This window comes from Kitasatospora sp. NPDC058184 (genome assembly GCF_042883725.1).
Taxonomy (GTDB): domain Bacteria; phylum Actinomycetota; class Actinomycetes; order Streptomycetales; family Streptomycetaceae; genus Kitasatospora.
Window position 1 is genome coordinate 1 of the sequence record NZ_JBHVVE010000007.1, and the last position, 230,686, is coordinate 230,686.

General features: G+C 73.3%; 169 protein-coding genes, 2 pseudogenes, 4 CRISPR repeat arrays and 1 riboswitch (1 of these 176 cut by a window edge). Of the genes and pseudogenes, 92 read left to right on the plus strand and 79 right to left on the minus strand.

The features are described from left to right. Positions 1-3,201, minus strand: a 3,201-nt coding sequence (locus tag ACFVXH_RS15170) for a hypothetical protein (protein WP_387823585.1), incomplete at its 3' end; no start/stop codon positions are given. 595 nt (positions 3,202-3,796) lie between these two features. Between ACFVXH_RS15170 and ACFVXH_RS15175 the strand changes: the two genes are divergently transcribed. The 16 genes from ACFVXH_RS15175 (at position 3,797) to ACFVXH_RS15250 (ending at position 43,083) form a co-directional block, all read left to right on the plus strand. After that, on the plus strand, positions 3,797-5,062 hold the full coding sequence (locus ACFVXH_RS15175) for a helix-turn-helix domain-containing protein (protein ID WP_387823588.1): 1,266 nt from the start codon (positions 3,797-3,799) through the stop codon (positions 5,060-5,062). 155 nt (positions 5,063-5,217) lie between these two features. Next, a complete protein-coding gene (locus ACFVXH_RS15180; protein ID WP_049658201.1) occupies positions 5,218-5,670 on the plus strand; it encodes a cobalamin B12-binding domain-containing protein in 453 nt (150 codons plus the stop codon). A gap of 26 nt (positions 5,671-5,696) precedes the next feature. Then, on the plus strand, positions 5,697-7,058 hold the full coding sequence (locus ACFVXH_RS15185; protein WP_387823591.1) for a methylaspartate mutase: 1,362 nt from the start codon (positions 5,697-5,699) through the stop codon (positions 7,056-7,058). 121 nt (positions 7,059-7,179) lie between these two features. Then, positions 7,180-8,172 (plus strand): asparagine synthetase A, encoded by a 993-nt coding sequence (locus tag ACFVXH_RS15190; protein WP_074006450.1) that lies wholly within the window; start codon positions 7,180-7,182, stop codon positions 8,170-8,172. Then, positions 8,169-9,431: a glutamate synthase-related protein gene (locus ACFVXH_RS15195; protein ID WP_387823595.1), complete on the plus strand. Its 1,263-nt coding sequence runs from the start codon at positions 8,169-8,171 to the stop codon at positions 9,429-9,431. Before ACFVXH_RS15190 ends, ACFVXH_RS15195 begins: the two co-directional genes overlap by 4 nt. A gap of 123 nt (positions 9,432-9,554) precedes the next feature. Next, positions 9,555-14,282, plus strand: coding sequence for an amino acid adenylation domain-containing protein (locus ACFVXH_RS15200; RefSeq protein ID WP_387823598.1), 4,728 nt, complete (start codon positions 9,555-9,557; stop codon positions 14,280-14,282). Positions 14,283-14,314: 32 nt separating this feature from the next. Continuing rightward, positions 14,315-18,775 (plus strand): amino acid adenylation domain-containing protein, encoded by a 4,461-nt coding sequence (locus ACFVXH_RS15205; protein ID WP_387823601.1) that lies wholly within the window; start codon positions 14,315-14,317, stop codon positions 18,773-18,775. A 9-nt stretch (positions 18,776-18,784) separates the two neighbouring features. Then, positions 18,785-20,539 carry a non-ribosomal peptide synthetase gene (locus tag ACFVXH_RS15210; RefSeq protein ID WP_387823604.1) on the plus strand — a complete coding sequence of 585 codons (1,755 nt, stop codon included), beginning with the start codon at positions 18,785-18,787 and terminating at the stop codon, positions 20,537-20,539. Further along, positions 20,536-21,315 (plus strand): thioesterase II family protein, encoded by a 780-nt coding sequence (locus tag ACFVXH_RS15215; RefSeq protein WP_387823607.1) that lies wholly within the window; start codon positions 20,536-20,538, stop codon positions 21,313-21,315. Before ACFVXH_RS15210 ends, ACFVXH_RS15215 begins: the two co-directional genes overlap by 4 nt. Continuing rightward, positions 21,315-22,499, plus strand: a complete 1,185-nt coding sequence (locus tag ACFVXH_RS15220) for a cytochrome P450 (RefSeq protein ID WP_387823610.1) — start codon at positions 21,315-21,317, stop codon at positions 22,497-22,499. The genes ACFVXH_RS15215 and ACFVXH_RS15220 overlap by 1 nt, the downstream gene beginning before the upstream one ends. A gap of 207 nt (positions 22,500-22,706) precedes the next feature. Further along, a complete protein-coding gene (locus tag ACFVXH_RS15225; RefSeq protein WP_049650867.1) occupies positions 22,707-22,928 on the plus strand; it encodes an MbtH family protein in 222 nt (73 codons plus the stop codon). Between the two features lie 8 nt (positions 22,929-22,936). Continuing rightward, positions 22,937-23,923 carry a TauD/TfdA family dioxygenase gene (locus tag ACFVXH_RS15230; protein WP_074006474.1) on the plus strand — a complete coding sequence of 329 codons (987 nt, stop codon included), beginning with the start codon at positions 22,937-22,939 and terminating at the stop codon, positions 23,921-23,923. A gap of 59 nt (positions 23,924-23,982) precedes the next feature. Further along, a complete protein-coding gene (locus tag ACFVXH_RS15235; protein WP_387823614.1) occupies positions 23,983-40,494 on the plus strand; it encodes a non-ribosomal peptide synthase/polyketide synthase in 16,512 nt (5,503 codons plus the stop codon). 6 nt (positions 40,495-40,500) lie between these two features. Continuing rightward, positions 40,501-41,796, plus strand: coding sequence for an MFS transporter (locus ACFVXH_RS15240; RefSeq protein WP_049650866.1), 1,296 nt, complete (start codon positions 40,501-40,503; stop codon positions 41,794-41,796). A gap of 92 nt (positions 41,797-41,888) precedes the next feature. Continuing rightward, a complete protein-coding gene (ddaH, locus tag ACFVXH_RS15245) occupies positions 41,889-42,701 on the plus strand; it encodes a dimethylargininase (RefSeq protein ID WP_049650865.1) in 813 nt (270 codons plus the stop codon). 157 nt (positions 42,702-42,858) lie between these two features. After that, entirely contained in the window at positions 42,859-43,083 is a 225-nt protein-coding gene (locus ACFVXH_RS15250) for a hypothetical protein (RefSeq protein ID WP_117486792.1), read from the plus strand. A gap of 61 nt (positions 43,084-43,144) precedes the next feature. On the opposite strand, the gene ACFVXH_RS15255 is transcribed toward ACFVXH_RS15250, so the two are convergent. Further along, positions 43,145-46,369 (minus strand): BTAD domain-containing putative transcriptional regulator, encoded by a 3,225-nt coding sequence (locus ACFVXH_RS15255; protein ID WP_387823619.1) that lies wholly within the window; start codon positions 46,367-46,369, stop codon positions 43,145-43,147. A gap of 330 nt (positions 46,370-46,699) precedes the next feature. Between ACFVXH_RS15255 and ACFVXH_RS15260 the strand changes: the two genes are divergently transcribed. Both ACFVXH_RS15260 and ACFVXH_RS15265 read left to right on the plus strand, forming a co-directional pair. Continuing rightward, a complete protein-coding gene (locus ACFVXH_RS15260) occupies positions 46,700-47,833 on the plus strand; it encodes a hypothetical protein (protein WP_159028589.1) in 1,134 nt (377 codons plus the stop codon). A gap of 85 nt (positions 47,834-47,918) precedes the next feature. Further along, a riboswitch (SAM riboswitch) is annotated at positions 47,919-48,060 on the plus strand. Between the two features lie 202 nt (positions 48,061-48,262). Further along, on the plus strand, positions 48,263-48,976 hold the full coding sequence (locus ACFVXH_RS15265) for an IclR family transcriptional regulator (protein ID WP_049657219.1): 714 nt from the start codon (positions 48,263-48,265) through the stop codon (positions 48,974-48,976). Between the two features lie 183 nt (positions 48,977-49,159). Here ACFVXH_RS15265 and ACFVXH_RS15270 read toward each other — a convergent pair whose 3' ends face one another. Beyond that, positions 49,160-50,413, minus strand: a complete 1,254-nt coding sequence (locus tag ACFVXH_RS15270; protein WP_387823624.1) for a threonine/serine exporter family protein — start codon at positions 50,411-50,413, stop codon at positions 49,160-49,162. Positions 50,414-50,515: 102 nt separating this feature from the next. Beyond that, complete coding sequence (locus tag ACFVXH_RS15275; RefSeq protein WP_387823627.1) at positions 50,516-51,481, minus strand: NADP-dependent oxidoreductase; 966 nt, start codon at positions 51,479-51,481, stop codon at positions 50,516-50,518. Between the two features lie 79 nt (positions 51,482-51,560). Between ACFVXH_RS15275 and ACFVXH_RS15280 the strand changes: the two genes are divergently transcribed. Beyond that, positions 51,561-52,568, plus strand: a complete 1,008-nt coding sequence (locus ACFVXH_RS15280; protein WP_387824242.1) for a GlxA family transcriptional regulator — start codon at positions 51,561-51,563, stop codon at positions 52,566-52,568. Positions 52,569-52,618: 50 nt separating this feature from the next. Here the strand turns inward: ACFVXH_RS15280 and ACFVXH_RS15285 are convergent. Next, positions 52,619-52,909: pseudogene (locus ACFVXH_RS15285) on the minus strand (SMI1/KNR4 family protein); the annotation flags it as partial. 259 nt (positions 52,910-53,168) lie between these two features. Here ACFVXH_RS15285 and ACFVXH_RS15290 point away from each other — a divergent pair. Next, on the plus strand, positions 53,169-53,567 hold the full coding sequence (locus ACFVXH_RS15290; RefSeq protein WP_143204771.1) for a hypothetical protein: 399 nt from the start codon (positions 53,169-53,171) through the stop codon (positions 53,565-53,567). A gap of 41 nt (positions 53,568-53,608) precedes the next feature. Next, the gene (locus ACFVXH_RS15295; protein ID WP_074006460.1) at positions 53,609-53,824 is read left to right on the plus strand and encodes a hypothetical protein; all 216 of its coding nucleotides are present in this window, start codon (positions 53,609-53,611) and stop codon (positions 53,822-53,824) included. A 60-nt stretch (positions 53,825-53,884) separates the two neighbouring features. Here ACFVXH_RS15295 and ACFVXH_RS15300 read toward each other — a convergent pair whose 3' ends face one another. From ACFVXH_RS15300 to ACFVXH_RS15320, 5 genes are all read right to left on the minus strand, one after another. Further along, a complete protein-coding gene (locus tag ACFVXH_RS15300) occupies positions 53,885-54,430 on the minus strand; it encodes a hypothetical protein (protein ID WP_074006461.1) in 546 nt (181 codons plus the stop codon). Between the two features lie 32 nt (positions 54,431-54,462). Next, positions 54,463-54,603, minus strand: a complete 141-nt coding sequence (locus tag ACFVXH_RS15305) for a hypothetical protein (RefSeq protein WP_158077807.1) — start codon at positions 54,601-54,603, stop codon at positions 54,463-54,465. Positions 54,604-54,639: 36 nt separating this feature from the next. After that, positions 54,640-55,209, minus strand: coding sequence for a DUF6434 domain-containing protein (locus ACFVXH_RS15310; RefSeq protein WP_387823631.1), 570 nt, complete (start codon positions 55,207-55,209; stop codon positions 54,640-54,642). A gap of 569 nt (positions 55,210-55,778) precedes the next feature. After that, a complete protein-coding gene (locus ACFVXH_RS15315; RefSeq protein ID WP_387823634.1) occupies positions 55,779-56,522 on the minus strand; it encodes a GNAT family N-acetyltransferase in 744 nt (247 codons plus the stop codon). A gap of 105 nt (positions 56,523-56,627) precedes the next feature. Next, positions 56,628-57,494, minus strand: coding sequence for an NAD(P)H-binding protein (locus ACFVXH_RS15320; protein ID WP_387823637.1), 867 nt, complete (start codon positions 57,492-57,494; stop codon positions 56,628-56,630). Positions 57,495-57,631: 137 nt separating this feature from the next. On the opposite strand from ACFVXH_RS15320, the gene ACFVXH_RS15325 reads away from it, so the two are divergent. From ACFVXH_RS15325 to ACFVXH_RS15335, 3 genes are all read left to right on the plus strand, one after another. After that, positions 57,632-58,234, plus strand: coding sequence for a TetR/AcrR family transcriptional regulator (locus ACFVXH_RS15325; protein WP_387823639.1), 603 nt, complete (start codon positions 57,632-57,634; stop codon positions 58,232-58,234). Between the two features lie 83 nt (positions 58,235-58,317). Then, positions 58,318-58,860 carry a GNAT family N-acetyltransferase gene (locus ACFVXH_RS15330; RefSeq protein WP_387823641.1) on the plus strand — a complete coding sequence of 181 codons (543 nt, stop codon included), beginning with the start codon at positions 58,318-58,320 and terminating at the stop codon, positions 58,858-58,860. A 157-nt stretch (positions 58,861-59,017) separates the two neighbouring features. After that, positions 59,018-59,452: an ester cyclase gene (locus ACFVXH_RS15335; RefSeq protein WP_117486781.1), complete on the plus strand. Its 435-nt coding sequence runs from the start codon at positions 59,018-59,020 to the stop codon at positions 59,450-59,452. 201 nt (positions 59,453-59,653) lie between these two features. Here ACFVXH_RS15335 and ACFVXH_RS15340 read toward each other — a convergent pair whose 3' ends face one another. Together ACFVXH_RS15340 and ACFVXH_RS15345 are read right to left on the minus strand one after the other, a co-directional pair. After that, on the minus strand, positions 59,654-60,505 hold the full coding sequence (locus tag ACFVXH_RS15340) for an NAD(P)H-binding protein (RefSeq protein ID WP_387823643.1): 852 nt from the start codon (positions 60,503-60,505) through the stop codon (positions 59,654-59,656). A 118-nt stretch (positions 60,506-60,623) separates the two neighbouring features. Next, entirely contained in the window at positions 60,624-61,505 is an 882-nt protein-coding gene (locus ACFVXH_RS15345; protein ID WP_387823646.1) for an SDR family oxidoreductase, read from the minus strand. 86 nt (positions 61,506-61,591) lie between these two features. Between ACFVXH_RS15345 and ACFVXH_RS15350 the strand changes: the two genes are divergently transcribed. Further along, positions 61,592-62,170: a TetR/AcrR family transcriptional regulator gene (locus ACFVXH_RS15350; protein WP_387823648.1), complete on the plus strand. Its 579-nt coding sequence runs from the start codon at positions 61,592-61,594 to the stop codon at positions 62,168-62,170. A 59-nt stretch (positions 62,171-62,229) separates the two neighbouring features. Here ACFVXH_RS15350 and ACFVXH_RS15355 read toward each other — a convergent pair whose 3' ends face one another. Further along, positions 62,230-62,535: a hypothetical protein gene (locus ACFVXH_RS15355; protein ID WP_387823651.1), complete on the minus strand. Its 306-nt coding sequence runs from the start codon at positions 62,533-62,535 to the stop codon at positions 62,230-62,232. Positions 62,536-62,720: 185 nt separating this feature from the next. Between ACFVXH_RS15355 and ACFVXH_RS15360 the strand changes: the two genes are divergently transcribed. The 4 genes and pseudogenes from ACFVXH_RS15360 to ACFVXH_RS15375 all read left to right on the plus strand — a co-directional run bounded on the left by ACFVXH_RS15360 (position 62,721) and on the right by ACFVXH_RS15375 (position 64,394). Next, a complete protein-coding gene (locus ACFVXH_RS15360; RefSeq protein ID WP_387823654.1) occupies positions 62,721-63,041 on the plus strand; it encodes a hypothetical protein in 321 nt (106 codons plus the stop codon). A 98-nt stretch (positions 63,042-63,139) separates the two neighbouring features. Further along, entirely contained in the window at positions 63,140-63,646 is a 507-nt protein-coding gene (locus tag ACFVXH_RS15365; RefSeq protein ID WP_387823656.1) for a nucleotidyltransferase domain-containing protein, read from the plus strand. 31 nt (positions 63,647-63,677) lie between these two features. Then, positions 63,678-63,872, plus strand: a pseudogene (locus ACFVXH_RS15370) (IS256 family transposase); the annotation flags it as partial. 219 nt (positions 63,873-64,091) lie between these two features. Further along, a complete protein-coding gene (locus ACFVXH_RS15375; RefSeq protein ID WP_387823659.1) occupies positions 64,092-64,394 on the plus strand; it encodes a hypothetical protein in 303 nt (100 codons plus the stop codon). A gap of 350 nt (positions 64,395-64,744) precedes the next feature. Here the strand turns inward: ACFVXH_RS15375 and ACFVXH_RS15380 are convergent, their stop codons facing one another. After that, positions 64,745-65,359, minus strand: coding sequence for a hypothetical protein (locus ACFVXH_RS15380; protein ID WP_143204732.1), 615 nt, complete (start codon positions 65,357-65,359; stop codon positions 64,745-64,747). Positions 65,360-65,693: 334 nt separating this feature from the next. Here ACFVXH_RS15380 and ACFVXH_RS15385 point away from each other — a divergent pair, with 334 nt between their 5' ends. Beyond that, positions 65,694-68,069, plus strand: a complete 2,376-nt coding sequence (locus tag ACFVXH_RS15385; RefSeq protein ID WP_387823662.1) for a protein kinase — start codon at positions 65,694-65,696, stop codon at positions 68,067-68,069. A gap of 196 nt (positions 68,070-68,265) precedes the next feature. Here the strand turns inward: ACFVXH_RS15385 and ACFVXH_RS15390 are convergent, their stop codons facing one another. Beyond that, entirely contained in the window at positions 68,266-68,913 is a 648-nt protein-coding gene (locus ACFVXH_RS15390; RefSeq protein ID WP_387824245.1) for an NADPH-dependent F420 reductase, read from the minus strand. A gap of 77 nt (positions 68,914-68,990) precedes the next feature. On the opposite strand from ACFVXH_RS15390, the gene ACFVXH_RS15395 reads away from it, so the two are divergent. The 3 genes from ACFVXH_RS15395 (at position 68,991) to ACFVXH_RS15405 (ending at position 70,334) form a co-directional block, all read left to right on the plus strand. Beyond that, positions 68,991-69,362, plus strand: a complete 372-nt coding sequence (locus ACFVXH_RS15395) for a winged helix-turn-helix transcriptional regulator (RefSeq protein WP_387823665.1) — start codon at positions 68,991-68,993, stop codon at positions 69,360-69,362. 153 nt (positions 69,363-69,515) lie between these two features. Then, complete coding sequence (locus tag ACFVXH_RS15400; protein WP_387823668.1) at positions 69,516-69,926, plus strand: VOC family protein; 411 nt, start codon at positions 69,516-69,518, stop codon at positions 69,924-69,926. Positions 69,927-70,076: 150 nt separating this feature from the next. Beyond that, a complete protein-coding gene (locus ACFVXH_RS15405) occupies positions 70,077-70,334 on the plus strand; it encodes a hypothetical protein (protein ID WP_387823671.1) in 258 nt (85 codons plus the stop codon). Positions 70,335-70,651: 317 nt separating this feature from the next. Here the strand turns inward: ACFVXH_RS15405 and ACFVXH_RS15410 are convergent, their stop codons facing one another. Together ACFVXH_RS15410 and ACFVXH_RS15415 are read right to left on the minus strand one after the other, a co-directional pair. Then, the gene (locus ACFVXH_RS15410) at positions 70,652-71,203 is read right to left on the minus strand and encodes a hypothetical protein (protein ID WP_387823674.1); all 552 of its coding nucleotides are present in this window, start codon (positions 71,201-71,203) and stop codon (positions 70,652-70,654) included. A 14-nt stretch (positions 71,204-71,217) separates the two neighbouring features. Continuing rightward, positions 71,218-71,652: an ATP-binding protein gene (locus ACFVXH_RS15415; RefSeq protein WP_387823677.1), complete on the minus strand. Its 435-nt coding sequence runs from the start codon at positions 71,650-71,652 to the stop codon at positions 71,218-71,220. A 110-nt stretch (positions 71,653-71,762) separates the two neighbouring features. Between ACFVXH_RS15415 and ACFVXH_RS15420 the strand changes: the two genes are divergently transcribed. Genes ACFVXH_RS15420 through ACFVXH_RS15435 form a run of 4 tightly spaced genes read left to right on the plus strand, consistent with a single transcriptional unit; the run spans position 71,763 to position 73,261 of the window. Further along, positions 71,763-72,767: a helix-turn-helix domain-containing protein gene (locus tag ACFVXH_RS15420; protein ID WP_387823680.1), complete on the plus strand. Its 1,005-nt coding sequence runs from the start codon at positions 71,763-71,765 to the stop codon at positions 72,765-72,767. After that, positions 72,727-72,861 (plus strand): DUF397 domain-containing protein, encoded by a 135-nt coding sequence (locus tag ACFVXH_RS15425; protein WP_387823683.1) that lies wholly within the window; start codon positions 72,727-72,729, stop codon positions 72,859-72,861. Before ACFVXH_RS15420 ends, ACFVXH_RS15425 begins: the two co-directional genes overlap by 41 nt. Before the next feature lie 14 nt (positions 72,862-72,875). Beyond that, complete coding sequence (locus ACFVXH_RS15430) at positions 72,876-73,073, plus strand: DUF397 domain-containing protein (protein ID WP_387824247.1); 198 nt, start codon at positions 72,876-72,878, stop codon at positions 73,071-73,073. After that, the gene (locus ACFVXH_RS15435) at positions 73,070-73,261 is read left to right on the plus strand and encodes a DUF397 domain-containing protein (protein WP_387823686.1); all 192 of its coding nucleotides are present in this window, start codon (positions 73,070-73,072) and stop codon (positions 73,259-73,261) included. The genes ACFVXH_RS15430 and ACFVXH_RS15435 overlap by 4 nt, the downstream gene beginning before the upstream one ends. Before the next feature lie 138 nt (positions 73,262-73,399). Here ACFVXH_RS15435 and ACFVXH_RS15440 read toward each other — a convergent pair whose 3' ends face one another. From ACFVXH_RS15440 to ACFVXH_RS15450, 3 genes are all read right to left on the minus strand, one after another. Then, positions 73,400-74,152: a phosphotransferase family protein gene (locus tag ACFVXH_RS15440; protein WP_387823689.1), complete on the minus strand. Its 753-nt coding sequence runs from the start codon at positions 74,150-74,152 to the stop codon at positions 73,400-73,402. 266 nt (positions 74,153-74,418) lie between these two features. Further along, positions 74,419-74,823 carry a hypothetical protein gene (locus ACFVXH_RS15445; protein WP_380742891.1) on the minus strand — a complete coding sequence of 135 codons (405 nt, stop codon included), beginning with the start codon at positions 74,821-74,823 and terminating at the stop codon, positions 74,419-74,421. A gap of 206 nt (positions 74,824-75,029) precedes the next feature. Continuing rightward, the gene (locus ACFVXH_RS15450) at positions 75,030-75,623 is read right to left on the minus strand and encodes a DinB family protein (protein WP_380742913.1); all 594 of its coding nucleotides are present in this window, start codon (positions 75,621-75,623) and stop codon (positions 75,030-75,032) included. Positions 75,624-75,749: 126 nt separating this feature from the next. On the opposite strand from ACFVXH_RS15450, the gene ACFVXH_RS15455 reads away from it, so the two are divergent. From ACFVXH_RS15455 to ACFVXH_RS15470, 4 genes are all read left to right on the plus strand, one after another. Further along, on the plus strand, positions 75,750-75,929 hold the full coding sequence (locus ACFVXH_RS15455; protein WP_387823693.1) for a hypothetical protein: 180 nt from the start codon (positions 75,750-75,752) through the stop codon (positions 75,927-75,929). A 220-nt stretch (positions 75,930-76,149) separates the two neighbouring features. Continuing rightward, positions 76,150-76,791: a dihydrofolate reductase family protein gene (locus ACFVXH_RS15460; RefSeq protein WP_387823695.1), complete on the plus strand. Its 642-nt coding sequence runs from the start codon at positions 76,150-76,152 to the stop codon at positions 76,789-76,791. A 6-nt stretch (positions 76,792-76,797) separates the two neighbouring features. Continuing rightward, complete coding sequence (locus tag ACFVXH_RS15465) at positions 76,798-77,640, plus strand: alpha/beta fold hydrolase (RefSeq protein WP_387823698.1); 843 nt, start codon at positions 76,798-76,800, stop codon at positions 77,638-77,640. Positions 77,641-77,899: 259 nt separating this feature from the next. Next, the gene (locus ACFVXH_RS15470; RefSeq protein WP_074006051.1) at positions 77,900-78,379 is read left to right on the plus strand and encodes a hypothetical protein; all 480 of its coding nucleotides are present in this window, start codon (positions 77,900-77,902) and stop codon (positions 78,377-78,379) included. Positions 78,380-78,475: 96 nt separating this feature from the next. Here the strand turns inward: ACFVXH_RS15470 and ACFVXH_RS15475 are convergent, their stop codons facing one another. Next, positions 78,476-79,405, minus strand: coding sequence for a LysR family transcriptional regulator (locus ACFVXH_RS15475; RefSeq protein ID WP_387823701.1), 930 nt, complete (start codon positions 79,403-79,405; stop codon positions 78,476-78,478). Positions 79,406-79,519: 114 nt separating this feature from the next. On the opposite strand from ACFVXH_RS15475, the gene ACFVXH_RS15480 reads away from it, so the two are divergent. Next, positions 79,520-80,047 carry a DapH/DapD/GlmU-related protein gene (locus ACFVXH_RS15480; protein ID WP_387823704.1) on the plus strand — a complete coding sequence of 176 codons (528 nt, stop codon included), beginning with the start codon at positions 79,520-79,522 and terminating at the stop codon, positions 80,045-80,047. 124 nt (positions 80,048-80,171) lie between these two features. Here ACFVXH_RS15480 and ACFVXH_RS15485 read toward each other — a convergent pair whose 3' ends face one another. Further along, entirely contained in the window at positions 80,172-82,379 is a 2,208-nt protein-coding gene (locus ACFVXH_RS15485) for a M4 family metallopeptidase (protein ID WP_387824250.1), read from the minus strand. 337 nt (positions 82,380-82,716) lie between these two features. Between ACFVXH_RS15485 and ACFVXH_RS15490 the strand changes: the two genes are divergently transcribed. After that, entirely contained in the window at positions 82,717-83,232 is a 516-nt protein-coding gene (locus ACFVXH_RS15490) for a DinB family protein (RefSeq protein WP_074006049.1), read from the plus strand. A 52-nt stretch (positions 83,233-83,284) separates the two neighbouring features. On the opposite strand, the gene ACFVXH_RS15495 is transcribed toward ACFVXH_RS15490, so the two are convergent. Further along, the gene (locus tag ACFVXH_RS15495; RefSeq protein WP_387823707.1) at positions 83,285-83,878 is read right to left on the minus strand and encodes a DUF4291 domain-containing protein; all 594 of its coding nucleotides are present in this window, start codon (positions 83,876-83,878) and stop codon (positions 83,285-83,287) included. Between the two features lie 210 nt (positions 83,879-84,088). Here ACFVXH_RS15495 and ACFVXH_RS15500 point away from each other — a divergent pair, with 210 nt between their 5' ends. Next, positions 84,089-84,724 (plus strand): hypothetical protein, encoded by a 636-nt coding sequence (locus tag ACFVXH_RS15500; protein WP_387823710.1) that lies wholly within the window; start codon positions 84,089-84,091, stop codon positions 84,722-84,724. Further along, the gene (locus ACFVXH_RS15505) at positions 84,721-85,083 is read left to right on the plus strand and encodes a transcriptional regulator (RefSeq protein ID WP_074006046.1); all 363 of its coding nucleotides are present in this window, start codon (positions 84,721-84,723) and stop codon (positions 85,081-85,083) included. The genes ACFVXH_RS15500 and ACFVXH_RS15505 overlap by 4 nt, the downstream gene beginning before the upstream one ends. Before the next feature lie 85 nt (positions 85,084-85,168). Here ACFVXH_RS15505 and ACFVXH_RS15510 read toward each other — a convergent pair whose 3' ends face one another. From ACFVXH_RS15510 to ACFVXH_RS15545, 8 genes are all read right to left on the minus strand, one after another. After that, the gene (locus ACFVXH_RS15510; RefSeq protein WP_387823713.1) at positions 85,169-85,942 is read right to left on the minus strand and encodes a hypothetical protein; all 774 of its coding nucleotides are present in this window, start codon (positions 85,940-85,942) and stop codon (positions 85,169-85,171) included. 3 nt (positions 85,943-85,945) lie between these two features. After that, complete coding sequence (locus ACFVXH_RS15515) at positions 85,946-92,473, minus strand: RHS repeat domain-containing protein (RefSeq protein ID WP_387823716.1); 6,528 nt, start codon at positions 92,471-92,473, stop codon at positions 85,946-85,948. Between the two features lie 88 nt (positions 92,474-92,561). Beyond that, on the minus strand, positions 92,562-96,941 hold the full coding sequence (locus ACFVXH_RS15520) for a LamG-like jellyroll fold domain-containing protein (RefSeq protein WP_387823719.1): 4,380 nt from the start codon (positions 96,939-96,941) through the stop codon (positions 92,562-92,564). Between the two features lie 644 nt (positions 96,942-97,585). Beyond that, entirely contained in the window at positions 97,586-98,278 is a 693-nt protein-coding gene (locus ACFVXH_RS15525) for a formyltransferase family protein (RefSeq protein WP_375873538.1), read from the minus strand. After that, a complete protein-coding gene (locus ACFVXH_RS15530) occupies positions 98,275-99,507 on the minus strand; it encodes a cytochrome P450 (RefSeq protein ID WP_387823722.1) in 1,233 nt (410 codons plus the stop codon). The genes ACFVXH_RS15525 and ACFVXH_RS15530 overlap by 4 nt, the downstream gene beginning before the upstream one ends. Positions 99,508-99,509: 2 nt before the next feature. Continuing rightward, the gene (locus ACFVXH_RS15535) at positions 99,510-101,291 is read right to left on the minus strand and encodes a beta-ketoacyl synthase N-terminal-like domain-containing protein (protein ID WP_387823725.1); all 1,782 of its coding nucleotides are present in this window, start codon (positions 101,289-101,291) and stop codon (positions 99,510-99,512) included. A 51-nt stretch (positions 101,292-101,342) separates the two neighbouring features. Next, positions 101,343-103,163 (minus strand): amino acid adenylation domain-containing protein, encoded by a 1,821-nt coding sequence (locus ACFVXH_RS15540; protein ID WP_387823728.1) that lies wholly within the window; start codon positions 103,161-103,163, stop codon positions 101,343-101,345. Beyond that, on the minus strand, positions 103,160-109,189 hold the full coding sequence (locus tag ACFVXH_RS15545; RefSeq protein ID WP_387823731.1) for an acyltransferase domain-containing protein: 6,030 nt from the start codon (positions 109,187-109,189) through the stop codon (positions 103,160-103,162). Before ACFVXH_RS15545 ends, ACFVXH_RS15540 begins: the two co-directional genes overlap by 4 nt. 954 nt (positions 109,190-110,143) lie before the next feature. Between ACFVXH_RS15545 and ACFVXH_RS15550 the strand changes: the two genes are divergently transcribed. Next, positions 110,144-111,490, plus strand: coding sequence for an MFS transporter (locus ACFVXH_RS15550; protein WP_387823734.1), 1,347 nt, complete (start codon positions 110,144-110,146; stop codon positions 111,488-111,490). Positions 111,491-111,576: 86 nt separating this feature from the next. Here the strand turns inward: ACFVXH_RS15550 and ACFVXH_RS15555 are convergent, their stop codons facing one another. Continuing rightward, complete coding sequence (locus ACFVXH_RS15555; RefSeq protein ID WP_387823737.1) at positions 111,577-112,569, minus strand: LacI family DNA-binding transcriptional regulator; 993 nt, start codon at positions 112,567-112,569, stop codon at positions 111,577-111,579. 125 nt (positions 112,570-112,694) lie between these two features. On the opposite strand from ACFVXH_RS15555, the gene ACFVXH_RS15560 reads away from it, so the two are divergent. From ACFVXH_RS15560 to ACFVXH_RS15580, 5 genes are all read left to right on the plus strand, one after another. Next, positions 112,695-113,675 carry a ribokinase gene (locus ACFVXH_RS15560; protein WP_387823740.1) on the plus strand — a complete coding sequence of 327 codons (981 nt, stop codon included), beginning with the start codon at positions 112,695-112,697 and terminating at the stop codon, positions 113,673-113,675. A 75-nt stretch (positions 113,676-113,750) separates the two neighbouring features. Continuing rightward, a complete protein-coding gene (locus ACFVXH_RS15565; RefSeq protein WP_380742858.1) occupies positions 113,751-115,097 on the plus strand; it encodes an NtaA/DmoA family FMN-dependent monooxygenase in 1,347 nt (448 codons plus the stop codon). A 35-nt stretch (positions 115,098-115,132) separates the two neighbouring features. After that, a complete protein-coding gene (locus ACFVXH_RS15570; protein ID WP_387823744.1) occupies positions 115,133-115,678 on the plus strand; it encodes a flavin reductase family protein in 546 nt (181 codons plus the stop codon). Continuing rightward, complete coding sequence (locus ACFVXH_RS15575; RefSeq protein ID WP_074006036.1) at positions 115,671-116,096, plus strand: riboflavin kinase; 426 nt, start codon at positions 115,671-115,673, stop codon at positions 116,094-116,096. Before ACFVXH_RS15570 ends, ACFVXH_RS15575 begins: the two co-directional genes overlap by 8 nt. Before the next feature lie 259 nt (positions 116,097-116,355). After that, entirely contained in the window at positions 116,356-117,084 is a 729-nt protein-coding gene (locus ACFVXH_RS15580; RefSeq protein ID WP_387823748.1) for a nicotinamide riboside transporter PnuC, read from the plus strand. A gap of 80 nt (positions 117,085-117,164) precedes the next feature. On the opposite strand, the gene ACFVXH_RS15585 is transcribed toward ACFVXH_RS15580, so the two are convergent. From ACFVXH_RS15585 to ACFVXH_RS15710, 26 genes are all read right to left on the minus strand, one after another. After that, positions 117,165-118,862 (minus strand): ABC transporter ATP-binding protein, encoded by a 1,698-nt coding sequence (locus tag ACFVXH_RS15585; RefSeq protein WP_387824253.1) that lies wholly within the window; start codon positions 118,860-118,862, stop codon positions 117,165-117,167. Positions 118,863-118,933: 71 nt separating this feature from the next. After that, the gene (locus ACFVXH_RS15590; RefSeq protein ID WP_049651523.1) at positions 118,934-119,923 is read right to left on the minus strand and encodes an ABC transporter permease; all 990 of its coding nucleotides are present in this window, start codon (positions 119,921-119,923) and stop codon (positions 118,934-118,936) included. Continuing rightward, positions 119,920-120,984: an ABC transporter permease gene (locus tag ACFVXH_RS15595; RefSeq protein WP_387823752.1), complete on the minus strand. Its 1,065-nt coding sequence runs from the start codon at positions 120,982-120,984 to the stop codon at positions 119,920-119,922. The genes ACFVXH_RS15590 and ACFVXH_RS15595 overlap by 4 nt, the downstream gene beginning before the upstream one ends. Positions 120,985-121,016: 32 nt before the next feature. Then, complete coding sequence (locus ACFVXH_RS15600; protein ID WP_117486741.1) at positions 121,017-122,738, minus strand: ABC transporter substrate-binding protein; 1,722 nt, start codon at positions 122,736-122,738, stop codon at positions 121,017-121,019. Positions 122,739-122,883: 145 nt separating this feature from the next. Beyond that, on the minus strand, positions 122,884-122,976 hold the full coding sequence (locus ACFVXH_RS15605; protein ID WP_310593099.1) for an Ms4533A family Cys-rich leader peptide: 93 nt from the start codon (positions 122,974-122,976) through the stop codon (positions 122,884-122,886). A 272-nt stretch (positions 122,977-123,248) separates the two neighbouring features. Then, a complete protein-coding gene (locus ACFVXH_RS15610; protein ID WP_387823756.1) occupies positions 123,249-124,664 on the minus strand; it encodes a DUF6519 domain-containing protein in 1,416 nt (471 codons plus the stop codon). 55 nt (positions 124,665-124,719) lie between these two features. Further along, complete coding sequence (locus ACFVXH_RS15615) at positions 124,720-126,939, minus strand: hypothetical protein (RefSeq protein ID WP_387823758.1); 2,220 nt, start codon at positions 126,937-126,939, stop codon at positions 124,720-124,722. Positions 126,940-126,964: 25 nt separating this feature from the next. Then, complete coding sequence (locus ACFVXH_RS15620; protein WP_387823761.1) at positions 126,965-130,729, minus strand: putative baseplate assembly protein; 3,765 nt, start codon at positions 130,727-130,729, stop codon at positions 126,965-126,967. After that, the gene (locus ACFVXH_RS15625) at positions 130,726-134,013 is read right to left on the minus strand and encodes a putative baseplate assembly protein (protein ID WP_387823764.1); all 3,288 of its coding nucleotides are present in this window, start codon (positions 134,011-134,013) and stop codon (positions 130,726-130,728) included. Before ACFVXH_RS15625 ends, ACFVXH_RS15620 begins: the two co-directional genes overlap by 4 nt. Further along, positions 134,010-134,399, minus strand: a complete 390-nt coding sequence (locus ACFVXH_RS15630) for a GPW/gp25 family protein (RefSeq protein ID WP_049657840.1) — start codon at positions 134,397-134,399, stop codon at positions 134,010-134,012. The genes ACFVXH_RS15625 and ACFVXH_RS15630 overlap by 4 nt, the downstream gene beginning before the upstream one ends. Positions 134,400-134,443: 44 nt before the next feature. Then, the gene (locus tag ACFVXH_RS15635) at positions 134,444-134,776 is read right to left on the minus strand and encodes a hypothetical protein (RefSeq protein ID WP_074006030.1); all 333 of its coding nucleotides are present in this window, start codon (positions 134,774-134,776) and stop codon (positions 134,444-134,446) included. A gap of 15 nt (positions 134,777-134,791) precedes the next feature. Beyond that, positions 134,792-135,301, minus strand: coding sequence for a phage baseplate assembly protein V (locus tag ACFVXH_RS15640; protein WP_049657827.1), 510 nt, complete (start codon positions 135,299-135,301; stop codon positions 134,792-134,794). Positions 135,302-135,420: 119 nt separating this feature from the next. Further along, the gene (locus ACFVXH_RS15645) at positions 135,421-136,515 is read right to left on the minus strand and encodes a hypothetical protein (protein WP_049657830.1); all 1,095 of its coding nucleotides are present in this window, start codon (positions 136,513-136,515) and stop codon (positions 135,421-135,423) included. 55 nt (positions 136,516-136,570) lie between these two features. Next, positions 136,571-136,852, minus strand: coding sequence for a LysM domain-containing protein (locus ACFVXH_RS15650; RefSeq protein WP_380776615.1), 282 nt, complete (start codon positions 136,850-136,852; stop codon positions 136,571-136,573). 77 nt (positions 136,853-136,929) lie between these two features. Continuing rightward, the gene (locus tag ACFVXH_RS15655) at positions 136,930-137,577 is read right to left on the minus strand and encodes a hypothetical protein (protein WP_380776613.1); all 648 of its coding nucleotides are present in this window, start codon (positions 137,575-137,577) and stop codon (positions 136,930-136,932) included. Between the two features lie 53 nt (positions 137,578-137,630). Further along, entirely contained in the window at positions 137,631-138,068 is a 438-nt protein-coding gene (locus ACFVXH_RS15660) for a hypothetical protein (RefSeq protein WP_387823769.1), read from the minus strand. An 8-nt stretch (positions 138,069-138,076) separates the two neighbouring features. Then, positions 138,077-144,007, minus strand: a complete 5,931-nt coding sequence (locus ACFVXH_RS15665; RefSeq protein WP_387823772.1) for a DUF4157 domain-containing protein — start codon at positions 144,005-144,007, stop codon at positions 138,077-138,079. After that, positions 144,004-144,357, minus strand: a complete 354-nt coding sequence (locus ACFVXH_RS15670; protein ID WP_387823775.1) for a hypothetical protein — start codon at positions 144,355-144,357, stop codon at positions 144,004-144,006. Before ACFVXH_RS15670 ends, ACFVXH_RS15665 begins: the two co-directional genes overlap by 4 nt. Next, a complete protein-coding gene (locus tag ACFVXH_RS15675; RefSeq protein WP_387823777.1) occupies positions 144,348-146,357 on the minus strand; it encodes an ATP-binding protein in 2,010 nt (669 codons plus the stop codon). Before ACFVXH_RS15675 ends, ACFVXH_RS15670 begins: the two co-directional genes overlap by 10 nt. 41 nt (positions 146,358-146,398) lie before the next feature. Then, a complete protein-coding gene (locus tag ACFVXH_RS15680) occupies positions 146,399-147,667 on the minus strand; it encodes a DUF4255 domain-containing protein (protein ID WP_387823780.1) in 1,269 nt (422 codons plus the stop codon). 76 nt (positions 147,668-147,743) lie between these two features. Further along, entirely contained in the window at positions 147,744-148,430 is a 687-nt protein-coding gene (locus ACFVXH_RS15685; protein WP_387823783.1) for a hypothetical protein, read from the minus strand. Beyond that, positions 148,423-149,154: a hypothetical protein gene (locus ACFVXH_RS15690; protein WP_387823785.1), complete on the minus strand. Its 732-nt coding sequence runs from the start codon at positions 149,152-149,154 to the stop codon at positions 148,423-148,425. The genes ACFVXH_RS15685 and ACFVXH_RS15690 overlap by 8 nt, the downstream gene beginning before the upstream one ends. Positions 149,155-149,168: 14 nt before the next feature. Next, positions 149,169-149,693, minus strand: coding sequence for a phage tail protein (locus ACFVXH_RS15695; protein ID WP_049649365.1), 525 nt, complete (start codon positions 149,691-149,693; stop codon positions 149,169-149,171). 7 nt (positions 149,694-149,700) lie between these two features. Next, positions 149,701-151,548 (minus strand): phage tail sheath family protein, encoded by a 1,848-nt coding sequence (locus ACFVXH_RS15700; RefSeq protein ID WP_387823789.1) that lies wholly within the window; start codon positions 151,546-151,548, stop codon positions 149,701-149,703. 192 nt (positions 151,549-151,740) lie between these two features. After that, positions 151,741-152,124, minus strand: a complete 384-nt coding sequence (locus ACFVXH_RS15705) for a hypothetical protein (protein ID WP_387823791.1) — start codon at positions 152,122-152,124, stop codon at positions 151,741-151,743. 109 nt (positions 152,125-152,233) lie between these two features. Then, positions 152,234-153,973: a peptidoglycan-binding protein gene (locus ACFVXH_RS15710; RefSeq protein WP_387823794.1), complete on the minus strand. Its 1,740-nt coding sequence runs from the start codon at positions 153,971-153,973 to the stop codon at positions 152,234-152,236. 614 nt (positions 153,974-154,587) lie between these two features. Between ACFVXH_RS15710 and ACFVXH_RS15715 the strand changes: the two genes are divergently transcribed. The 5 genes from ACFVXH_RS15715 (at position 154,588) to ACFVXH_RS15735 (ending at position 162,764) form a co-directional block, all read left to right on the plus strand. Further along, entirely contained in the window at positions 154,588-156,651 is a 2,064-nt protein-coding gene (locus ACFVXH_RS15715) for a PEP/pyruvate-binding domain-containing protein (protein WP_387823797.1), read from the plus strand. A gap of 131 nt (positions 156,652-156,782) precedes the next feature. Continuing rightward, positions 156,783-158,138: an acetyl-CoA carboxylase biotin carboxylase subunit family protein gene (locus ACFVXH_RS15720; RefSeq protein WP_387823800.1), complete on the plus strand. Its 1,356-nt coding sequence runs from the start codon at positions 156,783-156,785 to the stop codon at positions 158,136-158,138. Positions 158,139-158,198: 60 nt separating this feature from the next. After that, the gene (locus tag ACFVXH_RS15725; protein ID WP_387823803.1) at positions 158,199-159,338 is read left to right on the plus strand and encodes a nucleotide disphospho-sugar-binding domain-containing protein; all 1,140 of its coding nucleotides are present in this window, start codon (positions 158,199-158,201) and stop codon (positions 159,336-159,338) included. Positions 159,339-159,503: 165 nt separating this feature from the next. Further along, positions 159,504-160,135: a CRISPR direct-repeat array (repeat unit 21 nt; unit sequence CCCCGCGAGCGCGGGGCCGAC). A gap of 192 nt (positions 160,136-160,327) precedes the next feature. Further along, complete coding sequence (locus ACFVXH_RS15730; protein ID WP_380741972.1) at positions 160,328-160,615, plus strand: nucleotide disphospho-sugar-binding domain-containing protein; 288 nt, start codon at positions 160,328-160,330, stop codon at positions 160,613-160,615. A gap of 173 nt (positions 160,616-160,788) precedes the next feature. Beyond that, a CRISPR array of direct repeats spans positions 160,789-162,284; the repeat unit is 28 nt; unit sequence GAGCAACCCCCGCGAGCGCGGGGCCGAC. Between the two features lie 192 nt (positions 162,285-162,476). Next, positions 162,477-162,764: a glycosyltransferase gene (locus ACFVXH_RS15735; protein ID WP_380741974.1), complete on the plus strand. Its 288-nt coding sequence runs from the start codon at positions 162,477-162,479 to the stop codon at positions 162,762-162,764. Between the two features lie 108 nt (positions 162,765-162,872). Here the strand turns inward: ACFVXH_RS15735 and ACFVXH_RS15740 are convergent, their stop codons facing one another. The 3 genes from ACFVXH_RS15740 to ACFVXH_RS15750 form a co-directional block, all read right to left on the minus strand. After that, entirely contained in the window at positions 162,873-163,757 is an 885-nt protein-coding gene (locus ACFVXH_RS15740; protein WP_387824256.1) for a cytochrome P450, read from the minus strand. Further along, positions 163,758-164,066: a hypothetical protein gene (locus tag ACFVXH_RS15745; RefSeq protein ID WP_387823807.1), complete on the minus strand. Its 309-nt coding sequence runs from the start codon at positions 164,064-164,066 to the stop codon at positions 163,758-163,760. Positions 164,067-164,309: 243 nt separating this feature from the next. Continuing rightward, a complete protein-coding gene (locus tag ACFVXH_RS15750) occupies positions 164,310-165,620 on the minus strand; it encodes a cytochrome P450 (protein WP_387823809.1) in 1,311 nt (436 codons plus the stop codon). 436 nt (positions 165,621-166,056) lie between these two features. Then, positions 166,057-167,499: a CRISPR direct-repeat array (repeat unit 29 nt; unit sequence GGAGCAACCCCCGCGAGCGCGGGGCCGAC). 173 nt (positions 167,500-167,672) lie between these two features. Between ACFVXH_RS15750 and cas3 the strand changes: the two genes are divergently transcribed. From cas3 to ACFVXH_RS15820, 14 genes are all read left to right on the plus strand, one after another. Beyond that, positions 167,673-170,573 carry a CRISPR-associated helicase Cas3' gene (gene cas3 / locus ACFVXH_RS15755; RefSeq protein WP_387823812.1) on the plus strand — a complete coding sequence of 967 codons (2,901 nt, stop codon included), beginning with the start codon at positions 167,673-167,675 and terminating at the stop codon, positions 170,571-170,573. Between the two features lie 234 nt (positions 170,574-170,807). Then, complete coding sequence (gene casA, locus ACFVXH_RS15760) at positions 170,808-172,565, plus strand: type I-E CRISPR-associated protein Cse1/CasA (protein WP_387823815.1); 1,758 nt, start codon at positions 170,808-170,810, stop codon at positions 172,563-172,565. Next, positions 172,555-173,157, plus strand: a complete 603-nt coding sequence (gene casB, locus ACFVXH_RS15765) for a type I-E CRISPR-associated protein Cse2/CasB (RefSeq protein WP_387823818.1) — start codon at positions 172,555-172,557, stop codon at positions 173,155-173,157. The genes casA and casB overlap by 11 nt, the downstream gene beginning before the upstream one ends. A 62-nt stretch (positions 173,158-173,219) precedes the next feature. Further along, entirely contained in the window at positions 173,220-174,362 is a 1,143-nt protein-coding gene (cas7e, locus tag ACFVXH_RS15770; RefSeq protein WP_387823821.1) for a type I-E CRISPR-associated protein Cas7/Cse4/CasC, read from the plus strand. Next, a complete protein-coding gene (cas5e, locus tag ACFVXH_RS15775; protein WP_387823824.1) occupies positions 174,362-175,216 on the plus strand; it encodes a type I-E CRISPR-associated protein Cas5/CasD in 855 nt (284 codons plus the stop codon). The genes cas7e and cas5e overlap by 1 nt, the downstream gene beginning before the upstream one ends. Positions 175,217-175,220: 4 nt before the next feature. Then, positions 175,221-175,994 carry a type I-E CRISPR-associated protein Cas6/Cse3/CasE gene (cas6e, locus tag ACFVXH_RS15780; RefSeq protein WP_049649350.1) on the plus strand — a complete coding sequence of 258 codons (774 nt, stop codon included), beginning with the start codon at positions 175,221-175,223 and terminating at the stop codon, positions 175,992-175,994. Between the two features lie 3 nt (positions 175,995-175,997). Beyond that, complete coding sequence (gene cas1e / locus ACFVXH_RS15785; RefSeq protein WP_387823828.1) at positions 175,998-177,020, plus strand: type I-E CRISPR-associated endonuclease Cas1e; 1,023 nt, start codon at positions 175,998-176,000, stop codon at positions 177,018-177,020. Then, positions 177,017-177,295: a type I-E CRISPR-associated endoribonuclease Cas2e gene (gene cas2e, locus ACFVXH_RS15790; RefSeq protein ID WP_117486717.1), complete on the plus strand. Its 279-nt coding sequence runs from the start codon at positions 177,017-177,019 to the stop codon at positions 177,293-177,295. Before cas1e ends, cas2e begins: the two co-directional genes overlap by 4 nt. Positions 177,296-177,313: 18 nt before the next feature. Beyond that, positions 177,314-177,768: a CRISPR direct-repeat array (repeat unit 28 nt; unit sequence GTCGGCCCCGCACGTGCGGGGATGGCTC). A 62-nt stretch (positions 177,769-177,830) separates the two neighbouring features. Next, positions 177,831-177,980, plus strand: a complete 150-nt coding sequence (locus ACFVXH_RS15795; RefSeq protein WP_387823831.1) for a hypothetical protein — start codon at positions 177,831-177,833, stop codon at positions 177,978-177,980. Between the two features lie 9 nt (positions 177,981-177,989). Beyond that, on the plus strand, positions 177,990-178,616 hold the full coding sequence (locus ACFVXH_RS15800; protein ID WP_387823834.1) for an HAD family hydrolase: 627 nt from the start codon (positions 177,990-177,992) through the stop codon (positions 178,614-178,616). A 98-nt stretch (positions 178,617-178,714) separates the two neighbouring features. Continuing rightward, positions 178,715-179,893 (plus strand): helix-turn-helix domain-containing protein, encoded by a 1,179-nt coding sequence (locus tag ACFVXH_RS15805; protein WP_387823837.1) that lies wholly within the window; start codon positions 178,715-178,717, stop codon positions 179,891-179,893. A 458-nt stretch (positions 179,894-180,351) separates the two neighbouring features. After that, positions 180,352-180,543: a hypothetical protein gene (locus ACFVXH_RS15810; RefSeq protein WP_387823840.1), complete on the plus strand. Its 192-nt coding sequence runs from the start codon at positions 180,352-180,354 to the stop codon at positions 180,541-180,543. Between the two features lie 588 nt (positions 180,544-181,131). Continuing rightward, entirely contained in the window at positions 181,132-181,290 is a 159-nt protein-coding gene (locus ACFVXH_RS15815) for a hypothetical protein (RefSeq protein WP_387823843.1), read from the plus strand. Further along, the gene (locus tag ACFVXH_RS15820; RefSeq protein WP_387823846.1) at positions 181,254-181,517 is read left to right on the plus strand and encodes a hypothetical protein; all 264 of its coding nucleotides are present in this window, start codon (positions 181,254-181,256) and stop codon (positions 181,515-181,517) included. Before ACFVXH_RS15815 ends, ACFVXH_RS15820 begins: the two co-directional genes overlap by 37 nt. A 697-nt stretch (positions 181,518-182,214) precedes the next feature. Here the strand turns inward: ACFVXH_RS15820 and ACFVXH_RS15825 are convergent. After that, positions 182,215-183,018, minus strand: a complete 804-nt coding sequence (locus ACFVXH_RS15825; protein ID WP_387823849.1) for an exodeoxyribonuclease III — start codon at positions 183,016-183,018, stop codon at positions 182,215-182,217. A gap of 324 nt (positions 183,019-183,342) precedes the next feature. Between ACFVXH_RS15825 and ACFVXH_RS15830 the strand changes: the two genes are divergently transcribed. Both ACFVXH_RS15830 and ACFVXH_RS15835 read left to right on the plus strand, forming a co-directional pair. Beyond that, positions 183,343-184,116, plus strand: coding sequence for a GntR family transcriptional regulator (locus ACFVXH_RS15830; protein WP_387823852.1), 774 nt, complete (start codon positions 183,343-183,345; stop codon positions 184,114-184,116). A gap of 184 nt (positions 184,117-184,300) precedes the next feature. Next, a complete protein-coding gene (locus ACFVXH_RS15835; RefSeq protein ID WP_387823855.1) occupies positions 184,301-184,726 on the plus strand; it encodes a hypothetical protein in 426 nt (141 codons plus the stop codon). Between the two features lie 27 nt (positions 184,727-184,753). Here the strand turns inward: ACFVXH_RS15835 and ACFVXH_RS15840 are convergent, their stop codons facing one another. The 3 genes from ACFVXH_RS15840 to ACFVXH_RS15850 all read right to left on the minus strand — a co-directional run bounded on the left by ACFVXH_RS15840 (position 184,754) and on the right by ACFVXH_RS15850 (position 188,157). Then, positions 184,754-185,917: an ROK family protein gene (locus ACFVXH_RS15840; RefSeq protein WP_049649337.1), complete on the minus strand. Its 1,164-nt coding sequence runs from the start codon at positions 185,915-185,917 to the stop codon at positions 184,754-184,756. Between the two features lie 246 nt (positions 185,918-186,163). Then, on the minus strand, positions 186,164-186,541 hold the full coding sequence (locus ACFVXH_RS15845) for a hypothetical protein (protein ID WP_387823858.1): 378 nt from the start codon (positions 186,539-186,541) through the stop codon (positions 186,164-186,166). A 38-nt stretch (positions 186,542-186,579) separates the two neighbouring features. Next, positions 186,580-188,157, minus strand: coding sequence for a hypothetical protein (locus ACFVXH_RS15850; protein ID WP_387823861.1), 1,578 nt, complete (start codon positions 188,155-188,157; stop codon positions 186,580-186,582). Positions 188,158-188,492: 335 nt separating this feature from the next. Between ACFVXH_RS15850 and paaK the strand changes: the two genes are divergently transcribed. The 3 genes from paaK (at position 188,493) to ACFVXH_RS15865 (ending at position 192,294) form a co-directional block, all read left to right on the plus strand. Continuing rightward, positions 188,493-189,827 (plus strand): phenylacetate--CoA ligase PaaK, encoded by a 1,335-nt coding sequence (paaK, locus tag ACFVXH_RS15855; RefSeq protein WP_387823864.1) that lies wholly within the window; start codon positions 188,493-188,495, stop codon positions 189,825-189,827. 97 nt (positions 189,828-189,924) lie between these two features. After that, on the plus strand, positions 189,925-190,644 hold the full coding sequence (locus ACFVXH_RS15860) for a class I SAM-dependent methyltransferase (protein WP_387823867.1): 720 nt from the start codon (positions 189,925-189,927) through the stop codon (positions 190,642-190,644). A gap of 243 nt (positions 190,645-190,887) precedes the next feature. Then, positions 190,888-192,294 carry a pyridoxal phosphate-dependent aminotransferase gene (locus ACFVXH_RS15865; RefSeq protein WP_380744381.1) on the plus strand — a complete coding sequence of 469 codons (1,407 nt, stop codon included), beginning with the start codon at positions 190,888-190,890 and terminating at the stop codon, positions 192,292-192,294. A gap of 69 nt (positions 192,295-192,363) precedes the next feature. Here the strand turns inward: ACFVXH_RS15865 and ACFVXH_RS15870 are convergent, their stop codons facing one another. Beyond that, positions 192,364-193,818 (minus strand): aminopeptidase P family protein, encoded by a 1,455-nt coding sequence (locus ACFVXH_RS15870; RefSeq protein ID WP_380780205.1) that lies wholly within the window; start codon positions 193,816-193,818, stop codon positions 192,364-192,366. Between the two features lie 112 nt (positions 193,819-193,930). On the opposite strand from ACFVXH_RS15870, the gene ACFVXH_RS15875 reads away from it, so the two are divergent. The 3 genes from ACFVXH_RS15875 (at position 193,931) to ACFVXH_RS15885 (ending at position 196,304) form a co-directional block, all read left to right on the plus strand. Then, the gene (locus ACFVXH_RS15875) at positions 193,931-194,554 is read left to right on the plus strand and encodes a helix-turn-helix domain-containing protein (protein WP_380744385.1); all 624 of its coding nucleotides are present in this window, start codon (positions 193,931-193,933) and stop codon (positions 194,552-194,554) included. Between the two features lie 132 nt (positions 194,555-194,686). After that, a complete protein-coding gene (locus ACFVXH_RS15880; RefSeq protein WP_143204604.1) occupies positions 194,687-195,325 on the plus strand; it encodes a DUF6461 domain-containing protein in 639 nt (212 codons plus the stop codon). A 580-nt stretch (positions 195,326-195,905) separates the two neighbouring features. Next, positions 195,906-196,304: a hypothetical protein gene (locus ACFVXH_RS15885; protein WP_143204603.1), complete on the plus strand. Its 399-nt coding sequence runs from the start codon at positions 195,906-195,908 to the stop codon at positions 196,302-196,304. A 45-nt stretch (positions 196,305-196,349) separates the two neighbouring features. Here the strand turns inward: ACFVXH_RS15885 and ACFVXH_RS15890 are convergent, their stop codons facing one another. Next, positions 196,350-197,390, minus strand: a complete 1,041-nt coding sequence (locus ACFVXH_RS15890) for a Scr1 family TA system antitoxin-like transcriptional regulator (protein WP_387823873.1) — start codon at positions 197,388-197,390, stop codon at positions 196,350-196,352. Positions 197,391-197,599: 209 nt separating this feature from the next. Between ACFVXH_RS15890 and ACFVXH_RS15895 the strand changes: the two genes are divergently transcribed. Both ACFVXH_RS15895 and ACFVXH_RS15900 read left to right on the plus strand, forming a co-directional pair. Continuing rightward, the gene (locus ACFVXH_RS15895) at positions 197,600-197,824 is read left to right on the plus strand and encodes a hypothetical protein (RefSeq protein WP_387823876.1); all 225 of its coding nucleotides are present in this window, start codon (positions 197,600-197,602) and stop codon (positions 197,822-197,824) included. An 8-nt stretch (positions 197,825-197,832) separates the two neighbouring features. Next, entirely contained in the window at positions 197,833-198,060 is a 228-nt protein-coding gene (locus ACFVXH_RS15900; protein WP_387823879.1) for a hypothetical protein, read from the plus strand. Between the two features lie 222 nt (positions 198,061-198,282). Here the strand turns inward: ACFVXH_RS15900 and ACFVXH_RS15905 are convergent, their stop codons facing one another. The 4 genes from ACFVXH_RS15905 to bioB are packed head-to-tail and all read right to left on the minus strand — an operon-like array spanning position 198,283 to position 202,101. Beyond that, on the minus strand, positions 198,283-198,729 hold the full coding sequence (locus ACFVXH_RS15905) for a hypothetical protein (RefSeq protein ID WP_074003766.1): 447 nt from the start codon (positions 198,727-198,729) through the stop codon (positions 198,283-198,285). Positions 198,730-198,780: 51 nt separating this feature from the next. Next, positions 198,781-199,539, minus strand: a complete 759-nt coding sequence (gene bioD / locus ACFVXH_RS15910; RefSeq protein ID WP_387823882.1) for a dethiobiotin synthase — start codon at positions 199,537-199,539, stop codon at positions 198,781-198,783. Next, positions 199,536-200,846 (minus strand): adenosylmethionine--8-amino-7-oxononanoate transaminase, encoded by a 1,311-nt coding sequence (locus ACFVXH_RS15915; RefSeq protein WP_387823885.1) that lies wholly within the window; start codon positions 200,844-200,846, stop codon positions 199,536-199,538. Before ACFVXH_RS15915 ends, bioD begins: the two co-directional genes overlap by 4 nt. Before the next feature lie 28 nt (positions 200,847-200,874). Then, positions 200,875-202,101 carry a biotin synthase BioB gene (bioB, locus tag ACFVXH_RS15920; RefSeq protein ID WP_375873610.1) on the minus strand — a complete coding sequence of 409 codons (1,227 nt, stop codon included), beginning with the start codon at positions 202,099-202,101 and terminating at the stop codon, positions 200,875-200,877. A gap of 315 nt (positions 202,102-202,416) precedes the next feature. On the opposite strand from bioB, the gene ACFVXH_RS15925 reads away from it, so the two are divergent. Then, the gene (locus tag ACFVXH_RS15925; RefSeq protein ID WP_143204601.1) at positions 202,417-203,268 is read left to right on the plus strand and encodes a hypothetical protein; all 852 of its coding nucleotides are present in this window, start codon (positions 202,417-202,419) and stop codon (positions 203,266-203,268) included. 106 nt (positions 203,269-203,374) lie between these two features. Here the strand turns inward: ACFVXH_RS15925 and ACFVXH_RS15930 are convergent, their stop codons facing one another. Beyond that, entirely contained in the window at positions 203,375-205,867 is a 2,493-nt protein-coding gene (locus ACFVXH_RS15930) for a DEAD/DEAH box helicase (RefSeq protein WP_369808340.1), read from the minus strand. Between the two features lie 483 nt (positions 205,868-206,350). On the opposite strand from ACFVXH_RS15930, the gene ACFVXH_RS15935 reads away from it, so the two are divergent. Both ACFVXH_RS15935 and ACFVXH_RS15940 read left to right on the plus strand, forming a co-directional pair. Then, the gene (locus ACFVXH_RS15935; RefSeq protein ID WP_387823889.1) at positions 206,351-208,312 is read left to right on the plus strand and encodes a PIG-L family deacetylase; all 1,962 of its coding nucleotides are present in this window, start codon (positions 206,351-206,353) and stop codon (positions 208,310-208,312) included. A gap of 155 nt (positions 208,313-208,467) precedes the next feature. Continuing rightward, a complete protein-coding gene (locus tag ACFVXH_RS15940) occupies positions 208,468-209,673 on the plus strand; it encodes an 8-amino-7-oxononanoate synthase (protein WP_387823892.1) in 1,206 nt (401 codons plus the stop codon). A 23-nt stretch (positions 209,674-209,696) separates the two neighbouring features. On the opposite strand, the gene ligD is transcribed toward ACFVXH_RS15940, so the two are convergent. Continuing rightward, positions 209,697-210,704, minus strand: a complete 1,008-nt coding sequence (gene ligD, locus ACFVXH_RS15945; protein WP_181970480.1) for a non-homologous end-joining DNA ligase — start codon at positions 210,702-210,704, stop codon at positions 209,697-209,699. 66 nt (positions 210,705-210,770) lie between these two features. Between ligD and ACFVXH_RS15950 the strand changes: the two genes are divergently transcribed. Further along, on the plus strand, positions 210,771-211,832 hold the full coding sequence (locus tag ACFVXH_RS15950; RefSeq protein ID WP_387823895.1) for an ATP-dependent DNA ligase: 1,062 nt from the start codon (positions 210,771-210,773) through the stop codon (positions 211,830-211,832). Between the two features lie 79 nt (positions 211,833-211,911). Here the strand turns inward: ACFVXH_RS15950 and ACFVXH_RS15955 are convergent, their stop codons facing one another. Continuing rightward, a complete protein-coding gene (locus ACFVXH_RS15955) occupies positions 211,912-213,399 on the minus strand; it encodes a serine hydrolase domain-containing protein (RefSeq protein ID WP_387823898.1) in 1,488 nt (495 codons plus the stop codon). 533 nt (positions 213,400-213,932) lie between these two features. Here ACFVXH_RS15955 and tdh point away from each other — a divergent pair. Together tdh and ACFVXH_RS15965 are read left to right on the plus strand one after the other, a co-directional pair. Next, complete coding sequence (gene tdh, locus ACFVXH_RS15960; RefSeq protein ID WP_049651233.1) at positions 213,933-214,961, plus strand: L-threonine 3-dehydrogenase; 1,029 nt, start codon at positions 213,933-213,935, stop codon at positions 214,959-214,961. A 107-nt stretch (positions 214,962-215,068) separates the two neighbouring features. Next, complete coding sequence (locus ACFVXH_RS15965; RefSeq protein ID WP_387823901.1) at positions 215,069-216,262, plus strand: glycine C-acetyltransferase; 1,194 nt, start codon at positions 215,069-215,071, stop codon at positions 216,260-216,262. A gap of 201 nt (positions 216,263-216,463) precedes the next feature. Here ACFVXH_RS15965 and ACFVXH_RS15970 read toward each other — a convergent pair whose 3' ends face one another. From ACFVXH_RS15970 to ACFVXH_RS15985, 4 genes are all read right to left on the minus strand, one after another. Further along, complete coding sequence (locus ACFVXH_RS15970) at positions 216,464-218,077, minus strand: TolB family protein (protein ID WP_387823904.1); 1,614 nt, start codon at positions 218,075-218,077, stop codon at positions 216,464-216,466. Positions 218,078-218,229: 152 nt separating this feature from the next. Beyond that, the gene (locus tag ACFVXH_RS15975; protein ID WP_387823907.1) at positions 218,230-219,612 is read right to left on the minus strand and encodes a hypothetical protein; all 1,383 of its coding nucleotides are present in this window, start codon (positions 219,610-219,612) and stop codon (positions 218,230-218,232) included. Positions 219,613-219,775: 163 nt separating this feature from the next. Then, positions 219,776-221,182 (minus strand): hypothetical protein, encoded by a 1,407-nt coding sequence (locus ACFVXH_RS15980; protein ID WP_387823910.1) that lies wholly within the window; start codon positions 221,180-221,182, stop codon positions 219,776-219,778. A 192-nt stretch (positions 221,183-221,374) separates the two neighbouring features. Continuing rightward, a complete protein-coding gene (locus ACFVXH_RS15985; RefSeq protein WP_387823913.1) occupies positions 221,375-222,820 on the minus strand; it encodes a hypothetical protein in 1,446 nt (481 codons plus the stop codon). Positions 222,821-223,113: 293 nt separating this feature from the next. Between ACFVXH_RS15985 and ACFVXH_RS15990 the strand changes: the two genes are divergently transcribed. Beyond that, on the plus strand, positions 223,114-224,025 hold the full coding sequence (locus ACFVXH_RS15990) for a LysR family transcriptional regulator (RefSeq protein WP_049651227.1): 912 nt from the start codon (positions 223,114-223,116) through the stop codon (positions 224,023-224,025). A 27-nt stretch (positions 224,026-224,052) separates the two neighbouring features. Here ACFVXH_RS15990 and ACFVXH_RS15995 read toward each other — a convergent pair whose 3' ends face one another. Next, complete coding sequence (locus tag ACFVXH_RS15995; RefSeq protein WP_387823917.1) at positions 224,053-225,066, minus strand: hypothetical protein; 1,014 nt, start codon at positions 225,064-225,066, stop codon at positions 224,053-224,055. A gap of 272 nt (positions 225,067-225,338) precedes the next feature. Between ACFVXH_RS15995 and ACFVXH_RS16000 the strand changes: the two genes are divergently transcribed. The 5 genes from ACFVXH_RS16000 to ACFVXH_RS16020 form a co-directional block, all read left to right on the plus strand. Continuing rightward, the gene (locus ACFVXH_RS16000; RefSeq protein WP_387823920.1) at positions 225,339-226,898 is read left to right on the plus strand and encodes a DUF3604 domain-containing protein; all 1,560 of its coding nucleotides are present in this window, start codon (positions 225,339-225,341) and stop codon (positions 226,896-226,898) included. Positions 226,899-226,969: 71 nt separating this feature from the next. Further along, positions 226,970-227,758, plus strand: a complete 789-nt coding sequence (locus ACFVXH_RS16005) for a polysaccharide lyase (RefSeq protein ID WP_387823923.1) — start codon at positions 226,970-226,972, stop codon at positions 227,756-227,758. A 49-nt stretch (positions 227,759-227,807) separates the two neighbouring features. Continuing rightward, the gene (locus ACFVXH_RS16010) at positions 227,808-229,370 is read left to right on the plus strand and encodes an ABC transporter substrate-binding protein (protein WP_387823926.1); all 1,563 of its coding nucleotides are present in this window, start codon (positions 227,808-227,810) and stop codon (positions 229,368-229,370) included. Between the two features lie 126 nt (positions 229,371-229,496). Continuing rightward, positions 229,497-230,456 (plus strand): ABC transporter permease, encoded by a 960-nt coding sequence (locus ACFVXH_RS16015; protein ID WP_387823929.1) that lies wholly within the window; start codon positions 229,497-229,499, stop codon positions 230,454-230,456. Then, positions 230,453-230,686: the 5' portion of an ABC transporter permease gene (locus ACFVXH_RS16020; RefSeq protein ID WP_387823932.1), read on the plus strand. It continues 612 nt past the right edge of the window; 234 of the gene's 846 nt are visible here — the first part of the coding sequence; it begins with the start codon at positions 230,453-230,455; its stop codon lies off the right edge, out of view. The genes ACFVXH_RS16015 and ACFVXH_RS16020 overlap by 4 nt, the downstream gene beginning before the upstream one ends.

Consider the following 230,686-nt stretch of genomic DNA (forward strand, 5'->3'; position numbering starts at 1 on the left):
CAGGTTGCAGAACACCTGATGGGAGGCGCCCGCCGCGAGGTCGAAGGCGCCGGCGGCTGTGACACACGACGGTGTGATGGCATCGGTGAGGGTGATGCCGGTGACGTTGACCGTGCCGGTGTTGGTGACGGTGATCCGCCAGTAGGCGGTGCCGTTCGGGGCGACGGTGGTGGTCTTCGCCCAGGGGCCTGCGCCGCCGTCACCGCAGTCGGCCGGGTTGGTGCTGGTGCAGACCTCCTTGTTGATGGCCAGCGATGGAACGTCGACGCTCGCCTCGGAGGGCGGTGTGGTGATCGGGGTGCCACCGGGCCCCGGGAACGAGGCCGTCACCGTGTTGGTGGTGGACTGGGTGACGCCCGGCAGGTTGCAGAACACCTGCTTGGACGCGCCCGCCGCCAGGTCGAACGTCCCCGCGGCCGTCACGCACGAGGGCGTCACGGTGTCGTTCAGCGTGATGCCGGTGACGTTGACCGTGCCGGTGTTGGTGACGGTGATGCGCCAGTACGCGGTGCCGTTCGGGGCGACGGTGGTGGTCTTGGCCCACGGGCCCGGACCCCCGGCGCCGCAGTCGGCGGCGTTGGTCGAGGTGCAGACCTCCTTGTTGATGGCCAGCGACGGGACGACGGCGCTCGCCTCGGACGGGCCCGTCCTGACCGGTGTGCCGCCGGGGCCGGGGAAGGAGGCGGTCACCGTGTTCGTCGTCGACTGGGTGACGCCCGGCAGGTTGCAGAAGATCTGATGGGAGGCGCCCGCTGCCAGGTCGAACGTCCCGGCGGCTGTCACGCAGGACGGTGTGACGGTGTCGTCCAGGGTGATGCCGGTGATGTTGACCAGGCCGGTGTTGGTCGCGGTGATCCGCCAGTAGGCCGTCCCGCCGGGGGCGAGGGTGGTGGTTTTGGCCCAGGGGCCGGGGCCGCCGGGGCCGCAGTCGGAGGCGTTGGTGGAGGTGCAGACCTCCTTGAGGATCTCCAGCTTCGGCGCGCACTCGGCGCCGGGGGTGACCTGGAGGGTGACGGTGTTGGAGGTGACGGGCGGCTGGCCGTTGGTGACGGCGGAGGCCTGGTTGGAGACGGCGGTGACGGAGCAGTCGGTGGAGACGGTGGTCTCGAAGCAGATCTGCGGTGCGTCGCCGACGAAGGTCACCTGCATCTGCGGGTGGTTGCCGGGGGTGAAGGAGGACCCGTTGACGAGGGTGAGGTTGGCGATCACCTGGATCGGTGAGTCGCTGGTCGGGACGGACGAGATGTCCGCCGTCTCGGTGGTGGGGTTGAACGGGAAGGTGCCGATGGTGGTGCCGTCGGAGGCCAGGACGGTCACCGAGGACTGGGTGAAGTCGACGGTGGTGGGGTCGAGGCCGAGGAGGCTGACCGTGCCGTACGACCTCACGTGCCCGGTGGCCCCGTCGCAGTAGTACGCGGAGGGGTTGAGGCTGCCCTGGGCCTTGGTCTTCAGGCAGGGGGAGGCGCCGGTGATCGGGTCGATGGAGAACAGGTAGCCGGTGTCGCCGAGGCTGTACTTGCACTGGCCGTCGTAGGCGAAGCCGTACGGCCTGGTGTCGCCGCCGTTGACGTTGGGCGGGCCGTTGACGACGCCGTTGGTGCCGTACTGGGCGCAGGGGGCCTGGGTGTTCCAGTCGTAGCAGAACTCGGAGCTGTTGGAGGTGGGGGAGATGCTGAGGTAGATCCAGAACGGGAACTCGGTTTCGAGGTGTCCGTTGGGGGCGGTGATGGTGAGCGGCACCTGGAAGTTGGATTCGCCGGGGGCGACGTTGGTGCTGAGGAGGGTCTGCAGGCCGGGGGGCGCGGCGACGGGGTTGCCGGCGAAGTCGAAGCAGACGACGGTGCCGACCGGCGGGGTGACGGCCAGTTCGACGCCGCCGACCGCCGTGCAGACGCCGGTGACGGTGCCGGCCGTGTCGTACATCTCGAAGACGTTGTCGGCGCGGGCGGCTTCGGTGCCGGTCGGGGTGACGACGGTCTTGGGGGTGGCCCAGCCGGTGCACGCGGCGTTCGTCGACGGGTCGAAGCAGGACATCACCGTGGGCAGCGGGGCCAGCTGGTTGTCGGTGACGTAGATCTTGCCGTTGATGACCCGCATGATGCCGGCGTAGTCGCCGCTGAAGGCGACCTGGCCCTCGTTGGGCGGCAGGCCGATGTCGAAGGTGCCGCAGGAGGAGTTGCCGACGGGGTCGTAGCAGAGGATCTCGCCGGTGCCGGAGACCGCGTAGATCAGCTGGTTGGGCGCCTGGACGACGCCTCCGATGACCAGGCCGGTGCCGGTCTGGAGCGGGGTGAGGCCGCAGCTGGTCTGGGCCTGGAGGTCGATGCAGCCGACGCCGATGAGTGCTTGCGTGACGCGGCTGATCGCGGCGTAGTACAGCCGGGAGCCGATCTGCACGTAGGTCGGGGTGCGGGTGCTGCCGATGTCGCCGGTGGTCGTGTCGGCGGCGGAGGAGTTCAGCGCCTGGGGCCAGGTGGCGGGGGCTCCGCTCGGGGTCGGGCAGGGGCCGTTGGTGAGCAGGTCGGTGCAGACCACGCTGGCCGTGTTGGAGAAGCCGTGGTGGTAGATGTTCCAGATCTCGGGGGTGGGGACGCCGTTGATGGTGGCGGTGTAGCGGATGGGGGTGAAGCCGTCGCCGCCGGTGGCGGTGTTGATCGGGGTGAACGGCGGCGGGATCTGGACCACTTGGCCGGTCGCCGGGGAGGAGAGCGTCGGGTTGGTGGCCTGGACGACGTTGGTGGCGGCGCCCTGGTCGGTGCCGGAGAAGGTCGTGCCGCCGTCGGTGGACCACTGCTTGGTGAAGCCGGGGGGCACCTGCAGTGAGCCGGGGACGTAGGACTGGGTCTGCGGTGTGCTGCCGGGGCCGCCCTGGATGGCGTCGGTGACGGTGGTGCTGACGGGGGCGCCGTCGGGGTTGGTCGCGGAGACGACCCAGCGGACGGTGTCGCCCTGGGCGGTCTGGGTGGTGCTGCCGGTGGTGGTGTCGGTGCCGGTCTTCGCCAGGGTCACGGGCTGCTGGCGGACGTCGTGGCGGCCGTTCCGCTGGTCGGCGGGGGCGGCCGTCGTGCCGGTGGCGGGGGTGCGGGGGTCACGGCTGGGCGCGTGTGCCACGGCGGGGGCGGCGAAGGAGCCGGAGGCCGTGGCGAACGCGAGGAGGAGGGTGAGCACGGCCCCGACGAGGCGGTCGCGGAGCGTGTCCATCCCGGGTCGGCTTCCGTGTCGGCGGCCGCGTCGACTTCGCTCGTGTCCGCTGGTGGCTGGACAGCGCCTCATGACGATTCCCTTCGGTCGAGCGGTCCGGTGTCACGCGGTGGGCTGCACAGCGGTGGGTTGGACGGCGGTGAGCTGGACGGCGCGGGGTGGATGGCGGTGGTGACGGGCACGGGGGTCGTGGAGCGGATGCGGGGAGTTGTTGACCTGATGCGGACAGTGACCGTACGGGCGTAGTATGCGTGCCGAAAATCCGATAAACGGCATTAACGTGCCCGAGTGGCACGACGGTTCACCCGGATGCGCCGGGGAGGCCGCCCAGGTGGCGGGCGGGCTGTGAGGCCCGGGTGAAGGTCATGGGTAGGGTCGGTGATCGGCCGTTGATCGGGCGTAGACGACGAGCCTGGAGCATCGGGACCCGGAGGGAACCGGTCCGGAGGCCACAGCCTGATCGCCGGGTCCCGTACGGCCGGACCACGGGCCGTACGGGCGCCCGTGGCTGACGCCGCCACCGGTCCCGACGCCAGGAGGAGTCCGGACCACGAAGGGCAGACGAGGCATGGACGGCGGGCTGTCGGTGCAAGCGGTGAGAACGGCGGCGGGTTTCGGCGAGCTGCTGCGGCTACGGCGCGAGCGGATCGGGCTGACCCAGCAGTGCCTGGCGGATCACGCGACCCTGAGCGTGCGGGCGATCCGGGACATGGAGAGCGGCCGGGTGCGACGGCCCCGCAACGAGACCGTCCGGCTGCTGGCGGACGCGCTGCGGCTGGAGGGCCGCAGCCGGACGGACTTCGAGGAGGCCGCCCGCCGGCAGCAGGCCGCGGACGAGCCGGGGGACGAGCCGGCCGCCCCGCCGGTGGCGCGCGGGGCGATCGTCGGCCGGGAGGCGGAGGCCGAGGTGCTGGCCGACGCCTTCGCCGTGCACGGGGACCGGCTGGTCTCGCTGGTCGGCCTCGGCGGGGTGGGCAAGACCCGGCTCGCCCTGGAGGTGGCCCGCCGGCTGCACCTGGCCGTCCGCTGGTCGGTGCGCTGGGTGGACTGCGGCGGCGGCCCGCACCCGTGGCGCGGGCGGCTGGACGACCTCGTCCGGGACATCGGCGAGCGGCCCGCCCTGCTGGTGCTGGACGGCGCCGACGGCGGGGTGGACGCCGGGCAGTTGGACGGGCTGTTCCGCCACTGCCCCGGGCTGCGGGTGCTGATCACCGCCCGGGAGGCCCGGCCGCTGCCCGGCGGCCAGGTCATCCCGCTCGCGCCGCTGCCCGTACCGGACCCCGAACTCGACGCCGAGCCCGAGGCGTTGGCGCAGGTCGGGGCCGTCCGGCTGCTGCTCTCGCACCTGTGCCGGCTGCGGCCCGGCTACACCCTGGAGCGCTCCGAGGCGCCCGCCGTCGCGGAGCTGTGCCGCCGACTGGACGGCCTGCCGGGCGCGTTGGAGCGGGCGGCGGGCTGGGCGCTGGTGCGGTCCACCGCCCAGCTGGTGGCCGGGCTGGCGGCCGTCCCGTTCACGCTGGCGGCGCCGCCGGTGGTGTTCGGCGCGCGCGGTGACCTGCGGGACGACGTGGAGCCGGCGATCCTCCGCCTGACGGATCGTCAGCGCGCCCTGCTGGAAGTGCTGGTGGACGAGCCCGGGGACTGGTCGGGGGAGGACGCGGTGGTCCGCAGCGGCTGGACGCTGCAGACCTGCCTGGCCACGGTGCACGAACTGCTGTCGCGGGGGCTGATCCGCAGCGTGCCCGCCCGGGACGGCGTGCGCTTCACCGTCCTCAACCTGTGCCGCCGGCTGGTCCGGGAGGAGCCCGGGCCGCGGCTCTCGCCGGCCGGGGACGTCCCGCTGCTGGCGGCCGCCGGCTGACCGGTTCTGCCGCCGGCCGACCCATTCTGCCGCTTAATGCCGCCGGAGCTGCCGCTTGCCGGGCCCGATCGTTCCTAGCGTTCTCCGTGGGGCCGGGCCGCCGCGCAGAACGCGACGGAACGCCATCGAGGATCACTACCGGTGAGGGCGGAGTCGTGGAGCACGGGAATGCCGAACAGAACGGTCCGGGCGGTCTGGACGTCGTCGTGACGACGACGGCCTCGGACTCGCACACCTGGAACCTGGTGTACCTCCAGTTCCTGCTGGAGGAGATGGGCCACCGGGTGACGAACCTGGGCGCGTGCGTCCCGGACGCGCTGCTGCTCTCCGAGTGCCGCCGGGCCGAACCGGACCTGATCGTGATCAGCAGCGTCAACGGGCACGGCCACCAGGAGGGCCTGCGGGTGATCGAGGCCCTCCGCGCCTGCCCGGAGCTGCGGAGCACCCCGACCGTCATCGGCGGCAAGCTCGGCATCGCCGGGGCTGACGACCCGGACCGCGAACGCGCGCTGCTGGCGGCCGGGTTCGACGCGGTCTTCGAGGACGGCGCCGCGGTGGCCGGGTTCCGCGCCTTCGTCGGCGGACTGCGCTCCGGGGTGCTGCTGTGACGGCTCCCGCCGGGGCCGGTCCCGCGGTGACCGGTCCCGCGGCGGCCGGTTCTGAACGGGCGGGCCCCGCCGGGACGGGCTTCGGCGCGTTCGTGGCGCAGGCCGCCGAGGCGGGCGCGCTGGTGGTCCAGCCCCGGATGGGCATGGCGGAGGCAGCCCCGATGCGGGCGGGCCTGCTCGCCACCCGGGGCGCGGCCGCCGTCACCGTCGGCACCATCACCCTGGACAGCTACACCCGTACCGGCGACCTCGCGGCCGCCCGGCGCGCCCTGGCCGCCGGGGCGGGCCTCAACGGCTACCCGATCGCCACCCACCCCGTCGAGGTTACCCGGGCGGTGCTGCGCGGGGTCGCGGACGCGGGCTTCCCGGTGCAGGTCCGGCACGGCTCGGCCGCGCCGGAGCGGATCGTCGAGGCGCTGCTGGCGGCCGGCCTGGACGCCACCGAGGGCGGACCGGTCTCCTACTGCCTGCCGTACGGCCGCACCCCGCTCCACGAGGCGGTGGCCCGTTGGCGTCGCGGCTGCGAACTGCTGGCCTCCGTACGGGAGTTCGGCGCCGAGCCGCACCTGGAGACGTTCGGCGGCTGCCTGATGGGCCAGCTCTGCCCGCCCTCGCTGCTGATCGCCGTCAGCGTGCTGGAGGCGCTGTTCTTCCGCCGGCACGGGCTGCGCAGCATCTCGCTCAGCTACGCCCAGCAGGCCGACGCCCGCCAGGACGAGGAGGCGCTGGCCGCGCTCGGCCGGATCGCGGGGGAACTGCTCACCGACGTCGACTGGCACCTGGTGGTGTACGCGTACATGGGCGTGTACCCGCGCTCGCCCGGCGGTGCGCGGCTGCTGCTGGAGGACGCGGCGCGGCTCGCGGTGCGCGGTGGCGCGGCCCGGCTGATCGTCAAGACCACGGCCGAGGCGCACCGCATCCCGACCGTCGCCGAGAACGTCCGGGCGCTGGAGGCCGCCGCCGCGGCCGCCACGGCGGAGCGGGCCCGGCCCCCGGCGTCCGACCGCCGCCCCGCCGTGCCGCCGGACACCGGGATCGAGGCCGAGGCCAGGGCGCTGATCGGCGCGGTGCTCGACCTGGACGCCGACGTCGGGCGGGCCCTGGTACGGGCGTTCGCGGCCGGCTACCTGGACGTGCCGTACTGCCTGCACCCCGACAACGCCGGGCGCACGCGCAGCGCGCTGGGCCCGGACGGGCGGCTGTACTGGTCCTCGGTCGGCTCGATGCCGATCGCCGGGCTGGGCGAGCGCGGCCGCGCGCCGGTCCCCGGCTCGGCCGGGCTGCTCGCCGCCCTCTCCCACGTCCAGCGGAGCTACGACGGCCGGGCCCGGTACGCCGCCGCCTCCGCGTCCGCGTCCGCCGCCCGGGGCCTGCCCGTCGCGCGCTGAGCCGCCGCCCCGCCGAGCCGCCCGCGCTCCAGCCGTCCCGCCCGGCCGGCGCTCCACCACCGACGACCGCCCGCGCCCCCGACGGCGGACCACGGCCCCCCGAGAGAAGAGGACTCCGACCATGCCCGACGCCACCCCCCTGCCCCCGACCGATCCGGGCCGGCACCTGACCGACCCGACCACCCGCAGCGCGCTGCGGATCCAGCAGCACCTGCTGTCCGCCGCCCGCGAGTTCCTGCGCGGCCGGGGCTTCACCGAGCTGCTGCCGCCGATCATCGGCCCGGTCACCGACCCCGGCGCGCGCGGCTCCAAGCAGGTGGACATCGACTTCTACGGCCACCGCTACAAGCTGATGACCAGCGCGATCCTGTACAAGCAGGCCTCGCTGCTCGCCTTCGACAAGATCTTCTGCATCGCCCCGAACGTCCGTCTGGAGCCGCTGGAGACCGCCGGGACGAGCCGGCACCTGGCCGAGTTCCACCAGCTGGACGTGGAGGCGGCCGGCGCGAGCCGGGACGACGCCGTCCGGCTGGCCGAGGAGCTGGTGGTGCACATCGTCGGCAGCACGGTGCGCGAGCTGCCCAAGGAGTTCGCCGAACTCGGCCGGGACCCGCAGGCGTTCGCCGACCTGCTGAAGGGCTCCTTCGGCCGGGTCCGGCACGCCGAGGCGGTCGCCGAACTGCGCGGGATCGGGCACCCGCAGAGTCTGGACGCCGAACTCGACTGGGAGGGCGAGGCGTTGCTGTCGGCCCGGCGCGACCGGCCGTTCTTCGTCACCGACTACCCGAAGGGCTCGCGCGGCTTCTACGACCGCGAGCACCCGCAGGACCCGGGCCTGCTGCGGAACTTCGACCTGCTCGCGCCCGAGGGCTACGGCGAGCTGTGCAGCGGCAGCCAGCGCACCAACGACTACGCGGAGATCGTCACCCGGATGCGGGAGACCGGCGAGAACCCGCAGAAGTACCGCTGGTACCTGGACCTGGTGCGCGAGGGCGTGCCGGCCAGCGCGGGCTTCGGCATCGGCGTCGAGCGGCTCACCCGGTACGTCGCCGGGCTGGACGCCGTCTGGCAGGCCAGCGCGTTCCCCAAGGTCGCCGGGGTGGTGTCGCCATGAGCGACCTGACCGCACCGGGGTTCCCGGAGGAGGAGGTCCGGCGGCGGGCCCGGGCCGGGGCGGCCGCCGTGTTCCCGCCCGCCGAGGAGTACGGGCGGGTGCTGTTCGGCGCCGGCGCGGCCGAGGAGGCGGCGCCGTCCGACGCCCTTGACGCCCTGCGGATCGTCCCGCCGCTGTTCCTGCCGCAGCGGCTCGCCAAGCTGATCGACCTGGGCCGCGAGCCCGACTACCGGGACGTCGAACTCGCCACCGCCATCGGCGGGTTCGCCTCCGCGCTGCCGGTGTACGTCTCCGCGACCGGCTCCACCCGGGCGGCCGGCGGCGACCTCGGACTGGCCCTCAGTCGGCAGGCCGGGGCGCTCGGGATCCCGATGGTGATCGGCGAGAACGTGGTGCCGGTCAACGGCTACGGCCGGCTCGGCGAGGCCGCCGACCGCACCCTGCTCGGCCGGCTGCGCGCCTACGGCGAGGAACTCCCGGACGGGCTCGGCGGGGTGGCCGTCCAGCAGAGCACCGAGGACGCCGACGCCGAGGTGTGGAACCTCGTCCACAGCGACCCGGCCGCCCTGCCGCTGCTCGAATCCGGGCGGCTGGCCTTCGAGTTGAAGGTCGGCCAGGGCGCCAAGCCGGGTCTGGGCGGGATGACCGTGCTGGACGCGGAGGCCGCCGCCGCGCTCGGCGACCGCTTCGGGCTCGACCCGCTGTTCGGCGACGGGCGGGTGCTGCGCGCGGCCACCCCGGGCACCTTCACCGCGGAGATCCTGCGCCAGCAGATCCGGCTGATGCGCAACAACTACCCGCGGGTGCGGATCTGGGTGAAGCTCTACCCCGGCCGGGACGTGGCCGAGGCCGCCCGGGTGGCGCACGAGGCCGGGGCGGACGCCGTCGTGGTGGACGGCGCGGAGGGCGGCACCGGCTGGGCGCCGGGGGTGTTCCTGCCGCACGTCGGCCTGCCGCTCGCGGAGTGCCTGCGCCGGCTGGCGGTCGTGCCGCCGCCCTGCCTGCTGGTCTCCGGGCGGATCTGGGAGGGCGCCCGGGCGGTCAAGAGCCTGGCGCTGGGGGCCCGCGCGGTGGGCCTCGGGCGGGCGGCGCTGCTCGCCGTCGCGGAGGACCGGGAATCCGGGCTCCGCCGTTTCACGGAATGCCTGGCGCTGGAACTCCGGCTGCTGATCAGCGCGCTCGGGAAGTACTCCCCGGAGGCCCTGGAAGAGGCGGACGTCTGGTCCCCCGGGAATTCCGGAATCCCCCTCGGCCGGTAGCCCTGGCCTGCTCGGGAAGCGGCAGAAGGAAACTGCCGACTTCCTTCCGCCCGTTCTGCCGATAGGGCCTTCGTAATCCCCCTATCGCCTTCTTCGCCGATTCCTCTCACGATCTGGGGCTGGATGATGTCCTCTCGCGGTTTTCCCGTCGAATTCACGGCGCCCGCATTCGCGCCGTTCGCCTCCGCCGTCGCGCGCTTCCCGGAGCGGCCGGCCGTCCGGGCCGGGGCCCGGACCGTCGGCTACCGGGAGCTGGACGGACTGAGCGCCGCCCTCGCCGCCCGGCTCGCCCCCGGCCGGACGGTCGCCGTGACCGGCCGTGACCGGCTGGACCACGTGGTCGCGCTGCTGGCGGCGCTGCGGGCGGGTGCCACCTACCTGCCGCTGGACCGGGAGGCGCCCGAGGAGCGCAACCGCTGGATCGTCGAGGACGCCGGGGCCGGGCTCGCCCTCGACGGCGAGGAGCTCACCGAGCTCGGCGACGGGACGGGTGTGGGCGCGGGCGCCGGCTACGTCATCTACACCTCCGGCACCACCGGCCGCCCCAAGGGCGTGCACGTCCCGCTCGCGGCCCTGACCGGCCACCTGGCCGGCGTGGTCGAGGCCCTCGGCCTGACCGAGCGGGACGTGGTGCTGCAGTTCGCCCGTCCGACCGTGGACGTGGCCGTGGAGCAGGTGCTCGGCGCGCTCTGCGCCGGGGCCTGCCTGCTCCTGCCGGAGCAGCGGCTGCTCGCCCCGGCCGCGCTGCTGGAACTGCTGGACGCCGAGGGCGTCACCGTCGCCAACCTGGCCGCGGGCTACTTCCAGGACGTGGTGGCGGCGCTGGGCGGCCGGGTGCCGCGCACCCTGCGGCTGATGGTCTCCGGCAGCGACAAGCTGGAGCCGGCCACCGCCGCCGCCTGGTGGGCGGCGACCGGGGTGCCGCTGCTGAACGCGTACGGTCCGACCGAGACGGTGGTCACCGCCACCGTCCACCGGCTCGACGGCGGGCAGGAGCAGCCGGGCGCCCGGGTGCCGATCGGCACCGCCGTCGGCGGGCGCCTGCTGCACGTGCTCGACGAGCGGCTGCGGCCGGTGCCGCCCGGCGAGGCCGGCGAACTGTACGTCGGCGGGCCGCTGTTGGCCTCCGGCTACCTCGGCCGCCCGGGCCTGACCGCCGGCCGCTTCGTCGCCGACCCGTTCGCGGACCCGGACGGCCCCGGGGGAGCCCGGATGTACCGCACCGGCGACCTGGTGCGCCGAGCCACCGGGGAGGGCCCGCTGGAGTTCCTCGGCCGCACCGACCACCAGGTGAAGATCCGCGGCTTCCGGGTCGAGCCCGGGGAGGTCGAGCAGGTGCTGGCCGGCCACCCCGGCGTCACCGGCTGCGTGGTGGTGGCGCACGAGGGCCGGCTGGCCGCGTACGTCACCGGCGCCGCGCCGGGGTACGCCGAGGCCCGGGCCTGGCTGGCCGAGCGGCTGCCCGAGCACATGGTCCCGGCGACGCTCACCGCGCTGGAGGCCTTCCCGCTGACGGCCGGCGGCAAGGTGGACCGCGCGGCGCTGCCCGAGCCGCGGACCGCGCCGGAGGGCAGGGCGGCCGGCCGCCCGCCGCGCACCCCCGCCGAGCAGCTGATCGCGGCGGTCTGGGCGGACGTGCTCGGGGTGCCGGAGGTCGGCGCCGACGACAACTTCTTCCACCTGGGCGGCGATTCGCTGACCGCCGTCCGGGTGGTGGGCCGGGTCTTCGACGTCTTCGGCATGGTGTCGCCGTACACCATCTTCGACGCGCCGACCCTGGCCGGGTTCGCCGCCGCGGTGACCTCCGCGACCGGCGGCGCGCGCCCGGCCCCGGTGCGCTCGGGCGCCGCCGAGGCCCCGCTGTCGAAGTTCCAGCGCGGCCTGTGGTTCCTCGACCAGTGGAACCCGGACGCGCCGACCTACGTGGTGCCCTGGGTGTTCCGCTTCTCCGGCCCGGTCGACCCCGGGCTGCTGCGGCGGGCGCTGGCGGGGGTGGTGGAGCGGCACGAGAGCCTGCGGACCACCTTCGAGCTCGCCGAGGACGGCCCGCGCCAGGTCGTCCACCCCTCCGTGGAGCTGCCGTTCACGCTCACCGAGACCACCGCCGACCGGGTGGACGAGCTGGTCGCCGAGGCCGCGCTGGAGCCCTTCGACCTGGCGCGGGGACCGCTGGTGCGGGCCCGGGTCTTCCGGGCCGGCGGGGCGACCACGCTGCTGCTGCTCCTCCACCACATCGTCTGGGACGAGGGCTCGCTGCCCGTACTGGAGGCCGAACTCCAGGAGCTGTACGCCGCGCTGGCCGAGGGCCGCCCGGCCGAGCTGCCGGAACTCGCCGTCCAGTACGGCGACTACGCCGCCTGGCAGTACCAGGACGACACCGCCGAGAAGCAACTCGACTACTGGCGCGAGCAGTTGCGCGACGCGCCGACCACCGACGCGCTGGCGCCCGACCGCCCCCGCCCCGAGGAGCAGGCCTTCCGCGGCGCCTTCCACCGCTTCGCCATGCCCGATCCGGTGGCCGAGGCCGTCCGGGCGCTCGCCCGCAGCGAGGACGCCACCCCCTTCATGGTGCTGCTGGCCGGGCTGGCGCTCACCCTGCACCGCCGCTCCGGGCAGCGCGACCTGGTCCTCGGCTCGCCGGTGAACGCCCGCGGCCGGGCCGAACTCGACGGCCTGATCGGCTACTTCGTCAACCTGCTGCCGCTGCGGCTGAAGCTGGAGGAGGGCGCCTCCTTCCGCGAGCTGGTCCGGCACGTGCGCGAGGTGTCGATCGGCGGCTACCGGCACCAGGAGGTGCCCTTCGACGACATCGCGAACGCCGTGCTCGACGAGCGCCCCGAGGACCGCAACCCGCTCTGCCAGGTGCTGTTGGAGCTGCACCCGCTGGACCCCCGGCCGTTCACGGTCGGCGGGCACGCCGTCACCCGCTCCCTGCACTCCAACCCGGTCTCCCGCTTCGACCTGTCCGTCTCGGTGGACGACCTCGGCACCGGCTTCACCGGCCGCTTCGAGTACGACAGCGACCTCTTCGACCCGGCCACCATGGCCGGCCTGTGCGAGGAGTGGCTGGGCACCCTGGCCGCCGCCGTCGAGGTGCCGGTGCACGCCCTGTTCGAGGCGCGGGCCGCCCGGGAGCCGGGCGCCGTCGCCCTGGTGTCCGGCGAACGCGCCGTCGGGTACGGCGAGTTGAACGCCGCCGCGAACCGGCTCGCCCGCCACCTGGCGGGCCTGGGCATCGGCCGCGGCGACACCGTCGCCGTGCTGACCGAGCGCGGTCCGGAGCTGGTCACCGCCCTGCTGGCGGCCCTCAAGACCGGCGCCGCGTACACCCTGCTCGACCCGGACTTCCCGGCCGAGCGGCTGGCCGGCGCCGTCGCCGACACCGGCGCCGCCACGGTGGTCACCCACCGGCACGCCACCGTGCCGTTCGCCGTCCCCGGCCAGGTGGACCTGGACGCCTCGGCCGCCGACCTCGCCCGGTGCCCGGCCCACGACCTCGGCCTGCCGGTCGACGGCGCCGACCTCGCCACCGTGATGTTCACCTCCGGCTCCACCGGCCGCCCCAAGGGCGTCGCCGTCCCGCACCGCGCGCTCACCACCACCTACCTCGGCCAGGACTACGCCCGCTTCGGCCCCGACGAGGTCTGGCTGCAGTGCTCGCCGGTCTCCTGGGACGCCTTCGCGCTGGAGCTGTACGGCGCGCTCTGCTTCGGCGGCACCTGCGTCCTCCAGCCCGGCCAGCGCCCCGACCCGCAGACCGTCGCCGAGCTGACCCGCCGCCACGGCGTCACCCAACTCCAGCTCTCCGCCAGCCTGTTCAACTTCCTGCTGGAGGAGTTCCCGGAGACCTACGACGGCCTGAAGCTCGCCTTCACGGCCGGCGAGCGGGCCTCCACCACCCATGTCGCCAAGGCCCTGGAGGCCTACCCGGGCCTGGTCGTCGCCAACGGCTACGGCCCGGTGGAGAGCCTCGGCCTGACCACCTGCCACCGGGTCGGCCCCGCCGACGCCGCCGGCGGCTCCATCCCGATCGGCGTCGCGCTGCACGGCAAGGGCGTCCTCGTCCTGGACGAGCGGCTGCGCCCCGTCGCGCCCGGGGTGACCGGCGAGCTGTACGCCACCGGCGGCGGCCTCGCCCACGGCTACCTCGGCCGGCCCGGCCTGACCGCCGAACGCTTCGTCGCCTCCCCGTACGGCGCCCCCGGCGAGCGCCTCTACCGCACCGGCGACCTCGGCCACCGCACCGCCGAGGGCCTGCTGGAGGTCACCGGCCGGATCGACGACCAGGTCAAGATCCGCGGCTTCCGGGTCGAACCCGGCGAGATCGAGGACGCGCTCACCCGCCACCCGGCCGTCCGGGAGGCCGCCGTCGCCGTCCACGAGCCCGCCCCCGGCGACCGCCGGCTCGCCGCCTACGTCACCGTCGCCGCCGGCGCCCCCGACCCGGACGCCCTGCTCGACCACCTGGCCGGCCTGCTGCCCGAGCACATGCTGCCCGCGACCCTGGACGTCCTGGACGCGCTGCCGCTCAACCACAACGGCAAGGTGGACCGCAGGGCGCTGCCCGCCCCCGCTGGCCGCCCGGCCGCCTCCGACGAGGACGCGACGGCCGACGAGGCCGCCGACCCGCTGACCGAGGCCGAACGCCTGGTCGCCGAGGCGGTCCGCGAGGTGCTCGACCTCGCCGAGGTCGGCCGCGAGGACAACTTCTTCCGGATCGGCGGCAACTCGCTGGCCGCCGTCCGGGTCGCGATGCGGCTGTCCCGGGAGACCGGCAGCCGCGTCCCCCCGCAACTGGTGTTCCGGGCCCGGACCGTGAGCGCCATCGCCGAACGGCTGGCCGCCCGGTGACCGGCCGCACCGCACACGAAGGGAACGAGGCCGTGAGCCCGTCCGACCACCCGGCGCGCACCGCGCCCGTCTCCGGGCTGCAACGCGGCCTCTGGTTCCTCGACCGCCTCGACCCGAAGGCCGTCACCTACTGCACCCCCTGGACCCTCGACGTCGCCGGCCCGCTCGACCTCGCGCTGCTCCGACGCGCGCTGGACGCCGTCACCGCCCGGCACGAGACCCTGCGCACCACCTTCGCGCTGCACCCCGACGGCCCCCGCCAGCACGTGCACCACCGGCTCGCCGTGCCGCTCGCGGAGACCGATCTGCGGGACCTCCCCGACCGGGCCGCGCGCCTGGAGGAGCTGCTCGCCGCCCGCTGCGCCGAGCCCTTCGACCTGGCGGCCGGCCCGCTGCTGCGCGCCGAGGCCTTCCGGCTCGCGGACGAGCGCACCACCGTGCTGTTCACCGTCCACCACATCGTCTGGGACGGCTGGTCCGCCGAGGTCTTCGAGCGCGAACTCGCCGAGCTGTACGACGCGGCGCTGCGCGGCCGGGAGCCCGAACTGCCGGAGCTGACCGTGCAGTACGCCGACCGCGCCGAGGAGGAGCTCGGCACCTCCTACGAGGAGCACCTGACCTACTGGAAGGAGCAGCTGGACGGCGCCCCCGCGCTGCTGGAGCTGCCCACCGACCGGCCCCGGCCCACCGACCGGCCCCGGCCCGCCGAGCGCGGCGCGGCCGGCCGCACCGAGGGGTTCGACCTCGCCCCGGGGACGGCGGCGCGGGTCCGCGCCCTGGCCGAGACCGAGGGCGTCACCCCGTTCACCGTCCAACTGGCCGCCTTCGCCCTGCTGCTGAACCGCTGGACCGGCGCCGACGACCTGGTGGTCGGCACCCCGGTCACCACCCGCGACCGGCCCGAACTGGAGCACCTGCTCGGCTACTTCGTCAACCTGCTGCCGCTGCGCCTGCGGCTCGCGCCCGCGCTGAGCTTCCGGGACCTGCTGGAGCACGTCCAGGACGTCGCCTTCGAGGCGTACGGCTACCTCGACCTGCCCTTCGACCAGATCGTCGACCGGCTCGGCGCCGCCCGCAGCGCCCAGCACCCGCCGCTGGTCCAGGTGGTGTTCGGCGCCCACGGCGAGGACCGCACCCCGCTGGCGCTCGGCCCGGCGGCCACCGCCCGCAGCCGGGTGCGCTCCAACGGCACCAGCAAGTTCGACCTCACCTGGTCCGTCTTCGACGGGGGAGACGGCGGCGAGCTGCGCGGCGAGGCCGAGTACCGCGGCGAACTGTTCGACCCGCAGACCGTCCGCCGGCTGGCCGCCGAGTTCGACAACCTGCTCACCGCGGCCCTGGACGACCCCGACGCCACCGTGCTGCGGCTGACCACCCGCCCCGCCGAGGGGGCCGCGGCCACCGACACCCCCGGCCACTGCCTGCACCACCTGTTCGAACGGGCCGCCGACGCCCACCCCGACCGGCCCGCCGTCAGCGACCCCGACCGCACCCTGGGCTACGCCGAACTCGACCGCCGGGCCAACCGCCTCGCGCACGCCCTGCGCGCCCGCGGCGCCGGCCCCGGCGACCGCGTCGGCATGCTGCTGGACCGCACCGCCGACGTCCTGGTCACCGTCCTCGGCGTGCTCAAGACCGGCGCCGCCTACGTGCCCGTCGACCTGGCCGCCCCCGCCGACCGCGCCGCGCTGGTCTTCGGCGACACCGGCGTCGCCCTGGTCGTCACCGACCGCCCGGACCTGGTGCCCGAAGGCCCCTGGCAGGCCTACGACCTGACCGCCGAGGCCGCCGACCTGGCCGCCCGCCCCGACACCCGCCCGCCGACCGCCGGCCGCCCCGGCGACGTCGCCTACGTCATCTTCACCTCCGGCTCCACCGGCCGCCCCAAGGGCGTCGCCGTCGCCCACGAGCACGTCAGCCGGCTGATGGCGGACGGCGAACGGCACTTCGGCTTCGGCCCCCAGGAGACCTGGACGCTCTTCCACAGCTACGCCTTCGACTGGACGGTCTGGGAGATGTGGGGCGCCCTGCTGCACGGCGCCCGCCTGGTCGTCGTCCCGTACGTGACCAGCCGCTCGCCGGAGGAGTTCGCCCAGCTGCTGGCGGAGGAGGAGGTCTCGTACCTCTGCCTGACCCCCTCGGCGCTGCGCCAGTTGGAGCCGGTGCTGCGGCGCAGCCCGCGCGCCCTGCCCGCACTGAAGTGGATCATGCTGGGCGGGGAGGCGCTGGACCCGGCCGTCGTCCAGCGCTGGTTCGAACTCGACCCGCCGCCCCCGGCCCGGCTGTGCAACCTGTACGGCATCACCGAGACCACCGTCCACGTCACCACCCACGACCTGGCCGGCAGCGCCGGCTTCGAGCGCAGCCTGATCGGCACGCCGATGCCGCACCTGAGCGCCCAGGTCCTGGACGACTGGCTGCGGCCGGTGCCGCCCGGCGCGGCCGGCGAGCTGTACATCGGCGGCGGCAGCCTCGCCCACGGCTACTGGGGCCGCCCCGGCCTCACCGCCGGGCGCTTCGTCGCCGACCCGTACGGCCCGCCCGGGGCCCGGCTCTACCGCACCGGCGACGTCGCCCGGCGGCTGCCCGGCGGCGGGCTGGAGTACATCGGGCGCGCCGACTTCCAGGTCAAGCTGCGCGGCTTCCGGATCGAGCTCGGCGAGATCGAGAACGCGCTCGCCGCCCACCCGGACGTGGACGCCTGCGTCGTCACCGTGCACGAGGACCGCCTCGCCGCGTACGTCACCGGACGCGAGCCCGCCGACGTCCGCGCCTTCCTCGGCCGCTCGCTGCCCCCGTACATGGTCCCGGCGAGCTTCACCGTGCTGGAGTCGCTGCCGCTGACCGTCAACGGCAAGGTGGACCGCGCCGCGCTGCCCGCCCCCGGCCAGCGGGCCACCGCCACCGGAGGCCGGCACGTCGAGCCGCGCACCCCGGAGGAGGAGGCCTTCGCCGCCGTCTGGACGGAGGTCCTCGGGGTGGACGGCATCGGCGTCCACGACGACTTCTTCCACCTCGGCGGCGACTCCATCCGGGCCGTCCAGCTGGCCGGCGCGCTGCACGAGCGCGGCTGGGGGCTGAGCCTGCGGGACGTCTTCAACGCCCCCACCGTCGCCGCCCTGCTGCCGCTCGCCGAGCCCGTCACCCAGGGCCCGGACGCCCACGAGCCCTTCGCCCTGGTCACCCCCGAGGACCGCGCCGACCTGCCGCCCGGCCTGGTCGACGCCTACCCGATGGTGTCCATGCAGCTCTCCATGGTCTTCCACATGGAGATCGCCGGCGGCACCGACAGCTACCACAACGTCAACTCCTACAAGATCTCCGGCGACCTCGACGAGCAGGCCTTCCGCCGCTCCGTCGCCGAGGCCATGGACCGCCACGCCGTGCTGCGCACCGGCCTGGACCTGTCCGGCTACGGCGAACCGCTGCAGCTCGTCCACGGCCGGCTGCCCGCCCCCGTCGAGTTCGCCGACCTGCGCGGCGCCGCCGAAGCGGACCAGGACGCCGCGATCCGCGAGGTGTTCGACACCCACCGGTGGACGCCCTTCGACCTCACCGCGCCGCCGCTGTTCCGGATCACCGTGCAGCGCCTCGCCGAGGACGCCTTCCAGCTCACCGTCTCCGAGCACCACGCGATCCTCGACGGCTGGAGCTTCACCTCGCTGCTCACCGAGATCCTGGAACGCCACACCGCGCTCGCCGAGGACCCGCTCGGCGCGCCCGCCCCGCCGCCGCGCACCGCCTTCCGCGACTTCGTGGCCGTCGAACGGCAGGCCGCCGGGGACGAGCGCTCGCTCGCCTACTGGCGCGAGCGGCTGGACGGCGTCAGCGGCCAGTCCTTCCCCGGCAGCGAGTCCGTGCACGAGGCGCCGCGCACCGTCGAACGGGTGCTGCCGGAGGCGCCCGGGCAGTTGCGCGACGTCGCCGACGCGCTCGGCGTGCCGGTCAAGTCGGTGGCGCTCGCCGCCCACCTGCACGCCCTCGCCGCCGTCACCGGGCGTCGGCGCGTCACCACCGGCCTGGCCGTCAACGGCCGGCTGGAACGGCTCGGCGGCACCGAGGTGTACGGGCTGTTCCTCAACACCGTCCCGCTGAGCTGCGAACCCACCGACGACCTGCTCGCCCTGGTCCGCGAGGTCCACCGGGAGGAGCTGGACATGATGCCGCACCGCCGGGTGCCCTTCGCCCGCCTCGCCCGGCTGATGACCGACACCGCGCTGGACAGCCAGTTCGGCTACCTGCGCTTCCACGCCCTCGGCCGGCTCAGCTCGGCCCGCATCGTGGACGGCCGGATCGGCACCGAGCCGACCCTGCGCCACGAACCCAACAGCTTCGCCTTCGGCGCCTCGGTCATCCAGGACCCGGTCACGCAGCGGGTGCTGCTCGCCGTGGACCACCAGCGCTCGCTGGTCGCCGACCACACCGCCGAGCAGTTCATCGACACCTACGCCGCCGCCCTGCACACCATGGCCGCCGCCGCCCGAGAGTCCTGAGGAGCCGTCATGACCGATCTGCTGGACCGCCTGCGCGAAACCGTCGCCGCCCACCCCGGGCGCACCGCCGTCCTGGCCGGCGCCGACCGCCTGGACTTCGCCGAACTCGACCGCCGCACCGCCGCCCTGGCCCGCGCCCTGCGCGAGCGCGGCGTCGGCCGCGGCGACCGGGTCGGCGTCCACCTCGCCCGCACCGCCGACCTGCCGGTCGCCCTGCTCGCCGTCTGGCGGGCCGGCGCCGCCTACGTCCCGCTCGACCCGGCCTACCCCGCCGAGCGGCTCGCCCACATGGCCGCCGACGCCCGCCTCGCGGCCCTGATCAGCGCCGACGGCCTCCCGGCGGCCGACGGGGTGCCGGTGCTGCGCCCGGACGCCGCCGCCGACGGGCCCGAACTGCCCGAGCACGCCCACCCGCTGGACCCGGCGTACGTCATCTACACCTCCGGCTCCACCGGCCGCCCCAAGGGCGTCGAGGTGCCGCGCGGCGCCGTCGCCGCCCTGGTCACGGCCCTGGAGGCGAGCGGCGCCTACCGCGCCGAGCCCGGCGTGGTCGGCTGGAACGCCAGCGTCTCCTTCGACGCCTCCGTCCAGCAGTGGGCCCGGATCTGCCGCGGCGACACCGTCCTGGTGATCGGCGAGGAGCACCGCGCCGACCCGGCCCGGGTGGCCGCCCTGCTGGCCGAGCACGCCGTCACCGACCTCGACCTGACCCCCTCGCACTGGGAGCTGCTGCGCGAGCCGCTGGCCGGCGCCCGGGTGCCGCGGCTGTTCATGGGCGGCGAGGCCGTCCCCGAGCGCACCTGGCGCGAGCTGGCCGACGGCGGCGTCGACGCGCTCAACCTGTACGGGCCCACCGAGTGCACCGTCGACGCCGTCACCGCGCCGATCAGCGGCCCCGGACCGCACCTGGGCGCGCCGCTGCCCGGGGTGCGCCTGCACCTGCTGGACGAGAAGCTCGCCCCCGTCCCCGACGGCGTCGTCGGCGAGCTGTACCTGGCCGGGCCCGGCCTCGCCCACGGCTACCTCGGCCGGCCCGCCCTGACCGCCGAACGTTTCGTCGCCGACCCGGTCGCCACCGGGGAACGCATGTACCGCACCGGGGACCAGGCCCGGCGCGGCGAGGGCGGCCGGCTGGAGTACGTCGGCCGGGTGGACCGCCAGGTCAAGCTGCGCGGCTACCGGGTCGAGCTCGGCGAGGTCGAGCACGCCCTGGCCCGGCTGGCGGGCGTCCGGGCCGCCGCCGTCACCGTCCACGAGCCCGCGCCCGGCGACCGCCGGCTGGCCGGCTACGTCACCGGCGCCGTCACCGCCGCCGAGCTGACCGAGCGGCTGCGGGCCACCGTGCCCGCCCACCTGGTGCCCTCGGTGATCACCGTGCTGGACGCCCTGCCGCTCACCCCGAACGGCAAGGTCGACCTGGCGGCGCTGCCCGCCCCCGCCGCCTCCGCCTCCGCCTCCGCCTCCGCCGCGGATTCGGGCGCCGGCGGACTGGCCGGGCAGGTCGCCGAGGTCTGGGGCACCGTGCTCGGCGTCACCGGCCTCCGGCCCACCGACGACTTCTTCTCGCTCGGCGGCCACTCCATCGCCGCACTGCGGGTCGTCCACCTGCTGCGCCGCCGCCTCGGCATCGAACTCCAGCTGCGCCACCTGCTCGACTCGGCCGACCTGGCCGCCTTCACCGCCACCGTCGAACGGGCCGTCGCGGCCGGCACCGCCGCCCCCCGGCCCGCCCTGACCGCCCGTGCCCGGGCGGCCGGCGCATGACCACCGCCCTGCGGGTGCGGCCCCGCGTCGAAGGGGACTGGCTGTTCGTCCCCGTGCCCCAACCGCGGAGCCCGTACCGGCTGTTCTGCTTCCCGCACGCCGGGGGCGACGCCACCGCCTACACCCCGCTGGCCCGCGCCCTCGCCCCGGTGGCCGAGGTCTGGGCGGTGCGCCCGCCGGCCCGCGGCGGCCGGCTCGGCCACCCGATGCCCGCGAGCTTCGACCTGCTGGTCGACGCCGTCCTGGAGGCCCTCGGCCCGCACCTGACCGGGCGGTTCGGCTTCTACGGGCAGAGCTTCGGCGCCCTGCTCGGCTACGAGGCCGCCCGGGCGCTGCCGGCCGGGCGGCGGCCCGAACTGGTCGTCGCCGCCTCCGCCTCGCCGCCCGCCGCCTGGGCCGGGGCGGACCGCCCCCAGTACACCGCCGACGAGCTGCTGCGCCTCGCCGGAATGGGGCAACTCGTCGAAGGCGAAGAAGAGTTGAAGGAGCACGCGCTGCGCGGCATCCGCACCGACCTGGACGTGGTCGACACCTACCGGCCCCGTCCGCACCCGCCGATCGGCTCCGCCCTGCACACCGTCGTCGGCGCCGAGGACCCGCTCCTGGCCGTCGGCGGCCTCGAAGGCTGGGCCGCCCACACCAGTGGCGGCTCCGGCCACCACGTCGTCCCCGGCGGCCACCTGCTCGCCACCGTCGACGGGCCCGGCCCGGTCGACCTGCTGACCTCCCTCATCGCGCGGCCCGGCGCCGCGCACCTGTCCCGGACGGAGCACTGATGCCCACCACCACCGCGGTCGACCTCACCGACCCCGACCTCTGGGCCCGGCCCGACACCCCCGCGCTGGTCGCGGAGCTGCGCCGGGAGTCCGCCGTCCACCGCACCGACACCGTCGACGACGGGCCGGTCTGGTCGGTGCTCTCCTACCGGCACTCCGCCGAGGTGCTGCGCAACGCCGCCGTCTACAGCTCCGAGCAGGGCTCGCTGCTCGGCGCCGGCGAGGGCAACGTCCCGGTCGGCTCGGGCCGGATGATGGCCCTCACCGACCCGCCCCGGCACCGTGAACTGCGCGCCCCCGCCAACCCGTTCTTCTCGCCCGGCGCCGTGCGCGGGGCCGCCCGGGGCATCGCCGGACTCGCCGCCTCGATCGTCGACCGGGCCGTCGAACTGGGCGAGGTGGACCTCGTCGACGCGGTCTCCGCGCTGCCGCTGTCCGTCATGTGCGACCTGCTGGACGTCCCCGAGGGCGACCGCGAGATGGTCGAGCGGGTCTGCGACGTCGCGTTCCTCGGCCGCACCCCCGAGGAGCGCCGGGCCGGCCACCAGCAGCTCATCCCGTACCTGCTGCACCAGGTGATGCTGCGGCGCAGCGACCCGCGCGACGACCTGATCAGCATGATGGCCACCTACCGGGTCGGCGGGAGGCTGCTGCCGATCGAGGACGTCGTCCTCAACCTGGACAACATCGTGGTCGGCGGCGTCCAGACCGTCCGCCACACCGCCGCGATGGGCCTGTACACCCTGGTCCGGCACCCCGAGCTGTGGCGGAGGCTCCAGTGCGGCGAGGTCGGCATGGACTCGGCGCTGGACGAACTCCTGCGCTGGACCTCGGTCGGGCTGCACACCCTGCGCACCGCGAGCCGGGACACCGAGCTCGACGGGCGCACCATCCGGCGCGGCGACCGGGTCGCGGTCTGGGTCTGGTCCGCCAACCGGGACCCGGAGGCCTTCGACCGGCCCGAGGAGATCCTGCTCGACCGCGCCCCCAACAAGCACCTCGCGCTCGGCCTCGGCGCCCACTACTGCGTCGGCGCGCCGCTGGCCAAGGCCGAACTCGGCGGCCTGTTCACGGCGCTGCTGGAGCGCGTCGCCGTGATCGAGCAGACCGGGCCGGTCGTCCACAACCGCTCGATCATCAACTTCGGCCTGGACCGCTTCCCGGTCCGCCTCACCCCGCGCTGAACCGCCGGGCGACGGGGCGGCCGACGGGACGGCGGGCGGGGCGGCCGACGGGGTGGCAGGCGGGGCGGCGGGCGGGGCGGCAGGCGGCAGGGCCCAACTGCCGCGTTCCTGCCGCGACTCCTGCCCTTCCGCCCCGCGGCCCGCCCCTACCTTCGAAGCAACCCGAGCGAAGCAAGCCGAGCTTCGAAGAAACCCGAAGAGGACACCATGAGCAACCCGTTCGAGGACGACAGCGCCGGCTACCTGGTCCTGGCCAACGACGAGAACCAGCACTCGCTGTGGCCGGTCTGGATCGACGTGCCGGCCGGCTGGACCACCGTCCACGGCGAGGACACCCGCCAGGGCTGCCTCGACTACATCGAGGCCAACTGGACCGACATCAGGCCCGCCAGCCTGGTCGCCGCCCTCTCCGCCCCCGCCGACCGGTGACCGCCGCCATGCCGACCTGGGAACTGAATCCCGGCCGCCCGGCCCTCGCCCACGCGCCGCGCACCGCGGACATGGGCGAGGCCTGCGAGTGGCTGCGCGAGAACGAGAGCGCGCTCACCGACGCCCTGCACCGGTACGGCACCATCTTCCTGCGCGGCCTGCCGGTCACCGGCACCGAGGACGTCGCCGCCGTGCGCGACGTCCTCATCCCCGAGCGCACCCCCTACCGGGAGAAGGCCACCCCGCGCAGCGACTACGGCAACGGCGTCTACTCGTCCACCGACCTGCCGCCGGTCCAGCCGATCCGGATGCACAACGAGAACAGCTACACCCTGACATTCCCCGGCCGGCTGCTCTTCGCCTGCCTGACCGCCCCCGACGAGGGCGGGGCTACCCCCACCGCGGACTGCCGCCAGGTGCTCGCGCAGCTGCCCGCCCACCTGGTGGAGCGGATGCGGACCAACGGCTGGACACTCACCCGCAACTACTCGGACTACATCTCGCTCGGCTGGCGCACGGCCTTCGCCACCGAGGACCGCGCCGAGGTCGAGGCCTACTGCAAGGAGAACGGCATCTCCTGCGAGTGGCTGGCGGACGGCAACCTGCGCACCACCCAGGTGCGCCCCGGCACCATCCGCCACCCGCGGACCGGCGAGCAGGTCTGGTTCAACCACCTCGCGTTCTGGAACGCGTGGTCGCTCGACCCGGACATCCGGGAGGCGATGACCGAGGAGTTCGGGCCGGACGGACTGCCGTTCAACACCGGCTTCGGCGACGGCGAGCCGCTGGAGCGCGCCGACGTCGACGCCCTCAACGAGGCCTACCACGCCGCCACCGTGCGGGAGCGCTGGCAGGTCGGCGACGTGATGCTGGTCGACAACGTGCTCTGCGCCCACGGCCGGGACCCGTACCGGGGCGGGCGCAAGATCGCCGTCTCGATGGGGCAGCCCCTGGAGATCCAGGACTGCCGGCCCACCGCGGGGCTCACCGTCTGACCGCCGTCCGACCCCTCGACCAGCCCGTGCCGTCAGTAGACCCGAGTAGAGGAAGCACCGTGATCCCGGTTTCGTACGCCCAACAGCGGCTCTGGCTGATCGACCAGATCGAGGGGCCGACCGCGCTGTACAACCTGCCGTTCGCCCTGCGCCTGCGCGGCGCGCTCGACACCGCCGCGCTGCGTGCCGCGACGGCGGACGTGGTCGCCCGGCACGAGGCCCTGCGCACGGTGTTCCCGGTGGCCGGGGGAGTCCCGGTGCAGCGGATCCTGCCGGCCGAGGAGGCGCGACCGCGCTTCCTGGCCGAGGACTGCGCACCGGCCGACTACCCGGCCCGCCGGGACGCCGCGGCCGCCGAGACCTTCGACCTGAGCCGCGAACTGCCCATCCGGGTCACGGTGTTCACCCTCTCCCCGACCGAGCACGTGCTGCTCGTGGTGCTCCACCACATCGCCGGCGACGGCTGGTCGCTCGGCCCGTTGCTGCGCGACCTCGCCGAGGCCTACCGGGCCCGGCTGGCCGGCGGCGCCCCCGACTGGGAGCCGCTGCCGATCCAGTACGCCGACTACGCGCTCTGGCAGCGCGACCTGCTCGGCGACGAGCACGACCCCGAGAGCCTGCTCGCCCGCCAACTCGCCCACTGGCGCGAAGCGTTGGCCGGGCTGCCGGAGGAACTGGAACTGCCGACGGACCGCCCCCGGCCGCCCGCCCCCACCGGCGCCGCCGACTCCGTCGACCTCGCCTGGGACGCCGGCCTGCACACCGCCCTGCTCGACCTCGCCCACACCCACCGCACCACCCTGTTCACCGTCCTCCAGGCCGGTCTGGCCGCCCTGTTCACCCGGCTCGGCGCCGGCACCGACATCCCGCTCGGCACCGGCCTCGCCGGACGCGCCGACGAGGCCCTGGACGACCTGGTCGGCTTCTTCGTCAACTCCCTGGTCCTGAGAGCGGACACCTCCGGCGACCCGGGCTTCGCCGAGCTGCTCGGCCGGGTCCGGGAGGCCCAGCTCGACGCCTTCGCCAACCAGGACCTCCCCTTCGAGCGCCTCGTCGAGGAGCTCAACCCGCCCCGCGCGCTCGGCCGCCACCCGCTGTTCCAGACCCTGCTGGTGCTCCAGAACCACGGCCAGGACGCCGAACTCGCCCTGCCCGGGCTGGAGTCCGCCCCCGAACCGATCGGCCTGCGGGTCGCCAAGTTCGACCTCAACATCGGCATCGCCGAACAGCACGGCCCCGACGGCGCCCCCGCCGGGCTCACCGGCTCGATCGAGTACGCCGCCGACCTCTACGACCGCGCCACCGTCGCCGCCCTCGCCGAGCGGCTCGGCCGGCTGCTGGCCGGTGCCGCCGCCGACCCCCACGCCCCCATCGGCACCCTGGAGCTGCTCGCCCCCGAGGAGCGCACCCGCGTCCTCACCGAGTGGAACGCCACCGACGCCCCCCGGTGGCGCGGCACCCTCGCCGAGTCCTTCGAGCGCCAGGCCGACCGCACCCCGCACGCCACCGCCCTCGTCCACGACGGCGGCACCCTCGACTACGCCGCACTCGACGCCCGCGCCAACCGGCTCGCCCACCACCTGACCGCCCTCGGCGTCGGCCCCGAGACCCCCGTCGCGATGCTGATGGAGCGCTCCGCCGACGTCGTCGTCGCCACCCTCGCCGTCCTCAAGGCCGGCGGCTGCTACGTCCCCATGCACCCCGGCCTGCCGCCCGAGCGGATGGCCGACGTGCTCGCCGACACCGGCGCCCCCGTGCTGCTCACCGACCGCGCCGACCCCGGCTTCCCGCACGGCGCCGCCGTGGTCCGCCCCGGCGACGAGGCCGGCGCCCCCGACCACCGCCCCGGCCTGCCCGTCCACCCGGACCGGCTCGCCTACGTGATGTACACCTCCGGCTCCACCGGCCGCCCCAAGGGCGTGGCCGTGCGCCACCGCGACGTCGTCGACCTCGCCGCCGACCGGCGCTGGCAGGACGGCCGCCACCAGCGCGTCCTGCTGCACTCCCCGCACGCCTTCGACGCCGCCACCTACGAGATCTGGACGCCCCTGCTGGCCGGCGGCACCGTCGTGGTCGCCCCGCCCGGCGCCCTCGACGCCACCGCCCTGCACGCCGTCACCGTCCGCCACGGCGTCACCGCCGTCTTCCTCACCAAGGCCCTGTTCGACCTCGTCGCCGAGCAGGCCCCGGAGACCTTCGCCGCCCTGCGCGTCGTCTGCACCGGCGGTGAGGCCGCCTCCGGCACCCTGCTGCGGCGCGTCCTGGACGCCTGCCCCGACCTGCTGCTCGCCCACGTCTACGGGCCCACCGAGACCACCACCTTCGCCACCCACCACCCGCTCGCCGCCGCGGACCTCGACGGCCCCCGGGTGCCGATCGGCGGCCCGCTGGACAACATGCGCGGCTACGTCCTGGACGCCCGGCTGCGCCCCGTGCCGCCCGGCGTCCCCGGCGAGCTGTACCTCGCCGGCGCCGGCCTGGCCCGCGGCTACCTCAACCGGCCCGGCCTGACCGCCGAACGCTTCGTCGCCTGCCCGTACCTGCCGGGCGAGCGGATGTACCGCACCGGGGACCTGGTCCGCCGGCGCGCCGACGGCGCCGTGGAGTTCCTCGGCCGGATCGACGGCCAGGTCAAGCTGCGCGGCTTCCGGATCGAGCTCGGCGAGATCGAGGCGGCGCTGTCCCGCCACCCCGCCGTCCGCCAGGTCATCGTGATCGCCCGCGAGGACCGCCCCGGCGACCTGCGGCTGGTCGCCTACTGCACCGCCGAGCCCGGGCTCACCCCGGACGGGCTGCGCTCCTTCGCCGGCACCGTGCTGCCCGGCTACATGGTCCCCGCCGCGGCCGTCCTGCTGGACGCCCTGCCGCTCAACGCCAACGGCAAGGTCGACCGCCGCGCCCTGCCCGCCCCCGACCTCGCCGCCGACGACACCGGGCGCGCCCCCCGCGACGAGCGCGAACGGGTGCTCTGCGAGCTCTACGGCGAACTCCTCGGCATCGACGACATCACCATCGACGACGACTTCTTCGCCCTCGGCGGCCACTCCCTGCTCGCCACCCGCCTGGTCGGCCGGGCGCGCACCGAACTCGGCGTCGAACTCGCCATCGGCGACCTCTTCCAGGCGCCCACCGTCGCCGGGCTCGCCGAGCGGATCGCCGAGCGCGCCGCCGGCGCCCCCGCCCAGGCCCGCCCGGCGCTGCGGCCCGCCGTCCGGCCCGAGCGGGTGCCGCTCTCCTTCGCCCAGCGCCGCCTCTGGTTCCTCGCCCAGGCCGAGGGCCCCACCGCCACCTACAACATCACCCTCGCGCTGCGGCTGCGCGGCCCGCTCGACCCCGCCGCCCTGGCGGACGCCCTCGGCGACACCGTCCGGCGGCACGAGGCGCTGCGCACCGTCTTCGCCGAGCACGACGGCACCCCGTACCAGCGCATCCTGGACGGGCCCGTGGCCCCGCTGCTCACCACCACCGACCGCCCGGTGGACGAACTCGCCCGGCACGGCTTCGACCTGGCCGCCGACCTGCCCGTGCACGCCTACCTGCGGCCCGAGGGCCCGGACGAGCACGTCCTGGTCCTGGTCCTGCACCACATCGCCGGGGACGGCGCCTCGCTCGGCCCGCTCTACCGCGACCTCACCGACGCCTACCGGGCCCGCCAGGCCGGCCACGCCCCCGACTGGGAGCCGCTGCCCGTCCAGTACGCCGACCACGCGCTGTGGCAGCACGGACTGCTCGGCGACGAGGACGACCCGCAGAGCCTGGCCGCCCGCCAACTCGCCCACTGGCGCGAGGCGTTGGCCGGGCTGCCGGAGGAGCTGGCACTGCCCGCGGACCGCCCCCGGCCGCCGGTCGCCAGCCACCGCGGCGCCGTCGTCCCGCTGGAGCTCGACGCGGAGCTGCACGCCCGGCTCGCCGACCTCGCCGCCGAGCACGGCGCGACGCTCTTCATGGTCCTCCAGGCCGCCTACGCCACCCTGCTGCACCGCTTCGGCGCCGGCACCGACCTGCCGATCGGCACCCCGGTGGCCGGGCGCCTCGACGAGGCCGCCACCGACCTGGTCGGCTACTTCGCCAACACCCTGGTGCTGCGCACCGACCTCTCCGGCCGGCCGAGCTTCGCCGAACTGCTGCGCCGCGTCCGGGAGACCGACCTCGCCGCCTACGAGCACCAGGACACGCCGTTCGAACGCCTGGTCGAGGAGTTCAACCCGGTCCGCTCGCTGGCCCGGCACCCGCTGTTCCAGGTGATGCTGACCTTCGCCGCCGCCGCCGAGGGCGGCCCCGCCTTCCCCGGCGTGACGGCCACCGAGGAGCCGGTGGAGTACGGCACCGCCAAGTTCGACCTCAAGCTGGCGCTGACCGAGCGCCACCGCGCCGACGGCACCCCGGACGGGCTCGCGGGCGGGCTGGAGTACGCCACCGACCTGTTCGACCCGGAGACCGCGCAGCGGCTGGCCGACGTACTGGCCCTGATCCTGCGGCAGGCCGCCGCCGACCCGGAGCTCAGCGTCGCGGCGGCCGGCCTGACGCCCGCGGGCGGGGTGGCCGAACTCCGCCACTCCGCAGGGCCGTTGGCTTCGGAGGTGCCGCTGCTTCCGGCGGTGTTCGAGGAGCAGGCGGCGGCCACGCCGGAGGCGGTGGCGCTGGTGTGCGGCGACGAGGTGCTGACGTACCGGGAGTTGGACGCGCGGGCCTCCCGGCTCGCGGGCCGGCTGGTCGGTGCCGGGGTGACGCCGGGCGCGATGGTGGCGCTGGCGCTGCCGCGCTCGGTGGAGTCCGTGGTCGGGCTGCTCGCGGTGCTCAAGGCGGGCGGGGTGTACCTGCCGCTGGACGCCGAGTACCCGGCGGACCGCACGGCCTACACCCTGACGAACGCCGGGCCCGCGCTGGTGCTGACCGACGGCCGCTGGCCGCTGCCCGAACTGCTCGCCGAATTCCAGGTGTTGGACGTCACCGATGCGCCGGGTCCGGCGGAGTTCGCCAGGCCCGTCCTGGGCGGGGCGGATGCGGCGTACGTGATCCACACGTCCGGCTCGACCGGTCGTCCGAAGGGTGTGGTGGTCTCGCACGGGAGCCTCGCCGCCCTGCTGGCGGGCCATCGGGCGACGCTGGTCGCGGACGCGGAGGCGGCGCACGGTCGGCTGCGGGTCGCGTTGACGGCTTCGCTCTGCTTCGACGCCTCGTTGGAGGTGGTGCTGTGGATGGTCGCCGGGCACGAGCTGCACCTGATCGGTGACGAGGTGCGTCGGGACGCCCGGCAGCTGGTCCGCCACGTCCGCGAGGTCGGGCTGGACGCGTTGCACGTCACTCCGTCGTACGCCGAGCAGCTGGTCGAGGAGGGGCTGCTGGAGGAGCCGGCGCCGAAGCTGCTGCTGCTCGGCGGTGAGGCGATCGGGCAGGGCCTGTGGACGAGGCTGTGCGCGGCTCCGCTGACCGCCGGCCACACCATGTACGGGCCGACCGAGTCGACCGTGCACGCCCTCACCCGGCCGCTCGACGGCGCGGACCGGCCGGTGCTCGGCCAGACCGTCGCCGGGACCACCGGGTACGTGCTGGACGAGAACCTGAACCAGGCGCCGGTCGGCGTCCCCGGGGAGCTGTACCTGGCCGGCGCCGGACTGGCCCGGGGGTACCTGGGCCAGTCCGCTCTCACGGCCGAGCGGTTCGTCGCCAGCCCGTTCGTCGCGGGCGAGCGGATGTACCGCACCGGGGACCTGGTGCGCCGCGCCCGGGACGGCGAGCTGGAGTACCTCGGCCGCACCGACAACCAGGTGAAGATCCGCGGCTTCCGGATCGAACCCGGCGAGATCGAGGCCGTGCTGGCCGGCCACCCGGGCGTGCGCCAGGCCGCCGTGCTGCCCGACGACAGCGGCCGGCGCCTGGTCGCCTACGTGGTCGCCGACGGCCCCCTCGACGCGGCCGCCCTGCGCTCCTTCGCCGCCGAGTCGCTGCCCGGCTACATGGTCCCGGCCGCCTTCGTGGAGCTCGACGCCCTGCCGCTGACCGCCAACGGCAAGCTGGACCGCGCCGCGCTCCCGGCCCCCGACTTCGCCGCGCTGGCCGGCGGCCGGGCCGCCCGCACCCCGCAGGAGGAGATCCTCTGCGGCCTGTTCCGCGAGGTGCTCGGCCTCGACGTGGTCGGCGCCGACGACGACTTCTTCGAGCTCGGCGGCCACTCGCTGCTCGCCATCCGGCTGCTCAGCCGGGTCCGCGCGACGCTGGGCGCGGAACTCGGCATCCGGGACGTCTTCGAGGCGCCGACACCGGCCGGGCTCGCCGCCTGCCTGGGATCGGGGGCGGAGCGTCTCGCGCTGACCGCCTACGTCGAGCGGCCGGAGCGGGTGCCGCTCTCCTTCGCCCAGCAGCGGCTCTGGCTGATCGACCGGATCGAGGGGCCGAGCGCCCTCTACAACTCGCCGCTGGCGCTGCGCCTGACCGGCGAGCTGGACCAGGCGGCGCTGGAACGCGCCCTCGGCGACCTGGTCGCCCGGCACGAGGTCCTGCGCACCCTGATGGTGGAGACCGACGGCGAACCGCACCAGCTGATCCTGCCGGCCGGGGCGGCCTCGGTGCCCTTCGAGGTCCGGGACTGCCCGGCCGAGGAGGTCGGCGAGTCCGTCGACGCGGCCTCCCGCCGGCCCTTCGACCTGGCGGCCGAACTCCCGGTGCGCGCCCTGCTGTTGCGGGTCGACGCCGAGGAACACGTGCTGGTCCTGGTGCTGCACCACATCGCGAGCGACGGCTGGTCGACCCGCAAGCTGGTGCGCGACCTCGCCGCCGCCTACGCGGCGCGGACGGCCGGAACCGCGCCGCGACAGGCGCCGCTGCCCGTCCAGTACGCCGACTACGCGCTCTGGCAGCGCGACCTGCTCGGCGACGAGGCCGACGAGGAGAGCCTCTTCTCCCGCCAACTCGCCTACTGGAACGAGACCCTGGCCGGAATGCCGGAAGAGCTGGCGCTCCCGGCGGACCGCCCCAGGGGCGCCGCCGCCAGCCACCAGGGCGACCGGGTGGCACAGCTGCTCGACGTCGAACTCCACCGTGCGCTGCGGACCCTGGCGCGCGAGCAGCGGGTGACGATGTTCATGGCCATCCAGGCCGCCTTCGCCGCCCTGCTCACCCGGCTCGGCGCGGGCACCGACGTACCGATCGGCTCCGTGGTCGCCGGGCGCTCCGACGAGGCGCTGGACGAACTGGTCGGCTTCTTCGTCAACACCCTGGTGCTGCGCACCGACACCTCGGGCAACCCGAGCTTCACCGAGCTGCTGGCCCGGGTCCGGGAGACCGACCTCGGCGCCTACGCCCACCAGGACGTGCCGTTCGAGCGCCTGGTCGAGGAGCTCAACCCGACCCGCTCGCTGGCCCGGCACCCGCTCTTCCAGGTCGCGATGGTGCTCCAGAACAACGAGCAGGCCGACGCCTCCTCGTCCGGCCTGTGGAACGGGGTGCTGCCGGCCGCCACCGGGGTCGCCAAGTTCGACCTCAACGTGACCGCCCAGGAGCTCTTCGGCCCGGACGGTGAGCCCGCCGGGATCGACTTCGCGCTCGACTACGCGACGGACCTGTTCGACCAGGAGACGGCCGAGGCGATCGTCCGCCACTTCGCCGGCCTGCTGGCGGCGGCCGTCGAGCGGCCGGACACCCGGATCGGGGCGCTGCCGCTGGTGAGTCCGGAGGAGCTGGCCGAACTGCTCGGCGGTGCCGCGCCGTTGGCTTCGGAGGTGCCGCTGCTTCCGGCGGTGTTCGAGGAGCAGGCGGTGGCCACGCCGGAGGCGGTGGCGCTGGTGTGCGGCGATGAGGTGCTGACGTACCGGGAGTTGGATGCGCGGGCCGGACGGCTTGCGGGTCGGCTGGTCGGTGCCGGGGTGACGCCGGGCGCGATGGTGGCGATCGCCTTGCCGCGCTCGGTGGAGTCGGTGGTCGGGCTGCTCGCGGTGCTCAAGGCGGGCGGGGTGTACCTGCCGCTGGACGCCGAGTACCCGGCGGAGCGTACCGGGCACATCCTGGCGGACGCCGAGCCGGCGCTGGTGCTGACGGACAGCCGCTGGCCGCTGCCCGACGTGCTGGCCGAGCTGCCGGTGTTGGACGTCACGGACGTTCCCGGTCCGGTGGAGTTCGCCAGGCCTGTCCTGGGCGGGGCGGACGCGGCGTACGTGATCCACACGTCCGGCTCGACCGGTCGTCCGAAGGGTGTGGTGGTCTCGCACGGGAGCCTCGCCGCCCTGCTGGCGGGCCATCGGGCGACGCTGGTCGCGGACGCGGAGGCGGCGCACGGTCGGCTGCGGGTCGCGTTGACGGCTTCGCTCTGCTTCGACGCCTCGTTGGAGGTGGTGCTGTGGATGGTCGCCGGGCACGAGCTGCACCTGATCGGTGACGAGGTGCGTCGGGACGCCCGGCAGTTGGTCCGCCACGTCCGCGAGGTCGGGCTGGACGCGTTGCACGTCACTCCGTCGTACGCCGAGCAGCTGGTCGAGGAGGGGCTGCTGGAGGAGCCGGCGCCGAAGCTGCTGCTGCTCGGCGGTGAGGCGATCGGGCAGGGTCTGTGGACGCGGCTGTGCGCGGCTCCGCTGACCGCCGGCCACACGATGTACGGGCCGACCGAGTCGACCGTGCACGCCCTCACCCGGCCGCTCGACGGCGTGGACCGGCCGGTGCTCGGCCGGGCCGTCGCGGGGACCGCCGGGTATGTGCTGGACGAGCACCTGAACCCGGTCCCGCGTGGGGTGGCGGGCGAGTTGTACCTGGCGGGTGCCGGACTGGCCCGCGGGTACCTGGGACGCGCCGCGCTGACGGCGGAGCGGTTCGTCGCCAGCCCGTTCGTCGCGGGTGAGCGGATGTACCGGACTGGGGACCTGGTGCGTCGTGCCCGTGATGGTGAGTTGGAGTACCTGGGCCGTACCGACGACCAGGTGAAGATCCGGGGTTTCCGGATCGAACTCGGTGAGATCGAGGCGGTGTTGGCGGCCCATCCGGCTGTCCGTCAGGCCGTGGTGACCGTTCGGGAGAGTGAGGACGGGGACCGTCGGCTGATCGCCTACTGCGCGGTGGCCGAGGACGCCGGCCCCGAGCTCGGTGGCGCGCTGCGCCGGTTCACGGCCGAGTCGCTGCCCGGCTACATGGTCCCGGCCGCCGTGGTGACGCTCGACGCCCTGCCGCTGACCGCCAACGGCAAGCTGGACCGGGCCGCGCTCCCGGCCCCCGACTTCGCCGCGCTGGCCGGCGGCCGGGCGGCCCGCACGCCGCAGGAGGAGATCCTCTGCGGTCTGTTCGCCGAGGTGCTCGGCCTGGACGTGGTCGGGGTGGAGGACGACTTCTTCGCGCTGGGCGGGCATTCGCTGCTCGCCACCCGGTTGCTCAGCCGGGTGCGCTCGACGCTGGCCGCGGAGTTGGCGGTCCGGGACGTCTTCGAGGCGCCGACGCCGGCCGGGCTGGCCGCCCGCCTGGGTTCGGGGGCGGAGCGTCTCGCGCTGACCGCCTACGTCGAGCGGCCGGAGCGGGTGCCGCTCTCCTTCGCGCAGCAGCGGCTCTGGCTGATCGACCGGATGGAGGGGCCCAGTGCGGTGTACAACCTGCCGCTGGTGCTCCGCGTGGCGGGCGAGCTGGACACCGACGCCCTCGGCTCGGCCCTGGGCGACCTGGTCGCCCGGCACGAGGCCCTGCGCACGCTGGTGGTGGAGACCGACGGCGAACCGCACCAGCTGATCCTGCCGGTCGGGGCGGCATCGGTGCCCTTCGAGGTCCGGGACTGCCCGGCCGACGAGGTCGGCGAGTCCGTCGACGCGGCCTCCCGCCGGCCCTTCGACCTGGCGGCCGAACTCCCGGTGCGCGCCCTGCTGTTGCGGGTCTCCTCGGAAGATCACGTGCTGGTCCTGGTGCTGCACCACATCGCCGGTGACGGGTGGTCGATGGGTCCGCTGCTGCGTGACCTCGCCGCCGCCTATGCGGCGCGGACGGCGGGCACCGCGCCCGGCTGGTCGCCGCTGCCCGTCCAGTACGCCGACTACGCGCTCTGGCAGCGTGAGCTGCTCGGCGACGAGGCCGACGAGGAGAGCCTCATCTCCCGCCAACTCGGCTACTGGAACGAGGCCCTGGCCGGAATGCCGGAGGAGCTGGCGCTGCCGGCGGACCGTCCGCGGGGTGCCGTGGCCAGTCACCAGGGCGGCCGGGTGGTGCTTCCGTTGGGTGCCGAACTGCACCGTGCGCTGGTGACGTTGGCGCGTGAGCAGCGGGTGACGATGTTCATGACCGCGCAGGCGGCGCTCGCCGCTCTGCTGACCCGGCTCGGTGCCGGGACGGACATCCCGATCGGATCGGTGACGGCGGGGCGTTCGGACGAGGCGGTGGACCAGCTGGTCGGCTTCTTCGTCAACACGCTGGTGCTGCGGACCGACACCTCGGGCAACCCGAGCTTCACGGAGCTGTTGGCCCGGGTCCGGGAGACCCAGCTCGATGCGCATGCCCATCAGGACGTGCCGTTCGAGCGCCTGGTCGAGGAGCTCAACCCGACTCGTTCGCTGGCCCGGCACCCGTTGTTCCAGGTGATGCTGGTCCTTCAGGGCGGTGGTGACACGGCGCCGCTGGACGCGGCCGGGCTGGACGTCTCGGTCGAGCCGTCCGGTCGTGCGGTCGCCAAGTTCGACCTGAGTGTCGGCATCGGCGAGTCCTTCGGTCCGGACGGCGCGCCGGCCGGTCTGGAATGCGTGGTCGACTTCGCGACGGACCTCTTCGACCACGAGACGGTCGAGGCGATCGCCGTCCGGTTCGGCCGGCTGCTGGCAGCCGTCGCGGCCGGTCCGGACCTGCCGATCGGCAGGGCGGAGCTGCTGTCCCCGGCGGAGCGGGCCGAACTGCTGGTCGGTGCCACGCCGTTGGCTTCTGAGGTGCCGCTGCTTCCGGCGGTGTTCGAGGAGCAGGTGGCGGCCACGCCGGAGGCGGTGGCGCTGGTGTGCGGCGATGAGGTGCTGACGTACCGGGAGTTGGACGCGCGGGCCGGACGGCTTGCGGGTCGGCTGGTCGATGCCGGGGTGACGCCCGGTGCGGTGGTGGCGATCGCCTTGCCGCGCTCGGTGGAGTCGGTGGTCGGGCTGCTCGCGGTGCTCAAGGCGGGCGGGGTGTACCTGCCGCTGGACGCCGGGTACCCGGCGGAGCGCACGGCCTACACCCTGGCGGACGCCGAGCCCGCTCTCGTGCTGACCGACGACCGGTGGCCGCTGCCCGAACTGCTCACCGAACTCCCGGTGTTGGACGTCACGGACGTGCCCGGATCGGCACAGGGTCCCCTGATCGCCCTGGGCGCAGCGGACGCGGCGTACGTGATCTACACCTCCGGCTCGACCGGCCGCCCGAAGGGTGTGGTGGTCTCGCACGGCAGTCTCGCCGCCCTGCTGGCCGGCCATCGGGCGGGCATGATGGCGGGGGAGGAGAACCGGAAGTTCGCGCTGACGGCCTCGCTCTGCTTCGACGCCTCCTGGGAGGGCCTGCTGTGGATGGTGGTCGGGCATGAGCTGCACCTGATCGACGACGAGGTCCGCCGGGACGCCGGGCAACTGGTCCGCCATGTGCGCGAGTCGGCGATCGACGTGGTGAACGCCACGCCGTCCTTCCTGGTCCAACTGGTCGAGGAGGGCCTGCTGGAGGCGCCGGCACCGGGCGTCGTACTGGTGGGCGGTGAGGCCGTCGGCCAGGCGCTGTGGACGCGGCTGCGGGAGACCCCGGGGCTGCTGGCGTACAACCTGTATGGCCCGACCGAGTCCACCGTGGAGGCCCTGGAGCAGCCGCTCGACGGTTCGGACCGGCCGGTGCTCGGCCGGGCCGTCGCCGGGACCGTCGGGTACGTGCTGGACGAGCACCTGAACCCGGTGCCCGTCGGCATCCCCGGGGAGCTGTACCTGGCCGGTGCCGGACTGGCCCGGGGCTACCTCAACCGGCCCGCCCTGACCGCCGAGCGCTTCGTCGCCAGCCCGTTCGTCGCGGGTGAGCGGATGTACCGCACCGGTGACCTGGTGCGCCGCGCCCGTGACGGCGAGCTGGAGTACCTGGGCCGCACCGACGACCAGGTGAAGATCCGCGGCTTCCGGATCGAACTCGGCGAGATCGAGGCCGTGTTGGCCGGCCACCCGGCCGTCCGTCAGGCCGTGGTGACCGTTCGGGAGAGCGAGGACGGGGACCGTCGGCTGATCGCCTACTGCGCGGTGGCCGAGGACGCCGGCCCCGAGCTCGGCAACGCGCTGCGCCGGTTCGCCGCCGAGTCACTGCCCGGCTACATGGTCCCGGCCGCCGTGGTGACGCTCGATGCCCTGCCGCTGACCGGCAGCGGGAAGGTCGACCACCGTGCCCTGCCCGAACCCGACCTGACAGCACTCGCGCCGGTCGGCGGCCGGGCGGCCCGTACGCCGCAGGAGGAGATCCTGTGCGGCCTGTTCGCCGAGGTGCTCGGGCTGGACGCGGTCGGGGTGGAGGACGACTTCTTCGCGCTGGGCGGGCACTCGTTGCTCGCGACCCGGTTGCTCAGTCGGGTGCGCTCGACGCTGGCGGCGGAGTTGGCGGTCCGGGACGTCTTCGAGGCGCCGACGCCGGCCGGGCTGGCGGCCCGCCTGGGTTCGGGGGCGGAGCGTCTCGCGCTGACCGCCTACGTCGAGCGGCCGGAGCGGGTGCCGTTGTCCTTCGCGCAGCAGCGGCTCTGGCTGATCGACCGGATGGAGGGGCCGAGTGCGGTGTACAACCTGCCGCTGGTGCTCCGCGTGGCGGGTGAGCTGGACACCGACGCCCTCGGCTCGGCCCTGGGCGACCTGGTCGCCCGGCACGAGGTCCTGCGCACGCTGATCGAGGAGGAGGACGGCACCCCGTACCAGCGCGTCCTGCCGGCCTGGGCGGCCCGGGTGCCCGTCGAGCTGCTGCCCGAGGGCACCGCGCCGGAGGCCTGCACCGGGCGCCCGTTCGACCTGGCCGCCGACCTGCCGATCCGGGCCCACCTGATCCCGGCCGGGCAGGCCGAGTACCTGCTGGTCCTGGTGCTGCACCACATCGCCGGTGACGGGTGGTCGATGGGTCCGCTGCTGCGGGACCTCGCCGCCGCCTACGCGGCGCGGGCGGCGGGCACCGTGCCCGGGTGGGCGCCGCTGCCCGTCCAGTACGCCGACTACGCGCTCTGGCAGCGCGAGCTGCTCGACGAAGCGGACCAGGACGGACCGATGGCACGCCAACTCGGCTACTGGCGCGAGGCGTTGGCCGATCTTCCGGAGGAGCTGGCGCTGCCGGCGGACCGTCCGCGGGGTGCCGTGGCCAGCCACCGGGGTGACCGTGTGGTGCTTCCGTTGGGTGCCGAACTGCACCGTGCGCTGGTGACGTTGGCGCGTGAGCAGCGGGTGACGATGTTCATGGCCGCGCAGGCGGCGCTCGCCGCCCTGCTCACCCGGCTCGGTGCCGGAACGGACATCCCGATCGGATCGGTGACGGCGGGGCGCTCGGACGAGGCGGTGGACCAGCTGGTCGGGTTCTTCGTCAACACCCTGGTGTTGCGGACGGACACCTCGGGCAATCCGAGTTTCACGGAGCTGTTGGCCCGGGTCCGGGAGACCCAGCTCGATGCGCATGCCCATCAGGACGTGCCGTTCGAGCGCCTGGTCGAGGAGCTCAACCCGGCTCGTTCGCTGGCCCGGCACCCGCTCTTCCAGGTGATGCTGGTCCTTCAGGGCGGTGGCGACACGGCGCCGCTGGACGCGGCCGGGCTGGACGTCTCCGTGGAATCGTCCGGTCGTGCGGTCGCCAAGTTCGACCTGAGTGTCGGCATCGGTGAGTCCTTCGGTCCGGACGGCGCGCCGGCCGGTCTGGAGTGCGTGCTCGACTTCGCGACGGACCTCTTCGACCGGGAGACGGCCGAGGCGATGGTCCGCCACTTCGCCGGCCTGCTGACGGCGGCTGTCGAGCGGCCGGACACCCGGATCGGGGCACTGCCGTTGGTGAGTCCGGCGAAGCGGGCCGAACTGCTCGGTGCTGCGCGGCCGTTGGCTTCGGCGGTGCCGTTGCTTCCGGCGGTGTTCGAGGAGCAGGTGGCGGCCACGCCGGAGGCGGTGGCGCTGGTGTGCGGCGATGAGGTGCTGACGTACCGGGAGTTGGACGCACGGGCCGGACGGCTCGCGGGTCGGCTGATCGGTGCGGGGGCGACGCCCGGGGCGGTGGTGGCGTTGGCGCTGCCGCGCTCGGTGGAGTCGGTGGTCGGGCTGCTCGCGGTGCTGAAGGCGGGCGGGGTTTACCTGCCGCTGGACGCCGGGTACCCGGCGGAGCGCACGGCCTACACCCTGGCGGACGCCGAGCCCGCGCTGGTGCTGACCGACGACCGGTGGCCGCTGCCCGAACTGCTGGCAGAACTCCCGGTGTTGGACGTCACGGACGTGCCCGGACCGGCGGAGTTCACCAGGCCCGTCCTGGACGGAGCGGACGCTGCCTACGTGATCTACACCTCCGGCTCGACCGGCCGCCCGAAGGGTGTGGTGGTCTCGCACGGGAGCCTAGCCGCCCTGCTGGCCGGCCACCGGGCGGGCATGATGGCGGGGGAGGAGAACCGGAAGTTCGCGCTGACGGCCTCGCTCTGCTTCGACGCCTCCTGGGAGGGCCTGCTGTGGATGGTGGTCGGGCATGAACTGCACCTGATCGGCGAGGACCTGCGCCTCGACGCGGCCGCGCTGGTCCGCCACGTCGGCTCGCACGGCATCGACGTGGTGAACGCCACCCCGTCCTTCCTGGCCCAACTCGTCGAGGAGGGCCTGCTGGAGGCGCCGGCGCCGGGCGTCGTGCTGGTGGGCGGCGAGGCCGTCGGCCAGGCACTGTGGACGCGACTGCGGGAGACCCCGGGGCTGCGGGCGTACAACCTGTACGGCCCGACGGAGTCCACCGTGGAGGCCCTGGAGCAGCCGCTCGACGGCTCGGACCGCCCGGTGCTCGGCCGGGCTGTCGCCGGGACCGTCGGGTACGTGCTGGACGAGCACCTGAACCCGGCGCCGGTCGGCATCCCGGGGGAGCTGTACCTGGCGGGCGCCGGACTGGCCCGGGGGTACCTGGGACGCGCCGCGCTCACGGCGGAGCGGTTCGTCGCCAGCCCGTTCGTCTCGGGTGAGCGGATGTACCGCACCGGGGACCTGGTGCGCCGGGCCCGGGACGGTGAGCTGGAGTACCTGGGCCGTACCGACGACCAGGTGAAGATCCGCGGCTTCCGGATCGAACTCGGGGAGATCGAGCAGGTGTTGACGACTCACCCCGAGGTCGCCGCGGCCGTCGTCCGGCCGGACGACAGCGGCACCCGACTGGTCGCCTACCTGGTCACCGACCGCCCGCTCGACCCGGCCGGCCTGCGGGCCTTCACCGCCGAGCGGCTGCCCGCCCACATGGTGCCCGCCGCCTTCGTCGCGCTGCCCGCCCTGCCGCTGACCGGCAGCGGGAAGGTCGACCACCGCGCTCTGCCCGCACCGGAGTTCGCCGCCCACCCGGCCGGCCGCCCGGCCCGCACCCCGCGCGAGCAGCTGCTCTGCACCCTGTTCGCCGAAACCCTCGGCCTGGAGCGCGTCGGCATCGACGACGACTTCTTCGATCTGGGCGGGCACTCCCTGCTCGCCATGAAACTGCTCTCGCGCGTCCGCACCGCCCTCGGTGTCGATCTCGGCATGCGGGCGCTGTTCGAGGCGCCCACGGTGGCCGGGCTGGACGGCCGGCTCGACCAGGGCCCGGCTGCCGACGCCCTGGACGTGCTGCTGCCCCTGCGCACCGGCGGCGACCGGCCCCCGCTGTTCTGCGTCCACCCGGCGGCCGGCATCAGCTGGGTCTACTCCGGGCTGCTGCGCCACCTCGACCCGGGGCAGCCGGTGTACGGCCTCCAGGCCCGCGGCCTGCGCGGCGGGGCGCCGGCCAGCGTCGCCGAGATCGCCGAGGACTACGTACGGCAGATCCGCGCCGTCCACCCGTCCGGCCCGTACCACCTGCTGGGCTGGTCCTTCGGTGCGGTGGTCGCCCAGGAGATGGCCGTCCGGCTCCAGGCCGAGGGCGCGCCGGTCGGGCTGCTGGCCCTGCTGGACGGCGGCCCGGCGGTCCGCACCGATGCCGCCCCGCCGTCCGAACCCGCCGACACGGTGGACGAGTTGCTGCGCTCGCTGGGCTACGACCCGGCGGACGGCAGCGGCCAGGCCGATCTGGCGGCGGTGCTCGGTGAGGCCGCGCACGTCCTGCCCGAGGTGTTCGACCGGCACCGCAAACTGATGGCCGAGCACCGGCCCCAGCACTACCGGGGCGATGCCGTCTTCTTCGGCGCCACCCTCGGCAAGCCGGCCGACTGGCCGTACGAGGAGGCCTGGCGGCCTCACCTGGACGGGCTGATCGAGGGCCACCGGCTGCCGGTCGGCCACGGCGACCTGGCCCGGCCGGAGCCGCTCGCCCGGATCGCCGCCGTGCTCGCCGACAAGTTGCGGGCCGAGAGCGCCGGCACCACCGACAACGCAGGCACCACCGACAGCGCACGCACCACCGACAGCGCCGGCACCACCGACAACGCCGAGAAGTCCCAGAACACCGAGAAGTCCGGAGCGTGAGCCGCGATGACCACCACCGTCCCGATCGAGTCACCGGCACCGCCGGACCGGCCGCGCAGCAGGTGGGGCCTGTGGGCCCACGGGGACTTCCGCCGGCTCTGGATCGGTGAGACCACCAGCAACTTCGGTACGGCTGTCGGGAGCGTGGCGCTGTCCCTGGTGGCCGTGGTCACCCTGGGCGCCAGCCCCCTCGCGGTGGGCGTGATCAACGCGGCCGCCTGGCTGCCCTGGCTGTTCCTCGGCCTGCTGGCCGGCGCCTGGGTGGACCGCTGGCCCCGGCTGCGGGTGATGCTGGTCTGCGACCTGCTGCTGCTCCTCCTCTTCGGCAGCGTGCCGGTGGCCAGTTGGCTGGGGGTGCTCTCGCTGGCCCACCTGGTGGTGGTGGCCCTGCTGACCGGGGCGGTGAAGGTGTTCTTCTCCACCGCCTACGGCGCGGTGCTGCCCACCCTGGTCGGCAAGGCCGACCTGCTGGAGGCCAACGTCAAGCTGCGCTCCGGCGCCTCGGCGGCCGAGATCGCCGGCCCGGGCGCGGCCGGTCTGCTCTCCCAGGCGTTCGGCGCCGCCAGCGGGATGTTCGCGGACTCGCTCACCTACCTGGTGTCGGCGGTGTTCCTGCGGCGGATCAGGACGGAGGAGCGCCCCCCGCCGGTGTCCGAGCGGCGCGGCATCCCGCGCGAGATCGGCGAGGGTGTCCGGTTCCTGCTGCGCGACCCGTACCTGCGGACGTTCGCCTGCTTCGCGGCGGTCGGCAACCTGGGGCTGAACGGCATCCAGGCGGTGCAGACGGTCTTCCTGGTGCGCAGTGTGGGGCTCGAACCGGGCGCGGTGGGCGGGGTGTTCGCGCTGGTGAGCGTCGGCGGACTGGCCGGCGCGATGCTGGCCGGACGGGTCGCCCGCAAGCTGGGCAGCGCCCGTGGGCTGCTGGTCTGCGAACTGGTGGTCGCGCCCTTCATCCTGCTGCTGCCGCTGGCGGGCGACCGGCTGCCGCTGGTGGTCAGCGCGCTCGCCTGGGCGGTCGCGGTCTGCGGGGTGGTGGCGGGCAACGTGCTCGCCGGCAGCTTCTCCCAGGGCTACTGCCCGCCCGCGATGATCGGCCGGATCCGGGCCAGCTCCGCGACCCTCAACTACAGCGCGATCCCGGTGGGCGCCCTGCTCGGCGGCTACCTCGGCGAGGCGATCGGCGCCCGCAGCACGATCTGGCTGATGGCGGGCGTGCTGCTGTCGGCGGGCGCGGTGCTGCTGGCCAGCCCGCTGCGCGGCCTGCGCGACTTCCCGACCCGGCCGCCGGCCCCCACCGCCTGACCGGCCCCCGCCAGCACCGCTCGCACCGCCCGTACTGCCCGTACCGCCCGTACCGCCCCTGCCGCCCGTACCCGACTTCCGAGGAGCTTCCGATGGCCCGCACCGCCCGCCCGCGCCACTACCTGATGTGCCGTCCGACCCACTTCGACGTCACCTACGCGATCAACCCCTGGATGGACCCGGCGAAGCCGGTGGACACCGACCTGGCCGTCGCCCAGTGGGAGCGGCTGCACGCCCTGTACGGCGAGCTCGGCCACCGGGTCGACCTGATCGACCCGCTGCCCGGCCTGCCCGACATGGTCTACGCGGCCAACGGCGCCACCGTGGTGGACGGCAGGGTGCTCGGGGCGCGCTTCCGCAACACCGAGCGGGCCGCCGAGGGCCCGGCCTACCTGGAGTGGTTCCGCGCCCGGGGCTTCGAGACCCGCGACCCGGAGTACGTCAACGAGGGCGAGGGGGACCTGCTGACGACCGCGAGCTACGTGCTGGCCGGGCGGGGCTTCCGCAGCGTGGCCGACGGGCACGCGGAGGCGCAGGAGTTCTTCGGCCGCCCGGTGGTCGGCCTGGAGCTGGTCGACCCGCGCTTCTACCACCTGGACACCGCGCTCGCCGTGCTGGACGGCGACGAGATCATGTACAACCCGGAGGCCTTCTCGGCCGGCAGCCGTGCGGTGCTGCGCCGGCTGTTCCCGGACGCGCTGCTGGCGGACCGGGCCGACGCGGAGGTGTTCGGCCTCAACGCGATCAGCGACGGCCTGCACGTGGTGCTGCCGGAGGCGGCCGTGGGACTGGCCTCGCGACTGCGCGAGCGCGGCTTCCGGCCGATCGGGATGGACCTCAGCGAGCTGCTCAAGGGCGGCGGAAGCGTGAAGTGCTGCACCCTGGAGATCCGCGCGACGGCCTGAGCGGGCGGCCTGAGCGGGTGGCCCATCGAGCACCGGTGATCATTGGTGATCACCGGTGCTCGACTGTAGATCGACCGTTGAACGCTCCCGGCCAGACTGGTGCCACACCACGACGGAACCCCTTCCCAGCAGGGAAGCGAGCCGAGGAGTACCAGAGATGACGCAGCGTCCGGCCACCACCATCCGCACCCGCCTCCGGCTGTTCACGGTCGGCCTCGGGGTGACCGTCGCCCTGGGCGCCGGCCTCTCGGTGACGGTCGCCGGGGCGGCGGCCGACGCCGGGGTGGCGACGGTGGTGAGCGGCGGCGGCGCGACGCCGACGCCCACCCCGACCCCCACCCCGACCGGCGGCAACGGCGACTGGAACAGCACCGGCTCCTGAACACACCGGTTCCTGCGCACCAGTTCCTGAACACACCGGAACCGCCAGCAGGATCGATTCCTCAGCAGCCCGAGGAGAGCCGGTCGGCGGCCCGCCGGACCGCCCGGCCCGACGGGGTCGACGGATCCGGACCCTCGGCCCGGGGCAGCAGCCCCGCCACCTCCGCCGCCTCCGGCAGCCCCAGCCGGACGAAGATCCGGTGCGCCTCCCGCAGCCGTCCGTACGCCTCGGCCTCCCGCCCGAGGTCGGCCAGCGTCCGGCCCAGCACCAGCAGCGCGTGGCCCTGGTCCCGCTCGGCACCCAGCTCCTCGCACAGCTCCAGCGCCTGCCCGGCGTGCTCCAGCGCCTCCTCCGTCCGGCCGAGCGAGCGCAGACTGTCCGCCATCCGGTAGCGGGCGTGCCCGGCCCGGGCCCGCAGACCGGACGCCGAGGCCACCGCCAGGCACTCGCCGAACCAGGTGACCGCCTCCTCGTGCCGCCCCAGCCCGTGCAGCGCCAGCCCCAGCACGTACAGCGTGTACGCCCGGCCCGGATCGTCGTTCCGGGTCCGCAGCTCGGCCAGCGCCTCGTGGCAGATCGGCACCGCCTCGGCGGCCCGCCCGCTGCGCACCCGGGCCAGCGCCGCGTTCACCGTCGTCACCAGCGCCCCGGAGCGGTGGCCGAGTTCGCGGGCCAGCAGCAGCGCCTCGTCGTAGTGTCCGACGGCCTCGTCGTAGCGGCTGAGGAACTGGCAGACCAGGCCGAGGTCGTTCAGCGCCTGGCGCAGGATCACCGTGTCGCCCGCCGCGCGGGAGGCGGCCACCGCCAGCCGGGAGGCCGCCTCCGCCTCCTCCAGCCGGGTGGCGGCCAGGGCGACGTTGCCGCGCAGGAAGTGCGCCCGACCAGCTGCCCGGTGGTCGGCGCGGTGGACCGCGGCGGCGGCCAGGGCCTCCGCGGTGGTGGCCAGCTGGCGGCTGGGCGGGGCGAGGACGAACGGCGTGAGCGCGATCAGCAGGTCGATCGCGGCGCGCAGCGGGTCCGTGGTCGGTCCGTCGGCGGTGTCCGGTGCCGGGCCGTCGGAAGGCTCGCCGCTCTGGCCGTCGGTGTCGTCCGCGACGCTCCAGCCCGCCACCTGCGCGGCCAGCGCGATCGCCCCGGAACCCTCCGCCTCGGCCCAGGCCCGCGCCCCGTCCGGGCCGTCCAGCGGGACGCCCGCGCTGCGGGCCGGCCCGAGTGCGCCGGCCGCCGGATCCCCGGGGACGGCGTGCTGGAAGGCCGAGCAGGCGGTGGCCAGCAGGTGGTCCAGCATCCGGTCGCGGGCCGCGACGGCCGCGCCGGGATCGTCCGGACGGCGCCGGGCGAACGCGCGCAGCAGGTCGTGGAAGCGGTAGCGGCCGGGGAAGGGCGACTCCATCATCGCCACGTCCACCAGGGCCTCCAGCAGGTCCTCGGCGTCGTACTCGTCCAGGTCCAGCAGGGCGGCCGCGGCCTGCAGCCCGAGGTCCGGCCCGTCCACCGAGGCGGCCAGCCGGAACGCCCGGGCCTGGGCGGGCGTCAACTGGCGGTAGCTCAGTTCGAAGGCCGCCGCCACCTCCAGGTCGCCGATCCGCAGCTCGTCGATCCGCCGCCGCTCGACCGCCAGCCGGCGGCCCAGCGTCTGCACCGTCCAGCTCGGCCGGGCCGCCAGCCGGGCCGCCACGATCCGGACCGCGAGCGGGAGGTGGCCGCAGACGAGCAGCAGCTCCCGGGCGGCCTGCGCCTCGGCGGCCAGCCGCTCGGCGCCGATGGTGCGGCCCAGCAGTTCGAGCGCCTCCTCGGGCTCGAAGACGCCGAGGTCGGCCTGGACGGTCGCGGGCAGGCCGGACAGTCGGGTCCGGCTGGTGGTGAGCACGGCGCAGCCGACCGCGCCCGGCAGCAGCGGTCTGATCTGCGCGGTGTCGTGGACGTTGTCGAGCACCAGCAGCAGCCGCCGGCCGTCCACCGCCGAGCGGAACAGCGCCGAGCGGGCGTCCAGACCCTCCGGCACCGCGTCGGCGGGCACGCCGAGCGCCACCAGGAAGCCGCTGAGCACCGCCTCCGGATCGGCCGGGGTGGCGTCGGCGCCGCGCAGGTCGACGTAGAGCTGACCGTCCGGGTAGGCCTCGCGCACCCGGTGGGCGACGTGCAGGGCCAGCGCGGTCTTGCCGACCCCGCCCATGCCGACCACGGTCGCGATCACCAGCGCCTGCTGGCCCGGTGCGCCGGGGTTTCTGTCGGGCGCCCCTCCGTGCGCCCCGCCGAGAGCCTTGCCCAGCCGTTCGACCAGGACCGATCGGCCGGTGAAGTCGGCCGCGTCGGGCGGAAGTTGGGCCGGTCTGGGGGTCGGTGTGCTGCTCCCGGCCGGGGCGGTGTTCCCGGCCGGTGCGGCGGCGGGAGCGTTCGGCGCCGACGGGCCGACGGGCGGGTCCGGTGCCTCGGCCCCGGGCGCGGCCGGCTCCGCCGGACCGGCGGCGACCGGGCCCGGGACGAGCGCGACGGGGACGAGCGCGACGGAGGGTGCCGGGGCGGCGAGCGACGGGTCCCCCTCCAGGATCCGCTGGTGCAGCAGGTCCAGCTCCGCCCCGGGCGCCACCCCCAGTTCGGCCAGGAACAGCTGACGCGCGCCCCGGAACACGGCCAGCGCGTCCGCCTGCCGCCCGGCCTGGTACAGCGCCCGCATCAGCAGCCCGTACGCCCGCTCGTGCAGCGGGTGCTCGGTGGTCAGCGAGGTCAGCTCCGGGATGCACCGGGAGTAGCGCCCCAGCGCCAGGTCCAGGGCGATCCGCTCCTCCAGCAGGGTCAGCCGCAGCTCCTGGAGCCGCTGGCGCTGCCGCTGCGCGAACGGCCCGGGGATGCCGGCCAGCGGCTCGCCCTGCCACAGCTCCAGCGCCTGGTTCAGCAGGTCGCGCGCCTGCTGCGGCTCCCCGGCGGCCGCCGTGCGCTCGGCCTGCGCCGCCAGCTCCTCCGCCTGCGCCGCGTCCACCGCGTGCTTGGGCAGCACCAGCCGGTAGCCGTCCCCGACCGAGGTCAGCACGGTCGGCGCGTCCGGCGCCTCGCCGTGCAGGACCTTGCGCCACCGCCAGGCGTAGGTGCGCACCGTCGTCATCGCGGTGCCCGGCGGCTCCTCGCCCCACAGGGCGTCGATCAGGTCGGTGGCGCTCGCGCCGTGGCCGGGCCGGAGCAGCAGCACCGCCAGCATCGCCTGCTGCTGGGGGCTGCCCACCTTCAGTACGGTCGCGCCGCGCTGCGCCCGCATCAAGCCCAGCACCGAGAACCGGAAATCATCCATTCCTGCACCTGCCCGCTTCATGTGCTCGCCCCCGCCCGCACGTGCCACCCCCGAATTGGTGAGTCCCTATCAACCCACGGGACCTGGCGGGATGTCGAGAGATCGTCGACCCGGTGGTGATCCGGTGTTGATCGGCCGTCGCCACAATCGGTGATGTGGCGCCCGCAGTCGGCCCGGCCCATCACCGCCGGACCCGCCACGTCCCCGGTCGCCCGGCCGCCGACCGGCGACCCCCACGGCTCTCGGAGGCGGACGCCCATGAACACGGACCGGAACAGCGACCTGAGCACCGGCCGGAAAGCGGATCCGAACGCGGAACCGAGTACGGCGTTGAGCACGGACCTGAGCACCGACCGGGCCACGGACCGGCAGGGCGGACTGGACACCGACCTGCTCCACCGCCTGCTCGACGTCGACCCGGCCTGCGGACCCGTCGAACTGCTCCACCGCGCCCGGGGCGAGCGCCACCTCCCGTACCTGGTGCTCGCCGCGCTCGCCCGGGAGGACGTCCGGATGGGCGCGCACGCCCGGGACGAGCTGCGGCGCGCCCGCGACCGGGTCGAGTGTTACGCCCGGGTCGCCCGCGACCTCGCCGACGCCACCGGGGTCCGCCCCATCCGAGACCTGCCGCTGGCCGGCTACTACCCGCCCGACCTGCCCCGGCCGCTGGCCGAGCTCAGCCTCGTCAGCCCCACCGAGGCCTCGCTCTGGCAGGCCGTCAACCGGCTGGTCACCGACCACCCGGTGGAGTCCGTGGAGGTCACCCTGCTCGGCGAGCGCCCCCGGCACACCGCCGTCACCCTGCGCTGGCCGGCCGGGGACCCGCTGCTCGACCCGTGGTACCAGGTGCGGGTCGCGACCGCCGCGCTCCCCGGCGACCTCGCCACCGTCCCGGTCCGCCCCTACCTGGCCGCCGACGACCACGTCGAATGCCTGATCGCCCTCGCCGAGGAAGGGCTCGGGCGCACCTTCCTCGCGGGCGACGTGATCGACGTGGCCCGGCTCGCCGGGCAGCCCTTCGAGCCCGTCGAGACCGCCGCGGTGGTCGCCGCCTACCGGCTCGCCCCGGAGGCCGCCGCCCTCCTCGACCTCGCCGCCGAGCACGTGCCGCTCGGCGCCCTGCGGGACGTGCGCACCGTCCTGGAGGCCGAGGTCGCCCCCGAACTCCGCCGCCGGACCTCTGCCGGCACCCCGCCGTGCCACGGCACCTCGCCGCGCCACGGCACGCTGCTGCGCCGCACCGTCATCCGGCACCAGTGGGACGAGGCGCTGCTGCTCCCGGCCGGCGACGCCACCCTGCTGCTCACCCCGGTCGCCGACTACCTGCTCGGCCCCGAGGGCACCCGGCCCACGGACCGCGAGCGCACCGCCGCCCTCGCCGCCCTGCACGCCTGGGACGCGACCCTCCCCGGCAGCCCGGACGGGGCCCCGTGCACCGGCCTGTCGGGGCCGCGCCACCGCTGAGCCGGCCCCGCGGGGCGTGGTCGAGGGCGGGTCGAGGGCGGGGGGACTTGCCGACCCGCCCCGGATGTCTTGTATCGTTCCTGGCGAATCATCCAGAGGGGTGGAGGGACCGGCCCTACGAAGCCCCGGCAACTCCCCGTTCGACCCGGCGTCCGAAGTACGCGCCGTGTTGGCGGGGGCAGTGCCAACTCCGGCCTGTCGCCACTGTGGCGCGGGAAAGATGAGGAGACACGGTGCTCTCTGTGCTGTCCTTCGCCCGGGCGCTTCCCGCCCCGGTCCTTTCGCGTACCCGTCTCGTGCCCGGCGCAGGCAATCGGCCGACTTCTCCGGCCTGTCCTCGCTGACCACACCCCCCGGCTCCCCGCCAGGAGCCGCCGTGAGCAGCGCGGACCCGCTGCTCCCGGGCCTTGAGACTGGAGTACCCATCCCATGGAGAACACGAGCGGCGTCGGCGTGCTCGACAAGGTCACCTCGATCCTCGGCACCCTGGAGGCCGGGCCCGCCACCCTGGGCGGCCTCGTCGCGGCCACCGGCATGGCGCGGCCCACCGCCCACCGGCTGGCCGTCGCACTCGAACACCACCGCCTGGTCAGCCGGGACGTCCAGGGCCGGTTCATGCTCGGCCCCCGCCTCGGCGAGCTCTCGGCGGCCGCCGGCGAGGACCGGCTGCTGGCCGCGGCCGGCTCGGTCCTCGCCCAGTTGCGGGACGCCACCGGCGAGAGCGCCCAGCTCTACCGGCGGCAGGGCGAGGTCCGGATCTGCGTAGCCGCCGCCGAGCGGCTCACCGGCCTGCGCGACACCGTTCCGGTGGGGGTCACCCTCCCCATGAAGGTCGGCTCCGCCGCCCAGATCCTGCTCGCCTGGGAGGAGCCCGAGCGCCTCCACCGCGGCCTGCAGGGGGCCCGCTTCACCGCCACCGCGCTGAGCGGCGTGCGGCGCCGCGGCTGGGCCCAGTCCGTCGGCGAGCGCGAGGTCGGGGTCGCCTCCGTCGCCGCGCCCGTCCGCGGCCAGTCCAACCGGGTGGTGGCCGCCGTCACGGTCTCCGGGCCGATCGAACGGCTCAGCCGCCACCCCGGCGCCCAGCTCTCCCAGGCCGTCGTCGAGGCGGCCCACCGGCTCACCGAGGCCCTGCGCCAGCCCTGACGGGGGCTCCGAGGCTCTCGGATTCCGAGGTTCCGGGGTTCCCTGGTCATGGGTTCCGAACCTCGGGTTCCGAGACTCCGGGCTCCGGGGCGCACCTCCGCGCGCCCCGGGGCCCGGTTCCGGCCCGTACCGGTCCCGGGTCCGGCTTGGCTCGGGCCCGGCTCGGGCCTGGTTCCGACCGGCTCAGGCCCGGTGCGGCAGGCCGGTGAGGCTGGGGCGGGGGATCCGGCTGATCACCGCGCCGATCAGTGTGCCGATCGACACCCCGAAGACCGCCGAGACGGCCGCCAGCAGCGACTGTGCCCCGTTGCCGACCTCGATCTGCGCGGTGTTCAGCAGACCGAAGGAGCCCGGCACGACGATCCAGAACGCCGGGAGGTAGAGCACCTGCCAGAGCGGACCGCCCGGCAGCCAGTGCACCAGGGTGGCCGCGACCGCGGCGGCGACGGCACCGGCCAGGCCGCCGATCGCCGCGCCGTGCACCGACCCCACCGCCACCTGGGCGGTGACGCTCACCGCGATTACCGCGACGATCCACGGGATGGCCGAGGGCGGGGTGTGGACGTTGACCACCACCCCGGCCACCGCGATCGCCAGCCCCAGCGCGATCACCCACCAGCTCGGCTTGGCCACCTGCACGTTGGCCAGCGCGGTGGACGGCATGCCGATCGCGGTGGCGGCCGCGGCCACCCCGGCGAGGAACAGCGTCAGCTGCACGGCGCCGGAGACCAGCCGGGCGGTGCCCGCGTTGGCCGCGCCGGCGGCGATCTCGGACAGCCCGGTGACCAGCAGTCCGCCCGGCAGCAGGATCGCCAGGGTGGCCACGATCGTCCGCAGCGGCCCGTCCAGCAGCGAGGCCCGCGCGAGTGCCAGGACCAGCAGCGCGACCAGGAAGCCGGCCGTGACGGGCAGCAGCGGCCGCAGGTGCGGCCGCCGCCGGGCGAGCACGGTCAGGCCCACCACGATCAGCGAGCCGAGCCCGGCGGCCAGCACGTTCGCCGCCACCGGCTGCAGGAAGATGCAGACCCCGACCCCGACCGGCAGCGCCCCGAAGTCCGCCACCCACGCGGGCCAGCGGGCGGGCGCCCGCCGGATCCGGTCCAGCTCGGCGCGCGCCCGCGGCCCGTCGAGTTCGCCCGCCCGCAGCCGGTGCACCAGGTCGAGGACGTCGGCCGTCTGCTCGAACCGCAGGGTGCCGCCGAGCGGCTGGAACCTGGTGGCGCCGTCCGGGTCCAGGGCCACGAACAGCCCGTTGGTCAGCGCGGCGACCTGGACCTCAGGGGCGCCCAACGCCCGCCCCAGTCCACGGAGTTCGTCCTCGACCTCATGGACGGGCAGGCCGCCGCCCAGCAGGGCTTCGCCCAGGTCGAGCAGGAGACGGCAGAGCGGGTCGGGCGGGGCGTCGGTGTCCCGGACCGATGGAGACTTGCTAGGCATGGCAGGTATCGTCCCACCCTGCCCGATTCGGTCTGAATCTGCCCCGGTCTGTTCGCTTCCCGAGCGCCTGCTGCTCCCGGGGTCCAGGTAGCCGCTACGCCGCTACGGGCGGACGGTGAGGACCAGCTTGCCCGTGACCCGGCCGGTCTCGCCCTCGGCGTGGGCCTTCGCGGCCTCCGCGAGCGGGTAGGTGGCGGAGACGTGCGGGCGCAGCCGCCCGGCTTCGACGAGAGCGGCGATCGCGGCCATGCCCGCCCGGTCGTGCTCGACCAGCAGGGCCTTCGCCGTCACGCCCAGCTCGGCGGCGCGCTCGGCCACCTCGTCGATCCCCTGGGGCAGGATCGACACCAGGACGCCGCCGGGCCGGAGGGTCTCCAGGGAGCGCAGCCGGTCGTCGCCGCCGAGCGGGTCGAGGACCACGTCGATGTCGCGGGCCTCCGCCACGAAGTCGGCCGTGCGGTAGTCGATGACCTCGTCCGCGCCCAGGCCCCGGACGAAGTCGTGCTTGGCGGCGGACGCCGTACCGATGACGTACGCGCCGCGCGCCTTGGCGATCTGCACGGCGACGTGCCCGACGCCGCCGGCCGCCGCGTGCACCAGGACCCGCTGCCCCGGCCGCAGCCCCGCCGTGTCGACGAGCGCCTGCCAGGCGGTGAGCGCCACCAGCGGGAGCGCCCCGGCCTCGACATGGCTCAGTACGGCGGGCTTGGGCACGAAGGCCCGGGCGGGGCCGGCGACGTACTCGGCGTGCGCGCCGGCGCCGTACGGGTAGGGCAGCATGCCGAACACCTCGTCGCCCGGGGCGAAGAGCGAGACGCCGACGCCGACCGCCTCGACGGTGCCGGAGACGTCCCAGCCGAGCGTGAACGGCGGCTGCCCGAGGAAGTAGCCGCGGTCGCGGTGCTTCCAGTCGGTGGGGTTGACCCCGGCGGCGTGGACGGCGACGAGGACCTGGCCGACGCCGGGCACGGGCCGCTCGACCTCGGCCTCGTGGAGGACGTCCGGGGTGCCGAGGGCGGTCTGGGTGATGGCCCGCATCGTGTTCGTGCTCATGGAGTTCGTGGTCATGGATCCAGCCTGCGGCCGCGCCCCTGACCAGCGAAATGGCAAGATTGCCAAAGACCGATAGAATCGTGCCATGCCTGCGATGGAACCCTGTGGTCCCCTCGGTTCTGGCGGCCCCGGCGCCCGGCCGCCGCACCGCGTCGTCGTCCTCGCCCTCGACGGCGTCTACCCCTTCGAGCTCGGCATCCCCAACCGGGTCTTCCCCGGGGTGCCGGGTGCGTACGAGGTGGTGACGTGCGCGGCGACGGAGGACCGGACGGTCGCGACCAGCGCCGACTTCACCATCACCGTCGGGCACGGGCCCGAGGCCCTGGAGAGCGCCGACACCGTCGTCATCCCGCCGTACGCCCTGCGCCGCGCCACCGCCGACCTGCCGGAGCCCGAGCGCGCGGCCCTCGCCCGGATCCGCCCCGGCACCCGCATCGTCTCCATCTGTACCGGCGCCTTCGCGCTGGCCGCCGCCGGCCTGCTCGACGGCCGCCCCGCCACCACCCACTGGGCCCTGGCGCCGGCCTTCCGCCGGATGTACCCCCGGGTCGCCCTGGACGCCGACGTGCTCTTCGTCGACGACGGCGACATCCTCACCTCGGCGGGCGCCGCCTCCGGCCTCGACGTCTGCCTCCACCTGGTGCGCTCCGACCACGGCAGCGCCGTCGCCAACCAGGTCGCCCGCCAGTGCGTGGTCCCGCCCTGGCGCGAGGGCGGCCAGGCCCAGTACATCGAACAACCGGTGCCCCCGGAAGGCGCCAACGGCACCGCCGCCACCCAGGCCTGGGCCCTCCAACACCTCGACCGCCCGCTCGCCCTCCGCGAGCTGGCCGCCCACGCCCGGATGAGCCCGCGCACCTTCGCCCGCCGCTTCCAGGACGAGACCGGCACCAGCCCGGGCCGCTGGCTGATCCAGCAACGCCTCCACCGCGCCCGCCACCTGCTGGAGACCAGCGACCTCCCCGTCGACCGCATCGCCACCGAGATCGGCTTCGCCACCGGCGCCTCCCTCCGCCAGCACCTCCACGCCGCGATCGGCGTCTCCCCCCAGACCTACCGCACCACCTTCCGCGGCCACCCCGGCCCCCCAACCCCGGCCTGACCACCGCCCGACGCGGGAAGTCGGCAGGCCCGACTTCCCACGTCGAGTCGTCAGCCGCCGCCGAATCGACGAGCGAGGAGCCGGGGCGAGGTGAGCTCCAGAGCCCGGCTGTCCTGTCCGGCAGCCATGTGATCGAGCCACCGCTCATACCAGGCGAGAAAGTCCGGGGCCGAGGAGACGTTCGGACCCCAGAAGCCGTCTGCGTTGCCGACGACCACGCGCCCGGCGAGAGGGCCGGTCATGCCGACGAGGGCGAGATCGCTGCAGCCGCGTTCGATGACGTGTAGGAACAGGTCACCACGGCGGGTGGGACGGTAGGCCCGGCTGAATCCCCTGCCGCCCATGGTGGTGGGGATGCCGGGACGGCGCACCCCAGGTCGTCGACAAAGAGAACGGATGGGTCGGTTTCCACTACTACGTGGCGCTGAATCGGCTCTTGTACTGGCTCTGCCGGTCAACAGGGTCCCTCATCGGTCTCGCCCGACGAAGTCGTTGAGCGACAACGTGAGTACCTGTTTCTGATGGCACGCGAACGAGCCGAGGTGCGTGGTGGGCGACGGGGGCTGTCACTGCTGGTGTGGCAACGAGTACGTTGATGGGGTGGATGAACCGACGGTCCCGACAGCGGGTATGACGATCAGCGTTCGGACGCGCCAGGACGTGGTGATCGTTGATCCCGAGCGCTTCCTCGCCTCGGCCCGCCAGGCGTATCGCGAACTGTCTCCCGATGTCACCGAGGAGACCGCGTCCGAGATCGTCAACGATGTCCATGAAGCTGTGTTCGTCCTGCTGGAGCGGTTCGGCCACCTTGCAGCCGATGCGCCGAACACGTTCGCCGGCCTTCCCGGCCAACGGACTTTTGATCGTTCGGATGGTCTTTCGCCTGCGGGCGAACGCAGGCAGGTCGTGCTCGACGATCCGATGCCGTTGCAGGACTACGGCTGTTTCGGACCGGAGGACCCGTTCGTCCTTCCAGGGGATGCTATTGAGCGTCCGTAGGCACATGGAGATGTCGCCGTGCCCTCTGCGATGCTCGGCTCATGCGCGTGAGTTTCGACGGTGTCACCCCGGTGCCGCGGATGCTGCTGGTCAGCGAGTTCCTGCTCCGCCCCGACTTCCGGGTCGAACTGGACGGGTCGGTATTCGTCGCGGTCGGCGACCGAGTCTCGTACGAGGACGGCACCATTGCTGTGACGTGCCCGACCGGTCAGCGACGCAGGCATCCGGCCCGAAACAGCTACTGGATCTGCCGCTGATCGCAGCGATCGTCAACTGGCCCTCGCACCGTTGGCCGGTCTCCCCAAGGCCGTCATTGCCTATCGGAGCTCAGGCAGTGGTCCGGAGTTCTTTGGGTAGCAGCCCTCTTGAAGCCGGAAGAGGTACTTCCGGAGGTCCGCGCGGAGCCCTTCAGTGATGTAGGCGGCAAAGTCCCTCAGCCCCTCCGCGGCTTCCCTCTCGTCAGACCTGTCGCTGGATGACCATGTGGGCAGGAGGGACTCCAGGTACTCGGTGACCCGCCCACGGTCGAGCCACCAGTCCCGAACAGCCTCGGGTGTCCATCGGCTGTTGCCGTCGCAGGCATAGCCGCGGTACGGATCTTCCTGGGCTGCTGTCACCAGGTTCAGGACCTCGGCCGTGGTCGCCGGCTGGCGATACACATATTCACCGAAGTACTCGCCGCCGTAGAGTACATGACGTGGTGCGTGTAGCCGGCCCGTCCAACAGTTATCGGCGATCCCGGTATAGAAGGGGCCAGGAACGTTCAACCAGAGCCGGTCCTCCCAACGCCCACCGAAGGACGTCTCGGGCTCGCCTTCTGGAAGCGCCGCTATCGGTTCCCAGCACAACTCTTCATAGGTCATCCGCGAAGCTTAGGATCCGATGGGAAGGATCTCTAGACGTTTGCGCTGCTTCGTCCGGTGTCGCGTCGGATGTCGGGCATGCCGAGGTGGACCGCGGACGGTTGTGCTGCCCGGTCGCGCATGGCCTCCAGCTTCTGCGCGGCGGCAGCCATGATGCTCTCGATGGCGGTCACCTCGTCGAGCCCTGCTCCCCGGCCTCTTGGGGCCGGTCACCCCGTGGCCGGGCTGCGGGGGTGGGCGCGGTGGGTGCGCCAGGCGGTGAGGGCTTCGGTGTGGGGGGCGGCCGGGTGGGAGGTGTGCCAGGCGCGGAGGAAGCGGTTGAGTTCGAACTGTGGGCCGATGTCCTGGGGTTGGGCGGCGGCCTGGCGGGTGGTGTGCCAGTGGGTGGTGGCGTCGGCCAGGGTGCGCCCGGCGGATTCGGCGATGAAGGTGCGCATGGGGGCGTCGAAGTGGAAGGCCGGGCCGATCTCGCGGCGGAAGTACTCGCGCAGGACCTGGCTGCACCGCTGGCCCTCGGGGATGACGGTGGATCCGTCCACCGGTGCGGCGAGTTGGCGGCCGGCTTTGCGTGCGCGGGGTGGGGCGGCGGGTGGGGCGGCGCCGTCGAGTGCGGCCCGTAGCCGCTCCGTCAGTGCTGCCTTTCCGCCGCCGCGTGGCACGCCGAGTTCCCGGGCGAGCGTGGTCAGTTCGGTCAGTGTCCAGTACCAGCGGGCCAGTTCGTTCCCGCTCAGTGCCGCGCTCGGCTCCGGTCGGATCTCAGTGCCCGTATGCGAACTCATGCCTCCATGATAGGAGGGTGGTGTACGTCCGGTGGTTCATGGAGGAACCTGTGGCGCGGTGTGGAAAACCCCGAATCCGCCCTCGCCGCTTCGGATCTGCAGATGGTGATGTGCTGTGCGTGAGTTCGCACGAGTATAGGAGTGCGTGCCGGGGTATCCGCACCTGGTTTTTGACCGTTTGAAAGCCGTCGGGAATTCCTTCAATCCTGATGTCCGGCGAGTCCGGGTTCTACCGGGTCGATCTCGGGGCATGGGATGATGTCATCCATGACGTGCATTCGAAGGGGCCATGCCGCGTAGAACACCGGCTTCACTTCGGCCGCGCGTACGCGGCTGGGGGAGACCCTGGGTGCGGTATCGCGATGTCCCGGGTCTTTCGGGGGCGGCCAACGCCGCCGTCCGTGTGCTTGAGCGGGAGCGGTTGGCTCCGGGCATGGTGTCTGTGGCGCTGAGCGTCTGGTCCGTGCGTGTCCACGGCACCGATCGCCGGTGGAGGCGGTGGGAGGCCGAGTTCACCTGTCCGTGCTGTGGGTCGGGCTGGGCCCGGGACACGTTGCAGGAGGCTCTGTTCATGCTTCCGCCAAGGGCTGCCGGCGAACTCCGGGTTCAGCTGGATCGCCTGGACGCGGTGCTTCTCGGGCGGACGCATCATGAGCCGACGGCGGACGCCGGGTTGGCGTGGTGGCATCGCAGGTGCTGATGGGCCCGGGGCCTGGACCGTGGCGTTCGGGCAGGCTCTCACGGGACGTTCCTGCGAGGTCGGGCGGGGGCGGTTGCGGCCGGTCCGCCCGCAGGAGCCGGCCCTTGCCGCCGGCGAACCCGATGCCCTGGAAGGAGGCGCCGAACTCCGCCTGCTCGAAGCCGAGTTCCCGGTGCAGGTCGAGCGAGGCGCGGTTCCTGGCGGAGACGAAGCACCAGACCGTCGACTCCCTTTCCCAGGCCCATTCCATCCGGCGCCGGGTCAGCAGCCTCGCCAGGCCCCGGCGCCGCCAGGCGGCATCCACTGTGACGCCGGTCAGGTAGTGGCCGGCCGGGGCGCCGTCCGCCGGGTGCGCGGGCAGGTAGGCCGCACTCGCGTACCCGACGGCTTCGCTGGACACCTTCGCGGTGACGACCAGGCTGCGCTCACCGCGAAGTGCCCGGTGGATGCGGTCCGCCCATTCGTCCGCCGAGCCGCCGCGCGCCCGGGCCTGCAACTCGGCCAGCGCGGGTACGTCGTCCTCGGTGGCCTCCGCCACCACCGCGATCACGGGTGCGTGCCGTTCGGCCGGGTCGGGGGCGTAGGCGGCGAACCGCGGATCCGTCCCTGCCATGTCGTCCCTCCCGCCGGACCGGTGCTGTCCTGACCCGCCACGCTATGGCGGCCGACGCGGCCCCCGCTACCCGACCGACGGCTCGGGCGATGACTCGGGCGAAGGTCAGGTCGACGGGGTCGGGCCCGGCCTGAACGCTTCGGCGTGGTCGGCGACCCACCGGGCGAACGGTCTCGGCGGTACTCCGAGGATGTCGGACACCGCGGAGGTGAGGTACGCGGGCCTTCCGATCGTCGCGCCCCAGGCGTTGAGCAGCATGTCGACGGCCGGGCGCGGTGCCTTTCCGTCCATCGCGCCGCGGAACTCGTCCGGCGACAGCTCCTCGAACCTGGTCGGGCGTCCGAGGACGTTCCCGATGATCTCCACCTGCGCCGCCTGGCTCAGGGACTCGGGGCCGGTGAGGACGTAGTCGCCGCCGGCGTGTCCGTCCTCGTAGAGGGTCCGGGCCGCGACGGCCGCGATGTCACGGTCGTCGACGGGGGCGGTCTCGGCGGCGCCGTACGGCCAGCGGACCACGGAGCCGGCGCGGATGGCCGGTGCCCACCAGGCCAGGGAGTTCGACGCGAACATCCCCGGTCGGATGATCGTCGATTCGAGGCCGGTGGCCGCGATGAGCCGCTCGATCTCGGCGTGGAGCACCGCCATGGGGTTCGGCTGCCGGAAGAAGGGGTGGGGTGTCTGGTGCGGTGAGGAGAGGAGGACGACGCGCTGCGCGTGGGCGGCCAGGCGCTCGACGACTGCCGCGGCGGTCGGCGGCGGTGCGGTCCAGAGGAGGAAGACGGCGCCGACGCCCCGCAGCGCCCCGTCGAGGGAGGCGGGCACGGTGAGATCGCCGGTGACGACGTCGACGCCGGGCGGCAGCGTGGCCGCCGCTTCGGGACGACGGGTGAGGGCGCGGACCGGCACGCCCGCGGTGAGGAGTTCGTCGACGACTCCGCGCCCGATCCGGCCGGTGGCCCCGGTGACGAGCACCGGCGGCATGGGGGTTCGCGCGGTGTCTCGTGCGGTGTTTCGTGCGGCGTTTTGTGTGCTGTTCGGCTTGGTCACTCCTCCAGGAAATCGTTACTCGGTTAAAAATGCAACCTGGTCACTAATGTTATGCTGTTCAGGTGATCGAGCCGACGGGGCTGCGCGCCCGCAAGAAGGCGCGGACCCGTGACGCCATCGCCGAAGCGGCGGTCTCACTGTTCCTGGCGCACGGATTCGACCAGGTCTCGGTCAGCGACATCGCCGCCGCGGCCGAGGTCTCCAAGCCGACCCTCTTCCGGTACTTCCCCACCAAGGAGGACCTGGTCCTTCAGCGGTTCGCGGACCATCAGGGCGAGGCCGCGCGCGTCGTGCGCGACCGCCCGTCCGACGTCTCGCCGATGGCGGCACTGCACGCGCACTTCCTGGACGGCCTCGATCGGTTCGAACCCGTCACCGGCCTCAACGACCATCCCGCGGTGGTGGATTTCCACCGTCTGGTGTTCACCACGCCGAGCCTGGCGGGACGGCTCCTGCAGTACATGCTCGCGGACGAGCAGGCGCTGGCCGAGGCCCTGGACCCGGGCCCGGACGTCCAGGCGCGGCTGAGGGCGGCCCAGGTGATCGCGGTCCAACGGGTGCTCGCCCGCGCCAACTGGCAGAAGATCGCCGACGGGCGGAGCGCCCGCGACGTGCGGCCCGAGGCCGTCGCCGAGGCCGACCAGGCCTTCGCCTGCCTGCGGTAGCGGCCCGGATGCGGCCTTCGTACAAGTTCCCTCGGTGCCCGGCGACGCTGGCGGAGAGCCTCTCGGCGATCCAGAATGATCGGATGATCAGGCTTGAGACTTCCCGTTTGATCCTGCGTCGCTGGCGCGAGGAGGACGTCGCGCCCATGGCCGCCGTCAACGCCGACCCCGAGGTCATGCGGTGGATCCGTGACGGCAGCGTCCGTGACGAGCAGCAGACCCGCGACGGGATCCGGGCGTGGGAGGGGGAGTGGGAGGCGCGGGGCTTCGGCCTGTTCGCCGTGGAGATCCGCTCCACCGGCGAACTGGCCGGGTTCACCGGCCTTTCGGTGCCTTCCTACCTGCCGGAGGTGCTGCCGGCGGTCGAGGTCGGCTGGCGGCTGGGACGTGCCCACTGGGGGCGGGGCCTGGCCACCGAAGCGGCCGCGGCCGCCGTACGGTTCGGCTTCGAGGAGCGGGGGCTGGAGCGGATCGTCAGCATCGCCCAGGTGGGCAACGACGCCTCCGAGCGGATCATGACCAAGCTGGGGATGCGGCTGGAGCGCGAGACCGTCAATCCCACCGGCGGCCGGCGGGTACGGGTCTTCGCGTTGTCGGCGGACCAGTACGTCCCAACTGCCCGTTGACGGCGGGCCCGCACGGCTGCTTTCCGCACGGCTGCTTTCCGGGTGAACGTCCACGGCGGCCGCGCGTGCCGAGGGCGTGGCGCGGGGAGCGGGCGGGCGACGATGCGGGCGTCGTGCGCCGCTCCGGCGGCGCGACCGTACGCAGGGAGAGGTGCCCATGTCCATCGAAGAGAACAAGAGGCTGGTCCGCCGGTTCTACCAGGAGGTGGACGCCGGCAACCTGGATGCCATGGACGACCTCGTCGCCGAGGACTACCAGGACCACTCGCCGCCGCCGTTCCCGGGGCTCGCCGCCGGCCGGGAGGGCTTGAAGCAGGCGTTCCGGCTGTTCTGGGAGGCCACACCCGGAGTCCACGAGATCGAGGACCAGATCGCGGAGGGCGACAAGGTCGTGACCCGGCTGACGGGCCGTGGGATGTGCGTGGGGGACCTCCCGGGCATCCCGGCGACCGGCCGGCCGATCACGATGACGGCGACGGTGATCCACCGCATCGAGAACGGGAAGCTCGCCGAGAAGTGGTCGGACAAGGACGTCCTCGGCTTCCTCCAGCAACTGGACGTGATCCCGCCGCTCGGCGGGCCCCCGGAATAACTCGGGGGGCTCTCGGAGCAGTTCAGGCGGTGCTCCTGGCGACGAAGTCGGCGGCGGCGTCCACCATCTGTCGGCGGCTCGCGCAGACGCGCACACACGAGGGTGGCCTTCGCGGACGGGACGCCGCCCGCGAAGACCACCCTCGGCAGTTCGCGCCGTGCTGGTGATGACCCGACACTTCGCCCGGTCGGTACGACGGGCTCAGCGGAAGTCGTCGGCGTGGTCGACGGCCCACTGGGCGTAGGCATGCGCCGGGGCGCCGGTGATCTTCTCGGCGATGACGGAGGTCACGGCCGCGACGCCGTCGGCGGCGGCCCATTGGCCGACGATCGCCTCGGCCACGACCGGGTGCATGGTCCTGGCGACGTCCGCGCGGGCCTGCTCGTGGGAGACGTGTTCGACCCGGATGGGACGGCCGATGGCCTCGCCGATGTGCTCGACCTGGCGTCGCAGGGTCAGGGACTCGGCCCCGTGGACGGTGTAGGCCTGGTGCGAGTGGCCCGGTTCGGTAAGGGCGGTCACCGCCAGCGCCGCGATGTCCTTCTCGTGCACCGGCGCCGACTGCGCGAGCGGGTAGGGGAGGCGGACGACGTTGCCGGTGCGGATCGATTCGGCCCACCAGGTGTGGGTGTTGGTCGCGAACGTCCCCGGCCGGAGGAACGTCCAGGCCAGGCCGGACCGTTGGACGGCCTGCTCGATCGTGCGGTTCAGGCGGGCGACCGGGTGGTCGGCGGCGGGGTCGAGGACGACCGCCACCGACGAGAGCAGGACCACCTGCCGGATCCCGGCCGCCGCGGCCGCCGCGGTGACCTTCTCGATGTCGTAGGGCTTCTGGGGGTCGAGCATTCCGTACAGGAACAGCTTGTCGGCACCGTCGAGCGCCGCCGGCAGCGTCTCGGGACGGTCCAGGTCGGCGACGACCGCTTCGTAGCCGGGCGCCGCGTGCGCGACCGGGGTCCTGCTGACTGCTCGGACCTGCTCGCCAGCGGCCAGCAGGCCGTCGGCCACGTGACGACCGACGTTGCCGCGGGCGCCGAAGACGACTGCCACCATGATGGAACCTCCTGCTTGGTGTGGACCTTGTTGTGGACGTGAAGTGCCGTATGGGAGGGGTGAGTTGCGAGCTGCTCCGTTGCGGGGACGCCCCCGGTCGCCCGTAGCCGGTCGCCGGTCAGGGCCGGATGTTCTCCAGGTCCTCCAGCAGACCGGGGTGCCGCGGCTCCCAGCCGAGCGCCTGGCGGGTGCGGGTGCTGGACGCGGGCTGGTCGGCCCGGAAGATCGGGCCCAGCGGGCCGTAGGTCTCCTCCGGCACCGACTGGACCGGCAGGCCCAGCCGTCGGCCGATGACGGCCGCGATGTCCCGCACCTCGTCCCCCTCGTCGGCCACGGCGTGCCAGGCGGTACCGGGCTCCGCCCGCTCCAGGGCGATCCGGAAGAGGACGGCCGCGTCGAGCGCGTGGACGGCGGGCCAGCGTTGGGTGCCGTCACCGGGGTAGCCGGAGACGCCGCTGCGGCGTGCGATGTCGGTCAGCAGCCCGGCGAACCCGCCCGTGCCCTGGTTGTGGACGGTGCGCGGCAGACGGACGGAGGTGCTCCGGACTCCGCGCGAGGCCAGGCCCAGGATCGCCGTGACCGTGCGACCGCGGCCGCCGACCGGCCCGTCGGTCGGTACCGGGTCGGCCTCGGTGGAGGCGCGGCCCGGCACGTGGGGCGTACCCGAGACGGTGACCAGGGGGCGGTCGCTGCCGAGGAGTTCCTCGCCGAGGGTGGTGAGGGCGGCGGTCTCCTCGGCGACGTTCCGGGCGAGGGCCTCGGGGCTGCTGAAGTCGTTGCCGAAGGCCAGGTGGATCACCCCGTCGGCCCGGGCGGCGCCGGAGCGCAGCACGTCCAGGTCGGCGAGGCCTCCCCGCAGCGGCTCGGCGCCGGCCACCTCGGCGGCCCGGGCGGAGGCGTCGGAGCGGGCGAGCGCGAGGACGGTGTGGCCGTTGCCGAGGAGTTCGGCGACGACGGCGGAGCCGATCAGACCGGTGCCGCCGGTGACGAAGACGCGCATGGGAATCCTCCCGGAAGTGATGGGACTCTTGTCCCATCACCGTAGCAGGATGATGGGACAAGAGTCCCATCACATATGCTGAACCCATGAGTCGATGGGAACCAGGTGCGCGTGAACGCCTCGTCGTGGCCGCGGTCGACCTGTTCACGGAGCAGGGATACGACGCCACGACGGTCGCGCAGATCGCCGAGCGCGCCGGGGTCACCAAGAGCACCTTCTTCCGGCACTTCCCCGACAAGCGCGAGCTGCTGGTCGCCGGGCAGGAGACACTGAGCCGACTGCTGACCGAGGGCATCGCCGAAGCGCCCGGAGACGCCAGCCCGCTGGAGGCCGTCGCCGCCGGTCTCGAGCGCGCCTCGACCGCGATGGGCCCCGCCACCCGCGAACTCGCCCCCCGCCTGAAGGCGGCCATCGCGGCCAGCGCCGAGCTTCAGGAGCGTGACACCCTCAAGACCGTCAGCCTCGCGGCCGCGATGACCGCCGCGCTGGTCGCCCGCGGCGTACCCGATCCGATCGCGGCCCTCGCGGGCGAGCTGGGCGTCCTCGCCTTCAAGCGGGGGTACGCCGAATGGGCCGAGGGCGACGGTGGCGCCGGGCAGGAGCTAGCCGGGTACGTCCTGACGGCCCTGGACGAACTGCGTGCGGCGAGCGCATCGCTGGGCTGACCGGAAGGGCGTCGTCCAGCGCCTCACACCACGGGGTTGATCAATGATCCGATGCCGCCTCAGGCCGCGATGTCCTGGCCGATCGCCCGCAGGACGTCGGCGAGCCACACCAGGTGGTACCCCACCGCGCGATCCGGCTCGGCGAGGAGGTCGGTCAGGTGCTGCCAGGACTCGGAGAGCTGACCGATCGTGAGCTCGTCCGGGGCTTGGTAGACGTCGTAGAGGCCGTCCGGGGGGACGGACCAGAAGTAGTCCTTGTCCAGGGCGACGGTGTCGCCGGGTGTGGCGGCCTCGATGTGGCGCAGTACCAGGTCGAACGATCGGCGCAGGTCGGCAAGGGGGATGGACAGGGGTTCATCGGCCATGGAGATCAGTATCGGGCCTGTGCGACGGCGCTCGCTCCGGCTTTTCCGGCCGCCCGGCTCGGATCACCATGCGGCTGCGCGAGAAGTCGGTGGAGCCGACTTCCTGTGCGCGGGGGTGGTTGGGAGCTTGGGCTGAGCACGTCGGCCGCCCGCACGGTGTGCTCGGCGCCGTGAAAGGCTGGGGCATGTCCTATCACCTGCGGTTCTTCTTCGAGTACGGCGTCGACACCCCGTTGTGGCCGGGCCCTCAGAGCGCTCCCGACCTCGACAGCCCCTACGAATACCCCTGCGTCCTGGAGAAGCTGCCCATCACCCCGGCCACCCGGGACGAACTCACCAGACTCGCCGACCTGTACCAGTCCTCCCTCGACTGGGACCACCCGGCCGGCCCCTCGCCCTGGACCCGGGACCAGCAGGAATCGTTCCGAAGCGAGGCCGACGTGGCGCTGGAGGCGCTGCGCCGCGAGCTGGGCGACGACTGGACGGTCGAGGACCGCAGGCACTGAACCCGCGCTCGCGGGCCGGGCCGTAGTCGGTGGCGAACTGCGCCGGACCGGCGGGTATCTCGGTGGCTACAGCTCGTCCGCGCTGCCAGAGTGCCCTGGTGCTGAAGGAATCCGATGTACTCGAAGTGCTGGACCTGCTCAAGAGCGCAGGGGCCGCTGGCTGGGTGGACGGCGGCTGGGGTGTGGACGCCCTGATCGGGGAGACGACCCGAACCCATGCGGACCTCGACCTGGTCGTCCTGTTGGACCAGCTCGACGTGGTGCGAGACGCGCTGGCCGAGGCCGGGTTCACGGAGGTCCTGCGGGACTGGCTGCCCGCCGCGCTTGCCGTCGCGGACGGTGCCGGCCGGGAGATCGACCTGCACCCCGTCCTCGGCTCCTCCCGCGAGGGCGGGGTGCAGCTTCTCCCAGGCGGTGAACGGTTCCACTACCCGCCGCCGGTGACCGGGACCATCGGCGGGCGCCGGGTCCCGTGTGTCGACGCGGCGACGCAGGTGCGGTGTCACCTCGGCTATGAAGCCACGGACAAGGACCGACAGGACATGGCACGGCTGCACGCCGGCACAGGAGTCGAGCTTCCCCTGGACTACATGCCTGCGCCCTGAAAGGGTCGGAACAACGACCCCGAGGTGCTGCCCCTGTTTCTACCTGCACGGCCTGTCGTCCGGGGACTTCGTGCCCGCCCTGGAGCAGCTCCTCGGCGGCACCGCCGGCCTGTCGCCGGCCACCATGACCTGGCTGACCAAGCAGTGGAGCGACGACCACGCCGACCTCCGGACCTGGGACCTGGCCGACCGGGACTACGTCTCCGTGTGGGCCGACGGCGTACACCCGGTGCCGCTGGTCCGTGCCGGCGCGCACTTCGAGAACGGCGTCCTGGTCGAGCGGCCCGAGGTGGCAGCATGAACGACATGTTCGAGGCACTTGAAGCGCTGACCGATCGCGATCCGGGCCGTCGGGCCGTCGCCGCCGACGTCCTCGGGGACCTCCTGTCGTGGCGCCGCACTCGACGCGGACTCCGCCCGCCTGGTCGTCGAACATCTGGTCAGCGTGGCCGTCAACGAACTGGTGACCAAGGTGCGCGAGTCCGCCCTGAACTCGATCAGCGAGGCGTTCGACCACTACCGCGTGCCTCCGGCTCTCGTCGAACCGCTGGCGGCAGCCATGCCGACGATGGAACGCCAACTCCTCGTCCACACGCTCTACATCCTCGGCGCCACCCACGCCCTGCAGGCCCGGCCGCTGATCGAACCCTATCTCCCTCACCCCGACCCAGAGGTGCGCGAGGAGGCTCGGCTCGCAGCAGCCGAGATCACCGCTGTCGAGTCGGAGGGCCTCACCCGCAACTCCTGACTGTTGCTCCCGTGGAGGGGAGCCGGGCCTAGTCAGCTCGCAGGGCTTCTACGCCAACAGGCTGTTCAGGAGTCCCTATTGGCGCAGCCGGTCGCCGGTGTGGTCGCCGCCTGGCGCGCGACTTCGGGTGCCGCACCAGCAGTGCCGAGGAGGATGGTCCACCGGGCGATGACGGTGCTCATGACCCGGTGGGTGGCTCCGGCGGACCTGGGCCGGTGGTTGAAGGGCGAGGGCTGGAGTTGAGCGGCTGAGTCGGGGCTGCGCAGGAAGTCGGCGGGTCCGACTTCCTGCGCGGGGTGGGTGGTTGGGGGTCTGGCCGTAGCGGCAGGGGGCCGGCCGTGTCCGCGGACTCAATGCGGTAGGTGCTTCGACCAGTCTCCTCCGGGGCGGTAGGCGCGGCCGTCGCCGAGCTGCCTCGTCCCGCCGGGGACGACGTCGTCGTGGTACGGGTACTTTTCCGTCACCGCCGCGAGCAGGAACTCCAGGAAGCCGCCCTCGAACAGGTCCCACTCCCGCATCGAGTGGAACTTGGCGGCGACCGGCCAGCGGTCCGGGTCCGGGCCCCGCGTCAGCCAGAAGAAGTGGTCCGAGTTGGAGTTGTTGGCCCACTTCAGCAGCCCTCCCTCGGCCGGGAACAGCGGGTACGGGCACTCGTCGTGGTCCCCGTCCCGGTAGGCCTCGGCCAGCCAGGCGCAGTATCCGTAGGGATCGGTCGTGTCGTACAGGAATCCCTCGAAACCGAGCGGCTGACTGACCTGGGAACTGGGCGCCGCCGATGGTGTGTAGATGTGCAGTTCGTCGCTGATGCTGACCATCCCGTAGCGGTCGACGAACGCCCGGTAGTCCGCGGGCAGCTGGAAGCCGAGCACCTCGGGCCCGAGCTCCCAAGGGACCGGGACCACTCCGCCCGCGGGCGGCGGCCCGATGACCGCGCCGAGCCGGTCCAGTGTCTCCTCGATGTCCACGCCCACTCCCGTCAGCCGTTCGTTCCCGCCGGAGGCTATCCGCTTCCGGTGACACCGGAGGCGGGCGGCCCCACTTCCCTGCCCGGCCGACCAGCGGGCCGTCAAGGCGGGCCGCCGGTCCGTGGGGTTCGTCTCGGGGGCGAGGTCCTGGAGTGGCCGACCGGGCGGTCCGGCGCGGACCGGCGCGAACCGGCGCGGTCCGGCGCGAACCAGCGCGGGCGTCGGGGCCGGGCGCCGGACGGTTACGGTTCGGGGCCCGAACCGGCGCACGTCCTCGCTATGCTCTGTACTCGACCTGACGTTCCGTCACCATCCAACTGCGTAAGGGTTTCGCATGGACTCGAGTTCCGCACCGAACAAGCTCGTCGGCGGACGGTTCAGGCTGGTGAGAGCTCTGGCGGCCGGGGGCATGGGCCAGGTCTGGGAGGCCAGGGACGAACTGCTGGACATCGAGGTCGCGGTGAAGGAGGTCCGTTGGGAGGAGGAGGACCTCTCCGAGGACGAGCACGAGCAGGCCATCGCCCGGGCCATGGCGGAAGCCCGCCACGCGGCCGCGCTCCGCGACCACCCCAACATCGTCACGGTGCACGACGTGGTGGTGGAGGACGGCGGCCCGTGGATGGTGATGCGGCTGGTCCGCGGCCGTTCGCTGGCGCAGGTGCTCCGGGCCGACGGGCCGTTGGGGCCGGAGCGGGCCGCCGAGGTGGCCGTCGGGGTGCTACGGGCGCTGGCCGCTGCGCACCGGGTGGGCATCCTCCACCGCGACGTGAAGCCGTCGAACATCATGCTGGCCGACGACGGTGGGGTGCTGCTGGCCGACTTCGGCATCGCCAAGAACCACGCGGGCACCGTGCTGACCACCACCGGGTCCCTGGTCGGGACGCTGGACTACATCGCCCCGGAGCGGCTGGCCCACGAGCCGGACACCCCGGCCGTCGACCTGTTCAGCCTCGGCGCGACGCTGTACGAGGCCGTCGAGGGGGTGTCGCCGTTCCGGCGGGAGACGACCGCGATGACGATCGCCGCCGTCGCGCTCGCCCTCGTCCCGCCACCCCAACGGGCGGGCAGGCTGGCGCCGTTGATCACCGCGCTGCTCTCCCGGGACCCGGCCGGTCGGCCCGACGCGGCGGCGGGGCTGGCCATGCTCGACGGCCCCGGACCGGCGGTCGGGGGCGCCGGTCCGCAGCACGACCCCGTAGCGGCGGAACCGACCGGCGGACCGGCGGTCGCTGCCACGCCCACCGAGCCCGACCTCCCGGTCTCCCCTCCGGTCACCCCTCCCGCGTCGGCGACGCCGACGCCGACACCGACGGCAGCACCGACGCCGACGGCGACAGCCACACCGACCGTGCCCCGCCCCGGACGGCTGCGGGAGCCCCGGACCCGGATCGCGCTGGCCACCGCGGTCGCCGTCGTCTGCGCGTCGGTCCTGTCCTGGGCCCTGCTCCGGAGCGATGACGACGCCGGCCGCGGCGCCGGCGCCGCGGCTTCCTCGCCCGCCCGGGACACCGGGGCCCCCTCGGCCTCTTCCGCCCCCTTGCCCTCCGCGACACCCTCGGCCTCCTCACTCGCCCAGGACGCCGCCATGACGGCCACGGCGACGCCCGGGAACGCGGCCGGTCCGGCGGTGGCCGACGACCAGCACCTCCGTGTCTTCACGGCGTACAAGGACCAGCAGCTCCTGGAGAGCTACGTGGACCTCGGCAACGAGGCGGCGAAGCTCCGGCAGAGCCCGAACCCGGGCCAGGTCAGGGTGGTGGACTACGCACTCAGGTCCGAAGACTCCAACATCCCCCAGGTGCTGGCCGGCACCCGCCCGGTGGCGGTGCTCGACAAGGGCATCGTCCGGGTGTTTGTCGTGAACTCCGTGAACAAGCACCTGGTGGAGGCCCGGTTGGAACCCAACAAGGACTGGCAGGCCACCGACCTCGGTGATCAGGAGGTCCGGAGCACTCCGACCGCGGCGGTACTGGACGGGAAGGTCAACGTGTTCACCGTCGGCGTGGACAACCACCTGCGGCGGTCCTACCTGGACGACTCGGGCTGGGGCAGGCAGGACCTGCACGACGACCTCGGGCTCCTGGGCGCGGGGCAGCTGCCCGCCGCGCCGGTCGCCGCCGGCACCGCGCCGGTGGCGGTGGTGGAGGGGGATTTGGTCAGGGTGTACACGATCACGAAGGACCAGCAGCTCCAGGAGTCGTCGCTGAGGATCGGCGAGAAGTGGAACATCTTCACCATGACCGGCGTGCCGTCGTCCGCCATGACGCCGAGCGCGGTGGTGCACGACGGGGTGACGAGCGTCTTCACCGTCAACAGCGGCGACGGCCATCTCTCGGAGGCCCGGCTGACGCCTCCGGGGACGTCGGCGGGCGGCACGCAGGATGCAGGGTGGCGACTCCACGACCTGACCAAGGACTTCCGGGTGCCGGTGCCACGCTCCGCCCCGGCGGCCCTGGTGCACGGCGGGACCACCAGCCTCTTTCTGGTCGACAGGAACGGCCTGCTGACCGAGACGAAGGCGGCGGGCGGCGGGTGGGCGCCACAGGACTCCCTGGCGAACGCCGGTGTTCAGCAGGTGGCCGACGGCTTCGAGCCGGCGGTGGTGGACCACGGCGGCGTCACCCGCGTCTACACGGCCCGGCGGAGCGACGGGAAGCTCCAGGAGACCGCGTTGCGGAACGGCACATGGAGCACCGAGGTCGTGGAGTGAGCGGGGCGGCCCGGACGGAGCCGGCCGTCCGGGCCGCCGGTCTTCCGCCACGTCCATGGACGCGGCGATCGCCCCCGCGACCAGCACGTGCTGTACGGGAGGGGTCGGCAGAGCGGGTCCCCGCACCAGGCGGCCGCGTGAGAAGTCGGCGGGTCCGACTTCCTGTGCGGGGCGGGTGGTTGGGAGCCCTCGCAGATCAGGAGGGATCGACGCCCGCGTACTCCAGCGGCGGCGCGATCGCCTGGGCGTCCGCGCCTTCGCCCACCCACAGGCTGATCAGGAACGCCGCCGTCGCCTCCAGGAGGCCTGCCCGGTCGAGCCCTCCTCCGTTGAGCGGTACGCAGCCGAGGTCGCGAACGAGGTGTCCGACGGTGTCGAGGGCCGGCGCGTCGTCGCCGCAGAGCGGCACCGCGAGGGGGCGTCCGTCGAAGACGGTCGGGGCCCTGCGCCACACGCTCTCGTGGCAGAGGTTGAACGCCTTGACCACGGACGCGCCGGGCGCCGCGGCCGCGATGCGCTCGGCGGCCGACGGCCCGCCATGGGTCTCCAGGACGAAACCCGGGGCGATCGGGTTGGTGCAGTCGACCAGCGTCCTTCCCCGCGCGGCGTCGGCCAGGCCGGAGACCACGCCGATCGCCGCCGCGTACGGCACGGCCAGCAGCACCGCGTCCAGGCCGTGTTCGACCGCGTCCCGCGGAGTCCCCGCCCGTCCGCCGATCTGGTCGGCGAGTTCGGCGGCGCGGCCGGCGTCCCGCCCGCCCACCAGCACGTCGTGCCCGACCCCCGCCCACCGGGTACCCAGCACCCGCGCCATTGCGCCGGTACCGATGATCCCGATCCTCATCATGACCAACCTCCTTGTGACGACCTGCCAGTCGGAACAGGGAGACAGTAGGAAAGTCCTGGGGCACCATCTGGTAAGTGATCCCTGACCACGGCTTCCTCGCCGACTGCCGAGCCCGGCTCGCCTTCGACCTGCTCGCCAACACCTGGAACGCCGTCCTGGTGTGGGCGCTGCGCGACGGACCCTCGCGGCCCGGCGAACTGCGCGAGCGGATCGGCGGGATCAGCCCCAAAGTCCTCACGGAGACGCTGCGCCGGCTCCAGTCCGACGGGTTGGTGGAACGCCGCGCGTACGCCGGGTCGCCGCCGCGCGTGGAGTACACCCTCACCGGGTTGGGGCGGACACTCCTGGAGCCGATCGAGGCGTTCGGCGCCTGGGCCTTCGAACACGGCGAGGACGTGATGGCGGCCCGGGACCGGGCGGAGGCAACCGGGCACGGTCGCGACTGACGCCGGTCACGACGTCACAACCGGAGCGCTGAGCGGCTCCGCCGAAGCCCGCTGCCGATCCGAACCTGCGGTACGAACCCGGCCGCCCCTGGTGAACGGGGTCTGGGGGCGCCTGTCTCGAAGTCGGGTGTGAGCTTGTGGCAAGATCGCGGGATGCTGCGACTCACCGATTTCATCATCGACTGCCCGGACACGATGAAGCTGGCGGCTTTCTACTCCGAGGTGACGGGCCGTCCGATCAAGGAAGGCAGCTCGGAGGAATGGGCCGGCATCCAGTTCGGCGAGATCGAGCTGGCATTCATCCGGGTGGACGACTACCGCGCTCCGCAGTGGCCCGACAGCGAGCACCCCAAGCAGTTCCACCTCGACTTCGAAGTGGACGAGATCGAGCCCGAGCAGCGCCGCGTCCTCGACCTCGGCGCGACGCTGAGGCAGGACTTCATCGGCCCCAACGGCTACGGCTGGCAGGTCTACACCGACCCGATCGGCCACCCCTTCTGCCTGTGCCGCAACAAGGGCGTCATCTGGACCGACCAGGGCCCGGTCTGGCCCGAGCGCGGCTGACACGGCTCTGGTGAAGTCGGCTGCTGATCCTTTGACATGACGACGATCCTGCGGCACCCCCGACCTGGGTTCATGTGGGATTGGTGGGCAGTGGACGCCCACGGTTTCCTCGTGCAGTTCAGTTGCGGGCCCGCACCTGAGCATCTACTGGTGCATGTAGACCGTGTCGACGCTGCGGCTGCATGGGCCGAGGAGAACCGTCCCGCATGGTTCAGCCGTGCGCCCTCATCGCTTCACGCCTTCAGCTGCGACGGCGAGCTTCCGGTCTACACCCGCAACAGCGTCCCGGACTCCCCGCTGCGACTGTCCGACGCCCCGGCAGCCGTCGCGGAGGTTGCGGCCCTGGTCGAACTGCACAGAGCAGTGGGAGACGCCTGGACGGTCTACCTCGACGAGGGATGGGTCTAGGCAGCCCGGCTGGAGTCACCTGGCCGACCGGATGACGATGGAGCAGGGCGGTGAAGACCCGCTCCCATCTGCCGTCGGCGGCCCACTTCCGCAGCGGTTGTGGGCGCCCTTCCACGAGCCGAAGCGCTCAGGCAGATCCATCCACGGCACCCCGGTGCGCTACTTGAAGGCGATCGCGCCGATCACCTGCGGGTGATCACGCCACTGCCCTCCCCGCCGAGGTGTCGGATCCGGCGGCAACGGCTCGATCCTTGCCCACTGGGTGTCAGTCAATGACGCACACATCAACCAGCGATCGGATGATCCGAAGGAACGGCCTAGGTTCGGGCGGCTCGGGCGCGGCAGTGGGCGAGGGCGTACTTGATGCGGGTCTCGGAGTGGTGGGTGGTGGTGAGGAGTTCGCCGGCCGTGACGAGGGTGGCCCAGTACAGGGCGGGGTCGCCGGTACGGGGCATGGGGCGGGCGGCGGTGAGGGAGAGGTAGGCGGTGGTGAGGTTGCCGGTGGTGAACCAGCGCTGGAGACCGTGCTGGTGGCCGGGGCGGATGCCGCCCATGGCGTCGACGGCGGTGATGAAGAGGTCGACGATGGCGAGTTCGGTGTCGGTGAGGGACTTGGGGATGTCGAAGACGCCGAGGGCTTCGAGGAGTTCGCCGGTGTCGGTTTCGGTGTCGGGGCGGGGGTCGGCGAGGAGGGCGTCGTAGCAGTCGTTGAGGCGGCGGGTGGTTTCGGCGTGGGGGATCGACAGGGCGAGGCAGACGGCGCGGGCGGAGGGCAACGGCTTGCGGGTGCGGCGGGCGAGGAGGGCGTAGGTGTCGGCGGGGGTCCGGCCGCGGGAGAGGGCGTGGCGGGCCAGGGTCGTGAGGTGCATGGGGGTTCGGGCTTTCAGGCGGTGGCGAGGGCGGAGACGGGGGCCGGGGCGATGAGCACCCAGACGAACTTGCCGATGTCGTCGGGCCGGGAGGTGCAGCCCCAGCGTTCGGCGAGTTCGTCGACGAGGAACAGGCCGCGCCCGTGCTCGTCGGAGGGGGTGGGGGTGTGGAGGGACGGTCGGCCGCTGCCGGCGTCGTGGACTTCCAGCCGGAGGCGGGAGTTGACGAGGGTGAAGCGGATCTCGATGTGGCGGTCGTCGGGGGCGTCGGAGTGCTGGACGGCGTTGGCGAAGAGCTCACCGAGGAGGAGCTCGGCGGTGTCGGCGTAGCGGTCGCCGGAGGGCAGGCCCGCGAGATAGGCCCGGAGCAAGTACCTCGCCAGGGGCGTGGATTCGATGCAGGAGTCGAGACGCGCGACGAAGGCACGGGGCCGGCGGGACATGAGCATGGGGGAGCACCTCATGGGGGCGGAGGGGGCGTGCGACGGGAGCGCACAGTTCACGCTGCGAATGCAGATGACTGCGTTCCGGTATCCATCATCGGCAGGTCAGGGATACGGTGACGACCAAAACGCTGTGTGAAGATCCGTGGCACTTGAAGGGGAAGTACATGGCACATCGGCGCCTGGGGGTCGGGCCGACCTCGAGCCCGGCGGAGATGTTCGGCGAAGCGCTCCGGTTTGCGCGTGAGCGAGCCGGCTACACGCAGGGGGAGCTGGGCAAGTTGCTGCACATCGACCGCACGGTGGTTACCCGGTTCGAGAGCGGCAGAAGGTCGATGGATCGGGAGGTCGTGGAGCGGCTCGACGATCTCCTGGCCATGGGAGGCATGCTCGTCCGTCTGTGGGAGCGGGTGGACTGGCAGGCGGACATCGAAAGCCCGGACTGGTACGAGATGTACACGGAGCTGGAAGCGGAAGCTCTGGCGATTCGGGTGCTTCAGTTCAACCGGATCAACGGCCTCTTGCAGTGCGAAGAGTACGTTCGCGCGATGATGGGAACCGGAAACGCGCGCAATAACCCGAAGCTGGCCGCTGAGCGGGTAGATTCGCGACTGAAGCGGCAGGGCCGCTTCTTGGTTGCTGACGGGCCGATGCTCATGGTGGTGCTCGATGAGAGCGCCATTCGTACGGTCATCGGTGGTCCGGGCGTGATGCGGCGCCAGATGGAACATCTGCTCGCGGTGACCGAGCGCTCGAACATCCTCATCGAGGTGGCTCCGTTCGGCCGACCTTTGGTGACGACGCCGTCTACATCCGTGGTGCTGTTGTCGATGCCGGACGGGAAGGAATGGGTGTACTCGGAGAGCCTGTACCGTGGGCGCTTCAGTGATGCCCCGTCAGTTGTGGGGGAGTCCAGGCAGGACTTTGACCTGGCGCGTACTGGTGTACTCCCGCCAGAAGACTCCCGCGCCCTGATCGCAGAAGCGATGGAGGAGTACCGTTTTGCAGAACGTCGATCTCAAGATGGCCACCTGGTGCAAGAGCAGCTACAGCGGGGGCGACGGGCGCGAGTGCATCGAGGTGGCCCCTGGCTTCCTGTCCGGCGTCGTCCCGGTGCGTGACTCCAAGGACTCTCATGGCCCGGCCCTCGTTTTCCAGGCTGCCGCTTGGGAAGCCTTCGTGGTGGCTGTCCGTTCGGGCGAGTTTCCGGCGTAGACCTCTTCAGGGAGCTGGCTGTGTTGATCTGGCGCAAGAGCAGCTACAGCGGGGACGACGGGGCCGAGTGCATCGAGGTGGCCCTTGGCTTCCTGTCCGGCGCCGTCCCGGTGCGTGACTCCAAGGACCCGCACGGCCCGGCGCTCGTCTTCGCGTCCGCTGCCTGGGGCTCCTTCATCGCCGCGATTCAGGAGGGTGAGTTCCCTGCATGAGTCTGGTCTGGCGCAAGAGCAGCTACAGCGGGGGCAACGGCGGCAACTGCATCGAGGTAGCCCCCGGATTCCCCGGCCTCGTCCCCGTGCGTGACTCCAAGGACCCCCTTGGCCCGGCGCTCGTCTTCCCGTCCGCCGCCTGGAAGTCGTTCATCGCCGTGATCCGGTCCGGGGACTTCCCTGCGTGAGCCCGCTGCGGCGCCTCCGGGGGCTGTCGGGGTCGGGGCCCTGCCCGTTGTCACACCGCTGGTGTCAACCACCAGATGACAAATGGGAGTTAGTGAAAGCTTCCAATGAGGTCGCGGAGGTTGCCATCCCGCGCCGCCTCACATCCGGGCTTTCAGTGCGTCGACCTCGCAGCCCGGCGCGAAGGGGTCGAAGCCGTGCTCGATCAGCCAGCGGACCGCCAGCAGGCTCCGCAGCGACCACCACGCGTGGATCACGTCTAGGTCGACGTCGACATCGGTGCCGTAGCCGGCGATGACGTCGGCGAGGTGCTCCTCGTGGCCGAGCGTGAAGGTGGCGAGGTCGTACAGGGCGTCGCCCTGCCCGGCCTCGGACCAGTCGATGATGCCCGTGACCTCGTCGCCGTCGACGAAGACGTGCGCGATCTGCAGGTCGCCGTGGGTGAACGCCGGGGTCCACGGCCGGAACGCGGCCTCGGCGACCCGGCGGTTGCGGGTGACCAGGTCGACGGGCAGGATGCCGTTCGTCACCAACACCCCGCACTCCTCGTCGAGTTCAGCCTCCAGCGCGGCGACGCTCCGGCCCGCCCGGCCGGGCCGGGGCGGCAGTGGCGCGTCGTGCAGCTTCCGGATGGCGGCGCCCGCCGCCGCCCACGCGGCCGGTGACCCGGTCGACGGCCCGCCGAGGCGCCCGAGCGTCGCCCCGGGGACCGCGGCGAGCGCGAGTACGGGCGGCTTGCGCCACAGCACCTCGGGCGTCGGGACCGGCGCGAGGGACATCGCCTCGACCTCGACGTCGATGCGCGTCTGATCGGCGTCCACCTTCAGGAACACGTCGCCGACGCGCAGGGTCGCGCGCTCGGAATGGGCGACGACGACTTCGACCTCATCCATGGGCGACCAGTATTCCGGGGATCACCGCCGCCGTCGCCGGATTTACCGCGTCGGCTCGGCCAACGTCCGCCCCGGTGCCCGAGTGTGACGAGCCGTCCGGGGGGTGCTCCGGACAGCGCATGCGGGCCGGACCTCGATCCCTGTCGGCCTCCCGCGAGCGCCGAGACGAGCGCGAACACGATCAACGCCGGGAACGGCCCCCGGCGAACCGGGACGGCCGGTCGATCTTCGGATCGACCGGCCGGTTCGTTCTCCGTGGATGCCGGTCAGGTGGCGACGACGGTCGCCGCGGCCCCGCCGCGGTCGAGCTCGGCGTCGTAGATGTGCACGACCACGTTCACCGAGGACCTGATCCAGGTGTCACCGGGCGAGGTGACGCCCACCGGGATGGTCACGGTCTCCCCGCCGGTACAGGGGAGCTGGACCGAGCCGACGCCCGATACGGCGGATTGCGTGGCCTGGACGGTGATCTTGACCCAGTCGAATATCGGGAGGCACCGGTAGGTGACGGAGACGTTCAGTGTCCGCCCGGCATCCGCGACGGTGGCGCCGTTGACGCCTATGGAGAGTCCTCCGGCGCTCGCGGGCGCGGCTGCGAGGACCGTGCTCGCCATGGCAAGGGCGGGGACGGCCAGGAAACGGGCGAACGTGGTACGGGTAGGTGCGCTCATGACAACCTTCTCTCCGGCAGTGGCAACGGACGGGATGGGGTGATCCAGGGGAGCTTCCGAGCCCCCCATGCTGCGGTTCGCCACTGACCCGGGAGCCAGAAGAGTTGTGTCTGTCCGGAATGGCACCGCGATGTGGCGTGGAGTCGCCCGCAAGCTCAGGATGACTCGATGAACGTCCGTTGCTCGTCGGCGAGTTGATCACGGCGTCAGACGGCCTGAGCCTCGATCGGTGCGGCCGACCTGGCGGCCTGCTCGATCTTCGCGAAGTAGGCCGCACGGGCTTGCCCGTCGATCTGCTTCGCGTGTTCGGGGCGCATGCCGGTCCGGCCGTCGAGGCTCTCGCGGAGGATGTCGGCGTGCCCGGCATGGCGGTTGGACTCGCCGAGGACATGGACCATGACGGCGAACAGGTTCGTGCCGGCATGAGGCTCCGGCCACCACGGCACGTGGCCCGGGGCGTCGAGGGGGAGTCCGTTGATCGTCGCGTCCGAGTGTTCCCATGTGCGCTGGTAGAACCCGGTGATCTGATCGCGGGTCTCGTCCTCGGTCGCCCACAGATCGCCGCCGTCGGAGTCCTGCCACCGGGGCAGCGGTTCCGGGGAAGGGCGGTCGAAGACCTCGCCGAAGTACCTGGCCTCGACGGTGGCCACGTGTTTGACCAGGCCGAGGAGGTTGGTCCCGGACGCTGTCAGAGGTCGGCGGGCGTCGTATTCGGACAGGCCGTCGAGTTTCCAGAGCAGTGCCTCGCGGTCCCGCCGCAGTCGCCCGTGCAGGTTGTCCTTCGCGAATTCATCGATCATGCGCCATGAGGCTGCCATGGACTGCTCGTGGTCTCAAGATCCCGTACGCCCGGAAGCGCCGAGGCCTGGCCCTGGCCGCGGCCCTGACCTGCTGCAAGAAGCCCGCGAGACGTGCCACCTGAGACAATGTCCGTACACCCGGGACGGTCGCCGAACAGGCGGTGCGGAACGGCCGAGCTCGTCACCGTCATCGGCAAGCTCTCGGTCGACGACTCGGTCATCAACTACAGCGACACCTTCGTACTGGCGTACGTCGGAAAGGGTCTCGCCATCACCCAGCACATCTTCCGTACCGTCACGGCCTGAGACGACGGACGACGAGCCGGCGGGGCCCGGCCCGCCCCGGCTACCCCCCCGCTGACGTACACCGTCGGCGGGAGCGACCTGCTGCCGCCCGTCTGACCCTGAGGGGAGCATCGGTGGGCGGGGGCGGAAACCGGGCACCGGCGTGGCGATGAGTTTTCCGGCCCCGGAAGGTCTACATCTCGACCGGGACGACCACCTCACCCCCGCCGGGAGCACAGACATGGGCCTCATCCAGATCGAACTGTTCGCGACCCTCGACCTCGTCGGGCAGGCGCCCGGCGGGCCCGACGAGGACCCGGAGGGGTTCCCGTACGGCGGCTGGCAGGCACCCCTGCTGAACGAGGTCACCGGCGCGCAGATCCTCGCCGCGTACGAGGGCACGGACGCCCTCCTGCTCGGCCGGCGGACGTACGACCTCTTCGCCTCGTACTGGCCGCAGCAGAAGGAGGGCGAGATCGCCGAACTCTTCAACCGCGTCCCCAAGTACGTGGCCTCCCGGGGCACCCCCGAGCTCCCGTGGGCCGGATCCACGCTGCTCGGCCCGGACCTGGCCGGCGCGGTGCGCGAGGTCCGCGACCGGCACCGGAACGTGAAGGTCGTCGGGAGCCTGAACCTGGTGCAGGCCCTCCTGCGCGAGAAGCTCTTCGACCGGCTCGACCTGTGGGTGCACCCCATCGTGCTCGGCGTCGGGAAGAAGGTCTTCGACGGCGGCGCGGTGCCCACCAACCTCACGCTCCTCGAACCGCCGGTGGCGGGTGCGCAGGGCACCGTCTACCTGCGCTACGGGCTCGCGGACGGCACGCCGAGGACCGGCGACATGAGCCTGCCCGACCGGGGCCTCGGGCACGACGACGCCCGGTGACCCGGGATGGCCACCGTCTCCGTCAACGGGACCGCCCTGGGCGTCGAGTCGTTCGGTGACGTCGACGCGCCGCTCGTCCTGCTCGCGGGCGGGCCGACGATGCTCTCCTGGCCCGACGCGCTCTGCGAACGCCTCGCCGCCGGCGGGCGCCGCGCCGTGCGCTACGACCTGCGCGACAGCGGGGAGTCGACGATGACCGACCCGCGGGCACCCGGCTACACCCTGCGCGACCTCGCCGCCGACGCGGCGGCCCTCGCCCACGCCCTCGGCGGGGCGCCCGCGCACCTCGCCGCGACCGGCGTCGGCGGGATGGTCGCCCAGGTCGCCGCGCTCGACCACCCGGGCGCGTTCTCCGCGCTCACCCTGGTCAACACCCGCGCCGTCGCCCCCGGCCCGCCCGACGACGACCTCCCCGACCACGACCGGGCGACGATGAGCCGCCTGTTCGCCCGCCCCGCGCCCGACTGGAGCGACCGTACGGCGGTCGCGGAGTTCGCCGCCACCGGCGCGGAGATCCTTGGCGACGACCCCGCCGCCGCACGCGCCGTCGCCGCGCGTATCTGGGACCGCGCGCCCGGCACCGCGCTCCCGGTCCAGACGGCCAACCACCTGGGCACCGTGTTCGCCGGGCTGGACTGCACACCCCGCTGGCGCGAGCGCCTGCCGGGGATCGGGGTACCCACCCTCGTCGTCCACGGCCGCCGCAACCGGTTCTTCCCCGTCGGCAACGGCGAGGCGACCGCGCGCGCCATCCCCGGGGCGCGGCTGCTCGTCCTCGACGGGGGTGCCACCGCGATCCCCGACGCGGCGGTCGGCACGGTCGCCGAGGCGATGCTCGCGCTCGGATAGCGGCAAGCGCCGGCGGTTGGTGGGCGGTGCACCCGCGGAGCGGCTGCGCCAGGCGCGGGAGGGGACCGGCGGGCCGATCGGCCGAGGCGGGCCGGAGGATCCGTACGGGCGCGCGTGGACGGCGGGCGCCGGAGCGATCATCCCGGGCGGAAGGGTGGGATGACGGCCCGTCGGGGGTGTTAGAACCGTCGACGGCTGTGAACGCCCACCGGCGAACGCCGCCCCCCGTACCGTGCAACTCCTCGACGAGGGAGAAGACATGTCCGTCGCACGAACCGTACGTACCGCACGCACCGCGCTGCTCGCCGCCTTCGCCGCGCTCACCCTGCTGCTCAGCGGGGCCGTCACCGCGGCACCGGCCACCGCCGCCACCACGGGGCTCGACGACACCTGGGCCTGCTCCGTCCCCTCCGGCTACGTCTACGAGGGGGTCGTCTTCAGCCGGACGTGTAGCGGCGGCGGCAGCTGGAACTCGCCGCAGTACCACCTGCGCACGCCCGTCGACGGCCTCACCGCCTGCTCGACCGCCCCGGGCTTCACCTACGACGCCGCCGGCTCGTCCACCACGTGCAGCCTGACCCAGGGCGTCCCGTCCACCACCTTCCACCTGCGCGTCCCGGTCAGCGGCATGTGGGCGTGCAGCGTCCCGAGCGGCTTCACCTACAGCGCCACCACGTCGAACCTGGACTGCGCCACCGTCCGCAACGTGCCGACCACCAAGTTCCTCCTGGCCCGCTGACCCCAGGCCCGCCGACCGGCTGACCGGCACCACCCGGGTACGGACGGCCCACCGGACACCGCTCCGGTGGGCCGTTCCGGGGCGTGCGGTGCCCGGTCAGCGAGCTACCCGGCCCGGAAGCCACGCGTCGTCGGGGGTTCGTGGCCCGGAGACGCGCAGGTGGTCGCGCAGCTCGGTCAGTACGGGGTGCTGGTCCCCGCTGCGGGAGAGCAGCACGTGTGGGTAGACCGGGGTCGGCTCGTGCAGCGGGATGCGCCGCAGGTCGTGGGTCCGGGGCCACCGGTACCGGTCCCCGCTGCCGACGAGGGTGGCCAGCGCGGCCGAGTCGGCCAGCGCGTCCATCAGGGCCTCGTCACCGAAGTGGGGGCCGAGCGCGTCGATGCTCAGACCGAAGGCCGCGGACAGTGCCTGATAGAAGGCCGCCCACTCCGTACCCGGCCTGATCCCGGGGATCCAGATGCGGTGGCCGGCCAGGTCCGCGAGCCTGATCCGGGGTGCGTCCGCCAACGGGTGGGCGGGCCCGACCAGGAGCTCCAGGGGGGCCTCCAGGAACCGTTCGGCGCGGAGCCCGGCCGGGACCTGCCCCGCCGGCAGGGCGCGGAAGGACGCGTCGATGCTCCTGTCGAGTACCGCCTGGGCGGCCTGGGCGGCGTTCCGGGTGCTCAGTGTGACCGTGGCCAGCTTCATCGCGGAGTGGGAGCGGTAGAGCCGGTAGACGGCCTGGGCAGGAGCGATGCGCCGGTTGAGGACGTCGACGCGCAACGGCCGGTTGTCAGGGCGCACGGCCTCCTCGGCCTGCGTCAGCGCCGTGAGTACGTTCCTGGCGTGCGGCAGGAAGACCTGCCCGTCCGGGCTCAGCCGGGAGCCGCGGGCGGTGCGCACCAGGAGGGCGATCCCGAGGTGTCGCTCCAGGGCCGCGATCCGCTTGGACGCCGCCTGCTGGCTGATCCCCAGTTCGTCCGCCGCTGCCTGGAACCGGCCGGTCTCGGCGACGGCCACGAACGTCCGCAGCGCTTCGACATCCATGCCCCCAGGCTACTTTCACAACGACTGGTTGTGTCCGGCGGGCGGTCGGGTTGTTTGATCGCCTGTTCCGCGAGGTGGTGGGATCGGCGCATGTCTACTCGTACAGACCAGGTCATGTATGTCCGGACAGCCGAGTTCGCGCGCCACGTGGAGCGGGTCGTCGAGGTGACCGACGCGACGTCCCGGCTGAACGTGCTGCCGTTCAGCGATCAGGAAGGCCGTGCCGCACTCCTGTCCGCTGTGTTCGGCGGCCCGCTCCCGGAGTCGGTGACGATCTACCCGCCGTTCTTCACCGAGCACGGGCTGAACACGACGTTCGGGGAGAACGTCTTCGTCAACCAGGGCTGCACCTTCATGGACCGGGGCGGGATCCGGATCGGCAACGGCGTCATGATCGCCCCGAAGGTCAGCCTCATCACCGGGGGGCACCCGCTGCCCCTCGCCGAGCGCCGTGAGTACCTCTCCTTCGCCCCGATCGTCATCGAGGACGACGTCTGGATCGGGACGGCCGCCGTGATCACGCAGGGAGTGACCATCGGGGCCGGCGCGGTGGTCGCCGCGGGTGCGGTGGTCACCCGTGACGTTCCTGCCGCCACCCTGGTCGCGGGAGTCCCCGCCCGGGTCGTCAGGACGATCGACTGAGGCCGGCCGGGCCGTCGGCCCGCGCGTCCGGGAGGCGATCCGGTCGGCGATGGCGTGGATGCCGTCGCCGACCGGATCGCTTCAGTGGTCCGTGCTCAGGGGGCCGTGCTCAGTGCGGGGGCGGTCAGAAGATGAGCTTCCAGCCGTCGAGGTGGCCGGAGTCGCCGCGGTACGTGTCCTGCATCCGGAGGCGCCAGGTGCCCTTGGCGGGCTGGGCGGAGGCGTCCACCGTGTACGTCTCGATGACGTTCTCGCCCGAGTCGCTGAAGCTGCCCTTCTTCAGCGAGTACACCGTGCCGTCCGGGCCGACCAGGTCGATGACCAGGTCGCCGCGCCAGGTGTGCTTGATGTCCACGCTCACCTTGAGGTCGCTCGGCGCCTGGCCCTGGAGCCGGTCGACGACGATGTCGGAGAAGACCGCCGGGCCGCCGTCCGGGATCGGCAGGGAGGTGCTGTTCGCGAAGATGCCCGGGGAGACCCGCCAGGTGAACGTCGTCGACGTCCTGCCGCGGTGGGAGCTCTGGGCGGTCACGGTGACCGTGTAGGTGCCCGGGAGGGCCGGGACGCCGGTGACGCGGCCGGTGACCGGGTGGAGCGTCAGGCCCAGGGGGAGGCCGGTCGCGTGGTAGGTGACGATGCCGGGGTTGAGGTTCGAGGCCTCGATCCCGAGGTCGGCGGAGGTGCCGATCGCGGTGATCTGGTTGGTGACGGGTTCCAGCAGGAGGCCGTCGACGACGCGCGGGCCGACGTTGATGGCCGCCCAGGCGTTGGCGGTGTTCTGGTACGTCGTGGTGTTCTTCCCGTACAGGTCGGCGGCGGCCTGGAGGGTGGCGGTGCGGGCGGCCGCGTAGTTGGTCGACGAGGTCATGTAGGTGGTGAGCGCCCGGTACCAGATCTTGGCCGCCGCGTCCCGGCCGATGCCGGTCACCGGCAGGCCGTCGGAGGTCGGGGAGTCGTAGGCCACGCCGTTGACGGTCTTGGCGCCGCTGCCCTCGGAGGCCAGGTAGAACCAGTGGTTGGCCGGGCCGGAGGAGTAGTGGACGTCGACGGAGCCGACGTCGGCCGACCAGTAGTCCCTGGAGCGGCCGTCCTTGGAGGGCTTGTCCATGTAGCGCAGCGGGCTGCCGTCGCCCCGGATGTCGATCTTCTCGCCGACCAGGTAGTCGCCCTTGTCCTCGGGGTTGTCGGCCCAGAACTCGATCGCGGCGGCCATGATGTCGGAGGTGGCCTCGTTCAGGCCGCCGGACTCGCCGCTGTAGACCAGCTTCGCGGTGGCGGAGGTGACGCCGTGGGTCATCTCGTGGGCGCCGACGTCGATCGAGGTCAGCGGCTTGACGTTGCCCGCGCCGTCGCCGTAGGTCATGCAGAAGCAGGCGTCGGACCAGAACGCGTTGACGTAGTTCTTGCCGTAGTGGACCCGGGTGTAGGCGCCTACGCCGTCGTCCTTGATGCCGTTGCGGCCGTGGACGTTCTTGTAGTAGTCCCAGGTGAGTTGGGCGCCGTAGGCGGCGTCGACGGCCGCGGTCTGCCGGTTGGCGACGGTGCCGTCGCCCCAGGTGTCGGTCGGGTTGGTGAACAGCGTCCTGGTGCCGCTGGTGCCGTTCAGGTCGTAGGTGCTGTGGCCGCCGCGGGTGTTGTCGGTCATCGCGAAGCCGCCGGCGACCGCCGAGGTGCCGATGGTGACCTGGCCCGAGTACTTGCTGGTGCCGACGCCGGTCTCGATGCCCTGGTACTCGAAGATCTTCTTGCCCGTGTCGGCGTCGGTGATGACGTGCAGTTCGGACGGCGTGCCGTCCTCCTGCGTGCCGGTGACCACCGTCTCCCAGGCGAGCCGCGGGGTGCCGGACGCGGCCCAGACCACCTTGCGGGCGTCGTCGGCCGCCGCCTCCGTGACCTTCGCGCTCCCGGCGCTGTCGAGCGCGAGGCCCTTCGCCGCGTCGGCGCTCTCCTTGGGAGTGGTGTCGACGGCGATGTCCGCCTCGGTGGCCTTGGTGACGCCCCTGGTGGTGCCGTCGGGGGCGGTGTGGACGACCAGGTCGCCGCCGAGCACCGGGAGTCCGTCGAAGGTCCGCTCGTAGCGGGTGTGCAGGCTGCCGTCCGCGTCCTTGGTGACGCCCTTGACGACCAGCGCCTCCTTCGCGTCCAGGTTCAGCGACCTCGCGGTCTTCGCCAGGGACGCGTCCGCGGAGGCCAGCAGCTCGCCGCGCTGCTCGGGCGACAGCTGCACCGGCATCGCGCCGGCGAAGGCTTGGACCCCGGCGGGGGCCTCGGCGGGAGTCCCGGCAGGAGTGTCGGCGGCGGCGACGCCGGGCGTCAGAGCGGCCACGACCATCGCGGCGCCGACTAGCAACGCGCCCGCGGCGGTGGACTTTCGGGGGGATCGAGTCACACGGAACTCCTTCTGCGACGGCCCGGGTACGGGGGGCCGGAGTCAGCCGGGCGGCCTGGGGTGACGCCGCCCGGTAGAGCTGGTGGTTCGAATGAGATGGGAAGGAACAGTGTCATTTTTGGTCTGAACGCGTCACCCTTTGTGCAACAAGTTGGCCGAATACCTTCGCCAATGACGTAATGGGGAGGTAATTCTTCGCCAGAAGGCGAGCAATGCGGGGGGAAAACCGGTGCACCGCGCTGTCGTGGGTACCGGCGCGACGCCGTGGCAGACTCGGCCCATGACGATCTCCCTGCCCGAGCCCGACCAGCAACTCTCCGACCCCAGCGAGCTGTTGCTCGACTACCTCGACTACTACCGCTCCGTGATCGGCGCCAAGACCGAGGGGATGTCCGACGCGGAGCTGCGCGCCAGCCGGCTCCCCTCCGGATGGACCATGCTCGAACTGCTGAAGCACCTCGTCCACATGGAGCAGCGCTGGCTGCGCTGGGGCTTCCGCGCCGAGCAGGTCCCGGCGCCCTGGGGCGACCGGGGCCCGGAGGACCGCTGGTACGTCGGACCGGAGGAAACGGCCGCCGAACTCCTCGCCGCGCTGCACGCGGGCGGCGAGCACACCCGGGCCGTCGTGTCGGGCACGCCCCTGTCCACCGTCGCCGCACCCGGCGGCCGCTTCCCCGACGACGGCACCCCGCGGCCCACCCTGGGCTGGATCCTGTTCCACGTCCTCCAGGAGTACGCCCGCCACGCGGGGCACCTGGACATCGTCCGCGAGCTCACCGACGGGGCCACCGGCTGACGCCCGCCACCGGCTGACAGTCGCAGCCGGCGGGCGGGGTGCGCCCGCCGGCTCAGCCGGCCAGGTGGGCGAGCAGCGCGTCGCCCGCCGGGTAGGGGCGTTCGGCGGGGAGGAGCTGCCGGGCGGCCTCCAACTCCCCGTCTCGCACCTGGTCGTGGACCGCGTGCGCGAGCGCGGTGACGTCCTCGACCGCGACGATCCACTCCTCCGCGTACCGCTCCGCCGCCTCCCCGGTCAGGCCGAGCTGGAGCGACCGGTGGGGCAGCGGCCGAAGGTGCAGATCGCGCTCCGGATCCCACTGCACCCGCGCCGGGGACCTCTTCAACCGGCGCTGCCAGGAGGCCCGGTCGGGGTGCAGCCCGCGCTCGTAGTGGGACAGGCAGCTGTTCCGCAGCGCCCATTCGAAGCCCTCGCGGGTGATCTCGACCGCCAGGACGGTCTCCTGGCCCTCCTTCCTCGCCCACCCGCAGCGGTACATCATCCAGAGGAACGACGGCTTGATCCACGTCATCCGGTCCCGCTTCCACGCCGCGGGGAAGTGGCCGTCCCGAGCGGCGGGCAGCCCGATCTCCGGCGCGTACGCCTGGTAGACGGTCACCGTCGAGTCGGTGTGGAGGGCACGGATCCGGTGCTTCGGTTCTGACACGGTGACCAGGGTCGGCCTTCAACGCACCTCGCGCCAGCGATTTTCCCAGCTCGGCGGGGGTGTGTGCCCGTCAACCGCCCGCCGCGTACGGCCAGTTCGCAAACTGATCTCTAGACGCAATCGGTTTGTCATGCAAACCTGGTCCTCATGGCGACTCAACCCGTTCAGCCCTCAAGCGACCCCCGGCACCTCCTGGCAGCGACCGGGGCCGTGATCCAGCGCGTCCGCCGCGAGCAACGCGGCGCGTGGTTCCCGCTCCTGGCCTTCGCCGCCGTGAGGTTCGGCGCGATACCGGTCGTGCGGTACGGTCAGGGCCCCTGCGACGCGCCCCGCTACGGCCTGGGCGGAGTCTGCGTCAACTCCCTTCCCCCTGCCATGTGGTACTGGCCGGTGGCGCTGCTGCTCTCCTACGCCGCGATCAGCTGGTTCTACCTCCGCCGCTCCGCCCGGCTCGGCCTGGGCACCCGGATCCGGCCGTACCTCGTGCTGGGCGTCGTCCTCGCCCTGCTCATGACCGCCGACCAGGTGTGGACGGTGTCCCACCCGGGCTTCCTCGCCGACCTGTACGGGCAGCCGGGACCGCTCTCCGCGGTCGCCGACACGCTGATGAGCCCGGCCGGCACGATCGGTCTGGCGCTGCTGCTGCTCGCCTGGATCGAGCGCAGCTGGCCGCTCCTCGCCGTGACCTGCGGATACCTGATCGCCATGCTCTCCTCCGACGACCTTCCCAGCTTGTCCCCGTGGTCCTTCCTCCCCGGCGTGCTGCTGGAAGGCGGCGTGCTGCTGCTCGGCGGGATCGCCCTCGCCCTGCTGCACCACCGGGCCCAGGGACGGTCGGCCGCATGACCGAGCACCCCACCAGCGGCCTCGACGACGTCGTCCACCAGCGCGTCCGCCTGGGCATCCTCGCGGTCGCCAAGGAGGCCCGGCGGGTGGAGTTCACCTTCCTGCGCACCACCCTCGGCCTCACCGCCGGCAACCTCTCCCAGCACCTCGGCGTTCTGGAGAAGGCCGGCCTGGTCACGATCGACAAGGGCTACGAGGGCAAACGCGCCCGCACCTGGATCCAGCTCACCAAGGCCGGGAAGAAGGCCCTGCACGACGAGATCGCGGCACTCCGGAGCCTGATCCACCGCCTCGAAGGAGCCGAGGAACCCGACGGGGGAGCCGCCTCCGGCCCCGTGGCCGCCCCGGCGCCCCACTGAGATCACCCCGGGAGGACCCCCGGACATGCCACAGGGCGGCAGCACCGGCCGAACCGGTGCTGCCGCCCTGTGTGTTCCCGTCCGGTCAGCCGAGCGGGGTCAGCTCCACCTCGTAGCGGTAGAGCCGGTCGTTCACCCAGCACGCCAGGTCGGCGCCGGCGGTGTGCCGGGCGAGTTCGGCGAGCAGGCGCTCGGTGAACCCGTCCAGCTGCCGGGCGTCGACCGCGGCGGCGCCGGAGCGGGCCCCGGCGGCGAAGGGGAGTCCCTCCGCACGGGACGACACGGTGTAGGTCACCGAGTCACCCGCGTCCTCCGACGGGGCGAGGTGCCGGCCGGGCTCGTCCTCGGTGAAGACCAGCCCGGTGCCCGAGGCGGCCCGGTTGGCCGCCTCGACCAGGGAGAAGCCCGGTGCGGTCAGTGGAGCCTCGCTCCCGAGCCGCAGGTCGACGACACCTTCCGACAGCTCCGGGAGGATCCGGTAGCTGTAGGCGTCATCGACCTCGAACGCCGATTCCGCCTCCGGCCACGCGCCGTGCAGTTCGGCGACGAGGGACCGGCAGAACGCCCGCAGGGAACCGAGGCTGTCGTCGGTGTCCTCGGTCGTCCAGTAGATGGAGACGTGGATGAAGCAGTCGTAGTCACGCTGCCCGTCGCCGGGAGGCCCGGCGACGGCGGGCCCGGCGAGGTCACCGGGATCGGCGCTCAGCCGGATCCGGAACTTCGATCCGTCCGTGCCCACGCGGTGGTGCCACGGTGCCGTGAGCGGGTCGCTGACCGGCACCAGGACGTCGGCGATCTCCTGGGCGGTGAGAGCGGGACCGGACGGTCGTCTCACCAGGATGGCGGCATCAGTCGACACGGCTCAGCACCCGTGGCCCTTGCACTTGTAGTCGCCGCCGATCCTGCCGTCGATGTGCCAGCCCCCCGGGTCTCCGGCCGCCCAGATGTGGTACTCCTGGAAGTCCGAACTCCGTCTCCGCAGGTAGTCGTCCAGGCTTGCCATGGCCGTCTTGGCGGAGTAGTCGTCCGGCATCTTGATGTAGGTGCGTACGGCGCCCTTCCCGTTGGACTTCCTCATGTTGTCGTGGACCGCGGTTGGTCCGGGCTTGGTCTCCTTGAACTCGGACGGCACCCCGTCGACCCAGGCGTCGAAGCCCTTGCCGGACTTTCCGCCGTCGTCCAGCGTCGCCTTGACATGGGAGCCGCCTCGGGCCAGTTCGAAGGCTATCGCGTACTCGCTGTTGCTGAGCGACCAGGTGGTGAGGTTGCTCCCCTTCTTGGTCAGCGTCTTGAACCGCTGCTCGTCGAAGGGGGTTTCGGACTCGTCGATCCGGCCGGCGATGTCCTCGACGTAGTTCTTGTCGACGATGTCCTGGGCCAGGTTGGCCCACTGGCAGCCGTCCCGGGCCGAGCGGTGGCAGTACTTCTTGTTGATCTCCCGGATCTTCTCCAGGTACTCGCCGATGATCGGGTTGTCCGGCTGCATCAGCCAGGCCACCCGGGCCTCGTGCCACTTCTTGCGGTTCTCCGGGCTGCCCGAAGTGGTCTTGCTCGGGGACGTCGATCCGCCGCCGCCGCCACCGCCGCCACCGCCGCCACGGGTACTGGGGGCCTCGTCGTCGTCACCGCCGTCGGTGCAGTTGGTGACGCACTGGTCGCCCATGGTCGGCTCGTGGAACGTGCCGTTCATGCCGACCCAGCCGTGCAGCGCCATGTCGTTGCCGGAGCAGTCGTCGGCGCACATCTTGCGGCCGTCGGGGTCGCTGGTGCTGGTCGGGTTGCCGCCCGAGTAGGCGTACCCGTTCAGCTCCTTGGGGCTGGCCGGGTCGAACACCGGGTCGATGCTGAGGAACCGGCCCAGGGACGGGTCGTAGTCACGCGCTCCGAGGTGGACCAGCCCGGTGGGCTCGGTGACACCGCCCAGGAAGCCGTGGCTGCCCGACCAGGTGGCCGGTGCCGCGCCGCGCTGCTCGCCGTACGGCGTGGTCCGCTTCTGGGCGACCGCGCCGGTCGACGCGTCGACGTTCAGCTCGGCGGTGGAGTGGTGGTCGGCGACCTGGAAGGCGACCTTGTTGTCGTCGGTCCGGACGGCCGAGGCCTGCCCCAGCGAGTAGTACCTGGTGGCGACGGGCTTGGCCGCGCCCTTGGTCAGGGTCAGCTCGGTGGTGCCGAGGTAGAGCGTCCAGTTCTCGGCGCCCGGGTTGGCGCTGTCCAGGACGTGCGAGGTCAGCCGGCTGCCGCTGGGGTCGTAGAGGTACTCCGTCGTCCTCGTGCTGGTGACGGGCCCGTTCTTGACGGTGTCGACGACCTTGCCGAGCTTGCCCTCCGCGTCCCAGGTCAGCGCCTGGTCGCTGGTGGCTCCGGCGGCGAGGTCCCGGTGGCGGGCGATGGTGTTGCCCGCCGGGTCGTAGCCGGCGGTCTCGGCGAGGACGCCGGCGCCGCTGGTGCCCTTCAGGGTGTGCGGCTGGGCGGCCGTCGCGCCGGGGTAGTTGTACTTGGTGGTGACGTCCTTGGCGGGGTCTCCGGTGGTGTCGTGCCGGGTCTGGGTGTCCCGGGTGCTGTCGGGGTTGAACTGCCAGCTGGTCCAGTACGGGGCCGGGCCGCCGAGCGCCTTGGCGTCGGGCGTGGCCGGGCAGCCGGTGCCGCTCGGGGTGAACGCCTCGGTGAGCCGGGCCAGGTAGTCGTACTGGAAGCACTGCCGGTCGGTGCCGGCGCGCGAGGTGTCGCTGATCGACGTGACGTTGCCGACCTGGTCGTAGGTGTAGGCGGCAGCGCGCAGCGGGCTCGCCACGCCGTACTGGTCGGTGCGGCTGGACGCCAGCCGCTGGGTGCCCCACTCGTAGGCGTTGGTGAGGTAGAGCTGCTTGTTCGCCGTCCCGTCGGACAGCGTGCTCTGCAGCGGCTTGCTGGTCAGGCTGTAGGTCTGGCCGGTGAGGTAGCTGCTCAGACCCTGGGCCGTGGTCATCCGGGTGAGGGCGTCGTAGCCGTAGGCCACCGACTCGGCGGCGAGGTTGCCGGCCGCCGGGTAGCTGACGCTCTGCTGCTTGCCGTCGAGCCGGTAGATCGTGCCGCTGACGTAGCTCCCGGCGAGGGCCTCCTGGCCGGGGACGGACGGAACGCTGAGCGTGGTCCGGGTCGGGCGGCCCAGCGCGTCGTACAGCGACCAGGTGGTCGTGTACGGGTAGGTGGTGCCGCCGACGGTGGAGTACCGGGTCGCCGAGGAGATCAGGCCCTTGTTGCCGGATGGGTCCCAGGTCTGCGAGGTGAGCAGCGGACCCGACACGGAGCCGGAGTGCAGCTCGGTCTGCCGGTCGAGGTTGTCGTAGGCGTACGCCAGGGTCTGGTTGTTGCCGTCCCGGCTGGTGGCCAGCCGGCCGCGGTCGTCGTAGGTCTTGACCGAGGTGCCGGAGTCGGGGTCAACGGTCTTGACCTGACGGCCCTGCTGGTCGTACGTCCAGTTCCACTGCGTCCCGTACTGGTCCGTCAGCTGGGTGGTGTGTCCGGCCGGGTCGTAGCCGTACCGGATGGTGTCGTAGGCGCCGCTGGGGGAGCCCCCGCGGTACTGGCGGATCTCGCTGGTCCGGCCGCGGGCGTCGGTGACGGTCGTCGCCGGCGTGCCGCCGGTGGGCGGGGTGACGGTGACCCGGTCGCCGCCGTACTCGGTGAGCGTGGTGGCGATCGGGGTGCCGACGCCGTTGCCCGCCAGGGTGGTGGACTTGACGACGCGGCCGAGGCCGTCGAAGGCGACGGCGGTCTGGGTCTCGACGCCGGTGGCGTCCTCGACCTTGAACAGGGTGCCGGAGGCCGCGCCGGTCGCGTAGTAGCCGGCGTAGGCGAGCGCGGCCTGCCCCTGCTCGTCGTAGAAGGTGTCGGTCAGGACCCGGCCGCCGTTGTCCCCGGGGGACTGGGTCTGACGGGCCCGGCCGAGACCGTCGTACAGGGTGTACGCGGTGGCCTGGGAGCCGTCGGCGTTGAGAGCCTTGGTGGAGACGACGCGGATCTGGCCGTCGTTGTCGGTGTAGCCGAACTCGTGGTTCGGGGTCTGGCCGGTCGACTTGGAGCGGTTCGGCAGCCAGACCTTGAGGGTGCGGCCGAGCGCGTCGTACAGGCTGTCGGTGCGGCGGTTGTTGGCGTCGACGGTGTCGACGGCCTGGCCGCGCAGCAGGTCGAGGTCGGTGACGGAGACCATGGCGGTGGCGGGGTTGCCCGCGACCACCGGAGGCCCGGTCGTGGTGACCTTGGTCGGCCGGCCGTTCGCCGGGGCGAAGCCGGTGGTGGTGGTCTGCGCCAGCGGGCTGGCGGTGGTCACCGGTCCCGTGGCGCCCGTGGTGTCGAACACCGTGGTGGACGCCAGCTTGGTGGTGCTGTCGGCACGGCCGTAGGCGTCGTAGTGGGTCGTCCCGTCCAGGTAGGTGGCGCGGTTGCCGGAGCGGGACTTCAGGGTGTGCACGGTGGTGGCGTCGCCCTTGACGGGAGCCGCGCCGTAGGCCTGGCCGTCGTAGCGGGTGCGGATGTCCGACAGCACCGCGGAGGTGCCGTCCGCCTGGGTGTCGCGGTTCACGGCCGCCGAGCAGTTGGCGGCGACCATCTCGATCTGGATGCTGCCGGTGAGGATCCAGGCCGCGGTGTTGTCCGCGTACGTCGTGCGGGTGCAGGTGTCGTCGGTGCCGACCGCGACGTCGCCCAGGTCCTCGGTCTGCGTCGTACGGCCGTAGCCGTCGAACGAGGTCGCGGTGCGGGTCTCGCGCCAGGAGGCTCCGGCGCCCTTGTCGAGCGAGGTGAAGGACCGGGTCGCCTGGGTGCCGGTGAGGTTGGCGGTGGTGGTACCCCAGTCGTTGGAGCGCTTGGCGGTCTCCTTCTTCCACGGGGTGCTGACGGACTTGGAGAGGATCACGCCGCCGGGCTTGTCGTACTGCTCGCTGCGGTACTCGTAGCCGGCCCAGGCCTGGTCGTCGGTCAGGACGGTGCCCTGGCCGTCGTCCACGGTGACGCCGCGCTTGCTGTTCTTGTCACCGGGGTTGTCGCGGTCCTGGTCCATGCCGCGCAGGAAGTAGTGGTCGGCCTGGGTGGTCATGCCGGTGACGCCGCCGGTCTCGACCCGGGCGTGGGCGTAGCCGCGCCACTGGGACCAGGTCTTGAGCTTGGCCGGGGTCAGGCCGTCCTCGTCGTCGAAGTGCCAGGCGGCGTCGCCGAGGTAGCTGTAGTGGGTGACCATGTCGGGCGCGCCGCCGGTGCGGTCGGTGGCGATGACCGCTTCGACGACGTACTTGTTGAACCACTCCGTGGTCACCGGCACGTCGTTGGACGGCTGGTACATCTGCGGGAAGCAGCGGGTGGTGTTGGACTGCGGCGTGGGCAGGGCGTTCCAGTCGCAGGCCGCGGCGGAGTAGTTGACGTCGAGCTGGCCGCCCTGCTCGTCGGTGATGGTGCCCAGGCGCTGCTTGATGAACGGCATGCGGCCGTCACCGACCCTGTCGAGCCGGTTCGCCAGCTGCTTGTAGGCGAAGCCGGTCTTCGGCAGGGTGAGCGCCGGGGTGGCGGACGACCCGGTGTGCTGGATGGAGTCCAGCAGCAGCTGGTAGTCGAAGTCGGCGGTGCCCCACTTGTGGTTCAGGGTCCACGTGTCGACCGCGGCGTAGTTCCCGTCGGCCTGGAGCGTCCTGGCGGTGACGGAGGTCAGCCGGGTCCGGGTGAAGTAGGTCGGCGAGGACTGGCCGGTGCAGTCGGTGCCGTCCTTGCAGTTCTGGTCCCACGGGGTGTCGTACCAGTACTGCCGGTTGGCGTCGATCTTCGCCGGGTCGCAGAGCGCGGCGTTGGTCTCCAGGCAGCGTTCGGCGGTGCCGAAGTCGACCCGGCCCATCGGCTTGACGGTGGCCGAGTGGATGTCCTGCTGCTGCTGGCCGTACTCGATGTGGTCCAGACGGCCGCCCCGGATGTACGGCGTGCGGTCGGAGGCCTTCAGGTTGCGGCCGTAGTTGTTGGTCTCGGGGGTGTACCAGTAGGTGATGTCGTTGCCGTGGGCGTCGACCACCAGGTCCAGGTTCCACCGCCAGCCCTGCTGGCACCAGGAGGACGCGAAGTCGGCGCCGTTGCACGGCTCGCCCGCGTTGTTGCCGTACACCGGCACGGTGTAGACGGACTTGGTCTCCGGCTTGCCCGCCGACCAGTTCGGCAGGCGGTTGTAGCCGAAGTAGTAGTTCGTGCCGTCGGCGGTGGTGGCGCGGAAGTACTCGCCGTCGTTGTCGCCGTTGCCCCGGCCGGTGTCGCGCAGGCGGGTGACCTTGGTGTTGTCGTCGCCCTTGATCCGCCACTCGTCGCCGGAGACCGGGATCAGCTCGCCGGAGTGGCCGCCGAAGCTGATGGTGCCGTTGTCGGTGCCCCAGCACAGGTCGCCCGGGCTGTTGGTGCCGGTCTTGGGCGCGCCGTCGTCCGCGCAGGCCTTGTAGCTGCGCTCGACGAAGCCGGGGGAGAGCTCGAAGCCGTCACCGGCCCAGGAGGCCTGGTTGTTGCTGTTGGCCGTCCGGCCGTCGATCGCGCCGGAGTTGTAGGACAGGCCGATCTTCGGGGTCAGCCCGCCGGGCATCGTGGTCAGCGGCATGTCGTACGACCAGCTGAACGACCCGCTGTTCAGCGAGGTCGACCAGGAGGACGCCGGGGTCAGCGGCGTGGCCTTGTAGTCGCCGCTCGGACCGGCGCTGCCGGCCGTGGCGGCCAGCACCATCGCGCCCGGCGCGGACGCCAGCCGCATCGACCCGGCCGGGGCCGTGGTCAGGGCGTCCGCGGCGACGGTCTGCTTCGCCACGTCGTTGCCGCCCGGCAGCGGGGTCTGCACCCGGCAATCGGGCAGGTCGGGCGTGGTCAGCGCGCACTCGGGAAGGCGGACCAGCTTGAGGCGGGAGCCGAAGCCGGAGCCGGCGGCCTGGGCGAAGGACGAGTAGTCGACGGCCAGGCCGCTGTTCTCGTCGGCGCCGGAGACGGTCAGCAGCAGGCCGTTGATCCCGGCCTTGGCGGCGGCGTCCTGGCCGAGCAGCTCGACCTTCGCCTTGCCCGCCGCGCCGGCGGAGGAGAGGGCGACGGGCAGTTTGTCGGCCTTGACGGCCTTGCCCTTCTCGCCGGGGACGTCGACGGTGGCGCTGCCCGCGCCGGGCAGGGCGCCGTGCTTGCCGTCGACCGTGCTGACGGTGGTGTCGGCCTTGCGGCCCTTGGTCTTCGCGTCCGAGCCCTTGACGGGCTTCTCGGGCGAGACCGCCGAGGGCTTGGTGTACGGTTCCGCGGCCGCCGCGACGGCGGCCAGCGGCAGTGCCGGCAGCAGCGACCCGACCAGCGTGCCCGCGATGATCGCGGACACTCTGGTGCGGGTCGGCCTCGGCACCGACCTCTTCCTGCTCATGTGGGGAACAACTCCTCAGGGGAAAACGGGTGTGACGGACCGTGGGCCGGGCGGCAGGAAGCCGCCCGGCCCACGGAAGGTTGGGGAATCAGACGCCGGTGGAGGTGCCCAGCTCGACGTTGTAGTCGGCCAGCTTGGCGATCTGCGCGGGGCTCAGCACGCCCTGGTACAGCCAGACGTCGTCCAGCTCACCGGAGAAGTACTCGCCCCAGGCGCCGGACGCCCTGGTACGGCCGAACTGCACGCCGCCGCCCGCCTCGTAGGGCTGCGGAGCGCCCGTCCAGGAGATGTGCGGGGTGCAGGTCCTGTCACCGTCCGCGCAGCCCTGGTTCTCGACCTGGCCGTTGACGTACAGGGCGAGCCGGTCCGCGAAGGCGTCGTAGCTGACCGCCAGGTGCGTCCAGTTCTCCATGACGGAGGTGGCCGGAGTGTGGGTCGTCAGGGTGCGCGCCGCGCCGTTGGCGTCGGAGTCGCGGACCTCGGCCTGCCACTGACCGGTCGGCTGGCCGTTGGCGTCGTTGCCCAGGGGGTGCCAGCGCAGGGTGACCGCGCTGTTGTTGGCGCCGGCCACGGACAGCACCGTCATGTCCCGGGTCGGGACGCCCGCCGTGTTCGCCCAGCCGGCCAGGGTGAAGCTCTGGCCGGTGTGCAGCGGGACGGAGCCGGTGGCCGCGTAGCCGGTGGAGCCGTTCAGCAGCAGGGTGCCGGGGGTCTGGAACAGGCCGCCGTCGGCCTTGATCGAGGCGCCGCCGCCGAGCTGGGCGCCGGCCTTGGCCGGGCCCTCGTCGGGGGTGACGGCCGGGGCATCGGCCGGGGTGCTGGTGGCGGTGTTGAGCTTCCAGCGGCCGGCCAGCTGCGGGCGCTGCTGGACCATGGCGCCGGCCTCGGGGCCGGTGACGACGCGGTCGTAGATCCGCACGTCGTCGATCTCGCCGCCGAAGAACTCGCCGTTGACGCCCTCGCGGTTGACGGCGCCGATCTGGATCGGGCCGGGGTTGGCCCACGGCGCGTTCTGGGTGTAGTCGGACTGGCCGACGAGGAAGCCGTTGATGTAGAAGCGCAGCTTCTTCGCGGCGGTGTCGGAGACGCCCAGCAGGTGGGTCCACTCACCGGTGGTGCCGGTGAAGCACGGCACGCCGTTGATCTGGCTGCCCGCGGTGCAGGCGTCCTGCCAGGTGCGCACCAGGGTGTCGGCGGAGCTGTCCTCCTTGTAGCGCCCGAAGATCCAGCGGCCCCAGTAGGGCGAGTAGTACAGCGAGAACTCGTTGTTGTGCTGGCCGATCTGGGTGACCGCCATCTTCGGGGTGGTGTCGCCCGGCGTCGGCGCGGGCAGCTTCACCCACGCGGAGACCGAGAAGTCCCGGCTGCCGTCGACCTGCGGGCGGGTGCCGCGCAGGTAGTCGTCCGCGCCGTCCAGGTGGATCGCCTTGTCGGCGATGCCGGGGCGGCCGAGCGCGACGCCGTTGTAGGCGGTCAGGTTGTCGGTCTCGGTGGTGCCGACGGGCTTGGCGGAGCTGCCGTCCAGGTGCCAGACCGCCTTCGCGGGGCGGCCGGTGGCGAGCTGCTTGTCGGCGGCCACGTCGGCGGCCTCGGCCTTGCTCAGGGAGCGGTCCCAGAGCCGGACCTCGTCGACCGAGCCCGTCCACGGGTCGGTCCAGTTGCCGTGCCACTTGGAGCGGCCGAACTCCAGCGGGCCGCGCGCGTCCCAGGCGGCGGTGACGGCCACCGGGGTGCCGGGCACGCCGTTGACGTACAGGGTGCTGGTCCTGGCGGTCGGGTCGTAGACGCCGACCAGGTGGGTCCATTGGCCGAGCACGACCGGGGTGTCCGAGCTCGCGGGCTCCAGGGTGTAGACGGCGTTGGTGTCCTGGGTGGAGGTCCACATCGTCCACTTGCCGTTCATCAGCCCGAGGGCGAAGCGGGCGGCCCAGTTGCCGTTCTCACTGACCGCGACCCGGTTGCGGCTGGTGTCGCCGGTGAGGTTGACCCAGGCGGAGACGGCGAAGCCGCGGGTGGTGTCCAGCACGTTGCCCTGGGTCTCGGCGTAGCCGTTGGCGGTGCCGTCGAGGGCGAGGCCCTCGGCGAGGTGGCCGGGGGCCCCCGCGGTGGCGCCGGAGCCGAGGGTCGCCTCGAAGCCGCCGCCGGTGCCGGTGACGCTGGTGCCGCTCGGGTCGTCCATCGACCAGCCGGTGCGCTGGGCCTGCCCGGTGAGCACGTTGAAGTAGTACGTCTCGGGCTGGGAGGCGTTGCCCGCGCCGTCGACGGCCCGGGCGGAGATGAAGTGGACGCCGGCGGTCTGCGGCTGGATGCGGACGGTCTGGCCGGCGCCGCCGCTGGTGGCGACCTCGTTCGCCGCGGACGGCGAGGTGTCCAGGCCCCACTGGTACTTGACCACGTCGGTGGCGGCGGACTTCAGGGTGAACTGGCCGCTCTTGCCGACGCCGTCGGTCCACGGGAGCGCCGCGGTGGCGTCCTTGGAGCCGGGGTAGGCGTCCGAGGTGATCGCCGGGCCGTCCGGTGCGGAGGTGTCGACGATGAAGTAGCAGCCGGTCGGGTCACCGTCGGAGGACCACGGCCCCCACTGCGCGCCGTCCCAGGCGCGGGCCTCCCAGTCGAGCTGGAGGTTCTTCGGCAGGTCGGTCGGCAGCGGCCAGGAGAAGATCGAGCCGGAGGCCTTGAAGGTGTTGCCCCCCGGCGCGGCGTCCTCGGAGCCGGTGGACCACCAGCGCCGGCGCAGGCCGGTGCCGTCGTCCCAGCCGACCGCGAACTGCACGCCGATGGCCTCGCCGTCCGGGTCGGTGGCCCGGGTGGTGACCTGCGGCATCTTGTTGATCTTGATGCCCGGGTACTGGCAGACCGAGCCCGGCGACATCGTCATGTCGGACATCGGGATCTGGTTCGGCCGCAGGTTGTAGTACACCTGCAGGTAGGCGTCGTCGGTGAAGCGCTTCCAGGCGAGGGTGTCGCCCTCGTTCTGGGCCTTCAGGCCGAAGGTGATGGTCGGCCAGCCCCAGTTGGCGGCGTCCTGGACGAGGTTCTTCACCGCGCCGGTCTCGCCGTACTCCAGCCAGCCGCCGGGGCAGTTGCCGCTCCAGCCCTTGGCGGTGTTGATGGTCTGCAGGTAGCGGCTCCAGAACCCGGAGGCGTTCTGGGCGTTCCAGTTCAGGCCGGGGGAGATGTAGCCGGTGCTCCACAGCTCGACGGGCCGGGCGTCGCAGGAGTACGACCAGCTCTCGTAGGTGCCGAAGGTGGCGCCGAGGATCTGCTTGCCGACGAACGGGTTGGACACCTGGAAGAAGGCGCGCTTCACGTCGGTCGGCGCGCAGCGGGAGGTGTCGCCGCAGTAGCCGACGCCCCAGTCGTGGACGTAGCTGCTGTTGTACGTGAAGTGCCAGTACGCCTGGTTCGGGTAGGTGCGCGAGACGCCCGCCCAGTCGCCGGCGTGCGGGGTGTTCCACGCCGGGTCGATCATCACCGGGTAGACCGTGTCCGGCGCGTCCAGCATCGCCTGGTCGGGCGAGAGCAGCAGGGCGTCCTTGGGCAGCTCGACCTTGAGGCGGGTCATCTTGGCGCCCTCGCCGGGCAGGTCGCCGTAGCCGGCGACGGCCGGGTCGGTCGGCGCGGGGGCAGCGGGAGCGGCGGGAGCCGCGGCCTCGGCTTGCGGTGCCGCCTGCGGGGCGGCCTTGAACGCCTTCGGCGCGGCGGGTGCGGCGGGCGCGGCAGGCGCGGCGGCCGGGGCGCTCGGAGCGGGCGCGGCGCCGGCCGGCTTGGAGGAGTCCCACATCACCGGGACGGGCGCCTCGAAGACGGTGCCGCCGCCGGAGGGGTCCTTGGCCTTGAGGGTGCCGTCCGCCTCCTGGCCGACCGTCAGGCCGTTGCCCTGGAGGCCGAGCCGGAGCTGGTCCAGTTCGGGGTTCTTGGCGGCCTCGGCGGTGTGCACCACGATGACCTGGGTGAACCCGGTCTTGGTGGCGGACAGCCTCAGGTCGACGTCCGGCAGGATCGACGCGTACTCGGCGGTGGCGCCGTTGACGGTCGGCTTGGGCAGCGGCTTGGGCCAGCTGAGCTTCAGCTCCTTGCCGGCCCGGGCCATGGTGACCAGCGGTGCGGTGCCGCCGCCGGAGAACGTCAGGTCGGCGGTGGAGCCCTTGGGGGCGATCGCGCCGCCGGGCAGCGTCCGGAGGGTGGGGTCGAGGTCGACCCAGGCGCCGTTCTTGCGCACCCGCTTGGGCTGGACGTAGGTGGTGGTCTTCAGCTTGCCGTCGGGCTGGGCGACGGTGTCGCTGGTCTCCCCGCGCTTGGCGAGCACCTCGACCGGCTTGCCGGTGCGGGCGGCCTCCTGGACGGCCAGGGTCTCGGCGGTGTCCTGGGGCTCCGTCACGCCGGGGGGAGGTGTCCCTCCGGCGGCGGCGGCGGGCACCACCGCGGTCGCGGCGAGCGCGACCGCGGCGAGTGCCGCGGCGAGCATGCTGCCCGACCGTCTTGCTGCTGTTCTCACTGTGCGTAAGCTCCGACTTCCGGAATGTGGGCGAAGTTTGAGCGGATCTTTATGGACACCTAAAAGAGCTGTCAACGCTTCATCAGAAATGCATGAGAAAAGAGCCCTTGCTGCTGCCCTGTCAGACGGGGGGCAGCTCGGGTGAAAACGGATGAACCGACCACTAGGGTGTGAGGTAAATCACGCCCCGAAGGGCGGTCGCCAGCCTGCCTCCGAGGCACGTCCGGCGGTCGCGAACGGTGACGCACGGCACCGGGGCGCCGCTCCGGCCGCCGGATCGACGACGCTCCGCCGGGCAATCTCCGCTGGTCACCACGGGTATCGCGGCAGGATCCGGGCGGCGGGCGCGAGGCGGGACGCTCGGCGGGGCCGTACGGTTCCCGGGATCCGAAAGGTCGTTCTTGCGAGGTTCGGCGCGGGAAATCCGATTCCTGCTGGCTGGCCGTCAGGTCGGATAACCAGGCTTCACCGCAGTCGAGTTGTCGGAGAAATGGGCAGAAGAATTGCCAACTCCGGCTTTCCGAAAGCGCAGAGGTGCCCCCGGAGTCTCGAACACCCGGGGGCACCTGAGGAGTTGATCGCGGCAATTCGGCCGTCGCGGCGCTACACGGCTCTCACTCGTGCAGCGCCCGCGCGCTGCCGTCGACCCGGACGCTGCCCGGCAGGGCGATGAGCTCGGGCTTGAACAGCGGCTGGGTGTCCATCGCGGGCTCCCAGGTCGCCAGCTTCTCGTCCTGGGGCACCTCGATCCGCCGGTCGGCGGCGAGGTCGTCGACCACCTTCAGCAGCAGTCGCACGCCGAGCGGCGCCAGGTGGTCGCGCCACAGGCTCTGCGCGGTCGAGCCCGGGGGCACGAGCAGGTGCTCCTGGGCGGCGAGCGGGCCGCCGTCGGTGCGCTCGGTGAGGTGGTAGACGCTCCCGCCCGTCACCTTGTCGCCGTCGCGGATGGTCCACCGGATCGCGTCCCGGCCGCGGTGCAGCGGCAGCAGGCTGGGGTGGTACCCGATGGTGGCGAGGCCGGCCCGGGCGCGCGTCCGCCGGCCGAGGAAGGCGTGCGAGTGCGCGGCGAGGATGACGTCCACCCCGTCCGGGATGTGCATCGCCCGCAGTTCGAGCGAGTCCGTCCAGGGGATGTCCCGGGGGAACGCCCAGGCGCGCAGGCGGTCCCAGGACATCGCGTCGCTCTCGTCGGACTTCCCCTTGCGCAGCCGGGGCGCGGCCGCGCCGACGATCTTGTGCCCCTTGTCCAGGAGGGCTTCCGCGACCTGGACCGCGAACGCCCCCTGTCCTGACATGTAGATGTTCATCCGCACTCTCTCAGTCCGGAGTGGTCGGGCGTGAAGCGCACCGGCATGGTGGAGAACCCGGTCAGGAAGTTGGACCGGATCGGCAGCGCCTCCTCGGTCTGCTCGAACCCGAGGGTGAAGTCCCGCAGGGCCTTGAGCAGTTCGGCGATCTCCACCTTGGCCAGGTACGAGCCGACGCAGAAGTGCGGGCCGTAGCCGAAGGCCAGGTGCTTGTTGGGGGTGCGGCCGAGGTCGAACTCCCCGGGCCGGGCGAAGACCCTTTCGTCCCGGTTGCCGGAGGCGTGCCAGAGCGTGACGATGTCGCCCGGCCGCAGCCGTACGCCGTGCAGTTCGGTCTCCCGCTCGACGCTGCGCCCGAAGTGCATGGTGGGCGACGCCCAGCGCAGCACCTCGTCCACGGCCGTCTCGATCGCGACCTCGCCCCGCTTGAGCCGGCGCCACTGCTCGGGGTGGGCCGCGAGGGTGCGGACGCAGTCGATCATCGTCAGCCGGCTGGTCTCGTCGCCCCCGATGATCAGGCTGTAGCAGTTGAGCACGACGTCCTCGTCGGACAGCGGCACACCGTCGACGGCGCTGCCGATCAGCATGCTGATCACGTCGTCGCCGGGTGCCTCGCGCCGCTCCTCGACGATGTCCATGAAGTACATCAGGATCTCGTTGCGGGCCATCTCGGAGTCGACCTCGTCGACGTCCTCGTCGTCCGCGGACAGCGCGGTCTTGGTGAGGCTGAGCAGGTAGTCCCGGTCCCGCTCGGGGACGCCGAGCAGGTTGGAGATGGTGGTCATCGGGATCCGCGAGGCGATCCGCTCCGCGAAGTCGCAGCCGCCGGAGCCGACGGCCTCGCGGATCCACTGCCGGGTGTTGACCCGGACGGTCCGCGCGACCTCGTCGAGCACCCGCGGCGAGAGCACGCGCTGGAGGATCTTGCGCAGCTCCAGGTGCCGGGGCCCGTCGGTGACGGCCAGCATCCGGCCGGCCCCGGCGTCGCCGCCCTCCAGGAGGGTGACGAGCACGTTGCCGCGCTGGGACGTGAAGTTCACGTTGTCCCGGTAGGTGGCCATGATGTCCTCGTAGCGGGAGAGCACCCAGAACCCCCGGCGGCCGTCGACCGGCGGGTTCCAGTGCATCGGCGCGGTGTCCCGCAGGGTGCGCCAGAACCCGTCGAGGTCGTGGTCGGCGAAGGTGGCCGGGTCGCCCAGGTCCACGGTGTCCAGTGCCGGTGTGCTCATGCCTACCAGTCCGTCCGCCAGAACCGGCGGGGCTGGAAGGGGTAGGCGGGCAGCGGCACGCGGCGGCCGGCCCCGTCCCGGTGCAGGGCGTCGAAGTCCACCTGCAGGCCGGTCACCCAGGCGGCGGCCAGGTCGGTCAGGGCCGGCGCGTCCTGGCCGGACGGCACGATCCCGTCGTCGGTGCGGGAGAAGGAGCCCGGGTCCGTGCGCGGGGCGGCCGCGGTCGAGGCGACCGGGCCACGGGCGTCGTCGGACAGCGCCGCGATCAGCTCCTCGCGGCTGCGGACCACGGCCGCCCAGCGGCGGCCCATCACCTTGCGGCCGAGGTTGAGGGTGAAGCAGACGTCGTCCAGGCGCAGTTCCGGGCGGGCCTCCAGCCACTCCCGGAGCCGGGTGCGCTGACGGGCCAGCGCGTCGTCGTCCATCGCGGACAGGGTGGCCAGCCGCGGGCGGCCCGCCTCCTCGGGGGCGCGTCCGGCCGGTGCCGGCGGCTCCTCCAGCACCAGGTGGGCGTTGTAGCCGCCGCCGCCGAGGGAGGTGATGCCCGCGCGGCGGATGCCGGCCTCCGGCTCCCAGGCCGCGCCCTCGATCTGCGGCACGAAGGGGGTGTTGGGGAAGTCGAGGTCCTGGTTGACCTCGGTCAGGTTGATGGTGGCCGGGAGCGTCCGGTGGTACAGCGCCAGCGCGGCCTTGACCGTGCCGAAGCCGCCGGACACCACGCCGCCGTGGCCGACGTTGCCCTTGACCCCGCCGATCGAGGCGGTCGCGGTCCGCTTCCCGAACGCCATGGTCGCCGCGTGCACTTCGAGCTCGTCGGTCACCGGCAGGCCGAGGCCGTTGGCCTCGTACATGGACACGGTGTCCGGGCTGACGCCGCCCACCTCCATGGCGGCGGCGATGCACGCGCTCAGCCGCTCGGGCTGGGCCAGGCCGTACGCCATCGCGCTGACGCCGTTGTTGTTGACGGCCGAGCCCCGGACGACGGCGTAGACGTGGTCGCGGTCGGCGACGGCCCGGCCGAGCGGCTTCAGCAGCAGGGTGACGACACCGCTGGACAGCGCGCTGCCGGTGCCGTTGGCGTCGAACGGACGGCAGTGGCCGTCCTTCGACAGGATGCGGTTCTCCTCCCACAGGTGCCCGCGCGGGTGCGGCAGGCGGACCATCGCGCCGCCGGCGATCGCCATGTCGCTCTGGCCGAGCAGCAGCGACTGGCAGGCCAGGTGCACCGCGTAGTGGAAGCCCGCGCAGACGGCGGCGACCGTGACGGCCTCGCCGGTGAGCCCCATGTAGTACAGGGCGTTGGAGGTCATGCTGTCCGGCGACCACGCCAGGCTGGCCTCGATCGCCTCGGGGCCGACCGACGCCCGGTCCGGCGGGGAGCTGTAGAGCGCGGCGGTCTGCGGGTTGTTGGCGCCGTACATGCCGATCTCGGCGGTGAGCCGGTCCGGGTCGTAGCCGCCGTCCTCCAGGGACTCCCAGGCGCTCTCCAGGTAGAGCCGGTTCTCCGGGGTCATCGCGGCGGCCATCCGGTCGCTGATGCCGAACACCGACGGGTCGAACCTGTCGTACGTGTCGAGGACGCCGCAGGCCCGGACGTAGGACGGGTTGTGGATCAGGGTCTCGTCGACGTGGATGTCCTCCTTGGCCAGGAACGACACGGTCTCCCGGCCGTGGACGAGGACGTCCCAGAACTGCTCCTTGGTGCGGGCGCCGGGCGCCCGCAGGGACATGCCGATGACGGCCACGTCACCCGGGTCGTACTCCTGCTCGGGGCTGTCGGTCATGGAAGGCTCCTGCTTCGTGTGCTTCGTGTCGGGTGGAGGTGACGCGGGTGGCTATCGGCCGGCGCCGCGGCCGCGCAGGGCGGCGCGGCGGGCGCCGGCGCGCTGGCGGGCCGACTCGACCACCTCGGGGGTGGCGCCGCTGTCGTCGTCGAGCCAGCGGGCGAGGGAGGCGATGTCGCGGAAGCTGAACAGGTCGGGCACCCGGACGCGGCGGTCGAAGCGACGGGTCATCAGCCGGGCGAGGCGGATCAGCAGCAGCGAGTCGCCGCCGAGGTCGTAGAAGGCGGACTGCACGTCGATGCCCGACGGATCGAGGTCGAGCAGCTCGCCCCAGATCTCCGCCAGCGCCACCTCGGTCGGCGTGCCGGCGGCCGACCGCGGCCCGTCGGTGCCGGCGGCCGGCGGCTCGGGCAGCGCGTCGCGGTCGAGCTTGCCGCCCGGGCCCAGCGGGAGGGCGGGCAGGAAGACGAGCGTCGCGGGCACCAGGTAGTCGGGCACCTCGGCGGCGAGTCGGCCGGTGATCGCGCCCTGGAGGGCCGGGTCCAGCCGGGGGCCGTCCTGCGGTGCGCCCTCGCCGGCGGGGACGACGTAGCCGACCAGCCGGTTGCCCCGGACGGCGGCGGCGGCCTCCCGGACCTCGGGGCAGCCGGTCAGCCGGGCCTCGACCTCCTCCAGCTCGATCCGGTAGCCGCGCAGCTTGACCTGGTGGTCGGAGCGGCCGAGGAACCGGAGTTCGCCGTCCTCGGTGAACCTGACGACGTCCCCGGTGCGGTACATCCGCTCGCCGTCGCGGAACGGGTCCGGAACGAACCGCTCGGCGGTGGTGCCGGGCCGGTTGACGTAGCCGTGCGCGAGGCCGACGCCGCCGAGGTAGAGCTCGCCGGACTCGCCGGCCGGGAGCGGCCGCAGCTCGTCGTCGAGCACGTAGACCAGGTCGGTGGTGGTCGGCGGGCCGATGGTCGGCTCGTCCGTCCCGTTCTCGGGCACCAGCCCGAACGAGCAGAAGACGGTGCCCTCGGTGGGGCCGTAGGCGTTGAACACCCGGGTGGCGCCGGTCTCCCGGTAGGCCCGGTCGGCCAGCTTGCGGCGCAGCGCCTCGCCGCCGAAGACGATCGAGCGCACGTTCGGGGGCAGGGCGCCGGCGTCGAGCAGGCCGTTCATGACCGACGGGACGACGGACAGGTGGGTGATCCGGTCCGCGTACCGGCTCTCCGTCAGGTGGACGGCGCTCTCGACGAGCACGACGGCGCCGCCGCGGCACAGCGCGTTGAAGACCTCCATCACGGACAGGTCGAAGCAGACCGAGCTGGCCGCCGAGACGCCGCTCAGGTCGCAGCCCTCCAGGACCCGGTCCATCTCGGCGAGCATCGCCACGGCGCCGGCGTGCCGGACGGCCACGCCCTTGGGCCTGCCGGTGGAGCCCGAGGTGTAGATGACGTACGCGGTGTCCTCGGGCACGACCGCCACGGGCTCGGCGCCGGGCTCGGTGGTCGTGGTCCCGCCGAGCACGACCACGGTCGGGCCGGGCGGGCAACTGGCCCGGGAGGCGGGCGTGGTGAGCAGCAGCCGGGCCCCGCTGTCCTCGACCATGAAGGCCAGCCGGTCGGCGGGGTAGTTCGGGTCCAGCGGCAGGTAGCAGGAGCCGGTGCGCAGGGCCGCCAGGACGGCGACGAGCAGGTCGGGGGTGCGCTCGACGCAGATGCCGACCGGGACGCCCGGGCCCGCGCCGTCGGCGAGGAGCCGCTCGGCCAGCTCGCGGGACCGCTCGTTCAGCTCGCCGTAGGTCAGCACGCCGGCGTCGGAGTAGACCGCGGTCGCGTCGGGGTTCTTGACCGCCTGGGCGATGAACTCGGAGTGCAGGGTTTCGGTCACTGCTCTGTCTCCTTGGGGAGGCCGGCCGGCGCGATGTCGCCGAGGGCCTGGTCGGGTCGGGCGATCGAGTCGAAGAGCACGGTGCGGTACAGCGCGAGCAGGGCCGTCACGGTCTGCCTCTCCAGGTAGCCCGGTTTGAACTGGACGTGGCCGGCCACCCGGCCGTCGATGTCGGCCATCGAGATCTCCAGGTCGAACTTGGCGAGGTGCCTGCGCACCTGGAGCGGTTCGAGCGGCAGCGCGGCGTCCGGGGAGAGCGTCTCGCCGACGCCGTGGAAGAGCTTGACGGAGCGGGGGAAGGCGTCCGAGGACAGCCAGTTCACCACCACGTCGAACCACGGGGAGCGGCCCTCGGCGCGCGGCGGCTTCAGCTGGGCGGCCAGCAGGTCCAGGGGGTAGTTCATGTGCTCCAGGAGGCCGAGCGAGAAGGCGTGGACCTCGCGCAGCAGCTCGCGGAAGCTGCGGTCCCCGGCGGGGTTCGCCCGGACCAGCACGGTGTTGAGGTAGTAGCCGATCGCGGACTCCCAGCCGGGCTCGGCCCGTTGGGCGATCGCGGTGGCCAGCACCGAGTCCTCCGTCCCGGCCGCGCGGTTGAGCGTGGCGAAGAAGCCGGCCAGCACGACGGTGCTGACCGACACGCCCTCGCGCACCGCGAACTCCCGCAGCAGGCGGGTCTCCTCGGCGCTCCAGCGGAACGCGAGGTCGCGGCCCTCGTAGGTGACGCCCGGCGGCCGCTCCTTGCTGGACAGGTCCAGGTGGGCGGGCGGGTCGGCGAGCTTCTCCGACCACCAGTCCAGCGCCGCCTCCGCGGCCGGCCCGGCCAGCCACTGCCGCTCCCACTCGACGAACTCGGTGTACGGGGCGACCGGCGTGCGGTCGGCCGGGTCGGCGCCCTCGTAGAACTCCTGGAGCTCGCGGATCATGATGTCGGCCGAGGCCGCGTCCGAGGCGATGTGGTGGACCAGCACCATCAGGAACTGGTCGGACGGGCCGCGCCGCATCAGGACGACCCGCACCAGCGGACCGTTGTCCATGTCCAGCGGCTCGTGCCCGTACCGGGCCAGTTCCTCGCGGGCCTCCTCGTCGTCCAGGTCGGCGGTGTCCACCACGAGGAACTCGTACACCGGCTCGTCCAGGACGACCTGGTACGGGCGGCCGCCCGCCTCCACGTAGAGGGTGCGCAGCGCGGGGTGCCGGTCGAGCACGGCCAGGACGGCGCGCTCCAGGGCGTCCTCGTCGACCGCCGTCCGGATCCGGGCGGTCACCATGTAGTTGTAGGGCACGGCGTCCGGCGCGATCATCTGCATGAACCAGAGCGAGGCCTGGCCGTGCGAGGCCGGCGCCAGTTCGAGGCCGAGGCCTTCGGCGCGCAGCTGCTCCGACGCCGGCGTGTCGGTGGCCTCCAGCAGGCCGCGCGCGTCCAGCTCCTCCAGCAGCTCCTCGGCGTCCAGTTCGGACAGGTCCTCCAGGAAGGACCGCGCAGGCTCGGGCGTGGGCGTGGGCGTGGGCGCCTGGACGGCCTGGGGCGGCTGCGGGGCGGGGGCGGGAGCGGCCGGTCCGTCGGCGAGCCCGACGAAGTGGCCGACCACCTCGGCGATGGAGCGCCCGTCCAGGAACACCACCGGCGAGACCCGGTGCCCGAGGACCGCCTGCATCCGGTTGACGAGGCGGATCGCGAGCATCGAGTCGAGGCCGAAGTCGCGCAGGCCGGCGCCGGCGTCGAACCGGCCCGCCGGTACGCCCAGCGCGTCGGCGAGTTCGGCGAGGACGACCTCCGCCACCGGCCGCTCCGCCACGGGGGCCTGCGCGGGCTGCGCCGAGACCGGAGTGGAGGTGACGGCGGTGGCCGCGACCGGGGCGGCCGGGGCCGGGGCGGGCTCGCGGCGGGGCTCGGAGTCGATCCAGTAGCGCTCCTTCTGCCACTGGACGAGCGGGGTCTCCACCACCTCGACGTCGTCGCCGAACAGCGGGTCGAAGGTCAGCGGCAGGCCCCTGACGAACAGTTCGGCGGCGGCGCCCAGCAGGCAGCGGAGGTCGCTCTCCCCGCGCCGCATCGAGTTGACCGCGTGCACCCGGACGCCCCGGGACAGTCCGGTCTCCTCGACCGCGCCGCGCAGCGTCTCGTGCGGGCCGATCTCGATGAAGGTGGAGACGCCCCGGTCGACGAGCGCGGCGGTCGCCTCGGCGAACCGGACCCGGTCGCGCAGGTTGCGCACCCAGTAGTCGGCGTCGACGAGCGGGTTCACCGCGCCGGCCAGGGCGGTGGAGTGGAAGTCGATGCCGGGCGCCAGCGGGGTGACGGACTCGAGGCGCTCACGCAGCGGGCCGGTCAGCGCGTCCATGCCGGGGCTGTGCATCGGCCGTTCGACCCGGAGCCTCCGGGCCGTGATCCCGTCCCGGCCGAGGTCGGCCGCCAGGGCGTCGAGGGCCTCGCGCGGGCCGGAGACCACCGTGCTGGTGGGGCTGTTGACGGCCGCGACGGCCGCCTGCCCGGCGTAGGCGGCGAGCCGGGGCAGCAGCTCCGGCTCCGGCAGGTCGACCGAGAGCATCGCGCCCGCGGCGGCCTCGTGTTCGAGCAGCTGCGAGCGGGCGACCACGACCTTGGCGGCGTCCTCCAGGGACAGCGCGCCGGCCACGCAGGCGGCCGCGACCTCGCCCAGGCTGTGCCCGACCACGGCGGCCGGCTCGACGCCGAGTCCGAGCCAGACCTTCGCCAGCGAGACCTGGAGGGCGAACAGCACCGGCTGCTGGACGTCCAGTTCCTCGTACCGGGCCTGCCCGTCCGGGGCGGTGAGCCGGTCGAGCACCGAGCCGCCGCCGGCCGCGCGCACGGCGTCGTCGCAGGCGTGCATCCACCGCCGGAAGCCGGCGTGCGAGCGCAGCAGTTCGCGGCCCATGCCGGCCCAGTGGGTGCCGGTGCCGGAGAACACCAGCGCCACCCGCCGGTCGGCGGTGCCGGAGACCGTGCCGGTGACGGCGTCGGGGTGCGGCCGTCCGTCGGCGATCCGGGCGAGCCCGTCCAGGACGTCCTGCCGGTCGCGGGCGAACAGGGCGATCCGGTGGGCGTGGTGGGTGCGCCGGGCGGCGAGGGTGTAGGCGAGGTCGGAGACCCGCAGGGCCGGGTCGCGTTCGACGTGGTTGGACAGCGCGCGGCAGGTGTCGGCCAGCGCGTCCGCGGTCCGGGCCGTGACGGGGACCAGGTGCACCCGGTCGGCCGCCGCGGCCTCGCCGCCGCCCGGCGCGGCATGCCGTCCGCGGTCGCCCGCGAGGAAGGGGTGGGCGGCGACGGGGAGTCCGGCGGTGTAGAGGGCGCCGAGCGAGCCGAGCAGGGTGGCGGCCTCGTCGGCGCCGCGCCGCAGCGAGGGCAGGGTGGTGACGGCCGGCAGGATCTCCGACACCGACTTGAGCAGCAGGGGGTGGGGGCTGAGTTCGACCACCGCGTCGACGTCGTGGTCGCGCAGCCTGGTCAGGGCGTCGACCACCCGGATCTCCCGGCGCAGGTTGTCCGCCCAGTAGTCCGGCCCGAGCTCCGCGCCGTCGACCGGCTCGCCGGTGACCGTCGAGATCATCGGGACGCGGGCGGTGCGCGGCCTGATGCCGTCCAGCTCGGCCTTCAGCGGGGCGAGGACGTGGTCGACCAGCGGCGAGTGCGGGGCGTGGCCCATCCGCACCCGGTGGTTGACGACGCCGGCGTCGGTCAGCCGCCGGACGAGGTCGTCGATCTCCTGCGGGGTGCCGGTGACCAGGGTGGAGCTCAGGCCGTTGTGGCCGGAGAGGGTGAGCCCGCCGGTCAGGTGCGGCCTGACCTCGTCCGCGGGGGTCATCACCACGATGCCCTCGCCGCGGCCGACGGCCAGCTGCTGGAGGAGCCGGCCGTGGTGGGCGGCCAGCCGGGAGGCGTCCTCGAAGTCCAGCGCGCCGGCGACGTGCGCGGCGGCGAACTCGCCGACGCTCTGCCCCACCACGACGTCCGGCTCCACGCCCAGCGAGCGCCAGGTCTCGGCCAGCGCGACCTGGAGGGAGAACAGCAGCGGCTGGAAGACGTCCATGTCGTCGAGGCGGCCGTCCGGGTCCATCAGCTGTTCCACGAGCGAGAAGCCCAGCAGCTCCCGCATCCGCTGGTCGGACCTCGTCATGGAGCGGCGGAACTCGGGCCGGCCGGCGAGCAGTTGGCGGCCCATGCCGACCCACTGCGAGCCGTTGCCGGAGAACAGGAACGCCACCCGCGGCCGGCCGGGCCGCTCCCCGACCTCCCCGACGCTCAGGCCGGGGGCCGTGGTGCCGGCGGCGAAGGCGTCCAGGCCGGTGCGGAGTTCGGCCATGTCGCGGGCGGTGGCCGCGAGCCGGAACGGGCCGTCGCCGGGCGTGCGGCGGCAGAGCGCGCGCAGGTCGGTCGCGTCCCGCGACTCCAGGGCCCGTTCGGCCAGCTCCGCGGGGGAGTCCGCGGCCAGCAGCAGCAGCGAGGCCTCGGGGCGCGGCAGTTCCTCGACGGCGATGTGGCAGATCGCGCCGCCGAAGCCGAAGGAGCTGACGCCGCCCCGGCGGGCGTCGGAGCGGCGCGGCCACGGCGTCAGCCGGTCCTGGACGGTGAGGTTGTACGCGTCGAACAGGATCTGCGGGTTGGGTGCGCTGTAGTGCAGGCTCGGCGGCAGGACGCCGTTGCGCATCGACAGCGCGAGCTTGGCCAGGCCGACGATGCCGGCCGCCGCCTCCAGGTGCCCGACGTTGGACTTGACGGAGCCGATCCTCAGCGGCGCCGCGCGGTCGGCGCCGCCCAGGACCGCGCCGACGGCGTTGGCCTCGATCGGGTCGCCGAGGGGCGTCGCGGTGCCGTGGCACTCGATGTAGTCCACGAGGTCCGGGGCGATGCCCGCCCGCTGGTACGCGGTGCGGAGCATCTTCTCCTGCGCCTGCGGGTTGGGCGCCGTCATCCCGTTGCTGGGACCGTCGTTGTTGGAGGAGCTGCCCTTGATGAGGCAGTACACCGGCAGGTCGCGCTCCAGCGCCACGCTCAGCGGGGCGAGCACGACGACGCCGGCGCCCTCGCCGCGGGTGGTGCCGTTGGCCCGGGCGTCGAAGGTCTTGCAGCGGCCGTCGGGGGAGATCGCGCCCAGCTGGTCCATGGCGGTGTAGTAGTCGGGGACGAAGCTGAGGTTGACGCCGCCGGCCAGCACCAGGTCGCTCTCGCCCAGCTGGATCGACTGGCACCCGACGTGCACCGAGACCAGGGATCCGGCGCAGGCGGCGTCGATCGCCATGCTGGGGCCCTGGAGGCCGAGGACGTAGGAGACGCGGTTGGCGATGATGCCGTCGTGGATGCCGGTCGCGGTGTGCGGGGTGATCTGGGCGTCGGGGCCGCGGTAGTGCGCCAGCGCGGCGTAGTCGTTCCAGCAGGAGGCCATGAACACGCCGGTGTCGCTGCCGACGAGGCTGTCCGGCGCGATGCCCGCGTCCTCCAGCGCCTCCCAGCACAGCTCCAGGACGAGGCGCTGCTGCGGGTCCATCTGGACGGCCTCGCGGGGCGAGATGCCGAAGAACAGCGGGTCGAACCGGTCGATGCCGTCGATGAACCCGCCCCAGCGCACCCGGTCGCCCAGCAGCTCGCGGCGGGCGGCCGGCACCGGTCCGACGGCGTCGCCGCCCTCGACCAGCAGCCGCCAGAACGAGGACGGGTCCGGTCCGCCGGGGAAGCGGCAGCCGATGCCCACGACCGCGACCGGCTCGTGCGCGGGCTTGCGGCGCTCGGCGCCGGGGGCGGGCCCGGCGGAGCGCGGGCCGTCGACGAGGGCGCGGGCCAGTCCGTCCAGGGTCGGGTACTGCCACATCCAGGTGGCCGGGACCTGCCAGCCGAGGTACTCGGACAGGGAGGCCGCGAGGTTCACCGACTTCAACGAGTCCAGCCCGTACCGGTGCATGGGCGCCCGGAGGTCCACCGAGGCCGCGGACACGTCCGACAGCTCGGCGAAGCGGGACAGCAGGAAATCCGTGACGTCGGTGATGTCTCGCGCTGCGCGCTCGTGGGGCATGGCGACTCCCTCAGCAGGGCGGATGGAATGGAGGACGGGGCTTCGCGGCCGGCCGGTCGGGGGGGACGCCGATTTCAGGGCAGCCGGGAACAGGGGGGCGGGGCACGGCGGGATCCGTCCTCCGCGCCGGGGGCCGTCGCGGAATCGGCGGGGCGGCGAGCGGACGGGGCCGGTGTTTCCGGAGTTCGCGCTCGACGTGAACGGGAAGTCCGGTGAAGTGAACGGGAAATCCGGTGGAGCGAACGAAAAGCGGGGCGGGGCGGAGTGGAGGGTGGGCGGCGTCGGGGCAGCGCCGGTCAGCCTGCCGGCACGGTAGTAGGTCTGTACATGACATGCATCGACGTGCGGTCGGGCAGCGCTGCTCCTCTCGCGACAGGAGGAAGGACTCGGGGTGCCGACCGCGCGGCGCGGCAGGACGGGGTGAGGGTCGGGTCTTCGGGGGTGCTTGAGTGGTCGCCGTTCAGCGGCTCACTGATCAGCGGCACACTGTGGAATTCTGGCCGACGCGCTCGGCTCCTGCCGGTCGGGCTGCCGGCTACTTCCGCTGCTGAGAATTCCGCAGCGCGGGTATGTTCATCCGCCCTCGGGGTGCGGAGAGATGTGTCGACTACGCGTTCATCGATTCAAGGATCGCGTATTTCGACGGCCGGATGAAGCGCTGGCGGGATTTGATCGACAAAGTGTCCGATTCGATCTCCTCGATGCAACAGATGTACGAATGTGTGATGGGTGCCGCCGTCGGGTAGAGGTCGACGGAAATCGAATGACCTGGGGAAGGGCCGACTGCCGGTACCATGCGCGCCGGGCGGGGTGGACAGCGGATGAGCGATCAATGCAAGCTGACCGCATGGCAGTTGAGAATCTTGATGCATCGTCAGCCAGTGCCGACAGCTCCTTAGTGAGGTCCCTCCCGCGGCGCCGTGCGCTCGGCCGGGAGCTCCCGGGCGGGCCCGCATGACCGCCACCGTGGTCGAGTCGGCCCGCCGGCCGGGGCTGGCGCTCGGCGTGCTGGCCGGGGCGTTCGCCCTGGACGTGAGCGGTCTCGGCGTGCTCAACGCCGCCCTGCCGTCCGTCGGAGAGCGCTTCGACCTGGGGGAGACCACGCTCCAGTGGGTGATGACCGCCTACGCCGTCACCTTCGCCGGCTTCCTGCTGGTGGGCGGCCGGCTCGCCGACGTCCTCGGGCGGCGGCGGGTGTTCGAGGTCGGCGTCGCCCTGTTCACCGTGTCCGCGCTGGTCGGGGCGGTGGCCCCGAACACCGTGACGCTGCTGGGCGCGCGCGCCGTCCAGGGCATCGGCGCCGCCCTGTCGGGGCCGGCCGCGCTGGGCCTGCTCACCGCGCTCTTCCCGGTCGGCCCGGCCCGCAACCGGGCGATCAGCGTGTACACGGCCGTCGGCGCCGTGAGCTTCAGCGGCGGAGTGCTGCTGGGCGGCGTCCTGACCCAGTTCTTCGGCTGGCGTTCGGTGCTCTGGTTCTCGGTGCTGATCGGGGTCGGCGTGCTGGCCGCGACCCGCGTCGGACTGCCCGACGGCGCCGGGCACCGCGGCCGGCTGGACCTGCCCGGCGCGATCACCGGCACCCTCGGCCTCACCCTGCTCGTGGTCGGCGTGAGCAGCAGCGGCGCGACGGCGTGGACCGTCCTGGCCGCCGCGGCGGTCTCCCTGGTGCTGTTCGTCGTCCGGGAGCACCGCACCGCCGACCCGGTGCTCCCGCTCGGCCTCTTCCGGATCGCCTCGGTGCGGGACGCGAGCCTGTCGGCGTTCCTCCAGTACACGGGCTCGATCGGGATGCTGTTCTTCGCCCCGCTGTACCTCCAGGGGATGCTGCACTACTCGCCCTCCGAGTCCGGCCTGGCGCTGGTGCCGATGTCCCTGGCGGTGTTCCTCACCGCCAACTTCGTCACCGGCCGGCTGCTGGCCACGTACTCCCCGCGGACGCTGATGGCCGTCGGCCTGGTCCTGATCGGCGTCGGCACCGGGCTGTGGCTGGGCACGCCGCAGGACGGGAACTACGTGCTGCACGTGCTGCCCGGTCTGGTGGTCAGCGGCATCGGCCAGGGGCTGAACTTCCCCTCGATGACCACGGCCGGGCTCTCCGGCGTCCCGGAGCAGCAGCACGCCGTCGCGGGCGCGGTGAACGTCGTGACGCAGCAGATCGGCGCCAGCGCGGGTGTCGCGGTGATGGTCCTGGTCGCGGGGACCAGCTCGGACCAGCTCGGCGGCTACCACCTCGCCTACGTCGCCGCCGCCGTCGCCTGCGTGCTGGGCGCGGCCGTCATCGCGGTGCGGCGGAAGGCCTGAGGGGTCCCGCCCGGTCGAGGGTCGGAACGGTTCGCCGAGAGGCGGCCCCGGGGTGCGCGCCGCACACGGGGCCGCCTCTCGACCGCTCAGGCGTTCGCGTCCGTGGAGGAGCGCACCACCAGCTGCGGCGCGAAGCGCTCCACCCGCTCCGACCGTTCACGGGCCGGGGACTGAAGGAGGGTCAGGGCGCGCTCGGCCATGGCGGTGAGCGGATGGCGGATCGAGGTGATGGGCGGGTCGAGGAGTTCGAGCATCTCGGTGTCGTCGAAGCCGGTGACGGCGATCCGGCCGGGGACGGGGATCGCCGAGCGCTGCAGGGTGCTGACCAGCCCGACCGCGAGGACGTCCGCCCCGCAGACCACGGCGTCGATCCCGGCGTGCTGTTCGGCGATCCGGCGGCCCGCGGTGCGCCCGGCGTCGGTGGTGAAGCTGGGCAGCAGGACGGTGGTGGCGTCGGCGCCGCGGGCCCCGGTGAAGGCGGCGAGGCGCTCCGCGCCGGAGGAGGACGCCTGGTCGGCGGCGACCAGGGCGATCCGGTGGCGGCCGAGGCCTTCGAGGTGGTCGAGGAGCAGCCGCATCGCGGCGGTGTTGTCGAGGGTGACGGCCACGGTGCCGGAGCCGGTGGCCCAGCGGTCGAACAGGACGACCGGGGTGCGCTGGGCGGCGGCCCGGACGGCGGGGCCGGACGCGCCGGCGGAGACCGGGACGACGAGCAGCCCGTCGACCCGGCCGCCGAGCAGGGTCTCGATCTGCTCGGCCTCGACGGCGGTGTCGTTGGCGGCGTCGGAGACCACCAACTGCCCGCCGGCGGCGCGGACTTGCTGGGCGAGGGCGTCGGCGAGCTGGACGAAGTACGGGTTGGCGAGCGAGGGGACGACCACGCCGATGGTGCCCGTGGTGCCGGTGCGCAGCGCCCGGGCGGAGTGGTTGGTGCGGTAGCCGAGGTGCCGGGCGGCCTCCTCGACGCGGCGGGCGAGTTCGGGGTCGACGTTGCGCTGGGTGCCGGCCAGGACGCGTGAGGCGGTCGCGCGGGAGACACCGGCGGCCGCGGCCACGTCGAGGAGTCGGGGCGCTGTCACGTGGGGCGGTCCTTCGCGGTCGGGAACGGGCTCGGCTGAGCTCGCGGAATACGCAGCACGAGGGTACTTGACGGTTCCGGGGGCCTGGTCCACAGTGTGGGAGATCGATCTCCCAAGGAGTGCGGATGCCGCCCATCACCGTCGTCGGTTCGATCAACCGCGACCTCGTCCTGACCGTCGAGGACCTGCCGCGACCCGGCGAGACCGTGCTCGCGCGGGGCTTCGTGGAGGGCGTCGGCGGCAAGGGCGCCAACCAGGCCGTCGCGGCGGCCCGGCTCGGCTCGCGGGTGCGGATGGTCGCCCGGGTCGGCCCGGACGCCGACGCCATCCTGCGGGCGCTCGCCGCCGAAGGAGTGGACGTCGGGGCGGTGCGCCCGGCACCGGAGAGCACCACCGGGATCGCCTCGGTGGTGGTCGACCGGGCCGGCGAGAACACCATCGTGGTCAACCCGGGCGCCAACGCCGAACTGTCCGTCGCGGACCTGCCGCAGCGGCTGGCCCGGTCCGCGGGCGAGGTGGTCCTGGTGCAGCACGAGATCACCGCCGAGGTGGTCGCCGCCGCCGTGCTGCGGGCCCGGGAGCAGGGCGGCACCGTCGTCCTCAACCCGGCCCCGGCCCGCCCGGTCGCCCCGGAGGTGCTCGCCGCCGTCGACGTCCTCGTCCCCAACCTCGGCGAACTCGCCGCCCTGCTCGGCGCGGGGCCGCCCGCCGGCCCCGACGGGGCGCGCGAACTGCTGGAGCGGGCCGCCCTGCCCTGCCGGGCGGTCGTGGTGACGCTCGGCGCGGACGGGGCGCTGGTCAAACAGCCCGGCCGTCCCGCCGTGCACCTGCCGGCCCCCGTCGTGGACGCCGTCGACACCGTCGGCGCCGGCGACACCTTCTGCGGAGCCCTCGCCGACTCCCTCGCCCGGGGCGCCGACCTGCTCGCCGCCGCCGAACGAGCCGTCCGCGCGGCCTCGTTGGCCGTCACCGGGCTCGGCGCCCAGTCCGCCATGCCCTCCGCGGCGCAGCTCGACGCGGCCGCCGGCCCCCTCGGCGCACCCGCCCCGCTCCCCGACGCGACCAGCGCGGTCCTCGACGCCCCCGCCGTTCCCGTAGCACCCTGACGGTCCCCGGCCCCCACGCCCGGTCCGCTCAGCACCCCGGTTCCCCCGCACCACCAGTTCAACGGAGAACACCCCATGCGCAACCTCAAGCTCGGACTGTTCGAGAACGCCCAGACCAACGCGAGCGGCACCGCCACCTGGCGCCACCCCGACAGCCGCCGGCACCTGTTCGACACCCTCGGGTACTGGCGCGACATCGCGCGGATCTGCGAGGACGCCAAGCTTGACTTCCTGTTCCTGGCCGACGCCTGGGGCTGGTCGGAGATCGGCGGGGTGCGTCCGCCGATCGCCACCGAGGAGACCCTCGACCTGCCGCGCCTGGACCCGTTCGTGATCGCCTCGGCCCTGCTGGCCAGCACCACCGACCTCGGCCTGGTGGTGACCGGCTCGGTGCTGGTCGAGCCGCCGTACGCCTTCGCCCGCCGACTGGCCACCCTGGACCAGCTCTCCGGCGGCCGGCTCGGCTGGAACATCGTCACCACCGGCACCGCCGACACCGCCGTCAAGGCCTTCGGGATGGACATGGTGGCGCACGACGACCGGTACCGGATGGCCGAGGACTTCCTCGACCTGGTCTACAAGTACTGGGAGGGCTCCTGGGAGCCCGACGCCCTGGAGAAGGACAAGGCCGGCCGCTTCGCTGACCCGGCCAAGGTCCACCTGGTCGAGCACGACGGCCCGTACTTCCGCTCGCAGGGCTACGGCAACACCGCCCGCTCCCCGCAGGGCACCCCGGTGCTGTTCCAGGCCGGCGCCTCCCCGGCCGGGCGCCGCGTCGGCGGGCGGCACGGCGAGTGCATGTTCGTCGGCAGCGGCACCGTCCAACAGCTCGCCGGGCACACCGCGGCGATCCGCGAGGAGGCCGTCCGGGCCGGCCGCGGCGCCGACGAGGTCAAGGTGATGTCGGCCTTCTCCTGCGTGATCGGTGCCACCACCGCGGACGCCGAACGCCGCTGGCAGCGCGTCCTGGACGCCCAGCGCCCGGAGGTCACCGTCGCCAGCTACGCCATGTTCACCGGCCTCGACCTGTCCTCGTACGCGCCGGACACCCCGATGGCTGAGCTGTCCACCGAGATGTCGCAGACCCAGGTCGCCCGGTTCGCCGACAAGACCGTCGGCGACGTGCTCGCCGACTGGCACACCCACGGCGTCGGCGCCCGCCCGGTGGTCGGCACCGCCGAGGAGATCGCCGACGAGATCTGCGCCCTGGCGGAGGGCGCCGACCTGGACGGCTTCCTGCTCTCGCCGACCGTCCAGCCCGCCTCCACCGTCGAGTTCGTCGAGTCGGTGCTGCCGATCCTGCGCGCCCGCGGCGTCTTCCGCGGCGAGTACGCGCAGGGCGAGTCGCTGCGCGAGCGGCTGACCGGCGCGTCCGACCGGGCGCTGCCGGCCAGCCACCCGGCCGCGCGGTACCGGCACTGACCCCCCGCACCGGCGACGAGAGGACGGCGACGACCATGGTCACTCCCGCCCACCACCCGACCGCGGCCGCGGCGACCGCCGCGGAGCAGCCGAACAGTACGGAGCTGGACGGCGCGGCGCTGCGCCAGGCGTTCGGGGCCTACCCCACCGGGGTGGTCGCGCTCGGCGCGTTGCGCGACGGCGAACCGGTCGGGCTCGCGGTCAGCTCCTTCGTGTCGATCTCGCTGGAGCCGCCGATGGTCGCGGTCAGCGTGGCCCGCACCTCCACCACCTGGCCCCGGCTGACGGAGGCTCCGGAGCTGGGGCTGAGCGTGCTCAGCCGCGGCCAGGGCGCGCTCTGCCGGCGGCTCGCCTCCCGCGCGGGCGACCGCTTCGACGGCACCGGCTGGCAGGCCACGCCGGGCGGCGCGGTGCTGATCCACGACGCGGCGCTCTGGCTGACCGCCCGGATGCACGCGGTGTACGACGGCGGCGACCACGAGATCGTCCTGCTGGAACTGCTCACCGTCGAGCTGTTCCCTGGAGTGGAGCCGCTGGTCTTCCACACCAGCCAGTTCCGTGAGCTCACCCCCCATGGCTGACACCCCGACGGCCCCCCTGTCCGGCACCGTGGTGCACGGTGCCGGCCGGGGGAGGGGGCTGGGCTTCCCCACCGCCAACATCGCCCCCGACCCCGGCACACCCGCCCCGCCGCCCGCGATCTACAGCGGCTGGCTGGCCCGCCGTGCGAGCGGCACCGTGCACCGCGCGACGATCAGCGTCGGCACCAACCCCACCTTCTGCGACACCTCCGAGATCCACACCGAGGTGTACTGCCACGACACCCCGGGCGACCTGTACGGCGAGCGCGTCGAGCTCTGGTTCGTCGCCCGGATCCGGGGCACCGAGCGGTTCGCCTCCGTCGACGAGCTGCTGCTCGCCGCCCGGGAGGACGTCCGCCGCTCCGAGGCCCTGCTGGACTCCGAGCACGGACGGCACGTGCTCGCCGTCCTCTCCTGAAGCGCCTCTCCTGAAGCGTCCTCTCCGGAACCGTTCTCTCCTGAACCGTTCTCTCCTGAACCGTTCTCTTCTGAACCGTTCTCTTCTGATCCGCCCGCACCACCTCTTCGCACCGTCCTTCACCTGCCCGGCGCGCGCCCCAGCTTCCCCCGCGACCCCGCGTCCCGCGCCACGAGCCCGGTCGGCCCCGCACCCCCCGCTTCGGCGGGGCCGACCGCCCCTTCCCCCACCTCGCTCCGCACGAACAAAGGTGTGAGTCATGAGCGCGTTCCACTGGTTGAACGAGCAGTTCGACTTCTTCGGCCTCCCCGTCTACTGGTCCGACTTCCTGGGCAACATCCTGGCGCTCGCCACCGTCTGGCTCGCCCTGCGGCGCTCGCTGGTGGCCTGGCCGGTGCAGATCCTCGGCTCGGTGCTGCTGCTGATCGCCAGCCTGAACGTGCACCTCGGCGGCAACGCCGCCCGGCAGATCGTCATCATCGTCTCGGCCTCCTGGGGCTGGGCGACCTGGAAGCGCAGCCGCGAGCAGGAAGGCACCATCAACGTCCGCTGGGCGTCGTGGCAGGAACGCGCCGTGCTGGCGGCCGCGATGGTGGCGGGGACGGCCGCGTTCGGCGCGGTGCTGAAGGGGACGGACGCCTCGTTCTACCCCGGGGCGCCGTGGTGGATGGTCCTCGCGGACGCCTGGATCTTCGTCGGCTCGATCCTCGCCATGTACAGCCAGGCCCGCCGCTACGTGGAGTTCTGGTTCGTCTGGCTGGCCGTCGACCTGGTGGGCGTGCCGCTCGCGGTCCACTCCGAGCTGTACTTCTCCGGCATCGTCTACGGGATCTTCTTCGTGATGGTGGTGCTCGGCATCCGCGACTGGGCGTCCCGCAGCAGGCCGCAGGAGATCGCCTCGCCGCTGGAGCCCGCCGTCCTGGTCGAGGGCCGGGACGAAGGCCGCGCGGGTGAAGGCGCCAACTCCCGGGTCACCAAGACCAACTGATGGTTCGTCATGAACCTGTACGCGACTGCCCGGCCCGGGCCGCACCCCGCGAGGTGCGACCCGGGCCGGGCAGTCGACGGTCAGGCGCCGGCGGAGGCCAGGCGGGCGTGGCGGCGGGCGGTCGCCTCGGCCGGGTCCAGGACCGGGACGGCGGCCAACAGGCCCTTGGTGTAGGCGTGCTGGGGGGAGTCGTACACCGTGTCGGCGTCGCCCTGTTCCACGATCCGCCCGGCCCGCATCACCGCGACCCGGTCGCTCACCTGCCGGACCACGGCGAGGTCGTGGGCGATGAAGACCAGCGCGAGGCCGAGGTCGCGCTGCAACTCGCCCAGCAGCTCGACCACCTGGGCCTGGGTGGTGACGTCCAGCGCGGAGACCGGTTCGTCGCAGACGATCAGCCGCGGTCGGGGTGCCAGCGCGCGGGCGATGCCGACCCGCTGCCGCTGCCCGCCGGAGAACTCGTGCGGGTAGCGGTGGTACCAGTCGGCGTCGAGCCCCACGCGTTCGAGGAGTTCGCCGACCCGGCTGCGGATGCGGCGCTCGTCGCTCTCCCCGGCGATGCGCAGCGGGTCGGCGATGGACTCGCCGATGCTGCGACGCGGGTTGAGCGAGGACACCGGGTCCTGGAAGACCATCTGCAACTCCTGCCGGATCGGGCGCAGTTCCTTCTCTCCGAGCGCTCCGATGTCCCGGCCGCGGTAGTGCAGCCGGCCGCCGGTCGGCTCCAGCAGCCGGACGAGCATCCGCCCGAGCGTGGTCTTCCCGGAGCCGGACTCGCCGACCACGCCCAGCGTCTCGCCGGCCCGTACGGTGAGCGAGACGCCGTCCACGGCGGTCACCGGTCCGGTGCGCCGGGTGAGGCCGCCGCGGGTGGCGAACTCCCGGCGCAGGTCGACGGCTTCGAGCAGCACGTCATCCCCGACGGGCCCGGTCGACCCGGCTGACCGGGCCGCCTCGGCCGGCTCGGCGGGCGCGTCGACCCGGGGCACCGCCGACAGCAGCGCGCGGGTGTACGGCTCGCGCGGAGCGCCGAGCACCTCGGCGACCGGCCCGTGCTCCACGGCCCGGCCGTCCTTCATCACCAGCACCCGGTCGACGCTCCCGGCGACCACGCCCAGGTCGTGGGTGACCAGGACCAGCCCGGCCCCGGTCTCGGCCCGCAACTCGTGCAGCAGGTCCAGGATCTGGGCCTGGACGGTGACGTCCAGCGCGGTCGTCGGCTCGTCGGCGACCAGCAGCCGCGGCTCGCAGGCCAGGGCCATCGCGATCAGCACCCGCTGGCGCATGCCGCCGCTGAACTCGTGCGGACGCGACCGCGAGCGCCGCGCCGCGTCGGCGATGCCCACGCGGTCGAGCACCTCGACGGCCCGGGCCCGGGCGGCCCGGCGGGAGACGTCCCGGTGCACCCGTACGACCTCGGCGATCTGGTCGCCCACCGCGTAGTACGGGTCGAGGGCGGAGAGCGGGTCCTGGAACACCATGGCGGCCAACCCGCCGCGCAGGCGCCGGAGTTCGTCGCCCTCGGCGGTGACGGCGTCGACCCCGGCGACCCGCACCGAGCCGCCGATCCGGGCGCCGGTGCCGCGGTGCAGGCCGAGCAGCCCGTAGGCGACGGTGCTCTTGCCGGAGCCGGACTCGCCGACGATGCCGAGCGCCTGCCCGGCCTCCAGGGTGAAGCCCACGCCGTCGACGGCGCGGACGTGGCCGTCGCCGACCGGGAAGTCGACGACCAGGTCCCGGACGTCGACCAGGGCCTCGCCCCGGGCTCCGGCGGCCAGGGGTTCGGAGCCCCGGGGCTCGGGGCTCAGGGGTTCGGGGCCCCGGGGCTCGGGGCTCAGGGTTCCGGCGCTCACGTCAGGACCACCCTTCGGTCGGTCACCGCGTAGAGCACGTCCGCGATGACGTTGGCGAGGACCACGAAGAACCCGGTGACGAGGGTGAGGCCGACGACGGTCGGCAGGTCGATCAGGCCCACCGAGGTGACCAGCAGCTTGCCGAGCCCCGGGAGGCCGAAGAGCGACTCGGTCAGCACGGCGGACCCGAACATCGTCCCGAGGTCGATGGCGGTCAGCGCGATCACCGGGGTGAGCGCGCCGCGCAGCGCGTGCCTGGTCACCAGGTGCCGCTCGCTGACGCCGTACGCCCGGAAGGTCCGGATGTGGTCGTCGGCGAGGGTCTCCAGCATGGAGGAGCGGGTCAGCCGGGCGTACTTCGCGGACTCGATGAGCGCGAGCGAGACCCAGGGCAGCAGCAGTCCCCAGAACCACTGCTGCGGGTCCTCGGTGAGGGGCACGTAGCTCGGGAACGGCAGCCACTGGAGCTGGGCGCACAGGACGATGAGCAGCACCAGGCCGATGACGAAGACCGGGATGGAGCTGCCGGCCAGCGTCAGCGCGGTCAGCAGCCGCTCGCTGAGCCGGCCCCGGCGCAGCGCGGAGACCAGCCCGGTGCCGACCCCGAGGACCAGCCAGAGCACCATCGCGCCGAGCGCCAGCGAGGCCGTCACCGGGAGCCGGGCGGTGATCATGTCGGTGACCTGCTCGCCGCTGCGGTAGGAGATGCCCAGGCAGGGCGCCTGGCAGTGCAGCAGGCCCGTCCCGGCGCTGAAGTCGCGGCCGGCGACGACGCCCTGGAGGAAGTGGGCGTACTGGAGGTAGACGGGCGCGTCGAGGCCGAGCCGTTCGCGCACCTGGGCGACCTGGGCGGGGCTGCACTTCTCGCCGCAGGCGAGCTGGGCCGGGTCGCCGGGGGCGATGTAGAAGACCGCGTAGACGACCAGGGAGAGGACGAGCAGGACGCCGAGCATGCCGACGGCCTTGCGGAGCAGGAAGCGGGTCATGCGGTGGCCTCCTCGGAGGGGCCCCGGCCCGTGCTCGACGGACCGGCGCTCGACGGAACGGCACCCGAGGGGCCGGCCTTCGACGGACCGGAGCCGCCGCGCGCCGTACCGACCCGCAGCCGGGAGGCCGCACGGGGGTCGAGCTCGGTGCGGACGGCGTCGCCGAGCACGGTGAAGGCGAGCACGGTGGTGAACAGCAGCGCGGAGGGGAGCAGCACGTACATCGGGTCTGCGCGGAACCAGGTGGTCGCCCCGGAGAGCATCTGGCCCCACGAGGAGGTCGGCGGCTTGACGCCCACCCCGAGGAAGGACAGCCCGGCCTCGGCGACCACGTTGGACGGCAGCAGCACCGCCGCGTAGGTGATGACCGGCGCGGCCAGGGACGGCAGCAGCTCCCGGCGGGCGATCCGCCACCGGGTGGCGCCGGCGAGCCGGGCCGCGGCCACGTAGTCGAGCTGCCGGAGGCTGAGCGTCTGCGCCCGGACCACCCGTGCGGTGCCGGCCCAGCCCAGCAGCCCGATGACCAGGGTCAGCAGCAGCGGGCGGGGGAAGCCGGGGGGCACGACCGCCATCAGCGAGATGGCGAAGACCAGCGTGGGCAGCGCGAGCATCACCTCGGTGGTGTTGCCGATCAGCTGGTCGAGCCACCGGTTGCCGAGGCCCGCGGCGAGGCCGAGCAGGACGCCGATCGCGACCTGGACGAGGGTGGCGCCGACGGCGACGAGCAGCGAGATCCGGGCGCCGTGCACCAGTCGGGCGAACACGTCCCGCCCGGTGCCGGGTTCGACGCCGAGCCAGTGCTCGGCGCTGACGCCGCCGAAGGAGCCGGTGGGCACCCCGCCGGCCGCCGAGTCGAGCAGGTCGTTGTGGTAACTGGTGGGGTCCTGGCCCTCGATCGCGCTGAGCAGCGGTGCCGCCGCGGCGATCAGGACGAGCAGGACGATGACGAGGCCGGCGGTGAGGGCGGCGCGCCGCGCGAGCAGCCGCCGCCACACCTGTGGTCCCCCGGCGGCCGGGGAGGCCGCGGGGGCCTCCCCGGCTCGGGGTTGCTGTGGAGCCATGGTTGTCCGATCGATCCGTCCGGTCCCGTCCGTTACTTGACCGCGACCTGGGAGATGTCGAGGACGCCGGTCCAGTCGCTGATGACGATGTTGCGGACGTCCTTGCCGGACAGCCGCTTGTAGACGGGGTGGAACAGCGGGACGGTGAGGGCCTGGTCGCCGATCCGCTTGTCCAGGGCGCCCCAGCGCTTGGCGGCCTCGGCGTGGTCGGTGATCTTGTTGATCTGGTCGATCTCGTCGTTCACCGAAGGGTCGTCCAGCTGCGCGGAGTTGAAGTTGTAGCCGTCGGTGACGATCTGCCGGCCGTCGAAGATCGGGGCCAGGAACGGGCCGCCGGACGGCCAGTCGGCGCCCCAGCCGGAGAGGAAGAGGCCGGGCTCGGTGCCGACGGTGTGGATCGTCTTGGAGTACCGGGTGGAGTCCAGGGCCTCCAGCTGGACGGTGATCCCGGCGGCCTTCAGGCCGTCCTGGACGGCGGCGGCCAGGTCCGGGCCGTAGCCCTTGCCGGTGGCACTGGAGTGGGTGAGCGTGATGGTCAGGCCGTCCGGGTAACCGGCCTCCTTCAGCAGCTCCCTGGCCTTCGCCGGGTTGCCCGTGGCACCGGCCGGGAACGGGTCGTACGGCGTGTACCCGAAGGTCTCCTGGGCGGGCAGGTAGGTGGTGGCGGCCTCGGCGAGCGAGGAGCCGCCGGCCGCGTTGACGACCGAGGTGCGGTTGATCGCGTAGGCGACGGCCTGCCGGACCTTGGGGTCGTCGAAGGGCTTGACCTTCGGGTTGAACGCCAGGTAGTTGACGTAGCCGAAGTGGCCGGTGCCGACGCGCGCGGCGAGCGACTTGTCGTCCTTCACCTGGGCGAGCTCGGAGGGGCCGAGGTTGGTGTCGGTGGTGACGGCGGCCGCGTCGGCGCCGGTGCCGGCGGAGAGCCGCTGGTTGATCACCGCCGGGTCGAGCCCGGACTGCACGTCGATGGTGTCCGGGTACGCCTTGCGCTGGTCGTCCGTCGCCGCCGACCAGTTGGGGTTGCGCTTGAGGACGAGGTGGGCGCCGTCGTTCTCGTTCTTGACGACCTGGTAGGGGCCGGAGGAGACGGGGTGCTCCTGGTACTTCGTCCCGGTGTCCTTGGCCTTCGGGACGGGGGCGAACTGCGTCTGGGTGGCGAGGTACGGGAAGTCGCCCTCGGGCTTGTTGAGACGGAAGACGATGGTCTTCTCGTCCGGCGTCTCGATGGCGTCCAGACCGCGCGCGTCCTTGTACGGGCCCTGGTAGTCCGCGGCGCCGACCAGCCAGTCCCTCAGGAACGGTGCGCCGCCCGAGAGTTCGGGGGCGAATGACCTTTCGATGCCGTACTTGATATCGGCCGTGGTGATCGGCGAACCGTCCTCGAACGTCAGGCCGTCCTTGAGGTGGTACGTCCACACCGTCGCGCCCTCCGACGGGGTGCCGGTGTCGGTGGCGAGGTCCGGGACGACCTTGGTGCCGGCCGCGCCGTCGGCCCGGTTGCGGGTGGTGAGGGTGCGGAAGACCAGGGAGGGGACGTTGCCGCCGCCGGAGGTGTAGAGCCGCGCGGGGTCGAACTGGTCCTGCGGGTTCTGGTTGAGGACGGTGAGGGTGCCGCCCTGCTGCGGCGCGGCGTCCTTGCCGGAGCCTCCACCGCCGTCGGCCTTCGGTCCGCACGCCGCCAGCCCGACGACCAGTGCGACGGTGACGGTCGCCGTGGCGAGGCGGCGAGGGGTGAAGGTGGTGGTTCGAGACATCGGAAAGGGGGCCTTTCGCTACCGATGGTGTACGGAGGAAGGCGGGCGACAGTGAGGCCTGGGGAAGTGAGCGGCACCGCGCCCGCAGCAGGGGGCGACGCCCCGACGCGGCGATCACCGCTAAACGCGTCGGGACAGGGCGGATTCAGCGACAGAGATTGTCGGAAACGCAGTGCGCGGCCACGCCGATCAGCGCCAGCTCGATGGCGGCGCACGTGATCGGGTGACGGTCAGACATGCCGAGAAGAATGTATGACGATAAGGAGGATGTCAAAAAGCCCGACCACCATTCGGACAACACGTGAACACCGCGAACACCGGGGGCACCGGGAACACCACGAGCACCGCGAACACCGGGAATGTCCGCGACGTATCGGTGGGATGGCCGATGCGCGCGGGTGGGGGGCGTGGCCGGTTCCCCTTTCGCCGTCGACGCCCCCACCCGGGCCCGCTGCCCTCGGCTCGAGGACGCCGACGGCCCTGCCGCGCCCGCCGCCGCGCCCCGGCCGATCAGATCTCGGAGCGGGCGGTGGCCGTCAGCGGGGCGAAGGTCTGGCGGAGGTCGACAACGGTGGTCGGGCCCTTCACCCAGGCGAGCGGGGCGTGGTGCACCCGCACCCCGGCCGGCTCCTGGAGCAGCGCCTCCCCGGCCGCGTTCCGCGGCCACTCCACCGACCCGGTGGCGGTGCGGGCGGGGACCAGCCAGTAGTCCCCCCGGGTGTAGGCGCCGCCCGGCCGGAAGTACACCTGGACGCCGTCCTCCAGGTCGAGCCAGGCGCCCTCCGCGAGCTGCAGGGCGCCGCCGGCCAGGGGCAGGGCGTCCCGGCCGCGGGCCTCCCGGTGGTCCCAGCGGCGCAGGAAGGGGTGGAGCTCGGCCAGCCGCCCGACCCCCGGGACCGGCTCGGCGGACAGCCGCACCCGGCGGCCCGGCAGGTCGATCTCCTCCACCTGGAGCAGGTTCGCCGCCTCGTCCCGGCTGACGTACGCGCTGTCCGCGACCTCGACCCGGTCGCCCACCGAGAGGCCGAGCTTGTCGTCGTCGCCCAGCGTGTCCAGGGCGACCCAGACGCCCTCGACCGAGGCGATCGGGAGGACGACCGAGCCGTTCTCCCGGGACCACTTGAAGGTGGCGCCGCCCTCGGCCGAACCGCCGTGGTGGACCTCCACCCGGTACAGCTGGTTCTCCGGGCCCCGGTAGCCGGCCTCGGGGTGCGCCAGGCACGGGTCCTCGCCGGCCCGCTCCGGCCGCCGGGCCCGCGCGGCCAGCCAGGAGGAGGGCCGCTCGCGGGGCTCGGCCCAGGCGTCGAAGGCCTCCAGCACCCGGGACGGACCGCCGTCCGGCACGTTCAACTCCGAGGCGGGAAGGGCCAGTACCTGCCAGACGACCTTGGCCCGGGCCGCCGTGTCGGGCATCGCCGCGCCGAGCGCGACCTCGCGGATCTCCGGGTCCTCCACGGCGGTGACACTGCGCTCCCAGACCTTCAGGTAGACCAGGAACGGGAACGCGTCGGGCAGTCGGTCGCCGGGGCGCTCCTGGTCCCGGTAGGCGTCCGGCTGGTCCCAGTACGTCCAGCCGGCGGGCACCTCCCGGGTCTCGGCGCCCCAGACGCCGTCGTCGGGCACGGCGGTGCCGGGCCCGGGTCGGTCGGCCTCGCACAGGACGCCGTCCACGTAGTACCGGCCGCCGCCGATGGTGAGGTCGTCCAGGTCGTGGTTGCCCGGCAGGTAGCCGATCGCGAACCCGGCCGCGCCGGCGGGCCCGCCGCGCCGGCCGATCAGGTCGGTGGCGAGCGTGCGCAGCTGGTGGCGCTCGATCGCGGCCTGCTCGTTGGCGTCGGCGTCGAGCTGGACCCGGCCCTGCTGGGTCAGCACCGCGGAGTAGTGCCTGCCGGGCCGGAAGGTCAGGCGCGAGAAGTCTGCGTGCACGGGGTCCCTCTCACAGTCAACGGTATTTAGCTGGTTGGGAGTTGCTCAGGGTCGGTCAGGTGGCGAAGAAGAGGCCGGCGTCGGTGCCGGCCGGGGTGTACTCGGCCAGCCGCGCCCGCAGGTTGTCCTCGCGCTGGGGCTGGAACAGGTCGTGGAAGGCGCCCAGTTCGGAGCGGTCCTCGGCGCCGCGGGTGATCTCCGGCGCGCAACCGGCGGCCGGCCGGCCGTAGCCGGGCGTGCCGTACCGGAGGCTGGTGAAGAGCGGGCGCACCCGCTGGGCCTCGGTCTCGCGCAGCCGCTCGGCCCGCGCCGGGTCCAGCTCGCCGCGCTCGACCAGCTCGGTCACCGCCGAGCGCACCCGGTCGGGCTGGCACTCGTACCGGCGGGGGGTGCGCGAGCCCGGGGGCACGTAGCAGAACCGCAGGCAGCCGAGCGAGCGGCGGGCCACCCGCATCCGGCCGGTGAAGACGCTGTCCTCGGCGATCCGCACCGCGTGGGTGTGCACCTCGCCGACCACCGTGGAGCGGTGCGCGTGCAGCACCGCGTAGGCGTGCTCGCAGTCGGGCCCGGAGAGCGCCGGGCGGTCCGGGCCGGTGGCGTCCAGGATGCTGTCGGCCAGGTGGATCTCCAGCGGGTCGTCGTCCACCTCGTCGCCGACGACCTGGATCGTGCCCAGGACGCTGCGCTCGATCCGCACGCAGGCCGTGGTGTGGTCCAGCACCAGGCTGGGCTCCTGCGGCGCGTGCGGCTCGCAGTGCGGCTCCAGGGACCAGCCCGGCACCAGGGTGCAGTGCCGCAGCGTGACGGAGGCGAGCGGCCCGGTGACGTTGACCCCGCGACCGGTGACCAGCAGGCCGTCCAGGACGAGCCGCCCGCCCGCGCAGGTGCCCCGGACGTTGAGCGCGTCCGGCCGGTTGCTGTACCAGTCGAGCAGCCGGATCACCGGCCGGGTGCCCTCGGCGGCGCGCAGTTCGAGCCGGTCGTCGGCCTCCAGGTCGAAGTCCAACTGCTCCTGGTAGGCGCCGCTGTGGGTGATCTCGATGACGGCGGAGCCGCCCGCGGTGCCGTCCCGCTGGTCGGCGCGCCACTGCTCGTACGCGTCGTTGATCCGCTCGAACGGCCGGCCGGGGCCGACCTGGTAGAGCGCCCGGTGCCGGGACTCCGGGCGGTCGCGCGGGTACTCGCCGCCGCCGGTGTCGTCGCCGAACGCGTAGTGGTAGTCGACCCAGACGCCGCGGCGCGGGGCGGAGCGGGCGCCGAAGGCGATCCGGCCGAGCAGCGGGTCGACGGCGACCTGGCCGCGCTTGGGCCGGTAGGTCCAGTCGGTCAGGTCGGCCACCACGATCTCGGCGGGCGGGACGGGCTCCTGGGAGCCGTCGCGCCAGATGGCGAAGCTCTTGCCGGGCCCGTAGTAGTCGGCCGTGCGCTCGGCCAGCTGTCGGCGCCGGATCGGGGCCGGCACGGTGTCGGCCGTCGCGGGGTGCGCGCCGGCCGGCCCCGGCTCGGGCCGGGTGACCAGCGGGGCGTCGTTGCCGAGGACGGAGAAGGTGAAGAGGTTCCTGGCCCGGTCGACGCAGTAGGCCGGCGCCCGGGTCACCGGGTACGGCTTCAGCCGCCACACGTACAGGGCGACGCCGGCCGGCGTGTAGCCGCCCTGGCGGCGCGGCGAGGCGGCCCGGCGGACGTCGACGGTGTGCGCCTGGCCGTCGAAGGGCCCGCCGAGCAGGTCCAGCGCCGCGCCGCGCCGGACGTCGACCAGCCGGCCCCGGCCCAGCCGCTGCCGGTCGGCCGGCTCCTCGTCCGGGCGCAGCAGCCGCACCGGCTGGGTGCCGGCGAGCAGCCGGGAGAGCTCCACGGCGCGGGCCGGCCAGTCGGCGACCGAGGCGGACAGCTCCTCCAGCAGGGCGAGGGTGCCCTTGCGGCGGCGGTTGGCGACCGTGTTCGCGACGTCCTGGCGGGGCGCCAGCCGGGCGGCGAGCCGGTCGCGGGCCGCGATCCGCTCGGCGGAGGCCTCGCCGTGCAGGCCGGTGGCGAGCACCTCCTCGTAGCCGGGCAGGATCCGGTAGCCGACCAGGTCGCCGAGGTAGGCGACGGCCCAGTCGGCGGCGGTCTCCACGAACCAGTCCTGGTAGCCCTGGTCGACGCCGTCGCGGACGACGTCCACCTGTTCGGCGATGACGGCCAGCAGGGCGCGCAGCGGCTCGCCCGCGTCGGCGTCCCGCAGCCGGTGCCACTGGGGCAGCAGCTCCAGCAGCCCGTCCGGGTCCCTGGTCATGCCCACCTCCGATGGATGCGCTGGTTCATCCGCGGATCTCCTTGAGGATCAACGTGTCGGGCAGGTCCGGTGCCAGTACGGCGAGTTGGGCCGGTCGGATGCCGCGGAACACCGTCACCACGCGGCCGGCCGGCAGCGGGCGGGTGTCGGTGACGGCCGGGTTGAGGCGCAGCAGTTCCGCGAGCGGGACGCCGTTGCGGGCGGCGATGTCGGTGAGCGTCTCGCCGGCGGGGTCCCGCACCCGGTAGCGCTGCTCCTCGTAGCGGGCGAGCCGGGCCGGGACCGTCGGCTGCGGCCGCGCGAGCCGGGCGGCGAGGTTCTCCAGGCCGTCCGGGGTGAGGCTGCCGGGCACGCCGGTGAAGGCGTCGACGTCCACCCGGTCCACGCCGGGGACGGCCTGGGCGGCGGCGAGCACCTCGGACAGGTGGGCGGGCTGGCCGAGTTGGCGTCCGGCGTAGCCGAGCCGGTCGAGCAGGGCGCGGCGCACGGCCGGTTCGACGAGGTCCCAGGAGTGGTCCGGGGCGACCTTGACGCCCGCGGCGACGACCAGCAGGACGAGTTCGCGCACGGCGACCCGGACGGGCAGCCGCGGGTCGCCGTAGGCGGTGAGCGAGGACCGCAGGGTGCGGAGCAGGTCGGAGTCGGCGGCGAGCGGGATGTCGTCCACCCCGGCGACCGTGACGTGGACGAGTTCGCGCCGGCCGTCCGAGAGCCGGGTGGCGCTGGCGCGCCCGATGCCGGCCCGGGCGCGGGTGAAGTCCTCGTAGTCGGGCACCGAGACCAGCCGGTCCAGGGCGGTGACGGCGAGCGGGATGGTGCGCCTGGCCAGGCCCGGTCCGTCCGGTCCGGCGCCGCCGGTGGCGGGCAGCGGGTTGACGACGGCGGAGACGCCGAGCGGGCGGGTGGTGAGCTGGGTGATCCGGCCGGCGCCGACGTTGCCGCTCTCGCCGATGCCGATCCGGTAGCGGGCGCGGACGTTCTCCCGGCCGGTGGCCAGGCGCGAGCCGTGCACGCCGTCGCCGAAGGTGACGGTGGTGCGGCCGTCGGCGGCGGTCGCGGTGACGTAGACCCGTTCGTCCGGGCCGCGTCCGGTGAGGCTGTCGACCTCGTGCCAGAGCACCCCGTCGACCCGGACCTCCAGGGTGCTGCGCGCGCCCCCGGGGGTGTCGGCGGCCAGCCAGGTGAGCGGCGACTGCCAGAGGGTGAAGCGCTGGCCGGGGACGCCCGCGTCGCCGCTGCCGATCGCCTCGTCGCGGGTGGCGCCCTGGGTGGCGCGGACGACGTTGCCGAGGACCTGGACGGTGTCTCGCCGGTAGCGGAAGGCGAGCGGGGCGCTGAGCGTGACGGTGGTGCGGACGGTGTCCCCGGGCAGGAGCGGGTCGACGCCCTGCTCGACGCCGGCGATCATGGCCAGTTCGGTGCCGCGGACGCCGGTGGTGTGCGGGAGGTCGGTCCGCTCGCCGCTGACCGCGATCCACCGGCCAGGGGTCAACCCGTCGTAGAGCCGGGCGAGTTCGATCCGGTCGCCGCGGACGTCCTCGGTGACGGGCTCGTCGGCGAGCCGCAGCGCCTCGCCGCGGGCGTAGACGGTGGCGTCCCGCAGGTGCGAGAGCTGGGTGTCCTGGTCGTCCAACCAGGGCTGCTGGAGGGAGAGTTCGGTCACCTTGCCGGTGATGCCGAAGTCGGCGCGGGAGACCACGCGCACGTCGGTGACCCGGGTGATGACCTCGGCGAGGTCGCGGCTGCCCGGGATGCCGCCGTCGAGGCCCTTGCGGGGGCGCTGGATCACCACCCAACTGCCGGGCGCGATCTGGTCGTACACGGCGTCGAGGGTGAGCACCGTGCCGGAGACCGGCTGCAGCTTGGTGGTGAGGGCCACCTCGACGGCCGGCGCCGACTGGTCGGTGCCGGCGTAGCGGTGCACCCGGACGTTCAGCTCGCCGGACTCGCCGGTCCGCTCCTGGCCCGGGTCGAGCTGGTAGTCGAGCGCGGGGCCGGGCCCGCCCTCGACCTTCACGTGGACGCGGCCGTCGGCCTGGGGGCGGGACACGAAGACCGTGCGCTCCGGCAGTTCGGCCAGCAGCTGGGCGCTGACGCCGGGCTCCGGGGCGGGCGCGGGTACGGCGGTCCCCAGCGCCGGCGGCGGCGGTACGGGCGGTGCCGTCGGCTCGGTGGTGACGATCTTGACCTGGCCGGGCCCGAACGGGAAGGTGTGGTCCCACGGCAGCGAGAACCCGCTGTGCACCAGGCTGCCCGCCTCGACGTACGTGAAGTCGGCGGTCTTCGGGACGGCGCCGGCGTCGTCGAAGGCGATCCGGACGCTGACCAGCGTGCTGCCGGAGAGCGGCCAGTCCACGTAGCGGTCGATCCGGCCGTCGGTGCCGTAGACGGGCTTGAGCGGCGCGGTGGCGCCGAACGGGGTGGCGACCACCCGCATCGCCTGGATCTCGTGCACGGCCAGCGGCGCCGTCAGGTCGACCTGCCGCCAGGCGGGGTAGAGGCCGTCGCGCAGCCGGGGGTCGAGCGCGGACAGCAGCTGCGCGCCGAGGTCCGAGCCGGGCGCGAACAGGCGCTGCGGGTCGCGGGCGAGGTCCCGCGCGCTGAGCGGGGGCCGGGTGGGGGCGGTGCGCAGTGCGGCCAGCAGCGAGCCGAGTCCGCGGACGGCCGGGTCGGCGGTGCCGGGGGGCCCGGGCTTGTCGGGGGCCTGCGGCGGCTCCAGCTGGTGGGCGCGGTCCCGCAGGCCGGTCAGTTCCTCGCCGAGGTGCCCGAACCAGTCGGCCACCGGCTGCTGGGCGTGGGCCAGTTCGGCGGCCTCGGCGGCCCGGTCGACCACCGGGGCGAGCCGGTCGGCGAACTCGGCCGGGGTGCCCAGCGGGCCGGCCGGCCGGTCGAGGTCGGCGCGCAGCGGGGCGAGCACCTGCTCGTCGAAGTCCCGGATGATCCGGCTGTGCCCGGGCCTCGGGTTCGGGGCGGACTCGGAGACGGTGATCCAGTCGGCGAGTTCGGCGCGCAGGTCCTTGAGGGTGCGCAGGTCCCGGGGCAGCCCGATCACCGTGACGTCGTTGTCGCGGTCGAGCCGCACCTCGGGCACCAGCCGCAGCATCCGGTGGACCGGGTCGGCGGCCTTGTCGGCGCTGAAGACGAACAGCAGCCGGTCCCCGGGCCGCAGGTTGTTCGCGGTGCCGGCGGCGAAGAGCTCGGCGCGTCCGCCGGGGTTCAGCTGGCCGGGCGTCAGCTGGTACGGGCGGCGGCGCAGCACGGCCAGTTCGTTCCAGGCCGAGCGGGCGGGGAGGTCCTCGGCGGTCTCGAAGGACTGCGGGTCCTCGCCGGGGCCGGGGACGCTCTGGCTGCGGGCGCCGCGCGGGATCACCACGGTCGGGTCCTCGGCCGCCCTCGGGTCGTGGTCGAGGGAGTAGGCGAGGTAGGTGTCGGCGGCCACGCCGGGCCGGGGCCGGTGCCCGACCAGCCGGCCGAGCAGGGCGAGCGAGTCCTCCTCGGTGGCGGTGCGCAGGTAGCCCTCGTTGGCGATCCGCTCCGAGTAGAAGGTGAGCAGGTCGGCGAGCACGGCCCAGGCGTCCAGCAGCGCGATCGCCGGGTCGTCCGGGGTGCGGACGGTCAGGTCGCGCAGCGCCGGGTAGGCGGGGCCGGACAACCGGGCGAGCAGGCTGTCGAGGAACTCCCCGTAGCGGCCGACCCGGTAGCCGATGGCGTCCAGTCCGGGCGGGTTGAACACCGGGACCGGGGTCGCGGTGGCGGTGCCCGCGCAGCCGCAGGTGCACTGGCCGCTCATCGGCCACCTCCGAGGACGATCGAGAGCCGGCCGTTCTCCGGCCGGTCGGGGTCGTTGTCGCACGCGGCGATCTCCAGCGCGCCGAGCCGCAGCAGCCCGTCGTCCAGCTCGCCGTCGTCCCGTCCGAACTGCCGCCGCAGCCTGGTCACTTCAGCACTGACGACGCCCGGCACGGCGGCCGCCGCGGCCACCAGCCTGGAGACCCGCACCGGTTCGCCGAAGCCCAGCGCGTCCGGGTGGAAGAAGCCGAGCCGGCCGTCCGGCAGGGCGCGGTTACCGAGCACCCGGCGCAACTCGGCCAGGACGTGGCCGCGTTGGTAGCCGGCGGCGGCGCAGACCCGCAGTTCGAGGTCGATCGGCACCAGCAGGGCGGGCCGGACGACCAGGTCGTGGCCGATCCGGCGGTACGCCTCCAGACCGTGCCCGACCGCCTCCAGCAGGGCCGGGCCGGCCACCGCCTGCCCGAACGGCTCGACGGCGACGTGCACCTCCTGCACGCTGCCCGTCCAGCGGAGCGCGGCCGCGGCCCGCCGGACGCCCGGCAGGGCGGCCGCCAGTTCCGCGTAGTCGGCGGCCGTGACGGCGCGCAGCCGGGTGCGGCCCAGGGCCAGCGGGGCGAGCCGGCGGACCTGGTCGAGCGGTTCGGGCTCGACCCCGCCGGTCGCGGGCAGCGGGTTGCGGACCAGCCGCACCGCGTCCTGCGGCCGGGCGGCGGCGCCGCGCCGGTTCGACTGGGGCGGCCGGTCCCGGCAGACCACCAGGTGGTTGACGGCCTCCGCGCCCACGTTCCCGGCCGTGCCGTTGCCGATCCGGTACGCGACCTCCAGCGTGCCGCCGGGTACGGGCGGCAGGCCGTGGCGGCCGTCGCCGAAGCGCAGCGCGAGGCGCCCGTCGTCCTCCAGCTCGCCCACGAAGTGCCGGTCCCGGCGGCCGTCGGCGAGCAGGTCCCGGCGGGGCGTCCACTCCTGGCCCGCCGAGGTGGCCCGGACCTCGGGCAGGGCGGCGCGCGGGTCCTGGACGGCGATCCCGGCCGCGGGGCCGGCCAGCGCGGGGGAGTCGGGGTCGAGCCCGGCGGCGTACCGGGCGCCCCAGCTCTGGGCCACCTCCCAGACGGTGGGCCGCCCGAGCACCCCGCCGGAGCGGGCGCGCGCGGTGAGCACCTCCAGGCGGCGCAGCTTGGCGGCGAGCAGGCGGGTGCGGCGGGCCAGCAGCTCGCGCAGCCCGGCGGCGGGCCGCTCCGCGAGCCGCAGCTCCTGCACCACCCGGGCGCCGAACAGCACGGTCAGTTCGGCGAGTTCGGCCCGGGAGAGGTGGTGGCCGTCGCACGCCCGGTGCCACAGCCCCTCCAGTCGCAGCCGGACCCGCTCCGGAACGCCGGCGAGCAGGGCGGCCTGCCCGGCGCAGACGTGCGCCCGGTCCGGGTAGGCGGCCGCCTGGGTGACCGGCGCGTAGCGCAGCAGCGGGCGGAAGGGCTGCGGCAGCACCGGGTAGCGGCTCTGGTCGAGCAGGGTCTCCAGCGCCGCCGCCTGGGCGTCGGCCGTGGGCGGCTCCACCACCGCGCCCTCGCCGTCCTCGCCCTCCGCGGTCGCGCCGGGCGCGAGCAGCACACTCAGCCCGGCCCGCCGCACCGCCGCCTCGCCGAGCAGCGCGTCCAGGGCGCGGACCTGCTCCGGGCCGAGCTGGCGGCCGTCGCGGGCCTGGTCGAGCAGTTCCCGGATCGCCTCCGCCGCCGGGCTGCCCTCGGCGCGGTCCTCGCAGCCGCACCCGCCCGGCCCGCAGGGCGCCGTACGGACCGGCTCCGGCGGCACCGGGAAGGCCTCCGGGGCGCCGCCGCAGAAGGTGAGCGAGCGGCCGTGGTCGACCAGGGCGACGTTGCCGCGGGCGACGCTCACGTCGGCGATCGGGCCGCAGTCGCTGCCGCCGTGGGAGGACAGGCAGACCGGGAAGGCGAGCGCGTCCTCCGGCGCCCAGGTGACCTCCAGCACGGGCTGGTCGTACAACTCGTCGACCAGCGGGGTGACGGAGGTGAGCCGGACGGCCTGGCGGTGCGAGGGGTCGGCGTCGGCGGGCGCGCCGGTGCGCGGGCCGAGGACCTCCTCGATGACCAGCAGGTCGCCGGGGCGCAGCGCCAGGTGGCGGGTGCGGGGCTCGGGCTTGTCGGTGTCGGGCCGGTCGCCGGGCGGGGCGGTGTCCTCGCGCGGGGCCGCCCCGGGCCGGTCGTCGCGCGGGCACGGGTCGGCGTCGGGCCGGTCGTCGCGGAGGGTGGCGGAGGTCGCGCCCCGGGGCAGGACGCAGTCCTGGTCGCCCCAGGTCCAGAACCGGATGGTGTTGTGCGCGGGGTGCAGCACCAGGTCCGCCCCGCCGAGCGGCTCGAACACCTCCACGGCGGCGGTGCGGGTGAGCACGTCCAGGTCCTCGTCCGGGATCACCGTGGACAGCTCCGGACGCTCCTGCGGGCCCAGCCGGCCGACGTCGACGGCGGCGAACCGGAAGGTGCCGGACCGCAGGGTGACGGAACGGTCCACCTCCAGCGCGACGAACGCCCGGGCGTTGCAGCCGTCGTGCACCGCGTAGTCGACCAGCCGGACGTGCCGGCGCACCGACACCCGGCGGCGGGCCGTGTCGAGGTACGCCTCGGTGGCCACCGCGTCCTGCTGGTAGGAGAGCTGGTCGGCGGTGTAGGCGAGCAGCTCGACCAGGGTGACGCCGAGGTCGGGCAGGTGCCGCTCGGTCCAGCCGGGGACGGTCAGGCTCATCCGGTCCAGCACGAGCCGGCGCAGGCTCTCGTAGTCGCGCGCGGTGTAGTCGATCACCGGGGCCGGCCGGACGGCGGGCGGGCAGCCCTCGTCGGTGCGGCAGTCGTACGGGGACGGGCAGTCGGCGCCGAAGGAGAACCCGGTGTGCGCGTACCGCGGGTCGAAGCCCGGGAACGGGCGGGTGCCCGGCCGGCCGTACGCGTCCGCCAGGACCACGCTCAGCCGGTAGCGGGAGGTGTCGCCCGCCCGGTCGAGGGTGACGAGCATCCGGTCGTCCAGCTCCGGGTCGTCCGCGCGCTCGATGTCGACCGCGAGGGCGCGCAGACCGGTGATCCGGCGGCCGCCGTCGACCCGGATGTTCTCCGGGCCCAGCTCGTCCGGCGCCCGGCCGAGGAAGGTCACCGTCAGCGTGCGCCCGTCGTCGCTCGGCTCGGCGCCGTCCAGCCCCAGCAGCCGCGCCGCGCGCACGTCGGCCCGGCGAAGCTCCGTGCCGCACTGTGAGGTCGGGAATTCCGTCTGGCCGGTCATGCCGCCACCCCGCCCTCGAACACGTCCTGCCGTCGGGTGCCCGTCCGGCGGACGACGTACGCCAGCTCGACCCGCACCACGTTGTCCTCGCTCTCCACGTCGAGCGCGACGACCTCGATCACATCGCCGAGCCACCGCTGCAGCGCCGCCTGGACGGACAGCTGCAGGGTGGCCGCCAGCTCCGGGCTGTTCGGCGCGAAGACCAGGTCGAGCAGCCCGCAGCCGAAGTCCGGGTGCATGACCCGCTCACCGGGGCTGGTGAACAGCAACTGCTCGATCAGGTCGCGCACATGGTCGTCGTACGCCGCCCCGGCGGTGCGCCCGCGGCTGTCGATCCGGAACGGGAAGGCGAGGTCCGTCCGGGCCGGCCCTGGCGTTGGCGCCATCAACTCGTTGCCGCTGACGGGCTGTTGGGTGGATCGCGTGGTGCTCATACCCCCTCCGCCCGCTGTTGGACGACGGTGACGACCGGCGGCCCCTGCGGGATCTGCTCGGCGCTCTGGCACAGCCCGGTGGCGGACTGCGGCAGCGCGGGCGAGCCGTTCACCCGGATCCGGGCGGACGGCAGCACCCAGCGGATCGTGACGCAGGGCTGCGGCTTCCCCGCCACGGTGAACGGGCAGCCGGTCACGGTGTACAGGTCGGCCGTGCTGGTGACGGCCTGCCCGGCGACCAGCACCCGGCCCTGGGCGGGCACCGCCGTCGCCTGGGCGCCGTGCGGGCAGATCACCGTCGCATTGACGTGCAGCAGTTTTCCGGACAAGACAATCTCCCCCCGTCAGGTCACGCTCAGGGCGTCCTGGTTGATGGTCACGGTGGCGCCGACCAGCGCGATCGAGGCGCCCTGGCCGTTGCTGATCCGGATGCCCGAGTCGTTGATCACGATCGAGGCCCCGCTCGGGATGCGCAGCGTGATCCCCGTGGTCGGGTCGTCGGACAGCACGATCACCCGCCGCCCCGAGGTCTCCAGCACCATGTTCGGGACGCCCGGCGGCCCGGTCGTCGCCTCCACCGGGACCTCCGAGGCGGAGCCGTACCAGCAGCCCGTCCAGATCGGGTAGCTCTGGTCGCCCTGCTCGAACTCCAGCCACACGCCCGCCCCGACCGGCGGCACGGCGTAGTGCCCCATGCCCGGGCCGGCCACCGGGAAGCACGGCATCGCCCAGGTCGACACGGCGTCGCCCAGGACGTCGGGCACCTGCGCCTGGATGCGGCCGATCCCGAGCGGGTCGGTGTTGGTCACCACCGTTCCCCGGTACTTGCCGAGGTAGCGGGTCGGTTCGGCCATGCTGGCAACTCCTGCTGGTCGGGGCGGCCTTGCGGGACTTCGACGCTCTGCGGTGCTGCGGTGCTGCGGTGCTGCGGTGGTGCGGTGCTTTGGTGGTGCGGTGCTGCGGGACTTCGGTGTTACGGGACGACGGTCGGCTGGAGGGCGATCAGGCCCTCGCGGGCCAGGGTGAAGTTCTGGGTGTACGAGCCGCGCTTGAGGTTGTGGGTGACGCTCTTGACGAAGTACAGGCCGTCGTAGGTGATCCCGGCCCCTCGGACGCCGACCAGTTCACGCGGCCGCAGCACGTGCCCGTACCGGACGACGTCGAGCTGGCCCGAGCCGGAAACGGCGTCCGCCGACTGCATCGCCTTGGCGATCGTCTCGGCGACGGCCTGCGAGGTGTCCTTCTTGGCGGTGTCGGCGATGACCTTCTTCTTCAGCGCCGGCGCCGGCCTGAGCGCGAGCGGCGGCCGCAGGATGCTGACCTCCGGCACCGGCAGGATCGTCGACACCTTGGTCGCCGGCAGCTGGATGCGCGCCTCCGGCTCCTCGCGGGCGGTGCCGTCGAAGGCGAAGGTGAGCTGGTCGACATTGGACAGCGCGTCCATGTTCACGTTCAGCGCGTGCTGCGGGACGCCCAGCCGGACCTCCGGCCCCCAGTAGGCGCGGCTCATCCCCGGGACCGGCCCGGGGTCCAGGTAGAACACGTAACCGTTCGCCTTCGCCAGCTCGTTGACGTAGCCGAGGTCGGTGCCCTTCTGGAAGTCGATCCGCCGGGTCGGCATCGGCGTCTGCGGCACCAGCTCCGGGACGACCAGCGGCACCATGCCGTACTGCCCGTACTTGCCGATGATCGCGGCGACCCGGGCCGCCGGGGACATCGCGGGAAAGGGCACACCGGCCTGCTCCTCCAGGTCCATCAGCACCGTCAGGTCCTCACCGGTGACGGTGAGCGTGGACTGGCCGGGCTGGTTGCTGATCCCGACCTCCTGGCGGATGATCACCCCGTCCATCAGCACGGCCGGCGTCCCCGTGACCACCGCCATCAGCACGACCCTGATCTTCGGGTCGAAGAAACCGCCCGGCAGCAGCGCGGTGTTGATCAGCCCGTTCTTCGACAGGTCGAAGGCCAACTGGAACCCGCTGCGCTGCCCCGACGCCACCGTCACCTGCGCCGACAGCAGCGCGTCGGTCACCGGCTGCGGCACCGGCACCGGAATCTGCGGCCCCATCAACAGGCTCAGGTGGATCGACCCGATCGCCCCGCCCCCCGTGACCGCCGAGGCGTCAACCACTCCCCACCCCCGGGCCCGCTCCCGGCACCGCGCCGGGCAGCGCGATCGTGATCCGCCGCCCCGGCGTCGCCGTCAACTCCCGTGGATCGAGCACCGGGTTGGCGTCGGCGATCCGCCACCACTGGTCGGCGCTGCCGAGGTAGCGGTAGGCCAGCAGATCGGGACGGTCGCCTGCGCTGACGGTGTGCTCGGCGAGCGGGGTCAGCCCCTCCGCACTCGGCAGCAACCGCCGCCGCAGGTACGGGACCTGGCGCCCGTCCGGCTCCGTGTGCAACGCGACCGGGACACCGTGGTACCGGCTGGTCAACGGATACGGCGAAGGCGCCGGCAGCGCGTTCAACGGGTCGACGGTCACTGGAACCCCCCTCCCACCCCGAGCGCGCCCAACCGGCCGTCGGCCGCGGCACCGCCCAGCCGCTCCTTCTGCGCCAGGTGCGCGAGGTACAGCTCGGCCCCGCGGTGCCCGGTCGGCAGATCACTGACGGTCAGGACGCGCAGCCCGATCGCGACGGCTGCCCTGATCGGGTTCAGATCGATGTCGAACGCCTCCTCCGTGATGGTCAGTTCGGTCAGCCGCACCGGCAGGATCCGCTTCCCACCCCAGGTGAAGAGGGTCAGCGGGGCCTCGATCGGCGTGACCTCCAAGGTCCCGAGCGAGGCCAGCGCCTGGTTCGCCCGCACCTGGTCACTGGTCGGCTGCACCAGCAGTTCGAGCGTCGCCAACTGCGGATGAATCCCGTTCGGCGCCGGCACGTCCAGCTGGTCGGTCGCGTCCAACTCCGCCGTGAACTTCCAGCTCTCCACGGCCGGCCCCTTCAACCGCAACGCCTCCGTCCGGTCCCCACTGCCGTCCGCTCCTGCCACCTGCGGCGCCAACGAGCGCTCCAGACTGTCCGGATTGAACTGGAGCACCACGACCCGCTGCGGAGTGCCGCGCAGCGGATCGACGACGACCAGCCCGGCCCTGATCGGCTTCGGCGCATCCGTGTACCCGGTCATGACTCGCCCGACTCATTCACGAACAGGCTCTCCTTGGGTGAATACATCGCCGCTCAACGCAGTTTCCTCAGAAAGTCGTCGACCTCCTGAGTGGCTTGCTCGATGTCGATCCGAAGGTCATCCTCGCCGAGGCAGCCGGCGAAAGCGTCCTTGGATTCCGGGCGCACCACGACAAGAACCGGCCGGCCGGCGGCCCTGAGGCGGCGCGCACGGAAGAGGCTCAGGTTGTCACCCCATTCGTAGTTCAGGCCGCGAAAGTCGACGACTAGGCCTTGAATTTTGAACGGGTCGTCAATGTCACAGAACTCGCCAATCTTCCATCCGATAAACAAGGCGTCATCGGCGCCTGCCGAGCCGGGTCGATAATCTCCGTCAAATCGAATGATTCCGCCACCGTACCCGCTGGGCCTTGCCACCCAGCCGTGGCATTCATACCTGAGGGTGCTGACTCGCTCCAGGTCGATTCTGACGAGATCCTTCATCCTGTCCATGCGTTCTCCTAGCGCGTCATTCTCGGGTATGTGATCATTTCATCGGGCGAGTGTGCGGCGAGGTCGTCGAAGAATTTTTTCGCTAGCACCATGGCATCGCCCTTCCGCCCTAGCTGCTTGGTTGTGCTCTTCCCAAAGTCCTCAAGGGTTGTGGCCAGGCCTGCGAGATGCACTGCCAGCTCCTCCTGCTCAAGCCTCTCGCCCTTGACGAATATGGCGCCAAGATTACCCAGTTCGCGGTCCAGTTTTTTGCTGACGACGAGGAAGTCGACGTCGCTTGGCTTCAGCTGGTCTCGATGGGTTCGGAAACCCCCACCTTTGCTTGACGTACCGGTGACCGAACTTCCGCGAATTCCTACAATGGCATCATCATATCCGGCCTTCAGGAGGGAGTTTCGCAGATTGCCGAGCCGCTCCATGAGTTCGCCGGTGTTGCGGAACCCTCGAACGCGGGAGCTTCCGAACGGCACGCCCTGCTCGTCGCCCCGGCGACGTTCGCGCTTGCGGTGGGACTCCCGCTCGTCGCGGTCCTTTTGCGCCTGAAGTTCTTCAAGCCGCCGTTCGAGGTCCTTGTTCAGACGGTCCCTTGTCGCGTTCCCCTGATGGAGAATCCACTCGTTCAGGAACTCCGGGCCGAGTTCGGTTTCCGCCCTCCTTCTGAGTGAAGGCGCAATAAGGTCTATCCGCCTGTCTGCGTCTCCTGAGGTCGCCTTTTTCCTCGGATTCAGAGTGGCATCAATGTCGAACTTCGACTGCGAGCCGTCTATCGCCAATTCGGTAAGGCGATACCAGAGGCGCATACCGAGGAGGGTGGCGTGGATGACGGCCCGCCCGATGCCCTTCTGGAGGAGGCCATTAAGTCGCGGGCGGATACGGGCGACGATCAGGTCGAGGCGCTGCTGCTTCGCCTCGGGCGAGTTCTCGTGGGCGCGGCGTTGGGCGCGTTGCTGCTGGCGCTTCTGGTGCCAGGTGCGGAGGCGGTCGCGTTGCTTGCGGTAGGCGTCGCGGATCCTGTGGGCGCCGTTGGTGAGGGCGCGGCCCAGCTTGCTGTTGAGGACCTTGCGGCCGAGGGTGCGGGCGGCCGTCCGTACCCGGTTGAGTGCCGCCTTGACGGTCTGGCGGGAGGAGTTGAGGGCGCGGCCGACGGGGGAGGTGGGGCGGCGCGGGGTGGTGGGCTTGGGGCGGGTGGCGGTCGGGCGGTGCTGGGCGGGGCGCTCCGCGTGCTGCACGGTGTGCCGCGCGGGTCCGGTCCGGGCGGTCCGGGCAGGGCGGGCGGGACGGCCGGGGCCGGGCCGGCGCCGCAGGGACTGGGTGGCCCGGCGCAGGCTCGCGCGGGCCTTGTTGACGGCCCGGCCCGCCGCCTTGCGGGCACCGCGACCCGCCCTGGCCAGGCCCTTGAGGATCCGCTGGGCGATCCCCTTGAGCTTGGTGCCGACCGCCTTGCCGGCTCCCTTGAGCTTGCTGAGCAGGAAGTTGGAGATGAAGTCGAGCAGCGCGACCACGCCCGCCGCGACGGCGTCGGCGAAGAGGCAGGCGGCCGATCCGGATTTGACGGCCTTGAGGAAGGCGACGAACTTCCCGATCGCCGCGATGATCTTGCTGATGGTGTTCCAGGCCGCCATCAGCCCCTGGATGATCGTCATGATCGCACCGGCCGCCGGCACGATCATCGAGACCAGCTTCTCGACGACGATCGACACGATCATCCCGGGCAGCGCCGCGACGATCGCCTGCCAGGCCATCCGGCCGATCTGGGCCATCGAGATGCAGCCCTTGACCAGGACGTTGACGATCGTGGACGTCAGCCCGACGACCGACTCGACCTTCTCGTTGAACCAGGTCCGCACCGCGCTCTTGATCGCGCCCCACAGGTAGTGCTGGATGCCGTCGACCGCGGCGGTGCCGAGCTTCTTCAGCCAGCCGCCCGGGTCGGGGGCGATGTCGCCGATCAGGGCCGCGAACTCGCCGAAGACGGCGATCGCCTTCTGGACGAAGTCGATCGCGTCCATGACGGCCTTGCGGACCGCCTCGATGGCGGCCTTGAGTCCTGCCTCCAGCGCGTCCAGCAGTGCGTTCAGCCCGGCGGCGAGCGCGTCGAGGAGCTTGTTGACGGCGTTCTTGAGCCGGTCCGCCCACTCGTTGACCTTGGCGATGGCCTTGTCGCGCCAGTCCTCGATCTTCTTGCGGAACTTGTCCCGCAGTTCGGGGAAGGCCGCCAGCAGGACGTCGCAGATCTTGATGAGCGCGTCCGCGAGCTTGTCGATCAGCTCGACGGCGAACTTCCGCGCCTGGTCGATCGCCCAGTTCGCGAACGTCCGGAAGCCGTCGATGATGTCGTTGATCAGGCCGCGGAAGAAGTCGAAGACCTTGGTGACGGCCTCGACCAGTGCGTCGAAGGCCGCCTTGACCTTGGACTTGACCCAGCCCCACCAGCCTTCGGACTCCTCCTTCTTGCGGTCCTTCTCCTTCTGGGCCTTCTCCTCGGCCTCCTTCCGCTTGTCCTGGATCTTCTGGTTGTCCTGCTGCTGACGGTCCTGGACGTCCTTGTCGGCCCCGGCGCGCTTCTTGTCGATCTGGCCGGTCTTGTCGGTGTGTTCGGCACCGGCGTCCTGGTCCGCGGTGGTGATCTTCCCGTCCTGCTCGGTGCGCCACTGCTCGCGTTCGGCCTTGACCTTCTCTGCGGCGTCGCCCCGTTCCCCGGCCTGGGCCTGGGCGTTGTCGGCGACCGCCTGGTCGACCTCGGCCTGGTTCTGCCGCCGGGCGTCGGCCTCGCCCTGCTTCTGCTTGGCCTGTTCGGAGCCCAGCCGGCCCTGCCCCTCGCCGACCGCGGCCTGGATCTGCGGGCCGCGTTCCTGCTGGGTGACGATGCCGATGCCCGGCTTGGTGTCGACGGCGCCGCCTGCCCTGGCACCCCCGCGCTTGCCGCCGCCGCCGGGGACGGAGGCGGTGAGGGTCTCCTTCGGGACGTCCGGGTAGATCCGGTCCTCGCCCATCGGCTTGGCGGTGTCCTCCCGGCCGACGCCGAGGATCCTGCCGGAGCTCTCCTTGAGCTTGGCCGCCTGCCGGTCGGTGCGTGCCGGGTCGCTCTCCCCGGTCAGTTCGACCTTGGGGGCGGCGCCGACGGTGGTGTTCAGCGCCGGGTCGGTCGAGGGGACGCCGTCGACGGCGACCTGGGCCTGCTGCACCTCCTGCGCCGAGACCTGGTTGCCCGCGTCGTCGGCGACATTGGGCGGGGCGACCCGGTCACCGGGGTTCCGGCCCTCGACCTTCTTCTGGTCGGCCGTCTGCTGCCCGCCGTCCGCGCCCTCCGGGCCGACCCGCTCCAGCCGCTCCGTCACGGCTTCGGCGGGCGGCGCGGCCTCGGGTGCGCCGGACTGGGTCTGCGGCGCCCCGGACGGGCGCTGGGTGGCCGGCGGGGCGGCCTGCAGCCGGGCGTGCTGCTCGCCGACCGTACGGTCCACCGAGCCGTCCACGCCGTCCAGGGTGGTGGCCATCTGATCGGGCGGCAGGCTCGCGGCGGTGGCGAGCGCGCTCTGCGGGTCCTGGCCGGAGACGTCGGGCGCGGCCGGTTTCTGCTGCTGCTCCTGCCCGCCCTGGGCGCCCCCGGCCGCGGCCGCGCCTCCGCCCCCGGCCGCACAGCCGCCGCCGGCGCCGCCGGTGCCGTCCTGCTCCGCCTCGGTGGTGGGCTGCTGGGGGCCCGCGCAGGCGCCGCCGCCCGCCTCCAGCGAGGCGTCGGGGGCGGCCTGGGCGGTGAGTCCGCCGGGCGCGTCGGCCTGCTCGGCGGCCGGGCCGGGGGCGGCGTCCAGGGCGGTGTCGGGGGTGGCACCGGGCGCTGCCCCGAGGGCTGCCCCAGGAGCGCTGTCGAGGACGGCGCCGTCCCCGCCGACCGGCCCGCTGCCGCTGACCGGCCCCGGCGCCACGGGGGCGGTACGGTCCGGGCCGCTCGGCTCGGGCGAGGCGGCCGCTTCGGGGGCCGCCTCGGGTGCGGGTTCGGCCTCGCGAGCCGCCTCGGCGGGCGCTTCGGGCTGCGGCGCCTCCGGCTGCGTGGGCTCGGCAGGGGCCGGCGCCGGGGCCGCGGCCGGGTTCGCGGTGGGTTCGGGGCCGATCTCCTGCTCGACCGGCTGCTCCGGCTGGAGGTCGCGGGCGCTCCGGTCCTCGGCCTCGGTGGCGGGGGTCGGCTCGGGGGCGGCCTGCGGTGCCGCCCCGGGCTCCGCCTGCTCGGGCGGAGCCGGGGCCGCCTCCTCGTCGTCCTCCGGGCGGCTGTCCCGCTCGGCCTGCACCTGCTCGGCCTTGGTCGCGGGCGGCTCGGGGAACGCGGGCGCCTCGGCCTGCGCGGGGGGCGTGCCGTCCGCCGACAGGGTGAGCTGATCGGCTGTAGGGACGGCCGACACGTCGAGGTCGGCGGAGGGCAGGAAGTCCCCGGGCTCGAGCTCGGGCCCGGGGACGGCCGACGACTGCCGGTCCTCGCCCGCGGCGGGCGCGTCGTGGACCTCGGAGTCGGCGCCGGGCTCCATGCCCAACGGCCTTTCCTCGTCCGGGGCTCCGCCCTGTCGGTGGTCGCCCTCCAGCAGGCCGTGCCGGGCCAGCGGGCTGTCCTCGGCCCGCGCGATCGCGTCCAGGCGCTCGGGCTTGACCGGCGCGGGCTGCGGCAGAAGCCCGGCGGCGGGCTCCTGCGGCTTCGTACCGGCCGAGGGCCGGGTGCCGACGCCCTGCTGCTCGGCCTCGGGCGAGCCGGGTACGGTGGCGGCGACCGGCTGGGCGGCGCCCTCCTCGGCCGGTACGGGCGCCTGTTCCGGGCCTGCCGCGGGCGCCTCCTCGACAGCCGACGGCTGCGCCTCCGTGGGGAGTTGAGCCTGACCGACCTCCGGCTGCGCGGCCGGTGGGCTCTGCGCGGCCTCGCCCTCCGCGGGTGGCGCCTGCTGCCCGTCCTGCTGCTCCGGGCGTTCCTCGCCGTCGTCCTTGCCGTCCTTGTCGTCTTGGCCTGCCTTGCCGCCCTGGCCCTTGCGGTGCTTCCGGTGCTTGCGGCGGGACTTCGGGTCGTCCGACTGCCGTGCCTCGTCGTCGAGTTGTTGTTGCCGGTCCCGCTCCTCGCGGCCCTCCTGGTCGGTCCGGTCGCGGTCGTCGGTGGTCCGGTCGGCGGCATCGGTCACCGGCTCGGGGGTCTGGGCGGCGTCCACGTCGGCCGGGCGGTGCTCGGCGGCCTCGACCAGTTCCAGCACCCGGGTGTAGTCGGAGGAGGGCAGCAGGACCGCCAGCCGGTCCAGGACGGAGGACTGCAACTCGGGCGCGAATCTGGCGAGTTGGAGGCGGACCCGGCCGGAGGAGTCGGTCGGGTCGCCGCGCAGCGAGCGCAGGATGCCGGACGCCAGCCGGTCGACCAGGGTGGCCGGGTCGAGCCGTTCGGTGCGGAAGCGGTCGGCGTCGACGGTCGCGTAGCGGAGCCAGCCCGGTGTGGCGCTGGGCGTCGCCGTCGTCGGCCGGTCCCCGCTCGCGCCCTGCTCCGCCTCGCGTTCGACGGCGTCCTGCGGCAGGCTCACCGCGCCCAGGTCGCGGCCGGCCCGCAGGGCGCCGAGCGGGTTCGGGGCCTGGATGGTGTGCAGCAGCTCGTGGGTGAGCAGCCGGCGGCCGTCCTCGGCGGCCGGCCGGTACTTGCCCTCGCCGAAGAAGAGGTCCGGGCCGACGGCGACGGCGTCCGCGCCGATCAGCTCCGTCAGCGCGGCGGAGTCCCGGTCGGTGTGCACCCGGACCCGGCTGAGGTCGTGGCCGAGCCGCGCCTCCAACTCCCGGCGCACGCCCGGGTCGAGCGGTTGGCCCGCGCCGGAGACGATCTCCTTCGGCTCGGGGGTGCGGGCCTTCGGGGCCCGGGTCTTGCGCCGGGCCTGGCCGCCCTGCTTGGCGTCCTGTGCGGAGTCCCGCGCGGGGGCCTTGAGTTGCGTCACGTCCGCCCCCGTTCCACGTGCCGCCCGGTACCCGGGAGCTGACCAGTACCCGACAGCCCGGCGTGCACGGCGCGGGCGAGCGCCTCGCCGAGCCGCTGCGGTGAGGCGCCCGCCGGCAGCGGCGGCAGGCCGGAGAGCAGGTCCAGCGCGCGGTCGCCGCCCGCCGCGAGCGGTACGCCGCGCGTCTCGACCAGGCGGGCCAGCTCGCCGCGGAACGCCGTCGTCAGCCGCTCGTGGTCGATCCGGTCGAAGCCGTCGAGGACCAGCTCGCCGATCTCGACCTCGATCCGCCCGGCAGCCGGGTGTTCGGGGGCGCCCGGCCCGCCTCCGTCCCGCGCGTTCACACCCATCCGCCGACCTCCGAGGGTGACAGCGAGCGCTCCAGCTTCAGGTACTCGGTGCGCGCGGCGGCCAGCATGTGCCGCATCTGCACCGGGCAGCCCTCGTCGGCGGCCAGGAAGGCCGCGGACAGCGCGATGTTGCGGATCGAGCCGCCGGCCACGGTCAGTTGGGCGAGCCGCTCGGGGTCGAGGCCCTCGCTGGGGGTCCGCGGGGGGATGACCCGCCGCCAGATCTCGGCGCGTTCCGGCACCCCGGGGAACGGGAAGTCGACCACGAACCTGATCCGCCGCATGAACGCCGGGTCCAGCGCCTTCTTCATGTTGGTGGTGAGCACGGCCAGGCCCCGGTAGGCCTCCATGCGCATCAGCAGGTAGCTGACCTCCAGGTTGGCGTAGCGGTCGTGGCTGTCCTTGATCTCGCTGCGCTTGCCGAACAGCGCGTCGGCCTCGTCGAACAGCAGCAGCGCGCCGCCGCGTTCGGCGGCGTCGAAGACCCGCCGGAGGTTCTTCTCGGTCTCGCCGATGTACTTGCTGACGACCTGGGAGAGGTCGATGACGAACAGGTCCACCCCGAGCCGCCCGGCGACGACCTCGGCCGCCAGCGTCTTTCCGGTGCCCGAGCCGCCGGCGAACAGCGCGGTCACCCCCAGGCCGCGCCGCAGCACCGACTCGAAGCCCCACTCCTGGTAGACCGTGCCCCGCCGGCGGACGTGTGCGACGATCTCGCGCAGCGTCGCGCGCTGGCGCTCCTCCAGGACCAGGTCCTCCCAGTCGGCCCGTGGCTCGACCCGCCGGCCCAGCTCGTCCAGGGACATCCGGGCCTCCACCAGCCCGGCGTGCCAGGCCAGTTCGCCGACGTCCTGGTCCTTCTCGGCCGCCCGCCGGGCCGTTGCGGCGGCCGACCGGATCACGTGGCCGGGCAGGGAGAACTGCGCGGCCAGTGCCCGGAGTTCGTCCTCGGCGATGCCCGGCGCGCCGTCCAGCGCCTCGGTCCAGATGCCCAGCTGCTCCTCGGGGCCGAGCGTGGGCACGGTCAGCCGGGCGCGGTCGGAGGCCCCGGCCGGCCGCGGCTCGTCGCCGGACACCACCAGCGGCACCGCCAGGCTGGCGAGGAAGGCCTCCGCGCCGTTCGGGGACCGCGGCTGCTCCCGGGCCGGCTCCCCGTCCTCGACCAGCAGCGCGGCCGGGATCAGGATCGCCTCCCGCTGCCACAGCCGGGCGAGCTGCTCGCGCTCGGCGGGCTCGGTGGGCAGGTCCTCGCGGTGCGCGACGTAGAGGCCGAGCCCGGAGCGGCGGGCGGCCGCCGAGGCGATCTCCCAGCGGGTGCGGCGGTCGGCGCCGCTCAGCTCGGCGTGCGGCGGGCCGGTGAGCCCGGCCGCGGACCACCCCTGGGCCAGCTCGGCCGCGCACCGCTCGTGGGGTTCGGGCAGTTCGCCGGGCGGCCCGACCCGGGTGAGCAGGCCGTGCAGCCGTACGTCCAGGTAGGGCACGCCGACCAGGAAGTGCAGCACCCGCTCGTCGATCCGCAGCCGGGAGGCGGTGATCGCCGTCTCGTCGTCCAGTTCGACCAGCCGGAAGCGGCGCAGCGGGCCCACCGGGGTGAGCGCGCTCCAGTGCGGCCGGTCCAGGGCGGCGAGGGCGAGCGAGAAGGTCGGGTACCCGCGCCCGGGGTCGCCGCCGGCCGCGGCGCACCGGGCGGCGGCGGTGGGGTCGATCTCGGGCGCGGCGGCCAGCACGAGGACGTCCCGCTCGAAGGGGGTGAGCCCGAAGGAGGCGGCGAGCGCGTCCAGGGCGGTGGCGGGCTGCCGCCGCCCGGTGCGGCGGGTGCCGGGGGCGGGCGGCTCGGCGGTACGGGTCGTCTCCGGGGTCGACGGCGGGGCCGGCTCGGCGGTACGGCCGGCCGCGTGCGCGTCGACCCGTGCGAGCACGGCGGCGACCGCGGCCGACAGTGACTGCCGGTGCGACTCGTCCGCCAGGCCTTCGCGGTCCTGTCTGCGGCGCGTTGCCATCTCTCCCCCCGTCCCGTCCGTTGTGTCGGTGCGTCCTGTGGTCAGTGCGTCAGGTCCACCACGGGACCGGTGAAGGCCCCGTCGCCGGACACCGTCAACTCGCTCGGCACGCCGTCGACTTGGACCCGAGCCAGGTACACCGTCGGCCGGACGCCGGTGACCGGCACCCGGACCGCGTACGGGTCGCTGCGCGGCTGCGACGGCACGGGCGCGCGGAACTGGTAGCTCGCCCCGGCGCGCCCGGTCGGCGGGCTCAACTCGTCCAGCAGCAGCAGGACCTGCTGGTCGTCCCGGAGCGGGACGTCCAGTCGGACGTCCACCTGGGCCGAGACCCCGGCCGGTCCGTCGGTACGGTCCGCCGTACCGATCGGCGCGGCGATCCGCGGCTGCCGGGCGAAGGTCTGCGCGTTGGACTCCACGGCGAGGTGCTCCGCGGCGGGCCGGCCGTCCAGCGCCAGGCCGTGCAGCACCTGCAGCTGGTACACGCCGGGCGGCAGGTCCGCCGGGACGGCGACCACCAGCCGGTCGTCCCGCACACCGCCCGGGGCGACCGGCACCCGGCGCCCGCCCAGCCGGGCCACGACCAGCTCCGCGCGCAGACCGGAGCCGACCACCACCAGCTCCCGGTCCCTGGTCACCGGCCCCTCCTCGGGCGCGCCGGTGGACCCGGCCGGGCGGGACAGCACCCGCTCGACGACCGGCCCGCGGGACGGCACGGCCCGTACGGTGCGGCGCAGCACCGGCTTGCCCGCGACCGGATCGACCTTGCCCTCCACGAACACGGCGGTGGCCTGGTAGGTCACGGACAGCGCGTAGGGGGTCTGGAGCAGCGTGCTCCACAGCTTGGACATCTCGTCGACGTCCATCGTGGTGGGGGTGAAGCGCACCCGCTGCGGCGAGGCGGCGAGGTCCGTCCCCACGAGGTACGGCTGGGCGGCCGCCTCCTCGATCAACTGCCGGGAGAGCGCGGGCTGTTCGGTCAGTGTCCGGACCACGCAGCCGAGCAGCCGCTGGCCCACCAGCTGGGACTCCTCGCCGTAGCAGCTGATCAGGTAGTGCAGGTCGAGGGCGGCGGCCGGCCGGGTCAGCACGGTGCCGTCGGTCGCGCGGGTGGGCGCGTCGTGGTTGCGCAGCGAGGCGTTGGGCGTGACCTGGTAGAGGAACACGGTGATGGTCGGGTCGGCCGGCGGCTCGGTCGGCGGCTTGCGGGTGCCGACCTCGACCGCGAACGGGATGTCGGGCGAGAGCGCGCGGGAGACGAGCAGCCGCAGCGCCTCGGTCACGGTGGCGATCGCGAGGTGGTTGCTCATGCGCCCTCCCCGTTTCGCTCGGCGGTGGCATCTGCCCGTGCGCGACGTGTGACGGCCCGCAGGCCCACTCGCCTGGTCATGGCCGCTCCCGGTCGAGGTACGCGCCCAGGTCGAGCGCGGGGGAGGGGCGGGCGGCCGCCGCCCGGCGCGGGCCGGCCGGGGCGCGCTCCGCGGCCCTGACCTCCACGCGCCCGATCTGGACCCGGACCACCCGCTCGGCCGGCCGCTGCCGGCCACGCGCCGCCTGAGCGGCGGCCCGAGCGCCCGCGGCGGCCGGGCGCCGGACGGCGGGCGCGACGCCGAGCCGTCCCGTGGCCGGTGGCGGGGCTGCCGCCTGTTCCGGGCCCGGCGGCCGGACCGGTGCGGTGACCGCCGGTACGGCCGCCGGGCGGGCGGCCGCACCCTCCGCCCCGGGCCCGGCGGCTGCGGTCGGCGCGACGCGAGCGGGCGCGAGCGGGGGCGTGACCAGCAGCGGCGTGCGCGGCAGCGGGAGCGCGGCCGGAGGAGTCGGCGGCGCCTCGCGGAGGGCCGGCCGGAGCGGCCCCTCGGACGGCAGCGGACGTGGTGCCGCCGACGGCCGGGGGAGTGGCGCGGGCCCGGGCTGTCCGACCTCCCGGCCCGACGCGGCGGCCTCCCCGACGGGCGGCGGCGCCGCCCCGAGCGTCTCGATCCGTTCGAACGGCCCCGGCAGGCGCGGCCGGACGCGGACGGTGTCCCCGCCGGGGCCGCCCTTCGCGACCAGGCGGTCGAAGTAGTCAGGCATCTGCGCACAGCTCCAGGTAGTAGCGGCGCCGCAGCGGGCTGAGCGCCAGGACCTCCGGCTCGCTCCAGCCGTAGGCGGTGGCCAGCAGGTGGACGTCGAGCAGGGTCGCGCGGGCCCAGGCGTCCAGCTCCTCCCAGAGGTAGGAGGCGATGTCCAGTTCGGCGAGGGCCTGCCGGCCGCAGTCGGGGCAGCCGAGGTTCAGCCGGACGTCCGCGCAGGGGTCGGCCGCGGCGGCGGCCTCGGCCACCTGCCGCTGGACCGGCTCGGGGAGCCGCCGGGCGGGCACCGGCTCCCCGTCGTGCTCGGCGCTCAGGACGCACCGCTCCAGCAGGACGGTCCTGGCCTCGCCCGCGGGGGCCCGTTCGGCGGCGGCCAGGTCGCCGGTGGTGGGCAGCCGGAAGCCGACCCGCCAGCCGTCCGACTCCACCCGCAGCGGCCCGGCGGCCGGTCGACCGGCACCGACCACCTGTCCGGCGTCGAAGTCGAACTCCATCTCCTCGGCGCACCCCGGGCAGCCCACCCGTACGGTGAGCTGTTCACCGAACAACTCGCCGCGCAGGCCGAACAGTTCGGCGTCCCGCTCGCCGACCGGTACGGCCAGCAGCTCCTCCGGCCCGGCGGCGGGCCGGGCGACGGCGTGCAGCAGCAGGGCCCGCCCGCTGCGGCCGGCCGCCACCCCGGCCTCCCAGGTGGCCAACAGGGCCGCCTCCCCCGCGAGTTCCATCGCGCTCAGGCCCCTCAGGCCGGCTGCTGGAACGATGGCTCTTCCGGCTCGGGCGTCTCCTCGTCCCGTTCCCAGCCCTCGACCTCCAGCTTGAGGCTCTGGATGGCCACCGCGTTGGCGTTGGCGTCCAGTTCGCCCAGCACCTGGTACTCGCTCGGCCAGGCCCGGTACAGCTTGTGGGCGACCGCCACCTGGCCGGCCTCGTTGAGCACCTGGATCACCAGGTCCTTGCGGAAGTCCCGGAGCGAGACCTCCGCCCCGCGGCCCGCGCCGACCATCCAGACCTTGTTGGCCCAGCGGTCGAACTCCGGGTCGTGGGTGACCCCGCGCTCCAGGGTGACCGCCTCGAAGTCGGTGCGGCCCGGTGACTTGCGCGGCGCGCTCGGATCGCCCCCGCTGCGGTGCTTCACCACCTCGGTGGTGCGCTTGAGCGGGCTGATCTTGCTGATTCCGGCGACGACCCGTCCGTCCCAGACGACCAGGAACTTGAAGTTCTTGTACGGATCGAACCGGTGCGGATTGACGGTGAACTCGACCATGGAGATCCTAAACCTCGAACTGTCCGGCGAGTTGCTCGATTTTGACGATCACGAATTCCGCGGGCTTGAGCGGCGCGAACCCGACCACGACGTTCACCACGCCGCGGTTGACGTCGTCCTGGGTGGTGGTGTCCCGGTCGCACTTGACGAAGTAGGCCGAGCGCGCGGACGTGCCCTGGAACGCGCCCTGCTGGAACAGCGAGTGCAGGAACGTGCCCACGTTCAGCCGGATCTGCGCCCACAGCCGCTCGTCGTTGGGCTCGAACACGACCCACTTCGTCCCGCGGTAGAGGCTCTCCTCCAGCATCAGCGCGAGGCGCCGCACCGGCACGTACTTCCACTGCGAGCCGAGCACGTCGGCGCCGGCCAGGGTCCTGGCCCCCCACACCACGGGGCCCACCACGGGGAACGTCCGCAGGCAGTTCACCGCGAGCGGGTTCAGCAGGCCGTTCTCCCGGTCCGTCATCGGGACGGTCAGGGCGCGCACCCCGGGCAGGCCGGCCTCCGTCCCCGCCGGGGCCTTCCACACGCCCCGCTGGCCGTCGGTGCGCGCGATCACCCCGGCGACGGTGCCGGACGGCGGGAAGGCGCGCAGCCGTCCGGTGAGCGGGTCGACCAGCTCCAGGTGCGGGAAGTACAGCGCCGCGTGGTCGCCGCGCACCGAGTCGAAGGCGGACAGGCCGGCCCGGGCGGCGTCCAGCGTCGTCCACGCCTGCGGCGAGTCGACGATCAGGAACATCCGCTTCTCCACGCAGAGTGCCTGGGCGGCCGAGACCACCGTGACGGCGTCGTCCACGTCGGCGTAGCCGGCCAGTTCGGGCAGCACCAGCAGGTTGACGTCCTGCACGTCGCGCAGCGCCTGGATGCCGGTCTTGCCCGCCTCGCTGCCGATCAGGTCGGTCAGCCCGGGGGCCCCGCCGTCCTGGCCGCCGGCGAGCGCGAAGACCGGCGGGCTGACCGAGCCCTCCAGGCCGAGGTTGTTGGCCGCCTCGCCGAGGAAGCGGACCACGTCGGCCGGGTCGGTGGAGCCGGCGACGGCCTGGAGCTGCCGGCCGAAGGCGGTCACCCGGGTGCCCGCGAAGACCCGCCTGCCCGGGGCGTCGGGCAGCGCGCGGAGCTTGCGTTCGAGCAGCAGGGCGAGCTCGGTGACGGTGGTCGGCGCGGCGCCGTCCACGGCCGGGTCGTGGATCCTGACCGTCCGCGTCACGTCGCCGATCTTGACCTGGACCTCGTGGGTGAGGTCGGGCAGGGTGGCCGCGAACGGCTTGGACACGGTGCCCACCGGGTCCGGCCGGCTCGCCGCCCGGACCTTCACCCGGACCACCGCCGAGCCGCTGTTCACCACCGTCTCGGCGAACCGCGGGCTGCCGTCCTGGACCGACAGGTCCGCGAAGGACTCCCGGACCGCGCCCGAGGTGTCGAACACCTGGAGGTTGAACGTGTCGCCGGGCGTGGGCGTCCGGTAGTCCACGGCGACCCGCAGCGTCCCGCCCCAGAGCCCCGGCTCGACGGCCGTGACGTCCAGGACCGGGGTCGCGGTGGAGGTCTGCGTCGAGGTGAGCGTGGCGGCCGCGGCGGCGCCGGTGCCGGCCGCCGCGACCCGGACGACGACCGCGACCGAGCCCCCGTTCAGGAAGAACTGCTGGACGGCGTAGCTGACCGGGCTCTGCGCCGCGAGCCCGCCGAAACGGCGCTCGAAGTCCGCGAAGCTGGTGAGGGTGACCGGCTGGTCGAGCGGGCCGCGCCGGGTGGCCCCGACGAAGGCGGTCACCGAGGTGCTCACCGCGGTGATGGTACGGACGCTGCTGGGAAGTTCTTCGATGTAGACGCCGGGGTAGGTCGGTATCGTCGGCAAATTCCCCCTCCGTTCACTTCGTGCATCAAGGGACCGATGGTGCCCGATGCAGTGGTGGCAGGCTCAGTTTCATAATCGGGTGACTATTCGTCAAGACCTGAACTGAGAAACTTAATTGTATTACTGCGCCTATTTCGTGGGGTTGCGGAGCAGGGAATTCCGCAACCCCGGGTCGGTCTCCCGTCCGGCCGGTCAGCCGCCTTCGGGCAGGTTCCGGTAGTCGGGGCGGGTGGTCGTCGGCGGCGGCGTGGTCGGATCCGTCGCCGTCGGTGCGGCTGGTGTGGTGGCCGCCGTGGTCGGCGTGGCCGCTACCGGCTTGGCGGCCGCCGGCGGGGTGGCCGCCGGCTGCTGGTAGGACGGCGGCCTGGCGGCCCCCAGGAACCATCCCCAGGTCGCGCCGAACCGGTGCTCCAGGAAGCGGAACACCGCGTAGTAGGCCGTACCGAAGCCGGTGACCAGGGCGGAGGTGACGGAGGCGTTGTCCAGGTGGAGGCCGAGCCGCGCCGCCTGCACCGCCAGGAACGCCACGATGTAGGGCACACAGGTGCGCCACAGGGACAGGGCGATTTGGTACATCGATCCTCCTCGGACGACGTCGGCCGGTGACTGCGGAACAGCCGGCGACCGCGGATCGGCCGGTGGCCGTGGATCAGCCAGTGACTGTGGATCAGCCGGTGGCCGTCGATCAGCCGGTGACCGTGAAGCCGTGCGCCTGGCCGAGCCGCGTCAGCGAGTCGATGCCGGGGATGCCGTCCGCCTGCTGCCCGCTGTACCCGTACCGGCGCTGCAGGGCGGCGTAGGCGTCGATGGTGCTGGTGCCGAACGAGCCGTCGACCCACTGCCCGTCGAGCAGCCCCTCGGCGCGGAGCGCCTGCTCCACCGTGTACACGTCGTCCGGGTACGTGGTGGCGCCCTGGGCCGCGTCCGGGTCCTGGCGGGCGGCCGCGACCACCCGGGACTTCGACACCTCGGCCAGCGGGACCGCCCCGCCCAGCAGCCGGCGCAGCGAGGCCTCGCCGGGCACGCCGTCCGCGTCCCCGCCCGAGTACCCCAGGCTGCGCTGGTAGTCGGCGTAGTTGAGGGTGTCGGCGTCGGTCCAGTCCGGGCCGGGGCCCTGGGTGTAGTGCGAGCCGAAGTTCGCCGCCACCAGCGCCTCGCCGACGATGGTGACCTGAGGACCGTGCGCGCCGTAGCCGTACGACAGGCCGCCGACGCTGCTCTGGTAGCGGGCCGGCGTCGGGTCGGGCTGCGGCGCGGGCTGGGACGGCGGGGTGACCACCGTCCCGGACGGGCGCGGCGCACCGGACCGCACCCAGGCGTACAGCGCCGGGCCGGGGCAGTCGGTCGAGTAGCCGTCCTGGTGCCCCTTGATCTCCGGGCCCGCCGGGCCCTGCTGCTCGCAGTACTCGATCGCGTCCCGCAGCCCGTTGAGCTGCTCCGGGGTCGGCTCCGTCGACCCGGAGGAGCCGACCAGCCCGCACACCGCGTAGTGGGCCTCGTTGAGCGGGACGTCGCCGTTGGCGCTGTTGCGCCGGTTCAGGCCGCGGCCCTCGTACACGAAGCCGTGCTCGCAGACCACGAAGCTGTAGCCGATGTCCGACCAGCCGTCGTCGTTCATGTGCGAGGCCTGGAGGCGCCGCACGTAGGCCGGGCAGGTGTCGTGGGTGTCGAAGGCGTACCGGGTGCCCAGGTAGTGCACCTTCACCCCCGCGCGCGCCCCGGCGTACGGGATCGAACCGTTGGGCTCGCGCCATGCCCGCGCGCCCCACTGGTCCCGGCTCACCAGCTGCAGCCCCGGCCAGTCGGGCACCGAGGGCGTGGGATTCGGCGTCGGCGTCGGCGCGGGCGTGTCGGGGGCCGGGGCCTGGCCGCTGCCGGCCCACGCCCTCAACTCGTCCAGCGAGCCGTTGAAGACGTCCGCGTCGAGCGGGTCGTCGCTGTACTGGTGGAAGCGCCAGGACGCCTGGACGCGCGGCGAACCCGGGGACACGTAGTCCGCGATCCACAGGAAGTCGCCCGCGTTGTCGTCCGTCCGGAACCAGTAGTCCCGGTTGGTGTAGAGGCCGACCAGGTGGTCCGGGTAGCGCTGCTTGACCGCCGCCAGCCACTGGTTCTTCGCCGCGGTCGCGTCGCCGTCGGCGACGGACTGCCCGTACGGCTCGAAGTCCAGCACCAGCAGCTCGCCCGCGGGCACCTGCCCGACGACCCGGCAGAAGTGCTCGATCTCGCCGTCGACCGGGTTCTCCGCGTGCAGGAAGTGGTAGTGCCCGACCACCAGTCCCCGCCCCCGGGCGTCCGCCAGCTTGTCGGTGTACCCCGACTGGCCGGTGCGGCCGCCCTCGGTGGCCTTGATGAAGACGAACTCCGCGTCCCCCGGAATGCCCGACTGGAAGTCGGAGACGTCATAACCCTTCGCGTATGCCATCAGGAAGCTCCCCCTTCGCGCCGATGGCAGCTACGGCCGACCCGCCCGGGCCCGAGCCCGGGACGCGACGCCGACCGGAGCGTCATGCCCACCTCACCGTACCCCTCGGTATGCGTCAACTCCCTTGAAATACAAGGGATCTACGCACTTTCGCCGCATCCGGGAGTGGGCCGTTCCGGGCAATATGCCACTGGCACTGGAGGGTCGTACGCCCTGTCCTGCCCCGGTGTGCCGCCGAGGCTGCCGGGACCGCCGGATCCGTCGGCCGGATCCGTCGGCCGGCTCCGTCGGCCGGCTCCGGTCGGGGTGCGCGGGGAGGGTGCGCGAGGAGTGCGCGCGCCCTCCTGAGGTCGTACAGGAATCAATGATTCCGGAAATGCTCGATCGCTCACCAAGCACCGGTCACCCCTTGTTGTGACCTTTACCACAGCTTGATGCGGCGGGGCGGATTCCCCTATCGGATTCCCGTGGCCGGATCGTTCCATGATGGCCTGATGTGACATGACCATTCGTCAAACATTGAAATCGAATGGCAATGTGGGCGCCGTCGTACCGACCCTTCTGCACCAGGTGTACTGATCGTGTACACGACGAAGAATGGCTGAACTGTGCGCATGACCCGTTCGGATCGCAACGACGCGACCACGCGGCCCCGCCTCGCCGGCGAAAAGCTCACCCTGGAGGAGTTCTCCGAGCTCGCCGGCCAGGTCGGGGGCTATCCCTATGTGAAAGTCGTACTCGACCGCGACGAGTCGGTGCTCCACTTCATCGACAGCGCCGACGGCACCCTCCACGTCCGCTACATCGCGTGCGAGATCCTCGGCATGTCGATCGACGAACTGGCGCGCGGACTCGATTCGTTCAATGACGACGTGTACCGGAATCCCGACCGTCGCTTCTATCTCGGCACCCTCGCCCGCCACACCCGCCGCGCCGCGGAAAACGGCCACGAGGCCGACACCTTCCTGTCCCTGGAAACCGTCGACGTCGACACCATGTCCCAGGACATGCTCCGGTTCTTCTACCACCGGGTGCGCGAGCACATCGACCCCTCGCTGCCGCTGGTCCTCAAGCCGGCCGGCCACGAGCAGGAGGGCTACCTCGCCCGCATACCGGAGACCGAGATACCGCGCGTCCTGTCCCACGAGCTCTACTCCGCGGCCTCCTACGTACCGCTGAACGCCGGGACCGCCCACGGACGGCTGCGCGTGTTCGGCTCGGAGGACGAGTACCGGGCCGACCCCGAGCCGCTGGAGTGGCACGACATCGTGGTGATGCCCCGGGTGCCCGAGGACATCCCCCGGGTCTCCGGAATCATCCACACCGAGCACACCACACCGCTCTCCCACATCAACGTGATGGCCGCCGGATGGCGCATCCCCAACGCCGTCGGCGTCGAAGCCGCCGAGCGGATCGACCGCGCCGGGCTGCGCGACCGATGTTGGGTGCACTACCGTGTCGAAGCCGACGGCGGAGAGCTCCTCCTCGAAGCCGCCCGGCCCGGCGACCGCGAGGAAGCCCCGCCGACCCCGCCGGCCGACCGCGTCGCCGTGGACCTGCCCGACCTCACGCCCACGCCGGTCACCCCGCTGTCCGCACTGCGCGAAGGGGACCACGTCCGGTTCGGCACCAAGGCCGCCAACCTCGGCGAACTCACCCACCTGCTCCAGCACGGCTCACCGCGCTGGCTCGGCTTCTACAGCGTGCCCCGGCCGCCCCGGGACAACCTGCTCCGCTACCTCGCCCGGCAACTCGGCGCCCCGGAGGACGCGGACAGGACCGAACTGGACGCCGCCGCGCAACTCCTGGTGAAGGAGTATGCCCACGTGCCGCGCGGCATCGTGCTGCCGTTCTCCCTCCAGCAGCGCTTCCTCGACTCCTCGGCGGAACTCCGCACCGCCGTCGACCGGCTGGACTCCGCCCTCCGGGACGGGATTTCGCTCCACGAGGGGACGCGGATCGAGGAACGCATCGAGGAGCGCATCGAGGCCCTCTGCCTCGACGCCCAGCGGCTGATCCGCGACACCCCGCTGCCCGACCCGATCCGCACCGAGATCGACCGGGCGATCGACCGGCACCTGTACGGCGCCCGCGTCCAGGTCGTCCGCAGCTCCTCCAACGCCGAGGACCTGGCCGGCTTCTCCGCCGCCGGACTCTACGAATCGGTGGCCGACGTCAGCGGCACGGACGCCGTCCTCGACGCGGTCCGCGAGGTCTGGGCCTCGCTGTTCTCACCCCGCGCGGTCCTGCTGCGCCGCCAGGCGGGCATCCCCCTGGACCACTGCCGGATGGCCGTGATCGTCCAGGAACAGGTCGGAGCCACCGTCGGCGGCGTCCTGGTCACCTGCAACCCGCTGAGCCCGCAGGACTTCCGCAACGTCTACCTCAACATCTCGCCGCGCTCCGTGACCGACGTGGTCTCCGGCCGGGGCGCCCCGCTCCAGTACCTGTGCAACACCATGGAAGGCGGCAGCCGCACCGTCTCGCTCGGCACCGCCGCCACCGACCTGGACGCCGGGACCAAGGACCTCGTACGCCGACTGGCCCTGATCAGCAGGCTGTTGCAGTCGCACTTCTCGCCCGACGAGACGTACGCAACCCCGGTCGACATCGAGTGGGCGATCGAGGGCGACCAGATCAGCCTGCTGCAGCTGCGGCCCTTCCGCACCGCCGGCTGACACGGCCGGCCGACACCGTCGGCTGATGTCGCCGGAACACCGCACGGGCCCGCGCACGAGCGCGCCCGTGTGCCCCTCCGCGCCCTTTCCCGCGGCCGCCCACGAGTGAACTTCCCTCAGGAGCAAGTACGTTGAACCGGATTCTGTACGTCTACGTCAAGGGCGGCGCCCCGCTGGAGTACGCCTTCCCGCGCATCGCCGCCTGCGGGGAGCTGCACGTCCTCGCACTGGCGCCGCTGCCCGCGTCCGGGGAGGACGTGTGGCGGCCCAGCTGCACCAGCATCGAGCTGGTGCCCGAGGCGCCGCGCGGGGACGACCTGGTCGAGCTGATCGTCGAGTACGCGAAGGCCATCGGAGCCGACGCGGTGCTGACCCTCTCGGAGTTCGCGGTCCTCGCCGTCGCCCAGGCCGCGATCCGCCTCAACCTGGCCGGCCCCGGCGAGGGGATCGTCCGCGCCAGGGACAAGCGGCTGATGCGCGAGGCCTGGGCCGCCGCCGGGGTCCCGATACCCGCGTTCCGCCGGGTCGACAGCCTCGCCGACCTGGACACCGCGCTGGCCGAGTTCACACCCCCGCTGCTGCTCAAGCCGGCCTGGGGCGCCGGGTCGGTCGCCCAGATCGTGCTGGACAAGCCCGAGGACGCCGCCCCGGCGTGGGCCGAGATCGAGCGCGGACTCCAGGCCGGCAGCCGGGTCGGTATGAACGAGCTCTACGCCGCCGACACCGACCACGACCGCCTCGTCGAGGAGATCGCCCAGGGCTCCACCGAGGGCTGGTACGAGGAGCCCGGCTATGGCGACTACGTCAGCGTGGAGGGGATCGTCGCGGACGGCTTCTACCGCCCCCTGGCCATCACCGCCAAGCTGCCGACCGTACCGTCCTTCGTCGAGGTCGCCAGCACCTCGCCCTCCGTCATGACGGTGCCGGTCCAGCGCCGGATCGAGGAGGTCTCCCGACAGGCCGTCGACGCGCTCGGGCTGGAGAACTGCGGCACCCACACCGAGCTGAAGCTGATGAAGGACGGCGAACTGGTCGTCATCGAGACCGCGGCCAGGTTCGGCGGCCTGCTCACCACCAGGCAGGTCCACGAGGTCTTCGGACTCGACCCGATCGGCATGCTGGTCCGCCAACTGCTCGGCGAGCGCGTCGACTACCCCGAGGCCATGCCCACCACCGGCACCCGGGCCGCCGCGTCGCTGGCCGTCGTCCCGGCCGACGCCTCGGGCGTGCCCTGGCAGAGCACCCCGCTCTGGAACCCGCAGGCCGTCGACTGGCAGAGCCTGCTCTCCCCGGGCAGCACCATCGAAGCCGTCCCCGCCTTCGCGATGCCCGCCGGCCGACCCGTCCCCGCCTTCGACCCGTCCGCCGGCTCGCGCAACTGGCTCGGGGTCTACCTGCTCAGCGCCGTCGACGCCGCCACCCTGCGGCGCGACTGCAACGCCGTGCTGAACGGCATGGAAGCCGCCCTGCACCGGGCCGCCTCCTGACCCCCCTCCTCCTCCCATCCCCTCCCTCTCCCTCTTTCTCCTTCTCCCCGAGGTTCCATCATGCGTGTACTGTTCGCCGGCGCACCCGGCCTGGGCCACCTCTTCCCGCTGGTCCCACTGGCCAGGGCGATGCGCGAGCTCGGCCACGAGGTCGCGGTGGCCTCGATGGACGGCGGCGAAGGGGTCGCCGCGTCCGGGCTGCCGTACCTGCCCATCGCGCCCGGGGTCGACTGGCGCAAGGAGATCAGGGAGGCCGGCCGCACCCGGCGGCCCGACCTGATGCGGCGGGTGGTCGAGAGCAACTCGGCCGACCGCGAGGCCTTCGTCCCGCTGGCCGCCCACGTCAACAGCCGGGTCGCCGACGAGACGGTCGAACTCGCCGCGCAGTGGCGGCCGGACCTGGTGGTGTACGAGTACCAGTTCCCGGTGGCCCTGCTCGCGGCGACCCGCCTCGGCGTGCCCGCCGTCCAGCACGACCTGGGATTCGCCCGCACCCCGAAGCTGCGCGCGCTGATGCTCGCCGAAATGGCGGACACCTTCGCCCGGCACGGAATCGACTGGCTGCCCGACCCGGCGGACACCATCGACCTCGCGCCGCCCAGCATGGCCGGCGACGAGCGGTACGGCTCCTCGATGCGGCCCGTCGCCTACAACGGCGAAGGCGACGTCCCCGCCGAGCTGGCTGCACCCGCCCACCGCCCGCGCGTGGCGGTGACGCTGGGCACCGTCCCGCCCAAGACCGACGGCCTCACCAGGATCGAGCGGGTGATCGCGGCAGCCGCCGACATCGACGCCGAGTTCGTCCTCGCCACCGGCGACCTCGACCTCGGCACGCTCGGCAGCCTGCCGGACAACGTCCGCCCGTACGGCTGGGTCCCCTGGCAGGCCCTGCTGTCGACCTGCGCCGCCGCCATCCACCACGGCGGCAGCAGCACGGCCCTCGGCGCCCTCGACGCGGGTATCCCCCAGTTGGTCCTGCCCGACGGCTCCGACCGCTTCATCACCGCGGCCGCCGTCCACCAGCGCGGAGCCGGCCTCAGCGCGACCGCCGAGGAGATCACCCCGGCCCTGCTCCACCGCCTCCTCACCGACGACGCCCTGACCCGCGCCGCCCGCGAGGTCAGCACCGAAATCGCGGCGATGCCCAGCCCGACCACCGTGGCGTCTCACCTCATCACCCTCGCCCGCCGCACCCCCTGAGCCACCCCACCCGGCACCTCCCGAGGGCCTGCCCCGAGATCCCCACACCAGTTGGCCGCCGTGCGACAGGGGCCCACTCGGTCAGCACCGAGACGCCACAATGAGAGCCCCCCGGCACGCGCCGGGGGGCTCCCTTCTGCGCGGGCCTACCAGGTAGAGGAGCAACCCCGCGAACGCGGGGCCGACCGCGGCGATCGCCTCGTCGATCACCCGGCCGGGAGCAATCCCCGCGAGCGCGGGGCCGACCGCGGCTGGAGCACCCCTGCCGACATCGACCGGGAGCAATCCCCGCGAGCGCGGGGCCGACAAGCGGCGCACTTCCCGAACCCTCTCGGACTGGGAGCAACCCCCGCGAGCGCGGGGCCGACCTGGACATCTCCCTGTACTCCGGCCTCCAGCAGGAGCAACTCCCGCGAGCGTGGGGCCGGCGAGTGGGACGACCGCGACCGCGCGCACCTGAGAGAGCAACCCCCGCGAGCGCGGGGCCGACGCGGGCGGGGGCGGGGGCGGCCCGCCGATCCCGGAGCAACCCCCGCGGGCGCGGGGCCGACGGTGTGGGGCCGGACGGGACGCTGACCAGGCCGAGAGCAACCCCCGCGAGCGCGGGGCCGACAGGGACTTCGCCATCATCGCGAGGACGAAGGCGGAGCAACCCTCGCGAGCGCGGGGCCGACGTACGCGGCGCCGGTAATGGCCACGCGGACCTGAGAGCAATCCCCGCGAGCGCGGGGCCGACCAATCCGTTTCCCCTCGTCGTCAGCGGGCCCGTGAGCAATCCCCGCGAGCGCGGGGCCGACACTTCCTGACCTGCGGTGATCTGCGTCAACTGGCGCCGGTTGATTCAGTTCGATTCGGTGGGCTTCCCAGAGCAGACCTCATCCGCCGATCGTTGTCTATTTGTGAATCCAAGGTCGATTGTCAGGGCCTCGATCTACGCTCCGAAGCGTACTCGGACATGGAGGTCGAGACATGGCCGATGACCGCTGGCAGTGGTACCCGGCGACAGCAGCACCGCCCTCGGCGCACTCGACGCGGGCATCCCCCAACTCATCCTGCCCGACGGCTCCGACCGCTTCATCACCGCAGCCGCCGCGCACCAGCGTGGCGCAGGCCTCAGCGCGACCGCCGAGGAGATCACCCCGGCCCTGCTCCGCCGCCTCCTCACCGACGACGCCCTGACCCGCGCCGCCCGCGAGGTCAGCACCGAGATCGCGGCGATGCCCAGCCCGACCGTCGTGGCGGAGCTCCTCACCACCCTCGCCCGCCCCACCACCTGAGCCAGTCCGCCCGACGCCCGGCGCCGTCCGCACGGGGAACCCCCTTTGTGCGGATGCCGCCCGGCGCCAACGCGCCTTCCCGTCCGGCACCTTCTAAGCGCCTGCATCGCGACCCCTACGCCCGCCTGCCGACGTACGCCGAAGGCCCCCTTCTGCGAGGTCTGTCAGGCAAGGGAGCAACCCCCGCGAGCGCGGGGCCGACAGGATCACGCCGAGACGGTTGGCGTCCCTCCGGGAGCAACCCCCGCGAGCGCAGGGCCGACGTACGGCCAGAGAGCGATGTCGATCAGGCCACGGAGTAACCCCCCGCGAGCGCGGGGCCGACTTCCTGGGGTTGCACGGGGGCCGGGGTGATGCAGAGCAACCCCCGCGAGCGCGGGGCCGACGACGACTACCCGGGGATCTGGGCGCCGGGCGAGGAGCGACCCCCGCGAGCGCGGGGCCGACGTGACCAGGGAGTCGAGGCGGCCGTACACCGTGGAGCAACCCCCGCGAGCGCGGGGTCGACGCCGCGGTCCGGGTTGCCCCGGACCTGACCCGGGAGCAATCCCCGCGAGCGCGGGGCCGACAGCACTGGAAGGCGCATGACTTCCGCGCTCAGGGAGCAACCCCGCGAGCGCGGGGCCGACAGTGCCCGGTACACCTTGAGGACGTCTCCGAGGGAGCAACCCCCGCGAGCGCGGGGCCGACTCTTCTCCTCAAGTAAGAGACGGGAAGGGGGAGGAGCAACCCCCGCGAGCGCGGGGCCGACTCGGCGCGGATGCTGATGACGCCGTTCTCGAAGGAGCAACCCCCGCGAGCGCGGGGCCGACCGTGACGTCCTTCTCCTCGCACTCGACGGCGAGGAGCAACCCCCGCGAGCGCGGGGCCGACGGAGGAACCCGATGCAGAGCGAAACGATCACCGGAGCAACCCCCGCGAGCGCGGGGCCGACTGGGACTTTTGAAGCGTGCAGCACTGTCCGTCAGAGCAACCCCCGCGAGCGCGGGGCCGACCGGGGTCGCGGGGATCTTCTGGTCCGCGAACGGGGAGCAACCCCCGCGAGCGCGGGGCCGACACGATGCGGTACCGGCCGGTGTAGCCGGTGGGGGAGCAACCCCCGCGAGCGCGGGGCCGACCACGCTGCCCAACCAGGTGGACACCGCGAAGCGAGAGCAACCCCCGCGAGCGCGGGGCCGACTCCCACCGGTACATATCCCGATAATCCATCGGAGAGCAACCCCCGCGAGCGCGGGGCCGACAGGGCGGAGGGCATCGCGGAGGTCGAGACCGAGGAGCAACCCCCGCGAGCGCGGGGCCGACCCGCCGTTGGCGTCCGGCAGCAGGAGTCGGACGGAGCAACCCCCGCGAGCGCGGGGCCGACCGTCCTGGCGGGAGCCCCTGACGGTACCGCCGGGAGCAACCCCCGCGAGCGCGGGGCCGACCTGCTCCCACTTGGTCTGTCTGGTCACACCGAGGAGCAACCCCCGCGAGCGCGGGGCCGACTAGGCCGCGATGGCCTCGGAGACGGCCTGGGGGGAGCAACCCCCGCGAGCGCGGGGCCGACCACGCGCGCGGCAGGTACGAGCCGTCGTCGGTGGAGCAACCCCCGCGAGCGCGGGGCCGACCCACCAGGCGTCGAACGGGCCGACGATCGGCTGGGAGCAACCCCCGCGAGCGCGGGGCCGACACTTCCTGACCTGCGGTGATCTGCGTCAACTGGCGCCGGTTGATTCAGTTCGATTCGGTGGGCTTCCCAGAGCAGACCTCATGCGCCGATCGTTGTCTCTTCGTGAATCCAGGACGGATTGTCAGGGCCTCGATCTACGCTCCGAAGCGTACTCGGACATGGAGGTCGAGGCATGGCCGGTGACCGCTGGCAGTGGTACCCGGCGACAGCAGCACCGCCCTCGGCGCACTCGACGCGGGCATCCCCCAACTCATCCTGCCTGATGGCTCGGACCGCTTCATCGCCGCGGCCGCCGTACACCAGCGCGGAGCCGGGCTCAGCGCGACCGCTGAGGAGATCACACCGGCCCTGCTCCACCGCCTTCTCACCGACGACACCATGACCCGCGCCGCCCGCGAAGTCAGCACCGAAATCGCGGCGATGCCCAGCCCGACCACTGTGGCGAAGCACCTCACCACCTTCGCCCACCCCACCACCTGAGCCCCCCGCCCCCGGCGCCGGCCGCCGTCCGCACGGAACCCCCCTCCGTCCGGATGCCGCCCAGCGCCGACCGATCCGGGGGCCCACCGCCCGTCACCGGACGGTCCGTCAGACCCGCCCCAGGTGCAGCGGCAGGTGGTTCAGCTCCCAGCCGACCGGGCGGTCGCCGGGGATCAGGGTGCCGGGGTCGGCCGCGAGCGACAGTCCGGGGTAGCGGTTGAGGAGCCGCCCGAAGGCGATGGCCGCTTCCAGCCTGGCCAGCGCCGCGCCCAGGCAGAAGTGGATGCCGTACCCGAACGAGAGGTGGTGGTCGGCCTGGGCGGCCCGCTTCCGGGTCAGGTCGAGCCGCTCGGCGCGGTCGTGGTGCCGCAGGTCGAGGTTGGCGGCGTCGAGGTGGGGGTGGACGGCCTGGCCCCTGCGGATGTGCACGCCCCGCAGGACGAGGTCGCGGTCGGCGTACCGCAGGCGGGCGGAGGGTACCGGGCCGCACCAGCGCAGCAGTTCCTCGACGGCGTGTGGCAGCAGCGTGCGGTCCTGGCGCAGCAGGGCGAGCTGGTCGGGGTGGGTGAGCAGGGCCAGGGTGCCATTGGCGATCAGGTGGGCGGTGGTCTCGTGGCCGGCCAGGACGAGGATGAGGGTCATGCTGACCATCTCGTCCTCGCTCATTGCCGCGTTGGAGGGGCTGCCGTCCGGGCCGCCGTTCGGGCCGATGTCCGCGCTGTCGTCTCGCGCCTGGAGCATCCCGCTGATGAGGTCGCTGCCGGGCTCCGCGCGGCGGCGGTCGATCAGCTCCCGGACGTGCCGGACCAGGGCGGGTGTCGCCGTCCGCAGCCGTTCGGTGTGGCCGGCCGTCAGGTTCCGGCTCCAGTCGGACCAGAGGTGCCGGTCGGGCTCCGGGACGCCGACCAGTTCGCAGATGACGGCGACCGGCAGCGGGTAGGCGAAGTGCTCGACGAGGTCGACGACGCCGAACTCGTCACGGTGGTCGGGCAGTTAGTCGAGCAGGCGGTCGGTGATCAGCTCGATCGACGGGGCGAGGAGCTGGATGCGGCGGGCGGTGAACTCGCGGGACACCAGCCGACGCAGGCGGGTGTGGCGCGGGGGGTCCAAGTCGACGATGGCGTTGAGGAAGTAGTGGTGCGTCTCCGGCGGCAGCCCGAGCGCGGTCAGGCCGGCGATGCGCGGGTCGGGGGAGCCGTCGGCGGCGAGGGCGGAGGGTGCGCTGGTCAGGCGGGGGTCGGTGAGGACATCGCGGACCTCGGCGAAGCCGGACGCCACCCAGCCCATGGACCCGTCGGGCATCCGGCTCTCGCGGACCGGACACCCGCCGGCGTGCTCGGCGAGTACGGGTGCGGGTGCAGGTACCGGCGTTGGTACGGGTGCCGGCGGTGCTACCGCCTGGTCGTTCGGCATCGTGCGTCGTCCCTTTCCGGGGCGGCCCGGTGCCTCGGGCACCGGTCGGGCCTGTCTGAGGCGGTCGGACATCTCTGCGGCGGAGGGGTCCCGGGAGGCGAAGGACGTCCAGGGCCCGGGCCCGCCGGCCGCTCACAGGTGAAGCGGGAGGTGGGTGAGTCGGCGGCCCACGCCCGGCACGTGGACGCGTTCCAGCCGGTCCGGGGCGACGGCCAGCCGGAGGCCGGGGAACCGGGCGGTCAGTGCGCCGAGCAGGACCTGCGTCTCCAGGCGGACGAGGGCGGCGCCGAGGCAGAAGTGGGCGCCGTGGCCGAGGGCGACGTGGTCGTCCTGTGCGTCCTGGTAGCGGGTGATGTCGAACCGGTCGGCGTCGGGGTGGTACCGGCGGTCGCGGTTGGCACCGAGGAGCGAGAGGACGACGGCCTCGCCGGCCCGGATGCGGGTGTCGTGCAGGTCGATGTCCTGAGCGGCGAAGCGCGGCCGGGTCGCCGGGACGGAGCCGCCCCAGCGCAGCAGCTCCGTCACGGCCAAGGGGAGCAGGGCGGGGTCGTCGCGCAGCAGGTCCAGCTGGTCGGGGTGGGCGAGCAGGGCGGCGAGGCCGTTGGCGAGGAAGTAGGCGGTGTTCTCGTAGCCGACGTTGGTCACCAGCATCGTCATCGTGACGATGTCCCGCTCCGGGAGGGGAGGTTCACCGTCCGGGGAGGGCGTCACCATCGCGCTGATGAGGTCGTCGCCGGGGGTGCGCCGACGCTCCTCGATCAGCGCGAGCACGTGGTCCACGAGGGCGGGCGCGGAGTCGCGGACGAGGTCGGTGTCCAGGCCGTTGAGGTCGTCCGCCCAACGGCGCCACAGCGGGCGGTCCTGTTCGGGAATGCCCACCATCTCGCAGATCACCGTGATCGAGAGGGGGAAGGCGACCTCCTCGATGAAGTCGACGCTGCCGTCGGCGGCCGCCCGTCCGGGCAGTTCGCTCAGGAGCCGGTCGGTGATCTGCTCCACCCGGGGTTGCAGCGCGTGGATGCGGCGCGCGGTGAAGTGCGGCGCGACCGCCTTGCGCAGCCGGGTGTGGTCGGGCGCGTCGAGGTCCAGCAGGGCGCGCAGTAGGTACTGGTTCATCCGCTCCGGCAGGCCGAGCCACCGGATCTGCGCCATGCGGGGGTCCTCGCCGGCGAACCCCGGCACGGAGAGCGGGGACTGCACCAGCCGCGGGTCCCCGAGCCCGGCCCGGACGTCGTCGAACCGGGTGATCATCCACGCCGGCAGCCCGCCGGGCAGGGTGATCCGCACGACGGGGGCCTGCTCCCGCAGCCCGCCGAGCACGTCCTCGGGCAGCTCCGGGCACTGCGGATCGAAGAGCAACGGGCAGGCGGAGAACTCCGGTTGGCCGGGCGCGTCGGAGTCACGGTCGGAAACCTCGCGCGGATTCGCCGGGCTGGTCGTCATGACGCACCTCAACTCTGTGAACACGCCGCTCATGCACTCCTGCAACTCCGCCCGGCCGGATTCGGTCACGGCCTCGTCCCCCGCAGGTGTGACACCCGGGCACCGACCTGGCGGGTCCGGCCGGAGCCCGCAGCGCAGGCCGGACGAAGTCCCCCTACCGCCACGACGGACCGGGGCCGCCGGCGCAAGCTCAGCACCGAAAGCGCAACTCTGCCCACCCCACCACCTGAGCCACCCCGTACCCCTCCCCACCGGCCCCGCCTACCTGCACGGCGCCGAGCGTAGTTCGTACGGAACCCCTCTTCTCTCCGCGCGGCCGCCGCCCGGCGTTCAAGCGCGCTCTCGCCCGGCAGCTTCCGAAAGGCCGCCCCGCGATCCCCTACCCGCCAGCCGACGTACGCGGAAGGCTGCCTTCTACGAGTGCCTGTCAGGCCAGGGAGCAACCCCCGCGAGCGCGGGGCCGACGGGGCGACCGCAGCCATCGCGACTCTCGCGGTGGAGCAACCCCGCGAGCGCGGGGCCGACCAGGGGTGCCTGGTAGTGGTGATTCTCTGACGGGAGCAACCCCCGCGAGCGCGGGGCCGACAGCGGGCCCGGGTCGCGCAGCTGGCCGGGGATGGAGCAACCCCCGCGAGCGCGGGGCCGACCTCGGCCGGGGCCGACAGGTCCGCCGGCTTGTCGGAGCAACCCCCGCGAGCGCGGGGCCGACAGCCGCGCATTCTGCGCCAGGCGCCGAGTGTCGGAGCAACCCCCGCGAGCGCGGGGCCGACCAGGCCAGCGCGGCGTACGGTAACGGCCGGTGGGAGCAACCCCCGCGAGCGCGGGGCCGACTTCGCCACGCTGGTCACCCACGCGACCTTGATGGAGCAACCCCCGCGAGCGCGGGGCCGACGGGGTACGGCGGGTGTGCATGGTGTGTCTCCCGGAGCAACCCCCGCGAGCGCGGGGCCGACCGGGTGCCGTTCCCTCCCCTCCGGCCTTGCAGGGAGCAACCCCCGCGAGCGCGGGGCCGACCTTCGAACTGCCCCTCGGTGAGCTTGCTTCGGGGAGTAACCCCCGCGAGCGCGGGGCCGACGGCCATCACGCACCCCCGATCAGCTGGTAGGCGGAGCAACCCCCGCGAGCGCGGGGCCGACATCGCCAGCGCCGGGAGCGCCTCGGCGTACGGGGAGCAACCCCCGCGAGCGCGGGGCCGACTCGTCCAGAATGCAGATTGTCCGGTGGCGCTGGGAGCAACCCCCGCGAGCGCGGGGCCGACACCGGTGCTGTCGGGATCCGTGACTACCAGCAGGAGCAACCCCCGCGAGCGCGGGGCCGACTCCAGCATGAATCCGGAGGTGGCCGCGTAGCCGGAGCAACCCCCGCGAGCGCGGGGCCGACTATCGCCCACATTCTGGGCTTGATCCGATCGGGGAGCAACCCCCGCGAGCGCGGGGCCGACCGCCCTGGAGAGCTGGGCGCGGAGGACGCCCTGGAGTAATCCCCGCGAGCGCGGGGCCGACGCTGGCCGCCGACGTCGTCCGCCACAAGTGCGAGAGTAATCCCCGCGAGCGCGGGGCCGACCGCAGCAAGGTGCCGGAGTTCGAGCGGTCCGCGGAGTAATCCCCGCGAGCGCGGGGCCGACGGCCAGTGGCGGGACAACGCGGTCACCGGCGCGGAGTAATCCCCGCGAGCGCGGGGCCGACGGTAGCCGCCGGTCAGGACGCGGACGGCGAGCGGGTAGCCGTGGGAGTAATCCCCGCGAGCGCGGGGCCGACTGCGCGGGCCCGGCCTGGGCGAACGCGAGGCGGGAGTAATCCCCGCGAGCGCGGGGCCGACAGCCCGGTCTATTGTCTTGGGTATGGAGCAGAAGAGTAATCCCCGCGAGCGCGGGGCCGACACTTCCTGACCTGCGCTGATCTCTGTCAGTGGGCGCCGATTGATTCAGTTCGATTCGGTTGGCTGCGCATAGCAGAGCTCATGCGCCTGCCACAGTGTCTTCTCATATTCCGGGTGGATTGTCAGTGCCTCGACCTAGGCTTCGAAGCGTACTCGGACATGGAGGTCGAGGCGATGGTTTATGACCGCTGGCAGTGGTACCCGCCTGAGGTAGAGGGCTGGTTGGGTGCCCTGTGGGGCAAGTCTGCCGGGCGGGCCGGAGGGACGGCCAACCTGCTGTTGTCGCACATGCTGGACACCGCTGCCGTGGCGGAGATCGTCTGGGACCGATACCTGCCGCCGGTGACGCGGTGGCGTCTGGACGCCGTCGCGGGCGGGCCGGGCAAGGGGCGGCGTCTGTTCGCCTGGTTGTGCGGGATCCATGACTGCGGCAAGGCCACCCCGGTGTTCCAGTGCCTCGACCCCGCTGGCGAGGCCGCGGTCCGCCAGGCGGGCCTGAGCTGGGACAAGTACGCGGTGAAGGGGGTGTCCTGGCGGCACGACAAAGCCGGTGCCCGCGTGTTGAGGGCGCTGCTCACCGAAGCGACGTGGTCGAAGGAGCAGGTCGGTTGGGTCTGGCCGCTGGTCGCCGGCCACCACGGTCTGGTCCCGACCCTGGGGCAGCTGAGCCCGCCGAAGAGGAACGAGAGGCTGCAGGGAAACAGCCGGCCCTGGAAGCTCGCGCAGTCGGCGCTGGTGGAGGTCTTCTCCCGGGAGCTCGGCTACGAGGGCGAGGCGCCGCTTGCCGCCGTCGAACCTCTGGAGGTGCCGAGCCGAGTGGTGCAGCTCCAACTGGCCGGCTTCGTGGTGATGGCGGACTGGATCGCCAGCGACGAGCGGCACTTCACGGGCGTGTCGGATCTGGCGAGGGTGACGATGCCGCAGGCGCGGCAGCGGGCCGCGGCAGCGTGGGCGCGGCTCGGACTGCGCGGTGGGTGGGGAGCGCTGCCGGTACCTGGTCCGGAGGCGTTCCGGGACCGTTTCGGCCACGGGCCCAGGCCCTCGCAGGAGTTGGTCCTTGACGTGGTGCGCCGGATGGGCGGGCCGGGCCTGGTGATCGTCGAGGCTCCGATGGGGGAGGGGAAGACGAAGGCGGCGCTGGCGGCGGCCGAGCTGATGGCCGCCCGTCACGGTGCGGACGGAGTGTTCCTGGGCATGCCGACCCAGGCGACCTCGGACCCGATGTTCACCCAGGTCCGGTCGTGGCTGCGCGAGGTCGGCGACGGCCTGGAGGACCAGGTCGCGCTGCTGCACGGCAAGCGGATGGTCAACAAGCAGTGGCGCGCCCTCCTGGAGGGCACCGGTGAGTGGGGGCAGGACGCCGACTCCTACTACTCGTCCGTGGGGGAAGACGAGTTCGGGATGTCGACCGACTGCTTCGACGGCTGCGAGGGCGGGGAGCGCAGGGTCCCCGCCGAGTGGTTCCTGGGCCGTCGCCGAGGTCTGCTGAGCCCGTTCGCGGTCGGCACCATCGACCAGCTCCTGTACGCCGCGACCCGCACCAAGCACGTGATGCTGCGTACGGCCGGCCTGATGGGCAAGGTCGTGATCCTCGACGAGGTCCATGCCGCCGACGTCTACATGTCGCAGTTCCTGCTGGAGGGCCTGTGGTGGCTCGGACAGGCTGGCGTGCCGGTGGTGCTGCTCTCGGCGACTCTGCCGCCCGAGCAGCGGCGTGATCTGGCCGCCGCCTACCTGGCCGGCACGCAGTCCGCGGAGGCCCCGGCGGCGCCGGAGCTTCCCGAGCCGCAGGGCTATCCGAACGTGACGGCGGTCTGGCCGGGGCGGGACGGGCTGCCGGAGGTTCTCGTGGAGAGCACCGAGTCGTGGCGCCACGATCTCCAGGTACGGGTCGAAGTGCTCCACGAGCAGCCGGCGGAGACGGATGCCCGGGCCGCGGACGACGACACCGGGCCGGCGGATGCCGCCGTGACCGACTACCTGCGGGAGCGGCTGACCGACGGCGGATGCGTGCTGATCATCCGCAACACCGTGGCCCGCGCCCAGGCCACGTTCGACGCCCTCCACAAGGAGTACGGCGCCGACGTGCGGCTCCTGCACGCCCGTCTGCACGCAGGCCACCGGGCCGACCGCACCCAGGAGGTGCTGGAACTCCTCGGCCCGCCGAGAGAAGGATCCGACCGCCCCGACAGGCTGATCGTCGTCGCCACCCAACTCGCGGAGCAGTCCTTCGACGTCGACGCCGACCTGCTGATCACCGACCTCGCGCCCATGGACCTGCTCCTCCAGCGCATCGGACGCCTCCACCGCCACGACGGCGTCAAGCGCCCCCACACGCTGTCCCGGCCCACCGTCGTCGTCACCGGCATCGGCCTCGACGACGACAAGGCGCCGTACATCCTGCGGGCCTCCGAGGGGATCTACGGCCGCTACCTCCTGCTGCGCACGGCCGCCGAGGTCGAGCGGGTGGCGACGTCCGGCGGAGGCGCGTGGAGCATCCCTGGCCAGGTGCCGGACCTGGTCGCCCGGGTCTACGGTACGGACCCGGTCGTCCCGGCGGCCTGGGCCGAGGCCGAGGCGCAGGGCTGGCAGGAGTGGGAGGAACGGCAGACCGAGCGTCGAGCGAAGGCTGCCGGGTACCTGCTGACCCGTGCCGGTGAGCACGGGGCCCAGACGCTAGCGGGTCTGCACTACGGCGCCCTCGGCAAGCTGGCCGAGGGGCAGTTCGAGGCGCTCGTCCGGGACGGCGACCCGAGCGCGGAGGTCGTCCTGGTGCGCCGTCTCGGGGAGGACGACGTCCGAGCAGTGACGGGCCGAAGCCTCGGCCCGAACGGCGAGGTCGCGGCGGAGGTGGTGGACGACGTGCTCTCCGGCACGGTACGCCTTCCCGCCAGGCTGACCGAAGCGGCCGAGCAGGCGCTCGGTCCGCTGTCGGGCTGGCGGGACCATCCATGGCTGCGCCACAGCCTGGCCCTGGAGCTCGACGGACAGGGCGAAGCGGTCATTGGCGACTTCCGGCTGCGCTACGACGACCTGCTCGGCCTCGTGGTGAGCGGAGGAAGACCGTACCGATAGCGGGGTGTGTGGGCAGGAGAGACAGAGTGCCGCTCCGCCCACACGACTCCAAACCCGCGAACGCGGGGCCTACTTGCAGCCGGGACCGGCTCGCAGACAGAGCCAGGGGCCATCCCCGCGCACAAGATCCTGCGGGGCCGAGGAGCAATTCAAGCATTCGCCCTACAGCAGACCTTCACCGATGCCACGATGAATCAGCGGCGAGCTAGACAGAGCCAGTTGGGAGACCAGTGCGTGCCTGGGTACAACCTTGTCGACGAACCATGGCTGGCGGTGCGCCCCGTCGTCGGCGGGCCTCCCATGAAGCTGGGGATCGCCGAGGCCCTGGCCCGGGCCCACGAACTGGAGTGCCTCGTCGTTGAGTTCTCCACCCAGCTGCCGGCCGTCCTGCGCCAGGTTCTCTTGCCCGTCGTCGCCCACGCCACCGGAACACCCCGGGACTTCGCGGAGAAAGGCGAACGGCTCACCCGGAAGGGCGGGTTCACGAAGGCAGAGCTGGGCAGCCTCCGGATCTACCTCGACAAGCACTATGCGAAGTTCGACCTCTTCGACCCGGTCGATCCCTTCGCGCAGGTCGCCGGACTGCGGACCGCCAAGGACGAGACGAAGGGCTCCGCCGCCCTGGTGGCGACCGCGGCGAGCGGCAACAACGTCCCGCTGTTCGCCAACCGCAGCGACGCGGACCCGCTCGACCTGACGCCGGCCCAGGCCGCCCACTGGCTCCTGCACGCCCACTGCTGGGACACCGCCGCCATCAAGACCGGCGTCGTCGGTGACGACCAGGTCAAGGCGGGCAAGACCACGGGCAACCCGACCGGCCCGCTCGGCCAGCTCGGCGTCGTCGTCCCCACCGGGCGCACCCTGTACGAGACCCTCCTGCTGAACCTCCCGGTCACCCCGCCCGAGGTCCTCGGCGTCCCGCAGTGGATGCGCGGCCCGCACGAACCCGCCTGGAAGCCCCGTAAAGCCGAGGGCCTCCTCGACCTGTGGACGTGGCAGGCGCGGCGGATCCGCCTCATCCCGCACCAGGACGAGACCGGTCGGCCGAGGGTCGCGCGGGTGGTCGTCAGCGCCGGTGACCGGCTCACGCCGATGTCCGAGCAAGAGCCGCACACCGCCTGGGCGTTCACCGCGCCCGCCAAGAAGTCCGCCGCCGCCCTGCCCGAGCGCAGGCCGCGCCGCCACACCCAGGGCAAGGCCGCCTGGCGCGGCCTGGACGCCCTCCTCGCGCCCACCCGCCAGAGCTCCGACGGCGCCTTCGAGACCAGCGTCCTGCTCGACGAGGTCAGCGCCCTGCGGGAGGACGGCCGGCTCCCCGCCGACTACCCGCTGCAGGTCGAGACCTTCGGCATGGTCTACGGCACCCAGTCCGCCATCGTCGAGGACGTCATCCACGACGCCATCCCCCTGCCCCTGCTCGCCCTCCACCAGGACAGCGAGGCCCACCAGCTCCTCCTGGACGTGGCCGAGCAGGCGGAGCAGCTCGCGAAGGCCGTCAACAACCTCTCCGCCGACCTGCGCCGGGCCGCCGGCGCCGACCCCATCCCCTGGGACAAGGGCCAGCGCCCCGGCGACCTCCTCCTGCACACCCTCGACCCCCTGGTGCGCCGCCTGCTCGCCGGCGTCCGCGACGCCGGAGCCGACGACGACGTCCTGGAGCGGGGCAGGCTCGCGTGGGAGGAAGTCGCCCACCACCGCGCACGGGACGCGGCGAACGAACTCCTGCTGGCCGCCCCGGCCACCACCTTCACGGGCCGCACCGTCACCCCGGCAGGCACGTCGGGCAAGTCGGGCACGTCGGGCAAGTCGGGCAAGTCGGGCAAGTCGCAGACCTACAAGCTCGGCACCGCCGGCGCCAACTTCCGGCACCGGCTCGACGAGATCCTGCCCCGGTACGCCGACGCCGTCCGGGAAGCGGCCGCCGCCCGCGCCGCCGGGACCGGACCCGCCCTCGAACCCGATCCCGCCCCTGGAGCGGACCTTGACGACTGAGCACACCACCACCGCCAAGCAGCGCCGGTACTGGGACGAGCACACCGCCCCCGACCACACCTGGCGAATCGACCCCCGCACCAAGCAGCCGCGCCGACCCCCCGGCGAGGACCTCGCGGCCATGCGCTCCGGCCTCGGCCGCCCCGTCATGGACAGCCCCAAGATGTGGCCGCTCTACAGCTGCGAGGTCAACGACGTCCTCGCCCTGCGCGACGAGGTCTCCGACGAGCAGAAGGCCGAGCACGCCGCCCTCGCCCTCTACGGCCTGCACCAGCAGAGCCAGTCCAGGCCGATGCACCGCCGCGGCGTCAAGCTCGGCGAGGCCCTGCGGGCGCTGCGCCGCAGCGGCAAGTTCAGCGAGGAGGCGCTCGACACCCGCGTCGCCCAACTCGCCGGCGCCACCAGCGTCTCCGCGCTGCTGGTCCACCTGCGCGGCCTGGTCACCCAGCTGCGCACCGTCGGACAGCCGCTGGACTACAACCACCTGATGGCCGACATCCAGGCCTGGCACCACACCGACCGGCGCCCGCAGGTCCGCCTCAAGTGGGCCGTCGGCTACCAGGCTTGGAAGGACAAGGCACCCGCCGACTGATCGCCCGCCGCCCAATCGCCCGCCGACCTACGCCCGGACCGCCACCCTTCGAGGAGCAGCGCATGACCGACCGCCTCTACATCGACGTGCACATCCTGCAGACCGTCCCGCCGGCGAACCTCAACCGGGACGACAACGGCAACCCGAAGGAGGCCTACTTCGGCGGCAAGCGCCGCTCCCGCGTCTCCTCCCAGGCCTGGAAGCGCGCGACCCGCATCCACTTCGCCGAGAGCCGCGACCGGCAGGACCTCGCCACCCGCACCAAGCGGATCGCCGCCCAGCTCGCCAAGGGCATCGCCGAGCGCACCGGCCTCGCCGCCGAGGACGCCCAGCGGCTCGCCGACGCGCTGATCAAGTCGACCGGGATCTCCGCGGGCAAGAAGGAGGGCGACACCGCCTACCTGCTCTTCTACGGGCGCCGCCAGCTGGACGCCATCGCCGCCCTGGTCGCCGACACGGCCGCCGACCTCGCCGCCCTCGACGCCAAGGCCCTCGACGAGGCCGTCAAGGCCCTGCCGGTCAAGGAGCAGCTGCAGACGGGTCACCCGGCCGACGTCGCGCTCTTCGGCCGTATGGTCGCGGACATCCCGGGGCTGAACGTGGACGCCGCGACGCAGGTCGCGCACGCGATCTCGACCCACGCCGCCGAGCTCGAGTTCGACTACTACACGGCGGTCGACGACGAGAACGCGGCCGACGAGACCGGCGCCGGGATGATCGGCACCATCGGCTTCAACTCGGCGACGCTCTACCGCTATGCGACCGTCGGCCTGCACCAGCTGCGGGAGAACCTCGGTGACGACAAGGCCACCGTCGACGCCGTCGACCTGTTCGTCGACTCCTTCGCCCGTTCCATGCCGACCGGTTACGGCAACTCCTTCGCCCACCGCACCCGCCCGAGCCTGGTCGCCGTCGTCGTGCGCGCCGACCAGCCGGTGAACCTCGTCTCCGCGTACGAGAACCCGGTCCCGGCGAGCCGGGGCATCGTCGCGGAGTCCGCGCGCCGCCTCGCGGGGGAGTTCGCCACCGCCACCGAGCAGTGGGGCGACACCCCGCTGTACGTCGGCATCTGCCACACCCTCGGCACCGCCGATGCCGACGAGACCGGGCAGCAGCTGGCGGAGGCCTTCGGCGCGAACCGCACCTTCCCCGAGCTGCGCGAGGGCCTGCGCACCGCGCTCATCGAGCGGGTGAACGACAACTGATGCCCGCCGACCCGACCCCCACGACGGTCCCGAAGGACGAGGCGCAGGCGGTCCTCGTGCTGCGCCTCGCCGGGCCGCTCCAGTCCTGGGGCGACCGCAGCGCGTTCAACCGCCGCGACAGCCGGCCCCAGCCGACCAAGTCCGGTGTCGTCGGCCTGCTCGCGGCCGCCGCGGGCCGCCCGCGCGAAGCGGACATCACCGACCTGGTCGGCCTGCGCCTGGGCGTGCGCATCGACCAGCCCGGCACCCTGCTGCGCGACTACCACACCGTCAGCGACTACCGGGGCCGGGCGCTGCCGCAGGCCGGGGTGAACGCCAAGGGCGTGCAGAAGCCGACCTCCCCGGCCAAGGACACCCACGTCACCCACCGCTACTACCTCCAGGACGCGGTGTTCGTCGCCGCCGTCCAGGGCCCGGCCGCCCTCGTCGAGACGCTCGCCGAGGCGATCCGCCGCCCCGCCTTCCCACTCGCCCTCGGCCGGCGCTCCTGCGTGCCCACCCAGCCGATCACCCTCGGTGCCGTGCGCGACGGCACCCTGGAGGACGTCCTCGCCGACGAGCCCTGGCAGGCGGGCGACGCGGCCAAGAGCGCCTACCGGCGGCGGGCCGAGCGAGCCGCGGAGCCGTTCTCGCCGGACCGGATCGACCTGGCCGCGACCTTCGACGACCCGTCGGGCGACGACACCCTCCAGGACGTCCCGCGCTCCTTCGACCCCCGCGAACGCGGCTTCTCCACCCGACGGATCCGCCACGCCTGGCTCACCGTCCCCACCGGCCTCGCCCCGTCCTCCACGACCGCGCAACCGTCCGCCGCCTCCGCCGGCCACGACCCGTTCGCCCTGCTGGGCTGGTGACCCGATGACCTACCTCTCCCGCGTCCGCATCAACCCGCTGCGCGCCGCCAGCCGCACCCTGCTCGCCAACCCCCGCGCCCTGCACGGCGCCGTGACGGCCGGCATCCCCGACACCGAGCCCGGCGACCGGATCCTGTGGCGCCTGGACGCCGACCACCCGCGCCGCCCGATGCTGCTGGTCCTCACCCCCTCCAAGCCGGACTGGACCCACATCGTCGAACAAGCGGGATGGCCGGACGCCGACGGCGAGCACTACGCGATCCGCGACTACAGTCCGCTGCTCGGCCAACTCGCCGTCGGCCGCGAGTTCGCCTTCCGCCTCAAGGCCAGCCCCGTCCAGAACACCTCCAAGCCCGAGAAGCCCAGCGCTCACCACACCAAGAGCGCCGCCGAACTCCACCACCGCTCCTACCGCTTGGCCCACCGCACCGCCGCCCAGCAGCTCGCCTGGTTCCTGGACCGCACCGAGCGCTGGGGCTTCACCGTCCCCGAGGCCCGCACCGACCACCCGGCACCGGGCCTCGAACCGTCAGACTCCGACGCCCCCGCCGACGCGCGGCCCGCCCGTGAGGTGCGGATCACCGACCGCAGCCGCAGCAGCTTCACCAAACCCGGCACCCGCACCGCGGTCACCCTCACCACCGCCACCTTCGAAGGCCGCCTGCGCATCAGCGACCCCGGCCTCCTGCAGACGGCGCTCCTCGGCGGCATCGGCCCGTCCAAGGCCTACGGCTGCGGCCTGCTCACCCTCGCGCCGCTGCCCGCCGGAGCCCGCTGACCGATGGCCGACATCTGGTGGAAAGCCCACCCCCACGACCTGCACCGCCTCGCCGACCGGGTCTCCAGCGTCTACGTCGAGCGCAGCCACATCGACCGCGACGAGAACGCCGTCGTCGTCATCAACAAGCGCGAGACCGTCCGCGTCCCGGCGGCGATGGTCGCCGTCATGCTCCTCGGCCCGGGCACCCGCATCACCCACGGCGCCGTCAACCTCCTCGCCGACTCCGGCACCACCGTGTGCTGGGTCGGCGAGCAGGGCGTGCGCATGTACGCCGCCGGCCTCGGCCCCAGCCGCGGCGCGGCCCTCCTCAACCGGCAGGCCTGGCTGGTGAGTCGGACGAAGGAACGCCTGGCCGTCGCACGGACCATGTACCGCATGCGGTTCCCCGGCGAGGACGTCAGCACCGCCACCATGCAGCAACTGCGCGGCCGCGAGGGTGCCCGCATCCGCAAGCTCTACCAGGCCGAAGCCCGCCGAACCGGCGTGCCCTGGAACGGACGGGTCTACAAGGCCGGCGACGCGTACGCCGCGGGCGACGACCTCAACCGCCTCCTGTCGGCGGCCAACGCCGCGCTCTACGGGATCTGCCACGCGGTCATCACCGGCCTGGGCGCCAGCCCCGGACTCGGCTTCGTCCACACCGGACTGGCCACCTCGTTCGTCCTCGACATCGCCGACCTCTACAAGGCCGAGTACACGATCCCCCTCGCCTTCGACCTCGCCCAGCAGGGCCACACCGAGGAACGCGACGCCCGCCTCGGCCTGCGCGACCGCATCGCCCAGGACAAGCTGCTGGGCCGCATCGTGAACGACGTCAAGACCCTCCTCAGCCCGGAGGACACCGAGATGCCCGACGTCGAGGTCAACGAACTCTGGGACGAACGCGTCGGTACCGTCCAAGGCGGCGTCAACTGGTCCGGCACCGAAGGCCCGCCGGTCCCCGCCGCCTCCGACCCGGGCATGGGCGACGACCACCTGGCCATCATCGGCCCGGAGTTCACCCAGGACACGAGCAGCCCGTGACCGTCATCCTCCTCATCGCCGCCCCCGAAGGCCTCCGCGGCCACCTCACCCGCTGGATGGTCGAAGTCAGCGCCGGCGTCTTCGTCGGCACCCCCAGCCGCCGCATCCGCGACCGCCTCTGGGACCTCCTCGCCACCCGCATCGGCGACGGCCAAGCCGTCCTCGTAGAGCCCGCCACCAACGAGCAAGGCTGGACCGTCCGCACGGCGGGCAAGGACCGCTGGAAGCCCGTCGACTTCGACGGACTGATCCTCTCGGCCCGCTCCCGCAGATAAACACGCAGGTCAAGAAGTGTCGGCCCCGCACGTGCGGGGATGGCTCCGCGACGGCGGCGGCCTCGGTCATCTTCACGGTGTCGGCCCCGCACGTGCGGGGATGGCTCGTGGACGGCGGCGCCGCCGCGGCCGACGACGCGGTCGGCCCCGCACGTGCGGGGATGGCTCTCCGCCGTTGAAGCGGCCGCGAGTCTCGGCGAGGTCGGCCCCGCACGTGCGGGGATGGCTCCCTCGCCCGCTGGGCCATCGCCGTCCGCTACCTGTCGGCCCCGCACGTGCGGGGATGGCTCTGACGCCCTCGGGGCACTCCTGGACATCTGCCGGTCGGCCCCGCACGTGCGGGGATGGCTCCCCGCCCGGATTGGCGTTCCTCCTGGATCGGGCGTCGGCCCCGCACGTGCGGGGATGGCTCCCTTGGGTTTGACCTGACGATCACCCTGCCCAAGTTGGCCCCGCACGTGCGGGGATGGCTCCGCACCGCGCTTCCTCTCGGCCCTCCTTCGGGAGGGCCGAGAGGAAGCGGTTTATCATAGTTATGGGCACTATGGCCGAGCTGTCACCAGCCCTCGCCATGCACCTCGACCGCATGGCGATCGTGGCGCACGACCTGCCCGCCTCGACGCGAGTGTGGATCCCCGGCGCGATCGAGCCGCACTGCACGCCGACGGCGAGGACGGGTCGGTAGGCTGCGGATATGCGTTCCGTGGTGTTCGACATCGGCGAGACCCTGACCAGCGACACCAGGTACTGGGGTGACTGGGCCCGGTGGCTCGGCGTCCCCACTCACACGATGTCCGCGCTGGTCGGTTCCGTGCTGGCCGAGGGCCGCGATAACGCCGACGCGATCCGGATCATCAGGCCGGGCGTGGATGTGGCCGCCGAGTGGCGGGACCGGCAGACGGCCGGACAGGGGGACTATCTCGACGAGTCAGACCTGTACGCGGACGTCCGTCCGGCGCTGGCCCGACTGCGCGAGGCTGGGCTGTGGGTGGGCATCGCGGGTAACCAGAACTCGGTGGTGTCGGACCTGCTGCGCGGCCTTGACCTGCCGGCGGATGCCATCGCCACCTCAGCCGAGTGGGGCGTTTCCAAGCCCTCGCCGGAGTTCTTCGAGCGGGTGACCGAGTGGGCGCCCGGTGAGCCTGACGGGATCGTGTACGTCGGTGACCACCCGGCGAACGACATCACTCCGGCCCGGGCGGCCGGCCTTCGGACCGCGCACCTTCGCCGCGGTCCGATCGGGCTCACGACCAGTGCGCCTGCCGCGGACTGGACGGTCAACTCGCTGACCGAGCTGGCCGACGCGCTGGTCGGCCAGTAGCAGAACCGCCTCGGCGGCGTGCCCGCCGAGGCGATCCGGCCCGGCACCGGAGGGGCGCCGGTACCGTTCCGAGTGCGACCACGGAACGGAGTCACTCTGTGCCCGGAACCACCACCCTGGTCCTGCGGATCGAAACAGCGCGGCACGCAGCGAAATTGACGCGTCGTCAACTGGAAGCGCTGTCCGGCGTCTCGTACAGCACCATCCGCAAGGTCGAGCGCGCCGAACGGTGGCCAGGCGACGGCATCCTGGAGGCACTGGCCCACGTACTCGGCCGCACCCCGGAGGAGCTCCTGGACGGCCCCGGCCGTACCGACAGCAGAGTGCACGCGGCCGTCCCTGCACTGCAGCGCGCGATCGCCGCGTACGACCTGCCAGAGGACGGCCCGGTCCGCCCCCTTCCGGAGCTGGCGGCGGCCGTCGACCGAGCGGTCGAGGACCGGGTGCAGTCGCAGTACGCCCGGCTCGCTGAGGACGTGCCGGGCCTGCTGGCGGAGCTGTTCCGTGCGGCCGATCAGGCACCCGCTGCCGACCGCGTCCAGGCCGCCCGTTGCCTCGCGCTGGCCATTCGGTCAGCGGACGCGGTGGCCTACAAGTACGGGTACCGTGATCTGTCGGCCAGGCTGGTCGAACTGATGCGGTGGGCTGCCGCGCTGGCCGCTGATCCCGCCCTTGAAGCCGCAGCTGCCTACGTTCGCATGGAAACCTTCTTTTCTGCCAACCAGCTCGACCCCGGCCTGCGGTCGCTCAGGGCCGCTATCGATCGGGTGCCACCGCTCAGTACGGAGCCGCTCATGGCTGCCGCAGCGGCCCTGCACATGCGGGCCGCGGTGGTGGCCGGCCGCATGCGGCGGCCCGACGATGCCCGGGAGCACCTGAGGGATGCCGAGGCGCTGGCCTCCCGGGTGAGGGAGCAGCTGTACGACGGCACCGCCGTGGGCCCGGACAGCCTGGAGATCCACCGCCTGGCGGTGACGGTGGAGTTGGGTGAGCCGGGTGATCTGCGGGAGGCAGTGGATGCCGCGACACGGTGGGCGCCGCCGTGGGACCTGCCTGCCGAGCGCCGCTCTCACTACTACATCGACCTCGGAAGGGCCCAGGTACAGCTGGGCCGACCGCAGCACGCTGCCGACAGCCTCCTGGTGGCCCGGCAGATTGCGCCGCAGCACGTCCGAGAGCACGGGCAGGTACGGACCGAGCTGGCGACGATGGTCCGGCTGACTCGCGGACGCGATGCCCGGGTGATGGCGCTGGCCCGGTGGGCGCGGGCCGTGTAGAGAGCCGGGGTGCCACAGGTTGTGGCACTTCTGGGGGCAGTGGCCGGGGATCGTGGTCCGTGTGACAGGGACACCGAACGAGATCGCTGTGGACCCGGCCACGATCAGCCCTGCACGTCTCCATGGCGAGGCGTGCGTACGGTGCGGCTCCCCTGAGCCGCCGCTGATCGCGGCCGGTCACGTCTACACCCCGACCAGTGCTACCTCGGCTCCGCTCGGCTGGGCCGTAGTTGCGCACCTGAGCTGCATGGAGGAGCAGTGACCTTCCACCTGCCCACCGTTCAGCCCGCAGCCGCTCGTCGTCCGCCCCGCGCGGCGCCCCCGAGCGACGCGGACGCGACCTGGGCCCGGATGCGGCGAGACGAGCACCGGTCCGTCGCCGGCGGCTGCCCCCGCTGCGACGTGCCGTGGCCGTGCCCCGCCGCCGCGGACGCGCGGGAGCGCATGATGGAGGACCAGTGACGGAGCAGACACAGAGCCAGGTCGACACCCAAGCCCCGGCCGACCCTGGCGAACGGGTGTGCGGTCACTGCCGCACCTGCGGCCGGTACGGCCTCGGTACCTACGACGGGCAACTCGGCGCGAGCCTCTACGACTGGATCGCCGACCACGTCGGGTGCCTGAAGCGAGACACGGAGGCGAAGTGGTGACCGGCGACGCGGATGCGTCCTCTGCCTGGATCACCGCGGAACTCGACCAGGCCCGGGCCGTACGGAGGGACGGGCGGCGGACCCTGGACTTGGGGGGCAACGTTCCCGTCGACGCCGGTCAGGAGCTCTGGCTCCGAGCGGTTGCCGTAGCCATGGTGATCAGCGAGGGCAACGAGTGAGCGCCGTCGGTGGGATGCCTGGCGGGGCACAGGATGAGTGGGGGTTGTGCACTGGCTGCTGGACATGGGTCAGGGGCCCGGTCCTGAGGGATATCACGGCGTACACCTCCGAGGTGGCCCACTGCTAGCCGGACGCCTCCCCTGATCCGAGTACAGGAGGTCTGCCGTCACTGCCCGCAGGGCTGGCCGGCGGACCTCCTCCGGGGCGACCTGCTCGGTGAACGTCAAGGCTGCGACCGTGTGGCGATGCTCGCCGAGGTGGTGTCACATGCGCGTGCAGTCCGTGCCGTACCGGGCCCGGCGCTCTGGTGTCGGCAGCCGCTCCGGGGCGATCCGTGCCGCGTGCGGGACGCCTTCATCAGGGCCCACAGAGTCCGTCACGAGTGAAGCTCTGCCCGACCACCCCGAGGTGCAGAACCCGGCCCACCACACCTCGCAGCCCGGTAGCCTGCCGCACAGCGACCAGCCCGCGGCCGCCATGGCCTGCCCGATGTGCGGGTCGGGCGCCACCTACCAGACCATGGACGGCCGGTGGGGCTGCACCCAGTGCGGCTCGACCTGGGCCTGAGCAAGCAGGAGGACGGCAGCATGCCGATCTGCGCCGAGTGCTGCACAGCGGATGCAGTCATCGAGGACCTGGACGTGGACCCCCCTCGGCCGTGGTGCCTGGGGTGCGCCACCGCCCTGGTCGCCGCAGGTGACCCGGTGATCAACTACCGGTCCCTGACAGCCTCGGCAGCCGAGTACTCGCGTACTCTGACGGCCCGCAGCACCGCGACGTTGCCGTTCGGGTAGTTGCCGACCGACCACACGACGAACGCGCCCCCGCCCGGCCGAAGCCGAGCGGGGGCGCGGTAGTTCAGAGGCAGAGCCCAGCGAGGACAGCCACCAGCGCGGCCAGCAGCCCCGAGACGATCCCGACGACCGAGGACACCGGGCTGCGCACCTGTCACCGGTCCGCTTACGGCACTTCCTCGGCCGCAGTACGGGCGCGCTCACCTTCGACCGGGCGCCGCTCGTGGTCGGCGAGCGTGGGTGCTGTGGAGCCACCCCGCGAGCGCGGGGCCGACGGCGGGTCGCACTTCGTGCTGGGTGAGCCAGCCGAGTAACCCCCGCGAGCGCGGGGCCGACCGGCCCAGATGGCCCACATGACCGGCCAGCCGGGAGCAACCCCCGCGAGCGCGGGGCCGACGCTTGCTGACCTGCGGTGATTCGCTTCAGCGAGCGCTATTTGATTCAGTTCGATTCGGTTGGCTATCCATAGTAGAGCTCATGGGTTGTTGGTGGTGGAGTTGGCTGGCCTTGTGGTGATGGTGGGCTGGATGGCAAGTGGCGAGCGGGACTTCGCAGGCGGGCTGACGCTGACCAGGGGCACGGTGGAGGTTCCCGGGTCGAAGACGCTTGGGGACGGCGGGGTGAGGAGGTGCCCCGGTGTGCGGTACAACCGCGCACCGGGGCGCCTCCAGTTTGCCCAAGTAGTGCTATGCGTCGGTCAGTTGTCCACGTCGTAGGCCACGGTGACCGGGGCGTGGTCGGACCACCGCTCGGCGTGGGTGTCGGCGCGTTCGACGCGGGCGTCGGTGGCCTTGGTGGCGAGGGTGGGGGTGGCGACCTGGAGGTCGATGCGCCAGCCGGAGTCGTTGTCGAAGGCGCGGCCGCGGTAGGACCACCAGGAGTAGGGGCCGGTGCGGTCGGGGTGGAGGGCGCGGACGACGTCGACGTAGCCGGCCTCGTCGTAGACGCGGGAGAGCCAGGCGCGTTCTTCGGGGAGGAAGCCGGCGGACTTCTGGTTGGCCTTCCAGTTCTTGAGGTCCTCGGGGCGGTGGGCGATGTTCCAGTCGCCGCAGACGACGACCTCGCGGCCGTCGGCGGCGGCGCGGGCGCGCAGGGCGGTGAGGTGGACGAGGAATTCCGCCATGAAGCGTTCCTTCTCCTCCTGGCGCTCGGTGCCGACTTCGCCGGAGGGGAGGTAGAGGCTGGCGATGGTCAGGCCGGGCAGGTCGATTTCGACATACCTGCCCGAATTGTCGAATTCGTCCGAGCCGAATCCGATCGCCGTGCGCTGCGGTTCCGCGCGGGAGAGGATGGCGACGCCGGCCCGGCCCTTGGTGGCGGCGGGGGCCCAGACGGCGTGCCAGCCGTCCAGGTCGCGCAGTTCGACGGGTAGCTGCTCGGGTTCGGAGCGCACCTCCTGGAGGCAGACCACGTCCGCCTCGGTGCCGGCCAGCCATTCGACGAAGCCCTTCCTGGCCGCCGCCCGGATTCCGTTCACGTTCACACTCGTCACCACGATCACCCGAGCAGCCTACCGACTGGGCGTTCCCGGCCCGAACCGTGACGCGCGGGGTCGGGCGGGTCCCGTCGGAGGGTGTCGATGGTGGTGGCAGCGGCTGACAGGAGCTGTCGTGAACGCGGCATGAAGATGTGCGGCAGTCCCATCGAGCCCCGCCATTGGTCTTGACCATCTCCGGACGGAGCACCTAGGGTCACTTACTGCAAGGACCTTTAATAAAGAAGGACGGATAAAGGCCCGCTCTCCCACCTGCCGCGACTGCGGACAGTGGGCTCGGGATCCGCCCTCCTTGTCGCAGGGCGGACAAACTCACGGGTGGAGGACGCGGTGGGGACGACAGGACAGCTTTCGGCGGTGCCGGAGCCGAAGTACTGGCACCTGCGCACGGTGCTGCTGCGGGCCATCGACTCGGAGTTCTCCACCGGTCAGGTGCTGCCCAACGAGCGCGAGCTCTCGGCCCGCTTCGGCGTCGCCCGGGCCACGCTGCGTCAGGCGCTCGACCAGCTGGAGCTGGAGGGCCGCCTGGTGCGCCGCCGGGGGATCGGCACCCTGATCGCCGCCCCGCGGGTCGGCGTCCCGGTCAACCGGCAGGAGGAGGGCTGGCCCGGCACCGCGCGCAACCAGTCCTGGCGGACGGTCGACTGCACCACCGCCCCCGCCTCCGCGCAGCTGGCGAAGGGCCTCGGCATCGCCGAGGGCGCCACCGTGCACACCGTGCGCCGGGTCCGCCTGGTGGAGGGCCGCGCGGTGGCCAGCGAGTCGCTGCACGTCCCGGCCGCCGCGCTGCCGCACCTGCCGGGCTTCCGCGCCGAGAGCGACCGTGCCCGTTCGGTGCTGCGCCAGCTGGAGCGCCTGGACGTGGACGGCGAGTCCCGCTCGGTCGAGCTGGGTGTCGCCGAGGCCGAGCAGGCCGCCCTGCTGGAGCGCCCGCCGGGCGCGCCCGTCCTGGTCATGACCACCCAGTACGCCTCGGCCGGCCGGCTGGTGGCCCTGGCGGTGGCCACCTATCGGGCGGACACCTGCAAGCTGACCTTCGGCGAGGCCGGACTCGTCGAGGTCACCCCGGTCGGTGCGACGGCCGAGGTCCGTACCGCCTCCTGACGCACCACCCGTAAATCCCTGAACCCCTGAACCATTTTCCGGAAACCCTCAGGTCGAGGCCCGGGCGCCAACTGGCGTCCGGGCCTTTGCCGTTGGGGCGCTGCCGTAAACCGGGCCGGGTCGCCTGGTAGCGTCCGCGTGGCAGTGGCACAGCCACGCAACGGGTGAGAACGGGGGTCGACCGGTGAACGCGGTCCTCGCATCGTGGGCGAAGTCGGAGGTGCTGGCCTTCGACTGCCTGTTCCGGGCGGACGGCACGGCCCGGGAGGCGGACATCGACGGGCCGGAGCACCTCCGGCTGGAGCTGGGCGGGCCGGTGGACGTGGCAGCTCTGGTGGCCGATCCTCCGTGGGACGCGGGCAGCGTCGAGGTCATCGACGAGGTCGAACTGCCGGACGGGCTGGGCTACGTGGTCCACGGTGACAGCGGCCTCAGGCACCTTGGCTTCATCGGTCGGCTCGGACCGGACCGCGGACTGCGGTGGCTCCTGACCACGTCGACCGGCAACCCGTTCGTCGGGGCGTCCGTCGACTGGCCGTTGGCGCACTTCGTCAACGACTGGGGCAGCACGCTCACCCTCGACCTGACCGACCCGGACTTCGCGCCCTGAGGTGACCCCCGCTCCTTGAGCGCGGCGTCAGGCCCGGGGCGGGTCGACGGCGAAGAGCTGCTCCTCGACGTGGTCGAGGGCGACGCGCAGGGCGCCCATCGCCACGACCTCCGAGCCGAGGGCCGCCAGGGCGACCTCGGGAGCGCGCAGGGTGAACTGGGCCAGGCGTTCGCGCAGCGGGTCGAGGACGCCGTCGAGGCCGGCCGCCCAGCCGCCGATGACCACCAGCTGGGGGTCGATGGCCAGGACGAGTGCGGCGACGCCCTGGACGAGGCGGGTGAGGAAGCGGTCCATGGCGACCTTGGCGACCTCGTCGCCCTCCCGGGCCAGCCGCAGTACGCGGGCCACGGCGGCCTCGTCCAGCGGGTTGAGGGGCTTTCCGGTGGTGGACAGCAGGCGCTCGGGGGTGACCTCCTGGCCGAGCAGGTGCAGGGCGCCGATCTCACCGGCCGCGCCGCCGAAGCCGCGGTGCAGCCTGCCGCCGATGAGGGAGCCGGCGCCCGGGCTGAGGCCGGCCATCACGAAGACGACGTCGTCGGCGCCGACCGCCGATCCCTGCCAGTGCTCGGCGATGGCGGCCAGGTTGGCGTCGTTCTCGATCAGGACCGGGCAGCGGAACGAGCGCCGCAGCTTGGCGCCGAGGTCGAGGCCGGTCCAGCCGGGCATCGCGGTGCCCAGTTGGACGGTGCCCTCGCGGTCGACGATGCCGGGGGTGCCGATGCCGACCGCCCACAGGTTGTCGCGGGAGATGCCGGCCTTGCGCAGCACCTCGGCGACGGCGGTGCGGACGGCGGCGAGCCGGTCCTCGGCGTCGAGGGTCTCGTCCACCGGCTTGAAGTGACTGCCCACCACCTCGCCGGTGAGGTCGGCGAGGATGACCCGGATGTCGTGCACGCCGATCTCGATGCCGAGGATGTGCCCGGCCTCGGCGCGGAAGCGGAACCAGCGGGCGGGGCGGCCGCGGCGGCCGGTGCCCGGCTGGCCGTCCTCCCTCGGCTGCTCGACCTCGGCGACCAGTCCGGTCTCGACCAGGCCCTCGATCACGCCCTCGACCGTCGGGCGGGAGAGCCCGGTCTCGCCGACGAGCTGAGTGAGGGTCACGGAGTGGCCGTTCCGCAGCGCCCGAAGCGTGACCGCCGCGTTGATCCGCCGCAGCAGCGAGGAGTCTCCTCCGGTGAGCCGATCCGCCAATGCGATGCCCTTCGCCGTTCGCGCGACTGCCCTGGCGCGCGGTGTCGAGTGCGCGGTGCCCACCGAATGGCCCGCGGGGGTGCGCCCCCGGAGAACGCGGCAGGGCGGCAGGGGGCCGCCTGCGCGAGGGCCGGAGGACAAGCGGAGCCTACCCGGGGACGGGCCCGGGCGGCGAGGATCTCCGCAGCTCATCCAGGCTTCGGTATCGAAATGGTACGGATCGGGTGGCGGTGCGTGATCCGGACTTCACCGCCCGGCCACGGCGGGCCGGTAGGGGAGCCGCCGGGACAGCACCGACCGGAGGGAACGTTCCGACAGCAGCGGGCCGAGGCCGCGCCGGGAGCCGGCCGACAGGACGCCGAGGGTCGAGCAGGCCGAGCCGATCGAGCCGAGGGAGAGGACGGAGCCGATCGAACCGATGGACAGCACCGACCCGATCGAGCCGATGGACAACACCGAGCCGATCGAGCCGAGGGAGAGGGCGGATCCGATCGAGCCGGTCGACAGCACCGACCCGATCGAGTCGATCGACCGGACGGACATGATCGAGCGGATCGAGCGGAGGGACCGGAGGGAGCCGACGGACCCGCGGGCGGGCCGGGCCGGACGCGCGGAAGTGGTCATGACTTTTGAGCGTAGCCAGCCACACCCCCGCCCGCCCGTCAGTCCACCCGGGCCGCGAACAGCCGCTGCCCCAGCAGCCCCATCGGGTGTCCGTCCTCCGGCAGGGTCAGCACCGTCGGGCAGCCCGCGGTGGTGAGCGCCGCCCGCCACTGCTCGGCCGGGCGGGCGGTGAGGCCGTGGGCGTCGCCGGTGATCAGCAGGTCGAGCTGTTCGGTGGTGGGGGCGAACAGCAGGAGCCGGCCGCCGGGGGCGAGCAGCCGGACCAGCGCCGGGACGTCCTGCACCGGTTCCACCGCCAGCCCGCCCGCGCCCGCCACCGCGCCCCCGCCCGCGCTCGCGATGACGACGTCGTAGCGCCCGCCGTCGGGGGCCGAGTGGTGCTCGATGTGCGGCCGGGGCCGGGTGGTGAGGGCGCGGGCGACGGCGGGCTCGCCGCCCTCCGCGTCCAGTTCGAGGACGCGCAGCGGCCCGGGCCCCTGGTGGGCCTCGGCGGTGCCGCGCACCAGCGCGCCGAGGGCGGCGCCGAGGAAGCCGCGGGAGGCGGCCCAGCGGACGGGGGAGGCGTCCGGCCGGGGGGCCTCCTGGCCGGTGATCAGCCGGGGCAGCCGCAGGGCGCCGCGTCGGACCCGGTCCAGGGCGGCGGCCGGGCCGAGCCCGTCGGCCCAGGTCTCGGCGGCGGGGCGCCAGGCCTCCCGGACCTCGGCGGCGTCCGGCCCGGGCCCGCCGCGGAAGACCGGGCCCTGGGCTCCGCCGTCCTGCCGGGTGAGCAGGCCGTGCCGGGCGAGTGCGTCCAGCCAGCGGACGACCCGGGGGCGCTGGGCGGGGGTGACCATGGCCGCGGCGAGGACCTCGGCCTCGGGGTAGCCGCGGGCGGGGTCGGTGAGCACGCCGTTCTGCTGGAGGGTGTGCAGGAGGGCGGCGAGTACGGCCCGGTCGAGCTGGGCGCCGAAGTCGTGGACCTGCTCGGCGGTGACGCCGATGCCGTACTTCCAGGCGGCGGCCGCGGCGTTGGCGGCGTCGGCGCGCAGTCGGCGGTCGGCGGCCTCGGCGTTGCTGTCCGGGGCGCGGACGTGGGCGAGGACGGCGCCGAGCGCGTCGACGGCGGCGTACACGTCCTCCTGCCGGGGTTCGGGGCCGACGTGCAGGACCAGGCGCAGCGCGGCGAGGTCGTGGGCGGCGAGGCCGGGCTGTCCGCTGAGCCGCCAGAGCAGGGCGGAGGGCAGGCTGAGGTGGGTGGCCCGGGCGGTGGCGACGGCTTCGAGCTGCTGCTCGGGCCGCTGGTCGGGGTCGCCGCAGTGGACGGTGCCGCCGGCGAGCAGGGTGGCGAGGGCGAGGTCGACGGCGAGGTCGGTGACGGGGTGCAGCACGGTGTGCCGGATCGGGGGCGCGCCGAGGACGCCGGCCCAGTAGCGCAGCCGCTGTTCGGCGGCCCGGGCGGCGGAGGGCGGCAGGGCGGCGTGCTCGGCTATGCGGCGGGCGAGGGCCTGGGGGAGTCCGCCCGGCGGGGAGACGCCGAGCAGCAGGCCGATGCCGCTGATCGCGCGCCCGTCGGCGACGACGGCGGGTCGGTCGCCGAGTTCGCGCAGCGCGCTGACCAGGGCGGGAGTCGTGGGCACGGTGATCACTCCGGGGTGCGGGACAGAAACCGCACTACTGAACCATGGGGGCGGGGCGGTGAAGGGCGGAAGCAAGTCAAACTTCTGTAATGATTTTCATATCGGCTAGCCAAGCTCCCGACACGAAGTTGCCGCGAAGCGGTCGGAACTTCACATTCCGGAAGGTCCGCGCGATCCCTTGACAGGTGGTTCGGGTACTGGATCAATGGAGCGCAGGGGGCTGACCGAACGATCGGTCGGTGATCTCGGCCTGGGCGTCCTCGATGCGGACGAACCTCGGCAGAGCAGCGAAATCGGCAAAGCAGCGAAATCGGCAGAGCAGCGAAGGAGCGACGATGACCGGCACCGCACCCGTCCCGCGCCGACACCTCGGGGAGCCGCTACCGCCCGAGCTCCTGGACGCCGGCGAGCGGATGGGTCCGGACGAGCTGCGCGCCCACCAGCTCACCCGGCTGCGGGCCACCCTGCGGCACGCGTACGACAACGTCGAGTTCTACCGTCGCAAGTTCGACGCGGCCGGCGTCCGCCCCGAGGACTGCCGCACCCTGGACGACCTCGCCCGTTTCCCCTTCACCACCAAGGCCGACCTGCGCGAGGGCTACCCCTTCGGCATGTTCGCCGTCCCGATGGAGCGGGTCCGCCGGATCCACGCCTCCAGCGGCACCACCGGACTGCCGACCGTGGTCGGCTACACCGACAACGACCTCTCCATGTGGGCCGACGTGGTCGCCCGCTCGATCCGCGCGGCCGGCGGCCGGCCCGGCCACAAGGCGCACATCGCGTACGGCTACGGCCTGTTCACCGGCGGCCTGGGCGCGCACTACGGCGCCGAGCGGGCCGGCTGCACCGTCATCCCGGCCTCCGGCGGCATGACGGCCCGCCAGGTGCGGCTGATCCTCGACTTCGAGCCCGAGATCATCATGATCACCCCGTCCTACCTGCTGACCCTGCTCGACGAGTTCGAGCGGCAGGGCGTCGACCCGCGGAGCACCTCGCTGCGGATCGGCATCTTCGGGGCCGAGCCGTGGACGGAGGAGATGCGGCGCGAGATCGAGGAGCGGCTCGACCTGCACGCCGTCGACATCTACGGCCTCTCCGAGGTGGTCGGCCCGGGCATCGCCCAGGAGTGCGTGGAGACCAAGGACGGGCTGCACATCTGGGAGGACCACTTCTACCCGGAGGTCGTCGACCCGTTCACCGACGAGGTGCTGCCCGAGGGGGAGGGCGGCGAACTGGTCTTCACCTCGCTCACCAAGGAGGCGCTGCCGATCATCCGCTACCGCACCCGCGACCTCAGCCGGCTGCTGCCCGGCACCGCGCGGCCGGCGTTCCGGCGGATGGAGAAGGTCACCGGGCGCAGCGACGACATGATCATCCTGCGCGGGGTGAACGTCTTCCCGACCCAGATCGAGGAGATCCTGCTGCGCACCCCGGGCGTCGCGCCGCACTTCCAGCTGCGGCTCGGCCGGCAGGGGCGGCTGGACACCATGACCGTCCGGGTGGAGGCCCGGCCGGAGGCCCCCGCGGAGCTGCGGGAGGCGGCGCGGGCGGAGATCGTCCGGGCGGTGAAGGACGGGGTCGGGATCACCGTCGCGGCCGAGGTGGTGGACCCGTACACGCTGGAGCGCTCGGTCGGGAAGATCAAGCGGGTGGTGGACGAGCGGGGTTGAGCGAGAGGTGGTGAATCCGGCCGTCGGGCACACGGGCGGGGGCGTCCCGCCGGGCGGGTGGCGGGGAGCACCCCCGCGCGGGCCCTATGCTGCGGACATGCCGAGTGAGCTGCGCACTCTCCGATCCGCTCTCCCGCCCGCCCTTCAGTCCGATCCCCAGTCCGATCCTCGGACCGCCGAGGACCTCGCCTTCATCCGGCGGGAGACCGAGCTGAAGCCCGTCCCCTTCGTGCCCGAGATCAGCCTCCACATGGCCGAGGACGCCATCGCCCTGTGGGAGACCACCGAACGGGCGCGCGGGCGGGCCGGGCTGCCGCCGCCGTTCTGGGCCTTCGCCTGGGCGGGCGGGGTGGCGGTCGCCCGCTACGTGCTGGACCACCCCGAACTGGTCGACGGCCGTACGGTGTTGGACGTCGCGGCCGGCTCCGGGCTGGTCGGGGTGGCCGCCGCGCTGCGCGGGGCGACGGAGGTGCGCGCCGCCGAGATCGACGCCTACGCGGTGGCCGCGATCGGGCTGAACGCCGAGGCCAACGGGGTCCGGGTGGACGGCGCCCTGGTGGACCTGGTGGACGGCGACGGCGGGCCCGCCGAGGTGGTGCTCGCGGGCGACGTCTTCTACGAACGGGCCATGGCCGCCCGCTTCCTGCCCTTCCTGGAGCGGGCCGTGGCGCGCGGCGCGACCGTCGTCGTCGGCGACCCGGGCCGGGCCTACCTGCCCCGGGACCGGTTCACCGCGGTGGCGGCGTACCAGGTGCCGGTGGTCGCGGACCTGGAGGACACCGCGGTCAAGACCACGACGGTGTGGCGACTGGGCTGACCGGCCAAGGGCACCGGCATCACGGGCGACGGGCTGAAGCGGGTTCCCGGTCCGGACGGCGGGCCGGGGCGCGCCCGCCGTCCGGACGGCCGCCGAGCGCTGGCGGCCGGGTCAGGGGCGTGGTCGGCTGGGGCCGATGCGTGTGCGAACGGCATCGTCCGGCCGTGTCCGGCGCCGTTCGGCACCCTTCCGGCACCCTTGCTGGCGCGCTGCCGGACCCGCCCACCCGACAGGGGACCCACCATGACCATCACCGAGAACGGACTCAGGATCGCCTCGCCCCAGGCGATCGCCGACCTGCACGCCGGCCTGCCCGACTTCGAGCAGGCCCTCGCCTTCTACCACCAGCACCTGGCGCCGGACACCGCCGTCGACCTGTCCGTCGCGGAGAACGTCCTGCTCTACCACGACTCGATGCAGCGGGACGTCTTCGAGAAGATCCGGCTGATCCCCGAGCTGAACATCAAGTACATGGCCCCGGTCGGCATCCCGTGGCTGCGTCAGCAGGCGGCGGACCTGCTCACCCGGGCGTTCGGCCGCACGGTCGTGATGGAGGACGTCTTCGGCTGCGCCGGGGTCTCCTCCGCGCTGGAGTGCATCGCCTACGGGCTCATGCGGCGGCAGGGGACGGGCGGTGTGCCGCTCAAGCCCGGGGACGAGGTGCTGATCCCGGCGCCGTACTGGCAGGGCTTCAACTGGTCGTTCCAGGAACGGCCCAAGCTGAAGTGCGTCCCGGTGCACCTGCCCACCCACGGGGAGGACCGCTACCGGCTCACCCTGAACCTGATCGTGAACGCCTACGAGGCGCGGAAGGAGGCCGGGCACAACCCGCGGCTGCTCGTCCTCACCAATCCGCACAACCCGCTGGGCGTCAACTACCCGAAGGAACTCCTCGACGAGATCTACGGCTGGGCGCTCGCGCACACCGACCTCCACATCATCTCCGACGAGATCTACTGCCACTCCCAACTCGACACCGGGACGACGCCGTTCACCAGTGCGGTGGCCCTGGACGCGTACCAGGAGCACGCCGACCGGGTCCACCTGGTCTGGGGCTTCGCCAAGGACTTCGGGCTGTCCGGCTTCCGCACGGGGTTCGTCATCTCCAAGAACGAGGCCGTGCACCGCGCCATGCTCGGCAGCGACGACCCGGCCGAACAGACCCGCGCGCTGCCCTGGTTCACCCCGTTCGACTCGCTGAAGACCTATGTCATCGGGGAGCTGTTCAAGGCCACCGTCGACGGGGAGCCCTACCCGGTGTACGCGATGCGCGAGTACCGCACGCTGCTGAGCGCGAGCTTCCGCAGGACCAAGGACGCCCTGGACGCCGCCGGGATCGAGTACGTCCACCAGGACGGCGACAACGCCGCGATGTTCTTCTGGCTCGACCTCACCAGGTACCTCGGCAAGCGCGCGCCCGGCGAGCACGTGAACGGGCTGCCGGCCATCGGGCCGGACGGGCTCGACCCGAACGAGGAGTGGCTGTTCCGCTACCTCGCCGCCAAGCCCACCGAGGTCTCCCTGCTGCCCGGCGGGACCATGCACAACGCGGAGCCGGGCTTCTTCCGGCTCTGTTTCACCAGCCGGATGCCCGACGACGTCGAGGCCGCCGTGCGGCGGGTGGGCGTGGCGCTGCAGCAGCTGAAGTAGCCGGAGCGGCTCAGGTAGTCGTACGGCGCGAGCGGCACCGGGTACGTCCCGGTGCCGCTCTTCCGCTGCTCAGCCGCGCAGCCGGGCCAGCCAGGCCTCGACCTCGTCGGAGCGGCGCGGGAGGTCGGCGGAGAGGTTCTCGTTGCCGTCCTCGGTGACCAGGATGTCGTCCTCGATCCGCACCCCGATGCCCCGGTACTCCTCCGGCACCGTCAGGTCGTTCTCCTGGAAGTAGATGCCCGGCTCGACGGTGAGCACCATGCCCGGCTCCAGCGGGCCGTCGACGTGCTCCTCGGTGCGGGAGTGGGCGCAGTCGTGGACGTCGATGCCCAGCATGTGGCCGGTGCCCGCCAGGGTGAAGCGGCGGTGCAGGCCCAGCTCGTACACCTTGTCGGCGCTCAGGTCGCCGAACAGGCCCCAGGCGGTGAGGTGTTCGGCGAGCTCGCGCTGGGCGGCGTGGTGGAAGTCGCGGAACCGCCCGCCCGGCCGGACGGCCGCGATGCCGGCCTCCTGGGCCGCGTACACGGCGTCGTAGACCTTGCGCTGGAGCTCGGTGAAGCGGCCGCTGACCGGGAGGGTGCGGGTGACGTCGGCGGTGTAGAGGTGGTTGGTCTCCACGCCGGCGTCGAGCAGCAGGAGGTCGCCGGGGCGGGCGTGGCCGTTGTTGCGCACCCAGTGCAGGGTGGTGGCGTGCGGGCCGGCCGCGGCGATGGTGCTGTAGCCCACGCTGTTGCCCTCGACCCGGGCTCGGACGAAGAAGGTGCCCTCGATCAGCCGCTCGGCGGTCTCGGAGTCGGTGCCGAGGACGCGGACCACGTCCTCGAAGCCGCGGGCGGTGGCGGCGCAGGCGAAGCGCAGCTCCTCGATCTCGAACGCGTCCTTGACCAGGCGCAGCCCGGACAGGAAGACCTCGAACTCCTCGTCCCGCTCGGCGGTGATCCGGTCCGCGAGGGCCTCCTCGACGCCCGCGTCGTGGCGGCGCAGCACGCGCGCCGGGCCGGTGGCGGCGCGCAGGTCCGCGCGGGCGGTGCGCACGTCCCGGCAGGGCAGGCCGAACAGCCGCTCGCTCTCGGTCAGGCTGTTGCGGCGGCCGTCCCACAGCTCGCCGTGGCCGTCCAGCCAGAACTCGCCGTTGTCGGTGCGGGAGCGGTCGCGCAGGTAGAGCACGGCCTCGTGGCCGCTCTCCCCGGTCGGGGCGAGCACCAGGACGCCGTCCTCGGACTGGTCGCCGGTCAGGTAGGCGTAGTCGGAGGAGGGGCGGAACGGGTAGTCGGTGTCGTTGGCCCGCACCTTGGGGTTGCCGGCCGGGACGACCAGCAGCTCGCCGGGGAAGGCGGCGGACAGCGCGGCGCGGCGGCGGGCGGTGTGCGCGGCCTGGGGGACGGGCTCCAGGGCGGTGCGCTCGGTGTCGGCCCAGCCCTGCTTCATGCTCTCCGCGAGCTCGTCCGTGACCCCGCGGGTCAGGCCGTTCTTCCGGTACTTGATGGTCTCGGCGGGCTCGGTGGTCTCGGCGGGCTCGGTCACTGCGGTCTCCTGGTGAGGGTGAGGGCAGCGGGGTGTTTCGCTACGCTGCCCCGTCCGTCGGTGTGCGTCCCGTACGGTATATCGAACACTGCCGCAAGAGAAGAGGCCCAGCGTGAACGACGCCGAGGAATCCGTCCGGGGCGTCCTCGCCGCCAACCTGAAGCGGGTGCGGGCCCAGCGCGGACTGTCGCTGTCCGAGCTGTCCCGGCGGGCCGGGGTCGGCAAGGCGACGCTCTCCCAGCTGGAGTCCGGGGCCGGCAACCCCACGCTGGAGACGGTGCTCGGGCTGTCCCGGGTGCTCGGCGTGCCGATCTCCGACCTGGTCGAGGCCCGGCCGGCCGGCGAGGTGACGGTGGTGCGGGCGGCCGAGGCCGAGGTGCTCAGCGGGCGCGGCGTCGACCTGCGGCCGCTGCGCCGGATCGAGTCCGGGGACACCGTGTTCGAGCTCTACGACCAGGTGGTGCGCACCGGCGCCGCGCAGGAGTCCGGCGGCCACACCGGCACCGAGCACACCGTCGTCCAGGCCGGCCGGCTGGGCGTGCGGGTGGACGGCCGCGAGATCGAGCTGGGCCCGGGCGACTACATCGGCTTCGACGCCGCGCTCCCGCACGCCTACACCGCGCTGGACGGCGAGCCGGTCCGCTCGGTGCTGGTGCTGCAGTACCGGGCCGAGCAGCACGGCCACCTCGCCGAGGCCTCGCCGGTCCGGCCGGCCGTGTGGGGGCTCTGGCACTGACGCTCCGGCGCCGGGGCTCCGGTATCGGACGGCCTGGCGGGCGGTTCGGTGGCCGGCTCGGCGGGTGGTTCGATGGACGGTCGGATCGTTCGGAATACCGAACGAGCGGATGGGTGCGGCAGGATGATCATCATGACGGACGCACTCACCTGGCTCGCCGAACCCGAATCGATCGCCTACGGAGGTTACAGCGTCGTGCTCGCCCGCGGCCTGGAGCCGGAGGAACTGGCGGCCCGGCTCGCCGAAGGGCTCCCGGAGCGCACGGCGCGGCCGCTCGACGAACTCACCGCCGAGGACCTGGTGGAGGAGTACGAGCTGGAGTTCGCCGGCGGCATCGAGGACATCGCGCTGCACCACGGGCGCAGCGGCGACCTCGCCTTCGCGGTGGCGTACGGCTACTGGCAGGGGGAGCTGAGCGTCCGGCCGGAGGTCTCGCGCGGCGGCGCCGAGGTCTACCACCTGGAGTTCGAGGAGGAGAACGGCAAGCCGGTGCCGCCGTTCTTCAGCGCCCACCGGGACGGGCGGGAGGTCTGCTCCCTCAACCTCCACCTGGACCCCTCCTGGGGCCCCGGCGACGTCCAGGGCGAGCCGGCCACCGCCGCCGCCCTGACGGCCGAGCTGGCCGCCGTCGGCCTGCCCGACCACGACCGCGCGGGCGACGACCTCCACCGCACCTGCCTGGAGGTGCTCGGCCGGCACTTCGGCCTCACCCTGCCGCGCGATCTGGTGCGGGAGGCCGAGCTCCCGGCCCTCCTGCTGGAGACCGACTGACGGGGGCGGCCGGCCGGGACTCCGGCCGGCGCGCCCCCTGCCCTGACCCTGATCCCCCCGGCGGCCGTGGAGGCGGCGCGCCGGGCGGGGTGGGGTGCGGGGTCAGAGCCGTTCGTCAGCCGAGCGTCAGCGACCGGGAGCGGGTCCGCCAGGCCTTGTCATCGGCGCGCTTGAAGGAGCGTGACATCGCTGATCAACTCCCCTCTCCGACGGGTGGCTTGGCGGGCTCCCGTGCTCACCGGGGTGCCTGACGCCGATTCTGCGCGAGGTCGGTGGGCGAGGAGAATCCCAGAAATCTGGGACATGTCCGTGCCACCCTTCGCCGTGAAGGCCCGTTCGGGCGCGAGGGCAGTCGGCCTGGACTCCGAGGTGTGCGGCCCGAAGCCGGAGCCGGGGCGAACCGGGCCGAGCCGGGCCCCGGGTGCGTCAACCCGCCGTGCGGATGTCCGCCCTGGGGCGCGAACTGCGCGGGAACGGCCCGTGAATTGTTCCCCGGTCGGGTGACGGTGCGGCCGGTCGGTGGGGCCCTGCGGGCATCATGGGCCGCGACACGGGACGTCGCGGAACAGGGAGTCGACCGATGGGTAGGCCGATGGCGGAGTTCGGTTGCGCGAAGTGCTACGGCGAGGACGAACGGGCGGTGTGGGGGCGGCAGCGGGAGGGCTTCGAGCACGAGGCGGAGGTGGTGGACGGCTCGCGCTTCGCCGTCAACCTGCGGCGCTGCCTGGGCTGTTCGCAGCGGTTCGTGTGGATCTTCACCGAGGTCGTCGACTGGATGGGCGGGGACGACGCCCAGTACGTGACGATCATGCCGGTGACGGCCGAGGAGGCCACCGGCCTGAGGAGCGGCACCCTGCGCCCCCACGCCCTCGGCGCCCTCGGCCGCGACCGCCGCCACCTGAACCACGACTGGCCCACCGGCGGTCCGGCCCGGTTGCACTGGCGCTCCGGCCGCTTCCTTGTCGCCGGGGCCCGCTGAGCAGTGGTGCCGCCGCCCTGCCGGAGCGGCAGGGCGGCGAGGGAGTCAGATGCTCCCGAACTCGCCGGACTTGACGCCCGCGATGAAGGACTGCCAGGCGTCCGTACCGAAGGCGAGCTGCGGGCCGTCAGGGTCCTTGCTGTCGCGGACGGGGAGGACGCCCGGGAGGCCGGGGGCGACCTCGATGCACTGACCACCACCGTTGCTGTACGAGGACTTCAACCAGGAGGCGGGCTTGACCGTCGCGATGGGGAACATGGCTTGGAACTCCTTGAGCCGGGTGCGGATGAGCGCCAGCGAGTCCGCACATGAGAGGGCTTGGGCCTGGAGCCAATCGTAAACCCTTGACAGGGAACGGATCTTGTCCTTGTCGTCCCGCTCGACGTAGCCCCGTTGGATGGTCTCGAGGTAGGCCATCCAGTCCCCGTCCGGCGAGGTCAGGAGCGTGAACGGCCACGTCGAAGGGAGGTCTTCACCGAGGCTGGACGGCGCGATCTGCAGCATGACGTGGGGAAGGCCGGCGATGCTCTCCAGCCGACGAAGCTGTTCGGCCATGACGAAGGGGCCGCCGATGGGCCGCAGGCAGCTCTCCTCCATGATGATGTGGACGGAGGGAGCGGGGTCCCGGTACAGCAGGGCCTGCCGCGCCATCCGGACATTCAGGCGCTCGATGGCCTTTTCCTCGGGGATCTCGCCCCGCCGGGCCGCGGCGTAGATGAGCGCGGAGGCGTAGGCCCGCGTCTGGAGCAACCCGGGGATGACGTTCATCTCGTAGATCTTGAGGGCGGTGGCCTTGCCCTCGTGCTCGATGTAGGCGAGGAACCCGCCGATCAAGGTGCTGCTCTTGGCCGTCCAGTACAGGAGCTCAAGCGCTTGGCAGGTGTCGAGTTCCTTGTCGCACCGCCGAACGAGGGGCAGCGGCGCGGGGCGGTCGCCGTTCTCGATCATGGAGATGAGTGAATCGCTGTAGTTGGTCCGCCGCCCGAGCTGGACCTGCGTGAGCCCCCTGGCCTTGCGGAAGCGCCGGAGCTGAACGCCGATGGCCGCGTCCGGCGACGAGGTGGGGTCTACTTCCCGATGGGGCATGGTGATTACCCGATTCCACAGTGCTCGCTGTCAAAGTGAAGCTCTTCCGATGCTAGCCGTGATTGGACACTCTTGGTGAGGGGATAGCAACAGAGAGGAACTAATCGGTGGATATGACGAACAGTCAATGCGGCGAAAGCCTCGTCCTGCGGCGGAACTTCCCGCCGTGCCGATGCGCGCAGTGCGGCGACGCCATCCCCGAAGCGCGGATGAACGCCTCCGCCATGACCCCGGCGGCGCCGCCCGTGCGACGGGTGGCGCCGCCGACCAACCCCTACCGGCCCTCGATCGTCGGCGAGCGGGTCTTCGACGTCCGCTCGGGTCGCTGGGCCGCCTTCATGGGGTGGCAGCACGGCCGTGCCTACCTCCGGCCGCTCGGCGGCGGCGTCGAGTGGGACACCGAAGCGCGCTGGCTCACCGACACCGAACAGTGAGATGCCCCATGAGCAGCATGATCGACAAGATCACGGCGGAGGACCGTCGCGCCGCGGCCGACGTCCTCGACGACCTCCAGGCCGTCCTGAACGCCGCCGACGTGAAACTCCCGTCCCTCGGCATCGACTGGCGCTCGGCCAAGGCCACCGGCGTCGTCCTGATCGACCTCGGGGCCGCCCGGCCGGACGTCATCGAGCGGCTGGTCGTCGTCCTCCGCAGAGGTATGCGGCCGTAGCCGGAGCCGGCGTCATCACCGCCGGAAGCCTCGTGTTCGCGGCATCGGTCCTCCTGCTGATTCCCGAGCGCGTACCGCCGGTGGCGAGCGCCCTGGTGTTCGTCCTCGTCTTCCTCGCCGCCTCGACGGGCGCGTTCATGCTCGTGGCGGGCTGGATGAGAGTACGTGCATAGCAGCGCGGGCTTCGAGTCGTCTCGAAGCCCGCGCCGAATTCCCCGTCCCTCAGGTGCCGTTGAGGGCGTAGCTGCGGAACGTGGCGAGCAGGGGCAGGACTTCGGTCTTGCTCGGGTCCTCGGTGACGGCCCGCATCGCGTCGATCACCGTGTGGGCGATGATCTTGATGACGGGGAGGTCCTCCGACGGCGCCAGGGTGCCCCAGGCCTTGAGGGTCTGGGTGAGCAGGGCGCTCATCCGGGCACCGATGTTGGAGCTGACGGCGTCGGAGATCTCCGCGATCTCCTCGTCGCTCATGGTGGCGCGCAGCCCGAACGCGAGCGCCATCAGGGTGTCCATGGCGTGCTCGCCGTACGCGGCGACCAGCGCCGGGAGCGGCCGTTCACCGGGCCCGCTCGCCGCCAGGGCGGTCAGTGCCTCGTCGTCGTCTTTGAATGCCGCCTCCAGGGCGGCCAAGGCCCGCAGGGCCTCGTCTGCGGTGAGCCCGTCTGTCATGGAAGAACGGTATTGAGCCATCCCGGCTTCCGACAGTGGCGGAAGCCGGGATCACCCCTTCGAGCGAAGCGGGCCCCAATCGGGCCGGTACGCGCCCTCGAAGTGCTCCGCGTTCCAGGTGCCGCCGAGTGCGGGGGCGAGTGCGGTGACGGCGAGGGCGGCGAAGTCCTCGGCGTGGCCCGCGCGTTCCGGGAGGGCGCCGAGGAGGGGGGCGCCGGCGGAGCGGGGCAGGTCGGCGAGGTTGCAGCGTTCGGCGAGGCCGGGCTCGGCGGGCCAGGAGCCGACGAGCACGCCCGCGAGGGGGAGTTCGCGGGCCGCCAGGGCCTCTGCCGTCAGGGAGACGATGTTGAGCGTGCCGAGTCCGGCGGAGGCGATCAGCAGCACCTCGGCCGGGAGCCCGGCGTCGAGCACCGCCCGGGCCTGGTCGGCGAGGGTGCGGCCCTCGTCGTCGTAGCGGACCAGCAGTCCGCCCGCGCCCTCCACCAGCACCAGGTCGTGGGTGGCGGCGAGTTCGGCGACCTCGGTCACCACCTCGGCGGGGGAGAGGTACGGCATCCCGGCCCGCCGGGCGGCGGTGTCGGGTGCCAGCGGCTCGGGGTAGCGCACGAGCTCACGGATCGTCAGTTCGCCCGCCAGGCGCCGGACTTCGGCCGCGTCCCCGGGCTCATCCGGCGAGACGCCGGTCTGCCCCGGTTTGAGCACCGCGACCTTCCGCCCGGCCCGCAGCGCCGCGGAGGCGACGGCCGCGGTGGCGACGGTCTTGCCGACGTCGGTGTTGGTCCCCGTCACGAACAGGATGCGCGCGTTCATCCGGACACCGCCGCGGCGGTCACGGCGGCGGCGATGCGTGCCACGTCCTCGTCCTCCGTCACATAGGGGGGCATGGTGTAGATCAGGTCCCGGAAGGGCCGCAGCCACACGCCTTCGCGCGCCGCCGCCTCGGTCGCCGCCGGGACGTTCACGGGGTGGTCCAACTGCACGACGCCGATGGCGCCCTGGACCCGTACGTCCCGTACGCCGGGCAGTCCGGCCGCGGCCGCGAGGCCCTCGGCCAGTCCGGACTCGATGCGCTTGACCTCCACCGACCAGTCCTGCCCGAGCAGCAGCTCCAGCGAGGCGTTGGCGACGGCGCAGGCCAGCGGGTTGCCCATGAACGTCGGCCCGTGGGCGAGCACCGGCACCTCGCCGCGGCTGATCCCGTCGGCGACCTCGCTCGTGCACAGCGTGGCGGCCAGCGTCAGGTAGCCGCCGGTCAGCGCCTTGCCCAGGCACATCACGTCCGGAGAGACGCCCGCGTGGTCGGCGGCGAACAGCGCGCCGCTGCGCCCGAAGCCGGTGGCGATCTCGTCGAAGACGAGCAGCACCCCGTACCGGTCGCACAGGTCGCGCAGCATCCGCAGGTAGGCCGGCGAGTGGAAGCGCATCCCGCCGGCGCCCTGGACCACCGGCTCGACGATGACGGCGGCCAGCTCGTCGGCGTGCCGGGCCATCAGCTCCTCGAACCGCGCCGCGTACGCGGGGTCGAGCGGGGCGTCGAACCCGGCCGGCGGCTCGGGGGCGAACAGCTGGCCGGGCAGCACCCCACCCCACAGGTGGTGCATCCCGCCGTCCGGGTCGCACACCGACATCGGGTGGAAGGTGTCCCCGTGGTAGCCGCCGCGCCAGGTGAGCAGCCGGCGCTTGGCCGGCCGCCCGGTGGACTGCCAGTACTGGAGGCACATCTTCATCGCGACCTCGACGGCCACCGAGCCCGAGTCGGCGAGGAAGACGTGCCGCAGCGGCTCCGGGGTGATCTCCACCAGCGTGGCCGCCAGCCGGACGGCGGGCTCGTGGGTGAGCCCGCCGAACATCACGTGGCTCATCCGCCCCAGCTGGTCGCGCACGGCCTCGTCCAGCACCGGGTGCCGGTAGCCGTGGATCGCCGCCCACCAGGACGACATCCCGTCGACCAGCTCGCGCCGCCCGCCCGCGACCGGTTCGGCCAGGCGCAGCCGCACCCCGGAGGCGGACTCGACCACGTACGGGGTGACGGTCCCGGGCATCGGCCCGTACGGGTGCCAGACGTGGGCGCGGTCGAGGGCGAGCAGGTCGGTCGCGGATGCGGACGGCTGGAGCATGGTGCGTTCTCCGGAGGGGTCGGAACTGTCAGGCGTTGGGCGCGAGTTCGGTGCCGGCGCCGCGGCGGCGGACCTTCACCAGGTCGCCGCGGAGCTCGTCGTCCGATGCCTCGGACGCCTCCCCGGCCGGTGCGGACGGGGCGTGGGCGTGCCCGCCGCACGGCCCGCAGCCGCCGCCGCTGCCGCACGCGGAGGCCGCGCTGCCGCAGCCGCCGGAGGCGTGGCCGGCCTGGGCGGCCTCCGCGACGTCCGCGCGGTGGCGCGGCAGGGTGGCCTCGCCGGCGCCCTCGACCTCGAAGCCGGCGTCCTTGATCATGTCGAGGTCGGTCTGCCCGGCCTGGCCCTCGCTGGTCAGGTAGTCGCCGAGGAAGATGGAGTTGGCGATGTGCAGGCCGAGCGGCTGCATCGAGCGCAGGTGCACCTCGCGCCCGCCGGCGATCCGCACCTCGGTGTCCGGGTTGACGAAGCGGACCATCGCCAGGATGCGCAGGCAGCGCTGCGGGGTGAGGTTCCACTCCTTGGCGAGCGGGGTGCCCTCGAACGGGATCAGGAAGTTGACGGGGACGGAGTCCGAGCCCAGCTCGCGCAGCGCGAAGACGACGTCGACCAGGTCCTCGTCGCTCTCGCCCATGCCGGCGATCAGGCCGGAGCAGGCGGACAGCCCGGCGCCGTGCGCCTTCTGCACCGTGTCGACCCGGTCCGCGTAGGTGTGGGTCTTGGTGATGGTGCCGTAGGTGCCCTCGGAGGTGTTGAGGTTGTGGTTGTAGGCGTCGGCGCCGGCCGCCTTGAGCCGCTCCGCCTGGTTGTCGGAGAGCAGGCCGAGGCAGACGCAGATCTCGACCTCGGGGTCGGCGTCCTTGATGGCGGCCATGGTGTCGGTGACCCGGTCGATGTCGCGGTCCGTCGGGCCGCGGCCGCTGGCGACCAGGCAGACCCGCTTGGCGCCGCCGGCCACCCCGGCGCGGGCGGCGTCGGCGGCCTGGTCGGGCTTGAGCCAGGTGTACTTGAGGATCTCGGCCTTGGACCCGAGCCGCTGCGAGCAGTACGAGCAGTCCTCCGGGCAGAGCCCGCTCTTCAGGTTCACCAGGTAGTTGAGCTTGACCCGGCGGCCGAACCAGCGGCGGCGCACCTTGCCGGCGGCGGCGACCACGTCGAGCAGCTCGTCGTCGGTGGTGGCGAGGACGGCCAGGGCCTCCTCGCGGGTCGGGACTTCGCCGCGCAGGCCCTTGGCGGTGAGGGTATCGAGCAGATCCATGGGGCGATCCTGCCTGGTGGCGATCGAGCGGCGCCAGAGCAAACCCGCCAGAAGATCGGTGTGAGGATGTGCCGATTGCCACAGTGTCGAAGGTCACGGTTCCGCCGCTGGTCACGAGCTTGACGCGGGGCCGGACCTCCGGTTACTGGCCGGTAGCGATCGGGATGGCGAGCGGGGTGCCGGACGGTCGGCGGCCGACCGGCGGCCGACCGGCGGCGGGCCGGTGGCGGGCCGGTGGCGGCCTCCGGCGGACGATGATCCACAACCCCCGACCCCGTGATCCACGCCACGCCGGGGGTGCTTAGAATCTGCGCCATGACCACGCAGGGGGAGCACACCCCGACTCCGGGAGAAGGCCGGGACGACCGGGCAGGGCAGCGGACCGGCGGGGGCGCCGACACCGACGGGGGGACGGACCTCAGGCGGGGCCGCCGGCTGACGGGCCGTCGAGCGGCCGGCTGGATCGTCGTCGTCGGAGTGGTCGCGGCCGGCGGATGGCTCATCACCCGCCCGATGCCCGGCGACTACATACCCGGGCTCGGCCCGTCCACCAAGGACTCGTCCGCGACACCGCGCGTGGTGGGCGCCCCGCCGCCGCGCACCGACCCCGAGGCCCTCAATGTCGACAACCTCTTCCCCGCCCAGCGGCCGGTCGAGGTCGGCGCCTTCAAGGCGCGGCGCAACGGCGTCCGGCAGGGCGAGAACTGCGTCGAGGTGCTCCAGGACCGCGGCCAGGACCCGCTGAAGGACACCGGCTGCCAGGGCTACCTGACGGTCAGCTTCAGCGGCCAGGACCACCCGGTGCTCAGCAGCGTCACCCTGCTGCGCTTCCCCGACCAGCCCTCCGCCGCCAGGGCCGCCGACGCCCTGCGGACCAAGCCCGGGGCGGTCGCCTTCATGCTCGCCGACACCACCACCGGCCCCGTCCAGGCCCCGGGTGCCAAGCAGGGCGGCGACCCGCGGGTCGAGGCGGTCGGGCACTACGTGACCGTCACCAGCTCGCGGCCCGGCGACGGCCGCCCGGCGGGCTCCGCCCCGAGCGGCACCGGGGCGCCGACCACGCCCGGCCAGCCGGCCACCGGCGCGGCGCCCAGCACCGAGCAGACCCTGGACGAGGCCACCCGGGCGCTCTCCTACGCGGCGGGGTCGCCGTTCGCCTGGATGTGACGGCGCTCCCCGGCTGCGACGGCGGCCCGTTCTGACGTGACGACGCCCCCGGAAGCCGAAGCTTCCGGGGGCGTCGACGTACATCCGGCGTCGACGTACAGCCGGCTCAGCCGCCGAGCCGGTCCACCGAGGTCACCCGCAGCACCGCGCGGCCCTCCTCGTCCGAGCCGTACAGGTCGACCTCGGCGCTGATGCCCCAGTCGTGGTCGCCCTCCGGGTCGTCGAAGATCTGCCGGACCCGCCAGGAGGAGTCCTCCTCCTCGATGAGCAGCATCTTCGGGCCGCGCGCGTCCGGGCCGGTGCCGAGGTCGTCGTACTCCTCCCAGTACCCGTCCATGGCGTCCGCCCAGCGGTCCGCGTCCCAGCCGTACTCGCCGTCCAGGTCGGCGAGCTCCTCGTAGTGCTCCAGCGCGCACAGCTCGACCCGGCGGAACATCTCGTTGCGCACCAGGACGCGGAAGGCGCGGGCGTTGGCGGTGACCGGCGCCGGCTTGTCGTCCAGCCGCACCTCGGCGGCCTGCGGCTCGGTCGGGTTGGCCAGCTGCTCCCACTCGTCCAGCAGGCTGGAGTCGACCTGGCGGACCAGCTCGCCGAGCCAGGCGATGACGTCCTTGAGGTCGTCGGTCTTCACGTCCTCGGGGACGGTCTGCTCCAGCGCCTTGTACGCGCCGGCCAGGTAGCGCAGCACGATGCCCTCGGTGCGGGCCAGCTCGTAGAAGCCGACGTAGTCCGAGAAGGTCATCGCCCGCTCGTACAGGTCGCGGACCACCGACTTCGGCTGCAGCTGGTGGTCGCCGATCCACGGGTGCGCCCGGCGGTACACCTCGTAGGCGTGGGTGAGGAGCTCCTCCAGCGGCTTCGGGTAGGTGATCTCCTGGAGCCGCTCCATCCGCTCCTCGTACTCGATGCCGTCGCGCTTCATCTCGCCGACGGCCTCGCCGCGGGCCTTGTTCTGCTGCGCGGCGAGGATCTGGCGCGGGTCGTCCAGGGTCGCCTCGACGATGGAGACGACGTCCATCGCGTACGAGGGCGAGGTCGGGTCGAGCAGTTCGAAGGAGGCCAGCGCGAAGGTGGACAGCGGCTGGTTGAGCGCGAAGTTCTCCTGGAGGTCCAGGGTGAGGCGGACGATCCGGCCCTCGGCGTCCGGCTCCGGCAGCCGCTCCACCACGCCGCCCTCCAGCAGCGAGCGGTAGATGGCGATCGCGGTGCGGATGTGCCGGCGCTGCGCGGCCCGGTCCTCGTGGTTGTCGGTCAGCAGCTTGCGCATCGCCTCGAAGGCGTTGCCCGGGCGGCCGATCACCGACAGCAGCATCGCGTGGCTCACCTTGAACCGGGAGACCAGCGGCTCCGGGTCGGCGCCGATCAGCTTGTCGAAGGTCTCCTCGGTCCAGCCGACGAAGCCCTCCGGGGCCTTCTTCCGGACGACCTTGCGCTTCTTCTTCGGGTCGTCCCCGGCCTTGGCGATCGCCTTGTCGTTCTCGATCACGTGCTCCGGCGCCTGGGCCACCACCTGGCCGACGGTGTCGAAGCCGGCCCGGCCGGCCCGGCCGGCGATCTGGTGGAACTCGCGGGCGCGCAGGATGCGCACGCGCTGCCCGTCGTACTTGGACAGGGCGGTGAACAGCACCGTGCGGATCGGCACATTGACGCCGACGCCGAGCGTGTCGGTGCCGCAGATGACCTTCAACAGGCCCGCCTGGGCGAGGCGTTCGACCAGCCGACGGTACTTCGGCAGCATGCCCGCGTGGTGCACGCCGATGCCGTGGCGCACGTAACGGGACAGGTTGCGGCCGAACTTGGTGGTGAAGCGGAAACCGCCGATCAGGTCGGCGATGGCCTCCTTCTCCGCCTTCGAGCACATGTTGATGCTCATCAGCGACTGGGCCCGGTCCACCGCCTCCTTCTGGGTGAAGTGCACGACGTAGACCGGCGCCTGGCCGGTCTGCAGCAGCTCCTCCAGGGTCTCGTGCATCGAGGTGCGGCGGTACTCGTAGAACAGCGGCACCGGGCGGGTCGCGTTGCGCACCACCGTGGTCGGCCGGCCGGTGCGGCGGGTCAGGTCCTCCTCGAAGCGGCGGACGTCGCCGAGCGTCGCGGACATCAGCAGGAACTGCGCCTGCGGCAGCTCCAGCAGCGGGATCTGCCAGGCCCAGCCGCGGTCCGGCTCCGCGTAGAAGTGGAACTCGTCCATGACCACCTGGCCGATGTCCGCCCGGGTGCCGTCGCGCAGCGCGATCTGGGCGAGCACCTCGGCGGTGCAGCAGATGATCGGCGCGGTCGGGTTGACGCTCGCGTCGCCGGTCATCATGCCGACCTGTTCGGTGCCGAACATCTTCACCAGGTCGAAGAACTTCTCCGAGACCAGTGCCTTGATCGGCGCGGTGTAGAAGGTCCGCTTCCCCTCCGCCAGCGCGGCGAAGTGCGCCCCCGCCGCCACCAGGCTCTTGCCCGACCCGGTCGGCGTCGCGAGGATCACGTTGTTCCCCGACACCAGCTCGATCAGCGCCTCCTCCTGTGCCGGGTACAGCGTGATCCCGCGCTCCTCCGACCAGGCTGCGAACGTCTCGTACAGCGCGTCGGGGGTGGCGGGCTTCGGCATCAGATCAAGGAGGGTCACCCGGCTATCTTGCCTGCTCGCCGCCACCCCGGGCAAAGCCCGGTGCCGCGAGGGGAGGGCCGGAGGGGGTTCCGCGGACGTCGATCAGGCGGTGCGGGACGGCGGCGGGGCGTCCGTCCCGCTCCGGGGCGTCGCGGCGGACCGGCGGTAAAGCGCGCGGTGGACCAGGGGGAAACCGGTGGGAAGCCGGTGGGAAACCGTGCGGCGGACCGGCGGGAAAGCGGAGGGAAACCGGCGGGAACGGGGGAAACGCCGTGGTCGGCCGGGGTGCGCGGCCCGACGGAGGAACGGGTTCGTCCGGAAACGAGGATACCGGGAAGGAAGTGGGCGAAGACGTTTGAGCGTGCGTCAACTGTCTTTCCAGTACGACACGTTCGCGGAATGCGGCGCGCGGCATTGTGGACCCGGGGATGGGTTAACCTCCTTCTGGCATGCTCACGTCCCGATCTCGAATTGGGGGATCCCATGGCAATCGGACGACGACAACTCCTCGCCTCCGTCGCGCTCACCGCCCTCGCCGCACCCGTCCTGACCAAGGCGACGGCGACCCGCGCGGCCGCGGCCGAACCCGGAGCCGCAGCCGTACCCGTACCCGGAGCCGCGGCCACCGGCTCCGGACCGCTGTTCATGCAGATCGTCGCGCACGAGGACGACGACATCCTCTTCATGAACCCGGACCTCTCCAACGCCCTCGCCGACGGCACGCCGTCCGTCACCGTCTTCGTCACCGCGGGGAACGCGACCGGCGACCCCTGCGCCACCGTCTGCTGGGACACCGCCGGCGAACCGCTGCGCACCTGGAACCGGCAGATGGGCGCCGTCAACGCCTACTCCCGGATGACCGGGGTCGGCGACACCGACCCGGCCACCGACGAGGTCGGGCACTGGACGGCCGAGGCCTGGACGGTCGCCGGCAAGCAGGTCGAACGGTACGTCCTCAAGGGCCGGCCGGTGCACCTGATCTTCCTCAACCTGCACGACGCCCGGCTCGGCGGCGTGCTGAACGGCGGCACCGACACCACGGTCGTCCCGAAGGACAGCCCGCTGTCCGGGCCGTCCACCTACACGGCCGCCGACGTCGTCGAAGTACTGCGCCAGCTGATGGCGACCTACCGGCCGACCGTGCTCCGGGCCCAGGACGAACTCCCGGACCGCCGCTACTCCGGCGACCACTCCGACCACGTCGCCGCCGCGAAGTTCGCCGGCCAGGCCGCCGGCCTCTACGGCGGCAACCTGATCCAGGTGAACTACCGGGACTACAACATCGGCGACGCCCCGGTGAACCTCGACCCGGCGACGGCCGGCGCCAAGGGCGTGTTCTTCTCCGAGTACGCCGGCCACGACCACTCCGACGGGAACTACTCCGCCCTCTGGTTCTCCCGGATGTACTACCGCTGGTCGCGCGGCACCTCCTGGGCCGGGCTCAACCAGGACGGCCGGCCGCAGGTCTTCGTCGTCCGGGCCGGCGCCCTCCACACCTACTGGCGCCAGGCCGACGGCAGCTGGGGCGGCCCGCTCCGGATGGCCGACCCCGGCGGGCGGATCGCCCCCGGCATCGCCGTCGGCACCAACGCCGACGGCCGACTGGAGGTCTTCGCCCGCCGCCTCACCGACCACCACCTCCTCTCCCTGCCGCAGGCCGTGCCCAACGGCCGCTGGTGGGACAGCTGGGCCGACCACGGCAACCCCAACACCGGACTCGGCAACGAGGACCAGGTCGGCGTGCCCGCTGTCGCCAACTCCCTGGACGGGCGGCTGGAACTCTTCGTCAAGAACGGCGGCGGCGGCCTCAGCGGCATCCGGCAGACCACCCCGGGCGGGGTGTGGACGGGCACCTGGACGGACTTCGGCGGCACCGACCTCCAGGACCCGGTCGCCGCGATCCGCAACGGCGCCGGGGCGATCGAGGTGTTCGCCGCCACCCGCACCGCCGTCCTCGGCTGGCACCAGAACACCCCGAACGGTGCCCTCACCGGCCCCGACCCGATCCCGGACGCCCGCCCGGCCAGCCCGCCCAAGGCCGCCCTCGACCAGGACGGCCGCATCGAACTCGCCTACCGCGAGGTCGGCACCGGCGCGGTGCTGGTCAGCTACCAGACCCGGCCCGGCGGACCGTGGAGCCGGACCCCGGCCCCCCTCGGCGGCCACGGCGGCGTCGGCGAACCGGCCGCGGCCACCCTCGCCGGCCGCGTCGTCCTGTTCGAACGCAACGCCGCCGGCGGCGTCAGCACCACCGCCCAGACCGCCCCCGACAGCGGCTACGGCCCCTGGCAGGACCTCGGCGGCACCGTCCTCGACCACCCGGCCGCCCTCACCGACGGCACCGGCGTCCTCCACCTCTTCGCCATCGGCACCGACGGCCGGGTGTACCTCCGCACGGCCACCACCCCCACCACCTTCGGCCCCTGGCAGAGCCTGCCGCTCTGACCGCCTCTTCCGGCGGCTGTTCGGGAGCACTCCCGAACAGCCGCCGGAGCGGATGACCGGCGAGGCCACCCGAGGAAATCGCGACAGGATCAGCCCGTTGATATGTGCCGATCCGCACATTGCCCGACGCGCGGCGGCATGCCAGAGTGCCGGGCATGAACCATCCGCTCGCGGCCGAGCCGCGCCCCTCCGTCCTCGCCGCTCCCGCCCCCGCGCACGTCTTCGACTGGCTCGACGAGACGGCCGCGATGCGGGCGGAGGCCGGGCTGACGCGGACGTTGCGCAGTCGGGGGGCGGACGACGCGGTGCTGGACCTCGCGGGGAACGACTACCTGGGGCTGACCAGGCATCCGGTGGTCGCCCGGGCGGCGGCGGACGCGGCGCTGCGGTGGGGCGGGGGCTCGACGGGGTCGCGGCTGGTGACCGGGACGACGGCGCTGCACAGCGAACTGGAGGAGGAGCTGGCCGAGTTCTGCGGGGTGGAGGCCGCGCTGGTGTTCTCCTCCGGGTACACGGCCAACCTCGCGGCGCTGACCGCGCTCACCGACCCGGACACCCTGATCGTCTCCGACGCCTACAACCACGCCTCCCTCATCGACGGCTGCCGGCTCTCCCGCGCCGACGTCCACCGGGCCCCGCACAGCGACCCGGCGGCCGTGGCCGAGGTGCTCGCCGGGCGGGCGCAGCGGCGGGCGCTGGTGGTCACCGACTCGGTGTTCTCGGTGGACGGCGACGCGGCCCCGCTGCCCGCACTGTCGCAGGCCGTCCGCGCGCACGGCGCCGCGCTGCTGGTGGACGACGCGCACGGGCTGGGCGTGCTCGGCCCCGGCGGCACCGGGGCGCTCGCCGCGGCCGGGCTGGCGGGGCAGCCGGACACGGTGGCCACCGCCACCCTGTCCAAGTCGCTCGGCTCGCAGGGCGGCGTCGTCCTCGGCCCGCGCCGGGTGATCCGGCACCTCACCGAGACCGCCCGCACCTTCATCTTCGACACCGGCCTCGCCCCGGCCGCCGCCGGGGCCGCCCTCGCCGCGCTGCGCCTGCTGCGCGCCGAGCCGGCCCGCGCCGAGCGCGCCCGCGAGGTCGCCCGCACTCTGGCCCGGCAGCTCACCGCCGCCGGACTGCACGCCTGCGAGCCGCAGGCCGCGGTGGTCTCCGTCCGCGCCCCGGGCCCCGAGGCCGCCGTCGCCTGGGCCGCCGACTGCCGCCGCGCGGGCCTCGCCGTCGGCTGTTTCCGCCCGCCGTCCGTCCCGGACGGCATCTCCCGCCTGCGCCTCACCGCCCGGGGCGACCTGACGGACGGGCAGATCGCCGAGGCCGTCCGCATCGTCGCCGAGCTGGCGCCGGTGGGTGCGCGGGGCTGAGGCTCCGGAGCGGACGGAGCGTCCTACTTCTTCTTGGCCCGGCTCGGTTGCACCCGGGTGGGTTCGCCGGCGGCCTTGGGGTGGTCGGGCGGGTAGGGGAGTTCGCCGAGGCCCTCGTCGTGGAGCTGCTTGTCGTACAGCTCCAGCAGGGGCTCCAGACGGAAGGCCTGGCCGTCCATCCCGGCGTTGAGGTCGCCGAGTTCGGCGAAGCGGGCGGGGACGGTGCGCAGGTCGAAGTCCTCGGGGGCGGCGTCGTCCAGCTCCTCCCAGCGCAGCGGGGCGGAGGCGGTGGCGCGGGGCCGGGCGCGCAGGGAGTAGGCGGAGGCGATGGTGCGGTCGCGGGCCATCTGGTTGTAGTCGACGAAGATCCGTTCGCCGCGCTCCTCCTTCCACCAGGCGGTGGTGACCTTCCCGGGCATCCGCTGTTCCAGGACCCGGCCGAGGGCGATCACCGCGTGCCGCCCGTCGGTGAAGGTCCACTCGGGCACCAGCGGAACGTACACGTGCAGGCCGCGCCCGCCGGAGGACTTGGGCCAGCCGCGCAGCCCGTACTCCTCCAGCAGGGCGCGCAGTTCGTGGGCGGCGCGGACGGCGTCGTGGAAGTCGGTGCCGGGCTGCGGGTCGAGGTCGATGCGCAGTTCGTCGACGTGGCCGGTGTCGGAGCGCCGCACCGGCCAGGGGTGGAAGGTGAGGCAGCCCAGGTTGGCGGCCCACAGGACGGCGGCCGGCTCGGTGGGGCAGATCTCGTCGGCGGAGCGGCCGCTGGGGAACTCGATCCGGGCGGTGGGCAGCCACTCCGGCAGGCCCTTGGGCGCGCGCTTCTGGTAGAAGAACTCGCCGTCCACCCCGTCGGGGAAGCGCTGCAGGGTGGTCGGCCGGTCGCGCAGTCCGCGCAGCACCCCGTCGGCGACGGCCAGGTAGTACTGCGCGACGTCCAGCTTGGTGAAGCCGCGCTCGGGGTAGTACACCTTGTCCGGGTTCGACAGCCGGACGGTGCGCCCGGCGACTTCCAGTTCCACGGCTGAGCCCATGCCCTTCACGCTAAGGGCCGGGCGCCCGGCGCGCGCCCCGGGGCGAAGCGGGCGAGGATCGTTCGCATGGACCTGCCCGTGATGCCACCGGTGGCGCCGATGCTCGCCAAGTCGGTGGCCGAGATCCCGCCCGGGATGCAGTACGAGGCCAAGTGGGACGGCTTCCGTTCGATCGTGTTCCGCGACGGCGACGAGGTGGAGCTCGGCAGCCGTACCGGCAAGCCGCTGACCAGGTACTTCCCCGAGCTGGTCGAGGCGTTCCGGCGGGAGCTGCCGCCGCGCTGCGTGCTGGACGGCGAGGTGGTGATCGCCCGGGACGGCCGGCTGCGCTTCGAGGAACTGCTGGAACGCATTCACCCGGCCGCGAGCCGGGTGAAGCTGCTCGCCGAGCGGACCCCGGCCTCCTTCGTCGCCTTCGACCTGCTCGCCCTCGGGGACGAGAGCCTGGTGGACGAGCCGCTGTCGGTGCGCCGCCCGGCCCTGGAGGCCGCGCTCGCCGACGCCGCCGACCCGGTGTTCACCGCCCCCGCCGCCACCGACCTCGACCTCGCCCGGACCTGGTTCGCCGAGTTCGAGGGCGCCGGGCTGGACGGGGTGGTCGCCAAGCCGCTGGACCAGCCGTACCGGCCGGGGGAGCGGAGCATGTACAAGATCAAGCACGAGCGCACCGCCGACTGCGTGGTGGCCGGCTACCGCGAGCACAAGAGCGGCCCGGTGGTCGGCTCGCTGCTGCTCGGCATCTTCGACGACGGCGGCCGGCTGCAGCACGTCGGCGTCTGCGCCGCCTTCCCGATGGCCCGCCGCCGCGAACTCGCCGAGGAACTGGCCCCGTTGCGGATGGACGACCTGTCCCGGCACCCGTGGGGCGGCTGGGCGGACGAGGCCGCGCACGCCGAGGGCCGGCTGCCCGGCGCGGTCAGCCGCTGGACCGGCGGCAAGGACCTCTCCTGGATCGCGCTGCGCCCCGAGCGGGTGGTCGAGGTCGCGTACGACCACATGGAGGGCACCCGGTTCCGGCACACCGCGCAGTTCCGCCGCTGGCGCCCGGACCGCACGCCGGAGAGCTGCACCTACGCGCAGCTGGAGGAGCCGGTCTCGTACGACCTCGGCAGGGTGCTGGGGATCTGAGGACCGGGGGGCCGAGGACGTGACGGAGGCCCGACCCGGTGAGCCGGGTCGGGCCTCTCGTACGGTCGGAGCGGGTGGGTCAGGAGATGTGCAGCGTGGCGGTGGCGCCCGCGGTGGGCGAGGCCGTCGGGGACGGCGAGGCCGTGGGGGAGGTGGTCGGGGAGGCTGTGGGGGAAACCGAGGGCGAAGCGGTGGGGGAGGCCGTGGGAGACGCAGACGCAGACGCGGAGGCGGAGGCGGAGGCGGAGGCGGAGGCCGAGCCCGAGGCGGGCGGGGTGGGCAGCGTGTAGACGTTGTTCGGCGAGACGATCTGGGTGATCGCCCGCGCCACGAACGTCGAGGGCTCCGAACCGTCGTGCAGGATGTCGGTGTTGAGCATGATGGACAGGCTGGCCTGCGCCTGCGGCAGGTAGAGCACCACGCTCTCGTACCCGGGCAGCGAGCCGTTGTGGCCGATCCACCCGTGGGTGGTGAACACCCCGAAGCCGTAGCCGAGGTCGGGGGTCGGTCCGGTGGCCTTGGTCTTCAGCCGCTCCGCCTGCGTGGCGGGCTTGAGCAGCGGTTCGCCGGTGGCCAGCACCTTCGACCAGGTCCGGAAGTCGGCGATGGTGGAGATGGCGGCGCCGGCCGCCCAGCCCCAGGACGGGTTCCAGGTGGTGGCGTCCTCGACCGCGCCGGTGAGCGTCTGGTTGGTGTAGCCGTGGGCGTGCGGGTCGGGGAAGGCGGCGTCGGTCGGCAGGCTGGTCTTGGTGAGCCCGGCGGGGGTGAACACCTGCTGGTTCAGGAAGTCCTGGAGCGGCTGCCCGCCGACCTTCTCGACGACCAGGCCGAGCACGATCAGGTTGGTGTTGGAGTACTCGAACTGGGCGTCCGGCTGGAAGTTCGCCGGGTGCTTGAACGCGTACGCGAGCAGCTGGTCCGGGGTGAAGGGGCGGCTCGGGTCGTTGAAGAAGGCCTGCTGGAAGTCGGAGTCCAGGGTGTAGTTGAACAGGCCGCTGCGCATGTCGCCGAGCTGGCGCAGGGTGATGCCGTCGCCGCCGGGCACGTTCGGGACGTACTTGGAGACCGGGTCGTCCAGGCCCAGCTTGCCCTGGTCCACCAGCCGCAGGACGGCGGTGGTGGTGAAGGTCTTGGTGACGCTGCCGATCCGCATGTACAGGTCGGGGGTCATCGGGGTCCCCGCGTCCTTGTCGGCGACGCCGAAGGCGCGCTGGTAACTGCCGTCGGGGGTGGCGTAGTCGACGATCACCCCGGGGATGGCGACCTGGCCCATCACCTGCTTGATCGCGTCGTCCAGCTGGGTCGTGACGGCCGGGGTGAGCGGCACCACCCCGCCGGAGGGGCTGCCGCCCGGCGTGGCGGACGGGCTGAGCGCGGCCGGTTCGGCGGTCACCGCCGGACCGGCCTGCCGTGCGGGCTTCGACTCCCCGGAGCAGGCGGAGACGGCGAGCAGGCCGGTCAGCGCGAGGGCGGCGGAGGCCACCCGCACGGCGGAGGCCGCCCGGACGGGGCGGGGGACGCGAACGGAGCGGGGAACGGACGGTCGCGGCCGTCGGGTGTCGGTCATCGGCGCAGGCGCCTCTCTGGGGCGGACGGCCCCGTGGCGAAGGGCCCCGGAGCGCGGCTCGGCCGGGCCGGAGCGCTGCTCCACGGGGCCGTGGGGGAACGTCGTCACCGTAAGCACCCGCCTCGTACCGCCGCGCGCGGGTCGGCGGCCGACTGGACCGAACGGGAGCACCGTCAGCCGAGTGCCCCGCCCGGCTGGCGGCCGGTGGTCGTCCACTCCGAGGGTCGAGTACGGGCCCGGGGCGGGTCGGCCGGCCGGCCGCCGCGCGGGGTCGCGGCGCCGGGCCCGCGCTCGGCCGGACGGGTGAGCACCGGCACGCCGCGCCCGCCCGCGCACCCGCCGCCGACCACCGCTCGGGCACGATCGTTCAGCCCAGCTGTGGCCGCCCTTAAGAATTCCTCGATGGACCGCACCCCCTCCGACCAGGCAGATTTCTGCCTGCCCGGAGCGCGTCCGCCAGGAGCGGCCGAACCGGGCCTCCTCGGCCTGCCCCCGTACCCGCAGGCCGTCCCACCCGCACGTCAGGAGCCGCCGTGAAGGCACTCGTCAAGCAGCAGGCCGAGCCCGGGCTCTGGCTGATGGACGTCCCCATGCCCGAGATCGGCCCCGGCGAGGTGCTGATCAAGGTGCTGCGGACCGGCATCTGCGGCACCGACCTGCACATCCGCAAGTGGGACGGCTGGGCGCAGCAGACCATCAGGACCCCGCTGGTGCTCGGCCACGAGTTCGTCGGCGAGGTCGCCGAGCTGGGTGCCGGTGTCACGGACATCGCGGTCGGCGACCTGGTCAGCGGCGAGGGCCACCTGGTCTGCGGCAAGTGCCGCAACTGCCAGGCCGGCCGCCGCCACCTGTGCCGCAACACCGTCGGCCTGGGCGTGAACCGGGACGGCGCGTTCGCCGAGTACGTGGCGCTGCCCGCCTCCAACGTGTGGGTGCACCGGGTGCCGGTCGACCTGGACGTGGCCGCGATCTTCGACCCGTTCGGCAACGCCGTGCACACCGCGCTGTCCTTCCCGCTGGTCGGCGAGGACGTGCTGGTCACCGGCGCCGGCCCGATCGGCATCATGGCCGCCGCCGTCGCCAAGCACGCCGGCGCCCGCAACGTGATGATCACCGACGTCTCCCCGTACCGCCTCGACCTGGCCCGCAAGGTCGGTGTGACGCTGGCGCTGGACGTCTCGCAGCACACCATCGAGGAGGGCCAGCAGAAGCTCGGCCTGCGCGAGGGCTTCGACGTCGGCCTGGAGATGTCCGGCCGCCCCGAGGCGATGCAGTCGATGATCGCCAACATGACCCACGGCGGGAAGATCGCCATGCTCGGCCTGCCCGCCGAGCAGTTCCCGGTGGACTGGGCCTCGATCGTCACCTCGATGATCACCATCAAGGGCATCTACGGCCGGGAGATGTTCGAGACCTGGTACGCGATGTCCGTGCTGCTGGAGGGCGGCCTGGACCTCGCTCCGGTGATCACCGGCCGCTACGCCGCCACCGACTTCGAGGCCGCCTTCGACGACGCCGCGAGCGGCAACTGCGGCAAGATCATCCTCGACTGGACCGCCTGAGCCCGGCTCAGCCCCGCCGAAGCTCCCCCGCCGAAGCTCCCCCGCCGAACCCGCCGAACCCGCCGAACCCGCCGAACCGCCCCGCCGAACTGATTGAGGAGACCGCAGTGTTCGACAACGTGCGTGCCGACGTCGCCGCCACCCTGGACGAGATCCGCGAGGCCGGGCTGTTCAAGCCCGAGCGGGTGATCGGCACCCCGCAGAGCGCCGCCGTCACCGTGACCGCCGGCGGCCTGCCCGGCGAGGTGCTGAACTTCTGCGCCAACAACTACCTCGGCCTGGCCGACCACCCCGAGGTGCTCTCCGCCGCCAAGGACGCCCTGGACCGCTGGGGCTACGGGATGGCCTCGGTCCGCTTCATCTGCGGCACCCAGGACGTCCACAAGGAGCTGGAGGACCGCCTCTCGGCGTTCCTCGGCCAGGAGGACACGATCCTCTACTCCTCCTGCTTCGACGCCAACGGCGGTGTCTTCGAGACCCTGCTGGACGACCGGGACGCCGTCATCTCCGACGCGCTGAACCACGCCAGCATCATCGACGGCATCCGGCTCAGCAAGGCCCGCCGCCACCGCTACGCCAACCGCGACCTGGCCGACCTGGAGAAGCAGCTCCAGGACACCCAGGACGCGCGCCGCCGCCTGATCGTCACCGACGGCGTGTTCTCGATGGACGGCTACGTCGCCCCGCTGCGCGAGATCTGCGACCTGGCCGACCGCTACGACGCCATGGTCATGGTGGACGACTCGCACGCCGTCGGCTTCGTCGGCCCGAACGGCCGCGGCACCCCCGAGCTGCACGGCGTGACGGACCGCGTGGACATCATCACCGGCACCCTCGGCAAGGCGCTCGGCGGCGCCTCCGGCGGCTACGTCGCCGCCCGCCGGGAGATCGTCGCCCTGCTGCGCCAGCGCTCCCGCCCGTACCTGTTCTCCAACTCGCTGGCCCCGGTGATCGCGGCCGCCTCGCTCAAGGTGCTCGACCTGGTCGAGAAGTCCACCGAGCTGCGCGAGCGGCTGGCGGCCAACACCGCGCTGTTCCGGGCGAAGATGACCGAGGCCGGGTTCCAGATCCTGCCCGGCGACCACCCGATCGCCCCGGTGATGATCGGCGACGCGGCCAAGGCGGGCCGGCTCGCCGAGCTGCTGCTGGAGCGCGGCGTGTACGTGATCGGCTTCTCCTTCCCGGTGGTGCCGCACGGCCAGGCCCGGATCCGGGTGCAGCTGTCCGCGGCGCACTCCACCGAGGACGTCGAGCGCGCCGTCGCGGCCTTCGTGGACGCGCGCGCCGCCCTGGAGGACTGACCTCCACCCAGGCCGCCCGTGGGCCGGACCGCTCGGAATCGGACCGGCCCACGGGCTCACCAACCGCCGTGCGGCGCAGGCGAATCGATCCGCCCCGTGCCGTAGGGACCAGAGACCACCTGCCCCACCCTCCCGCTGCGGGGGCGGGACGCCGGCCCGGCCGACGTCCCGCCCCCGTCGCGGTTCCCGGGCGGCGGCCGGTCAGTCGTCCCAGCCCTCGCCCTGACCGTCACCCTGGTCGTCGCCCTGGCCGTCGTCGTCCTGGGCGGCGTCGAGGCCCTGGTGGCGGCCCGCGGGCTTGGCGAACACCTGGGTGTTCTCCTCCGCCGCCGGGCCGTCGGCGCCGGCGACCAGGTTGCCGCTGGTCGAGTCGAACAGCACGGTCCGGCCCGAGGCGGCCACGACCGGGTCCCGCGACGAGCCGTTGCCGAACGAGCCGTCCGGCGCGGTGGAGACCCGCTCGGTGCGGCCGGTGCGCAGGTCCTGGCGGTAGACGTCCCAGCCCGGGTGCTGCGGGCCCGGCACCAGGTTGTCGGCGGCGGACTCGAAGTAGATCCAGCGGTTGTCGGCGGTGATCGAGCCGTGGTCGGAGGAGCCGACCGAGCTGGTGCCCGGCAGGCCGCCGCTGACCTTCGTCACGGTGCCCTTCTTGAGGTCCCGGACGTAGAGCACGGTGTGGGAGCGGTGGCCGCCGGTCGAGCCGCCGGGCTCGGCCAGGGTGTAGACCGCGTGCCGTCCGTCGGGGCTGATCGTCGCCTCGAAGCTGGCGCTGCCGATCTGGCCGTCGAGGCCCGCGCTCACCGCCGTGATCTTCCCGGACCGTACGTCGTAGGTGTAGTAGGGAGCGGCGTTCGGACGGGCCAGGGTCGGCTGCGCCGCGTTCTGCGGGACGTTCTGGCGTGCGGCCTCGGCGGCGCTCGGGGTGAGGTCCACGTCGGCGGGAGCGGCGGCCGAGGCGGTGGTCGCGGCGGCGAGTCCGGGCGCCTGCTCGTCCGGCAGCAGGTTGGAGATGGAGCCGAAGCCGATGGTGCGGCCGTCCGCGCTGATCGTCGGCCGGAAGGAGGTGCTCTCGCCCGGCTTGCCGTGCACGTCGCGGGTGACCAGCCGGGTGGTGTGGGTCCAGCGGTCGGTGAGGTAGACGTTGATCTTCCAGGTGTAGGGCCTGGCGAGCGAGGGGGCGGTGCCGGAGTCGGGCTCCGGCTCCTCCACGACGGTCGGGTCCAGGTCCTTCCGGGAGGACACGAAGACGACGTACCGGCCGTTGCCGCTGACCTGCGCGTTGTACGAGCCGTGGTACTGGTCGGCGTCGGTGTTGGTGGGGCTGTCGCTGACCAGCTCGGTGCGGCCGGTCCTGCGGTCCCTGATGTACACCTCGGTGCGGTTCTTGACCTGCGCGCCGGGCGCCACGTTCTCGTCCTCGCTGTCGAAGACGACGTAGCGGCCGTCGGCGCTGATCCCGGCCTGGTCGGTCGAGCCGCTCAGCGCCCCGCCCGCGTCGGACAGGTTGACCTGTTCGAGGCGGCCGGTGCGCAGGTCCTTCACATAGGCGTTGCTCCAGCCCACCGGGGGGTTGGGCAGCAGGTTCGTGGCCCGGGAGGTGAACAGGGCGTAGCGGCCGTTGGCGCTGATGCCCTGGGTGGTCGACAGGTTGTCGGGCGCCGCGCCGTTCGGCCCGACGCTGACCTGGGTGGTGCCGCGCGGTAGTGGGGCGGCCTGGGCCGGGGCGGCGGTGACGGCGAGCACGGCGGCCGCGGCCAGGATGCCGCCGCCACCGGCCAGCCACCGGTTGCGGGTCGTCCGGGTGGTACGGGACATGAGGTCTTCCCCCCTCTGATCGCCCGGCCGGGCTCCCTCCCGACGGCGGGCTTTCGCAGAGCCAACCGTCGGGAGGGCAGGGGGGTCAACGTCCTCGGGTGATCTCGGCTGAAAATACGTCAACAGACGTATGCCGCAAGGGAATCAGGCCATCACGGGCGGCGCAGGAAGACGTCCGCGGCGCCGTTGGTGTCGCCCGGCACCAGGTTGCCGTCACCGGCGGTGAAGAGCACCGTGTCGCCGGCGAAGTCGACGAACGGGGCCGTGGAGCCGGTGCTGCTCTGCCCGCCGTCCCGGGTGAGGCTGACCCGTTCGATCGCCCCGGTCCTCAGGTCGCGGCGGAAGATGTCGCTGACGCCGTTGGTGTCGCCGGGGACGAGGTTGTCGGCGCTGGAGTCGAAGTAGACCCAGCGGCCGTCGAAGGTCATGGCGGGGTAGTGGGCGCCCTCGGTGGTCGTGGTGCCGGGCAGGAAGGCGTTGAGCCAGGTCAGCTTGCCGGTGGCCAGCTCCCGGGCGTACAGGTCCATCCGGTAGCGGTAGGAACCGGGCCGGCCGATGTGGACCGGCAGGCCGAAGAGGGCGTAGCGGCCGTCCGGGCTGAGCCGGGGGCCGATGCTGGTGCCGCGCAGGTAGCCCTGGTCGTCCACGCTGGCGCCGGAGACCTTGCCGGTGTCGGCCTTCCAGACGAAGTAGGGGTAGAAGCGGGGCTTGGCCAGTCCGGGCGCACCGGCGTCGGTGCCGTCGGTGCCGGCGTCCGGTTCGGTGGCGGCCGGGTCCTGCGGGAGCAGGTTGCCGGCCCGGGAGCTGAAGCCGACGGTGGAGCCATCCGCGCTGATCGTCACACCGTAGGAGGAGTTGTTGGGGGCCTCACCGTCCGCGCCGGTGGTGACCACCCGGGTGGTGCCGGTCCAGCGGTCGGTGACGAGGACGCTGAAGTAGCGCGGATTCGAGCCCGGGGCGAGGTCGGTGCGGTTGGAGGTGTAGGCGATGTAGCGGCCGTCCCGGCTCAGCGAGGGCTCGGCGGAGAACGCGCCGTCGGGGGAGCCGCCCGGGCCGACCGGCTCGGTGTGCCCGGTCCAGCGGTCGCGGACGAAGACGTCGCTGCTGCGCACCACCTGGCCCGGCACCACGTTGGTGGCGCTGGTGCTGAAGGCCACGTACCGGCCGTCGGCGCTGATCGAGGCCTCGCTGGTGGGGGCGTTCAGCCGGGAGCCGTCGTCGGCGACGCTGACCTTCTCGACGTGCCCGTTGCGCAGGTCGCGGACGTAGACCTCGTCGGAGTTCGGGGTGCCTGTTCCGGGCAGCAGGTTGGTCGCGGTCGAGGTGAAGAGCGCGGAGCGGCCGTCCTCGCTCAGTCCGAGCGCGACGGAGTCCCCGTTGAGCTGCTCGCCCTTGGCGGTCTCGCTGATCCGGGCGGTGTCGCCCTTGGGCGGCTTGGCCTCGGCGGCGGGCAGCGCCGCGCCGGCGGCCACGGCGGTGGCGGCCAGCACGGCGGCGGCGCGGGCGAGCCGGCGTCGGGCGGGTGTGTGCGTCATGGATCGTCCTCCCCTGGTGGCGGTCCCGGGCCCACGACCCCCGCGGCCCGGTTTGAGGAGAGCCAAGCGTCGTACGGATCATCGGTCAACGACCGGCGGCGATCTCGGGTGGAAATACGCCACCGGTCGTATGCCATAAGGGAGATGAGTGGCGGTCAGGCCGTCACAGGCGGCGGAGGAAGGCGTCCGTGACGGCGTTGGTGTCCCCCGGGACCAGGTCGCCGTCGTCGGCGGTGAAGAGCACCGCGTCTCCGGTGGCGTCCACGGACGGACTGTAGGAGGGGGAGGTGCTCGGCGCGCCGTCCCGGGTGAGGCTGACCCGTTCGATCCGGCCGGTCCACAGGTCGCGGCGGTAGACGCTGCTCTGGTTCCTGACGTCGTCGGGGAGCAGGTTGCCGGCGGAGGAGTCGAAGTAGACCCAGCGGTCGTCGGCCGTCATGACGGCGCCGGAGGAGGACCCGTTCGCCGTGGTGCCCGGCAGGCCGGCGCTGACCTCGGTGACCTTGCCGGTGGCCAGGTCGTGGACGTACACGTCCAGCCGGACGCCGCCGTGGCCGGGCAGGCCGGTGCCGTAGACGGCGACGCTGTAGACGGCGTAGCGGCCGTCGGGGCTGATCCGGCCGTCGCTGCTGCCGCTCAGCTGCCCGGTGCCGTCCACGCTGCCGGCGACGATCGTGCCGGTGGCGGCCTTCCAGACGTAGGAGGGGTGGTGCATGGGCCCGCCGGTCACTCCCGGCGACCCGGCGTCGGAGCCGGTCTCGTCGGAACCGGGGCCGGCGGGGGTGGCCGCATCCTCCGGGAGCAGGTTGCCGGCCCGGGAGGTGAAGGCGATGGCGGAGCCGTCCGCGCTGATCATCGGATCGAGGGAGTAGTTGCTGGCGGGCTCGCCGTCCGCGCCGACGGTGACCAGGCGGCTGGTGCGGGTCCAGCGGTCGGTGACGTAGATGTTGTTCCTGCCGCGCCGCACGGGGCCCGGGGCGAGGTCGGAGCGGTTGGAGACGTAGGCGACGTAGCGGCCGTCCCGGCTGATGCTGGGGCTGGTGGATCCGAAGCCGCTCTGGTCCTCGGCGCCCGGCAGGGCGGCGGCGGTGACCAGTTCGGTGTGCCCGGTCCAGCGGTCGCGGACGAAGACGTCGCTGGGGTGGGCCGGCTGGCCGGGCACCACGTTGGTGGCGGTGGTGCTGAAGGCCACGTACCGGCTGTCGGCGCTGATCGAGGCGTCGGTGGTGGGGGCGTTCAGCGGGGAGCCGTCGTCGGCGACGCTGACCTTCTCGACGTGGCCGTTGCGCAGGTTGCGGACGTAGACCTCGTCGGAGTTCGGGGTGCCTGTTCCGGGCAGCAGGTTGGTGGCGGCGGAGGTGAACAGGGCGGAGCGGCCGTCCTCGCTCAGTCCGAGTGCGGTCGAGGGGCCGTCGAGCTGCTCGCCCTTGGCGGTCTCGCTGATCCGGGCGGTGTCGCCCTTGGGCGGCTTGGCCTCGGCGGCGGGCAGCGCGGCGCCGGCGGCCAGGGCGGTGGCGGCCAGGACGGCGGCGGTCCGGGCCGGCCACCTGCGGGTGCGTGCGGTGGGCATGAGGTCTTCCTCCCCTGGGATCGCCCGGCCGGGCTCCCTCCCGGCGGCGGGCTTTCGCAGAGCCAACCGTCGGGAGGGCCGGTGGTCAACGGCCGGGGGTGGTCCCGCCGGGAAATACGCCAACGGGCGTATCCGGCAAGGGAGTCAGGGCGTCACCGAGGGAGTCGGGGCGTCACCGAGGGAGTCGGGGTGTCACAGGCGGCGCCGGAAGACGTCCGTGAGGTCGCTGTCGACGACGGGCGCCAGGTTGCCGTCCTGGGCGCTGAACAGCAGCGTCGTGTCGTCGGCGTCGACCTGCGGGAAGGAGGCGGAGGTGGTGCTCTGGGAGCCGTCGTGGGCGAGGGAGACCCGCTCGGTGTGCCCGCTGCGCAGGTCGGTGCGGAAGACGTCGGCCTGCTCGTTGGTGTCGCCGGGCACCAGGTCGGCGACGTCGGAGACGAAGTACACCCAGCGGTCGTTCATCGGCATCACCGGGTCGTAGGAGGAGTCGCGCGGGGTGGTGCCGGACAGCGGCTTGTTGACCTTGGTGGTCGTGCCGGTGGCCAGCTCGCGGACGTAGACGTCCTGGTGGCGGCCGTGCGAGCCGGGGCGGCCGCCCTCCTCGAAGACGGTGTAGGCCGCGTAGCGGCCGGAGGGGCTGATCCGCCCGTCGTTGCCGCTGTTGACGAACTCGCCGGCCTCGTTGTAGCTGGCGCCGGTGATCTTCCCGGTGCGGGCGTCCCAGACGTAGTACGGGTAGGCGCGGATGGCGGCCAGCTCGGCGCGGGCGGAGGCGGTCCGCGGGGCCCGCGCGGCCTCGGCGAGGTCCGTGCCGTCAGCGGGGTCCGCGGCGGAAGCGGCGGCGAGCGCGGGCGGGGTCTGCTCGGCCGGGAGCAGGTTGCCGGCCCGCGAGGTGAAGCCGATGACGGTGCCGTCCGCGCTGATCGTCGGGCGGAAGGAGTTGTTGTCGGCCGGGGTGCCGTCCGCGCCGGTGCTGACCACCCGGGTGGTGTGGGTCCAGCGGTCGGCGAGGAAGACGTTGAACTTGCCGCGGTGCACGCCGGGGGCGAGGTCGGTGCGGTCGGAGGAGTAGACCACGTAGCGGCCGTCGGCGCTGATGGCGGCGTTGAAGGCGTTGCGGATGCTCTGGTCGTCGCCCGCGCCGGAGACGCCGTCGCCCGCGGAGAGCAGCTCGGTGCGGCCGGTCCAGCGGTCCCGGACGAAGACGTCCGAGGGGTGCTTCGGCTGCCCGGGCACCGCGTTGGAGGCGTAGCTGCTGAACACCACGTACCGGCCGTTGCCGCTGATCGCCGCGTCGTTGCTGCCGTTGTCCAGGGCGGAGCCGTCGTCGGCGACGCTGACCCGCTCGGTGTGGCCGTTGCGCAGGTCCCGCACGTAGACGTCGCCGAGGACCCCGGCGCCGCCCGGCAGCAGGTTGGTCGCCGCCGAGGAGAACAGGGCGTAGCGGCCGTCGCCGCTCAGCCCGAGCGCGAGGGAGGTGCCGTTCAGCGGCTCGCCCTTGGCACCCTCGCTGACCCGGGCGGTGTCGCCCTTGGGCGGGCGGGCCTCGGCGGCGGGCATCGCGGCGCCGGCCACGGCCACGGCAACCAGGACGGCGGCGGTACGGGCCAGTCGGCGGCGGGTGCGTGCGGTGGTCATGGAACATCCTCCCCAGATGACGGTGCCGGGCCGTCGACACCCCCGTGGCCCGGTTGGGGAAGAGCCAAGCGCCGTGCGGGTGTCCGGTCAACGGACAGGAGCGATCTCGTCCGGAAATACCTCACCGGTCGTATCTCCGGCCGAAATCTCCCACGCCGGTACAACCGTCCCGCCGTACGGGGCGGATGGTTGGCGAACGGGAGCCGTCCTGCCCGGGCCCGCGCGGCCGTCGGCGGACCCGGTGGAACCGTGCTCCGGTCGGGTGCGCCGTGCCGCGCTGGCAGAATTGGTCCGTGATCGACGCACGACGGCTGCGGACCCTGCGGGCCGTGGCGGACCACCGCACCGTGACCGCCGCGGCGGCCGCCCTCTACCTGACCCCCTCCGCGGTCTCCCAGCAGCTGGCCGCCCTGGAGCAGGAGACCGGCCACCACCTGCTCGCCCGGGAGGGCCGGGGCGTGCGGCTGACCGCCGCCGGGGAGATCCTGCTCGGCCACGCCGACGTGGTGCTCGCCCAACTGGAACGCGCCGAGGCCGACCTCGCCGCGTACAGCGCGGGCGTCTCCGGGGAGGTGACGGTCGCCTCCTTCGCGACCGCCATCGCCTCCGTGCTCGCCCCGGCCGTCGGCCTGCTCGCCGGGCGCGCGCCCGGGGTGCGGCTCAAGGTGCTGGACGCCGAGGGCGACGCCAGCCTGCCGATGGTGCTGGACGGCCGGGCCGACCTCGCGGTGGCCGTCGAGTACCGGGGCGCCCCGCGCGCCGACGACGCCCGGCTGACCAGGGTGCCGCTGTACGCCGAGCCCTTCGAGGCCGTGCTGCCGCTCGGCCACCGGCTGGCCGCCGAGTCCGGCCCGCTGGCCGTCGCCTCGCTGGCCGACGAGCCGTGGATCGGGCCGTACCCGGGCAACCCCTGCCACGACGTGGTGCTGCTGGCCTGCGAGCACGCCGGGTTCCAGCCCCGGCTGCTGCACTCCTCGGACGACTTCCGGGCCGTGGTCGCGCTCGCCTCGGCCGGCCTCGGGGTGGCGCTGGTGCCGCGCTCGGCGCTGCGCGGCGTCGACCTCGGCGAGGTCGCGGTCCGCCCGGTGGACAGCGAGCTCGCCACCCGCCGGGTCTTCGCCGCCGTCCGGGCCGGCGCCGACGGGCACCCGCTGGTCCGGCCGGTGCTGGACTCCCTCGCCGAGGCGGCCGCCGCGGGCGCGTGAGCCGGGCGTCTCAGTCGCGGTCCGGCGTCATCGGTCCGTCACCGGGCCGCCGTCGGGGCGGACCCCGGCGAACTCGTCCAGGACGGCCACCCGCAGTTCGTGGGCGCCGTCCGCGCGGCTCTGCTCGTAGTAGAGGTACCAGCGGCCGCGGGCCGAGACGAGGTCGGCGTAGCGGACGTCCAGCCAGGGGCCGTCCGGGGTGAGGCGGTGCCAGGCGCGCAGGTCGGCGGAGGCGGCCAGGCCGCAGCGCTCCTCGTAGTTGCCGGCGGCGTCCGCCGAGCCGTCGTAGAGCGCGAGCCAGCCGCCCCGGCCATCGGGGAGGACGGTGGTGATCCGGGACTCGTAGCCGTCCCAGGCGCCGGCCGGGCCGACGTCCAGGGCCTCGGCGGCGCGGCCGGGCGGGGCGGTGAAGCGCAGCCCGTCCGGGGAGAGCGCGAGGGCGGTGGGCTGGACGGTGAGGCCGGTGGTGTGGATGTCGGCACTCGCGTGGGCGCGGGCCCGCTCCTCGGGGGTGAACGGCCGGGCCCGGGAGACGGTGGCGAACAGGTGGACGCCGGCGTCGGTTTCGAGCAGGTACGGGTCCTTGACGCCCTCGGTGCCGGTGGTCGCGGCGGTCAGGACGGGGGTGCGGGCGCCGGGGTCGAAGGAGTCGGGGGTGTCGGCGCTCAGGGCGTCGATGCGCCAGCGGTTGTCGGCCGGGTCGACGTGGCTGAGGTGGAGCAGGTAGCCGCGGTCGCGGCGCAGCAGGGCGAGGCGCTCCATCGAAGGGGAGCCCAGCTCGTCGCTCCGGACGGACCACAGGTCCCGGAAGGCGATGCCGTCGGTGCTCTCGGCGACGGCGCAGCGCCAGCCGCGGTCGGGCCCGCCCGCCGCGCCGCGCGGGCGGCGCTCGCGGTAGGTGAGCAGGAAGCGGTCGCGGTCCGGCTCGTACCGGACGCCCGGGCAGCCGGCCCAGTAGCCGGGTTCGGGGCGCTCGGGGGCGCGGACCAGGTGGGAGGCGCTCAGGTCGGGCGCGGCGGGCAGGGCGGCGGGGTGCGGCACGGGACCGTCCTTCGAAGGGGTCGGGAGGGGATGAGAAGAGTTTCTATCAGATCGATCAAAAGTCCGAGCGGCTTGCGGTAGGCCGGCCCCGGTCGGCTGGCCTGCGTCTTCCCGCTCCCACCTGCCGGATGTCTGTGAAGCCGATGTTTCGCCCGATGGCGATCGCACGACACCGACCGGCTGGGCCTTGACCGACCCCCGGAGATCACGGCTAGCTTCTTCTCAGAGTCGATCAAACACCGCCGACCCCGACCCGAGGAAGCCCCGCCCCGATGACCGCCCCCACCACCGACGCGCCCGGCTACGCCGGTCTGGGCCTGTACGTCGGCGACCTCCACAACCACTGCGGCATCAGCTACGGCCACGGGAGCATCGAGGACGCCTACGCCAACGCCCGGCTCCAGCTCGACTTCGCCAGCGTCACCGGCCACGGCTGGTGGCCCGACCTGCCCGAGCGCACCCCCGAGCTGGCCAGCCTGGTCGACTACCACACCGAGGGCTTCGCCCGGCTGGCCCGGCTCTGGGACCACGTCCAGGACGTCACCGCCGCCGCCCACGAGGACGGCCGCTTCGTCACCTTCCAGTCCTTCGAGTGGCACAGCCTCGCCTACGGCGACCACTGCGTGTACTTCGACGGCCCGCGCGGCGAGATCATCCGGGCGGCGGACCTGGAGCAACTGCGCGCCCGGCTCCGGGAGCTCGCCGCCCAGGGGGTACGGACCTGGGCCCTGCCGCACCACATCGGCTACGGACCGGCCCGCCGCGGCATCGACTGGGCCTCCTACACCGAGGAGTTCGCCCCGGTGGTGGAGATGGTGTCGATGCACGGCTGCGCGGAGTCCGACGAGGCGCCGCGCAGTTACCTGCACACCATGGGCCCGCGCGCCGCCGCCGGGACGGCCGTCCACGGCCTGCGGCTGGGCCACCGCTTCGGGCTGATCGGCTCCACCGACCACCACAGCGCCTTCCCCGGCAGCCACGGGCACGGCCGGGTCGCGGTCTGGGCCCCGGAGCTGACCCGCGACGGGATCTGGACCGCCGTCCAGCAGCGCCGAACCTACGCGATCACCGGCGACCGCATCCTGCTCGCCACCTCCGTCAACGGCGCCCCGATGGGCGCCGAGGCCCCCTCCGCCGACCGGCGCCGGATCCAGGTCACCGTCCAGGGCCGGGACGCGCTCGACCACGTCGAACTGCTGCGCAACGGCGTCCCCGTCCACCGGGTCAGCCGCCCCGAACTGCTCGCCCGCGCCGCCGCCGAGGACACCTTCACCGGCACCCTGGGCTTCGCCGTCGGCTGGGGCCGGCGCGGCGAACCGGTGCACTGGGACGTGGAGTTGCGGATCGAGGGCGGGCGGCTGCTGGACGTCCAGCCCCGGCTGCGCGGCGCGGAGACGGTCGCGCCCGCCGAGGCCGAGCCGGACACCTACCGGCCGTCCCACTGGGAGCGCACCGGGCCGGGGGAGGTCCGGCTGCGGACCGTCACCGACGGCAACCCCAACACCGCCACCGACAGCACCCAGGGCTTCTCGCTGCGGATCGAGGGCGACGAGCGGACCAGGCTGGTCGCCGTCGTGAACGGCGTCGAGACCGCCCACGCCGTCGGCGAGCTGCTGGCGGGCGCGCGGACCGGCTTCACCGGCGGGTTCGTCTCCGGCGCCTACCGCTTCGACCGGGCCGTGCCCGACCGGGAGACCACCGCCGAGTTCGAGCTGACCGACGAACGCCCCGGCGGCGACGGGGACTTCTACCACGTGAGGGTACGACAGGTGAACGACCAGTGGGCCTGGTCCAGCCCGACCTGGGTGGGACCGGCCGGCTCCTGTCGCTAGGGCCGGTTGATCCCGTCAGCCGGCCCCGACCACCGGTCGCCCGTACCCGAACCCGAGATGGAGAAGAACCCGTGTCCCGACTCCCCGGCCGCCTCGCCGGCGCCGTGCTCACCGCCGCCCTGGCCGTGACCGCCGCCGCTCCCGCCCACGCCACCGCTCCCGCACCCGCCTCCGCGGCCGTGACCGCCGCCACCGAGGTCTTCGCCGACGACTTCGAATCCGGCACCCTCGCCGCCTGGACCCGCCAGCGCGTCGACGGCAACGGCAGCATCACCGTGGCCCCCGCACCCGCCGGCGGCACCGGCCAGGCCGCCCGCTTCAGCGTCCCGAACGACGGCGCCTCCTACCGCTCCGAGGTCGCCGTCAACTCCCTCGGCTGGGGCAGCTACCGCTTCGCCCTCGCCGACTACCTGCCCGCCGACTGGGTGCGGACGTCCACCGAGACGATCCTCGCCCAGTGGCACGGCTACCCGCTCGCCGACGGCAGCGACACCAAGCCGCCGATCGCGCTGACCGTCAAGGACGGCAGCTGGCGGCTCAAGGTGCACTGGCTGACCGACCCGAGCACCGTCCAGGAGGCGGTGATCCCGCTCGGCGACGTGCAGTTCGGCCACTGGAACCAGTGGGCCTTCGACATCACCTGGTCCACCGACACCACCCCCGGCGCCGTCACCGTCTACCGGGACGGCGCGCAGGTCGGCGCGTACAGCGGCCTCAACAACTACCACCAGAACCAGTCGCCGTACTTCAAGACCGGCATCTACCGGGCCAACTGGAACCCGGCCAAGAACATCCCCTACCCGACCGGCGGCCCCGACGTGGTGGCCTGGAGCGACAGCGTCGTCGTGACCAGGTACTGACACCGCACCCGCCGACCGAGACCCCGAGAACCGAAGAGGTAGCACCACCATGAGCGACGCGGCCCGCCACCACGGCCTGCCCCGAAGAGGCTTCCTCGGCCTGAGCGCCGGAGCGGTCCTGCTGGCGGCGGGCTGCCGCTCCGCCACCGAGGACGCCGCCGGCGGGGCCGCCGCCCCCGCCACCGCCTCCGCGCCGGACCTCCAGATCGTCTACGGCGCCGCCCCCGACCCCACCCAGCTGCTCCACCGCGGCCCGGACACCCCGGTGTTCGTCAACCTGGTGCTGGACCGGCTGGTCGACCTCGACCCGCAGACCCTCCAGCCCGTGCCCTGGCTCGCCACCTCCTGGGAGTGGAGCGCCGACCGCACCAGGCTCGTGCTCAAGCTGCGCGAGGACGTCACCTTCCACGACGGCCGCCCGCTCAGCCCGGACGACGTCGTCTTCTCGCTCACCGGCGCGGCCAAGTCCTCCCAGGTCAAGCCGCTGCTGGAACGGCTCGCCGACATCCGGGCGAGCGCCCCGAACGAGGTCACCCTCACGCTCGCCAAGCCCACCAGCAACCTGTTCGACGCGCTGGCCTTCAACCCCGTGGTGGACGCCCGCAGTTACGTCGACGGCAAGGCCGCCGACAAGGTCAACGGCACCGGGCCGTTCACCTGGCAGGCGTTCAAGGGCGGCAACCAGCTCGACCTGGCCCGCTACGACCACTACTGGCAGAGCGGCCGGCCGCACTTCGAGCGGATCACCGTCCGGTCGGTGACCAGCAGCCAGGCCGCGCTGTCCGCCCTCCAGTCGGGGCAGTCCCACCTGATCGGCGCGGTGCCCGGGCGCGACCTCAAGGTGCTCGGCGGGAACCCGGCCTTCACCGTGCAGTCCGCCAGGTCCTCCTACCAGCAGGCCTTCCTCGGCGTGAACGTCACCAGCGGGCCCTTCGGCGACCGCCGGGTGCGCCAGGCCCTCCAGTACGCGGTGGACCGCGACCGCATCGTCGCCCAGGTGTACGGCGGCCACGCCGAGGCGAGCAGCCTGCCCTGGCCCTCCAACACCCCCGGCGTCACCCCCGACCAGGTCACCCGCTACCCGCACGACCCGGAGAAGGCCCGCGGGCTGCTCCGGGAGGCCGGCGCCGAGGGCACCCGGGTGCCGCTCACCGCCGCCAACTCGCCGGTCTTCGCCTCCCTCGTGGAACTGGTCAAGTACGACCTGGAGCAGGCCGGGTTCGGCGTCGACGTCCAGCTGCTGGACAACGCCGCGCTCCAGCCGAAGATCCAACAGGGCACGCTGGACGGGCTGTTCATCGCCAACCACGGCATGGTCAGCGTCTCCCCGCTGAGCGGGATCACCGTCTCCGGGCCGCTCCAGGTCGGCCGGAACACCTCGCACGTCACCGATCCCGCCTACGCCGACCTCCAGTCCCGTGCCTTCGCCGCCGCCGACGAGCAGGCCCGGGCCGAGGTCAACCACGACCTGTCCGAGTACCTGCTCACCGAGTCCTTCCACATCACCCTCGCGCACGCCTGGGAGACCTACGCCCTGGCCTCCTCGGTGCGCGGCGTGGCCACCAGCGCGCTCGGCTACCTGCGGCTCGACGACACCCGGCGCACCGCCTGACACACCGCCGGACGTACCGCCGGGCGCCAGCGCCGCGCCGCACCGGCGGACGCACCGCCTGACGGCCGTCCCAGGGCGACCCCCACCGCCCTGGGGCGGCTCCTCCGACCCCCTTGGAGTACCCCCGTGCCCTACTGGACCAGAAAGGCGGCCGGCGCGCTGGCCACGCTCTGGCTCGCCTCCGTCGCCGTCTTCCTGCTGCTCCGCCTCGCCCCCGGCGACCCGGTCTCCGCCGCGCTCGGCGCCGAGGCCGACCAGGAGCAGCGCGACCGGCTCGCCGGCAGCCTCGGCGTGGACCGGCCGATGCCCGTCCAGTACCTGGGCTGGCTGCACGGACTGCTCACCGGGGACCCGGGCAGCTCCTTCCACTACCGGGAGCCGGTCACCCGGCTGATCGGCCAGAGCGTCGGCAGCACCGTCCAACTCGCCCTCGTCGCCGGGCTGCTGATGCTGGTCCTCGGCCTGCTGCTGGGCGTCGCGCTGGCCGCCGAGCGCCGCGGCCGGCTCGCCCGGGCGCTCGACCCGCTGGCCACCGCCCTGCTCGCGCTGCCGGTGTACGTCACCGCCGTGCTCTTCGTCTTCGTCTTCGCCGTCCTGCTGCGCCTGCTGCCCGCCGGCGGCGAGCGGGACCTGTTCACCGCGCCGGACCTCGCCGTCCAGTACCTCGCCCTGCCCGCCGTCGCGCTCGCGCTGCCGGGGGCGGCGGTGCTGGCCCGGCTGCTCGCCACCGAGCTGCGCCGCACCCGCCAGGAGGAGTTCGTGCTGACGGCCGTCGCCAAGGGGGCCTCGCCCCGGCGGGTCCTGGCGCGCCACGTGCTGCCCAACAGCCTGGCCCCGTTCTGCGTCGAATTCGGCCTGCACCTGGGCGAGTTGCTCGGCGGCGCGGTGGTCGCCGAACAGCTCTTCGCCCGGCACGGCCTCGGCCAGCTGCTGCTGGACGCCATCAACCAGCGGGACTACCCGGTCGCCCAGACCCTGATCATGCTCGCGGTCGCCGTCGCCGTACTCGTCCAGCTCGGCTCGGAGCTGCTGGTCGGCCGGCTCGACCCGCGGATCGCCCGCGCCGGCACCGGGGAGGACCGGTGACCAGCACCCTTGCCGTACGCCGCCGCCGGCTCGCCCTGCCCGCGCTCCCGGCCGCGCTGCGCACCCGGCGCGGGCGCACCGGCGCGCTCCTCGTCCTCCTGGTGGTGCTGCTGGGGCTGCTCGGCCCGCTGTTCGCCGCCGACCCCTACCGGCAGGGCCCGGACGCCCTGGCCGGGCCGTCGGCGGCCCACCTGCTGGGCACCGACGAGGTCGGCCGCGATCTGCTCGCC

Excerpts from the sequence above, each read along its gene's own strand:
- ACFVXH_RS15475 (WP_387823701.1), bottom strand. The coding sequence starts at position 79,405 with ATGGATGTCGAAGCGCTGCGGACGTTCGTGGCCGTCGCCGAGACCGGC.
- cas1e (WP_387823828.1), top strand. The coding sequence starts at position 175,998 with ATGGCCGACATCTGGTGGAAAGCCCACCCCCACGACCTGCACCGCCTC.
- ACFVXH_RS15565 (WP_380742858.1), top strand. The coding sequence starts at position 113,751 with ATGCGCAACCTCAAGCTCGGACTGTTCGAGAACGCCCAGACCAACGCG.
- ACFVXH_RS15440 (WP_387823689.1), bottom strand. The coding sequence starts at position 74,152 with ATGGATGAGGTCGAAGTCGTCGTCGCCCATTCCGAGCGCGCGACCCTG.
- ACFVXH_RS15915 (WP_387823885.1), bottom strand. The coding sequence starts at position 200,846 with ATGCTCCAGCCGTCCGCATCCGCGACCGACCTGCTCGCCCTCGACCGC.
- ACFVXH_RS15575 (WP_074006036.1), top strand. The coding sequence starts at position 115,671 with ATGGCTGACACCCCGACGGCCCCCCTGTCCGGCACCGTGGTGCACGGT.
- ACFVXH_RS15860 (WP_387823867.1), top strand. The coding sequence starts at position 189,925 with ATGCCGAGTGAGCTGCGCACTCTCCGATCCGCTCTCCCGCCCGCCCTT.
- cas7e (WP_387823821.1), top strand. The coding sequence starts at position 173,220 with ATGACCGACCGCCTCTACATCGACGTGCACATCCTGCAGACCGTCCCG.
- ACFVXH_RS15630 (WP_049657840.1), bottom strand. The coding sequence starts at position 134,399 with ATGGCGCCAACGCCAGGGCCGGCCCGGACGGACCTCGCCTTCCCGTTC.
- ACFVXH_RS15640 (WP_049657827.1), bottom strand. The coding sequence starts at position 135,301 with ATGGCCGAACCGACCCGCTACCTCGGCAAGTACCGGGGAACGGTGGTG.
- ACFVXH_RS15675 (WP_387823777.1), bottom strand. The coding sequence starts at position 146,357 with ATGGCAACGCGCCGCAGACAGGACCGCGAAGGCCTGGCGGACGAGTCG.
- ACFVXH_RS15250 (WP_117486792.1), top strand. The coding sequence starts at position 42,859 with ATGACGCAGCGTCCGGCCACCACCATCCGCACCCGCCTCCGGCTGTTC.
- ACFVXH_RS15955 (WP_387823898.1), bottom strand. The coding sequence starts at position 213,399 with ATGACCGACACCCGACGGCCGCGACCGTCCGTTCCCCGCTCCGTTCGC.
- ACFVXH_RS15350 (WP_387823648.1), top strand. The coding sequence starts at position 61,592 with ATGAGTCGATGGGAACCAGGTGCGCGTGAACGCCTCGTCGTGGCCGCG.
- ACFVXH_RS15490 (WP_074006049.1), top strand. The coding sequence starts at position 82,717 with ATGACGATCTCCCTGCCCGAGCCCGACCAGCAACTCTCCGACCCCAGC.
- ACFVXH_RS15935 (WP_387823889.1), top strand. The coding sequence starts at position 206,351 with ATGGCAATCGGACGACGACAACTCCTCGCCTCCGTCGCGCTCACCGCC.
- ACFVXH_RS15795 (WP_387823831.1), top strand. The coding sequence starts at position 177,831 with ATGGGCACTATGGCCGAGCTGTCACCAGCCCTCGCCATGCACCTCGAC.
- ACFVXH_RS15215 (WP_387823607.1), top strand. The coding sequence starts at position 20,536 with ATGACCACCGCCCTGCGGGTGCGGCCCCGCGTCGAAGGGGACTGGCTG.
- ACFVXH_RS15695 (WP_049649365.1), bottom strand. The coding sequence starts at position 149,693 with ATGGTCGAGTTCACCGTCAATCCGCACCGGTTCGATCCGTACAAGAAC.
- ACFVXH_RS15225 (WP_049650867.1), top strand. The coding sequence starts at position 22,707 with ATGAGCAACCCGTTCGAGGACGACAGCGCCGGCTACCTGGTCCTGGCC.
- ACFVXH_RS15210 (WP_387823604.1), top strand. The coding sequence starts at position 18,785 with ATGACCGATCTGCTGGACCGCCTGCGCGAAACCGTCGCCGCCCACCCC.
- ACFVXH_RS15580 (WP_387823748.1), top strand. The coding sequence starts at position 116,356 with ATGAGCGCGTTCCACTGGTTGAACGAGCAGTTCGACTTCTTCGGCCTC.
- ACFVXH_RS15315 (WP_387823634.1), bottom strand. The coding sequence starts at position 56,522 with ATGGCAGGGACGGATCCGCGGTTCGCCGCCTACGCCCCCGACCCGGCC.
- ACFVXH_RS15460 (WP_387823695.1), top strand. The coding sequence starts at position 76,150 with ATGGGCCTCATCCAGATCGAACTGTTCGCGACCCTCGACCTCGTCGGG.
- ACFVXH_RS15930 (WP_369808340.1), bottom strand. The coding sequence starts at position 205,867 with ATGCCGAAGCCCGCCACCCCCGACGCGCTGTACGAGACGTTCGCAGCC.
- ACFVXH_RS15625 (WP_387823764.1), bottom strand. The coding sequence starts at position 134,013 with ATGACCGGCCAGACGGAATTCCCGACCTCACAGTGCGGCACGGAGCTT.
- ACFVXH_RS15725 (WP_387823803.1), top strand. The coding sequence starts at position 158,199 with ATGCGTGTACTGTTCGCCGGCGCACCCGGCCTGGGCCACCTCTTCCCG.
- ACFVXH_RS15905 (WP_074003766.1), bottom strand. The coding sequence starts at position 198,729 with ATGACAGACGGGCTCACCGCAGACGAGGCCCTGCGGGCCTTGGCCGCC.
- ACFVXH_RS15750 (WP_387823809.1), bottom strand. The coding sequence starts at position 165,620 with ATGACGACCAGCCCGGCGAATCCGCGCGAGGTTTCCGACCGTGACTCC.
- ACFVXH_RS15975 (WP_387823907.1), bottom strand. The coding sequence starts at position 219,612 with ATGACGCACACACCCGCCCGACGCCGGCTCGCCCGCGCCGCCGCCGTG.
- ACFVXH_RS15200 (WP_387823598.1), top strand. The coding sequence starts at position 9,555 with ATGATGTCCTCTCGCGGTTTTCCCGTCGAATTCACGGCGCCCGCATTC.
- ACFVXH_RS15515 (WP_387823716.1), bottom strand. The coding sequence starts at position 92,473 with ATGAGCAGGAAGAGGTCGGTGCCGAGGCCGACCCGCACCAGAGTGTCC.
- ACFVXH_RS15690 (WP_387823785.1), bottom strand. The coding sequence starts at position 149,154 with ATGGAACTCGCGGGGGAGGCGGCCCTGTTGGCCACCTGGGAGGCCGGG.
- ACFVXH_RS15435 (WP_387823686.1), top strand. The coding sequence starts at position 73,070 with ATGAGTCTGGTCTGGCGCAAGAGCAGCTACAGCGGGGGCAACGGCGGC.
- cas6e (WP_049649350.1), top strand. The coding sequence starts at position 175,221 with ATGACCTACCTCTCCCGCGTCCGCATCAACCCGCTGCGCGCCGCCAGC.
- ACFVXH_RS15550 (WP_387823734.1), top strand. The coding sequence starts at position 110,144 with ATGACCGCCACCGTGGTCGAGTCGGCCCGCCGGCCGGGGCTGGCGCTC.
- ACFVXH_RS15940 (WP_387823892.1), top strand. The coding sequence starts at position 208,468 with ATGAACCATCCGCTCGCGGCCGAGCCGCGCCCCTCCGTCCTCGCCGCT.
- ACFVXH_RS15275 (WP_387823627.1), bottom strand. The coding sequence starts at position 51,481 with ATGACCACGAACTCCATGAGCACGAACACGATGCGGGCCATCACCCAG.
- ACFVXH_RS15615 (WP_387823758.1), bottom strand. The coding sequence starts at position 126,939 with ATGACCAGGGACCCGGACGGGCTGCTGGAGCTGCTGCCCCAGTGGCAC.
- ACFVXH_RS15660 (WP_387823769.1), bottom strand. The coding sequence starts at position 138,068 with ATGGACAGGATGAAGGATCTCGTCAGAATCGACCTGGAGCGAGTCAGC.
- ACFVXH_RS16000 (WP_387823920.1), top strand. The coding sequence starts at position 225,339 with ATGACCGCCCCCACCACCGACGCGCCCGGCTACGCCGGTCTGGGCCTG.
- ACFVXH_RS15455 (WP_387823693.1), top strand. The coding sequence starts at position 75,750 with ATGTCCGTACACCCGGGACGGTCGCCGAACAGGCGGTGCGGAACGGCC.
- ACFVXH_RS15400 (WP_387823668.1), top strand. The coding sequence starts at position 69,516 with ATGCTGCGACTCACCGATTTCATCATCGACTGCCCGGACACGATGAAG.
- ACFVXH_RS15335 (WP_117486781.1), top strand. The coding sequence starts at position 59,018 with ATGTCCATCGAAGAGAACAAGAGGCTGGTCCGCCGGTTCTACCAGGAG.
- ACFVXH_RS15980 (WP_387823910.1), bottom strand. The coding sequence starts at position 221,182 with ATGCCCACCGCACGCACCCGCAGGTGGCCGGCCCGGACCGCCGCCGTC.
- ACFVXH_RS15485 (WP_387824250.1), bottom strand. The coding sequence starts at position 82,379 with ATGGTCGTGGCCGCTCTGACGCCCGGCGTCGCCGCCGCCGACACTCCT.
- ACFVXH_RS15340 (WP_387823643.1), bottom strand. The coding sequence starts at position 60,505 with ATGGTGGCAGTCGTCTTCGGCGCCCGCGGCAACGTCGGTCGTCACGTG.
- ACFVXH_RS15600 (WP_117486741.1), bottom strand. The coding sequence starts at position 122,738 with ATGTCTCGAACCACCACCTTCACCCCTCGCCGCCTCGCCACGGCGACC.
- ACFVXH_RS15880 (WP_143204604.1), top strand. The coding sequence starts at position 194,687 with ATGACGGACGCACTCACCTGGCTCGCCGAACCCGAATCGATCGCCTAC.
- ACFVXH_RS15355 (WP_387823651.1), bottom strand. The coding sequence starts at position 62,535 with ATGGCCGATGAACCCCTGTCCATCCCCCTTGCCGACCTGCGCCGATCG.
- cas5e (WP_387823824.1), top strand. The coding sequence starts at position 174,362 with ATGCCCGCCGACCCGACCCCCACGACGGTCCCGAAGGACGAGGCGCAG.
- ACFVXH_RS15265 (WP_049657219.1), top strand. The coding sequence starts at position 48,263 with ATGGAGAACACGAGCGGCGTCGGCGTGCTCGACAAGGTCACCTCGATC.
- ACFVXH_RS15410 (WP_387823674.1), bottom strand. The coding sequence starts at position 71,203 with ATGCACCTCACGACCCTGGCCCGCCACGCCCTCTCCCGCGGCCGGACC.
- ACFVXH_RS15220 (WP_387823610.1), top strand. The coding sequence starts at position 21,315 with ATGCCCACCACCACCGCGGTCGACCTCACCGACCCCGACCTCTGGGCC.
- ACFVXH_RS15520 (WP_387823719.1), bottom strand. The coding sequence starts at position 96,941 with ATGCTCGCCGCGGCACTCGCCGCGGTCGCGCTCGCCGCGACCGCGGTG.
- ACFVXH_RS15530 (WP_387823722.1), bottom strand. The coding sequence starts at position 99,507 with ATGAGCACACCGGCACTGGACACCGTGGACCTGGGCGACCCGGCCACC.
- ACFVXH_RS15385 (WP_387823662.1), top strand. The coding sequence starts at position 65,694 with ATGGACTCGAGTTCCGCACCGAACAAGCTCGTCGGCGGACGGTTCAGG.
- ACFVXH_RS15445 (WP_380742891.1), bottom strand. The coding sequence starts at position 74,823 with ATGAGCGCACCTACCCGTACCACGTTCGCCCGTTTCCTGGCCGTCCCC.
- ACFVXH_RS15685 (WP_387823783.1), bottom strand. The coding sequence starts at position 148,430 with ATGCCTGACTACTTCGACCGCCTGGTCGCGAAGGGCGGCCCCGGCGGG.
- ACFVXH_RS15900 (WP_387823879.1), top strand. The coding sequence starts at position 197,833 with ATGAGCAGCATGATCGACAAGATCACGGCGGAGGACCGTCGCGCCGCG.
- ACFVXH_RS15255 (WP_387823619.1), bottom strand. The coding sequence starts at position 46,369 with ATGGATGATTTCCGGTTCTCGGTGCTGGGCTTGATGCGGGCGCAGCGC.
- bioB (WP_375873610.1), bottom strand. The coding sequence starts at position 202,101 with ATGGATCTGCTCGATACCCTCACCGCCAAGGGCCTGCGCGGCGAAGTC.
- ACFVXH_RS15535 (WP_387823725.1), bottom strand. The coding sequence starts at position 101,291 with ATGACCGACAGCCCCGAGCAGGAGTACGACCCGGGTGACGTGGCCGTC.
- ACFVXH_RS15595 (WP_387823752.1), bottom strand. The coding sequence starts at position 120,984 with ATGGCTCCACAGCAACCCCGAGCCGGGGAGGCCCCCGCGGCCTCCCCG.
- ACFVXH_RS15525 (WP_375873538.1), bottom strand. The coding sequence starts at position 98,278 with ATGAACATCTACATGTCAGGACAGGGGGCGTTCGCGGTCCAGGTCGCG.
- bioD (WP_387823882.1), bottom strand. The coding sequence starts at position 199,539 with ATGAACGCGCGCATCCTGTTCGTGACGGGGACCAACACCGACGTCGGC.
- ACFVXH_RS15230 (WP_074006474.1), top strand. The coding sequence starts at position 22,937 with ATGCCGACCTGGGAACTGAATCCCGGCCGCCCGGCCCTCGCCCACGCG.
- ACFVXH_RS15885 (WP_143204603.1), top strand. The coding sequence starts at position 195,906 with ATGGGTAGGCCGATGGCGGAGTTCGGTTGCGCGAAGTGCTACGGCGAG.
- ACFVXH_RS15545 (WP_387823731.1), bottom strand. The coding sequence starts at position 109,189 with ATGCCCCACGAGCGCGCAGCGCGAGACATCACCGACGTCACGGATTTC.
- ACFVXH_RS15655 (WP_380776613.1), bottom strand. The coding sequence starts at position 137,577 with ATGACCGGGTACACGGATGCGCCGAAGCCGATCAGGGCCGGGCTGGTC.
- ACFVXH_RS15240 (WP_049650866.1), top strand. The coding sequence starts at position 40,501 with ATGACCACCACCGTCCCGATCGAGTCACCGGCACCGCCGGACCGGCCG.
- ACFVXH_RS15925 (WP_143204601.1), top strand. The coding sequence starts at position 202,417 with ATGACCACGCAGGGGGAGCACACCCCGACTCCGGGAGAAGGCCGGGAC.
- ACFVXH_RS15300 (WP_074006461.1), bottom strand. The coding sequence starts at position 54,430 with ATGACCTATGAAGAGTTGTGCTGGGAACCGATAGCGGCGCTTCCAGAA.
- ACFVXH_RS15415 (WP_387823677.1), bottom strand. The coding sequence starts at position 71,652 with ATGCTCATGTCCCGCCGGCCCCGTGCCTTCGTCGCGCGTCTCGACTCC.
- ACFVXH_RS15680 (WP_387823780.1), bottom strand. The coding sequence starts at position 147,667 with ATGAGCAACCACCTCGCGATCGCCACCGTGACCGAGGCGCTGCGGCTG.
- ACFVXH_RS15865 (WP_380744381.1), top strand. The coding sequence starts at position 190,888 with ATGACCATCACCGAGAACGGACTCAGGATCGCCTCGCCCCAGGCGATC.
- ACFVXH_RS15295 (WP_074006460.1), top strand. The coding sequence starts at position 53,609 with ATGCGCGTGAGTTTCGACGGTGTCACCCCGGTGCCGCGGATGCTGCTG.
- ACFVXH_RS15360 (WP_387823654.1), top strand. The coding sequence starts at position 62,721 with ATGTCCTATCACCTGCGGTTCTTCTTCGAGTACGGCGTCGACACCCCG.
- ACFVXH_RS15970 (WP_387823904.1), bottom strand. The coding sequence starts at position 218,077 with ATGTCCCGTACCACCCGGACGACCCGCAACCGGTGGCTGGCCGGTGGC.
- ACFVXH_RS15280 (WP_387824242.1), top strand. The coding sequence starts at position 51,561 with ATGGAACCCTGTGGTCCCCTCGGTTCTGGCGGCCCCGGCGCCCGGCCG.
- ACFVXH_RS15480 (WP_387823704.1), top strand. The coding sequence starts at position 79,520 with ATGTATGTCCGGACAGCCGAGTTCGCGCGCCACGTGGAGCGGGTCGTC.
- ACFVXH_RS15715 (WP_387823797.1), top strand. The coding sequence starts at position 154,588 with ATGACCCGTTCGGATCGCAACGACGCGACCACGCGGCCCCGCCTCGCC.
- ACFVXH_RS15330 (WP_387823641.1), top strand. The coding sequence starts at position 58,318 with ATGATCAGGCTTGAGACTTCCCGTTTGATCCTGCGTCGCTGGCGCGAG.
- paaK (WP_387823864.1), top strand. The coding sequence starts at position 188,493 with ATGACCGGCACCGCACCCGTCCCGCGCCGACACCTCGGGGAGCCGCTA.
- ACFVXH_RS15310 (WP_387823631.1), bottom strand. The coding sequence starts at position 55,209 with ATGAGTTCGCATACGGGCACTGAGATCCGACCGGAGCCGAGCGCGGCA.
- ACFVXH_RS15710 (WP_387823794.1), bottom strand. The coding sequence starts at position 153,973 with ATGGCATACGCGAAGGGTTATGACGTCTCCGACTTCCAGTCGGGCATT.
- ACFVXH_RS15670 (WP_387823775.1), bottom strand. The coding sequence starts at position 144,357 with ATGGGTGTGAACGCGCGGGACGGAGGCGGGCCGGGCGCCCCCGAACAC.
- ACFVXH_RS15845 (WP_387823858.1), bottom strand. The coding sequence starts at position 186,541 with ATGACCACTTCCGCGCGTCCGGCCCGGCCCGCCCGCGGGTCCGTCGGC.
- ACFVXH_RS15745 (WP_387823807.1), bottom strand. The coding sequence starts at position 164,066 with ATGCCCGACGGGTCCATGGGCTGGGTGGCGTCCGGCTTCGCCGAGGTC.
- ACFVXH_RS15800 (WP_387823834.1), top strand. The coding sequence starts at position 177,990 with ATGCGTTCCGTGGTGTTCGACATCGGCGAGACCCTGACCAGCGACACC.
- ACFVXH_RS15645 (WP_049657830.1), bottom strand. The coding sequence starts at position 136,515 with ATGGGGCCGCAGATTCCGGTGCCGGTGCCGCAGCCGGTGACCGACGCG.
- ACFVXH_RS15985 (WP_387823913.1), bottom strand. The coding sequence starts at position 222,820 with ATGACCACCGCACGCACCCGCCGCCGACTGGCCCGTACCGCCGCCGTC.
- ACFVXH_RS15560 (WP_387823740.1), top strand. The coding sequence starts at position 112,695 with ATGCCGCCCATCACCGTCGTCGGTTCGATCAACCGCGACCTCGTCCTG.
- cas3 (WP_387823812.1), top strand. The coding sequence starts at position 167,673 with ATGGTTTATGACCGCTGGCAGTGGTACCCGCCTGAGGTAGAGGGCTGG.
- ACFVXH_RS15390 (WP_387824245.1), bottom strand. The coding sequence starts at position 68,913 with ATGAGGATCGGGATCATCGGTACCGGCGCAATGGCGCGGGTGCTGGGT.
- ligD (WP_181970480.1), bottom strand. The coding sequence starts at position 210,704 with ATGGGCTCAGCCGTGGAACTGGAAGTCGCCGGGCGCACCGTCCGGCTG.
- ACFVXH_RS15195 (WP_387823595.1), top strand. The coding sequence starts at position 8,169 with ATGAGCGACCTGACCGCACCGGGGTTCCCGGAGGAGGAGGTCCGGCGG.
- ddaH (WP_049650865.1), top strand. The coding sequence starts at position 41,889 with ATGGCCCGCACCGCCCGCCCGCGCCACTACCTGATGTGCCGTCCGACC.
- ACFVXH_RS15605 (WP_310593099.1), bottom strand. The coding sequence starts at position 122,976 with ATGTCTGACCGTCACCCGATCACGTGCGCCGCCATCGAGCTGGCGCTG.
- ACFVXH_RS15505 (WP_074006046.1), top strand. The coding sequence starts at position 84,721 with ATGACCGAGCACCCCACCAGCGGCCTCGACGACGTCGTCCACCAGCGC.
- ACFVXH_RS15450 (WP_380742913.1), bottom strand. The coding sequence starts at position 75,623 with ATGATCGATGAATTCGCGAAGGACAACCTGCACGGGCGACTGCGGCGG.
- ACFVXH_RS15890 (WP_387823873.1), bottom strand. The coding sequence starts at position 197,390 with ATGCCCCATCGGGAAGTAGACCCCACCTCGTCGCCGGACGCGGCCATC.
- ACFVXH_RS15345 (WP_387823646.1), bottom strand. The coding sequence starts at position 61,505 with ATGCGCGTCTTCGTCACCGGCGGCACCGGTCTGATCGGCTCCGCCGTC.
- ACFVXH_RS15950 (WP_387823895.1), top strand. The coding sequence starts at position 210,771 with ATGGACCTGCCCGTGATGCCACCGGTGGCGCCGATGCTCGCCAAGTCG.
- ACFVXH_RS16010 (WP_387823926.1), top strand. The coding sequence starts at position 227,808 with ATGAGCGACGCGGCCCGCCACCACGGCCTGCCCCGAAGAGGCTTCCTC.
- ACFVXH_RS15895 (WP_387823876.1), top strand. The coding sequence starts at position 197,600 with ATGAACGCCTCCGCCATGACCCCGGCGGCGCCGCCCGTGCGACGGGTG.
- ACFVXH_RS15465 (WP_387823698.1), top strand. The coding sequence starts at position 76,798 with ATGGCCACCGTCTCCGTCAACGGGACCGCCCTGGGCGTCGAGTCGTTC.
- ACFVXH_RS15705 (WP_387823791.1), bottom strand. The coding sequence starts at position 152,124 with ATGTACCAAATCGCCCTGTCCCTGTGGCGCACCTGTGTGCCCTACATC.
- ACFVXH_RS15620 (WP_387823761.1), bottom strand. The coding sequence starts at position 130,729 with ATGAGCGGCCAGTGCACCTGCGGCTGCGCGGGCACCGCCACCGCGACC.
- ACFVXH_RS15570 (WP_387823744.1), top strand. The coding sequence starts at position 115,133 with ATGGTCACTCCCGCCCACCACCCGACCGCGGCCGCGGCGACCGCCGCG.
- ACFVXH_RS15270 (WP_387823624.1), bottom strand. The coding sequence starts at position 50,413 with ATGCCTAGCAAGTCTCCATCGGTCCGGGACACCGACGCCCCGCCCGAC.
- ACFVXH_RS15470 (WP_074006051.1), top strand. The coding sequence starts at position 77,900 with ATGTCCGTCGCACGAACCGTACGTACCGCACGCACCGCGCTGCTCGCC.
- ACFVXH_RS15190 (WP_074006450.1), top strand. The coding sequence starts at position 7,180 with ATGCCCGACGCCACCCCCCTGCCCCCGACCGATCCGGGCCGGCACCTG.
- ACFVXH_RS15590 (WP_049651523.1), bottom strand. The coding sequence starts at position 119,923 with ATGACCCGCTTCCTGCTCCGCAAGGCCGTCGGCATGCTCGGCGTCCTG.